Source organism: Streptomyces sp. NPDC014006 (assembly GCF_043088925.1).
Taxonomy (GTDB): Bacteria; Actinomycetota; Actinomycetes; order Streptomycetales; family Streptomycetaceae; genus Streptomyces.
This window is the reverse complement of sequence record NZ_JBICAJ010000001.1, coordinates 1-223,876: the sequence shown is the minus strand read 5'-3', so window position 1 is coordinate 223,876 and position 223,876 is coordinate 1. Positions and strand designations below refer to the sequence as shown.

At 71.8% G+C, this 223,876-nt stretch carries 198 protein-coding genes, 6 tRNA genes, 1 rRNA gene, 1 other RNA gene and 1 riboswitch (1 of these 207 cut by a window edge); of the genes, 95 read left to right on the top strand and 111 right to left on the bottom strand.

Annotated elements, in window-relative coordinates; all coding sequences use genetic code 11:
* The 9 genes from ACF1GV_RS01030 to ACF1GV_RS00990 form a co-directional block, all read left to right on the top strand.
* Positions 1–316: the 3' end of an acetyl/propionyl/methylcrotonyl-CoA carboxylase subunit alpha gene (locus ACF1GV_RS01030; RefSeq protein WP_391676719.1), read on the top strand. It extends 1,616 nt beyond the left edge of the window; 316 of the gene's 1,932 nt are visible here — the last part of the coding sequence; its start codon lies beyond the left edge, outside the window; its stop codon occupies positions 314–316.
* Positions 313–1,254 carry a hydroxymethylglutaryl-CoA lyase gene (locus ACF1GV_RS01025; protein ID WP_391676718.1) on the top strand — a complete coding sequence of 314 codons (942 nt, stop codon included), beginning with the start codon at positions 313–315 and terminating at the stop codon, positions 1,252–1,254. The genes ACF1GV_RS01030 and ACF1GV_RS01025 overlap by 4 nt, the downstream gene beginning before the upstream one ends.
* Positions 1,255–1,259: 5 nt before the next feature.
* Complete coding sequence (locus ACF1GV_RS01020) at positions 1,260–2,420, top strand: acyl-CoA dehydrogenase family protein (RefSeq protein ID WP_363268841.1); 1,161 nt, start codon at positions 1,260–1,262, stop codon at positions 2,418–2,420.
* A gap of 99 nt (positions 2,421–2,519) precedes the next feature.
* Positions 2,520–3,569 carry an ABC transporter substrate-binding protein gene (locus ACF1GV_RS01015; protein WP_391676716.1) on the top strand — a complete coding sequence of 350 codons (1,050 nt, stop codon included), beginning with the start codon at positions 2,520–2,522 and terminating at the stop codon, positions 3,567–3,569.
* 181 nt (positions 3,570–3,750) lie between these two features.
* Positions 3,751–4,605: a siderophore-interacting protein gene (locus ACF1GV_RS01010; protein WP_391676714.1), complete on the top strand. Its 855-nt coding sequence runs from the start codon at positions 3,751–3,753 to the stop codon at positions 4,603–4,605.
* A gap of 108 nt (positions 4,606–4,713) precedes the next feature.
* A complete protein-coding gene (gene desA / locus ACF1GV_RS01005) occupies positions 4,714–6,156 on the top strand; it encodes a lysine decarboxylase DesA (protein ID WP_391676713.1) in 1,443 nt (480 codons plus the stop codon).
* A 25-nt stretch (positions 6,157–6,181) separates the two neighbouring features.
* Positions 6,182–7,423, top strand: a complete 1,242-nt coding sequence (locus ACF1GV_RS01000; protein WP_391678435.1) for a lysine N(6)-hydroxylase/L-ornithine N(5)-oxygenase family protein — start codon at positions 6,182–6,184, stop codon at positions 7,421–7,423.
* Complete coding sequence (locus tag ACF1GV_RS00995; RefSeq protein WP_391676712.1) at positions 7,420–7,944, top strand: GNAT family N-acetyltransferase; 525 nt, start codon at positions 7,420–7,422, stop codon at positions 7,942–7,944. The genes ACF1GV_RS01000 and ACF1GV_RS00995 overlap by 4 nt, the downstream gene beginning before the upstream one ends.
* A complete protein-coding gene (locus ACF1GV_RS00990) occupies positions 7,941–9,713 on the top strand; it encodes an IucA/IucC family protein (RefSeq protein WP_391676711.1) in 1,773 nt (590 codons plus the stop codon). Before ACF1GV_RS00995 ends, ACF1GV_RS00990 begins: the two co-directional genes overlap by 4 nt.
* Positions 9,714–9,784: 71 nt before the next feature.
* Here the strand turns inward: ACF1GV_RS00990 and ACF1GV_RS00985 are convergent, their stop codons facing one another.
* Complete coding sequence (locus ACF1GV_RS00985) at positions 9,785–11,419, bottom strand: beta-N-acetylhexosaminidase (protein WP_391676710.1); 1,635 nt, start codon at positions 11,417–11,419, stop codon at positions 9,785–9,787.
* A 62-nt stretch (positions 11,420–11,481) separates the two neighbouring features.
* On the opposite strand from ACF1GV_RS00985, the gene ACF1GV_RS00980 reads away from it, so the two are divergent.
* Complete coding sequence (locus ACF1GV_RS00980; RefSeq protein WP_391676708.1) at positions 11,482–12,357, top strand: DUF4429 domain-containing protein; 876 nt, start codon at positions 11,482–11,484, stop codon at positions 12,355–12,357.
* 30 nt (positions 12,358–12,387) lie between these two features.
* On the opposite strand, the gene ACF1GV_RS00975 is transcribed toward ACF1GV_RS00980, so the two are convergent.
* A complete protein-coding gene (locus tag ACF1GV_RS00975; RefSeq protein ID WP_391676706.1) occupies positions 12,388–13,986 on the bottom strand; it encodes a purple acid phosphatase family protein in 1,599 nt (532 codons plus the stop codon).
* A 165-nt stretch (positions 13,987–14,151) separates the two neighbouring features.
* On the opposite strand from ACF1GV_RS00975, the gene ACF1GV_RS00970 reads away from it, so the two are divergent.
* Together ACF1GV_RS00970 and glmS are read left to right on the top strand one after the other, a co-directional pair.
* Entirely contained in the window at positions 14,152–14,409 is a 258-nt protein-coding gene (locus ACF1GV_RS00970; protein ID WP_391676704.1) for a hypothetical protein, read from the top strand.
* Positions 14,410–14,422: 13 nt separating this feature from the next.
* The gene (gene glmS / locus ACF1GV_RS00965; protein ID WP_363268826.1) at positions 14,423–16,240 is read left to right on the top strand and encodes a glutamine--fructose-6-phosphate transaminase (isomerizing); all 1,818 of its coding nucleotides are present in this window, start codon (positions 14,423–14,425) and stop codon (positions 16,238–16,240) included.
* Positions 16,241–16,380: 140 nt separating this feature from the next.
* Here the strand turns inward: glmS and ACF1GV_RS00960 are convergent, their stop codons facing one another.
* On the bottom strand, positions 16,381–16,935 hold the full coding sequence (locus ACF1GV_RS00960; RefSeq protein WP_391676702.1) for a hypothetical protein: 555 nt from the start codon (positions 16,933–16,935) through the stop codon (positions 16,381–16,383).
* A 146-nt stretch (positions 16,936–17,081) separates the two neighbouring features.
* Positions 17,082–17,609 (bottom strand): universal stress protein, encoded by a 528-nt coding sequence (locus tag ACF1GV_RS00955; protein ID WP_391676701.1) that lies wholly within the window; start codon positions 17,607–17,609, stop codon positions 17,082–17,084.
* 310 nt (positions 17,610–17,919) lie between these two features.
* On the opposite strand from ACF1GV_RS00955, the gene ACF1GV_RS00950 reads away from it, so the two are divergent.
* The 5 genes from ACF1GV_RS00950 to ACF1GV_RS00930 all read left to right on the top strand — a co-directional run bounded on the left by ACF1GV_RS00950 (position 17,920) and on the right by ACF1GV_RS00930 (position 21,730).
* The gene (locus ACF1GV_RS00950) at positions 17,920–18,234 is read left to right on the top strand and encodes a hypothetical protein (protein ID WP_391676700.1); all 315 of its coding nucleotides are present in this window, start codon (positions 17,920–17,922) and stop codon (positions 18,232–18,234) included.
* Between the two features lie 378 nt (positions 18,235–18,612).
* Positions 18,613–19,830, top strand: coding sequence for a GlxA family transcriptional regulator (locus tag ACF1GV_RS00945; protein ID WP_391676698.1), 1,218 nt, complete (start codon positions 18,613–18,615; stop codon positions 19,828–19,830).
* A gap of 517 nt (positions 19,831–20,347) precedes the next feature.
* Positions 20,348–20,956 (top strand): oligoribonuclease, encoded by a 609-nt coding sequence (gene orn / locus ACF1GV_RS00940; protein ID WP_391676696.1) that lies wholly within the window; start codon positions 20,348–20,350, stop codon positions 20,954–20,956.
* Between the two features lie 110 nt (positions 20,957–21,066).
* Positions 21,067–21,139 (top strand) — tRNA-His (locus ACF1GV_RS00935).
* Between the two features lie 21 nt (positions 21,140–21,160).
* A complete protein-coding gene (locus tag ACF1GV_RS00930; protein ID WP_391678432.1) occupies positions 21,161–21,730 on the top strand; it encodes a GNAT family N-acetyltransferase in 570 nt (189 codons plus the stop codon).
* 43 nt (positions 21,731–21,773) lie between these two features.
* Here the strand turns inward: ACF1GV_RS00930 and ACF1GV_RS00925 are convergent, their stop codons facing one another.
* Entirely contained in the window at positions 21,774–22,835 is a 1,062-nt protein-coding gene (locus ACF1GV_RS00925) for a LacI family DNA-binding transcriptional regulator (protein ID WP_391676694.1), read from the bottom strand.
* Positions 22,836–23,156: 321 nt separating this feature from the next.
* Here ACF1GV_RS00925 and ACF1GV_RS00920 point away from each other — a divergent pair, with 321 nt between their 5' ends.
* The 4 genes from ACF1GV_RS00920 to ACF1GV_RS00905 all read left to right on the top strand — a co-directional run bounded on the left by ACF1GV_RS00920 (position 23,157) and on the right by ACF1GV_RS00905 (position 27,963).
* Positions 23,157–24,491 carry an ABC transporter substrate-binding protein gene (locus tag ACF1GV_RS00920; RefSeq protein WP_391676692.1) on the top strand — a complete coding sequence of 445 codons (1,335 nt, stop codon included), beginning with the start codon at positions 23,157–23,159 and terminating at the stop codon, positions 24,489–24,491.
* Positions 24,488–25,519 carry a carbohydrate ABC transporter permease gene (locus tag ACF1GV_RS00915; RefSeq protein WP_391676691.1) on the top strand — a complete coding sequence of 344 codons (1,032 nt, stop codon included), beginning with the start codon at positions 24,488–24,490 and terminating at the stop codon, positions 25,517–25,519. The genes ACF1GV_RS00920 and ACF1GV_RS00915 overlap by 4 nt, the downstream gene beginning before the upstream one ends.
* On the top strand, positions 25,516–26,409 hold the full coding sequence (locus ACF1GV_RS00910; protein WP_391676689.1) for a carbohydrate ABC transporter permease: 894 nt from the start codon (positions 25,516–25,518) through the stop codon (positions 26,407–26,409). The genes ACF1GV_RS00915 and ACF1GV_RS00910 overlap by 4 nt, the downstream gene beginning before the upstream one ends.
* Before the next feature lie 117 nt (positions 26,410–26,526).
* A complete protein-coding gene (locus ACF1GV_RS00905) occupies positions 26,527–27,963 on the top strand; it encodes a GH1 family beta-glucosidase (protein ID WP_391676688.1) in 1,437 nt (478 codons plus the stop codon).
* Positions 27,964–27,986: 23 nt separating this feature from the next.
* On the opposite strand, the gene ACF1GV_RS00900 is transcribed toward ACF1GV_RS00905, so the two are convergent.
* The 3 genes from ACF1GV_RS00900 to ACF1GV_RS00890 all read right to left on the bottom strand — a co-directional run bounded on the left by ACF1GV_RS00900 (position 27,987) and on the right by ACF1GV_RS00890 (position 31,717).
* Positions 27,987–29,453 (bottom strand): cellulose binding domain-containing protein, encoded by a 1,467-nt coding sequence (locus tag ACF1GV_RS00900; RefSeq protein ID WP_391676686.1) that lies wholly within the window; start codon positions 29,451–29,453, stop codon positions 27,987–27,989.
* Between the two features lie 183 nt (positions 29,454–29,636).
* Positions 29,637–31,013: a sensor histidine kinase gene (locus ACF1GV_RS00895; protein WP_391676684.1), complete on the bottom strand. Its 1,377-nt coding sequence runs from the start codon at positions 31,011–31,013 to the stop codon at positions 29,637–29,639.
* The gene (locus ACF1GV_RS00890) at positions 31,010–31,717 is read right to left on the bottom strand and encodes a response regulator transcription factor (RefSeq protein WP_391676682.1); all 708 of its coding nucleotides are present in this window, start codon (positions 31,715–31,717) and stop codon (positions 31,010–31,012) included. Before ACF1GV_RS00890 ends, ACF1GV_RS00895 begins: the two co-directional genes overlap by 4 nt.
* Before the next feature lie 143 nt (positions 31,718–31,860).
* Here ACF1GV_RS00890 and ACF1GV_RS00885 point away from each other — a divergent pair, with 143 nt between their 5' ends.
* On the top strand, positions 31,861–32,379 hold the full coding sequence (locus ACF1GV_RS00885; RefSeq protein WP_391676681.1) for a hypothetical protein: 519 nt from the start codon (positions 31,861–31,863) through the stop codon (positions 32,377–32,379).
* A 47-nt stretch (positions 32,380–32,426) separates the two neighbouring features.
* On the opposite strand, the gene ACF1GV_RS00880 is transcribed toward ACF1GV_RS00885, so the two are convergent.
* Both ACF1GV_RS00880 and ACF1GV_RS00875 read right to left on the bottom strand, forming a co-directional pair.
* Positions 32,427–33,296, bottom strand: coding sequence for a spermidine synthase (locus ACF1GV_RS00880; protein WP_391676680.1), 870 nt, complete (start codon positions 33,294–33,296; stop codon positions 32,427–32,429).
* A gap of 106 nt (positions 33,297–33,402) precedes the next feature.
* Positions 33,403–33,831: a hypothetical protein gene (locus ACF1GV_RS00875; protein ID WP_391676679.1), complete on the bottom strand. Its 429-nt coding sequence runs from the start codon at positions 33,829–33,831 to the stop codon at positions 33,403–33,405.
* 307 nt (positions 33,832–34,138) lie between these two features.
* Here ACF1GV_RS00875 and ACF1GV_RS00870 point away from each other — a divergent pair, with 307 nt between their 5' ends.
* Positions 34,139–35,587: a hypothetical protein gene (locus ACF1GV_RS00870; RefSeq protein WP_391676678.1), complete on the top strand. Its 1,449-nt coding sequence runs from the start codon at positions 34,139–34,141 to the stop codon at positions 35,585–35,587.
* Between the two features lie 300 nt (positions 35,588–35,887).
* Here ACF1GV_RS00870 and ACF1GV_RS00865 read toward each other — a convergent pair whose 3' ends face one another.
* Entirely contained in the window at positions 35,888–36,484 is a 597-nt protein-coding gene (locus ACF1GV_RS00865) for a histidine phosphatase family protein (protein WP_391676676.1), read from the bottom strand.
* Between the two features lie 215 nt (positions 36,485–36,699).
* Between ACF1GV_RS00865 and ACF1GV_RS00860 the strand changes: the two genes are divergently transcribed.
* The 7 genes from ACF1GV_RS00860 (at position 36,700) to ACF1GV_RS00830 (ending at position 42,913) form a co-directional block, all read left to right on the top strand.
* Positions 36,700–37,632: a phosphatase PAP2 family protein gene (locus ACF1GV_RS00860; RefSeq protein ID WP_391676674.1), complete on the top strand. Its 933-nt coding sequence runs from the start codon at positions 36,700–36,702 to the stop codon at positions 37,630–37,632.
* Positions 37,583–38,704 carry a hypothetical protein gene (locus tag ACF1GV_RS00855; protein WP_391676672.1) on the top strand — a complete coding sequence of 374 codons (1,122 nt, stop codon included), beginning with the start codon at positions 37,583–37,585 and terminating at the stop codon, positions 38,702–38,704. Before ACF1GV_RS00860 ends, ACF1GV_RS00855 begins: the two co-directional genes overlap by 50 nt.
* The gene (locus ACF1GV_RS00850; RefSeq protein ID WP_391676670.1) at positions 38,695–40,287 is read left to right on the top strand and encodes a hypothetical protein; all 1,593 of its coding nucleotides are present in this window, start codon (positions 38,695–38,697) and stop codon (positions 40,285–40,287) included. The genes ACF1GV_RS00855 and ACF1GV_RS00850 overlap by 10 nt, the downstream gene beginning before the upstream one ends.
* Positions 40,288–40,289: 2 nt before the next feature.
* A complete protein-coding gene (locus ACF1GV_RS00845) occupies positions 40,290–41,630 on the top strand; it encodes an AAA domain-containing protein (protein WP_391678430.1) in 1,341 nt (446 codons plus the stop codon).
* 133 nt (positions 41,631–41,763) lie between these two features.
* On the top strand, positions 41,764–42,129 hold the full coding sequence (locus ACF1GV_RS00840) for a hypothetical protein (protein WP_363267344.1): 366 nt from the start codon (positions 41,764–41,766) through the stop codon (positions 42,127–42,129).
* Between the two features lie 141 nt (positions 42,130–42,270).
* Positions 42,271–42,849: a bifunctional DNA primase/polymerase gene (locus ACF1GV_RS00835; protein WP_391676668.1), complete on the top strand. Its 579-nt coding sequence runs from the start codon at positions 42,271–42,273 to the stop codon at positions 42,847–42,849.
* Positions 42,840–42,913, top strand: a tRNA-Lys gene (locus ACF1GV_RS00830). Before ACF1GV_RS00835 ends, ACF1GV_RS00830 begins: the two co-directional genes overlap by 10 nt.
* A 158-nt stretch (positions 42,914–43,071) precedes the next feature.
* Here ACF1GV_RS00830 and ACF1GV_RS00825 read toward each other — a convergent pair.
* Positions 43,072–44,280, bottom strand: a complete 1,209-nt coding sequence (locus ACF1GV_RS00825; protein ID WP_391678429.1) for a M6 family metalloprotease domain-containing protein — start codon at positions 44,278–44,280, stop codon at positions 43,072–43,074.
* A gap of 420 nt (positions 44,281–44,700) precedes the next feature.
* On the opposite strand from ACF1GV_RS00825, the gene ACF1GV_RS00820 reads away from it, so the two are divergent.
* Entirely contained in the window at positions 44,701–46,545 is a 1,845-nt protein-coding gene (locus ACF1GV_RS00820; RefSeq protein WP_391676666.1) for a putative bifunctional diguanylate cyclase/phosphodiesterase, read from the top strand.
* Here ACF1GV_RS00820 and ACF1GV_RS00815 read toward each other — a convergent pair.
* From ACF1GV_RS00815 to ACF1GV_RS00805, 3 genes are all read right to left on the bottom strand, one after another.
* Positions 46,518–47,627: an LLM class flavin-dependent oxidoreductase gene (locus ACF1GV_RS00815; RefSeq protein WP_391676664.1), complete on the bottom strand. Its 1,110-nt coding sequence runs from the start codon at positions 47,625–47,627 to the stop codon at positions 46,518–46,520. The genes ACF1GV_RS00820 and ACF1GV_RS00815 overlap by 28 nt on opposite strands.
* 939 nt (positions 47,628–48,566) lie before the next feature.
* On the bottom strand, positions 48,567–49,298 hold the full coding sequence (locus ACF1GV_RS00810; RefSeq protein WP_391676663.1) for a decarboxylase: 732 nt from the start codon (positions 49,296–49,298) through the stop codon (positions 48,567–48,569).
* Positions 49,295–50,104 (bottom strand): decarboxylase, encoded by an 810-nt coding sequence (locus tag ACF1GV_RS00805; RefSeq protein ID WP_391678428.1) that lies wholly within the window; start codon positions 50,102–50,104, stop codon positions 49,295–49,297. Before ACF1GV_RS00805 ends, ACF1GV_RS00810 begins: the two co-directional genes overlap by 4 nt.
* A 148-nt stretch (positions 50,105–50,252) precedes the next feature.
* Here ACF1GV_RS00805 and ACF1GV_RS00800 point away from each other — a divergent pair, with 148 nt between their 5' ends.
* Together ACF1GV_RS00800 and ACF1GV_RS00795 are read left to right on the top strand one after the other, a co-directional pair.
* Entirely contained in the window at positions 50,253–51,206 is a 954-nt protein-coding gene (locus ACF1GV_RS00800) for a D-2-hydroxyacid dehydrogenase (RefSeq protein WP_391676661.1), read from the top strand.
* Between the two features lie 35 nt (positions 51,207–51,241).
* On the top strand, positions 51,242–52,642 hold the full coding sequence (locus ACF1GV_RS00795) for an amidase (RefSeq protein ID WP_391676660.1): 1,401 nt from the start codon (positions 51,242–51,244) through the stop codon (positions 52,640–52,642).
* Here ACF1GV_RS00795 and ACF1GV_RS00790 read toward each other — a convergent pair.
* On the bottom strand, positions 52,623–53,117 hold the full coding sequence (locus ACF1GV_RS00790) for a DUF3830 family protein (RefSeq protein WP_391676658.1): 495 nt from the start codon (positions 53,115–53,117) through the stop codon (positions 52,623–52,625). The genes ACF1GV_RS00795 and ACF1GV_RS00790 overlap by 20 nt on opposite strands.
* Positions 53,118–53,164: 47 nt before the next feature.
* Between ACF1GV_RS00790 and ehuB the strand changes: the two genes are divergently transcribed.
* The 6 genes from ehuB to ACF1GV_RS00760 all read left to right on the top strand — a co-directional run bounded on the left by ehuB (position 53,165) and on the right by ACF1GV_RS00760 (position 57,339).
* Entirely contained in the window at positions 53,165–54,079 is a 915-nt protein-coding gene (gene ehuB / locus ACF1GV_RS00785) for an ectoine/hydroxyectoine ABC transporter substrate-binding protein EhuB (RefSeq protein ID WP_391676657.1), read from the top strand.
* The gene (gene ehuC, locus ACF1GV_RS00780) at positions 54,076–54,777 is read left to right on the top strand and encodes an ectoine/hydroxyectoine ABC transporter permease subunit EhuC (RefSeq protein WP_363267333.1); all 702 of its coding nucleotides are present in this window, start codon (positions 54,076–54,078) and stop codon (positions 54,775–54,777) included. The genes ehuB and ehuC overlap by 4 nt, the downstream gene beginning before the upstream one ends.
* Positions 54,774–55,424: an ectoine/hydroxyectoine ABC transporter permease subunit EhuD gene (gene ehuD, locus ACF1GV_RS00775; RefSeq protein ID WP_391676654.1), complete on the top strand. Its 651-nt coding sequence runs from the start codon at positions 54,774–54,776 to the stop codon at positions 55,422–55,424. The genes ehuC and ehuD overlap by 4 nt, the downstream gene beginning before the upstream one ends.
* On the top strand, positions 55,414–56,196 hold the full coding sequence (gene ehuA / locus ACF1GV_RS00770; RefSeq protein WP_391676652.1) for an ectoine/hydroxyectoine ABC transporter ATP-binding protein EhuA: 783 nt from the start codon (positions 55,414–55,416) through the stop codon (positions 56,194–56,196). Before ehuD ends, ehuA begins: the two co-directional genes overlap by 11 nt.
* Before the next feature lie 196 nt (positions 56,197–56,392).
* Positions 56,393–57,151: an IclR family transcriptional regulator gene (locus tag ACF1GV_RS00765; RefSeq protein ID WP_391676651.1), complete on the top strand. Its 759-nt coding sequence runs from the start codon at positions 56,393–56,395 to the stop codon at positions 57,149–57,151.
* A 114-nt stretch (positions 57,152–57,265) separates the two neighbouring features.
* Positions 57,266–57,339: transfer RNA gene (locus tag ACF1GV_RS00760), tRNA-Lys, on the top strand.
* Between the two features lie 58 nt (positions 57,340–57,397).
* On the opposite strand, the gene ACF1GV_RS00755 is transcribed toward ACF1GV_RS00760, so the two are convergent.
* From ACF1GV_RS00755 to ACF1GV_RS00745, 3 genes are all read right to left on the bottom strand, one after another.
* Entirely contained in the window at positions 57,398–58,003 is a 606-nt protein-coding gene (locus tag ACF1GV_RS00755; RefSeq protein ID WP_391676650.1) for a lytic polysaccharide monooxygenase, read from the bottom strand.
* Positions 58,004–58,136: 133 nt separating this feature from the next.
* Complete coding sequence (locus tag ACF1GV_RS00750; RefSeq protein ID WP_391676649.1) at positions 58,137–59,252, bottom strand: SPFH domain-containing protein; 1,116 nt, start codon at positions 59,250–59,252, stop codon at positions 58,137–58,139.
* A gap of 32 nt (positions 59,253–59,284) precedes the next feature.
* Positions 59,285–60,613, bottom strand: a complete 1,329-nt coding sequence (locus ACF1GV_RS00745) for a peptidoglycan-binding protein (protein WP_391676647.1) — start codon at positions 60,611–60,613, stop codon at positions 59,285–59,287.
* A 189-nt stretch (positions 60,614–60,802) separates the two neighbouring features.
* On the opposite strand from ACF1GV_RS00745, the gene ACF1GV_RS00740 reads away from it, so the two are divergent.
* Positions 60,803–60,876: transfer RNA gene (locus ACF1GV_RS00740), tRNA-Lys, on the top strand.
* Positions 60,877–61,159: 283 nt separating this feature from the next.
* Here ACF1GV_RS00740 and ACF1GV_RS00735 read toward each other — a convergent pair.
* The 5 genes from ACF1GV_RS00735 to ACF1GV_RS00715 form a co-directional block, all read right to left on the bottom strand.
* A complete protein-coding gene (locus tag ACF1GV_RS00735) occupies positions 61,160–61,825 on the bottom strand; it encodes a class F sortase (RefSeq protein ID WP_391676645.1) in 666 nt (221 codons plus the stop codon).
* Positions 61,826–61,827: 2 nt separating this feature from the next.
* Complete coding sequence (locus ACF1GV_RS00730) at positions 61,828–62,409, bottom strand: hypothetical protein (RefSeq protein WP_391676643.1); 582 nt, start codon at positions 62,407–62,409, stop codon at positions 61,828–61,830.
* A gap of 137 nt (positions 62,410–62,546) precedes the next feature.
* Positions 62,547–63,326 (bottom strand): HAD-IIA family hydrolase, encoded by a 780-nt coding sequence (locus ACF1GV_RS00725; protein ID WP_363267324.1) that lies wholly within the window; start codon positions 63,324–63,326, stop codon positions 62,547–62,549.
* Positions 63,327–63,587: 261 nt separating this feature from the next.
* On the bottom strand, positions 63,588–64,460 hold the full coding sequence (locus tag ACF1GV_RS00720) for an LPXTG cell wall anchor domain-containing protein (RefSeq protein ID WP_391676641.1): 873 nt from the start codon (positions 64,458–64,460) through the stop codon (positions 63,588–63,590).
* A 126-nt stretch (positions 64,461–64,586) separates the two neighbouring features.
* On the bottom strand, positions 64,587–65,723 hold the full coding sequence (locus ACF1GV_RS00715) for an ROK family protein (protein WP_391676639.1): 1,137 nt from the start codon (positions 65,721–65,723) through the stop codon (positions 64,587–64,589).
* A gap of 48 nt (positions 65,724–65,771) precedes the next feature.
* Between ACF1GV_RS00715 and ACF1GV_RS00710 the strand changes: the two genes are divergently transcribed.
* The 3 genes from ACF1GV_RS00710 (at position 65,772) to ACF1GV_RS00700 (ending at position 68,307) form a co-directional block, all read left to right on the top strand.
* On the top strand, positions 65,772–66,851 hold the full coding sequence (locus ACF1GV_RS00710; protein WP_391676637.1) for a Gfo/Idh/MocA family oxidoreductase: 1,080 nt from the start codon (positions 65,772–65,774) through the stop codon (positions 66,849–66,851).
* Positions 66,848–67,342 (top strand): heme-degrading domain-containing protein, encoded by a 495-nt coding sequence (locus ACF1GV_RS00705; protein WP_391676635.1) that lies wholly within the window; start codon positions 66,848–66,850, stop codon positions 67,340–67,342. The genes ACF1GV_RS00710 and ACF1GV_RS00705 overlap by 4 nt, the downstream gene beginning before the upstream one ends.
* A gap of 101 nt (positions 67,343–67,443) precedes the next feature.
* Positions 67,444–68,307, top strand: a complete 864-nt coding sequence (locus tag ACF1GV_RS00700; protein ID WP_391676633.1) for an LLM class F420-dependent oxidoreductase — start codon at positions 67,444–67,446, stop codon at positions 68,305–68,307.
* An 86-nt stretch (positions 68,308–68,393) separates the two neighbouring features.
* On the opposite strand, the gene ACF1GV_RS00695 is transcribed toward ACF1GV_RS00700, so the two are convergent.
* The 4 genes from ACF1GV_RS00695 to ACF1GV_RS00680 form a co-directional block, all read right to left on the bottom strand.
* Complete coding sequence (locus tag ACF1GV_RS00695; RefSeq protein ID WP_391676632.1) at positions 68,394–69,251, bottom strand: fumarylacetoacetate hydrolase family protein; 858 nt, start codon at positions 69,249–69,251, stop codon at positions 68,394–68,396.
* Positions 69,252–69,438: 187 nt separating this feature from the next.
* Complete coding sequence (locus tag ACF1GV_RS00690) at positions 69,439–70,158, bottom strand: YidC/Oxa1 family membrane protein insertase (RefSeq protein WP_391676631.1); 720 nt, start codon at positions 70,156–70,158, stop codon at positions 69,439–69,441.
* Between the two features lie 180 nt (positions 70,159–70,338).
* On the bottom strand, positions 70,339–70,650 hold the full coding sequence (locus ACF1GV_RS00685) for a DUF6412 domain-containing protein (protein ID WP_363267314.1): 312 nt from the start codon (positions 70,648–70,650) through the stop codon (positions 70,339–70,341).
* Positions 70,651–70,725: 75 nt separating this feature from the next.
* Positions 70,726–71,259, bottom strand: a complete 534-nt coding sequence (locus ACF1GV_RS00680; RefSeq protein ID WP_391676629.1) for a winged helix-turn-helix transcriptional regulator — start codon at positions 71,257–71,259, stop codon at positions 70,726–70,728.
* Between the two features lie 273 nt (positions 71,260–71,532).
* On the opposite strand from ACF1GV_RS00680, the gene ACF1GV_RS00675 reads away from it, so the two are divergent.
* The 3 genes from ACF1GV_RS00675 to ACF1GV_RS00665 all read left to right on the top strand — a co-directional run bounded on the left by ACF1GV_RS00675 (position 71,533) and on the right by ACF1GV_RS00665 (position 77,611).
* Positions 71,533–72,906 (top strand): MFS transporter, encoded by a 1,374-nt coding sequence (locus tag ACF1GV_RS00675; RefSeq protein ID WP_391678426.1) that lies wholly within the window; start codon positions 71,533–71,535, stop codon positions 72,904–72,906.
* 85 nt (positions 72,907–72,991) lie between these two features.
* A complete protein-coding gene (locus ACF1GV_RS00670; RefSeq protein WP_391676628.1) occupies positions 72,992–74,002 on the top strand; it encodes an SEC-C domain-containing protein in 1,011 nt (336 codons plus the stop codon).
* Positions 74,003–74,467: 465 nt separating this feature from the next.
* Complete coding sequence (locus ACF1GV_RS00665; RefSeq protein ID WP_391676626.1) at positions 74,468–77,611, top strand: DUF3427 domain-containing protein; 3,144 nt, start codon at positions 74,468–74,470, stop codon at positions 77,609–77,611.
* Here the strand turns inward: ACF1GV_RS00665 and ACF1GV_RS00660 are convergent.
* On the bottom strand, positions 77,608–78,300 hold the full coding sequence (locus tag ACF1GV_RS00660) for an ATP-binding protein (RefSeq protein WP_391676625.1): 693 nt from the start codon (positions 78,298–78,300) through the stop codon (positions 77,608–77,610). The two genes, ACF1GV_RS00665 and ACF1GV_RS00660, sit on opposite strands and share 4 nt — an antisense overlap.
* 212 nt (positions 78,301–78,512) lie before the next feature.
* Here ACF1GV_RS00660 and ACF1GV_RS00655 point away from each other — a divergent pair, with 212 nt between their 5' ends.
* Positions 78,513–79,358 (top strand): helix-turn-helix domain-containing protein, encoded by an 846-nt coding sequence (locus tag ACF1GV_RS00655; RefSeq protein WP_391676623.1) that lies wholly within the window; start codon positions 78,513–78,515, stop codon positions 79,356–79,358.
* Positions 79,358–79,555 (top strand): DUF397 domain-containing protein, encoded by a 198-nt coding sequence (locus ACF1GV_RS00650; RefSeq protein WP_391676622.1) that lies wholly within the window; start codon positions 79,358–79,360, stop codon positions 79,553–79,555. Before ACF1GV_RS00655 ends, ACF1GV_RS00650 begins: the two co-directional genes overlap by 1 nt.
* On the opposite strand, the gene ACF1GV_RS00645 is transcribed toward ACF1GV_RS00650, so the two are convergent.
* From ACF1GV_RS00645 to ACF1GV_RS00635, 3 genes are all read right to left on the bottom strand, one after another.
* Positions 79,532–80,347, bottom strand: a complete 816-nt coding sequence (locus tag ACF1GV_RS00645) for an alpha/beta fold hydrolase (protein WP_391676621.1) — start codon at positions 80,345–80,347, stop codon at positions 79,532–79,534. The two genes, ACF1GV_RS00650 and ACF1GV_RS00645, sit on opposite strands and share 24 nt — an antisense overlap.
* A 73-nt stretch (positions 80,348–80,420) precedes the next feature.
* On the bottom strand, positions 80,421–80,924 hold the full coding sequence (locus ACF1GV_RS00640) for a DUF2267 domain-containing protein (RefSeq protein WP_391676619.1): 504 nt from the start codon (positions 80,922–80,924) through the stop codon (positions 80,421–80,423).
* 209 nt (positions 80,925–81,133) lie between these two features.
* Positions 81,134–81,559 (bottom strand): Hsp20/alpha crystallin family protein, encoded by a 426-nt coding sequence (locus ACF1GV_RS00635; protein ID WP_391676618.1) that lies wholly within the window; start codon positions 81,557–81,559, stop codon positions 81,134–81,136.
* A gap of 162 nt (positions 81,560–81,721) precedes the next feature.
* Here ACF1GV_RS00635 and ACF1GV_RS00630 point away from each other — a divergent pair, with 162 nt between their 5' ends.
* Positions 81,722–82,033: a hypothetical protein gene (locus ACF1GV_RS00630; RefSeq protein ID WP_391676617.1), complete on the top strand. Its 312-nt coding sequence runs from the start codon at positions 81,722–81,724 to the stop codon at positions 82,031–82,033.
* Between the two features lie 106 nt (positions 82,034–82,139).
* Here ACF1GV_RS00630 and ACF1GV_RS00625 read toward each other — a convergent pair whose 3' ends face one another.
* Together ACF1GV_RS00625 and ACF1GV_RS00620 are read right to left on the bottom strand one after the other, a co-directional pair.
* Positions 82,140–83,669 carry an MFS transporter gene (locus tag ACF1GV_RS00625; protein ID WP_391676616.1) on the bottom strand — a complete coding sequence of 510 codons (1,530 nt, stop codon included), beginning with the start codon at positions 83,667–83,669 and terminating at the stop codon, positions 82,140–82,142.
* A 54-nt stretch (positions 83,670–83,723) separates the two neighbouring features.
* Positions 83,724–85,055 carry a DUF445 domain-containing protein gene (locus ACF1GV_RS00620; RefSeq protein ID WP_391676614.1) on the bottom strand — a complete coding sequence of 444 codons (1,332 nt, stop codon included), beginning with the start codon at positions 85,053–85,055 and terminating at the stop codon, positions 83,724–83,726.
* A gap of 218 nt (positions 85,056–85,273) precedes the next feature.
* On the opposite strand from ACF1GV_RS00620, the gene ACF1GV_RS00615 reads away from it, so the two are divergent.
* A complete protein-coding gene (locus ACF1GV_RS00615) occupies positions 85,274–86,608 on the top strand; it encodes an SGNH/GDSL hydrolase family protein (RefSeq protein ID WP_391676613.1) in 1,335 nt (444 codons plus the stop codon).
* Positions 86,609–86,654: 46 nt separating this feature from the next.
* Here the strand turns inward: ACF1GV_RS00615 and ACF1GV_RS00610 are convergent, their stop codons facing one another.
* The 4 genes from ACF1GV_RS00610 to ACF1GV_RS00595 form a co-directional block, all read right to left on the bottom strand.
* On the bottom strand, positions 86,655–87,482 hold the full coding sequence (locus tag ACF1GV_RS00610) for a DUF1707 domain-containing protein (RefSeq protein WP_391676612.1): 828 nt from the start codon (positions 87,480–87,482) through the stop codon (positions 86,655–86,657).
* Positions 87,483–87,514: 32 nt separating this feature from the next.
* Positions 87,515–88,525: an ATP-binding cassette domain-containing protein gene (locus tag ACF1GV_RS00605; protein WP_391676611.1), complete on the bottom strand. Its 1,011-nt coding sequence runs from the start codon at positions 88,523–88,525 to the stop codon at positions 87,515–87,517.
* An 88-nt stretch (positions 88,526–88,613) separates the two neighbouring features.
* Complete coding sequence (locus tag ACF1GV_RS00600; RefSeq protein WP_391678425.1) at positions 88,614–89,378, bottom strand: ABC transporter permease; 765 nt, start codon at positions 89,376–89,378, stop codon at positions 88,614–88,616.
* A 49-nt stretch (positions 89,379–89,427) separates the two neighbouring features.
* Complete coding sequence (locus ACF1GV_RS00595; protein WP_391676610.1) at positions 89,428–90,228, bottom strand: ABC transporter permease; 801 nt, start codon at positions 90,226–90,228, stop codon at positions 89,428–89,430.
* 1,297 nt (positions 90,229–91,525) lie between these two features.
* Here ACF1GV_RS00595 and ACF1GV_RS00590 point away from each other — a divergent pair.
* Positions 91,526–93,970 carry a transglycosylase domain-containing protein gene (locus tag ACF1GV_RS00590; protein ID WP_391678424.1) on the top strand — a complete coding sequence of 815 codons (2,445 nt, stop codon included), beginning with the start codon at positions 91,526–91,528 and terminating at the stop codon, positions 93,968–93,970.
* A gap of 19 nt (positions 93,971–93,989) precedes the next feature.
* Here ACF1GV_RS00590 and ACF1GV_RS00585 read toward each other — a convergent pair whose 3' ends face one another.
* From ACF1GV_RS00585 to ACF1GV_RS00575, 3 genes are all read right to left on the bottom strand, one after another.
* A complete protein-coding gene (locus ACF1GV_RS00585) occupies positions 93,990–94,310 on the bottom strand; it encodes a DMT family transporter (RefSeq protein WP_391676608.1) in 321 nt (106 codons plus the stop codon).
* 33 nt (positions 94,311–94,343) lie between these two features.
* A riboswitch (guanidine-III (ykkC-III) riboswitch) is annotated at positions 94,344–94,410 on the bottom strand.
* A gap of 57 nt (positions 94,411–94,467) precedes the next feature.
* Positions 94,468–94,770: a co-chaperone GroES gene (locus ACF1GV_RS00580; protein ID WP_202425017.1), complete on the bottom strand. Its 303-nt coding sequence runs from the start codon at positions 94,768–94,770 to the stop codon at positions 94,468–94,470.
* A gap of 99 nt (positions 94,771–94,869) precedes the next feature.
* The gene (locus ACF1GV_RS00575) at positions 94,870–95,199 is read right to left on the bottom strand and encodes a DUF3618 domain-containing protein (RefSeq protein ID WP_391676607.1); all 330 of its coding nucleotides are present in this window, start codon (positions 95,197–95,199) and stop codon (positions 94,870–94,872) included.
* Positions 95,200–95,292: 93 nt separating this feature from the next.
* On the opposite strand from ACF1GV_RS00575, the gene bcp reads away from it, so the two are divergent.
* The 6 genes from bcp to ACF1GV_RS00545 all read left to right on the top strand — a co-directional run bounded on the left by bcp (position 95,293) and on the right by ACF1GV_RS00545 (position 99,948).
* On the top strand, positions 95,293–95,760 hold the full coding sequence (gene bcp / locus ACF1GV_RS00570; protein ID WP_391676606.1) for a thioredoxin-dependent thiol peroxidase: 468 nt from the start codon (positions 95,293–95,295) through the stop codon (positions 95,758–95,760).
* A gap of 192 nt (positions 95,761–95,952) precedes the next feature.
* Entirely contained in the window at positions 95,953–96,891 is a 939-nt protein-coding gene (locus ACF1GV_RS00565) for an ABC transporter ATP-binding protein (RefSeq protein ID WP_391676604.1), read from the top strand.
* Positions 96,888–97,739, top strand: a complete 852-nt coding sequence (locus ACF1GV_RS00560; protein ID WP_391676603.1) for an ABC transporter permease — start codon at positions 96,888–96,890, stop codon at positions 97,737–97,739. Before ACF1GV_RS00565 ends, ACF1GV_RS00560 begins: the two co-directional genes overlap by 4 nt.
* Positions 97,740–97,774: 35 nt before the next feature.
* Positions 97,775–99,073: a sensor histidine kinase gene (locus tag ACF1GV_RS00555; protein WP_391676601.1), complete on the top strand. Its 1,299-nt coding sequence runs from the start codon at positions 97,775–97,777 to the stop codon at positions 99,071–99,073.
* On the top strand, positions 99,070–99,783 hold the full coding sequence (locus ACF1GV_RS00550; protein ID WP_391676600.1) for a response regulator: 714 nt from the start codon (positions 99,070–99,072) through the stop codon (positions 99,781–99,783). The genes ACF1GV_RS00555 and ACF1GV_RS00550 overlap by 4 nt, the downstream gene beginning before the upstream one ends.
* 82 nt (positions 99,784–99,865) lie before the next feature.
* A tRNA-Leu gene (locus ACF1GV_RS00545) sits at positions 99,866–99,948 on the top strand.
* A gap of 41 nt (positions 99,949–99,989) precedes the next feature.
* Here ACF1GV_RS00545 and rdgB read toward each other — a convergent pair.
* The 4 genes from rdgB to ACF1GV_RS00525 all read right to left on the bottom strand — a co-directional run bounded on the left by rdgB (position 99,990) and on the right by ACF1GV_RS00525 (position 102,203).
* Positions 99,990–100,592, bottom strand: coding sequence for an RdgB/HAM1 family non-canonical purine NTP pyrophosphatase (gene rdgB / locus ACF1GV_RS00540; RefSeq protein WP_391676598.1), 603 nt, complete (start codon positions 100,590–100,592; stop codon positions 99,990–99,992).
* A 37-nt stretch (positions 100,593–100,629) separates the two neighbouring features.
* Positions 100,630–101,031, bottom strand: a complete 402-nt coding sequence (locus ACF1GV_RS00535; protein WP_363267279.1) for a hypothetical protein — start codon at positions 101,029–101,031, stop codon at positions 100,630–100,632.
* Between the two features lie 122 nt (positions 101,032–101,153).
* Positions 101,154–101,891, bottom strand: coding sequence for a ribonuclease PH (gene rph, locus ACF1GV_RS00530; RefSeq protein ID WP_391676596.1), 738 nt, complete (start codon positions 101,889–101,891; stop codon positions 101,154–101,156).
* Between the two features lie 78 nt (positions 101,892–101,969).
* Entirely contained in the window at positions 101,970–102,203 is a 234-nt protein-coding gene (locus ACF1GV_RS00525; protein ID WP_363267277.1) for a PTS glucose/sucrose transporter subunit IIB, read from the bottom strand.
* Between the two features lie 200 nt (positions 102,204–102,403).
* Here ACF1GV_RS00525 and ACF1GV_RS00520 point away from each other — a divergent pair, with 200 nt between their 5' ends.
* On the top strand, positions 102,404–103,723 hold the full coding sequence (locus tag ACF1GV_RS00520) for a PTS transporter subunit EIIC (protein ID WP_391676594.1): 1,320 nt from the start codon (positions 102,404–102,406) through the stop codon (positions 103,721–103,723).
* Positions 103,724–103,970: 247 nt separating this feature from the next.
* Entirely contained in the window at positions 103,971–105,233 is a 1,263-nt protein-coding gene (locus ACF1GV_RS00515) for a PTS transporter subunit EIIC (protein ID WP_391676592.1), read from the top strand.
* Positions 105,234–105,330: 97 nt separating this feature from the next.
* On the opposite strand, the gene ACF1GV_RS00510 is transcribed toward ACF1GV_RS00515, so the two are convergent.
* The gene (locus ACF1GV_RS00510; protein ID WP_391676591.1) at positions 105,331–106,083 is read right to left on the bottom strand and encodes an MBL fold metallo-hydrolase; all 753 of its coding nucleotides are present in this window, start codon (positions 106,081–106,083) and stop codon (positions 105,331–105,333) included.
* A 236-nt stretch (positions 106,084–106,319) separates the two neighbouring features.
* On the opposite strand from ACF1GV_RS00510, the gene ACF1GV_RS00505 reads away from it, so the two are divergent.
* Positions 106,320–106,763 carry a type II toxin-antitoxin system PemK/MazF family toxin gene (locus ACF1GV_RS00505; RefSeq protein ID WP_391676590.1) on the top strand — a complete coding sequence of 148 codons (444 nt, stop codon included), beginning with the start codon at positions 106,320–106,322 and terminating at the stop codon, positions 106,761–106,763.
* Between the two features lie 18 nt (positions 106,764–106,781).
* Here the strand turns inward: ACF1GV_RS00505 and ACF1GV_RS00500 are convergent, their stop codons facing one another.
* The 7 genes from ACF1GV_RS00500 to clpS form a co-directional block, all read right to left on the bottom strand.
* Positions 106,782–107,732 (bottom strand): PLP-dependent cysteine synthase family protein, encoded by a 951-nt coding sequence (locus ACF1GV_RS00500; protein WP_391676589.1) that lies wholly within the window; start codon positions 107,730–107,732, stop codon positions 106,782–106,784.
* Between the two features lie 6 nt (positions 107,733–107,738).
* Positions 107,739–108,017 carry a MoaD/ThiS family protein gene (locus ACF1GV_RS00495; protein WP_363267269.1) on the bottom strand — a complete coding sequence of 93 codons (279 nt, stop codon included), beginning with the start codon at positions 108,015–108,017 and terminating at the stop codon, positions 107,739–107,741.
* Positions 108,018–108,136: 119 nt separating this feature from the next.
* Positions 108,137–108,232, bottom strand: coding sequence for a putative leader peptide (locus tag ACF1GV_RS00490; RefSeq protein WP_019065921.1), 96 nt, complete (start codon positions 108,230–108,232; stop codon positions 108,137–108,139).
* A gap of 91 nt (positions 108,233–108,323) precedes the next feature.
* Positions 108,324–108,746: a M67 family metallopeptidase gene (locus ACF1GV_RS00485; RefSeq protein ID WP_363267268.1), complete on the bottom strand. Its 423-nt coding sequence runs from the start codon at positions 108,744–108,746 to the stop codon at positions 108,324–108,326.
* A gap of 137 nt (positions 108,747–108,883) precedes the next feature.
* A complete protein-coding gene (locus ACF1GV_RS00480; protein ID WP_391676587.1) occupies positions 108,884–110,308 on the bottom strand; it encodes an amino acid permease in 1,425 nt (474 codons plus the stop codon).
* 319 nt (positions 110,309–110,627) lie between these two features.
* Positions 110,628–111,233: a DUF2017 domain-containing protein gene (locus ACF1GV_RS00475; protein ID WP_391676586.1), complete on the bottom strand. Its 606-nt coding sequence runs from the start codon at positions 111,231–111,233 to the stop codon at positions 110,628–110,630.
* Between the two features lie 12 nt (positions 111,234–111,245).
* The gene (gene clpS, locus ACF1GV_RS00470) at positions 111,246–111,563 is read right to left on the bottom strand and encodes an ATP-dependent Clp protease adapter ClpS (protein ID WP_363267265.1); all 318 of its coding nucleotides are present in this window, start codon (positions 111,561–111,563) and stop codon (positions 111,246–111,248) included.
* 121 nt (positions 111,564–111,684) lie between these two features.
* Here clpS and ACF1GV_RS00465 point away from each other — a divergent pair, with 121 nt between their 5' ends.
* Positions 111,685–113,013, top strand: a complete 1,329-nt coding sequence (locus tag ACF1GV_RS00465; protein WP_391676583.1) for a nicotinate phosphoribosyltransferase — start codon at positions 111,685–111,687, stop codon at positions 113,011–113,013.
* A 186-nt stretch (positions 113,014–113,199) separates the two neighbouring features.
* Complete coding sequence (locus tag ACF1GV_RS00460) at positions 113,200–113,793, top strand: isochorismatase family protein (RefSeq protein ID WP_391676582.1); 594 nt, start codon at positions 113,200–113,202, stop codon at positions 113,791–113,793.
* 56 nt (positions 113,794–113,849) lie between these two features.
* Here ACF1GV_RS00460 and ACF1GV_RS00455 read toward each other — a convergent pair whose 3' ends face one another.
* A complete protein-coding gene (locus tag ACF1GV_RS00455) occupies positions 113,850–114,191 on the bottom strand; it encodes a hypothetical protein (RefSeq protein WP_391676581.1) in 342 nt (113 codons plus the stop codon).
* Positions 114,192–114,336: 145 nt separating this feature from the next.
* Positions 114,337–116,688 carry an immune inhibitor A domain-containing protein gene (locus ACF1GV_RS00450; RefSeq protein ID WP_391676579.1) on the bottom strand — a complete coding sequence of 784 codons (2,352 nt, stop codon included), beginning with the start codon at positions 116,686–116,688 and terminating at the stop codon, positions 114,337–114,339.
* 343 nt (positions 116,689–117,031) lie between these two features.
* Between ACF1GV_RS00450 and ACF1GV_RS00445 the strand changes: the two genes are divergently transcribed.
* Positions 117,032–117,274: a hypothetical protein gene (locus ACF1GV_RS00445; RefSeq protein ID WP_363267259.1), complete on the top strand. Its 243-nt coding sequence runs from the start codon at positions 117,032–117,034 to the stop codon at positions 117,272–117,274.
* A gap of 18 nt (positions 117,275–117,292) precedes the next feature.
* Here ACF1GV_RS00445 and ACF1GV_RS00440 read toward each other — a convergent pair whose 3' ends face one another.
* Together ACF1GV_RS00440 and ACF1GV_RS00435 are read right to left on the bottom strand one after the other, a co-directional pair.
* On the bottom strand, positions 117,293–117,967 hold the full coding sequence (locus tag ACF1GV_RS00440; RefSeq protein WP_391676577.1) for an RDD family protein: 675 nt from the start codon (positions 117,965–117,967) through the stop codon (positions 117,293–117,295).
* A gap of 86 nt (positions 117,968–118,053) precedes the next feature.
* Positions 118,054–119,766, bottom strand: coding sequence for an RDD family protein (locus ACF1GV_RS00435; protein ID WP_391676576.1), 1,713 nt, complete (start codon positions 119,764–119,766; stop codon positions 118,054–118,056).
* A 232-nt stretch (positions 119,767–119,998) separates the two neighbouring features.
* Between ACF1GV_RS00435 and ACF1GV_RS00430 the strand changes: the two genes are divergently transcribed.
* Positions 119,999–120,409, top strand: coding sequence for an SsgA family sporulation/cell division regulator (locus ACF1GV_RS00430; protein WP_391676574.1), 411 nt, complete (start codon positions 119,999–120,001; stop codon positions 120,407–120,409).
* Positions 120,410–120,429: 20 nt separating this feature from the next.
* On the opposite strand, the gene ACF1GV_RS00425 is transcribed toward ACF1GV_RS00430, so the two are convergent.
* The gene (locus ACF1GV_RS00425; RefSeq protein ID WP_391676573.1) at positions 120,430–121,836 is read right to left on the bottom strand and encodes an FAD-binding oxidoreductase; all 1,407 of its coding nucleotides are present in this window, start codon (positions 121,834–121,836) and stop codon (positions 120,430–120,432) included.
* Positions 121,837–121,928: 92 nt separating this feature from the next.
* On the opposite strand from ACF1GV_RS00425, the gene ACF1GV_RS00420 reads away from it, so the two are divergent.
* Positions 121,929–123,341: a tetratricopeptide repeat protein gene (locus ACF1GV_RS00420; RefSeq protein ID WP_391676571.1), complete on the top strand. Its 1,413-nt coding sequence runs from the start codon at positions 121,929–121,931 to the stop codon at positions 123,339–123,341.
* Between the two features lie 19 nt (positions 123,342–123,360).
* On the opposite strand, the gene hppD is transcribed toward ACF1GV_RS00420, so the two are convergent.
* Positions 123,361–124,506 (bottom strand): 4-hydroxyphenylpyruvate dioxygenase, encoded by a 1,146-nt coding sequence (gene hppD, locus ACF1GV_RS00415; RefSeq protein ID WP_363267251.1) that lies wholly within the window; start codon positions 124,504–124,506, stop codon positions 123,361–123,363.
* A 124-nt stretch (positions 124,507–124,630) separates the two neighbouring features.
* Between hppD and ACF1GV_RS00410 the strand changes: the two genes are divergently transcribed.
* The 5 genes from ACF1GV_RS00410 to ACF1GV_RS00390 all read left to right on the top strand — a co-directional run bounded on the left by ACF1GV_RS00410 (position 124,631) and on the right by ACF1GV_RS00390 (position 128,853).
* On the top strand, positions 124,631–125,113 hold the full coding sequence (locus ACF1GV_RS00410; protein ID WP_363267249.1) for an Lrp/AsnC family transcriptional regulator: 483 nt from the start codon (positions 124,631–124,633) through the stop codon (positions 125,111–125,113).
* An 18-nt stretch (positions 125,114–125,131) separates the two neighbouring features.
* The gene (locus tag ACF1GV_RS00405) at positions 125,132–125,779 is read left to right on the top strand and encodes an ABC transporter permease (protein WP_391676568.1); all 648 of its coding nucleotides are present in this window, start codon (positions 125,132–125,134) and stop codon (positions 125,777–125,779) included.
* 61 nt (positions 125,780–125,840) lie between these two features.
* On the top strand, positions 125,841–127,085 hold the full coding sequence (locus ACF1GV_RS00400; RefSeq protein ID WP_391678421.1) for a betaine/proline/choline family ABC transporter ATP-binding protein: 1,245 nt from the start codon (positions 125,841–125,843) through the stop codon (positions 127,083–127,085).
* Positions 127,082–127,897 carry an ABC transporter permease gene (locus tag ACF1GV_RS00395; RefSeq protein ID WP_391676566.1) on the top strand — a complete coding sequence of 272 codons (816 nt, stop codon included), beginning with the start codon at positions 127,082–127,084 and terminating at the stop codon, positions 127,895–127,897. Before ACF1GV_RS00400 ends, ACF1GV_RS00395 begins: the two co-directional genes overlap by 4 nt.
* A 74-nt stretch (positions 127,898–127,971) precedes the next feature.
* Positions 127,972–128,853, top strand: a complete 882-nt coding sequence (locus ACF1GV_RS00390; protein WP_391678420.1) for a glycine betaine ABC transporter substrate-binding protein — start codon at positions 127,972–127,974, stop codon at positions 128,851–128,853.
* 60 nt (positions 128,854–128,913) lie between these two features.
* Here the strand turns inward: ACF1GV_RS00390 and ACF1GV_RS00385 are convergent, their stop codons facing one another.
* The 5 genes from ACF1GV_RS00385 to ACF1GV_RS00365 form a co-directional block, all read right to left on the bottom strand.
* Complete coding sequence (locus ACF1GV_RS00385; protein WP_391676564.1) at positions 128,914–129,705, bottom strand: S16 family serine protease; 792 nt, start codon at positions 129,703–129,705, stop codon at positions 128,914–128,916.
* 161 nt (positions 129,706–129,866) lie between these two features.
* Entirely contained in the window at positions 129,867–130,508 is a 642-nt protein-coding gene (locus tag ACF1GV_RS00380) for an IclR family transcriptional regulator (RefSeq protein WP_391676562.1), read from the bottom strand.
* Positions 130,509–130,814: 306 nt separating this feature from the next.
* Positions 130,815–132,617 (bottom strand): DEAD/DEAH box helicase, encoded by a 1,803-nt coding sequence (locus tag ACF1GV_RS00375; protein ID WP_391676561.1) that lies wholly within the window; start codon positions 132,615–132,617, stop codon positions 130,815–130,817.
* 118 nt (positions 132,618–132,735) lie between these two features.
* Positions 132,736–133,134, bottom strand: a complete 399-nt coding sequence (locus tag ACF1GV_RS00370; protein WP_391676559.1) for a type II toxin-antitoxin system death-on-curing family toxin — start codon at positions 133,132–133,134, stop codon at positions 132,736–132,738.
* Positions 133,131–133,331, bottom strand: coding sequence for a hypothetical protein (locus ACF1GV_RS00365; protein WP_391676558.1), 201 nt, complete (start codon positions 133,329–133,331; stop codon positions 133,131–133,133). The genes ACF1GV_RS00370 and ACF1GV_RS00365 overlap by 4 nt, the downstream gene beginning before the upstream one ends.
* A gap of 253 nt (positions 133,332–133,584) precedes the next feature.
* Here ACF1GV_RS00365 and ACF1GV_RS00360 point away from each other — a divergent pair.
* Positions 133,585–133,656: transfer RNA gene (locus ACF1GV_RS00360), tRNA-Cys, on the top strand.
* Positions 133,657–133,747: 91 nt separating this feature from the next.
* On the opposite strand, the gene ACF1GV_RS00355 is transcribed toward ACF1GV_RS00360, so the two are convergent.
* The 8 genes from ACF1GV_RS00355 to ACF1GV_RS00320 all read right to left on the bottom strand — a co-directional run bounded on the left by ACF1GV_RS00355 (position 133,748) and on the right by ACF1GV_RS00320 (position 143,147).
* Complete coding sequence (locus ACF1GV_RS00355; protein WP_391676557.1) at positions 133,748–134,296, bottom strand: GNAT family N-acetyltransferase; 549 nt, start codon at positions 134,294–134,296, stop codon at positions 133,748–133,750.
* 94 nt (positions 134,297–134,390) lie between these two features.
* Positions 134,391–134,906, bottom strand: a complete 516-nt coding sequence (locus ACF1GV_RS00350; RefSeq protein WP_391676555.1) for an SUKH-4 family immunity protein — start codon at positions 134,904–134,906, stop codon at positions 134,391–134,393.
* 89 nt (positions 134,907–134,995) lie between these two features.
* Complete coding sequence (locus ACF1GV_RS00345; RefSeq protein WP_391676554.1) at positions 134,996–137,302, bottom strand: xanthine dehydrogenase family protein molybdopterin-binding subunit; 2,307 nt, start codon at positions 137,300–137,302, stop codon at positions 134,996–134,998.
* Positions 137,299–139,215: a 2Fe-2S iron-sulfur cluster-binding protein gene (locus ACF1GV_RS00340; protein WP_391676552.1), complete on the bottom strand. Its 1,917-nt coding sequence runs from the start codon at positions 139,213–139,215 to the stop codon at positions 137,299–137,301. Before ACF1GV_RS00340 ends, ACF1GV_RS00345 begins: the two co-directional genes overlap by 4 nt.
* The gene (locus ACF1GV_RS00335; protein ID WP_391676550.1) at positions 139,212–140,105 is read right to left on the bottom strand and encodes an FAD binding domain-containing protein; all 894 of its coding nucleotides are present in this window, start codon (positions 140,103–140,105) and stop codon (positions 139,212–139,214) included. The genes ACF1GV_RS00340 and ACF1GV_RS00335 overlap by 4 nt, the downstream gene beginning before the upstream one ends.
* A 330-nt stretch (positions 140,106–140,435) precedes the next feature.
* The gene (locus ACF1GV_RS00330; protein WP_391676548.1) at positions 140,436–142,064 is read right to left on the bottom strand and encodes a beta-N-acetylhexosaminidase; all 1,629 of its coding nucleotides are present in this window, start codon (positions 142,062–142,064) and stop codon (positions 140,436–140,438) included.
* Between the two features lie 183 nt (positions 142,065–142,247).
* Positions 142,248–142,544 (bottom strand): DUF3039 domain-containing protein, encoded by a 297-nt coding sequence (locus ACF1GV_RS00325; protein WP_391676547.1) that lies wholly within the window; start codon positions 142,542–142,544, stop codon positions 142,248–142,250.
* A 30-nt stretch (positions 142,545–142,574) separates the two neighbouring features.
* Positions 142,575–143,147 (bottom strand): YqgE/AlgH family protein, encoded by a 573-nt coding sequence (locus tag ACF1GV_RS00320; RefSeq protein WP_391676546.1) that lies wholly within the window; start codon positions 143,145–143,147, stop codon positions 142,575–142,577.
* Positions 143,148–143,397: 250 nt separating this feature from the next.
* Here ACF1GV_RS00320 and murA point away from each other — a divergent pair, with 250 nt between their 5' ends.
* Positions 143,398–144,735, top strand: coding sequence for a UDP-N-acetylglucosamine 1-carboxyvinyltransferase (murA, locus tag ACF1GV_RS00315; protein WP_391676544.1), 1,338 nt, complete (start codon positions 143,398–143,400; stop codon positions 144,733–144,735).
* A gap of 216 nt (positions 144,736–144,951) precedes the next feature.
* On the opposite strand, the gene ACF1GV_RS00310 is transcribed toward murA, so the two are convergent.
* The 6 genes from ACF1GV_RS00310 to ACF1GV_RS00285 form a co-directional block, all read right to left on the bottom strand.
* A complete protein-coding gene (locus ACF1GV_RS00310; RefSeq protein ID WP_103784273.1) occupies positions 144,952–145,233 on the bottom strand; it encodes an HU family DNA-binding protein in 282 nt (93 codons plus the stop codon).
* A gap of 339 nt (positions 145,234–145,572) precedes the next feature.
* Positions 145,573–146,988 carry an NAD-dependent malic enzyme gene (locus ACF1GV_RS00305; RefSeq protein WP_391676542.1) on the bottom strand — a complete coding sequence of 472 codons (1,416 nt, stop codon included), beginning with the start codon at positions 146,986–146,988 and terminating at the stop codon, positions 145,573–145,575.
* A 586-nt stretch (positions 146,989–147,574) separates the two neighbouring features.
* Positions 147,575–149,869, bottom strand: a complete 2,295-nt coding sequence (locus ACF1GV_RS00300) for a HelD family protein (protein WP_391676540.1) — start codon at positions 149,867–149,869, stop codon at positions 147,575–147,577.
* A 119-nt stretch (positions 149,870–149,988) separates the two neighbouring features.
* On the bottom strand, positions 149,989–150,810 hold the full coding sequence (locus ACF1GV_RS00295; protein ID WP_391676538.1) for an anti-sigma factor family protein: 822 nt from the start codon (positions 150,808–150,810) through the stop codon (positions 149,989–149,991).
* Positions 150,810–151,391 (bottom strand): sigma-70 family RNA polymerase sigma factor, encoded by a 582-nt coding sequence (locus tag ACF1GV_RS00290; protein ID WP_103784269.1) that lies wholly within the window; start codon positions 151,389–151,391, stop codon positions 150,810–150,812. Before ACF1GV_RS00290 ends, ACF1GV_RS00295 begins: the two co-directional genes overlap by 1 nt.
* A gap of 219 nt (positions 151,392–151,610) precedes the next feature.
* Complete coding sequence (locus ACF1GV_RS00285) at positions 151,611–152,276, bottom strand: CGNR zinc finger domain-containing protein (protein WP_391676536.1); 666 nt, start codon at positions 152,274–152,276, stop codon at positions 151,611–151,613.
* A gap of 158 nt (positions 152,277–152,434) precedes the next feature.
* Here ACF1GV_RS00285 and ACF1GV_RS00280 point away from each other — a divergent pair, with 158 nt between their 5' ends.
* The gene (locus ACF1GV_RS00280) at positions 152,435–152,962 is read left to right on the top strand and encodes a DUF1772 domain-containing protein (RefSeq protein WP_391676534.1); all 528 of its coding nucleotides are present in this window, start codon (positions 152,435–152,437) and stop codon (positions 152,960–152,962) included.
* A 601-nt stretch (positions 152,963–153,563) separates the two neighbouring features.
* Here ACF1GV_RS00280 and ACF1GV_RS00275 read toward each other — a convergent pair.
* From ACF1GV_RS00275 to ACF1GV_RS00250, 6 genes are all read right to left on the bottom strand, one after another.
* On the bottom strand, positions 153,564–154,715 hold the full coding sequence (locus tag ACF1GV_RS00275; RefSeq protein WP_391676533.1) for a uroporphyrinogen-III synthase: 1,152 nt from the start codon (positions 154,713–154,715) through the stop codon (positions 153,564–153,566).
* A gap of 140 nt (positions 154,716–154,855) precedes the next feature.
* Positions 154,856–156,235: an MFS transporter gene (locus tag ACF1GV_RS00270; protein ID WP_391676531.1), complete on the bottom strand. Its 1,380-nt coding sequence runs from the start codon at positions 156,233–156,235 to the stop codon at positions 154,856–154,858.
* A 260-nt stretch (positions 156,236–156,495) separates the two neighbouring features.
* On the bottom strand, positions 156,496–157,635 hold the full coding sequence (locus ACF1GV_RS00265) for an amidase domain-containing protein (RefSeq protein ID WP_391678417.1): 1,140 nt from the start codon (positions 157,633–157,635) through the stop codon (positions 156,496–156,498).
* Between the two features lie 151 nt (positions 157,636–157,786).
* Positions 157,787–159,070: a hypothetical protein gene (locus ACF1GV_RS00260; RefSeq protein ID WP_391678416.1), complete on the bottom strand. Its 1,284-nt coding sequence runs from the start codon at positions 159,068–159,070 to the stop codon at positions 157,787–157,789.
* Positions 159,071–159,126: 56 nt separating this feature from the next.
* Positions 159,127–161,316 carry a transglycosylase domain-containing protein gene (locus tag ACF1GV_RS00255; protein WP_391678414.1) on the bottom strand — a complete coding sequence of 730 codons (2,190 nt, stop codon included), beginning with the start codon at positions 161,314–161,316 and terminating at the stop codon, positions 159,127–159,129.
* A 358-nt stretch (positions 161,317–161,674) separates the two neighbouring features.
* Entirely contained in the window at positions 161,675–162,646 is a 972-nt protein-coding gene (locus tag ACF1GV_RS00250; RefSeq protein WP_391676530.1) for a LysR family transcriptional regulator, read from the bottom strand.
* A gap of 195 nt (positions 162,647–162,841) precedes the next feature.
* Here ACF1GV_RS00250 and ACF1GV_RS00245 point away from each other — a divergent pair, with 195 nt between their 5' ends.
* A complete protein-coding gene (locus ACF1GV_RS00245) occupies positions 162,842–164,119 on the top strand; it encodes an MFS transporter (protein WP_391676529.1) in 1,278 nt (425 codons plus the stop codon).
* 159 nt (positions 164,120–164,278) lie between these two features.
* On the opposite strand, the gene ACF1GV_RS00240 is transcribed toward ACF1GV_RS00245, so the two are convergent.
* Entirely contained in the window at positions 164,279–165,262 is a 984-nt protein-coding gene (locus ACF1GV_RS00240; RefSeq protein ID WP_391676527.1) for an alpha/beta hydrolase family esterase, read from the bottom strand.
* A gap of 223 nt (positions 165,263–165,485) precedes the next feature.
* On the opposite strand from ACF1GV_RS00240, the gene ACF1GV_RS00235 reads away from it, so the two are divergent.
* On the top strand, positions 165,486–166,553 hold the full coding sequence (locus ACF1GV_RS00235; RefSeq protein ID WP_391676525.1) for a haloacid dehalogenase-like hydrolase: 1,068 nt from the start codon (positions 165,486–165,488) through the stop codon (positions 166,551–166,553).
* Between the two features lie 31 nt (positions 166,554–166,584).
* On the opposite strand, the gene ACF1GV_RS00230 is transcribed toward ACF1GV_RS00235, so the two are convergent.
* From ACF1GV_RS00230 to ftsE, 7 genes are all read right to left on the bottom strand, one after another.
* Entirely contained in the window at positions 166,585–167,466 is an 882-nt protein-coding gene (locus ACF1GV_RS00230) for a DUF4232 domain-containing protein (protein ID WP_391676524.1), read from the bottom strand.
* An 84-nt stretch (positions 167,467–167,550) separates the two neighbouring features.
* The gene (gene tsaA, locus ACF1GV_RS00225; protein ID WP_391676523.1) at positions 167,551–167,955 is read right to left on the bottom strand and encodes a tRNA (N6-threonylcarbamoyladenosine(37)-N6)-methyltransferase TrmO; all 405 of its coding nucleotides are present in this window, start codon (positions 167,953–167,955) and stop codon (positions 167,551–167,553) included.
* A gap of 118 nt (positions 167,956–168,073) precedes the next feature.
* Positions 168,074–168,442, bottom strand: a transfer-messenger RNA (tmRNA) gene (gene ssrA / locus ACF1GV_RS00220).
* A 119-nt stretch (positions 168,443–168,561) separates the two neighbouring features.
* The gene (gene smpB, locus ACF1GV_RS00215; RefSeq protein WP_391676521.1) at positions 168,562–169,041 is read right to left on the bottom strand and encodes an SsrA-binding protein SmpB; all 480 of its coding nucleotides are present in this window, start codon (positions 169,039–169,041) and stop codon (positions 168,562–168,564) included.
* 65 nt (positions 169,042–169,106) lie between these two features.
* Positions 169,107–170,279: a S41 family peptidase gene (locus tag ACF1GV_RS00210; protein ID WP_391676519.1), complete on the bottom strand. Its 1,173-nt coding sequence runs from the start codon at positions 170,277–170,279 to the stop codon at positions 169,107–169,109.
* A 68-nt stretch (positions 170,280–170,347) separates the two neighbouring features.
* A complete protein-coding gene (gene ftsX, locus ACF1GV_RS00205; RefSeq protein WP_363268708.1) occupies positions 170,348–171,265 on the bottom strand; it encodes a permease-like cell division protein FtsX in 918 nt (305 codons plus the stop codon).
* Between the two features lie 51 nt (positions 171,266–171,316).
* A complete protein-coding gene (gene ftsE / locus ACF1GV_RS00200) occupies positions 171,317–172,006 on the bottom strand; it encodes a cell division ATP-binding protein FtsE (RefSeq protein WP_361622374.1) in 690 nt (229 codons plus the stop codon).
* A gap of 229 nt (positions 172,007–172,235) precedes the next feature.
* Between ftsE and ACF1GV_RS00195 the strand changes: the two genes are divergently transcribed.
* Positions 172,236–172,427 (top strand): hypothetical protein, encoded by a 192-nt coding sequence (locus ACF1GV_RS00195; RefSeq protein ID WP_363268709.1) that lies wholly within the window; start codon positions 172,236–172,238, stop codon positions 172,425–172,427.
* A gap of 114 nt (positions 172,428–172,541) precedes the next feature.
* Here the strand turns inward: ACF1GV_RS00195 and ACF1GV_RS00190 are convergent, their stop codons facing one another.
* From ACF1GV_RS00190 to ACF1GV_RS00175, 4 genes are all read right to left on the bottom strand, one after another.
* Complete coding sequence (locus ACF1GV_RS00190; RefSeq protein ID WP_391676517.1) at positions 172,542–173,468, bottom strand: hypothetical protein; 927 nt, start codon at positions 173,466–173,468, stop codon at positions 172,542–172,544.
* 285 nt (positions 173,469–173,753) lie between these two features.
* Complete coding sequence (gene prfB / locus ACF1GV_RS00185; protein ID WP_391676516.1) at positions 173,754–174,860, bottom strand: peptide chain release factor 2; 1,107 nt, start codon at positions 174,858–174,860, stop codon at positions 173,754–173,756.
* A gap of 732 nt (positions 174,861–175,592) precedes the next feature.
* A complete protein-coding gene (locus ACF1GV_RS00180) occupies positions 175,593–176,840 on the bottom strand; it encodes a serine/threonine-protein kinase (RefSeq protein WP_391676514.1) in 1,248 nt (415 codons plus the stop codon).
* 118 nt (positions 176,841–176,958) lie between these two features.
* Complete coding sequence (locus ACF1GV_RS00175; protein ID WP_391676512.1) at positions 176,959–178,680, bottom strand: protein kinase; 1,722 nt, start codon at positions 178,678–178,680, stop codon at positions 176,959–176,961.
* 340 nt (positions 178,681–179,020) lie between these two features.
* Here ACF1GV_RS00175 and ACF1GV_RS00170 point away from each other — a divergent pair, with 340 nt between their 5' ends.
* The 5 genes from ACF1GV_RS00170 to ACF1GV_RS00150 all read left to right on the top strand — a co-directional run bounded on the left by ACF1GV_RS00170 (position 179,021) and on the right by ACF1GV_RS00150 (position 188,051).
* Entirely contained in the window at positions 179,021–182,491 is a 3,471-nt protein-coding gene (locus tag ACF1GV_RS00170; protein ID WP_391678412.1) for an FHA domain-containing protein, read from the top strand.
* 213 nt (positions 182,492–182,704) lie between these two features.
* Positions 182,705–184,093 (top strand): ABC transporter substrate-binding protein, encoded by a 1,389-nt coding sequence (locus ACF1GV_RS00165; RefSeq protein ID WP_391676510.1) that lies wholly within the window; start codon positions 182,705–182,707, stop codon positions 184,091–184,093.
* Between the two features lie 4 nt (positions 184,094–184,097).
* Entirely contained in the window at positions 184,098–185,441 is a 1,344-nt protein-coding gene (locus ACF1GV_RS00160; protein ID WP_391676508.1) for a carbohydrate ABC transporter permease, read from the top strand.
* Positions 185,438–186,352 (top strand): carbohydrate ABC transporter permease, encoded by a 915-nt coding sequence (locus tag ACF1GV_RS00155; RefSeq protein WP_391676507.1) that lies wholly within the window; start codon positions 185,438–185,440, stop codon positions 186,350–186,352. The genes ACF1GV_RS00160 and ACF1GV_RS00155 overlap by 4 nt, the downstream gene beginning before the upstream one ends.
* A gap of 133 nt (positions 186,353–186,485) precedes the next feature.
* A complete protein-coding gene (locus ACF1GV_RS00150; protein ID WP_391676505.1) occupies positions 186,486–188,051 on the top strand; it encodes a glycosyltransferase in 1,566 nt (521 codons plus the stop codon).
* A 234-nt stretch (positions 188,052–188,285) separates the two neighbouring features.
* Here ACF1GV_RS00150 and ACF1GV_RS00145 read toward each other — a convergent pair whose 3' ends face one another.
* The gene (locus ACF1GV_RS00145) at positions 188,286–188,699 is read right to left on the bottom strand and encodes an organic hydroperoxide resistance protein (RefSeq protein ID WP_391676503.1); all 414 of its coding nucleotides are present in this window, start codon (positions 188,697–188,699) and stop codon (positions 188,286–188,288) included.
* A 143-nt stretch (positions 188,700–188,842) separates the two neighbouring features.
* Here ACF1GV_RS00145 and ACF1GV_RS00140 point away from each other — a divergent pair, with 143 nt between their 5' ends.
* Positions 188,843–189,331: a MarR family winged helix-turn-helix transcriptional regulator gene (locus tag ACF1GV_RS00140; RefSeq protein WP_391676501.1), complete on the top strand. Its 489-nt coding sequence runs from the start codon at positions 188,843–188,845 to the stop codon at positions 189,329–189,331.
* 229 nt (positions 189,332–189,560) lie between these two features.
* Here ACF1GV_RS00140 and ACF1GV_RS00135 read toward each other — a convergent pair whose 3' ends face one another.
* On the bottom strand, positions 189,561–189,986 hold the full coding sequence (locus tag ACF1GV_RS00135) for an ankyrin repeat domain-containing protein (protein WP_391676499.1): 426 nt from the start codon (positions 189,984–189,986) through the stop codon (positions 189,561–189,563).
* A 53-nt stretch (positions 189,987–190,039) separates the two neighbouring features.
* Here ACF1GV_RS00135 and ACF1GV_RS00130 point away from each other — a divergent pair, with 53 nt between their 5' ends.
* Positions 190,040–190,993: an ADP-ribosylglycohydrolase family protein gene (locus tag ACF1GV_RS00130; RefSeq protein ID WP_391676498.1), complete on the top strand. Its 954-nt coding sequence runs from the start codon at positions 190,040–190,042 to the stop codon at positions 190,991–190,993.
* Positions 190,994–191,093: 100 nt separating this feature from the next.
* Here the strand turns inward: ACF1GV_RS00130 and ACF1GV_RS00125 are convergent, their stop codons facing one another.
* The gene (locus ACF1GV_RS00125) at positions 191,094–191,720 is read right to left on the bottom strand and encodes a TetR/AcrR family transcriptional regulator (protein WP_391676497.1); all 627 of its coding nucleotides are present in this window, start codon (positions 191,718–191,720) and stop codon (positions 191,094–191,096) included.
* Positions 191,721–191,879: 159 nt separating this feature from the next.
* Between ACF1GV_RS00125 and ACF1GV_RS00120 the strand changes: the two genes are divergently transcribed.
* The 3 genes from ACF1GV_RS00120 to ACF1GV_RS00110 all read left to right on the top strand — a co-directional run bounded on the left by ACF1GV_RS00120 (position 191,880) and on the right by ACF1GV_RS00110 (position 195,421).
* Entirely contained in the window at positions 191,880–192,797 is a 918-nt protein-coding gene (locus ACF1GV_RS00120; RefSeq protein WP_391676495.1) for an ABC transporter permease, read from the top strand.
* Between the two features lie 34 nt (positions 192,798–192,831).
* A complete protein-coding gene (locus ACF1GV_RS00115) occupies positions 192,832–193,659 on the top strand; it encodes an ABC transporter ATP-binding protein (RefSeq protein WP_391678410.1) in 828 nt (275 codons plus the stop codon).
* Positions 193,660–193,777: 118 nt separating this feature from the next.
* A complete protein-coding gene (locus ACF1GV_RS00110) occupies positions 193,778–195,421 on the top strand; it encodes a serine/threonine-protein kinase (protein WP_391676494.1) in 1,644 nt (547 codons plus the stop codon).
* Positions 195,422–195,493: 72 nt separating this feature from the next.
* On the opposite strand, the gene ACF1GV_RS00105 is transcribed toward ACF1GV_RS00110, so the two are convergent.
* A complete protein-coding gene (locus tag ACF1GV_RS00105; RefSeq protein ID WP_391676492.1) occupies positions 195,494–200,446 on the bottom strand; it encodes an NAD-glutamate dehydrogenase in 4,953 nt (1,650 codons plus the stop codon).
* Between the two features lie 821 nt (positions 200,447–201,267).
* On the opposite strand from ACF1GV_RS00105, the gene ACF1GV_RS00100 reads away from it, so the two are divergent.
* Positions 201,268–201,834 (top strand): DJ-1/PfpI family protein, encoded by a 567-nt coding sequence (locus ACF1GV_RS00100; protein WP_363268729.1) that lies wholly within the window; start codon positions 201,268–201,270, stop codon positions 201,832–201,834.
* A gap of 3 nt (positions 201,835–201,837) precedes the next feature.
* Here ACF1GV_RS00100 and ACF1GV_RS00095 read toward each other — a convergent pair whose 3' ends face one another.
* Both ACF1GV_RS00095 and ACF1GV_RS00090 read right to left on the bottom strand, forming a co-directional pair.
* Positions 201,838–202,503 carry an HAD family hydrolase gene (locus tag ACF1GV_RS00095; RefSeq protein WP_391676490.1) on the bottom strand — a complete coding sequence of 222 codons (666 nt, stop codon included), beginning with the start codon at positions 202,501–202,503 and terminating at the stop codon, positions 201,838–201,840.
* Between the two features lie 55 nt (positions 202,504–202,558).
* Complete coding sequence (locus tag ACF1GV_RS00090) at positions 202,559–203,074, bottom strand: DUF6912 family protein (RefSeq protein ID WP_391676488.1); 516 nt, start codon at positions 203,072–203,074, stop codon at positions 202,559–202,561.
* A 287-nt stretch (positions 203,075–203,361) separates the two neighbouring features.
* Between ACF1GV_RS00090 and ACF1GV_RS00085 the strand changes: the two genes are divergently transcribed.
* The gene (locus ACF1GV_RS00085; protein ID WP_391676486.1) at positions 203,362–203,910 is read left to right on the top strand and encodes an Rv3235 family protein; all 549 of its coding nucleotides are present in this window, start codon (positions 203,362–203,364) and stop codon (positions 203,908–203,910) included.
* A 118-nt stretch (positions 203,911–204,028) separates the two neighbouring features.
* On the opposite strand, the gene secA is transcribed toward ACF1GV_RS00085, so the two are convergent.
* Positions 204,029–206,839: a preprotein translocase subunit SecA gene (gene secA / locus ACF1GV_RS00080; protein WP_391676484.1), complete on the bottom strand. Its 2,811-nt coding sequence runs from the start codon at positions 206,837–206,839 to the stop codon at positions 204,029–204,031.
* A gap of 282 nt (positions 206,840–207,121) precedes the next feature.
* On the opposite strand from secA, the gene ACF1GV_RS00075 reads away from it, so the two are divergent.
* Both ACF1GV_RS00075 and ACF1GV_RS00070 read left to right on the top strand, forming a co-directional pair.
* A complete protein-coding gene (locus ACF1GV_RS00075) occupies positions 207,122–207,691 on the top strand; it encodes a GNAT family N-acetyltransferase (protein WP_391676483.1) in 570 nt (189 codons plus the stop codon).
* An 82-nt stretch (positions 207,692–207,773) separates the two neighbouring features.
* Positions 207,774–208,964: a winged helix-turn-helix domain-containing protein gene (locus ACF1GV_RS00070; protein ID WP_391676482.1), complete on the top strand. Its 1,191-nt coding sequence runs from the start codon at positions 207,774–207,776 to the stop codon at positions 208,962–208,964.
* Positions 208,965–209,013: 49 nt separating this feature from the next.
* Here the strand turns inward: ACF1GV_RS00070 and ACF1GV_RS00065 are convergent, their stop codons facing one another.
* The 7 genes from ACF1GV_RS00065 to mtnA all read right to left on the bottom strand — a co-directional run bounded on the left by ACF1GV_RS00065 (position 209,014) and on the right by mtnA (position 217,795).
* Positions 209,014–209,763: a response regulator gene (locus tag ACF1GV_RS00065; protein ID WP_391676480.1), complete on the bottom strand. Its 750-nt coding sequence runs from the start codon at positions 209,761–209,763 to the stop codon at positions 209,014–209,016.
* A 204-nt stretch (positions 209,764–209,967) separates the two neighbouring features.
* Positions 209,968–210,660, bottom strand: coding sequence for a ribosome hibernation-promoting factor, HPF/YfiA family (gene hpf / locus ACF1GV_RS00060; RefSeq protein ID WP_391676479.1), 693 nt, complete (start codon positions 210,658–210,660; stop codon positions 209,968–209,970).
* Positions 210,661–210,975: 315 nt separating this feature from the next.
* Positions 210,976–211,818: a ComF family protein gene (locus ACF1GV_RS00055; RefSeq protein ID WP_391676478.1), complete on the bottom strand. Its 843-nt coding sequence runs from the start codon at positions 211,816–211,818 to the stop codon at positions 210,976–210,978.
* A gap of 104 nt (positions 211,819–211,922) precedes the next feature.
* Positions 211,923–213,773: an LpqB family beta-propeller domain-containing protein gene (locus tag ACF1GV_RS00050; protein WP_391676477.1), complete on the bottom strand. Its 1,851-nt coding sequence runs from the start codon at positions 213,771–213,773 to the stop codon at positions 211,923–211,925.
* The gene (gene mtrB / locus ACF1GV_RS00045; RefSeq protein ID WP_391676475.1) at positions 213,763–215,835 is read right to left on the bottom strand and encodes an MtrAB system histidine kinase MtrB; all 2,073 of its coding nucleotides are present in this window, start codon (positions 215,833–215,835) and stop codon (positions 213,763–213,765) included. The genes ACF1GV_RS00050 and mtrB overlap by 11 nt, the downstream gene beginning before the upstream one ends.
* A 1-nt stretch (position 215,836) precedes the next feature.
* Positions 215,837–216,526: a two-component system response regulator MtrA gene (gene mtrA / locus ACF1GV_RS00040; RefSeq protein WP_361295716.1), complete on the bottom strand. Its 690-nt coding sequence runs from the start codon at positions 216,524–216,526 to the stop codon at positions 215,837–215,839.
* Between the two features lie 126 nt (positions 216,527–216,652).
* Complete coding sequence (gene mtnA / locus ACF1GV_RS00035; protein ID WP_391676473.1) at positions 216,653–217,795, bottom strand: S-methyl-5-thioribose-1-phosphate isomerase; 1,143 nt, start codon at positions 217,793–217,795, stop codon at positions 216,653–216,655.
* Between the two features lie 140 nt (positions 217,796–217,935).
* On the opposite strand from mtnA, the gene ACF1GV_RS00030 reads away from it, so the two are divergent.
* From ACF1GV_RS00030 to ACF1GV_RS00010, 5 genes are all read left to right on the top strand, one after another.
* Positions 217,936–219,288 (top strand): glycerophosphoryl diester phosphodiesterase membrane domain-containing protein, encoded by a 1,353-nt coding sequence (locus ACF1GV_RS00030; RefSeq protein WP_391676472.1) that lies wholly within the window; start codon positions 217,936–217,938, stop codon positions 219,286–219,288.
* Between the two features lie 199 nt (positions 219,289–219,487).
* Positions 219,488–220,201: a DUF4129 domain-containing protein gene (locus tag ACF1GV_RS00025; protein WP_391678408.1), complete on the top strand. Its 714-nt coding sequence runs from the start codon at positions 219,488–219,490 to the stop codon at positions 220,199–220,201.
* The gene (locus ACF1GV_RS00020; protein ID WP_391676471.1) at positions 220,198–221,394 is read left to right on the top strand and encodes a DUF4350 domain-containing protein; all 1,197 of its coding nucleotides are present in this window, start codon (positions 220,198–220,200) and stop codon (positions 221,392–221,394) included. Before ACF1GV_RS00025 ends, ACF1GV_RS00020 begins: the two co-directional genes overlap by 4 nt.
* Complete coding sequence (locus ACF1GV_RS00015; protein ID WP_391678406.1) at positions 221,394–222,383, top strand: AAA family ATPase; 990 nt, start codon at positions 221,394–221,396, stop codon at positions 222,381–222,383. The genes ACF1GV_RS00020 and ACF1GV_RS00015 overlap by 1 nt, the downstream gene beginning before the upstream one ends.
* The gene (locus ACF1GV_RS00010) at positions 222,383–223,693 is read left to right on the top strand and encodes a DUF58 domain-containing protein (RefSeq protein ID WP_391676470.1); all 1,311 of its coding nucleotides are present in this window, start codon (positions 222,383–222,385) and stop codon (positions 223,691–223,693) included. The genes ACF1GV_RS00015 and ACF1GV_RS00010 overlap by 1 nt, the downstream gene beginning before the upstream one ends.
* Positions 223,694–223,781: 88 nt before the next feature.
* Here ACF1GV_RS00010 and rrf read toward each other — a convergent pair.
* Positions 223,782–223,876, bottom strand: a 5S ribosomal RNA gene (rrf, locus tag ACF1GV_RS00005); the annotation flags it as partial.

Below are 223,876 nucleotides of genomic sequence, written 5' to 3'. Positions count from 1 at the left end.
GCTCGGCCGGGACGGCGACGCCTGGCACGTGCGCGACCACGACCCGGTCGCCGCGTCCCTCACCCGCTCCGGGCACGCGGGCGCCGACTCGCTGACCGCGCCGATGCCGGGCACGGTGACGGTGGTGAAGGTGGCCGTCGGCGACGAGGTGGCCGCCGGGCAGAGCCTGCTGGTGGTGGAGGCGATGAAGATGGAGCACGTCATCTCCGCCCCGCACGCCGGCACGGTCGCCGAACTGGACGTCACCCCCGGCACGACGGTCGCCATGGACCAGGTGCTGGCCGTGATCACCCCGCACGAGGAGACGGCGCGATGACTGCTCCCGGACTGCCGATGACGGTCCCGGCCGCCGGGCTGCCCGCCCGGGTGCGCATCCACGAGGTCGGTGCGCGCGACGGACTGCAGAACGAGAAGGCCGCCGTGCCGACCGAGGTGAAGGCGGAGTTCGTCCGCCGCCTCGCCGAAGCCGGCCTGACCACGATCGAGGCGACCAGTTTCGTGCACCCCAAATGGGTGCCCCAGCTGGCCGACGCCGAGCAGCTGTTCCCCCTCGTGAGCGCGCTGCCCGTGGACCTGCCGGTACTGGTGCCGAACGAACGCGGCCTGGAGCGGGCGCTCGCCCTGAAGGCGACCCGGGTCGCCGTGTTCGCCAGCGCCACCGAGTCCTTCGCCAAGGCCAACCTCAACCGCACGGTGGACGAGGCGCTCGCGATGTTCGCTCCGGTGGTGTCACGGGCGAAAGCCGAGGGCGTCCATGTCCGCGGCTATCTGTCCATGTGCTTCGGCGACCCCTGGGAGGGCCCGGTCCCCGTCGACCAGGTCGTCCGGGTCTGCCGGGCACTGCTGGACATGGGCTGCGACGAGCTGAGCCTCGGCGACACCATCGGCGTGGCGACCCCGGGGCACGTCACCGCGCTGCTGACCGCGCTGAAGGGAGCCGGAATCGGCACCGAGTCCCTGGGCGTGCACTTCCACGACACCTACGGCCAGGCCCTCGCCAACACCCTGGCCGCGCTGCAGCACGGCGTCACCACCGTCGACGCCTCAGCGGGCGGCCTGGGCGGCTGCCCCTACGCGAAGTCCGCCACCGGCAACCTCGCCACCGAGGACCTGGTGTGGATGCTGCACGGCCTCGGTATCGACACCGGGGTCGACCTCGGCCGTCTCGTCGCCACAAGCGTCTGGATGGCCGAACAGCTGGGCCGCCCCAGCCCCTCCCGTACCGTCCGCGCCCTCTCCCACAAGGACCAGTGATCAGCATGGACTACCGACTCTCCCCCGAACTGGAAGAACTCCGGCGCACGGTCGAGGAGTTCGCGCACGACGTCGTGGCGCCGAAGATCGGCGACTTCTACGAGCGGCACGAGTTCCCTTACGAGATCGTGCGGGAGATGGGGCGCATGGGCCTGTTCGGGCTGCCCTTCCCGGAGGAGTACGGCGGCATGGGCGGCGACTATCTGGCGCTCGGCGTGGCGCTGGAGGAGCTGGCCCGGGTGGACTCGTCCGTGGCGATCACGCTGGAGGCGGGGGTGTCGCTGGGTGCGATGCCGATCCATCTGTTCGGCACCCAGGAGCAGAAGCGGGAGTGGCTGCCCCGGCTGTGCGCGGGCGAGATCCTGGGCGCGTTCGGCCTGACCGAGCCGGACGGCGGCTCGGACGCCGGTGCCACCCGCACCACGGCCCGCCTGGACCCGGACACGAACGAGTGGGTGATCAACGGCACCAAGTGCTTCATCACCAACTCCGGCACGGACGTCACCGGCCTGGTCACGGTCACCGCGGTCACCGGCCGCAAGCCCGACGGCCGGCCGCGGATCTCCGCGATCATCGTGCCGTCCGGCACCCCGGGCTTCACCGTCGCGGCGCCGTACTCGAAGGTCGGCTGGAACGCCTCCGACACCCGTGAGCTGTCCTTCCAGGACGTCCGGGTCCCGGCCGCGAACCTGCTGGGCGAGGAGGGCCGTGGGTACGCGCAGTTCCTGCGCATCCTCGACGAGGGCCGCATCGCCATCGCGGCGCTCGCGACCGGCCTGGCGCAGGGCTGCGTGGACGAGTCGGTGAAGTACGCCAAGGAGCGGCACGCCTTCGGCAAGCCGATCGGCGCCAACCAGGCCATCCAGTTCAAGATCGCCGACATGGAGATGCGTGCCCACACCGCGCGCCTGGCCTGGCGCGACGCGGCGGCCCGTCTGGTCGCCGGGGAGCCCTTCAAGAAGGAGGCGGCCCTGGCGAAGCTGTACTCCTCCACGATCGCGGTGGACAACGCCCGCGACGCCACCCAGGTCCACGGCGGCTACGGCTTCATGAACGAGTACCCGGTGGCCCGCATGTGGCGCGACTCGAAGATCCTGGAGATCGGGGAGGGCACGAGCGAGGTCCAGCGGATGCTGATCGCACGGGAGTTGGGGCTGGTGAGCTGAGCGTGAGGGGGCGCCCCCTGGACAGCGAGTGAGGTTAGGCTAACCTACCTTCGAACCTGTCCGGCGGGCGCTCCGCCCCGTTCGAAAGCAGTCATACCCATGCCCAACGCCAGCGCCACCCACTTCACCCGCCGCGGGATCCTGGCCGCGGGCAGCGTCATCGGCCTCGGTGCCGCGCTCGCCGCCTGCGGTGACGACGACGCGACATCCGGGGGCTCGGGCAAGGGCACCGCCGCCGCCAAGTCCGGCCCCTGGACCTTCAAGGACGACCGCGGGCAGACGGCGAAGGCCGACCAGGTGCCGTCGAACATCGTCGCGTTCACCGGTGTCGCCGCCGCGCTGCACGACTACGGCGTCGAGGTGAAGGGCGTCTTCGGCCCGACGAAGACCAAGGACGGCAAGGCCGACGTGCAGGCCGGCGGCCTGGACGTGAACAAGGTGACCGTCCTCGGCAACGAGTGGGGCCAGTTCAACATCGAGAAGTACGCCGCGCTCCAGCCGGACCTGCTCATCTCCACCATGTTCGACAACGTCGGCACCCTCTGGTACGTCCCGGAGGAGTCGAAGAAGAAGATCGAGGCCGTCGGCGCGCCCGGCGTCGGCATCTCCGTCTACGACCGTCAGCTCACCGAGCCGCTCGCGCGCATGCTCGAGCTGGCGAAGTCCCTCGGCGGTGACGTGACCGCCGCCAACGTCACCCGGGCGAAGAAGCGGTTCGAGGACGCGGCGGCCCGGCTGCGCGCCGCGGCGAAGGCCAAGCCGGACATCAAGGTGATGGCGGGCAGCGCCAGCCAGGACCTGTTCTACGTCTCCGGCAGCAACCTCTCCATCGACCTGGAGTACTTCAAGGCCCTCGGCGTGAACTTCGTCGAGCCGCCGGAGAGCGCGAAGAAGCAGGGCGGCGGCTGGTTCGAGTCGCTGAGCTGGGAGAACGTCGACAAGTACGCGGCGGACATCATCATGATGGACAACCGCACGTCGGCGGTGCAGCCCGCCGACATCTCCGAGGCCACCTGGAAGAAGCTGCCCGCGGTGAAGGCGGGGCAGGTCATCTCCCGTAATCCCGAGCCGATCCTTTCCTACGACAAGTGCGCACCGCTGCTCGAGCAGCTGGCCGAGGCCTTGGAGAAGGCCAAGAAGGTCGGCTGACACGTACCCCCGGGTGAGGTGCCCCCTCAGCGCCGTGGGGGTGCTTCGCCGCGGGCGGGCTGCGGGCCGGATCGCGGCTGGTCGCGCCCGCGCGGCGGAGCCGCATATCACATACTGCCCCGCACCCCTGAACGTCGGACACCTCCCCGTCCCGCAACCTGACGTCGATTCAGGAGACCTCATGACCACGGCCGTAGCCGCCCCGTTCCGTTTCTTCTCCCTTCAGGTCGTACGGACCAGGCGGCTCGGGCCGTCGCTCGTCCGGGTTTCCTTCGCGGGGGCCGATCTGGACGCCTTGCAGTCCCTGGGGCGTGATCAGTCGCTGTCGCTGTTCCTGCCGCATCCGGGGCAGCCGGAGCCGGTCGTGCCGATCGAGCTGGGCGACGGCTGGTGGCAGGCGTGGCGGGAACTCCCGGACGACGTGCGGGCCGTGATGCGGTCGTACACGCTGCGCGCCCTGCGCCAGGACGCGTGGGGGCGCACCAGCGAGATCGACATCGACTTCGCGCTGCACGGCGTCGGGCCCGGCGCGGCCGCTCCCGCCGGTCCCGCCTCCCGCTGGGCCGCCCGGGCCGCGGCCGGTGACCGGGTGCTGCTGCTCGGCCCCGCGGTCGCCGACAACCGGGCCGTCCGCTTCCGTCCGCCCGCGGACGCCGATCTCGTCGTGCTGTGGGGCGACGAGACCGCCGTGCCCGCCGCGACCGCCGTCCTGGAGTCCCTGCCGGCCGGTACGCGGGTGCGTGCCTGGCTGGAGGTGCCGCACGCCGGTGACATCCAGGACGTGGCCACCGAGGCGGAGGCCGAGATCACGTGGCTCGTACGGCACGACGGGTCCCCCACGACCGTCGACGCCGTACGGGCCGCCCCCCTGCCGGCCTCGACGCGGCCGTACGTGTGGCTCGCCGGTGAGTCCGGCCGGGTCAAGGAGCTGCGCCGGCACTTCGTCGGCGAGCGTGGCGTCGACCGGCGGCGCGTGACGTTCGTCGGGTACTGGCGGCAGGGCATGACCGAGGAACAGCTCCGCGCGGCGGAGTAACTCCCCCTTCGTGACCGCGGTCACGGCACAGCCATGTCGGCGCCTGATCAACTTAGCTTAGGCTAACCTAAATTAGCCCCACGGACTGTCCCACCGGAGGACCCCCACATGCGCTCGCACCTGCTCAATGACCTCACCGCGGAGCACTACCGCCGCTCCGTGACCGAAGGAGTCGAGCGGGTGGCCGCGAAACTCGCCACCACCGACCGTCCGTTCACCGGCGTCACCGCCGACGACCTCGCCCCCCGCATCCAGGGCATCGACCTGGACGAGCCGCTGCTCGACACCACGGCCGCCCTGGACGAACTGGAGGAGGTCTACCTCCGCGACGCCGTCTACTTCCACCACCCCCGCTACCTCGCCCACCTCAACTGCCCCGTCGTCATCCCGGCCGTGCTCGGCGAGGCCGTCCTGTCCGCCGTCAACTCCTCCCTCGACACCTGGGACCAGTCGATCGGCGGCACCCTCATCGAGCGCCGGATCGTCGACTGGACCGCACAGCGCATCGGCCTCGGCCCGGCCGCGGACGGCGTCTTCACCTCCGGCGGCAGCCAGTCCAACCTCCAGGCGCTGCTGCTGGCCCGGGAAGAGGCCAAGAGCGACTCCCTCGCACGCCTGCGCGTCTTCGCCTCCGAAGTCAGCCACTTCAGCGTGAAGAAGTCCGCCAAACTCCTCGGCCTCGGCCCCGACGCGGTCGTCACCCTCCCCGTCGACCACGACAAGCGGATGCAGACCGTCGCCCTCGCCCGCGAACTCCAGCGCTGCCGCGAGGACGGCCTGGTGCCGATGGCCGTCGTCGCCACCGCCGGCACCACCGACTTCGGCTCCATCGACCCGCTGCCCGAGATCGCCGAGCTGTGCGCCCAGTACGGCACCTGGATGCACGTCGACGCCGCCTACGGCTGCGGGCTGCTGGTCTCCCCCACCCGGCGCGCGCTGCTGACCGGCATCGAGCGCGCCGACTCGGTCACCGTCGACTACCACAAGTCCTTCTTCCAGCCGGTGAGTTCCTCGGCCGTACTGGTCCGCGACGCGTCCACCCTGCGGCACGCCACCTACCACGCCGAGTACCTCAACCCGCGCCGCATGGTCGCCGAGCGCATCCCCAACCAGGTCGACAAGTCCCTGCAGACCACCCGCCGCTTCGACGCCCTGAAGCTCTGGCTGACGCTGCGCGTGATGGGCGCCGACGGCGTCGGCCGGCTCTTCGACGAGGTGTGCGACCTGGCGCGGGAGGGCTTCCGGCTGCTGGCCGGCGACCCGCGCTACGACGTCGTCGTCGAACCGGCCCTGTCCACCCTGGTCTTCCGCTGCATCCCGGCCGCCGTCACCGACCCGGCCGAGATCGACCGCGCCAACCTCCACGCCCGCAAGGCCCTGTTCGCCTCCGGCGACGCCATCGTCGCCGGTACCAAGGTCGCGGGCCGCCATTACCTGAAGTTCACCCTGCTCAACCCCGAGACGACGGCCGAGGACATCGCGGCCGTGCTCGACCTGATCGCCGGCCACGCCGAGCAGTACCTGGGAGAGTCCCTTGACCGCGCTTGCTGAATCCCGAGACCGTACCTACGACTTCGTGGGCATCGGGCTCGGGCCCTTCAACCTCGGCCTGGCCTGCCTGACGGAGCCCGTCGCCGAGCTGGACGGACTCTTCCTGGAGTCCAAGCCGGACTTCGAGTGGCACGCCGGCATGTTCCTCGACGGCGCACACCTGCAGACGCCGTTCATGTCGGACCTGGTCACCCTGGCCGACCCGACCTCGCCGTACTCGTTCCTGAACTACCTCAAGGAGCAGGGCCGGCTGTACTCCTTCTACATCCGGGAGAACTTCTACCCGCTGCGCGTCGAGTACGACGCCTACTGCCGCTGGGCCGCGAACAAGCTGAGCAGCGTGCGCTTCAGCACGACCGTCACCGAGGTGACGTACGACGAGAGCGACGAGCTGTACGCCGTGCGGACCGCCGGCGGTGAGACGTTCCGCGCCCGCCACCTGGTCCTCGGCACCGGCACCCCGCCCCACATCCCCGAGGCCTGCCGGGGCCTGGGCGGCGACCTCCTCCACAACTCGCGCTACGTGCAGCACAAGGCCGAGCTGCAGCGCAAGGAGACGATCACGCTGGTCGGCTCCGGGCAGTCCGCCGCCGAGATCTACCACGACCTGCTCAGCGAGATCGACGTCCACGGCTACCGGCTGAACTGGGTCACCCGCTCCCCGCGCTTCTTCCCGCTGGAGTACACCAAGCTCACTCTTGAGATGACCTCCCCCGAGTACATCGACTACTACCACGCCCTGCCGGAGGCGACCCGCTACCGGCTCACGGAGCGGCAGAAGGGCCTCTTCAAGGGCATCGACGGCGATCTGATCAACGAGATCTTCGACCTGCTCTACCAGAAGAACCTCGGCGGCCCGGTGCCCACCCGGCTGCTCACCAACTCCGCGCTGACGCAGGCGGCGTACGACAACGGCGCGTACACCCTCACCTTCCGCCAGGAGGAGCAGGGCAAGGACTTCGAGATCGTCACCGACGGTCTGATCCTGGCCACCGGGTACAGATACGTCGAGCCGGAGTTCCTGAAGCCGATCCGCGACCGGCTGGTGTACGACTCGCACGGCAGCCTGGACGTCGCCCGCAACTACGCCGTCGACGTCACCGGCCGGGGCGTCTTCCTGCAGAACGCCGGCGTCCACACCCACAGCATCACCAGCCCCGACCTTGGCATGGGCGCGTACCGCAACAGCTACATCATCCGGGAACTGCTCGGCAGCGAGTACTACCCGGTCGAGAAGACCATCGCCTTCCAGGAGTTCGCCGCATGACCTTCACGTTCCGCCCCCTCGACCCGCTGAAGGACGCCGAGCTGGTGCACTCCTGGGTCACCCATCCCAAGGCGGCGTTCTGGATGATGCAGGACGCGAAACTCCAGGACGTCGAGCGGGCGTACAGGGAGATCGCCGCGGACGAGCACCACGAGGCGCTCCTCGGGCTCGACGGCGACGAGCCCGTCTTCCTCATGGAGCGCTACGACCCCGCCCACCGCGAGCTGGCCGGCCTGTACCAGGCGCGGCCGGGGGACGTCGGCATGCACTTCCTGACGCCGCCGGCCGACGCGCCCGTGCACGGATTCACGCGGGCCGTCATCACCGCCGTGATGGGGCACCTCTTCGAGGACCCGGCGGTGCGGCGTGTCGTCGTGGAGCCGGACGTGCGCAACACGGCCGTGCACGCGCTCAACGCGGCCGTGGGCTTCGTGCCCGAGCGGGAGATCGACAAGCCGGAGAAGCGTGCGCTGCTGAGCTTCTGCACCCGGGAGCAGTTCGAGAAGGCGGTGCGCGCGTGACCCTCGCCGACGCCGTGGCCCATCTGTCGCCGGAGCGCTGGGCGGAGGCCAACCGGCTGCTGGTGCGCAAGGCGCTGGCCGAGTTCGCGCACGAGCGGCTGATCACTCCCGAGGAGACCTCTCCCGGGCGGTACGTCGTCCGCAGCGACGACGGGCTGACCCGGTACGGTTTCACCGCCGTGCGCCGTGCCCTGGACCACTGGCAGGTGGACGCCGGCTCGATCACCCGCCACCGCGGCGGGGCCGAACTTCCGCTCGCAGCACTGGACTTCGTCATCGAGCTGAAGGGATCCCTGGGGCTGAGCGACGAGGTCCTGCCGGTGTATCTGGAGGAGATCTCCTCCACCCTCTCCGGCACCTGCTACAAGCTCACCGCACCGCGCGTGAGCGCCGCCGAGCTGGCGAGGAGCGGTTTCCAGGCGATCGAGACCGGGATGACCGAGGGCCACCCCTGTTTCGTCGCCAACAACGGGCGGCTCGGCTTCGGCATCCACGAGTACCTGTCGTACGCGCCGGAGACGGCGAGCCCGGTCCGGCTGGTGTGGCTGGCGGCGCACCGGTCCCGGGCGGCGTTCACGGCCGGTGCCGGCATCGAGTACGAGAGCTTCGTGCGCGAGGAGCTGGGCGAGGAGACCGTGGAGCGGTTCCACGGCGTGCTGCGCGAGCAGGGCCTGGATCCGGCCGACTACCTGCTGATACCGGTCCACCCGTGGCAGTGGTGGAACAAGCTCTCCGTCACCTTCGCCGCCGAGGTCGCGCGCCGGCACCTGGTGTGCCTGGGCGAGGGCGACGACGAGTATCTGGCGCAGCAGTCCATACGGACCTTCTTCAACACCTCGCACCCGCACAAGCACTACGTCAAGACGGCTCTGTCCGTCCTCAACATGGGCTTCATGCGGGGGCTGTCCGCCGCGTACATGGAGGCGACCCCGGCCATCAACGACTGGCTGGCGCAGCTGATCGAGGGCGACCCCGTGCTGAAGTCGGCGGGCCTGTCGATCCTCCGGGAGCGGGCGGCCGTCGGCTACCGGCACCTGGAGTACGAGCGGGCGACCGACCGCCACTCGCCGTACCGCAAGATGCTGGCCGCGCTGTGGCGGGAGTCCCCGGTGCCGTCGCTGGCGCACGGTGAGCAGCTCGCGACGATGGCCTCGCTGCTGCACGTCGACCACGAGGGCCGTGCCTTCGCGGCCGCGCTGATCGAGCGGTCGGGCCTGGCACCCACCGAGTGGCTGCGGCGCTATCTGCGGGCGTACTACACGCCGCTGCTGCACAGCTTCTACGCCTACGACCTGGTGTTCATGCCGCACGGGGAGAACACGATCCTGGTGCTGCGGGACGGCGTGGTGCAGCGGGCGGTCTACAAGGACATCGCCGAGGAGATCGCGGTGATGGACCCGGACGCGGCGCTGCCGCCGGAGGTGGCGCGCATCCGGGTGGAGGTGCCGGAGGACAAGAAGCTGCTGTCGGTCTTCACGGACGTCTTCGACTGCTTCTTCCGTTTCCTGGCCGCGCTGCTCGCCGACGAGGGGGTGCTGACCGAGGACGGCTTCTGGCGGACGGTCGCCGAGGTCACCCGCGAGTACCAGCAGGCGCATCCCGAACTCGCCGACCGGTTCCAACAGTACGACATGTTCGCCCCGGCGTTCGCGCTGTCCTGCCTCAACCGGCTCCAGCTGCGCGACAACCGGCAGATGGTCGACCTGGCGGATCCCTCGGGGGCGTTGCAGCTGGTGGGCACGCTGGAGAACCCGATCGCCGGGTTCTGACCTCCGAAAGCGGGCGGGCGCCCCGGTGTACGGTCCACCGGGGCGCCCGTCGGTGCTGTACGTCGGGGTGGTCAGGGAGCCGGCCAGGGGACCTGGGGCGACTTGTAGTAGCCGATGCCGAGGGCGTCCCAGCGGGGGCCCTGGGCGGCCAGGCGGCCCTTGTAGGCGTCCCAGTCGTGGGTGGCCGCGGGGGACCAGCCCAGTTCGGCGACGCCGGCGACGCGCGGGAAGGCCATGTACTCGATGTCGGCGGACGTGGTGATGCGCTCCGTCCACATCGGCGCCTCGACGCCCTTGACCGCGGTGGCTGGGGCGCCGGGCAGGTAGGCGCCCGGGTCCCAGTCGTAGGACTTCCTCACCTCGACGTAGCCGGCCCAGGTCGCGCCCTGCTTGGTCGTGCTGTCGTACTTCATGTCGAGGTAGAGGTGGTCGGCGGGCGACAGGATGAGCCCGGTGCCGTGCTGCGCGGCCTGGGCGACCTGCGCCTTCTCGGTCGCGCTGGTGGAGTCCAAACCCCAGTACTGGGCGAGGGCGCCGGGGGCGGGGGTGGCGCCGGTGAGCTGGTGCCAGCCGATGACCGTCTTGCCGTACTTGGCGACGACGGGCTGGATCCGGTTCATGAACGTCACGTAGTCGGCGTGGCCGGTGGAGTGCGCCTCGTCGCCGCCGATGTGCAGATAGCGGCCCGGGGTGAGCGCGGCCAGCTCGCGTACGACGTCGTCGACGAAGCGGTAGGTGACGTCCTTGGGCACGCACAGCGAGCTGAAGCCGACGCTCGTGCCGGTGTACAGCGGGGGCGCGGTGCCGTCGCAGTTGAGTTCGGCGTAGGAGGCGAGGGCCGCGTTGGTGTGGCCGGGCATGTCGATCTCGGGGACCACGTCGAGGTGGCGGGAGGCGGCGTAGCGGACGATCTCCCGGTAGTCGTCCTTGGTGTAGAAGCCGCCGGGGCCGCCGCCGACCTGGGTGGAGCCGCCATAGGTGGCCAGGCGGGGCCAGGAGTCGACGGCGATGCGCCAGCCCTGGTCGTCGCTGAGGTGCAGATGGAGCTTGTTGATCTTGTAGAGGGCGAGTTCGTCGATGTACCGCTTCACCTGGTCGACGGTGAAGAAGTGCCGGGAGACGTCGAGCATGGCGCCGCGGTAGCCGTAGCGCGGGGTGTCGGTGATGGTGCCGCCGGCCACCAGCCAGGGGCCGGGCTGCACGGTGTCCTTCTCGATGGCGGCGGGCAGCAGCTGACGGAGCGTCTGCACGCCGTGGAAGAGGCCGGCCGGTGTGCCCGCGGTGAGGGTGACACCGCCGGGGCCGCTGCGCAGCCGGTAGCCCTCCGCACCGTACCGACCGGGGGCCAGGTGCAGGGCGATGCCGCTCGTGCCCTCGTGGACGATCGGCAGGGGGTAGCCGGTGGAGGGCCGCAGGACGTCCGCGAGGTAGGCGGCGACCCGCTCGGCCGCGGGATCGTCGTCGACGCGCAGGAAGGTGCCGCCGGTGATGCGGTACGGCTGCCCGCTCGCGGTGACCGACGCGGGCGCCGGGACCACCTGGCCGAGCGGCGTGGCCCGGGCGGCGGGAGTCTGCGGTATGGCCCGCGGGGCGGTCGCGCCGACGGTGAGGGCGCCCGCCGCGGTCAGCAGCAGTGCGCCGAGGACCCGGGCCGTGCGGGTGGCCGTGGTCCGCTGTCGGGGAGTCGTGCTGTGGTGCCGTCTCACATGCGCTCCCTTCGGAAGTGGTTGAGACCACTGTCCCGCAGATCCGGTGAAACAATCCCCGCATGGCGGAAATCATCCAGAAGGACGGCACCTGGGCGTTCGACGGTGATGCCCTGCGGCTGACACCGGGTCGGGACAAGGCCGTCGGCGTGCTGCGCAGGACGCTGGGCGAACTCGTCGTACCGCTGGAGGCGTTGGCGGGGGTGTCGTTCGAGCAGGGCAGGAAGTCGGGGCGGCTCAGGCTGCGGCTGCGCGAGGGCACCGATCCGCTGCTGCAGGCGACCGGGGGCCGGCTCACCGAGCCGCACGATCCCTACCAGCTGGTGGTGGAGTCCGACCGGTACGGCGTGGCCGAGTACTTCACGGACGAGGTGCGGGGCGCCCTGCTTCTGGACGAGGTGGAGTCCGGACCGGCCACCGCGTACCTGCTGCCGGGTCCGCAGGTGCCGCTGTCGATGTCCGCCGGGGACGGCACGGCGAGCTTCGACGGGGAACAGGTCCGCCTGGAGTGGAACTGGAAGACGGAGGACGTGAAGGCCGCCGCCGGTCCCCGTACGCTCGCCCTGAAGGAGATCGCGGCCGTGGAGTGGCAGCCTGCGGCGGGCCTGGAGAACGGCTGTCTGCGCTTCACGGTGAAGGACGCGCCCACCAAGGCGCCGCCCAAGTACGACCCGCACGCGGTGGAGCTGTGGGGGTTCAAGAGGGACCTGCTGATGGCGCTGGTCGCGGCGGCGGTGCAGGCGCGGCTGCCGCACCCGTCCACGCCCGCGGACCGGCCGCGGACCGTGGCGGCGCCGGCGGCCGGGCCGCCCGCCGCCGAGGACGAGACCGACGCCCTGCTGCGGCGGCTGCGGGAACTGGGCGAGCTGCACCACGCGGGCGTGCTCACCCAGGAGGAGTTCACGCTGGCCAAGCAGGCGGTCCTCAAGCGTCTGTGACACCGGGACCGCCTGCCTTCCTACCGGGGCCTACTTCGCCCGGCGGGCGACCGTGAAGTGGTCGATACGGTCGCCGGTCTCGGCGATGCCCTGGACCTTCAGCGTGGTCCAGCGGCCCTTGGGCGCGGGCTCGACGTCCACCCGCAGGAAGGAGTAGTTCAGGTAGCGCACCCGGGACCAGGCGACGGTCTCGTTCTGCTTGCCGCCCTTGAGGTTGACGAAGGAGGCGACGGAGTCGACCTCGTGCTCGTGGCCCTCGTAGGAGTCCGGCGCGGTGAACGCGTACAGGCTGCGGCCCGCCGCGCCCGCCGTGACGTACACCACGCCCTCGGTCTCGGGGTAGGCCGTGCCGCCGATCGGCAGCTTCTTCGCGACCTGGTCGCCCTTGATCACGTCGGTGCGCTCGTACTGGTGGTTGTGACCGTTGATGACGAGGTCGACCTGGTACTTCTCGAACAGCGGCACCCACTCCTGGCGCACGCCCCCCTCCGAGGCGTGCGCGGTGGAGGTGCAGTAGGCGCAGTGGTGGAAGAAGACGACGACGAAGTCGATGTCCTGCGCCGCCCGGAACTTCCTCAGCTGGGCCTCGAACCACGTCGTCTGCGTGCCGCCGGAGATGCCGAGGTTGGCCGGGATCTCGTACGAGACGTCGTTGGGGTCGAGCGAGATGATCGCGGTGTTGCCGTGGACGAAGGAGTAGACGCCGGGCAGGTTCTTCCTGTCCGGCCCGTTGTCGGGCAGGGTGAAGCGGGCCTCCTCGCCGCCGTAGCCGTTGGGCGAGTACCAGGCCTCCATGTCGTGGTTGCCGTACGACACCATCCACGGGACCTGCTTGGCGACGGACTCGGTCTGGTACAGGAACTGGTCCCAGGTGCGCGAGTCGAAGCCGGTGTCGGTGGTCTTGCCCGCGCCGGACGGGTCGCCGTAGGCGATGTCGCCGGCGTGCAGGTGGAAGGCCGGGTTCTGACCGAGGATCAGCGCGTCGTTGGCCAGCGCGTGGTAACTGACGCCCTGGTCGCCGAAGGCGGTGAAGGTGAACGGCGCCTTGTGGGCGGGCGCGGTGGTGAAGGTGCCCAGGGTGCCCAGCAGGCGGGACTCGGCCGGGTCGAAGCCCTCGTGGCCCACCCCGTAGTAATAGGTGCGGCCAGGGCGCAGGTGGCTCAGCCGGGCGTGCAGGTAGTACTGCGTGTGGTCGCCGCTCGCGCCGACGCCGGCCGGGGTGTACAGGGTGCGCACCTCGGCCTCGATCTTGCGGGAGAGGTCCCAGGGGTGCGCGCCGATGCGCACGAACGGCTTCTTCACGGCGACCGGGACCTGCCAGGAGATGGTCATCTCGGTGCGCGGGTCGTTGCCGTAGGCGAGGTGGCGGCCGAAGGGAGCGACCAGGGCGCCGTCGACGCTCTCGGTGGCCGGAGCGGTCCTCCCCCACTGCCCGAAGGGCGTGGGAGGTGCCCCCACGGCCGGCACGGCGGCCCGGGCGGTGGCACCCGTCACGAACGCGCCACCGACCACGGCCCCCAGGGTGACGGCGCCGCCGCGGAACATGGTGCGGCGGGAGAATCTCGACCGCAGGTACTCGTGCTGTTCGGCCATGCTCATGCGGTCGGCGAGCTGGTCCGGTACTCCCATACGAGGAATGTCCATGGCGTCTGAAATTCATCCGCGCAGACAACGGGAGTCCGGCCGCCGGATGGACAGCCGACAAACAGCCGCTCATGAGAGTTCCAACAGTCACTTGCCCGAAATCGGGCAGGTTTCTTGCGAAAGAGCGGCCGGTACCCCAGGATCTACCGGGTGCACGACGAACTCGTAGATCACCTGACGCGCTCCACGCCCCTGAGCAGGGGCGAGGCGCTGCGGGTGATCCAGGACGTGCTCGCGTTTTTCGACGAGACGACCGAGGAGTACGTCCGTCGCCGCCATCGGGAACTCCAGGCACAGGGCCTGGTGAACACGGCGATCTTCGAGCGGATCGCGGCGGACCTGAAGTATCGCGCAGTGGCGCCCCCGGAGCTGTCGCTCCGGCAGCTGCGTCGCATCGTCTACGGCTGAGGAATACCTACATATGTGCGGAATCGTCGGATACATCGGGAAGCGTGACGTCGCCCCCCTCCTGCTCGAGGGCCTCCAGCGGCTGGAGTACCGCGGCTACGACTCCGCGGGCATCGTCGTCACCTCGCCGAAGACCGCCGGCCTGAAGATGGTCAAGGCCAAGGGCCGGGTGCGCGACCTGGAGGCCAAGGTCCCGGCGCGCTTCAAGGGCACCACGGGCATCGCCCACACCCGCTGGGCCACCCACGGCGCCCCCTCCGACGTCAACGCCCACCCGCACATGGACGCCACGGGCAAGGTCGCCGTCGTCCACAACGGCATCATCGACAACGCCACCGACCTGCGCCGCAAGCTGGAGGCCGACGGCGTCGAGTTCCTCTCCGAGACGGACACCGAGGTCCTCGTCCACCTCGTCGCCCGCTCCCAGGCCGACAAGCTCGAGGACAAGGTCCGCGACGCGCTGCGCCTGGTCGAGGGCACCTACGGCATCGCCGTCATGCACGCGGACTTCAACGACCGCATCGTCGTCGCCCGCAACGGCTCGCCGGTCGTCCTCGGCATCGGCGAGAAGGAGATGTTCGTCGCCTCCGACATCGCCGCGCTGGTCGCCCACACCCGGCAGATAGTGACTCTCGACGACGGCGAGATGGCCACCCTCAAGGCCGACGACTTCCGCACCTACACCACCGAGGGCACCCGCACCACGGCCGAGCCCACCACCGTGGAGTGGGAGGCCGCCTCCTACGACATGGGCGGCCACGACACCTACATGCACAAGGAGATCCACGAGCAGGCCGACGCCGTGGACCGCGTGCTGCGCGGCCGCATCGACGAGCGCTTCTCCACCGTGCACCTCGGCGGCCTCAACCTGGACGCCCGTGAGGCGCGCCGCATCCGGCGCGTGAAGATCCTCGGCTGCGGCACCTCGTACCACGCGGGCATGATCGGCGCCCAGATGATCGAGGAGCTGGCCCGCATCCCCGCCGACGCCGAGCCCGCCTCGGAGTTCCGCTACCGCAACGCGGTCGTGGACCCCGACACCCTGTACATCGCGGTCTCCCAGTCCGGTGAGACCTACGACGTCCTCGCGGCCGTCCAGGAGCTCAAGCGCAAGGGCGCCCGCGTCCTCGGCGTCGTCAACGTGGTCGGCTCGGCCATCGCCCGCGAGGCGGACGGCGGCGTCTACGTGCACGCCGGCCCCGAGGTCTGCGTGGTCTCCACGAAGTGCTTCACCAACACCACGGTCGCCTTCGCCCTGCTCGCCCTGCACCTCGGCCGCACCCGCGACCTCTCGGTCCGCGACGGCAAGCGCATCATCGAGGGCCTGCGCAAGCTGCCCGCGCAGATCTCCGCGATGCTCGAGAACGAGGACGAGATCAAGAAGCTGGCCGAGGAGCTCGCCGAGGCCCGCTCGATGCTCTTCATCGGCCGTGTCCGGGGCTACCCGGTGGCCCGCGAGGCCTCCCTGAAGCTCAAGGAGGTCTCCTACATCCACGCCGAGGCCTACCCGGCCTCCGAACTGAAGCACGGCCCGCTGGCCCTGATCGAGCCCGCCCTGCCGACGGTCGCCATCGTCCCGGACGACGACCTGCTGGAGAAGAACCGCGCCGCGATGGAGGAGATCAAGGCCCGCAGCGGCCGCATCGTCGCCGTCGCCCACCAGCACCAGGAGAAGGCCGACCACACGATCGTCGTCCCGAAGAACGAGGACGAACTCGACCCGATCCTGATGGGCATCCCCCTCCAACTCCTCGCCTACCACACGGCCAAGGCCCTGGGCAGGGACATCGACAAGCCCCGCAACCTGGCCAAGTCGGTAACGGTCGAATAACCGACGTCAGGGGCGCGGGGAACCGCGCGACCAGCCACAACGAACCCGCAGAGGCCGCAGCGGACCCCCTGGTGATGCCCCATCACCAGGGGGTCCGCTCACAAACGCCGGGGAGCCGCCCACCCCCCAGCCGGCGGCAGCTACCCGGTGGCCGTCACCCCCCGGCCCGCCGCACGCCGAGGAAGCACCGTCGGCCAGTGCGCGGCCGCCGCGGTCGCCGCGTACCAGGCCACCGCACCGGAGGCGACCGCCACCCAGCCGCCGATCTTGGTCAGCGCGGAGCTGTCGGCGAAGGCCGCGACGGCCAGCACCAGCATCGCCAGGAACAGCAGCCCGTGCATGACCTGGCCGAGGGCGTCCCCGCCCGCGACGGTCAGCGTGAGCGCCACCAGGGCGAACAGCAGCAGGAAGAGCCCCGCCGCGTGGGCCGAGCCGTGCCCCGAGACGGCCCAGGTGAACCACAGGGCGCCGAGAGCGACGTACCCCACGCCGGCGGCGCCGTCACGCAGGGCCAGCAGTCCGACGAGGAACAGCGCGACCCCGCCCACGTAGTGGGCCAGTGACACGGCGTCGGATGTCGCCACGCCGTCGATGACACCGGTCGTACCGAGCCCGAACGCCAACAGGGTGACACCCAGGGCGAGTCGGCCGACCACGGCAGTACTGACGCTTCCCGCAGAGACGTCGTTGTCCACGGCGGGCTCCCTTCATGCATGTGCAGTTGTGCGGTGACCGGTATATGCCCTTCACAACCGCACAAACACCTGCAACGCGCGAGTAACTTCACGCACTGCACAGGGAGGTTGACACGCCGTGAGCGGCGCGCAGAGAACCGGAGACGTCAGGGGATGACGATCACGGGCCGCTTCGCCCGCTTGGCGAGGCGTCCGGCGACGGAGCCGAAGATCCGGCCGACGATGCCGTGCGTGGACCCGACGACGATCGCGTCGGCCTCGTACTCCTGCCCGACTTCTTCCAGCTCGTGGCAGATGTCGCCGCCGCGCTCGACCAGGATCCACGGCACCTCGGCGAGGTAGTCCGCGCAGGCCAGTTCCAGACCGAGCACCTCGGTGCGGTGGTCTGGGACGTCGACGAAGACGGGCGGCTCGCAGCCGGCCCACACCGTGGTCGGCAGCCGGTTGGCGACATGGACGATGATCAGCCCCGAACGGGACCGGTTCGCCATACCGATCGCGTACGCCAGCGCACGCTCACTGGACGTCGAGCCGTCGAAGCCGACGACCACGCCGTGCTTGAAAGCGGGATCGCAGGGATGGCGTGCCTCTTCGGCCGCCTGGGGCTCCATCGCCGACGGGTCGGCGACCGGCCGCTTGCGGTCCGCTGGTTCGAAGAATTCGTGACCGGCCATGGCTGTCTCGGCGTTGTGATCCTTTATGGGGGACGACAGTGTGCGGCGGAGCTGTGTCCGGGAAACGTCTTCCCAACCCCATACCCCCAAGGGTACGGCGGCACGCCTCCTTAGCCCAGATCCCGCGCCTGCACAGCGGGGTTCACCGGAGCATGCACGAGTCGGCGCCCGTAACGCAATGGTTGCTGCCCCGTACAGGCGGTTCCGACGAGATCCACTGACGTCGGCCAGACGATCATCCCGCCGCCGTCACAGGGTGACCGACCGGTCGAACAGGCGTTGAACCCGGTGATCGACTCCAGGAGGCGCCATGCCCGCACTGCGTACCGAGGACACCTCGACCGATGTCGTCCGCTGGGCGGCCTTCAGCTGCGTCCTGGTTCCCGTGGTACTGCTCTGGTACGGCACTTCGCTCGGCGGCGCCACCGGCACCGCACTGGGCCTCGCCGCGGTCACCGCCGTCTGCCGGCTGCTGCTGCGCCGCTCCGAGCGCTTCCCGGCCCGGCTGCTGGAGGAACCGCCGCCGTACGGCGGGCGTCACCAGCGCACGGGGAGCGTCGCGCACCGCGGAGGGCGCCACTCCGCGCCCCCGGTGCACACGGAGGCAAACACACCGGTCAGCTGACCGGTTTCCGCGCACGCACCCGTCTCTTTTCAGCCAACTTCTTGATACCGCCCCCGACCGCCCCCGAACACCCGCCACCCCCCGTTCCACCTGCAAGGAAAGGGTCTCAGGACCCTCCCGCACCCTACGTGGATTGGCCACCGCGACGAGGCGCACTTCCCTGCGCCCTCCCCGAGTGCAACGCTTCGTGATCGAATGCTTTACGCCAAGTTGTCATGTCGACAATCCACGGGGTGGCGAACCGGTCACCGCGGCTTGGCGGGACACAGTAGATTCGATCTTGACTGTCTTACGGCGGGGGACTCGTGCAGGACCGAGGGGAAACGTGCAGGAGCGACACAACCGAGGAGCCGCGACCACCGAGGGGGGCTTAGCAGGATGAGCCACGACTCCACTGCCGCGCCGGAAACCGCGGCCCGGAAGCTGTCCGGGCGCCGTCGCAAGGAGATCGTCGCGGTGCTGCTGTTCAGCGGCGGCCCCATTTTCGAGAGTTCGATTCCGCTGTCGGTGTTCGGGGTTGACCGCCAGGACGCCGGCGTTCCGCGCTACCGCTTGCTGGTGTGCTCGGGCGAGGAAGGCCCCCTGCGGACCACAGGAGGCCTGGAACTCTCCGCGCCACACGGGCTGGAGGCGATCTCACGCGCCGGCACGGTCGTCGTACCGGCCTGGCGCTCGATCACCTCGCCGCCACCGGCGGAAGCGCTCGACGCACTGCGCCGGGCGCATGAGGAAGGTGCCCGCATCGTCGGGCTGTGCACCGGCGCCTTCGTACTCGCCGCGGCCGGCCTGCTGGACGGCCGCCCGGCGACGACCCACTGGATGTACGCACCGACGCTGGCCAAGCGCTATCCGTCGGTGCACGTCGATCCGCGAGAGCTCTTCGTCGACGACGGAGACGTCCTCACCTCCGCCGGTACGGCGGCCGGAATCGACCTCTGCCTCCACATCGTGCGCACGGACCACGGCAACGAGGCGGCCGGTGCGCTCGCCCGCCGCCTGGTGGTGCCGCCGCGCCGGTCCGGAGGACAGGAGCGCTACCTCGATCGGTCTTTACCGGAGGAGATCGGCGCCGACCCGCTCGCCGAGGTCGTCGCCTGGGCGCTGGAGCATCTCCACGAGCAGTTCGACGTGGAGACACTGGCCGCGCGCGCGTACATGAGCCGCCGCACGTTCGACCGCCGCTTCCGTTCACTGACCGGAAGCGCACCGCTGCAGTGGCTGATCACGCAGCGGGTGCTCCAGGCCCAGCGGCTGCTGGAGACGTCGGACTACTCGGTGGACGAGGTCGCGGGCCGCTGCGGCTTCCGCTCGCCGGTGGCCTTGCGTGGCCACTTCCGCCGCCAGCTGGGTTCGTCCCCGGCGGCGTACCGTGCCGCGTACCGGGCCAGGCGCCCACAGGCTGAGAAACCGGCCGAGGCCGACCCGACGCAGCAGCCGGCCGCGCTGTCCGGCCCGTCGGCACCGCACCCGCACGCCCCGGCGGCCCTGCACCCGGACACTCCGGTGCCCCTGCAGTCCCGCCGCACCACGGTAGGCGCGCTGAGCTCCGCGACCCCGGCACCGCTGAGCCTGCCGAGCCAACGCAGCGGCTCCTGACCAGAAAGGGGCTCGTGGGGACGGCTGTCCCCATGGGCCCCTTTCGCGTTCACCGGCGCGACTGCCCGCAGCTGTGCGCGCACGCGCGGCGCCCGACGGGCAGCGACGACGGCCGGCACCCGCCCACGGCGGGAAGGGACGGGGTGGGGGGTGTCCGCCCGCACGGCCGGCACCGGGCAGGGGCGCCCCGTCGGAAACGGGCGGCCGGACCGAGGACGGACACCCCCCACCCCGGCCCCGACCCACAACGAACCGAAGGCGCTACCGCAACCGGCCACCGGACGGCAACGGGCCGCCGCAGGCATCAAAGGGGCGCGGGGAACGGCGCGACCAGCCACAACGCAACCCGCGCAGGCCGCCGCAGGCAACCGCGACCAGCCACAACGAACGCCGCAGACAAAAACCGGCCCAGGCGCCGCAGGCACCCGCGACCAGCCACAACGAAACCCGCACCCGAACAACAGCCGAAGCGCCACCCGCACCCGCCCGCACCCTCCACCCCCGTAAGGTGAGACACATGAACGATCGCATGGTGTGGATCGACTGCGAGATGACCGGCCTCTCGCTGTCCGACGACGCGCTCATCGAGGTGGCCGCCCTCGTCACCGACTCCGAGCTCAACGTGCTCGGCGAAGGCGTGGACATCGTCATCCGGCCGCCGGACCAGGCGCTGGAGACGATGCCGGAGGTGGTGCGTCAGATGCACACCGCGTCCGGGCTGCTCGCGGAGCTCCCGAACGGCACGACCCTGAAGGACGCCGAGGAACAGGTCCTGGCGTACGTGAAGGAGTACGTGAAGGAACCCGGCAAGGCTCCCCTCTGCGGCAACTCCGTCGGCACCGACCGCGGCTTCCTGCTCCGCGACATGCCCACGCTGGAGGACTACCTCCACTACCGCATCGTCGACGTGTCCTCCATCAAGGAGCTGGCCCGCCGCTGGTACCCGAGGGCCTACTTCAACAGCCCGGAGAAGAACGGCAACCACCGCGCCCTCGCTGACATCCGCGAATCCATCGCGGAGCTCCGCTACTACCGCGAGGCGATCTTCGTCCCCCAGCCCGGCCCGGACTCCGACACCGCCAAGACGATCGCGGCCAAGCACGTCCTCCCAGCTCAGCCGCACTGACCGGGCCCCCGAAGGGGGCGCCGCCGAAAGCGGGCGCGAGCACCCCTTCGGACCCTGTACACTTTTTCTCGGCCGGTCAGGGAGACGGAAGAATCCCAGCGCCGGTCATGGTGGGTGTAGCTCAGCTGGTAGAGCACCTGGTTGTGGTCCAGGATGCCGCGGGTTCGAGTCCCGTCACTCACCCTGTGTGATCAGCCGGTGACCTTGTCTCAAGGTCACCGGCTGATTGCGTTCATCGACTCTCCCCGGGGGCCCACCCTGTACGCCGAGCCGCTGCGCACCGACCGCCTGGACGTCGTACCTCTGCGGGCCGAGCACGCCCCCGAGATGGCCGAGGTCCTCGCCGACCCCGCCCTGCACACCTTCATCGGCGGCTCCCCCGCCACACCGCAGGCACTGCGCACCCGCTACGAACATCTCGTCGCCGGCTCCCCCGACCCGACCGTCACCTGGTGCAACTGGGTCCTGCGCCTGCGCGAACACCACCCGCAGGACAGCCGTCTCATCGGCACCGTCCAGGCGACGATCACCCCCGGCGCCGCCGAGGCCGAGATCGCCTGGGTCATCGGCTCGCCCTGGCAGGGCCACGGCTACGCCGCCGAGGCAGCCCACGAGCTGGTGACCTGGCTGACAACCCGGCAGCCGCCGATCCGCACGATCATGGCCCACATCCACCCGGACCACCACGCCTCCGCCGCCGTGGCCCGAGCGGCGGGCCTGCACCCCACCGACGAACACCACGACGGCGAGCTCCGCTGGCGCCTCACCCGCTGACGGGGCTCAAGACGACGCCCGCGGCCACCGACCCCGCCGCCCCTCAAGACGACGCCCGCACCACCAGCTCCGCCGCCAGCACCACCTGCCGCCGCACGGCGTCCAGGTCCCGCGAAACCGCCGGCCGGCGATCCGCGATCTCGGTGAGCAGCAGATCGATCATCCGCCGCCCCATCTCCTGGATCGGCTGCCGCACACTCGTCAGCGGCGGCTCCATGTGCCGGGCGATCGCGGAGTCGTCGTACCCCACCAGCGCCACGTCCTCAGGGATGCGCCGCCCCGCCTCCCGCAGCACCTGTCGCGCCCCGGCCGCCGTGACGTCCGAGCCGGCGAACACCGCGTCCAGCTCCGGGCACCGCGCAAGCAGCCGGGTCATCGCCCGCCGGCCGCCCTCCTCGGTGAAGTCGCCGGGCTCGATGAGCGTGTCGTCCACGCCCCGCCCCGCGTCCCGCAGCGCCTCCCGGTAGCCGTCGACGCGCCGCTGGGCGCCGTAGACATCGAGGCGGCCCGTGATGTGGGCGATGCGCGAGCGGCCGCGCGCGAGCAGGTGCTCCACCGCCTGCCGGGCCCCGCCGTAGTTGTCCGAGTCCACCGACGGCAGCACCTCCCCCGCCGAGCGCGGACCGCTGATCACCGCGGGGATCTCCAGCTGGGCCAGCAGGTCCGGCAGCGGGTCGTCGGCGTGCACGGAGACCAGCAGGACGCCGTCCACCCGGTGCGCTGCCAGGTACTCGGCGAGCCGCTGCCGTTCGCGGTCGTTGCCCGCGAAGATCAGCAGCAGCTGCATCTCGGTGTCGGTCAGCTCCGCGCCGACGCCCCGCAGCATGTCCGAGAAGTACGGCTCGGCGAAGAACCGGGTCTCCGGCTCGGGCACGACCAGGGCGACCGCGTCGGTGCGGTTGGCGGCCAGGGCGCGTGCCGCGGTGTTCGGGACGTAGCCGAGTTCGGCGACGGCGGCCTCGACGGCGGCGCGGGTGGCGTCACTGACCCGGGGCGATCCATTGATCACCCGGGACACCGTGCCCCGGCCGACACCGGCGCGCGCGGCGACTTCCTCGAGGGTGGGCCGGCCCCCGCTCCGTCCCCGCACTCCGTGGCCTGCCATGGGCTCCGCCTCCCGCCGTCGTCGTCCCGCTGGCCTGGAATCTAACAGCCCCGCCACGCGAGGTGACCGCCCCGTGACGCCGGCACCGGAATCCTCAACTCCAGTTAACAGCCCGATAACTGAACGCATCTGACCGCGTCCGCTCCCTTGACACCCCCGCACGAACCCACGACTCTTCAACACATCACCTGTGGGAGCGCTCCCACAGTACCTGACACATACATGTCCCGCACGTTCCCCGCCCGAGCCGCAGCTAGCACGAACGGGCCCAACCACTGCAGTTGGCCGGGGGGTCGGCACGTCAGGCAACAGGAGGACGCAATGCGTACGAGTACCCGCCGGTCCCACCGGCTGACGGCACTGACAGCCGTCGCCGTACTGGCCACGGGACTGCTGGCAGGCTGCGCCAGTGACGACGGCTCGTCGAGTGCCGACAACGGCAGCGGCGGCGGAGGGGGGAGCTCCAAGGGCAAGGTGACGCTGTCCGTCGGCACCTTCGGGGTCTTCGGTTACAAGCAGGCCGGACTGTACGACGAGTACATGAAGCTGCACCCGGACATCGTCGTCAAGGAGAACGTCACCACCAAGACCGACGTCTACTGGCCGAAGGTGCTCACCCGCCTGCAGGCCGGCTCCGGCACCGACGACATCCAGGCCATCGAGATCGGCAATGTCACCGAGGCCGTCCAGACCCAGGGCGACAAGTTCGTCGACCTCGGCAAGGAGGTCGACAAGTCGCAGTGGCTGGACTGGAAGAACGCCCAGGCCACCACCAAGGACGGCAAGCTCATCGGGCTCGGCACCGACATCGGCCCGATGGCGGTCTGCTACCGCAAGGACCTCTTCCAGAAGGCCGGCATCGAGAGCGACCGCACCAAGCTCGCCGCGCTGTGGAAGGGCGACTGGAACAAGTACGTCGACCTCGGCAAGCAGTACATGAAGAAGGCCCCGAGCGGCACCAAGTACGTCGACTCCGCCTCCTCCGTGTACAACGCGGTCCTCGGCGGCGAGACCGAGCGCAACTACGACAAGGACGGCAACGTCGTCTACGACAAGTCCGCGGGCGTGAAGAAGGCCTGGGACGCGGCCATGGGCGTGGCGACCAGCGACATGTCGGCCAAGCTGAAGCAGTTCGACAAGTCCTGGGACCAGGCCTTCGCCAACGGCACCTTCGCCACCGTCGCCTGCCCGGCGTGGATGATCGGCTACATCCAGGAGAAGTCCGGCCCGGCCGGCAGCGGCAAGTGGGACATCGCGGCGGCCCCGACCGCGGCCAACTGGGGCGGGTCCTTCATCGGCGTGCCGAAGGCGAGCAAGCACCAGAAGGAGGCCATCGAGCTGGCGAAGTGGCTGACCGCGCCCGAGCAGGAGGCGAAGGTCTTCGCCAAGCAGGCGAGCTTCCCGTCCGTCCCGGCGGCGTACGCGAGCCTGAAGCCGCAGCCCGACACCCAGGCGTACTTCTCGGGCGCCCCGCTGACGCAGATCTTCTCCGACGCGGCCAAGACCATCCCGGCGCAGCCGCTCGGCCCGAAGGACAAGCCGATCGACACCGCGATCTGTGACATCGGCATCGTCCAGGTCGAGCAGAAGGGCAAGTCGCCCGAGCAGGGCTGGGACGCGGCCACCAAGGAGATCAAGGACGTGCTCGGCCAGTGACCAGCTCCAAGCAGGCTCTCGCGCATCCCGCGTCGAGCGCCGAGGCCGCGCCCGGCTCCCAGCCGGGCGCGGCCCGGGGCGCTCACGGTCGCGGTACGCCGCCGGCGGACAGGGGCTCCTGGCGCAGCCGGATGTACCGCTGGGACATGAAGGCGTCGCCGTACGCGTTCATCTCCCCGTTCTTCGTGATCTTCGGCGCCTTCTCGCTCGTACCGCTGCTGTACACCGCCTGGTACTCGCTGCACCATGTGCAGCTGTCCAACCTGGACGGGCAGAGCTGGGCGGGGCTGGAGAACTACAAGTCGCTGCTGTCCTCGGAGTTCTTCTGGAACGCCCTGGAGAACACCTTCACCATCGGCCTGATCTCCACCGTGCCGCAGCTGGCGGCCGCGATCTGGCTGGCGCATCTGCTGAACTTCAAGCTGCGCGGCTCGACCGTGTGGCGGGTGGTGATGCTGACCCCGTACGCCACGTCGGTGGCGGCGGCGACGCTGGTGTTCGCGCTGCTGTTCTCGCCGGAGAAGAACGGCATCGTCAACTGGGCCCTCGATCTGCTCGGCCTCGACCCGGTCAACTGGCACGAGTCCGACTGGGGTTCGCAGCTCGCCGTGTCGTCGATCGTGATCTGGCGGTGGACCGGCTACAACGCGCTGATCTATCTGGCGGCGATGCAGGCGATCCCGGCCGACCTGTACGAGTCGGCGGCGATCGACGGCGCGAACCGCTGGCAGCAGTTCTGGAACGTGACGATCCCGATGCTGCGGCCGACGATCCTGTTCACCGTCGTCGTCTCCACGATCGGCGCGACCCAGCTGTTCGGCGAGCCGCTGCTGTTCGGCGGCGTGAGCGGCTCCAAGGGCGGCTCGGAGCACCAGTTCCAGACCCTCGGCCTGTACATGTACGACCAGGGCTTCATCATCGGCAATCTCGGCAAGGCGTCCGCGATCGCCTGGACGATGCTGCTGATCCTGCTGCTCGTCGCCGCGCTCAACCTGCTGGTCTCCCGACGGCTGAGGAAGGCCCAATGACCACCAGTGAACTGACCCTGCCCCCGACGGCTGCCGCGCCGCAGGGCCGGCGCCGGGTGATGGGCGCGGGCAAGCAGCTGCACGCCGGGCCGGTCACCTATGTCGTGCTGGTCGTGTTCGCGCTCGTCTCGCTGGCCCCGCTGGTGTGGACGGCGATCGCGGCCTCGCGCACCAACACGCGTCTGGCGCAGACCCCGCCGCCGTTGTGGTTCGGCGGCAATCTGTTCAAGAATCTGGAGACCGCCTGGGACCAGGCCGGTATGGGCACCGCGATGGTCAACACCACGTTCGTCGCGGGCACGATCACCGTGGGCACGGTGCTGTTCTCCACGCTGGCCGGGTTCGCCTTCGCCAAGCTGCGGTTCCGGTTCTCCACCGCGCTGCTGCTGATCACCATCGGCACGATGATGGTCCCGCCGCAGCTGGCCGTCGTACCGCTGTATCTGTGGATGACGGACCTGCACTGGGCGAACCATCTGCAGACGGTCATCCTGCCGACCCTGGTGAGCGCCTTCGGCACGTTCTTCATGCGGCAGTACCTGGTGCAGGCGCTGCCGACCGAGCTGATCGAGGCGGCACGGGTGGACGGCGCGAGCAGCCTGAGAGTCGTGTGGCACGTGGTCTTCCCGGCGGCGCGGCCGGCGATGGCGGTGCTGGGGCTGCTGACGTTCGTGATGGCCTGGAACGACTTCCTGTGGCCGATCATCGCCCTGAACGGCGAGAACCCGACCGTCCAGGTGGCCCTGAACCAGCTCGGCACCGGCTACATCCCCGACGACTCGGTGATCATGGCGGGCGCGCTGCTCGGCACGCTGCCGCTGCTGCTGGCGTTCCTGCTGTTCGGCAAGCAGATCGTCGGCGGCATCATGCAGGGCGCGGTCAAGGGCTGACCGCCGAAAAGATTCCTGCGGGGCCGGGTCAGCGCCGCCTCGGCCCCCACCTCTCTTGTCCACCTGTCGGTCTTCACGACCACGAAGGTCTCCACGACCACCAATGGGAGCGCTTCCATGACTGAGTCCGTGACCCCGGGGAACCCGGTGACGTTTCCTCCCGCCTTTCTCTGGGGCGCCGCGACCTCCGCTTACCAGATCGAAGGGGCGGTGCGGGAGGACGGCCGCACCCCCTCGATCTGGGACACCTTCAGCCATACGCCCGGCAAGACGGCCGGCGGCGAGACCGGTGACATCGCGGTCGACCACTACCACCGCTTCCGCGAGGACGTGGCGCTCATGGCCGAACTGGGCCTGAACGCCTACCGCTTCTCGGTCTCCTGGCCCCGGGTGCAGCCCACCGGCCGCGGCCCGGCCGTCCAGCGCGGCCTGGACTTCTACCGCCGGCTGGTCGACGAGCTGCTCGCCCACGGCATCAAGCCGGCCGTCACCCTCTACCACTGGGACCTGCCGCAGGAGCTGGAGGACGCGGGCGGCTGGCCGGAGCGGGACACCGCCCACCGGTTCGCCGAGTACGCGCAGCTCGTCGGCGAGGCGCTCGGCGACCGGGTGGAGCAGTGGATCACCCTCAACGAGCCCTGGTGCAGCGCCTTCCTCGGGTACGGCTCCGGCGTGCACGCCCCCGGCCGCACCGACCCGGTGGCCTCCCTCAGGGCGGCGCACCATCTGAACCTGGCGCACGGGCTCGGCACTTCGGCGCTGCGCTCGGTGATGCCGGCCCGCAACCAGGTGGCGATCAGCCTCAACTCCTCGGTGGTGCGCCCGCTGTCGCAGACCCCGCGGGATCTCGCGGCCGCCCGCCGCATCGACGACCTGGCCAACGGCGTCTTCCACGGCCCGATCCTGCACGGGGCGTACCCGCGCACCCTGCTGGAGGCCACCTCCTCGCTCACCGACTGGTCCTTCGTCCAGGCGGGCGACCTGGAGCTGATCCGCCAGCCGCTGGACGCGCTCGGCCTGAACTACTACACCCCGGCGCTGGTCTCGGCCGCCGACCCGGACGCGCCGCCCGTGCGCGCCGACGGCCACGGCGAGAGCGAGCACTCACCCTGGCCGGCCGCCGACGACGTGGCCTTCCACCAGACGCCGGGTGAACGCACCGAGATGGGCTGGTCCATCGACCCGACCGGCCTGCACGAGCTGATCATGCGCTATTCGCGGGAGGCGCCCGGGCTGCCGCTGTACATCACGGAGAACGGCGCCGCCTACGACGACAAGCCCGATGCCGACGGCCAGGTGCACGACCCGGAGCGCATCGCCTACCTGCACGGCCATCTGTCGGCGGTGCGCCGCGCCCTCACCGACGGCGCCGATGTGCGCGGCTACTACCTGTGGTCCCTGATGGACAACTTCGAGTGGGCATACGGCTACGGCAAGCGCTTCGGCGCGGTCTACGTCGACTACGTCACGCTGGATCGGACCCCGAAGTCCAGCGCCCACTGGTACGGCCGGGCGGCCCGCACCGGGTCACTGCCGCCGGTGGAGGCCGCCTAGCGAGTGGGCGCTTGCCAGGGTGCTCAGTTGTAGGCCGCGAACGCCTTGGAGAAGGCGAAGTTCTCCTGGGCGATCGAGCTGCACGTGGCGTCGGCGGAGGGCTTCGGGCCGCCGGCGCAGGCCTTGTCGCGGGTGGCCGACCACATCGACAGCCAGCCCAGGCCCTTGGACTTGGCGAAGTTCACCAGCTGGGTGGCGTCGTCGACCTTGAAGACCTCGGAGGAGACGTCGTTGACGCCGATCATCGGGGTCACGGCGACCGCCTTCCAGGCCGCGCTGTCGGACAGCCCGAGGACACCCTTGACCTGGGCCTGGGTGGCAGTGGCGGCCTGCTCGGCGTAGGTGCCCATGTCGCCGTTGTAGGAGGCGCCGTAGTCCATCGCCATGATGTTGACGGCGGAGATCTTCACACCGCCCGCCTTGGCATTGGAGAGCAGGTTCACGCCGTCCTGGGTGAGGCCCTCGGGCATGACCGGGAGGGTGAAGGAGACGTCCAGGCCGGGGTGGCTCTGCTGGAGCTTGGCGATGGCCTGGGCGCGGCGGGTGTTGGCGGCCGTGTTCGGCAGCGCGCCGCCCTCGATGTCGAAGTCGACCTTGGTGAGCTTGAAGGCGTCGACGGCCTTGCCGTAGGCGGCCGCGAGGGCGTCGGCCGACGAGCAGGAGGTGGCCAGTTCGGTGCCGGAGGCGCCACCGAAGGAGACGCGGACGTCGCCGCCCTTGGCGCGCAGGGCGCCGATCTGGCCGGCGACGGCGTCGGCGGTGAGGTCGGTGACGCCGCCCCACTTGGGAGTGCAGCCGCCGCCGTCGGTGACGAAGGCGAGGTGGTAGTTCTTCACGCCGGTCGCGTCCGCGCTCGCGAGCAGGTCGAACGCCGGGTAGAGGGAGGTGTCGACGTAGGGGGCGAAGCCGGCGGACGCCTTGGTCCCGGTACCGCTGCTGGGGGACGGGGAGGCGGTGGGCGTCTGGGTGGGCTCGGCGGTCTGCGTGGGCTTGGCGGTGGGGGTCGCGGTCGGCGTGGGGGTCTGCGGCTGGGTGGGGCGGCCGCTGGGCTCCGGGGTGGCACCGCCGTCGGGGGAACACGCGGCCTGGTCGATGCTGCAGCCCGACGGATCGCCGGTGCCGTCGACGACGAAGCCGACGGTGGCCGACTCGCCCGCCTTCAGGCCGTCGGCGTCCCACTTCGGCGGCCTCACGGTGACGTGCTGCCCGCTGACGCTCGATTCGCCGTTCCACAGGGAGCTGAGCTTGGCGCCGGCCGGCAGGTCGAACTCGAGCGTCCAGGTCTTCTCCGCCTGGCCGCTGTTGTTGGTGACGACGTACTGTGCGGTGTAACCGGTCGACCAACTGCTGGTCTTCGTGTACGCGGCGTTCACCCCGGCCGCGTTCGCGGTGCCGGTGAGCAGGACCGCGCCGCCACCGGCCACGGCCGCGGCCACCAGGCCGCCTATCGCCTTGTTCCTGCCACTGATCCTGCGCCGGTGCGTGCTCATGCGTGCCTGCCTTCGCTGTTCACGGGGGTGTGGTGCGGCAGCACGCTAGCGAGCCCGAACAGGACAAATGCCCTGTTGCAGACGGTGGTTGGGGTTCTTAGGCCGCGCTTAAGGAAGGGATCGGGACCGGTTAAAGGTAGAGACCAATTCGAGCGACCGATGCGAGAGCCGATGCGGCGGCCGTCACCTTGTGAGGAGGCGACGGCGCCGCCGTACGCTCCCGCGGTGACCGCGCCCCGCGGGGGTGCGGCGGCGGCCGTCCAGCTGGATCCAGATCCGCACCTCCGCGCCGCCCAGCACCGAGGAGCCGACGCGCACATCACCGCCGGTGGACTCCGCGAGCCGGCGCACGATGTCCAGGCCGAGACCGGTCGAACCGTCGCTGCCCGAGCCCTGACCGCGGGCCATCGCCGCCTCCGGGTCGGGTATGCCGGGGCCGGCGTCGGAGACGAGCACGATCACCGCGTCCTCGCCGTTGTGCACGTCGACCGCGAAGGCCGTGCCCTGCGGCGTGTGCCGGAAGACGTTGCCGAGCAGCGCGTCCAGCGCGGCCACGAGGTCGGCGCGGGCCACGGGGATGCGCACCGGGCGCTCCGCACCGGCCACCCGCCACTTGCGGCCCTCGTCCTCGGCGAGCGCCGACCAGAACTCCATGCGCTCGCGGACCACTTCGGCCGCGTCACAGCCGGCGCCGGGCCCGGCGGCCGCGGTCTGCGGCTTGGCCTCCCGCGCCGTGCGGATGATGGTGTCGACCTCGCGCTCCAACTGCGCCACGGCGGCCCGGGTCTGGTCGGCGGCGGGCGTGTCACCGAGCGAGGCGGCGTTCAGACGCAGCACGGTCAGCGGGGTGCGCAGCCGGTGGGACAGGTCGGCGGCCAGCTCCCGCTCGTTGGCGAGGAGGTGGACGACCTGGTCGGCCATGGCGTTGAAGGCGACCGCCGCAAGCCGCAGTTCGGTCGGCCCCTCCTCCGGTACCCGGGCGCCGAGCTTGCCCTCGCCCAGTTCGTGCGCGCCCTCGACCAGCCGCTGCGCCGGGCGGACCATCCGGACGCCCAGCCGGTCGGCGACCGCGACGGAGCCCACGACCAGCGCCGCGCCGACCCCGGCGAGCACCGCCCAGGCCGTACCGACGCCGTTGCTGACCTCGGACTCGGGGACGTACACCTCGACGACGACGGTGCCCAGGCTGAGCGCCACGGGCTGGAGCAGCACGGAACCGCCGGGCACCTCCGCGGTGGAGGCGCGGCCCATTCTGCGTACCGCTTCTATGTCCCCGGTGGTGGCGCGGCGGCGGCCGAGGTCGAGGACGGGTGTGCCGTCGCCGGCCGGCAGGTGGACCGCCATGCCGTCACCGGCGCCGGCCGAGGCGACGACCCGCTCCAGTTGCTCGCGGTCGGTGGTGATGGACAGCGCGGGCACCACGACGGCCGCCTGCCGTTCGGCGTTGGAGAAGGCGCGGTCGCGGGCCATCTCCTTGATGACGAGTCCGAGCGGCACGGCGAAGGCGATCACGACCATCGTGGTGACCGCGAGGCAGACCCGTACCAGTGCCCACCTCATCGCGGTGGCTCCGCTTCCTGTGGCGGTTCCAGCTTCACGCCGACCCCGCGCAGGGTGTGCAGATAGCGCGGGTTGGCGGCGGTCTCGCCCAGCTTGCGGCGCAGCCAGGACAGATGGACGTCGATGGTCTGGTCGTCGCCGTAGGACTGCTGCCACACCTCGGCGAGCAGTTCGCGGCGGGGGACGACCACGCCGGGACGGCCGGCGAGGAAGGCGAGCAGGTCGAACTCGCGGCGGGTCAGGTCCAGCCGCGCGCCGTCCAGTTCGGCCTGGCGGCGCAGCGGGTCGACGGTGAGGCCGCCGACCCGGATGACGGTGGAGGGCGGGGCGTCGGCGGAGCCGCCGCGGGCACGGCGCAGTACGGCGGCCATGCGCGCCGACAGGTGTTCCGGGGAGAACGGCTTGGTCAGGTAGTCGTCCGCGCCGGCGTTCAGCAGCCGTACGATCTCCGCCTCGTCGTCCCGGGCGGTGGCGATGATCACCGGTACGTCGGTGATGCCGCGCAGCATCTTCAGCGCCTCGGAGCCGTCCAGGTCGGGCAGTCCGAGGTCCAGGATGACGACGTCGAAACGGAAATGGGCGACCTCGCGCAGCGCCTCCAGCGCCGTGCCGACACTGCGCACCGTGTGGGTGGCGTCGGTCAGATGCCGGATGAGCGCCGAGCGTACGAACTGGTCGTCCTCGACCACGAGCACACTTGCCATGCGCCGCACCGTACGCCATGCGCGGGACGCCGGTGGGAGGCTGTGGACAACTCCGATGCTGTGGAAAACGGGCGGCGTCGCGGGGGCCGGGCGCGGTCGGTTCGTGCGACACGTGGGCGACCGGTGAGGCAGTATGGCCCGCGATGCGCAGAGGACTCGTACACGTACTCGCGTGGTCGCTCGCCACGAGCGCGGCGGTCACGCTGTCGTGGTGGGGCGTGCACACGGTGATGGCGGGCACCGCGTACGACCCGCCGCGCGCCCTGCCGGTCACGGCGGTGCAGGCGACGACGCAGGGGGCGGGGCGCGCTTCGTCCACGGCCCGGTCCGCACCGCCGTCCCGTACGCCACCGTCCTCACCGTCGCCGTCGCCGAGCCGCCGCGCGACCGCCTCCGCCCGCCCGCCGTCCGCCTCCCCGAGCCCGTCCGCCACCGTCTCGGGCCGGATCAAGAGCTACGACTCGAAGGGCGGCCGCGTGGTGTTCGACATCGGCCCGTCCAGCGCGTCGCTGGTGTCGGCCGCCCCCAACCCGGGCTGGTCGATGCAGTGGTGGAAGACCGAGTCGTGGATCCGGGTCGAGTTCGCCTCGGGTGCGGACCGGGTGTCGGTGTTCTGCACATGGCACGACGGACCGCCGCGCGTGGACGTCGGCACGTACTGACAGCGGGGCCCAGGCCCGCGACGCGGGGACGACCCGAACGACAGGGCCTAACGGAACACCGACGGCGGTGGGGCGGGGGATGCGACGGCGGCCGCGTCCGTGACGGGGGCGGCGCCGCCGGTGAAGTCGCGCAGCGCCTTGCCGTGCTCGACGCGGCCGGGGTGCGGGTCGGAGGCCGCGCGGCGGGTCAGTTCGGCGACGGGCAGAGGACGGTCGCAGGCCACGAGCACCGCGTTGCCGAAGCGCTTGCCGCGCAGCACCGCCGGATCGGCGACCAGCGCGAGCTCGGCGAACCGCGCGGCGGCACTGGCGATCTGACCGCGCAGGTGCGCCAGCGGCGGGCCGTCGGCGATGTTCGCGGCGTACACACCGCCCGGCTTGAGTGCCCGGCGGACCTCGTCCAGGAACTCGGTGGAGGTCAGGTGGGCGGGGGTGCGGGCGCCGCTGAAGACGTCGGCGACGAGCAGGTCCGCCCAGCCGTCCGGGACCTTGCCGAGGCCCTCGCGGGCGTCGGCGGAGCGGACCCGGATCCGGGCGGCGGGGTCCAGCGGCAGCTCCCGGCGCACCAGCTGAACCAGGGCCGCATCCCGCTCGACGACCTGCTGGGTGGAGCGGGGGCGGGTCGCGGCGACATAGCGGGCCAGGGTGAGGGCGCCGCCGCCGAGGTGCACGGCGTGGACCGGTTTGCCGGCCGGGGCGGCGAGGTCGATGACGTGGCCGAGGCGGCGCTGGTACTCGAAGGAGAGGTACGCCGGGTCGTCCAGGTCGACGTGCGACTGCGGTGCGCTGTCCACCAGCAGCGTCCAGGCCCGCGCCCGGTCCGGGTCGGGGACCAGCTCCGCGAGCCCGCCGTCGACCTGCTCCACGACGGCATCGGCGGCGGCCTGCCGGCGACGGGGGTTTCTGGACTTGCCCATCCGGCCATTATCCGGGGTCGCGGGGTGCGGGGCGCGCGCGTGGAGTGACGGGGCGCTCGGGAGGGGGCGGGGGGCAGGCGCAGGGGGAAGGGGATGTGCCGGCAGGTCAGCGGCAGCTGTCCGCCGCCTCGATCAGGCGGGCCGCCTCACCCAGGGCGCGGCGCAGGACCGCCGGGTCGGTCGCCCGGTCGGCGTCGCCGGGCGGGAGCAGCCAGGCGGAGCCCTCCACCGGCGGCTCCGGCGCCAGGCGCAGCCCGCGGCCGTCGGTCTCGGTGCAGGTGCTGCCCGGGAGGTCCCAGCCGGCGGCCGTGCCGGGCGGGACGAGGAAGGCGAGGGTGCCGCAGCCGACGTCGTGCAGGACGGGGCCGACCGCGTCCGAGGCGCCGCGGCGCAGGATGTCGACGGCCTCCAGGCCCTGGCGGGTCGGCACGGTGACGAGGTCGCAGGCGCTCCCCGCACCGGTGTCCGGTCTGTGCGCGTGCACCACCGGCGAACCCGGTGCCGTACACGGTGCGATGCTCCGGCTGGTCTCCATCCCGGCCTCCATCACGCAATTCCTGGGCGCCTGTCGCGGACCGCACCGGCCGGTCACGTGTGGCCTGTTGCGGTCCACCGCGTTCAACGCGCGGTCGTGTCAACGGGTACGGCGAAAGTCCGCCGCAAAGGATGGCAGTTCATGGCAGATCGGGGGTGGGACATCCGGTTTGCAGCTAAACACTGCGTGGCGGGACGACCACAGAAGGTACGTTCTTGCCGCCGGAGAACAGGGTGATCACCCCGACATTGGGGCAACTCACCCCGGCTCCGGCATGGTTCGACGGTTCGCACGAGAGGACCCGGCCATGGCGTCGTCAACGGTGAACGCTGCCCCAGCGTCCCAGCCCAACCGGCCACCGCGGCCCAACCTCGTCTTCCGGCAGCTGCGCGGAGCGCGCTCACCGGCCGAGTTCGCCGCGCTGGTCCGGCGCGCGGCCCGGGAGATCGGTGAGCGGGTGAGCTGTGACGCGCGCTACATCGGCCGGGTCGAGGCGGGCGAGATCCGCTGTCCCAACTACGCCTACGAGCGGGTGTTCCTGCACATGTTCCCGGGCCGCACGCTCGTGGACCTGGGCTTCGCACCCCGGTCGGCGGTACGCGGGCGGGCGGCGCGCGTGCCGGTCGCCGGTGGCGCTGAACCGGGGGCGGGCGTCGAACCGTATGAGCCGCAGGACCCGTATGACACGCACCACCACGACCATGAGGAGAGCGACGTGCTGCGTCGCGCATTCATCAGCGGCGGAGGCGCCACGGTCGCCGCCGCCTCGCTGGGCCCCATCGGGCTCGCCCCGGACGCCGTGGCGTCCGGGCGCGCCGCGGGCCTTGCTCGCCTCGCCCGTCCCGTGCGCCGTGCCGGCGCGAGTGAGGCGAGCGCCCTGGAAGAGGCCGTCCGCAGGATCCGGGTGCTGGACGACCGGCACGGCGCCGACGGCCTGTACCGGCGGGCGGCCGCCCCGCTGCGCGCCGCGTACGCGCTGCTGGACGCCGGTGCGACCCGGCAGGTGACCGCCGACCGGCTGCACGCGGGCGCGGGTGAGCTGGCCATCTCGGTGGGGTGGCTGGCACACGACTCGGGGCGCTTCGAGGACGCGCGTTCGCACTACGCCGAGGCGCTGGCCACCGCGCGGATGACCGGGGACGCGGGGCTGGAGGCGCACGCGTTCTGCAACATGGCGTTTCTCGCGCGGGACGCCGGGCGCCCGCGGGAGGCGGTGCGGGCGGCGCAGGCCGCGCAACGGGTCGCCCGGCCGCTGGGGTCGGCACGGCTGATGTCGCTGCTGGCGCTGCGGGAGGCCGGCGGCTGGGCGGGGCTCGCGGACCGGTTCGGGTGCGAGCAGGCGCTCGGGCGGGCGCAGGCGCTGTTCGAACGGGGGCCGTCGGAGGTGGACCCGGAGTGGATGAGCTTCTACGGCGAGGCCGAGCTGGCCGGCCTGGAGGCGCAGTGCTGGTCCACGCTCGGGGACTGGGAGCGGGCGGCGCGGCAGGCGCGGCGGGCGGCGCGGTTGCAGGACCCGCACTTCACGCGGAACACGGCGCTGTACACGGCGGAGCTGGCGGACGATCTGGCGCGTGGCGGGCGGCCCGATGAGGCGGCCGCGGCGGGGTTGACGGTGCTGGGGCTGCTGGATCAGGTGCAGTCGTCACGGGTGCAGAGCATGGTGGCGGGGACGGCGCGGGTGCTGTTGCCTCACCGTCGGGCTTCGGGGGTGGCGGCGTTTTTGGAACGGCATGCGAGTTTGCCGCGCATGCCTTGACGGAGGGTGCCGTGCCTGCGGCGCCGGGTCGTCGTTCGTCCGCGGGTTTCGTTGTGGCCGGCCGCGCAGTTCCCCACGCCCCTTCGTGCCCGGCGGCTCATCCGGCTGAGCTGCGGGCAGTCGTGCCGCTGGGGCGGCACGGGTGGGCTGGGGTCCCCCCTGTTCGAAGAGCCTGGGGGTCCCCCCTGCTCGAAGAGCTTGGGGGGAGGCACCCCGTCGCGCCGGGTTGCGCGTCCCACCCCCGGCCGGCCAGCGCACCGGATGCCAGGTCGACGTCGGTGCGCAGGCCGGCCCGGGAGCTCAGCCCGGCAGGTGGCCGACGTCGTTCCAGGACTCCAGGGCCGGTTCGCCGTAGGCCCAGCCGAGGGTGGAGAGGGAGGTCGGGTTCAGGCGGATGCGGGAGGCGAAGTGCAGGGGGAGGTCCAGCCAGCGGGCGCCGATCGCGCGGAGGATGTGGCCGTGCGCGAAGATCAGGACGTCGCGGTCCGCCGAGCGGGCCCAGGCGACCACCTCGTCGGCCCGCGCGGTCACCTCGGCCAGGGTCTCGCCGTCGGGCACTCCGTCGCGCCAGATGAACCAGCCGGGGCGCAGCGCCTGTATCTCGGCCGGGGTGAGGCCCTCGTAGGCGCCGTAGTCCCATTCCATGAGCGTGTCCCACCGCGTCGCGCGGTCGCCGAAGCCGGCCAGTTCGCACGTCTCACGCGCGCGTGCCAGCGGGCTGGTGCGGACCTCCACGTCCGGCAGGCCGTCCAGCGGCGCGCGGTGCAGTCGCTCGCCGAGCAGCTTGGCGCCGCGCCGGCCCTCCTCCAGCAGCGGGATGTCCGTCCTGCCGGTGTGCCTGCCGGACAGCGACCAATCGGTCTGCCCGTGCCGTGCCAGCAGGATGCGCGGTGCCATGCGAGGGGCCTTTCGGGTGTGGAAGGGGGTTCGTCTCCATCATCGCGTACCCGTGTCGCGGGCAACCTGGCGGGCGGTCGTGGCGTCTTCCAGGGCCGGGGGCGGGCCGTCAGGGGCGCCGCCCACGCCGTAGAGTGACTCCCCCGCATCCGCCGGGTGATCCCGGCGTGAGGACCCGCCAAACAGCAGTGAGAAGAAGGGGGAGGGCGAATCGGATGCCGCAGACCGAGTCACCAGGCAGCGAGGCGGGCCCGGCGACCCGGTTGCGCTGGTGGACCGAGCTCCCTCTGGTCCTGCTCGTGTACGGCTGCTACTCGGCCGGCCGTCTGCTCGCCCGCGGTGACGTCTCCGACGCCGTCGACCACGGGCTGGCGCTGCTGCGGGTCGAGAAGTTCCTGCACATCAACGCCGAGCATCCGCTGAACCGGCTGTTCACCGGCAACCCCTGGCTCGGTGTCCCGGCCGACTTCTGGTACGCCTCGCTGCACTACCTGGTCACGCCCGCCCTGCTGGTGTGGATGTTCCGCGCGCACGCCGCCCACTACCGGGCCGCCCGCACCTGGCTGCTGACGTCCACGTTCCTCGGACTGATCGGCTTCACGCTGATGCCGACCTGCCCGCCGCGCCTGCTGGCCGCCGGGTACGGCTTCGTCGACACGATGGCCCACTACAGCTCGTACGGCTGGTGGGGCGGCGAGGCGAGCGCGCCGCGCGGTATGGGCGGCATGACCAACCAGTACGCGGCGATGCCGAGTCTGCACGTCGGCTGGGCCCTGTGGTGCGGCGTGATGCTGTGGCGGTACGGGCGCGGCCCGGCGGCGCGGGTCCTCGCGGTGGTCTATCCCGTGGGCACAACTCTGGTCGTGATGGGGACCGCCAATCACTATCTGCTCGACGCGGTCGCCGGGGTCGCCGTGATGGCTGTCGGGCTGCTGCTCGCGCCCGCCGTGATGCGGTTCGCGGACCGGCTGCGCGCGCGGTTCGCGGGCGGCTCTTCCGGCGCTCCTGCCTCGATTGTCAGTGGCGGATGCCAGACTTCGGCGGGTGAGCGAATTCCACGGCAGCGCGCATCACGGCCCGGAGCCGACGCCGAGCCGAGTGCCGTCCCCACGGACACCGGGGACGGCGCTCCGGCACCGGCTCGCTGAGCTGCGCGGACCCGACGTACCCGCCCGGGCGCTGGACGCCCGCGCCCTCGCGGCCCTCGCCGCCAACCCGGGCTGCCGGCGGCGCGCGCTCCTCGACGGCGCCGGGGTGGACAAGGCGGCGCTGGCGGGCGCGCTCGGTGCGCCGTCGGCGTTCGGGCAGTCGCAGTTCGCCCTCACCCGGGGCAACGCCTTCGAGGCGAAGGTCAAGGCGGACGGCGGCGCGGAGCTCCTGCGGCTGGTGCGGGAGAAGCTGGACCCGGCCGCCGAGCCGCCGGAGCGCACCTACGTGCCCGATCTGACCGCGGCCGGGCCCGAGGGGCGTACGGCGCGTACGGCGCTGGCGCTGCGGGAGGCCGTCGAGGCGGGCGGCTGGACGCTGCTGGACCATCCGATGCTCGCCCTCGAGGTCGCCGGTTCCCCGGCGTTCCTCGAGCCGGACGCCGTGGTGGTCCACCCGGACGGCAGCTGGACGGTCGTCGAGATCAAGTCCTTCCCGATGCTGGACGGCTCCGCCGACCCGGCGAAGGTGGGCGCCGCCGCCCGGCAGGCCGCCGTGTACGTGCTGGCGCTGGAGGAGGTCGCGGGCCGCATGGAGCCCGCGCCGCAGGTACGCCATCGCGTGCTGCTCGTGTGCCCCAAGGACTTCTCCAACCTGCCGACCGCCGCCGCGGTCGACGTGCGCAAGCAGCGTGCGGTGACCGGTCGGCAGCTGGCCCGGCTCACCCGCATCGAGGAGATCGCCGACTCGCTGCCCGAGGGGACGTGCTTCTCCCCCGAGCTGCCCGCCGAGCAGCTCACCGAGGCCGTCGAGTCCGTTCCGGCGACGTACGCCCCCGAGTGCCTGGCCGCCTGCGAGCTGGCCTTCCACTGCCGTCGGCGCTCACGCGAGGCCGCCGCGGTGACCGCGCTCGGCCGGTCCGTGCGGGCCGAGCTGGGCGGGCTGGCCACCGTGCCCGAGGTGCTGGCGGCCGCCCGCGGTCAGGCCGGGGACCCGGCCGATCCGGCGGTGGCCGCGCTGCGGCGGGCCGCGCAGTTGCGCGCCGAGGCGCTGGAGGGGACCGGATGTCGCTGATCGCCACCCTCGCCCGCATGGAGGCCGTCAGCAGCGGGCGCGCGCAGCCCGCCGCGACCGTGCGGCACCGGCATCTGTCCGACCGGCCGCTGGTCCTGGTGCCGCTCACCACGGCCGGTGAGGCGGGCGCCCCGCTCGGCGCGCTGGTCGGCACCGACCGGAACGCGCCGCGCCTGCTGGTCGTACCGCAGCCGCGTGACCGGGATCTGCGGTTCGCGTTCCTGGCCGAGCTGGCCGATGTCGTCCTGCCGTACCTCGAGTCGTACGGCGATGTGGTGGAGGCCGCCGAGCGCACCGAGACCGATCCGGAGACCGGCAAGCGGGTCAAGGTCGAGGTCGACCTGTGCGCGGACGCCCCGCAGCTGATCGTGCCGAGCCGGGCCGGCGTCGACCTGGTGCGGCTGCTCGGGCGTTCGATGCGGTTCCGGCGTACGGCCGAGCAGGAGCCGGAGACGCCGTATCCCGCGCCGCCCCGGGTGCCGCTGCTGGGGCGCTGGTTCACGCACTACGCCGAGCGGGCCCGGGTGCCCGGTTCGTCGCTGCTGCCGGCCCTGACCGAGGTACTCGCCCGGCACTGGGCCACCGGTCAGTCCGGTCTGGAGGACCAGCATCTGGGGGCGCTGCTGGCGTGGATCGATCCGCCGGAGGGCACCTCGGGGGCCGAGGCGGCGCTGGAGGCGGAGCTGGCCCGTGACGCGGGCGGGCAGTTGCGGTGCCCGCCCGCCGGGCCGGCCACTGATCCGGCGTTCGACAACAAGCTGCTCGCTCCCGCCATCGAGCGCTACGACCGGGCCCGCACCGCGCTGGCCGCCGCCGAGGACGGCCTGGAGGCCGACGAGCGGCTCGGCGCGCTGAGCCGCGCCGAGGAGGAGATCCGGGGGCTCGTCGAGCAGGTCACCCTGCCGACCTGGGACAAGGTCTGGCGGGGGCTCGATCTGCTGCGGGCGCTGCCCCCGGGGGCGCATGTCGAGGAGCGGTGGACGCGGGACCGGTGGTCGTTCACCGGGCACCGGGACCGGGTGCTGGACGGGGAGCCGCCTCAGCCGCGCCGCGACGACGCGGTCACCGCGGCGAACAAGCTCGCGGCGCGCGAGCGCGAGCAGGCCCGGCTGGAGGCGCAGGAGGCGCTCGACGACCCGCTGGTGATGGCGGGGCGGCGGCTGGCCGGGGAGGCGTTCGCCGGGGAGGTGACGGACGTGACCATGGCGTACAGCGAGGGAAAGCGGCCCAGCCCGCGCCCGCTGGTGACCGTGCGCACGGACGACCGGCCGCATCTGGGCGAGCGGGCGAAGGTGTACCGGTCGCTGGGCGGGCGGCCGCAGTCGGCGGAGTTCGTCGGCGCCGAGGAGGACGGCGCGCTGCTCGTGCTGCGCATCCTCGACAAGATGGGCCGCGGCAAGGAGCCCGAGGAGGGGTCGGTGCCCGAGAAGGGCGACCGGGTGTGCTTCACGCTGTTCGAGCACGAGCAGCGCGGCGGGGCGAAGCTGCCCGACCCGGAGGACACCCCGTGGACGCACGGCGGGCCGCCCGGTGAGCAGGCCGTCGAGCCCGCCGATCCCGTCACCGAGGAGGACGTGCTGTGACCGTGACCGAGACGGCCTTCGATCCGGGGGCGGCCGCGACCCGGGCCACGGACGCGATCCTCGCCGACACGCTGCACGGCGCCGCGCGCGGTGTCGTCGTCGACTCCCCGCCCGGCGCGGGCAAGTCGACGCTGGTGGTGCGGGCGGCGCTGGAACTGGCCGACGCCGGGCGCCCGCTCATGGTCGTCGCGCAGACCAACGCGCAGGTCGACGACCTGGTGCTCCGGCTGGCCGAGAAGAACCCCGAGCTGCCCGTCGGCCGGCTGCACAGCAGCGACGCCGACGCCTACGACCGGGCCCTGGACGAGCTGGAGCAGGTGCGCACCTCGGCGAAGCCGGCCGATCTCGCCGGGCTGCCGGTGGTGCTGTCCACTGCGGCCAAGTGGGCGCACGTGAAGGTGGACGAGCCGTGGCGGCACGCGATCGTCGACGAGGCGTACCAGATGCGCTCCGACGGTCTGCTCGCCGTGGCCGGACTGTTCGAGCGGGCGCTGTTCGTGGGCGACCCCGGGCAGCTGGACCCGTTCGCGATCGTGGGCAGCGAGCAGTGGGCGGGTCTGTCGTACGACCCGTCGGCGTCGGCGGTGACGACGCTGCTCGCGCACAACCCGCAGCTGCCGCAGCACCGGCTGCCGGTGTCCTGGCGGCTGCCGGCCTCCGCGGCGCCGCTGGTCTCGGACGCGTTCTACCCGTACACCCCGTTCCGTAGCGGCACCGGCCCCGGTGACCGCAGGCTCGCCTTCGCCGTCCCCTCGGACGGCTCAGGTCCCGACCGGGTGATCGACGAGGCCGCGGCCTCCGGCTGGGGACTGCTGCAGCTGCCGGCCCGGCACACCCCGCGCACGGACCCGGAGGCGGTCCGGGCGGTGGCGCTGGTGGTCCGGCGGCTGCTGGACCGGGGCGGGGCGGCGGTGTCGGAGCGCTCACCCGAGCCGTCCCCGCTGACCGCCGACCGGATCGCCGTCGGCACGGCGCACCGCGACCAGGCGGCGGCGGTCCGCGCGGCGCTGGCCGAGCTGGGCGTGTCCGACGTGACGGTCGACACCGCGAACCGGCTCCAGGGCCGTGAGTACGACGTGACGGTGGTCCTGCATCCGCTGTCGGGCCGCCCCGACGCCACGGCCTTCCATCTGGAGACCGGCCGCCTGTGCGTGCTGGCCTCCCGCCACCGGCACGCGTGCATCGTGGTGTGCCGCGCGGGCGTGGAGGACCTCCTGGACGACTACCCGTCCACGGAACCGGTCCAGCTCGGCACGCTCGTGAAGTTCCCGGACGGGTGGGAGGCGAACCACGCGGTACTGGCACATCTGGCCGAGCACCGGGTGTCCTGGCGGGGCGCTTGACGTGCCGGGGTGCCGGGCCTTCCCGGGAACCGGGAGGCCGACGCCCTCTTGCGTGCGCGCGGGACAATGGAGGGTGGTCCACCCCGTGGCGGCGCCCCCTGGGACGTACGCCCCTGTACGAGAAGGAGAAGACATGGCGGAGCCCACGCCGCGTCGGAACGAACCGCGGCTACGCCCCGCGCCCCTGCTCTTCGAGCCCATGGCGGCGGCCGCCGATCCGGAGCACTTCTTCGACCTGGAGTCGATCGACGATCCGCGCGCGCTGCTGGAGCGGGCGACGGAGCTGACGCACGCGTTCCGCGCGGCGGCCGACCGGGCCGTGGAGTTCCAGGCGATCGCGGCGGCGCAGCTCGCCGATCCGCGCCGGTTCGACCGCCTGACGCCTGCGGACATCGCCGAGCGGGCCGAGTGGACCGAGGACTACGCGAAGAAGATGGTCGAGTTCGGCCGTGACCTGCTGCGCGGCGGAGAAGGGTCCAGCCCCTCCGACCCGGTCTGAGCCGTCCGATCCGGCCTGCCCCCGTGACGGCATATGCCAGGTGGGCGGGAAGCGGGCAAGATACCCCCTCCAAGTGCCCCCTGTCCCGATTTCCCGCAACCCTGTGGAAGCGCGCGCTCACGCCCGGTAGACCTGGGAGACATGAGCAGCACGTGTCATGTCACCCATGACGGCGCCAGCTGGCTGGCCTCGGCGGGTACCTACCCGCGCAGCACCCTCGCCCTGTGGGAGGAGCAGCCGGACGCCCCCGTCGTCCTTCCCTGCGGTACCGCCTTCGACGTCGTCGGCACCCCCGCGCTGTTCGGGCGCCGCATGCTCGACCGGCTCTGGGACGAGGGACCGGGTTCCGGCCCGGTGGCCGTCCTCCGGGGCCGGATGCTGCTCTTCGCCGCGCCCGGCACCGCCCAGCGGCTGCCGTCGCTGCTGGAGTGGGAGGAGTGGGGGTCGGGCAGCGACCGTACGGGCCGTACCGACGGGATTCCCCCGCTGATCTGCCACGGGACCGGTGACGCGGTGACCGTGCCGCCGGTGTCCGCGACCGCGCCGGGCACCTCCGCGGCCCGCTGGCTGGTCGCCCCCGACACCCGTCACCCATGGCTGCCGGGACCGGAAATCCTGCTGTGGGCGGCGGTGCGGGCGGCCCGCGCGGCGGTGCGGATTTCGATTTCACCTCCCGCCGACGTGGATGCTAAGGTCTACGACGTCAGCAGGCGCCGCTAGCTCAGTTGGTTAGAGCAGCTGACTCTTAATCAGCGGGTCCGGGGTTCGAGTCCCTGGCGGCGCACGATGACGATGGCGGGTTTTGTTCGCAGAAAGCGCGAACAGGACCCGCCATCGTCGTTTCTGCGCGGCTTCGCCGCGCGCGGTGGGGGTTCCGCCACCCACACCCCCGACGGGAAGGCCCCTCGCGAAGGCGAGGGGCCTTCTTCTGCATCCAAGGGATCACCCAGGCGCCCCCGGCGTGATCGTCACCGTCCACGCCCCCGACGGGGTGCGGCTCTCCACCTCCACCCGTACCCCGTCCCCGGGGACCGTGAAGCTCTCGCCGAGGGAGACCGGGGCGTCGGCGAGCGCCGGGTAGACGGAGTTCTCCCAGCAGGCCTCGGTGTGCGGGTGGGCGTCGATCACCTCGATGGGCCCGCGCCCGGACTCCGTGGTGGAGTGCACCCGGTACACGAGCACCCCGGCCCGGCAGGCCGCGCCGTCGTTGCCGACGGGGTCGCGCACCTCGAAGGCGAGCGCACTGTCGGGGCCGGTGCGCACGACGGCGAGCTTGGCCCCTGTGCCGAGCCCGAAGGCGGGCGCGCCCGCGGCGCCCGGGACGGGGACCCCGGGCCCGGCGGCGAGCGGCTCCAGGCTGAGCCGGGTCGGGCGCTGCACGCACACCACCTGGCGCGGATCCAGCCAGCCGAGCTTCCACTTGTGCCAGCCGAACAGGTCCGGCGCCAGACCGAACTGACTGCCCATCATGTCCCAGTCGCCGACATAGGTGTCCCAGTCGCCCTTGCCGTCGGCGGGGCGGTGGTAGAGGTCGGGCAGGTCGAAGACGTGCCCGGTCTCGTGGGCGAGCACCAGCCGGTCCGGTGGGTGCCGCTCGAAGACCGTCACCACACGGCGGATGTCCGTACCGTCCGCCCTGAGCGGGGTGTCGAGGTTGACGACCTTGGTGGCGTCGGAGTCGACGCCGGGGGCGTCCGGGTCGGCGACGAAGTACACGACGTCGTAGCGGGAGAAGTCGACCTGGTCGTCGGCGGCCCGCAGGGCGTCGCGCAGGTACAGGGCGCGCAGGCCGGCGCTCCAGTCACGCTGTATGCGGTACGTCGTGGACGGCCGGGGCATGCGGATCCAGTGCCGCATCGGGTGGGGGGTCAGGGTGAAGCGGCCGTAGGAGGCGCGGCGGAAGAAGTCGCTGGTGGCCGGGAAGTGGTCGGCGGTCAGTTCGGCGGGGGTGGTCAGGGGGGTGGCGTCGGGGAACGACAGGAAGACCATCACCGCGTTGAGGGCGCGGGTGGGCCGTGGGTAGGCGGCGTTCCAGGTGTCCACGCCCTCGGAGTGGTGGGCGTCGGTGCGCTGGAGGGTGCAGGGCTCGGTGGAGAAGGGCTCGGCGACCGAAGGGGCGCTGAGCAGCGAGGTCGCGGCGAGCGCCGACATGATGGTGAACACGGCGGCGGTACTGCGCAGCCGGGGCGGCTCCAACGCCGACTTGAGGCCCCTGCGGGTTCTTCGGCCCAGTCTTCGCAGGGTGAGCTGACGCGACAAGGGGACCTCCGGATGCGGTTCTCGGGACGCCGCACCCAGCCTGGTCGGGTTCGTTGCCGTATGCCCTGTTTATCTGACCCGGACGAGTGAGCGCCCGTCAGGCCGACACCCCCGAAGCGTTCACGGAACGTCACATTCGGTCGGGGGCCTGCGCAGGCCGCCCACCTGCGAACAGAAACGATCCGCCATCGGTCGGGGAGCCCTCGCGGACCGCCCGGGAACGAGCCATGGCTGGTACCGCCCGGGGCCAGCCTCTATGATCGGCACACTTTCCTGCGCGGACAGCGATCGAGTGCACTGCGGGAGCGAGCGGTGAGCGGAACGTCCGAAGGGTCGACACCTGCGGCAGATGCCGACGGGTCCGTCGTTACAGAGAGTGACAGCCCCACCCCTGCCCGTGCGGAGCCCCCCTACCGCTCCGCCTTCGCGGCCGCCCCGCTCGCCATGGCCGTCGTCGACCGCGCGGGCCTGGTCGTCGACGCCAACGACACCCTCGGGGAGCTGCTCGGCGGCGACCGGGCGGGCCTCACCGGCCGGCTCGCGTCGGATCTGCTCGACCTCGGCTCCGACACGCGAACCCGGCACGCCTACCGCGAGGTGCTCGACGGCCGCCGCGACCGGCTGCGCTGCACCCGCCGGCTGAAGCATCCCGACGGCCACTCGCTGTGGGCGCAGGTCACCGTCTCCCCGCTGCCGGCCGGTGAGGAGGGCGCGCTGCTGTCGGTCGCCGACATCAGCGCCCGCCGTGAACTCCAGGCGCAGCTGCGGCACTTGCAGATGCACGACCCGGTGACCCGGCTGCCCAACCGCACGCTGTTCTTCGAACGGCTGTCGGCGGCGCTGGAGTCGGCCGCGCTGGGGACGGAATCGTACGAGACGGGCGGGACCGGCCGGATCGGCCTGTGCTACCTGGACCTGGACGGGTTCAAGGCGGTCAACGACACCCTCGGCCACCGCGTCGGCGACCGGCTGCTCGCCGCCGTCGCCGAGCGCCTGACCCGCTGCGCCGACACGGCCGGCCACGGCCGCGCGAGTACGCCGCTGGTGGCGCGGCTGGGCGGCGACGAGTTCGCGCTGCTGGTGGAGGACTCGACCGGCACCGAGCAGCTCGCGGACCTCGCCGAGTCGGCCCTGAAGGCGCTGCAGGAGCCCTTCGAGCTCGCGGGTCAGCGGCTGTCGGTATCGGCGTCGATCGGCGTGGTGGAACGGCAGGCGGCGGGGACGACGGCGACCGGGCTGATGCAGGCGGCCGACACGACGCTGTACTGGGCGAAGGCGGACGGCAAGGACCGCTGGACACTGTTCGACCCCGAGCGCAACGCGCACCTGATGACCCGCCAGGCCCTGGCCTCCACGCTCCGGCCGGCCATCGAGCGCGGGGAGTTCGTGCTCGACTACCAGCCGCTGGTGGGCATGGCCGACGGCCGGCTGCACGGGGTGGAGGCCCTGGTCCGCTGGAACCATCCGCAGTTCGGCCTGCTGCCGCCGAATCGGTTCGTCGGGCTGGCGGAGGAGGACGGTTCGATCGTGCCGCTCGGCCGCTGGATCCTCACCACCGCGTGCCGGCAGGCCCGTCGCTGGCAGCTGGAGAACCCCGACGAGCCGCCGCTGTTCGTCAGCGTCAATGTGGCGGTCCGTCAGGTGTGGGACTCCGACCTGGTGGCGGACGTGGCGCAGACGCTGGCCGAGACGGGCCTGGCGCCGCATCTGCTGCAACTGGAGCTGACGGAGTCGGCGGTGATGGGCTCGGCGGGCCGCCCGCTGCAGACGCTGAAGGCGCTGAGCGACATGGGCGTGCAGATCGCCATCGACGACTTCGGCACCGGCTACTCGAACCTGGCGTATCTGTCCCGGCTGCCGGTGAAGGTCCTGAAGCTGGACGGCTCCTTCGTCCGCGGCTTCCGTTACGACGACCCCGCCGCGCATCCGAGCCCCGCCGACGAGGTCATCGTCGAGGCGATGATCCAGCTCGCGCACCGGCTCGGGCTCACGGTGACCGCCGAGTGCGTGGAGACGTCCGCGCAGGCCGACCGCCTCCGCCTGATCGGCTGCGACACCGGGCAGGGGTGGCTGTACTCCCGCCCGGTGCCGCCGGATCGTATCTCCGCGCTGCTGGCGACGCCGGGGGTTCAGCCGGACGTGGTCGTGAAACCGTAGGCGTCGGCGATCAGTTCGTACGACCGCAGGCGCACATCCCCGCTGTGCGCGTTGCCGGTGATCATGAGCTCGTCCGCGCCCGTGCGCTTGTGGAGATCGTCGAGCCCGGTTCGCACCTCGTCGGGCGTGCCGTGGACGACGTTGGCGTTCCAGAAGGTGACGAACTCCTCCTCCATGGGGCTGAACTCATAGGCCTCGGCCTCCTCAGGCGTAGGCACGAGCCCGGGCCGCCCGGTGCGCAGCCGGACCATGTTCAGCGCGGCGGCCCGCACCTGGCGCCGGGCCTCCTTCTCGTCCTCGGTGGCGAGCGCGGCGACGCCGATCAGGGCGTAGGGCTCGTCCAGGATGTCGGACGCCCGGAAGGACTCGCGGTACAGGTCGAGGGCCGGGAGGGTGTTCTGCGCGGAGAAGTGGTGTGCGAACGCGAACGGCAGACCGAGCACGCCGGCCAGCCGGGCGCTGAACCCGGAGGATCCGAGCAGCCAGATCGGCGGCCGGTGGGGCGACTGCACACCACCGGGCGAGGTGGCCTGCACCGGCCCCGGCACGGCGTGGATCCTGCGGTACGGGTGCCCGTCGGGGAAGTCGTCGTCGAGGAACCGGGTCAGCTCGGCGAGCTGCTGCGGGAAGTCGTCGGCGCCTTCGTCGAGCCGGTCGGTACGGCGCAGGGCCGCCGCGGTGGCCCCGTCGGTGCCGGGCGCCCGGCCGAGCCCGAGGTCGATCCGCCCCGGCGCCATGGCCTCCAGCGTGCCGAACTGCTCGGCGATGACGAGCGGTGCGTGGTTGGGCAGCATGACGCCGCCCGAGCCGAGCCGGATGCGGTCGGTGTGGGCGGCGAGGTGGGCGAGGATCACCGCGGGCGAGGAGGAGGCGACACCGGGCATGGAGTGATGCTCGGCGACCCAGTACCGGTGGAACCCGCGCGCCTCGGCGAGCCGCACCAGCTCCACGCTGGTCGCCAACGCGTCGGAGGCGGTCCGCCCGGCCCCCACGGTGACCAGGTCCAGCACGGAGAGCGGAACGGCGGCGGTCCCCCGCGCCGTGCCCCGGATCTCGTCACCGGACTTCTCGGATACGGCCACGGTGGGTCCTCCTGCGTGTACGGGTGCGCTGCCGCTGGGCTAACAGGAGGGGGTCTCCGGTTATTCCCTGCGGGGGTGGGTGGGGCGGCTTGGGTGGGTCGGCTTGGCGGGGCGGGGTGTGCCGCGCCCCGGGCGGCATGGGGTGGGGGTGCGCTGCCGGGCGGGGTGATCGGCGGGGTAGGCCCGGGGGGCGGGCCTACCCCGTACGCCTTGGGGCGCAGCCCCATGGCGGGGTCGGGGGCGGAGCCAAATGGCAAGGTCGGGGGTGCACGGGGCCCGGCGGCCCGGAGCGAAGCTCCCGGTGCCGGGCCCGGGGTCCGTGGCCCGGGGCCGTGGCCCGGGGCCGTGGCCCGGGGCCCGGGAGGCCGGGAGGCCGGGAGGCCGGGGTCCGGGAGGCCGGAGGCTCGCAGGTCCGGGGGCCGGTGGTCCGGGGGATCGGGGTCCGGGGGTTCGGGGTCCGAGGGCGAAGCCCCGGCGGGGTCCGGGGCGGAGCCCCGTGGCGGCACCTCCTGCCCGACCGAGACGGGTGGGTGGGTGGGTGGGAAACCTCCCGGGGCCCGGGGCGCAGCCCCGTGACGGCACCTCTGCCCGACCGAGGCAAACACCCCCCCGGGGTCCGGGGCGGAGCCCCGTGGCGGCACCTCCTGCCCAAGCGAGACGGGTGGGTGGGTGGGAAACCTCCCGGGGCCCGGGGCAAAGCCCCGTGACGGCACTTCCTGCCCGACCGAGGCAAACACCCCCGGGGTCCGGGGCGGAGCCCCGTGGCGGCACCTCCTGCCCAAGCGAGACGGGTGGGTGGGTGGGAAACCCCCCGGGGTCCGGGGCAAAGCCCCGTGACGGCACCTCTGCCCGACCGAGGCAAACACCCCCGAGGCCCGGGGCAAAGCCCCGTGGCGGCACCTCCTGCCCGACCGTCCCGCGAAACCGGCGGAGCCCCCGTCAGGCCTGGACGATCGGCTCCCGCAGGAACAGGAACCCCAGCGAGGGAGCGTTGACCCGGCGGTCGGTCAGCCGCAGCCCCTCCCACACCGTGACCGGGTTCGCCGTGAGGACGGGCTTGCCCAGTTCCTTCTCCAGGGCCGGGACGTGCGCCGCCGTGTGCAGGGCCGTGTCCGGCAGGAGAACCGCCTGTGCGTCGGGGTGGTCCGCGGCCCGGGCCAGGGCCAGCACCTCCGCCTCACCCCACGTACCGACCTCCGCCGCCGTGACGATCCCCGAGCTGCGCACCCCGGTGACCTCCACACCGGCCGCCCGCAGGAAGCCGGCGAACAGCTCCGCCACGTCCTCCGGGTACGTCGCCCCCACGGCGACCGTGCGCGCGCCGATCTCCCGTACCGCGTTCACGAAGGCGAACGAGGTCGAGGAGGCCGGCGTCCCGGCCGCCCGGGCCAGCCCGCGCACCTGCTCGTGGGCGCCCTCCCAGCCGTACACGAAGCTGCCGCTGGTGCACGCCCACACCACCGACTCCACGCCGGCCAGCCGCAGCTCCTCCACGCCCGCCGTGAGACGCTCCGCCTCGCCCATCCGCCGCAGCGCGTCCACACGGTGCGCGTCCTCGCCGATGTCCGTGTGGACGACGTCCACCCGGATGTCACTGCCCAGGAGCTGCTCGATGCGCGGATAGTCGTCCTCGGCCGAGTGACCCGGGTAGAGGAATCCGAGTGCGGTCATGTTCGCCCTTCCTGCTGTTCCTGCGGTCCGTCCGGCAGTACGGCGGGCCACGCGCGTGCCGAGTCGTCGGTCAGCGCCTGGTACGGCCCTACCGCGCGGGTACCCAGCCGACGCAGTGCCGCCCACATCGTGACTTGGTTGGCCGAGATCACCGGGATGCGCAGTTCCGCCTCCAGCTGCGGGATCACGTCGTACGTCGGCAGGTTGGTGCAGGACAGGAACAGCGCCTGGGGTTCCCCGGCCGCGCCCGGTGTGCCGACCGCCCGCCGGGCCATCTCCACCACGTCCCGGTACGGCACCTTCCAGATGTGCCGGGTCAGCCCCATGTACACGCACCCCGTCACCACGACCCCGGCCTGCGCGACGTACGCCCGCAGCGACCGCGTCACCGACTCCGTGTACGGCGTCACCAGCGCCACCCGTCGCACGCCCAGCTCGGCGAGCGCCTCCAGCAGCGCCCCGGACGTCGTCACGGACGGCACCGCGCCCGCCCCGGTCATCGCCTCGCACATCGCGCGCTCCCCGGCCGTCCCGCCGACGAAACTGCCGGAGGTGCAGGCGTAGGCGAGGACCTCGGGATGCACGGCGATCAGGGTGCGCACGGCGTCGGTGAGCGTCTCGTGCTCGCTGACCAGCCGGGCGAGATCCAGGCTGACCTCGACCGGCACATAGGGCGTGCGGGTCAGGTGCAGCGACACCTCGTCCGGCGTCCAGCGCCACAACTCCCGGTCGAGCGCGAAGTCGAAGGGCGCGACGACACCGACACCGCGCTGCGGGCGGGGGCCGCCCAGAAACATGGCCTCCAACAAGGGCACCGCCTCACGGTGGGAGACGACAGGGCAACGGATCGTACGCGTGGCCCTGTTGACGACGGTAGGTTCCGGTGCGAGCGTGGTCAAACCGCGCATGTCAGACGCCAGATCATCGCCCGGTCCCCGGAGAAACGGCCCCTGCATGACCACCGCCCCGCCCACGCTCCTCGTCCTCGACGCCGACCCCCCGCCCCGCCTCGGCCGTCTCACCGGCCGGGCGCGGATCGTGCACACCGACGCCGACGGCCTCGCCGCGCGGCTGCCCGATGCGGACGTACTGCTGGTGTGGGACTTCACCTCCACCGCCGTACGGGACGCCTGGCCCGGCGAGGGGGCGCGGCCGCGCTGGGTGCACACGGCGAGCGCGGGCGTCGACCATCTGATGTGCCCGCAACTCGTGCAGTCGGACACCGTCGTGACCAACGCGCGCGGTGTCTTCGACCAGCCGATCGCCGAGTACGTCGCCGCGCTCGTCCTGGCGATGGCCAAGGATCTGCCGCGGACGGTGCGGTTGCAGCAGCAGCGGGAGTGGCGGCACCGGGAGTCGCGGCGGGTGGCCGGCACGCGCGCGTGCGTGGTCGGCTCCGGGCCGATCGGGCGGGCCGTCGTACGGCTGCTGAAGGCGCTCGGCATCACCACCGCGCTCGTCGGCCGCACCCCGCGCACCGGTGTGCACGGCCCCGACGAGCTGGACCGCCTCCTGTCCCGCGCCGACTGGGTGATCTGCGCGGCGCCACTGACGGAGCAGACGCGGGGCATGTTCGACGCGCGCCGCTTCGGCGTGATGCAGCCGTCGGCGTGTTTCGTCAACGTCGGCCGCGGGCCGCTGGTGGACGAGGAGGCCCTCGCCGAGGCGCTGGCCAAACGCTGGATCGCGGGGGCCGCGCTGGATGTCTTCGCGCAGGAACCGCTGCCCGCCGGCAGCCCGCTGTGGCGGGTGCGGGACCTGATCGTCTCCCCGCACATGAGCGGCGACACGATCGGCTGGCGCGACGAACTGGGCGCGCAGTTCGTGGACCTGTACGAGCGCTGGGCGGCGGGCCGGCCGCTGCCCAACGTCGTCGACAAGCAGCGCGGATACGTCCCCGGCCACTGACGCCCCTGCCCACCGATGCCTCTGGGAGGCTGTGCATGACGGAACTCACCGCACTGACCGCGACCGAGCTCGTGGAGGGCTACCGCAAGGGCGAGTTCGACCCCGTCGAGGTGACCCGCGCGGTGCTGGAGCGGGCCGAGCGGATCCAGCCGGAGGTGAACGCGTTCGTCCGTCTGCTGCCCGAGGACGCCTTGGAGCAGGCGCGGGCGTCGGCCGGGCGGTGGCGGCGCGGGGAGCCGGCCGGGCTGCTGGACGGGGTGCCGGTGACCGTCAAGGACATCCTGCTGCTGCGCGGCCACCCCACCCTGCGCGGCTCCCGCACCGTCGACCCGGCGGGGACGTGGGAGGAGGACGCCCCGTCGGTGGCCCGGCTGCGTGAGCACGGGGCGGTGTTCGCCGGCAAGACGACCACGCCCGAGTTCGGCTGGAAGGGCGTGACGGATTCCCCGCTGTCCGGGATCACCCGCAACCCGCACGATCCGTCCCGTACGGCCGGCGGTTCCAGCGGCGGCAGCGCGGCCGCGGTGGCGCTCGGCGCGGGGCCGCTGTCGCTGGGCACGGACGGCGGCGGCAGTGTGCGCATCCCGGCGGCGTTCTGCGGGATCTTCGGGCTGAAGCCGACGTACGGCCGGGTGCCGCTGTTCCCGGCGAGCGCCTTCGGCACGCTGGCGCACGTCGGCCCGATGACCCGGACCGCGGCGGACGCGGCGCTCCTGCTGGACGTGATCGGCGCGCCGGACGCCCGGGACTGGTCGGCGCTGGGCCCGGCCGGGCTGTCGTACACGGAGGTGCTCGGCGAGGGGGTGCGCGGGCTGCGGGTGGCGTACTCGCCGTCGCTGGGCGGGCAGGTCGCGGTGCAGCCGGCGGTCGCGTCGGCGGTGCGGCGCGCGGTGGAGCGGCTGGCGGGTCTCGGCGCGTACGTCGAGGAGACCGACCCGGACGAGGCCGACCCGGTGGACGCCTTCCACGCCCTGTGGTTCGCGGGCGCGGCCCGGGTGGTGCAGCAGCTGAGGCCGCGTCAGCGTGAGTTGCTGGACGCGGGACTGCGGGAGATCTGCGCGGCCGGGGCCCGGCTTTCGGCGCTGGAGTATCTGGCCGCCGTGGACGTGCGGATGGACCTGGGGCGGCGCATGGGCCGCTTCCACGAGTCGTACGACCTGCTGCTGACGCCCACGCTGCCGCTGACGGCGTTCGAGGCGGGTGCGGAGGTGCCGGGCGGGTCGGGGCTGAAGCGCTGGACGGGGTGGACGCCGTTCACCTATCCGTTCAACCTGACCCAGCAGCCCGCCGCGTCCGTCCCGGTGGGCGTGGACGCGGACGGGCTGCCGGTGGGGCTGCAGATCGTGGCCGCCCGGCACCGCGACGACCTGGTGCTGCGGGCGGCGCACGCCCTGTACGAGGCGGGCGCCGCGGGTCTCACAGCCGCCGGAAGCTGAGCGTCTCGCCCGCCGCGCCGGTGCGCCACAGGTCGTTGCACGCCTCGGCCATGGCGTCCAGGCCGTCCACGACCTGGCCCCAGACGATCCCGGGCACCCAGCCCACGTCGCCGTTCAGCAGCAGGTTGTTGCGTTCGTAGAACAGGGCCAGGTCGACGACGGTGGTGCCGGCACCCACCTCACGGTCGTAGCCGTAGGCGTTGGTGCCCAGTTCGGCTCCCGCGAAGGAGAAATAGCAGAGATCTCCGGGAATCGGGGTGACCGTCGGGTTTTCCAGGGGTGGTTCGGTCGCGGCGAAGGGCGGGAAAAGCGCGTAGATCTCGTTGCGGGCGTATTTGGCGTGGTAGACGTCGCCGGACAGCGGCAGCGCGTTCCACACCGCGGCGCAGGTGACGGGTGCGCGATCGTCCAGCAGCTTTGCGGTGCAGTGGATTTGACGCTTGACCAGGGACACTTCGAGGTAGCGATCGGCCATGCAATCCATGGTGCATGCGTTGCGTTCAGTTGGGTAGCAGCGCCGCCATGGCTCCACCACACGGTCATGCAAGACATGGCGCACACACATCCGGACCCACTCGCCGGTCGCTGCTCGCGGGGGTGGCGGCGGTCGGCGCTCTGGGTGCCGCGGGCTGCTCGCGGGTGGCGACCGCGTCCACGAAGAAGGGCGGTGACCTGCTCGACCGGCTGCGCGCGCAGGGCGTGGTACGGCTCGGGATCGCCGGGGAGATTCCCTTCGGATACATCGACAAGAGCGGTGAACTGACCGGTGAGGCACCGGAACTGGCCAGGGTGATCTTCAAGCGGCTCGGGGTGGACAAGGTGCAGCCCGTGCCGACCGAGTTCGGCTCGCTCATACCCGGGCTGAATTCCCAGCAGTTCGATGTCGTGGCCGCCGGCATGTATGTCAATCCCGAGCGCTGCGCGCAGGTGATCTTCGCCGATCCCGACTACCAGATGCTCGATTCCTTCATCGTCCGCAAGGGAAATCCCAAGGGCCTCCACACCTACCGGGACATCGTCGCGAAGAAGGCGAAGTTCGCGACCGGCACCGGTTATGCGGAGATCCAGTACGCGGTCGAGGCGGGCTACAAGGAGAGCGACATCCTCATCGTCCCGGACCAGGTCGCGGGGCTGAACGCGGTGGAGGCGGGCCGTGTGGACGTGTTCGCGGGAACGGCTGTGACCGTCCGTGACGTGGTGAAGAAGTCGGCCAAGGCGGAGGCGACCAAGCCGTTCGCGCCGCTGGTGAAGGGCAAACCGCACATCGACGGCGGCGCGTTCGCGTTCCGGCCGACCGAGACCGGGCTGCGCGACGCCTTCAACACCGAGCTGCACAAGCTGAAGAAGAGCGGCGAACTGCTCCGCATCCTGCGGCCGTTCGGTTTCACGCGCTCCGAGATGACCGATCTGACCGCGAAGGAGCTGTGCGGCGGATGACCTCGGGACTGTGGGAACTCGTACTCAAGGGCGTGTGGGTCACGCTCCAGCTGCTGGTGTGCAGCGCGCTGCTGGGCGCGGCGGTGGCGTTCGTCGTCGGTGTCGCGCGCACCCACCGGCTGTGGATCGTCCGCTTCCTCGCGGGCTTCTACACGGAGGTCTTCCGTGGGACCTCCGCGCTGGTGATGATCTTCTGGGTGTTCTTCGTGCTGCCGCCGGCCTTCGGCTGGCAGCTGGTGCCGCTGTGGGCGGGCACGCTGGCGCTCGGTCTGACCTATGGCGCGTACGGCGCGGAGATCGTGCGCGGGGCGCTGAAGGCCGTCGATCCGGCGCAGCGGGAGGGCGGTATCGCGCTCGGCTTCACGCCGGGGCAGCGGATGCGCAAGATCCTGCTGCCGCAGGCGGTTCCGGAGATGATCCCGCCGTTCAGCAATCTTCTGATCGAACTGCTCAAGGGCACGGCGCTGGTGTCGGTGATGGGCATGGGCGACCTGGCGTTCAGCGGCAATCTGGTCCGCCTGGCGTTGCAGGAGAGCGCGGAGATCTACACGTATGTGCTGCTGATCTACTTCGTGATCGCGTTCCTGCTCACCCGTGGGATGCGGGGGCTGGAGAAGCGGCTGAAGGCCGGGGTCGGCCGGGCGCCGGAGAAGAAGGCGGACCCGGTGCGGGTGCCTGAGGGAGCTGGTGTCTCGTGACCTGGGACTGGAGTGCCGTCAGCGGTTTCATGCCGCACTTCTGGGACGGCCTGCTGGTGACCTTGCAGGCGTTGGTGCTCGGCTCGCTGATCTCGTTCGCGCTGGGCCTGGTGTGGGCGCTGCTGATGCGCACGCCGACGCGTTGGGTGCGCTGGCCGGTGGGGGTGGTCACGGAGTTCGTCCGGGACACCCCGCTGCTGGTGCAGCTGTTCTTCCTCTTCTATGTGCTGCCCGAGTGGGGCGTGACGATGTCGGCCCTGGCCACCGGCGTCGTCGCGATCGGCCTGCACTACTCGACGTACACCATGCAGGTCTACCGGGCCGGCATCGAGGCGGTGCCGCCCGGGCAGTGGGAGGCGGCGACCGCGCTGAGCCTGCCGGTGCACCGCACCTGGACGGTGGTGATCCTGCCGCAGGCGGTGCGCCGGGTGGTGCCCGCACTCGGCAACTACGTGATCGCCATGCTCAAGGACACGCCGATGCTGATGGTGATCACCGTGCTGGAGATGCTCGGGCAGGCGCGGCTGTACTCGCAGCAGCACTTCCAGTTCACCGAGCCGCTCACGGTGATCGGCGCCGCCTTCATCGTCATCTCCTATCTGGCCTCCCTTCTCCTTCGCACCCTGGAGCGACGCCTTGTCCGTTGACACCAGCAAGCAGCCGACCGCACCGCCCGCCGATGTCGCTCCGCTGGTGCGCCTGGAGCAGGTCACCAAGCGGTTCGGGGACAACACCGTCCTGGACCACCTGGACTTCTCCGTGGAGGCCGGCAAGCACGTCACGCTGATCGGGCCGTCCGGCTCCGGCAAGACGACGATCCTCAGACTGCTGATGACGCTCACCAAGCCCGACGAGGGCACGATCACCGTCGACGGGGACCGGCTGTTCCCGGCGAGCGAGCGGCAGTGCCGGGAGGCGCGCAAGAAGATCGGCATGGTCTTCCAGCAGTTCAACCTGTTCCCGAACATGAGCGTGCTCCGGAACATCACGGAGGCGCCGGTCACCGTGCTCGGCCTGTCGAAGGACGAGGCGGAGGAGCGGGCCCGGGAGCTGCTGGACCTGGTGGGCCTGGCCGACAAGTGCGACGCGCGCCCGACCCGGCTGTCCGGCGGGCAGCAGCAGCGGGTGGCGATCGCGCGGGCCCTGGCGATGCGGCCGAAGGTGCTGCTGCTGGACGAGGTGACGTCGGCGCTGGACCCGGAGCTGGTGGCCGGGGTGCTGGATCTGCTGCGGGACATCGCGCGCAGCACGGACATCACGATGCTGTGCGTGACCCACGAGATGAACTTCGCGCGGGACATCTCGGACCAGGTGCTGATGTTCGACGCGGGCCGGATCGTGGAGGCGGGGCCTCCGGAGAAGATCTTCAACGACCCCGCGCAGGAGCGCACGCGGGAATTCCTGAGCGCCGTGCTGTGACTGCGCGCCGTACGCGCGCCAACACCCCAGGTCTCGACCCTGGGTCATGACCCGGACATATGCCAGCGCGTCGATGCCGCAGTTGAGAGCGGTGCGACCTCGCCAACGCCCCCTCCACGCAGGACGCTTGCCCGTTATGGTGGAGGGGGTCCGGGTTTCGGATCACGGCCTGAAAGCGACCGCAGGGGGAGACACCGTGGCGCTGATGAACGAGCCGACCGCGCCGTACCACGCGGCACAGGACGCCCTGCGCGTGCTGGAGACCGTGGCCCGGCACACCGCCGGCGTCACCGACGCCCGGATAGCCCGCCTCACCGGCCTCACCACCGAGCGACTGACCCCGCTGCTGCGGATGCTGCGCCGCGAGGGATACATCGAGCAGATCACCGGCGGTGCGTACACGGCCGGTGACGCGCTCGCCCGGCTGGGCTCCGCCCAGGGGCGGGAGGAGGCGCTGCGGGCCCACCTCCAGCGCACCCTGGACCGGCTGCGCGACTCGGTGCGGGCAGCGGTCTACATCAGCCGGTACGTGGACGGCGAGGTGCGGATCACCCAGTACGCCGCCGGGCCGGGCGCTCCCCCGGTCAACGAGTGGGTGGACTTCCGGGAGTCCGCGCACGCCCACGCGGTCGGCAAGAGCCTGCTGACGCAGCTCGACCACAACGGCCGCCGCGACCACCTCTCCCGGCACAAGATGGCCCGCCTCACCTCGCGCACGATCACCAGCGACAAGCTGCTGCTCTCCCGCCTGGAGGCGCAGCCGCCGACGGTGCCGGTGCTCGACCTGCAGGAGTACGCGGTCGGCACGGTCTGCGCGGCCGTGCCGATCACCGCCGGCTCCTCGGTGGGATGCCTGGCGCTGTCGATGCCGGTGGAACACGCCCACCGCCTGCGCACGGCAGCGGACGCCCTGAGCCGGAGCGCCGCCCCGTTGCTCCTGTCGCTGACGATCTAGGCCTGCGGCGCCGTGCGGGGTGGTCACGAGCACCCCGGAAAACCAGGTACTATTTTCTTCGTCGCCGCCCGCGGGGCCAGGAAAACGCCTGGTGAAGCGGTCGGTGGGAGTCATGCGCCGCTAGCTCAGTTGGTTAGAGCAGCTGACTCTTAATCAGCGGGTCCGGGGTTCGAGTCCCTGGCGGCGCACAGAAGAAGGGCCCTCGCGAAAGCGGGGGCCCTTCGGCGTTGGGTCAGCCGGCGGAGATCAGAACGTGACGTCCGAGCAAGCGTAGAACGCGTTGCCCGTGTCCGCGACGGTCCAGACCGCGAGGATCACGTGGTGGCCGCTGAGGCCGGACGGCAGGGTGCCACTGTGGGAGAGGGTGGACGGCGGGCGCTGACCGCCGTAGGGGACGGTGAGGAACGGGGTGAGGTCGAGGTCGGCGCGGGTCAGGTTGTGGTCCTGGTTCCAGCCCGGCTTGGTGACGTAGTACTTGAAGTCGGTCGTGGCGTGCATCGCGGTGAACTGCCACCGGAAGGTGTAGCTCTGGCCGCCCGTCACCCTGGTGGTGGGCCAGGCGCCGCCCGACGGGGTGCGCGGGCTGTCCAGCTGGGCGAAGCGGGTGTTGCCGCCCGAGCACAGCCGGCCGTCGGCCGGTCCGGCGGCGGGGAAGCCCTTGGGGCCCTCCACGCTCTGCGGCTCCCACTGGATGTCGCCGCAGTTCGTGACGGTGCCGAGCTGGCAGACCTTCTGCCGGCTGACGGGCAGATCGGTGTAGCCGTGGCTGCTGGCCCCGCCGGAGGAGAGCGCGATCGCTCCGGTCGTGGCCAGCCCCACCACGGCGGCGTAGAGCTTGGTCCTTGTGCGCATGCTGCCGCTCCTGGGATGTGGGGAGTTCAGTGAGCCGTGCAGGTAGGTCTAGACCAAGTTCGAGGTTATTGGCGACCGTTGAACATGTCCATACCAATCGCACGCCCGGAACGGCCCGGCCCACGGCGCGCGTCTACCCCTCCCCGTGCCCCGCGCAGAACGCCACCGTGAGGTCCTTCACCAGCGCCTTGCGCTCGTAGTCGTCCAGCGCCACCAGGCCGCGCACGGTCAGCCGGGTCACCGTGTCCTCCACCGAGTCCACGACCGAACCGATCACGCTCGCCCGGTGCTCGGCCTCCAGCACGGCGATCCTCCGGCGCTGCATCACGGCGGCCACCTCCGGGGCGTACTCCACCCGCAGCGGCCGTACCGAGAACACCTCCAGGCCCACCGGCGCCACGTCCGCGGCGACCGAGCGGGTCAGCGCGTCCCCGCTCGTCTCCACCGGGGCGCGGCCGGCGCCGGGCACCTCCACCGGCACCCGGGTGAGCGCCGCCTCGACGCACTCGCGCAGAAACGTCTCGTGGTCCTCCACGCCGAGCGCCGCCCGCGCGGTGTCCCGTACCCGCCACACCACCAGGGTGACCACCCGCAGCGCCACCCCGCTGGCGTCGGCGGCCGGCATCGGCTCGCTGCGCCAGTGCCGCAGCCGCACGTCCACACCGCGGCGCAGCAGCAGCGGGTTGACCCACAGCAGGCCGGTGCGCCGGACCGTGCCCCGGTAGCGGCCGAACAGGCCGAGCACCCAGGCCCGTCCGGTGCGTCCGCGCGCCAGGCCGCCGAAGCCGAACAGGGCGAGCGCGCCCGCCCCCGCGTACAGCGCCCACTGCGCCGGCCCGAGCCCGGCGTCCGGCGTCGCCGGCAGGTGCAGCGCCCGGACGGCGAGCCGCGGTACCAGCCCCGCCCACCAGGAGGCGGCCACGCACCCGGCCAGCCCGCACATCCCGGCGAGCACTCCCACGGCGCCGGGCAGCGCCCGCGCCCGCCGCTCCACCAGCTCCGGGTCGACCTCCGGCACCGCGGGGCGCGGCACCCTCGGGGCCGGCCGGCGGACGCGCGGCTGCTCGCCGGTGCCCTGGCGGCGCGCCACGACGGTGGGGCGCACCGGCACCGGCTGCGGATCGGGGTCGTCGCGGAAGAGAAGGTGGACGGGGATCTCGGCGGTGGCCTCGTTCTGGATCAGCCGGGGCGGGCGGGACGCGGCGGCGTCCGCACTCCCCTCCGACTCGGGCGTCGTGGCCGTACTCAATGCATGCCTCCAACCACTGCGGATGGGTGATGTCACCGGAAGAGCCGTCGCCAGGTCTCCGGGCCGGGGTAGCCGTCGGCGGCCGGGCCCCGCCAGCCCTGGGCGAGCTGGAAGGCCTCTACGGCTCTGCGGTCCGCCTCGCTCCAGCGCGGACCGGGGCCGCTCGTGTAGAACCTGCCGAAGCCCTTCTTCACCAGCCGGCGGCCGAGCTCGGTGACATGGGCGTTGTTCGCGCCCGGGCGGAAGGCGCCGGGGCCGGGGAAGGACGGGAGGGCGGCGGGCGGGGCGGGCGTCGCCGGTGGTGTCGGCTTCGCCGGTCCCTGGGTCCCCGCGGGCGGGATGTCCTTGCCCGTGCCGGAGACCAGCAGCGCCCAGGTCTTCGGGCCCGGCAGGCCGTCCGCCCCGGTGCCGGTCCAGCCCTGCGCCCGCTGGAAGGCCTGGGTGGCCCGGCGGTCGGCGTCCGTCCACACGGGCCCTGGGCCGGAGGTGTAGAAGCGGGCGCCGCCGCGCTCGACGAGCCACTGGCCGAGCCGGGTGACGTGGGCGTTGTTCGCGCCGGGTCCGAAGGAGCCCGCGCCGGGGAACGCGGCGGCGTCCTTCTGGGTGCCCCCGCTGCCCGCCGGAGCGCCGGCCGCGCCGTCGGTGACGCCCTTGTAGCGGTACGGCAGATAGGAGGAGGCGTTGCTCCAGTACGGGTAGGGGGTGGCCTGGCGGCGGGTGGTGGGGCGGGTCTGCTCGTAGGCGATGTAGTAGGTGTGCGTGTAGTCCGTCCAGCCGCCGAAGATCACCACATGGGACCCCTGCTCGGGGTCGGCGGTGTTGTGGAACAGCAGGATGTCGCCGGGCTGGAGCTCCTCCTTGGTGATCCGGTCGGCGAACTGGCCGAGGCTGCCGGTCCACTCGTTGCCGGGCAGGTGCCAGGCCATCGACACGAAGCCCGAGCAGTCCTGCCGGTACCCGTCCGACCAGTAGGCGTACATGCTGTAGGGCACCTGGGCCGCCACCCACACCTTGGCGCGGTTGATGATCTCCGTACGGCTGATCGGCGGCAGCTGCACCGGGGCGGCGGGCGTCGCCGGAGCGCCGGCCGGGCCGTGCAGCGGGGCCTTGCCGCCCTGCGGGGTCTGCGGCTCGTCACCTGCGGGAACGCCGGGCCGGGTGGGGGTGTGCGGGGTGGCGAGGGCCGGTGCGGCACCGCTCGCGGCGAGCGCGGTGGAGGCGGCGGCCGCGACGATCACCGCACGGTGTGCGGCGGGGCCAGGGGTCGGGGAGGACGGCGGGGCGGGCCGGTGCAGCCGGGCGCAGCCGGGGCAGCCGCAGTCGCTCGCGGGATCGATTTCCTCGAATACCGGACTGTTCATGCGATCCGCCTCACACTCCGGTCCGTTTTGTCCAGGCCTGTACACGCTGATCAGTTTCCCAACCGTCTTACTGAAGCGCATGGTGACGGTCCGAATGATGTACGACTTTCCCATTTCATGACATAACGGCCACGACACGTGCGGTCAGAGGCACCCCCGCGTGTCCTGTAGAGTTGTCGACGTCAGCAGGCGCCGCTAGCTCAGTTGGTTAGAGCAGCTGACTCTTAATCAGCGGGTCCGGGGTTCGAGTCCCTGGCGGCGCACCGACGGCAAGGCCCCTCGCTTCGGCGAGGGGCCTTGTTTCGTTCCGCAGCCCTACGGGCGTTCCGCATCTTGCGATCATGCTGAGCCCCAGAGAACCCTGGACGGGCAACGGGGCGCGCATACACGGCACTTGCGAAGCCGTCGGCCGGTAGCCCGCGACCTGCCGGGCGGCGGTGCCGTCCGGCATCACCCAGAACGGGTCGGCCTCCTCGGGCTGGGATCACTCCTGGCATACGACCCGCAGCGCCCACGAGGTCCTCCGGACGGACCGTCGGCGAGCTGTTACAGCGGGGTGCCCGTCAGATAGGCGGACACGATCACGTTGGCCGTGTAGCTGCGGCTCGCCCGGTCGAAGGTGCCGCCGCAGGTGATCAGCCGCAGCTCCGCGCGCCCCGGCTGGCGGGGGCCGTAGGCGCGGTGGGCGTCGAAGTGGTCGCGGGGCAGGACCTCGACGTCGTCGACGGTGAACTCGGCGACGTGGCCGTCGGCGCGCACGACGCGGACGGTGCGGCCCGGCTTGAGCGTGCTGAGCTTGTAGAAGACGGCCGGTTTCGTCTCGGTGTCGACGTGCCCGACCATCAGCGCGGTCCCGGCCGCGCCCGGCGCCGCCCCGCCCGCGTACCAGCCGACCACCGCGGCCTGGTCGAACGGCGGCGGGTCGATGGCGCCCGCGGCGTCCAGGCCGCGCCCCACGACCGGCGCCTGCACGCCCAGGTCGGGGATGTCGATGCGCTGCGGCGCGGCCCCCTTGAGCGGCCGGGCGGCCGGGGGCAGCTCGGCCAGCGGCGGGCGGCCGGCGGCGGCCATGTCACCGGTGGTCGGCGCGGACATACCCTGCCGTACGTCGGTGACCTTCATCCCCCACAGCCAGAGCCCCAGCAGCAGGACCACCCAGGTCACGCCCATGACCAGGCGCGCGGTGCCGGAGGAGCGTGCGGTGTCCGCCATGGTCAGTGGGTCCTGCGGCTCCGGCGGGCGACGCCGCGCGCGCCCACTGCGGCCGCGGCGACGCCGGCCAGCACCAGGCCCATGACGGCGTGCGCGATGCCGGGCCCGTGGGTGTGGGCGTCGGCGGCGGTGAGGCGTGCGGTGCTCTCGGCGGTGAGCTGTGCGGTGCCGCCGCCGCCCGCGGGGACGGGGGCGATCGGGGAGGCGGGGGCGGACGCCGGCGGTTCGTGCGTGGGAGGGGCCGTGTGCCCGCCGCGCGCGACGACGGTCACCTTGCCCTTGACCGTGCGGTCGGCGCAGGTGACCTTCACGTCGTATGCGCCGGGCGTCACGGAGGAGCGGACCTTGGTCTCGCCGCCGAGGGTGCCGCCGGCGCCGGCCAGGTGGGCGTCGGCGACGAAGGCGGCGGAGACTGCGGTGGCGGTGCCGCCGGCGCAGCCGTGCACGGTCAGCGACACGTCGGCGCCGGGTGCGGGCGAGGAAGGGGACACCGAGACTCCGCCCCCGTCCGCCGCGTACGCCGCCGGGGTGAGCGCGGCGAGCACCGCGGCGCCCGCACAGAGAGTGACCTTCAGTGAGCCCATCGTGTACCTCCAGTTATCTGGAGGCTCCCCGCCCGGCACCCTCCCCGCATCCGCAGGGGCGCCGATATTGCTCCGACCGGGTGATGTTCACGCCGACCTGGGTTGGACAGGGCCACCCAGGCCGGCGACGGCCCGGGTCAGACGAGGTCGACCAGGTCCGCGATGGAGTCCACGACGTGCGAGGGCCGGTAGGGGAAGTTCTCCACCTGGCCGGTCGTGGTCAGGCCGGTGAGCACCAGGAAGGTCTGCATCCCGGCCTCCATGCCGGCCAGCACGTCGGTGTCCATCCGGTCGCCGATCATCGCGCTGGTCTCGGAGTGCGCGCCGATGGCGTTCAGGCCGGTGCGCATCATCAGCGGGTTCGGCTTGCCCGCGAAGTACGGCTGCTTGCCGGTCGCCTTGGTGATCAGCGCGGCCACCGCGCCGGTCGCCGGGAGCGGGCCCTCGGTGGAGGGGCCGGTCTCGTCGGGGTTGGTGCAGATGAACCGGGCCCCGTCGTTGATGAGCCGCACGGCCTTGGTCATGGCCTCGAAGGAGTAGGTGCGGGTCTCGCCGAGGACGACGTAGTCGGGCTCGTGGTCGGTGAGGATGTAGCCGATGTCGTGCAGCGCGGTGGTCAGTCCGGCCTCGCCGATCACGTACGCCGAACCGCCGGGGCGCTGGTCGTCCAGGAACTTCGCGGTGGCCAGCGCCGAGGTCCAGATGTTCTCGATGGGCACGTCCAGGCCCATGCGGGTCAGGCGGGCGTGCAGGTCACGCGGGGTGTACATGGAGTTGTTGGTCAGCACCAGAAACGGTTTGCCGGACTCGCGCAGCTTCTTCAGGAAGGCGTCGGCGCCGGGGATCGGCACTCCCTCGTGGATCAGGACGCCGTCCATGTCGGTGAGCCACGACTCGATGGGCTTGCGGTCTGCCATGTGCTGCGTCTCCTGGCGTACGTACGGTCCTACACGGGCTGGGCGCCGGAACCACGGCGTACCGACGCCCCCAGCCTAATCAGCAGTCGCTGATCTCGACCCCGCCGAGGACGCTGATCTCGGCTGCCGGGCGGTATGCGGGGTCAGTTGGGGGTCGCGGACCTCCATCTGTCGACGGGGGCCCGGTCGTCGAGGCAGTCCACGCCAGGATCGTCGCCCGACGCGACGGCCCGGCCCGGCCCGGCGGCGCCCGTGTCCCCGTCAGCGGCGTCTGCGCAGCACCAGCAGTGCGGCGCCGCCCAGCAACAGGGCGACGGCGGCGCCGAGCGCGCCGTCGGCGATGCCGGTACGGGCGAGTTCGTCGATGGCGAGCGCGCCGGTGGGAGCGGGGGTGGGGGCCGGGGTGGGGTCGGGGGTGGGGTCGGGGGTGGCGGGGGTGCGGGCGGGGCCGGGGGGTGTGGCGCCGGGGTCGGTGGCGGGGTCCTGCTGGGGCGCGGGCCCGGACGGGTTGTGTACAGCGAAGCGGTAGTCGTTGGACTGGCCCACCCAGTCGCCGTCGTCGTCGTGCCTTCGGACGACCGCGGCCTCGGCGGTGACCTCGTTGGGTACGGCGTCGGCGGTGAACGCGAGCCGCACGCGCACGGTGAGGGTGCGGCGCGGCCCGACACTGAACCCCCCGAAGCCGTCCGTCTCCCCGAACGCGCCGACCAGCTCGTCCTCGTCGGTCGTCTCGAACCGGACGGAGCGGGTGCGGGCGCCGTCGTCGAACTCCAGCCGCGGCTGGGCCGCCGTCAGCGCACGCCGCTCGTCCACCAGGACGACGACGGGGTGAACGGCGGTGCAGGTGCCGTGGGTGGTGTTGGTCAGGTCCAGATACCAGACGCCGTACCCGCCGCCGGCGTCGTACACCGCGGGGCCACCGCGGATACGGGCCCGGAGGGGGAAGCCGGAGGAGCCGGTGTCGGTGGCGCAGGCGGGGTCGGGGGCGAGGGCGGCGTACGCGGGGGCCGTGAGGACATGTGCTGCGGGCGCCGCAGCCGTGACGGCGGTCGCCGCGTGGGCCGGTAACGGCAGCAGGGGCAGCAGCGTGGCGGCTGCCGCCGCGGGGACAGGGGCGAGCGGGAACAGTCGCATGATCACATGAGTGTGGCGGGTGGGGCGGGGGCCCGGCGGAGGCGTACCGAGCAGGCCCTCGAACGGCGGAGGGAAGTCATCCGACCGTGGCACGGGCACCGCCCGCCCGGCCGCGCGCCCCGCCTCCTACGCGTCCCGCCGCCCGAACACCGGCCCCAGGACCAGCTGCCCCGCACCCGAGGCGACCCCCCACTCCCCGCCCCCGGCGATCCGCACCGGCACCGCACCACCGGGCGTCCCCTCACGGACCGCCCGCTCCTGGAGGACCGCCGCCACCCCGCGTACGAAGGTCTCCGGCGCCCGCGCGACGACCCGCCCCCCGAGCAGCACCCCGTCGATGTCCAGCAGCCCCACGAGATTGGCCGCCCCGGCACCCAGCACCCGCGCGGCCTCCGCCGTGTCCCCGCGCCGTACCGCCCCCAGGCACAGCACCTCGATGCAGCCGCGGTCGCCGCACCCGCACACCGGACCGTCCAGCTGGATCACCTGGTGGCCGAACTCCCCCGCCCCGGTCCGCGCCCCTCGGTGCACGATCCCGCCGACGACCAGCCCGGCGCCCAGTCCCGTGCCGAGATGGAGGTAGGCGAAGGAGCCGCCCTCCCCGGCGACGGCGAGGCCGAGCGCGGCGGCGTTGGTGTCCTTGTCGACGACGACCGGCAGGCCGAGGCGCCCGGCGAGGGCGTCCCGCAACGGGAAGCCGTCCCACTCGGGGAAACCGGTCACCCGGTGCAGCACGCCCCGCACATGGTCGAGCGGTCCGGGCAGCGCGACGCCCACGCCCAGCACCGACCCGGCCGGCACCGAGTCGGCGAGCGGCCGCACCGCCCGCTCCACGCCGCCCAGCACCGCCGCGGCCCCCGCCCCGAGGTCGAGCGGCGCCCGCTCCCGCCCGACGACCGCGCCGGTGAGGTCGACCAGCACGGCCCGCAGCTCGTCGCGGTCCAGATGCACCCCGACGGCGTGTCCGGCGTCCGGCACCAGCCGCAGCACCGTGCGCGGTTTGCCACCGGTGGAGGCCCGGCGCCCGGCCTCGGCGGCCAGCCCCTGCTCCCGCAGCCGTGCGGTGATCTTGCTGACGGCCTGCGGGGTCAGCCCCGTGCGCTCGGCGAGTTCGAGCCGGCTGATGCCCTCGGCGCCGGCCGTGCGCAGCAGCTCGAGCACGAGCGCGGTGTTGTGGCTGCGCAGCCCCAGCAGATTGAAGCCGCCCCTGCTCGCGCCGCCGTCGCCTTTGATCTCACCGTTCGTACCGCTCACAGCCCCCATTGTCCCTGCCGCTTGCACTTTGGCAACAGCGTTGCGAAAGTGGGAGGCATGACAGGTACGACAGGCACCCCCCTCCGCGTGGGCCTCATCGGCTACGGCCTCGCGGGCTCCGTCTTCCACGCCCCGCTGATCGCCACCACCGACGGCCTGACCCTCGACACGGTCGTCACCTCCCAGCCCGAGCGGCAGGAGCAGGCACGCACCGAGCACCCCGGTGTGACGACCGTGGCCGGCGCCGACGAGCTGCTGGAGCGGGCCGGCGACCTCGACCTGGTCGTCATCGCCTCCCCGAACAAGACCCACGTCCCGCTGGCCACCGCCGCCCTCGAGGCGGGGCTGCCGGTCGTCGTGGACAAGCCGATCGCAGGGACGGCCGCCGAGGCCCGCGAGCTGGCGGCGCTCGCCGAGGAGCGCGGGCTGCTGCTGTCGGTCTTCCAGAACCGCCGCTGGGACAACGACTTCCTCACCCTGCGCAAGCTGCTCGACGAGGGCGCGCTGGGCGACGTGTGGCGCTTCGAGTCGCGCTTCGAACGCTGGCGGCCCAAGCCCAAGGGCGGCTGGCGGGAGTCCGGCGACCCGGCGGAGATCGGAGGCCTGCTGTACGACCTCGGCAGCCACGTCGTCGACCAGGCGCTGGTGCTCTTCGGCGCCGTCACCCAGGTGTACGCCGAGTCGGTGGTCCGGCGCGCGGGCGCGCAGGCCGACGACGACACGTTCCTTGCGCTGACCCACGCGAACGGGGTCCGCTCCCACCTGTACGTCTCCTCCACCACCGCCCAGCTCGGCCCGCGCTTGCGGGTGCTCGGCTCGCAGGCCGGCTACGTCAAGTACGGCCTGGACCCGCAGGAGGCGGCGCTGCGCGAGGGCCTGCGCCCGGGCCCCGGCTGGGGCGCGGAGCCGCAGGAGCTGTGGGGTCGCGTCGGCGCCGGGGAGTCCCCGCTGACCGGCGGCGGCCGCGCCGAACCCACCCTGCCCGGCGACTACCCGGCCTACTACGCGGCCGTGGCGAAGGCCCTCACCGGCACCGGCCCCAACCCGGTGACCGCGCTGGAGGCGGCCGACGCCCTCGACGTCCTGGAAGCGGCCCGCCGGTCGGCCCGCGACGGAGTGGCGGTGACCCTGCGATGAGCGGACCGACCCCGAAGTTCACCCCGGAGCTGACCCCGAGCATCGAGGAACTGGAGGCCCAGGAACGCCGCCTGGTCTTCCGGCAGTTCACGCACGACGACGCGTGGGCGCTCGGCTCGCTGCTGGTCGGGCTGGCCCGTGAGCGGCAGGCCCCGGTCGCCATCGACATCCACCGGGCCGGCCAGCAGCTCTTCCACGCCGCCCTGCCCGGTTCCACGCCGGACAACGACTCCTGGATCGCCCGCAAGCGCCGGGTCGTCGAACGCTACGGCAGCGCCTCCTACCTGGTCGGCGCCCGCTTCCGCGCCAAGGGGACCACCTTCGAGGAGTCCTCCCGCCTCGACCCGGACGTGTACGCGGCCCACGGCGGCTCCTTCCCGATCACCGTGGAGGGCGTCGGCGTGATCGGCGCGGTCACCGTCTCCGGGCTGCCCCAGCTGCAGGACCACCGGTTCGTGGTGGAGGCGCTGGAGGAGTTCCTGAAGATCTGAGGAGTTCCTGAAGATCTGACGTGCGCCGGGATTAACCCGGGGGACCCTCCGGTTGGGACTGGCCGTAGACGCGATGATCACGGACCCGTCCGGAGGGACCCATGAGCACGGTGCAGGACACGATCGGCCGGTACGGCATCTGGAGCGTGGGCCTGCGCTCCGAGGACCCGGCCCGGCAGGGCGAACGGGCCGACGCGGCAGCCGAGTTGGAGTCGCTCGGCTTCGGTGCCCTCTGGCTCGGCGGCAGCAGCGCCGTCCACCACGCCGAGCCCCTGCTGGCGGCGACCGGGCGCATCACCGTCGGCACCAGCATCCAGAGCATCTGGCAGCACACGGCTGCCGACACCGCGGCCCGCTTCGCCGACCTGGAGCGGGCCCGCCCCGGCCGCTTCCTGCTGGGTCTGGGCGTCAGCCACGCGAAGCTGGCCTCGCAGTACCGCCGCCCGCTCGCGGCGCTGGCCTCCTACCTCGACGAACTCGACGCGGCCGGCGTCCCCGCCGAGCGCCGCGTCCTCGCCGCGCTCGGTCCGAAGAACCTCCGGCTGTCCCGGGACCGCGCGGCGGGCGCGATCCCGTACCTGGTCACGCCCGAGCACACCGCCGAGGCCCGCGAAACCCTGGGCGACGCTGCGCTGCTGGCCCCGGAACTGAAGGTCGTCCTGGAGACCGACCCGTCCCGCGCCCGCGAACTGGCCCGCGCCGCCCTCGCCGTCTACCTGGGCCTGCCCAACTACACGAACACCTTCCTCCGCCTCGGCTTCACCGAGGCCGACCTCACCGGCGGCGGCAGCGACCGCCTCATCGACGCGGTGTTCGCCTGGGGGACGGAGGACCGGATCCGCGAGCGCATCGACACCTACGTCAAGGCCGGCGCCGACCACATGGCACTCCAGCTGGTGACCGACGGCCCGAGGGAAGACCTCCCGAGGGAGGCATGGCGGAGGCTGGCTTCTCTGCTCCGGTGAGGTGGCCGCCCTGAAGGGGCGCGGGGAACTGCGCGAGCAACCACAAACGACCCGCAGCCGCCCGCGCGTCACAACCCACCCGCCCCTCAGGCGTCCTTGAGCTCCTGCCGCTGCCGTCCCAGCCCGGAAACCTCCAGCTCCACCACATCCCCGGAACGAAGGTACGGCTTCGGCTCGGGCTGCCCCATCGCAACCCCCGCAGGCGTCCCCGTGTTGATGACGTCCCCGGGGTACAGCGTCATGAACTGGCTGACGTACCGCACGACCTCGCCCACCGGGAAGATCTGGTCGGCCGTGGTCCCGTCCTGCTTCAGCTCGCCGTTGACCCACAGCTTGAGGGCCAGCGCCTGCGGGTCGGGCACCTCGTCCGCGGTCACCAGCCACGGCCCGAGCGGGTTGAACGTCTCGCAGTTCTTGCCCTTGTCCCAGGTCCCGCCCCGCTCGATCTGGAACTCCCGCTCGGACACGTCGTGCGCGACGGCGTACCCGGCGACGTGCGCGAGCCCTTCCGCCGCCGAGCCGAGGTAGCGGGCGGTACGGCCGATGACGACCGCCAGCTCGACCTCCCAGTCGGTCTTGACCGAGCCCCTGGGTACGAGCACCGTGTCGTTCGGGCCGACGACCGTGTCGGAGGCCTTGAAGAAGATCACCGGCTCGGCGGGCGGCTCGGCACCGACCTCGCGGGCGTGGTCGTAGTAGTTCAGCCCGATGCACACGACTTTGCCGATGCGGCCCAGCGGCGGACCGATGCGCAGCCCGGTCGCGTCCAGCGCGGGCAGCTCACCGGCCTCGGCCGCGGCGCGGATACGGCCGAGGGCCGCGTCGTCGGCGAGCAGCGCGCCGTCGATGTCCTCGACGAGGCCCGACAGATCCCGCAGGGTCCCGTCGGCGTCGAGCAGCGCCGGGCGCTCGGCCCCGGCCGTACCGACTCGCAGCAGCTTCATGGTCGTCACCATCTTCCTCGATCGCGGGCGCCCGGCCGATGGTGCCGCCGGGTGCGGCCGTGGCGCGACAACCATCGGAGGACTGGTCGATCCTCCAAGGGGGGGGTCCACTCCGCAAGACCCGGTTCACGTACTGGACCGTAGGGCGAGCCGGGCGGGAGGGGCTCGTGCGCCGGACGGGAGCGGCTCAGCGGTAGAGCACCGCCCGTTCCACCGCGCTCCACGCCGTGCTGGTCACGACGTACAGCGCGGCGGCCAGCGGTACGACGGCGACGGTGACAAGGGTGAAGAAGGACATGAACGGCATGGCCTTCGTGACGGCGCCGATGCCCGGAACCTGTTCGCCCGCCCCGGCCGCCGCCGGCATGGGGGCGTTCTCGGCCATCATCCGGCGGGTGCGCCGGAAGTTGACCGTGGCGACGACCGCGACCAGGGCGAACAGGGCGAGGTAGACGAGTCCCGCGCCGCCGAGCGGGCCGCCTGCGGCAAGGGCGTCGGCCCAGCGGTCGCCGAGCGGCGCCGCGAACAACTGGTGGCCGAGCAGCCCGTTGGCCTCGCCGCCGATGCTGGTGCTGGAGAACAGGTGGTACATCAGGAAGAACGCGGGCGCCTGCAACAGGCTGGGCAGGCAACCGGACAGCGGGGAGACCTTCTCCTCGGCGTGCAGCTCCATGATCGCCTTCTGCAGCTTCTGCGGGTCTTCGGCGTGCTCGGTGCGCAGCTCGGCGATCCGCGGCTGGAGCGCGGCCTTGGCCTTCTGCCCGCGGGCGGCGGCGCGGGACAGGGGGTGGACCAGCAGCCGGACGAGCATCGTGAACAGCACGATCGCCGCGGCGGCCGCGGAGGCGTGGAACAGGGGCTGGAGCAGCTCGGCGAGCCGCTCGACGAGGTGGGCGAAAACGGACATGGGTGAGTGGCCCTCCGGGGTCACGTCGTGCCGGAACGATGGAGATCGTCGCGTTCGACCGGATCGACGAGATCGATGCAATCGATGTGGTCGACGGGATCGAGGCGATCGGCATGACGACCCACGCGGGGACCCGTCCGCCCGGGGAACGGTGATGCCCGTGGGAGGCGGCGGGATGCCCTACGCGGTGGTCGCCGGGAGGGCGTGTCCGGGTGCCCTGGGCCGGCGGCGGCCGCGCGCGTCGGGATCGCGCTGGGGCAGGAAAGCCGTACGACGGGCACGGTCGCGTATCGCGGTGCGGACCCGCGTGGACGGCACGCCGGGCACGCAGAGCGCGGTGACCAGCGCACACAGCGCGAGCGCGGAGCCGACGGCGGCGGTCGCGGCGAGGGCGACGGTGGCGGAGAGGCTGCCGGTGTCGAGCAGGGCGATCTGCAGGACGAGGAGCAGCAGCGCGGCGGCGGGACGCAGCCCGGCCCAGTCGCGGTTCATCGGCGATCCCCCCGCCCTCTTCGTCGTACGCCCGGTGGGTACGGGCTGTTCTTCCGCCCTGTTCGTCCAGGCCGTTTATACAGGATCCGGTTCGAGCGGCTGCAGCAGCCTCCGGGGCTGGAGCAGGGCCCGGCTGACCGGATCCGCCGGGTCGGGATCGAGTCCCGGCCCCGGCTCCATGACAACGTCCGGGACCGGCACGACGGTTCCGCACTCGGGACATTCGCCGTAGGGACCGAGTTCGCGCTCGGTGCCGCAGCCGGCGTGCCGGAAGAGGCGCAGCGGCCGCTCGCCGTAGTGCTCGCGGCCCCACAGGCCGAGCGAGCGCAGGGTGGGCCACAGGGCGATGCCGCGCTCGGTGAGGACGTACTCGTCGCGCGGCGGTGACTGCTGGTACCGGCGCTTGTACAGGATTCCCTGCTCGGTGAGGGCCTGCAGACGGGCGGCGAGGACGGCGCGCGGGATGCAGAGGTGGACGAGGAAGTCGTTGTAGCGCCGGACGCCGAAGAAGGCGTCGCGGATGACGAGCAGCGTCCACCGCTCGCCGACGACCTCCAGCGCCCGGGCGATCGAGCACTCCTGCGCCGCGTAGTCCTTGCCCAGTGCCATGAGGCCACTGTACCGATTTCTCTGCCATAGGTTCAATCACCGAACCAACCTGCTACGGTGACGGTACCTCCTAGGTTCAGTGAGCGAACCGACGGTTCCGCGACCGAGGTGGTGCCAGGTCCCACCCGGTCCCGTGTGCCCACGAGGGACCGTCCCGGAAAGGAAACGGCGATGCCCAGCTCCGACCTCCCCAGCGCCGAGGCGACCTCCGCGCCGCCCGTGCCCCCGGCGTCCGCGCCCCCGGTGTCCGCACTCTCCGCGTCCGCGGTCCCGATGTCCGGCCGGAAGCCCACCGCCGGCGGGGAAACGACCCCCACCGCCGCCCGCCCCCGCGCCACCCTCGCCCTGACCAGCGCGGCCACGGCCATCGCCCTGATGACCTACACGGCGCCGATGGTCACGCTCCCCGACACGGCCGCCGATCTGCACACCCCTTTGTCCGCGCAGGCCTGGCTGCTCAACGGCACCCCGCTCGGCCTCGCCGCCCTCCTGCTGGTCGCCGGCAGCCTCGCCGACGACTACGGCCGCCGCCGGATCTTCACCGCCGGCACCCTGGCCCTCGGACTGACCACGGCCCTGGGCGCGCTGACCACCTCCACGTGGCTGTTCACGCTGGCCCGCATCGCCCAGGGCGCGGCCAGTGCGGCCCTTTTGGCGAGCAGCCTGGGCCTGATCGTGCACGCGTTCCCGACCCCGCGCGGCCGGCTGCACGCGACCGGCGTGTGGGGCGCGTTCGTCTCCGGCGGCATCGCCGTCGGCCCGCTGCTCGCCGGTGCCCTGCCGCACTGGCGGGTGGCGTACGGCGTCCTGGGCGCGGCCGCCGTGGTGACGGCGGCCCTGTCGACGCGCACCCTGACGGAGTCCCGCGCGCCGCGCGGAGGACGCCCCGACCTGCTCGGCGCTCTCACCTTCGGTCCGGCGCTGGTCTGCCTGGTGGCCGCTCTGACCCTGGGCCGGGACGGCTGGCTGCGCGCCCCGGTGGGCCTGTTGCTGCTGGCCACGCTGGTCCTGCTCGCTCTCTTCGTCGTGGCCGAGCGCCGCACCGCAACCCCGATGATCGACCTGACCCTGCTGCGCCGCCCCCGCTTCCTGGCGTCCTCGGCGGGCGGCCTGTTCACGGGACTGGCGGTGATCGGCCTGTTCAGCTATCTGCCGGCGCTGCTGCAGCAGACGCTCGGGATGTCGGCGATGGCGACGGCGTGGCTGTTCCTGCTCTGGTCCGGCCTGTCCTTCGTCGTGGCGTTGCAGGCACGGCGCCTGGCGGGCCGTGTGCCGCCCCGCCTGCAGCTGGCGGCGGGCTTCGTCCTGCACGCGGCGGCCGCGCTGACGATGCTCGGCGCGCTGTCGGCCCACTCCTGGCCGCGCCTGCTGCCGGGCCTGCTGATCGGCGGGATCGGCAGCGGACTGCTGAACGCCGCGCTGCCGCTGGTCTCGGTCGAGTCCGTCCCGCCGGAGCGCGCGGCGATGGGCTCCGGCGCCCAGCAGACCTTCCGCTACATCGGCTCGTGCGCCGGCGTCGCCCTCACCATCGCCCTGGTGACGTCCACGAAAAGCCTGCCCGACGGCGCGGACGTCGCACTGCTGGTGTCGGCGGCCCTGGCGGCCGTGGGAGCGGTCGGGGTGGGGGTGTTGCGGGAGCGGGACTGAGGGCGTGGGTCACCCCCGTCCGGACATGCAGCCCTGGCCAGCGGACACCTCACGTTTGTCATTCATCGGCAGTACGGTGTCCCCCATGCGCTCCGACACGCCCGCCGAGAACGTCGACCACACCGCCGAAGCGGCACGCCTGGAGCGGACCGCCGGCCTGTATCCCGAGGACGCGGAAGCCCTGCTGCTGCGGGCCGCGGCCCACCTGGAACTGGCCGGCGACCGCCCCGCCGCGACCACCCTCTACGACCGCCTGCTCGCGACCGGGGACTTTCTGGAACACCCCCACCTGATCCGCGCCCGCAAGGCCGCGAACCTCTGGGAGTACGACCACGAGGCCGAGGCCCGCGCGATCATCGAAGGCATCCGCGTGGCCGCCCCCCGCGATCCGCTTCCCTGGGTGATCGTGGCGGAGGCCTTGGAGTCCCACGACGAACTGGAGGCGGCCCAGGACACGTTCACGCAGGCCGCGTACCTCCTGGTCCCCTCGGAGGGCGAGCCCCCCTACTCCACGCGCCCCCTCCTGTTCGGCCGCCACCGGGTGCGCCGCATGCTGGGCCTGCCGCACGACGACTGGGACGCCCTGGCGGACACCCTGAACACGGCACCGGTCCCCCTGGACGAACTCCACGACCCGAAACGCGTCTGGTCCCTGGGCTCCTCGAACCCGGCGGAACTCCAGGCGGAGATCTCCCGCCTCCACGCCGAGCTGGGCACCTACCGAGAGGCCCTCTCCCGTCCCTTTCCGGTGGCCGTCCTCCACTGGCCGGCGCCGGAGCTCGCCGAACTCGTCGCCGACTACCCGGCCCTCGCGGAGGAGTACCCCTCCTACGAGGACCACCTGGCGACGATAGAGACGTCCCTGCGCGAACTGTCCGCCTCCGGCACCCCCAACCTGGGCATCGTCACCGGCACGGTCCCCTCCTACGAGGCCTTCGCCGCCTCGGAGGGCACGTCCCCCGCAGACCCGACACTGCTCCCCCAGTACGCGACGACACTGGCGGCACGCGGCAGGGCGGTGCCCTGGCCACCGGAGCGGGGGGAGGCTTGCTGGTGCGGGTCGGGGGCGGTTTATGGGGAGTGTCACGGCGCCTAAGACCCAGTACGCATACCCGGGAGAGGGCCCCCACCCGCGCCCCGCAAGCCGCCAACCCACCCGGCGTGCATGCGAGGCGCCGTAGCGTCCCCGCGCACCAGTCACCACCTGAGTAACCGAGACGTACGCAACCGGGCCCCACTTCCCTCTCGGCCGCCCGCTCGCTTCTCCCCCGTGCTGGAGCGGTCCGAGTCAAGGGTGGCCCAAAGGGCCATCGCCGAAGGCGACGCGCAGCGCCCTTTACTCGGACCGCTCCAGCACGACCCTGGCAAAGAAGCGGGCGGCCCAACGGCGCGACAAAAGCCCCTCTGCCTCCTCCTCACCAAGCGTTCGCAAGTGATCCCTTTCCTCCAAGGACGCTCCGGGTGTCAGTGACACCTGTTAGAACTGATCGCCATCAGGACTAAGCACTGTGGGGTCGTGCGCAGGAGCGCAGGTCAAGGCGGCAAGACAGAGGGGGCCAGGGTGGCGTATTCGGGGGGCGCGAGGAAGCCGGTCGCGGGCGTCTACGAAGAGCTCATCACCGAGGGACTCCACGAGCGAATAGAGAGACTGGCAGCAGCAGGCTGGAAAGCAATCGACGTGGAGGTCAGCGCCGAGTCCGCCCCTCATGTGCTGGCTCGCTACATCGGTGAGGCGGTGTCCCAAGAGCTGAGCCAGGTGCCACGCGACCAGCAGGTGGCCGTTGCGAACCGTGTCTTGCAGGCGCTGACCGAAACCAAGGCTGGCCCGGAAGCCAGTACGGCGGATGCCATTCTCGAGGGTCCGCGTCAGTTGATCACACTGGCCAAGCAGGAAGCTCCTGGCGTGTACGCCGTACGCCCGCTTACTCCCCTGTCGGAAACTGCTCTGATCACCAACTCCCCCGAGGACCCCAGCCTCGGCAGCGAGTTGCGTGCGGAGCTTGCCACAGCAGACCGTGTCGACCTGATCTGCGCGTTCGTGAAGTGGTACGGGTTGCGGGTCCTCGAGGACTCCCTCCGTGCCGCCCGGGACCGAGGGGTCCCCATCCGGGTCATCACGACCACCTACATCGGCGCCACCGATCGGCACGCGCTGGACCGTCTCGTCCGTGACTTTGGCGCTCAGGTCAAGGTCAACTATGAACTCCGCTCGACGCGACTGCATGCGAAGGCTTGGCTCTTCCGACGCAACAGCGGCTTTGACACGGCGTATGTCGGTAGCTCCAACCTCTCCAAGGCTGCCTTGCTGGACGGGTTGGAGTGGAACGTTCGTCTGTCCTCGGTTGCCACACCCGCGGTGCTCAACAAGTTCGAGGCGACCTTCGACGCCTACTGGAACGACAGCGCATTCGAGGCATACGACCCGGACACCGACGGCGAGCGCCTGGACCAGGCTCTCGCTCAGGCTAGCGGGAGCAGCCCGTCGGCCGACCTGAAGATCAACCTCTCCGGCTTGGAAGTACGCCCCTTCCCTCACCAGCGGGACATGCTCGAGCGTCTCCGCGTCGAGCGTGAGATCCGGGGCCGTCACCGCAATCTTCTGGTTGCAGCCACAGGGACCGGCAAGACGGTCATGGCCGCGTTGGACTACCGGAACCTTCAGCAGAAGCTCAAAGACGCCTACCCCCGGTTGCTGTTCGTAGCCCACCGCAAAGAGATCCTCAACCAGTCGATCCGCACATACCGTGAGGTGCTAGACAACGCATCCTTCGGTGAGCTGCTTTACGGCGGCCAGGACCCGAACGACTGGAACCATGTCTTCGCCAGCGTCCAGTCACTGAACGTGCAGCGACTGGAGCAACTCGACCCCGACCACTTCGACATCATCGTCATCGACGAGTTCCACCACGCCACGGCGGCCACCTATCGTCGAGTCCTCGATCACTTCAAGCCGAAGGAACTCCTGGGCCTGACGGCGACGCCTGAACGCATGGACGGGCTCAACGTGCAGGACGAGTTCTTTGACGGCCGCATCACGGCGGAGATGCGCTTGTGGGAGGCGCTCGAGAACGACATCCTGTGCCCCTTCCACTACTTCGGCATCCCGGACGGGACCGATCTCACCCACCTCGGCTGGCAGAAGGGGTCCTACACAGAGCGCGATCTCGACGACCTCTACACCGGTAACCACGCCCGGGCTCGCATCGTCGTCAAGCAGATCCGTGACAAGGTCGCCAACCCCGGTGCCATGCGTGCACTTGGCTTCTGTGTGACCAAGGCTCACGCACACTTCATGGCTGACTTCTTTCGCAAGGCCGGGTTCGCAGCCGTCGCCCTTGACAGCGACTCACCGGCTGACGCCCGCGCCCAGGCACTGGCGAACCTTCGAGACGGCCAGCTACAGGTCATCTTCTCCGTCGACCTGTTCAACGAGGGCCTCGACATACCTGACGTGGACACACTGCTGTTGCTGCGGCCGACCAACAGCGCCACCGTCTTCCTTCAGCAGCTGGGCCGGGGGCTGCGACGCACTCCCACGAAACCGGTCGTAACGGTTCTCGACTTCATCGGCCAGCACCGGACGGAGTTCAGATTCGAGGAGCAGTTCCGGGCGCTCACCAACCTGACCCGCAACCGCCTGGTCGACCACATCGAGCACGACTTTCCGCAGCTTCCTTCTGGATGCCAGATCATCCTTGAGGGCAAGGCGAAAGAGCTCATCCTCGGCAACATCCGCTCGCAGTTGGGCGCCACGATCAAAACGTTGGTGAAAGAGGTCAAGGACTGCCGCGAGCCTCGTCTCGCCGACTATCTGCGGGAGAGCCGCCGCGAGATCAAGGAACTGTACAAGAGCGACACCACTTGGACGACAGTCCTGCGCAGGGCCGGCCTGGTGAGCGACCCGGCGCCGGATGGAGAAGCTGCGCTTCTTAAGCGCGTCCATGCCTTCCTGCACGTCGATGATGCTGAGCGGGCCCAGGCCTACCTCCGACTGCTGGCCGATGACGCCCCTGCCTACGCACGCCTCACGGCAAAGGACCAGGCGTATGCCCGCATGCTCTTCTTCAACCTCTGGGACGACGCAGGCAGCTACACAAGCTTCGACGAAGGCCTTGAGGCTCTGCGCGGACAGCGGTTCGTCCGTGACGAACTGCGGCAAGTACTGACGTACGTCATCGAGCGGTCCGATCATTACCCGATCGACCTGTCAGGACCGCACCGCGACCTCCCGCTCAAAGTGCACAGCGCCTACAACCGCTCCGAAATCCTGGCGGCGCTCGGTGTGGCACGCTTCGGCGGCCAGATGCCCCGATCGTTCGCACAGGGGGTGCAGTGGGTCGAGGATCTCAAGACAGACGCTCTCCTCATCACACTGGAGAAGAACGAAAAGGACTTCTCCCCTACGGTCCGCTACAAGGACTACGCCCTGAGCCCAACCCTCTTCCACTGGGAGTCTCAGAACGCCACCGCAGAGAACTCAGCCACGGGCCGGCGCTACCAGGAACACGTCCAGCAGGGCAGCCACGTACTCCTGTTCATGCGTCGCTACAAGAACACCGACATCGGCAAGCCTCAACCGTGGATGCTCCTTGGCCCGGCCACATACGTCGAGCACAAGGGCAGTAAGCCAATGGGCATCACCTGGCGTCTCGAGCACGAACTGCCAGCCGATGTGTGGACGTACGCGGCCATCGCAGCGAATTAGCCGGCCGAGGGGGCCCCACCGCGCCCGACCTGAGCCTCGAAGTGCGTCTGCGCACGGTCGAGGACGTCATCGGCGTCCCGCCCATGCGTCTGAAGCCAGTGGAGGAGATCGGTGATGATGTCGATGGCGGTCTCCTCAGCACAGGTGAGCCACAGCCGACCGGTGCCCACGTGATCAACGCTGCCTTGCCTGCGCTCGACACGACCGCCGTACACATCCAGTAAGCCTTGCGCTCTGCTGACACGTGGGCACGGCCGCTTCGAGGGCGAGATCGACCGCCCAGTGGTTAACTCGCACCACGTCACCTTTCGATCAGGGTGCAACTCCACGCCCCAGCGATTGGTGGTGGCCGCTACGAGAGCCATTCCACGCCCACCTTCACTGTCGGCTCCGGCTTCGACCAGAGTGGGCAACGCCCGCGTGTCCGGGTCGTGGACCTCGATCCGCAGACACCGTCCGTCCGTGGTGACGACAAGGGTCGTTGGAGTCCCTGGGCCGACATGGGCGATGACATTGGACACCAACTCGGTGACGCACAGCTGGGAAGGCTCCACCAGGTCGGACAGCCGCCACTTCTCTAACTGAAAGCGCGTCAACCACCGCAGAGAGGACAGCTCATGGGGTTCCGCCAGGAGCGGCAGCTCCCAGCACCTCGTCATCACCTGGGCCTCCTTGCTTCCAAGGTTCATCCAAGCCATCCCCTCACACTGAAGTCATGACGCGCTGCATCCGTCTACATACATAGAGTTGCACTGAGACTTTCAAAATGAAACTCTCATCAAGAACCTGAGGGGAGCAACGGGAGCGCACTTTTCCGTGAGCGCCCCCGGCGCACACCGTCTTGCCGCGCCGCCCGGGCAGCGGGGACGATCTGTGGGAGCGACACGGAGGGCCTTTACGCATGGCAGTTGGACCCACGACTCGCAGGCGTCAGCTGGGCGCGGACTTGCGGCGTCTTCGAGAGGCCAAGGGCCTGACCCTGGAGGAGGCCGGCGCCCGCGTCGGCATCTCGAAGGCCACGCTGAGCCGCTATGAGACCAAGGAGGGAACGGTCAAGTGGCCTGCCGTGGATGCTTTGTGCCGCGAGTACGGCGCATCAGACGCGGAACGGCTCGCCCTGGTCGAGCTCGCCAAGGGCGCCAAGATTCAGGGGTGGTGGCGATCCCTGGCCGACCCCATCCCCGACTCCATGAACCTCATGCTCACACTCGAGGACGAGGTGGTCCGAGAGGACCACTACGCCTGCATGTATATCCCTGGACTGCTCCAGACACGGGCTTACGCGGAGGCGGTTCACCGCGCCTCGGACGTTCAGTGCCCGGAACGGGAAGTGCAGCACATGGTCGACATCCGCATGAAGCGGCAAGAGCTGCTCGAGCGGGAGGAACCCCCGCACATCTGGTGCGTCATCGATGAGGCAGCTCTTCGTCGCCAGGTGGGCGGCACCGACGTCATGCAGGAGCAACTACGCCATTTGCTGGTCAGCTTGGAGCGGCCACGGGTGACCGTCCAGGTCTTGCCCTTCTCAAAGGGCGCCCACGCAGCTGCCGTCGGTAGCTTCGCCGTTCTCCGAGGTCCCTCTCGTGAACTGGACGTTGTCTACGTCGATCTGCTCAGCGGCGGGCTCTTTATGGAGAAGCCGAAAGAACTGGAGCGCTATAGGTTGGCGTTCGAGTACCTCAGCGCGCAGGCACTTGACCTCGAGTCCTCGGCGGACATCATCGATCGCATAAGCAGGGAGCTCTGATGACGGCGCAGTCCACGCCTCAGTGGTTCACATCCTCCTACAGCGGCGGCAGCGGGACCGAGTGCGTGGAGTGTGCCCGCATGGAGAGCGGCACGCTCGTGCGGGACTCCAAGCTGAGTGACGGCCAGGTTCTCGCCGTTCCCGCGGAGGCATGGCGCGCCTTCATACGTTGGTCAGCCGCTGTCGGAAGTGCCTGAGGACTGCGTCGGCTGTAGGAACGCCTTGATTGCCTCGCACACCGCCCCCGGCGCATCAAGATGCACGTCATGCCCCGCCCCCACCACCACCTCCACCCGGGTCTCCGGGCGGCGGGCCTGCATCTCCTTCGCCTCCTCAGCCGGCATCGTGCCCTTCTCGCCCCGCAGGACCAGCGTCGGGCAGGTGATCCGGGACCAGTCCGACCAGTAGTTCTCCGTCGCCAGTTCCCTCACCGCTGCGATCATCGTGTCGCGGTCCACGCGCGGGTGGTAGCCGTCCTCCCGCCTCTCCAGGCCGCGTGCCCACGCCTCGTGGCCGAAGAAGGACGTCGCCGCGGAGAAGGTCGGGAACGGTACCGGCCAGCTGTCCAGCCATCGCGCGATGCCCCCCGGCAGTGACGGGTTGGCGCACGCCGGGCCCGCCTCGATCAGGGTCAGGTGGGTGACCAGGGTGGGGTGGCGGGCGGTCAGGAGGAGGGCGGTCAGGCCGCCCAGGGACTGGCCGATCAGCGTCACGGGGGGCAATCCCAAACGGTCGATCAAGGCCACCGCGTCCGCGACCGCCGCCGCGCGGGCCATGTCCGCCGGGGTGCGTGTGCTCGCGCCGTGGCCTCGGGCGTCGTAGCGGATCACTCTGTGGCCGTCGGACAGGAGGAGGGGGATCAGGTCGTCCCATTCGCCCAGGTGGCCCGCCAGGCCGTGGAGGAGGACGATCGGCGGGCCCGGGGTGTCGGCCGGGCCCTGGTCGTCGTAGGCGATGTCCGTGCCGTCCGGGGTCGTCAGGTAGCGCACACGGCAGTGTTGGCCGGACGGCCCGGCCGGCGCCAGTCGATATGTGGTCGGCGCTCGGCTCGGGCCGTCGCGCTCAGTGGTGCGGTGCCAGGTCGGCTCGGCCGAACAGCAGGGCGTAGCCCGGGGGGAGTTCGGCGAGGATGCGGGTCGTCAGGTCCTCGCCGATCAGGGGCGGCAGGACGCTCAGGACCGAGCTGACGTCCCAGCGGGCCGTCGCCGGGGTCGCGCCCTCGATGCGGGCCGCCACCGAGTCCACGAACTCCGCTGCCGTCAGGCGGCGGGTGGCCGGGATCTGGGAGGCGACCACGCAGGCCGCCTCGGGCGGGAGGGACTGCGCGAGGGACACGCGTTCCTCGCCGATCACATGGCCGCCCAGTGCCGACAGGACGATGCGGGTGACCGTCTCGGCCTCCGCTCTCGTCGGGTACTGGCCCATCTCCTTCACCGCATCGGTCAACGCCCGCCAACCGTCGTCCCCTGCCGTGGCCTTGCGGGGCATCGGCGGGGCGGGGGTCGGTGTCCTCAACGGCGTCGTGTTCGGCAGCAGTGTCGTCGTGTTCGGCACCGTCGTCGTCATGTGCGGCGTCCTCCTCCGGGTTCCCGATCGTTCGCGCGCGCCGGGCTGCGTCGAGCCGTGGCGCCCGTAACCGAATCCCCTGCCGGGCGGTTCGTACACGTCTCACATCTCAGATATGGCGTGAAACCCTCGCGTGTGAGGGTGGGTGAGGGCCGGCGCGTTGCGCGGGTCGGGGCCTCCTCCCGGCCCCGACCCGTCACCGGCCGCGCTCAGCCCTTCAGTTCCTTGTGCTGCCCGCCGCTTCCGCTGATCTGGATACGGCGCGGCTTCGCCTGTTCCGCCACCGGGATGCGCAGGGTCAGGACGCCGGCCTCGTACGACGCGTCGATGCGTTCGGTGTCGAGTGTCTCGCCGAGGAACAGCTGGCGGGTGAAGGTGCCGGTGGGCCGCTCGGCGACGAGCACCTCCGCGTCCTGCGGCGCGGGCGACCGGCGCTCGGCGCGGACGTTGAGGACGTTGCGTTCGACGTCGAGTTCGATCGACTCGGGGTCGATGCCGGGGAGGTCGAAGTGGACCAGGAAGGCGTCCCCGGACCGGTAGGCGTCCATCGCCATCGCCGTCGGGCGGGCCATGGCGCCGAAGACCTGCTGCGTGACCCTGTCGAGCTCACGGAACGGGTCGGTACGCATGAGCATCACTGGTCACTCCCTTCGATGCCTACGTGCTGTACGTGGTGCCTCATGCAGGGGCTTCACTTTTTATATAGCTCCGGGGAGGAAAGTTGACAAGGGGGGACTCAGGAACGGGTCGCTGCCGTGCCGGGTTAACCTCGGGGCAGACCGACACAGGAGGCAGGCATGGCGAAGGTTCCCAGCTCGGTGGTCGCCGCGGGCGGGCTGGTCGGCGGGTACGGCGTGGCCCGCTGGACCAAGAAGCGACAGCTCGGCGGGGCCGTACTGGCCGTCGCCGGTGCCGCCGCCGCTCAGCAGTGGCGGGCCCGCGTCGGCGGCAGGGCCGCGGGTGCGCTGACCGCCGCGTATGTCGCCGCGTTCGCCGGGTCGCACCCACTCGCCAAGAAGGTGGGCGCCTGGCCGGCCGTCTTCGGTGTCGCGGGCGCCGTCGCCCTCGCCTCCTGGGCCGTCGCCGACCGCGACACCGGCCGGCGGTAGGCGACCTGCGACCGGTAAGCAACGCCCGGCGACCCATGGCAACGCCCGGCGCCCGCGGTGACCCACCGCGGGCGCCGGCGTCACAAACCCGTCAGCGCCGTCGGCTTTACGCCGTCGCCGTCCTGGACCCCGGACGCCCCGACGCCGTACCGGCAGCACCGGCCGCGCCCGACGCCTTCTTCGCCACCGCCGTCAGCGGCTCGGCGATGTCCTCCAGCGAGCGGCGTTCCGCGTTCACCGCGAGGAACGCCGCCACCAGCCCGGCCACGCACATCAGCGCCGCGCCGATGGAGAACGCCAGCACGGTGTCGCCGACCTCGCCGGTGCCCGTGAGGTCGGCGAACAGCATGGGTCCGCTGATGCCGCCGGCGGCCGTGCCGAGGGCGTAGAAGAAGGCGATGGACATCGCCCGCGTCTCCATCGGGAAGATCTCGGACACCGTCAGGTACGCGCTGCTCGCGCCCGCCGAGGCGAAGAACAGCACCGCGCACCAGCAGGCGGTCAGGGTCGTCGCGTTCAGGTGGCCCCGGTCGAACAGCCAGGCCGTGCCGAACAGCAGGAGGCCGGACAGCAGGTAGGTGGAGGCGATCATCACCCGGCGGCCGACCGTGTCGAAGAGCTTGCCGAGCAGCAGCGGGCCGCAGAAGTTGCCGACCGCGATGACCGCGAAGTAGTAGCCGGTGTGGTCGGACGGCACGTCGAAGAACGTCGTCAGGATCGCGCCGAAGCCGAAGGTGATCGCGTTGTAGAGGAACGCCTGGCCGATGAAGAGGGCGAAGCCGAGGATCGAGCGGCGGCGGTAGCGGGCGAAGACCGTGCGGGCGATCTCCACGAACGACACGCTGCGGCGCTGGTGGATGGTGATCTCGCCCTCGGGCTCCGGCAGCCGCACGCCGCCCTCGTCCGACTCCACCTGCCGTTCGATGGAGGAGACGATCTCCTCGGCCTCCCGGTCCCGGCCGTGGATCAGCAGCCAGCGCGGGCTCTCCGGGACGTGACGCCGTACGAGGAGGATGACCAGGGCGAGGACGGCGCCGAGCGCGAAGGTCAGCCGCCAGCCGACGTCCTTGGGCAGGATCGCGGTGTTCAGCGCGAGGATCGACAGCAGGGAACCGCCGACGGCGCCCAGCCAGAAGCTGCCGTTGATCATCAGGTCGACGCGGCCGCGGTAGTTCGCCGGGATCAGCTCGTCGATCGCGGAGTTGATGGCCGCGTACTCGCCGCCGATACCGAAGCCGGTGAGGAAGCGGAAGAGGAAGAACCACCAGGCGTCGAAGGAGATCGCGGTCAGGGCGGTGGCGGCCAGATACACCGCCAGGGTGATCATGAAGAGTTTTTTACGCCCCCAGCGGTCGGTCAGGCGGCCCCAGAACAGGGCGCCGACGCAGGCACCGGCCACGTACAGGGCCGCGGCGGTGCCGGTGATCTGGCCTGAGCTGATGTCCAGCCCGCTGCCGGACTCCGACAGCCGGCTGGCGATGTTGCCGACGACGGTGACCTCGAGGCCGTCCAGGATCCAGACGGTGCCGAGGCCGATGACGATGGTCCAGTGCCAGCGGGACCACGGCAGGCGGTCGAGACGGGCGGGGATGTTCGTGGTGACGGTACGGCCGGTCTCGGCCTCCGCGGTGGTCATGGGCACCCTCCTCCTTGAGCGAACCGCTCGTTCGGGTGCCCGGCCGACGCCGCTTTACGCTCCCAGCGCCTGCGTCACGACGTAGATCAGCAGGCCGGCCAGGGAGCCCACGACGGTGCCGTTGATCCGGATGAACTGCAGGTCGCGGCCGATGTGCGCCTCGATCTTGCGGGTGGTGTGCTCGGCGTCCCAGCCCGCGACGGTGTCCGTGATGAGGGAGGTGATCTCCTTGCGGTAGGTGGTGACGACGTGCACGGCCGCGCCCTCCACCCAGCGGTCGACCTTGCCCTGCGTGGCCGGGTCGGACGCCATCCGGGCGCCGAGGGCGAGCAGGGACGAGCGCACCCGCAGTCGCAGTTGGCTGCGTTCGTCCTCCGCCGCGGATACGATCATGGAGCGGACGGCGGTCCACGCGGACGCGATCAGGTCCTGGACCTCGCCGCGGCCGAGCACCTCGCCCTTGAGCCGCTCCACCCGGGAGCGGGTGTCGGTGTCGGACTGCAGATCGCCGGCGAAGTCGGTGAGGAAGCGGTCGAGGGCGCCGCGCGCGGGGTGCGAGGGCATGTCGCGCATCTCGGCGCAGAAGCGCAGCAGTTCCTTGTAGACGCGCTCGCCGACCTTGCGGTCCACGAACCGCGGGGTCCAGCCGGGCGCGCCGCCCTGCACGGCGCCCATCACCGAGTCGCCGTGCAGCACCAGCCAGTCGTGGGCACGGCTGACGATCAGGTCGACGACGCGTTTGTGGCCGCCGTCGGCGACGACCTTCTCCAGCATCTTGCCGAGCCCTGGGCCGATCTCCTGGGCGTTCGCGCGCCGGGTGATGGCCTCGCCGACCACCGCCTGCACATCGGAGTCGCGCAGCACGGTCAGCGCACCGCGCAGGGCCGTGGACAGTTCGGCGGTCACCCGGTCCGCGTTCGCGGGTTCGGCGAGCCAGGCACCGAGCCGGCTGCCGATGCCGACGGCGCGCAGCCGCTGCCGTACGACGTCCTCGGAGAGGAAGTTCTCGCCGACGAACTCGCCGAGGGAGATGCCGAGCTGGTCCTTCTTGTTCGGGATGATCGCGGTGTGCGGGATGGGCAGGCCGAGGGGGTGGCGGAAGAGGGCGGTGACCGCGAACCAGTCGGCGAGCGCGCCGACCATGCCCGCCTCGGCGGCCGCGGCGACGTAGGCCGCCCAGGCACCCGCGCCGGAGTCGTCGGCCCACTTGGCGAGGACGTAGACGACGGCGACGAGGACGAGCAGACCGGTCGCGGTGAGTTTCATACGGCGCACGCCGCGACGGCGTTCCTCGTCGGCGGGGCCGAAGGCGGTCATGGCGCGCCTGGACGTCTCACCGGCCTTTATCTCCGTTTCCATCCGCTCCGTCCGCTCCGTCCGGTCCATCCGATCATGGTTTCTTCACCCATTGTCTCTTTCCGGATCCGTCCTGCCCTGCAGGAGCGACTCCGGGGACCGGTGAAAGGTTCCCGGCCGGACGTCGGTCCGGGGCAACGGGGGGCCGTGCGCGGTGGTTTCTTCTTCATGGCGCATCATGAAGTGATCCTTTCGGAGTACCGGGCACCCGACCCGGGCTCCCGTTGTCCGAGGAGACACATACCCCCATGGCCAGGCGTCACGGTTATGCCCTGCTCTGCGCGATCGTCGCCCTCATCACGGTCGTGTCCGTCGGCATCTATGCCGCCGTGAACGACGGCTTGCCCGGCCGGGCCCGGACGGCCTCCACGCCGTACGACTCCGCCCACCCCGCCTCCACCGGGCGGTGGGTCGGCTCCTGGTCCGCCTCGCCGTCCGGTCATGAGCCCGGTACCGACGCCAGGGGCGTGGCCGGGCGGTCGGTGCGCAACGTGGTGCACACCGGCGTCGGCGGTACGAGTGCCCGGATCACGCTGTCCAACCTCTACGGCCGGACACCGCTGACCCTGACGGACGCCACCCTCGCCGTCGCCGCCGGATCCGGCACGGCCGCGGCGCGGCCCGGCAGCATGCGGCGGCTGACGTTCGGCGGGGCCACGCGGGTGGTCGTCCCGGCCGGCGCCGAGGTGGTCAGCGACCCCGTGCGAATCGTGCTCCCACCGGACAGCGATGTGCTGGTCAGCACCTACTCCCCCACCCCGTCCGGACCCGTCACCGTCCACCGGGTGGCACGGCAGATCTCCTACGCCGCCGACGGCGACCACGCCCGCAGCGAGAGCGCCGACCCGTACACCACGCGTGTGCCGTACTGGCGCTACCTGACCGCGCTGGACGTGCTGAGCGACACCTCCGACGGCACCGTCGTCCTGCTCGGTGACTCGATCACCGACGGGTCGGGGTCGACACAGGGCGCCAACCGGCGCTGGCCGGACGTGCTCTCGGACCGGCTGCGGGCCGCCCTGCTCGACGGCCGGGACGTGCCGCGCTACGCGGTGGTCAACGCCGGTATCAGCGGCAACCGCGTGCTGGTCGACGGGGACGGCCTGTCCACGGACAACCCCAGCGCCCTGCACCGGTTCGGGCGGGACGTGCTCGGCCGCCCCGACGTGAAGGCCGTCGTCATCGACCTCGGCGTCAACGACATCCTGCGCCCGCGTACGCCCGCCGCCCCCGAGCGCATCGTCGAGGGGCTGCGCGCCCTGGTGCGGCAGGCCCACGCGCACGGGCTGAAGGTGATCGGGGCGACGCTGACGCCGTTCGGCGGGCACGCCTGGGACACCGAGGAGCGCGAGACCGCACGCCGGCAGGTCAACGCGCAGATCCGCGCGGGCCGGGTGTTCGACGCGGTGGTCGACTTCGACAAGGCGCTGCGTGATCCGTACGACCCGCGGCGACTGCGGGCGGAGTACGACTGCGGGGACCACCTGCATCCCAGCGACCGGGGGTACCGGCGCATGGCGGAGGTGTTCGACCTGCGGGAGCTGACGGGCGGGGCCGCCGCGGTGCGGCGGGCTGCGGCCTGACCACGAGGCGCCTCGGTCCCGTCGGCGCCCGAGCCCGGCCGGACGCCTAGTAGTCCCCGTGCCTCCTGCGCTCCCGGTCCTCCCGGCGCTCCTCCCGCCGTTCCTCCCGGCGCCGGCGGTGCAGGTCGCGGTGGTCGTCGCGCAGGCGGCGGTGGGCCTCGCGGACGTCCTCGTGGAAGCCCGACTGGATCTCGCGGAGCGTCTTCCCGCGGTCCAGCTTCTCGCGGCGGCGCTCCTCCTTCAGGCGCAGCCGCTCCGCGCGGGGCAGCTTGCGTTCGACGCCGACTCCGCCCCAGAAGGCGAAGCCGGTGACGATCACGCGGGGGCCGCCGGGGTCGCCCACGACGTCGGCCTCCGTCTGGTCGAAGCCGCCCATGACGCCGATGCCGCGGACGACGACCTCGACGCCGGGCGGTACGACGATGTTCACACCGCCCATGATCGCCACGCAGTTGATCACGACCTCGCGGTCCGCGAACACAGCGTCACGCAGGTCCAGTTCGCCGCCGCCCCAGAAGGCCACGCAGTCCATGCGGCGCGGCACCGTCCAGCGGCCCTTGCGCTGAAAACCGGACATGACGGCCACGGCCCACTGCGAGGAGCCGTCGCCGCCGACGATCCGGTCCCGCCAACCCCCGCTCTCCTGCGGCTCCTTGATCAGGGAGACCGCCGGGGCCGGCGCGCCCGCGGCCGGCAGGTCACGGGTGATCGGGGCCAGTTGGCCGTAGGTGCGCGCCTGGTACGTCGCGTCGAGCCGTTCTTCGAACTCGGCCATGTCCAGGCGCCCTTCGGCGAGGGCGTCCCGCAGGATCTCGGCGACCCGCTCGCGATCGGCATCGGACGCGCGAAGGTCCGGGACTGCGTCGTCGGTCATGCCAGCAGCCTACGAGAACCACCGGTCGGCGGCTACGAAACCGACTCCTCGGCCGGACGGGGCGGCTGCCCGGCGGGACGGGACGGCTGCTCCGCGTACATCCGCGCGATCACGGCCTCGATGTCCGGCTCGCGCACCGACAGATCCACCAGCGGGTACCGCGTCGCGAGCCGGGCCACCAGCGGCGCCGCCGACTCCGACGCCGGGAACGCCAGCCACTGGCGCGGGCCCTCGACCCGTACCACCCGGGCGGGGGCGGGCGCGTCGATCGGCGGGAGTTCGCGTTCCAGGTCGATCACGAGCGTGCGCTCGCTCTCGCCCGCCTCGTGCAGTCCGGCGAGCGGGCCGTCGTACATCAGACGGCCGTGGTCGATGACCATGACCCGGGAGCACAGTTGCTCGATGTCCTGCAAGTCGTGCGTGGTCAGCAGGACCGTCGTGCCGCGTTCGGCGTTCAGGTCCCGCAGGAAGGCGCGGACCTTCGCCTTCGACACGACGTCCAGGCCGATCGTCGGCTCGTCCAGGTACAGCACCTCGGGGTCGTGCAGCAGCGCCGCCGCGATGTCGCCGCGCATCCGCTGGCCCAGTGACAGCTGGCGGACCGGCACGTCCAGCAGCTCACCCAGCTCGAGCAGTTCGACGCAGCGTTCGAGGTTCTCCCGGTAACGGGCGTCCGGCACCCGGTACATGCGGTGCACCAGCCGGTAGGAGTCGATGAGCGGCAGGTCCCACCACAGCGTCGTGCGCTGCCCGAACACCACGCCGATGCGGTGCGCGAGCCGGGTGCGTTCGCGGGAGGGGTCGATGCCGGCGACGCGCAGCCGGCCCCCGCTCGGGGTGAGGATGCCGGTCAGCATCTTGATCGTGGTCGACTTCCCGGCGCCGTTCGGGCCGATGTAGCCGACCATCTCGCCGCGCGCGACGGTGAAGGACAGCGCGTCGACGGCCCGCACCTGCCGCCGCTCCCGCCGCAGGAACCCGGTCCTGCGGCGGACGTCGAAGACCTTCTCCACCCGGTCGACCTCGATGAACGGATCGGTCATGCCCCACTCCACTCCCTGCGCTCCGCCACGACGGCCGCCTCCGCGTGCTCCGGTACGCCCGTAAGCTCCCCGTGCTCCGCCACACCCCTCAGCTCCCCGTGCTCCGGTAGGCCCGCAGCCCCGCCCGCCAGGCGGCCGCGGCCAGGGCGCAGCACGCCACCGCGACCAGCGGCGGCGCGAACGCCACCCAGCGGGGCAGGTCCAGCGGCATCGGCAGCCCGAGGACGTACGCCGCCGGCACCCAGTTCACGAACGCCAGCGGCAGCACGAACACCACCCCGCGCACCAGCTCCGTGCCGAACACCGTCGGCGGATACTGCAACAGCGTCGTCCCGCCGTAGGTGAAGGCGTTCTGCACCTCCGAGGCGTCCTGCGCCACGAACTGGAAGGCCGCGCCCGCCACGAACACCGCGCAGAAGATCACCCAGCCGCTGAGCAGCATCACCGGCATCAGCACCAGCCGCGACGGTGTCCAGTCGATGTCCAGCCGCAGCAGCGCCCAGCCCAGCACCAACGCGCCCTGGGTGACCCGGCCCAGCCGGCGCAGGCCGAAGCGGTCGGCGGCGATCTGCGCCAGCACCGGCGCGGGACGCACCAACAGGATGTCGAGGGTGCCGTCGCGCACGCGCCGGCCGAGCCGGTCCATCGAGCCGATCGCGAGGTCGGCCCCGCCGAAGGCGACGGAGGAGGCGCCGTAGAGGAAGGCGACCTGAGTGAGCGAGTAGCCGCCGAGGGCGTCGACGCGGGAGAACATCAGCAGGATCGCGACGAAGTCCAAGCCGGTCAGCGCGAAGTTGCCGAGCGTGGTCAGCGCGAAGGAGGTGCGGTAGGCGAGAGTGGAGCGGATCCACATCGCGGCGACCAGCCGGTACGCCCGCGCCGCCGCTCTCACACGGCCCGTCTCAGCCACCTTGGACCACCACCCTGCGGGTCGCCACCGACTGCACGACCCGTCCGGCCGCGAGCAGCGCCACGGCCCAGCCGGCCTGGAAGGCGTACGTCGGCCACGGGTCGGCGTGTCCCAGCAGCACGTCGGCCGGGGCCTGGAGCAGCGACGACCACGGCAGTGCGCGCATGACGTCGCCGAGCGCGCCCGGGAACAGGTTCAGCGGCAGCATCATGCCGGAGCAGAAGGTGCCGGTGATCATCAGCATCTGCAGCACGCCGGTGCCGTCCAGCAGCCAGAACGCGGTGAGCGCGATCAGGTAGCGGATGCCGAAGCCGACCACCATCGCCAGCGCGACGGCGACGAGGAAGGCGACCCAGGTCGCGGCGTGCGTGGGCAGGGCCACCGGGAAGAACAGCGCGCCGAAGGTGAAAGGAATCACGCCGCGGCCGAGCAGCTGGAAACAGGCCCGGCCCAGATCGGCGGCCAGCCACCACAGCTGCAGGTCGGCCGGGCGGTACAGGTCGATGGCGATGTCGCCGGTGCGGATACGCTCCATCAGCTCGTCCTCGACACCCCCGCCGCCGAGCGCGAGGGTGGACAACAGCGCCTGACCGAGCCACACATACGTCGTCGCCTGGGCCTGGTCGTAGCCGCCGAGGTGTGGTTTTTCGTCCCACAGGGCCAAGTAGGTGTATACCAAGATCAACCCGAAGACGGTGTTCGTGAACACTCCGGCGACCGTGGCCGCCCGATACGTCGCGTACCGTCTGAAACCGCCCACCGCGACGGCCGTGTACAACCGCCCCGCTCCCACGCCGACGACCTCCCGGCTCGTCCCGGCACCGAAGCGCAGGAGCCTAGTGCGTGTCCGCCGCGGTCCGCCACGCGTTTTCCGGCCGGAGGCGGAGCGGGGCGGGGCCCCCGGGAACGGAACGCCCGCTGCGAGAGTCTTCAATGGGGGCGCCGGCGGCGTAAGTGGGCGCTGACGGCGCATGTGAGCGCCGGCAGGCGTAGTAGGCCGTACGAGAACGTACGACGCGAAACAGGAGTCCGTGCACGAGATGAGCGACGAGCCGCAGCAGCCGAACCCGGGCTCGGCGAAGCAGGAGCCCGGGCCGGGCGCCGACCCCAAGGCCGCCCGAGCCGCCAGGGCCGCGCGTGCGGCGGCGGCCGCGAGGGCGGCGGGGGCCGACCCGGCCGACGGGACCGCGGGGGCCGGGCGGGACGCCGACGGCGGGGCCGGACGGGCCCCCGGCACGCAGGCCGACGCGGCCGGGCGGGCCGACGGCGCTGGGCAGGCCGCCAAGGGCGCCGGAGGCGCCGGGGTTGGGCGGGCTGCCAAGGCGGTCGGAGGCTCCGGGGCCGGGCAGGCCGCCGACGCCGCGCGGACCGCCGAGGGCACCGGAGCCGGACAGGGCGCCGAGGGCGCACGTACCGCGCAGGGCACCGAGGCCGGACAGGCCCACGAAGTCGGGGGCTCCAGCAAGAGCACCGCAGTCGGACCGGTCTCCGGCGCGCGGGCCGCCAGGGCAGCCAAGGCCGGGCGGGACACCGCGCCCGCACCCGACGGCGACTCCGACACCACCCAGGTCCTCCGCGCCGTCGGCACCGGGCGGCAGCCCAAGGGGACGCGTGCCCCGGGCGGCGCACAGACTCCGGCAGCCGAGTCCGCCACGGCGGGACCGGCCACCGGCGACACGCAGGCCGCAGGCAAGGCGACCGGCGGCGCAGGCCGTCACCCCCGGGCCACGCGGTCCGCGTCGCGGGGCGCAGGCGCCGTGTCGGCTGGAAGCGCCGCAGGCGCCGCCGTATCGTCCCCGGGCGCAGCAGAGGCCGTACCGCCCGCGAGTGCGGCCGGCGGCGTACCGCCCGCGAGCGCTGCGGGCGCCATGTCCTCCCCGCGCGCCACCGGTTCCGCCCGTGGAGCCGCAACCACCCGCGGTGCCCGCAGCGCACCCAGCACCGCAACCACCCAGTTCACCGCCCCGGCCGCCGCGGCAGCCCAGGCCGGCGCCACCGCGCACGCGGCCGGAACCGGCGGGGCCCCGCACTCCCCCGCGTCCACGCGAGCCGCCGCCGGAGCCACCGGCCCCGCTGCGGCCACCGCGGCCATGCAGGCCACCGGCGCCGGAGGGGCAGGCGGGACCGGCGGCGACGGGGGGACCGGCGGCGGAGGAGGCTCCGGCGACGGCGGCAAGAAGGGCAAGCGGCCCCGCCGTACCGGATGGCGACGGCTGTTCCCGACCTGGCGGATGCTGCTCGGCACCTTCGTCATCGGTGTGCTGCTCGTGGCCGGGGCCTTCTTCCTCGGGTACTCCATGGTGAAGATCCCCTCGGCGAACGCGGTCGCGACGAAGCAGGCCAACGTGTACCTGTACGCCGACGGCAGCGAGATCGCCCGCGACGGCGACGTCAACCGGGAGAGCGTCTCCCTCGCCCAGGTCTCCAAGGCCGCACAGCACTCCGTGCTCGCCGCCGAGGACCGCGACTTCTACACCGAGTCGGCCGTCGACCCCAAGGCCATGGTCCGCGCCGCCTGGAACACCGCCACCGGCAAGGGCAAGCAGTCCGGCTCCACGATCACCCAGCAGTACGTGAAGAACTACTACCTGGGCCAGGAACAGACCGTCACCCGCAAGGTGAAGGAGTTCTTCATCGCGATCAAGCTCGACCGCGAGACGAGCAAGGACCGCATCCTCGAGGGCTACCTCAACACCAGCTTCTTCGGCCGCAACGCCTACGGCATCCAGGCCGCCGCCCGCGCCTACTACGGCGTCGACGCCGTCGACCTGGACGCCGCCCAGGGCGCCTACCTCGCCTCCCTGCTCAACGCCCCCAGCGAGTACGACGTCGTCGCCCACCCGGAGAACCGCCGGGCCGCCGAGGCCCGCTGGAACTACGTCCTGGACGGCATGGTCAAGAAGGGCTGGCTGCCCCAGGCCGAGCGGACCGGGATGAAGTTCCCCGCGCCGAAGCAGGCCACCGCCCCCACCAGCATGTCCGGCCAGCGCGGCTACATCGTCGACGCCATCAAGGACTACCTGCGCGACAACAAGATCCTCGACCCCGACGACCTGGAGCGCGGCGGCTACCGCATCACCACCACCCTGCAGAAGGACAAGCAGGACGCCTTCGTCGAAGCCGTCAACGACAAACTGATCAGCAAGCTCGACAAGAAGAACAACAAGGCCGACCGGTACGTCCGGGCCGGCGGCGCCTCCGTCGACCCGAAGACCGGCAAGGTCGTCGCCATGTACGGCGGCATCGACTACGTCAAGCAGTTCACCAACGGCGCCACCCGCGGGGACTTCCAGGTCGGCTCCACCTTCAAGCCGTTCGTGTTCACCTCGGCCGTGGAGAACGGCGCCACCACCCAGGACGGCCGCCCCATCACCCCGAACACCATCTACGACGGCACCAACAAGCGGCCCGTCCAGGGCTGGGACGGCGACGGCTACGCCCCCGAGAACGAGGACCAGCGCTCCTACGGCCCCATCACCGTCCGCGAGGCCACCGACAAGTCCGTCAACGCCGTGTACGCGCAGATGGCCGTCGACGCCGGCCCCGCCAAGGTCAAGCAGACGGCGATCGACCTCGGCCTGCCCACGGACACCAAGGAGCTCTACGCCTCACCGTCGATCGCACTCGGCGTGGCCAACGCCAGCGTGCTGGACATGGCCGAGGCCTACGCCACGCTCGCCAACCACGGCAAGCACGGCACGTACACCCTGATCGACAAGATCACCAAGGACGGCGAGACCGTCCCGCTGCCCTCGCGGCAGACCCGCCAGGCCGTCAGCCGCGAGGCCGCCGACACCACCACGGCGATCCTGCAGAGCGTCGTCGACAACGGCACCGCGACCGCCGCGCAGGCCGCCGACCGCCCCGCCGCGGGCAAGACCGGCACCGCCGAGAAGGACACCGCCGCCTGGTTCGCCGGATACACCCCTGATCTCGCCACCGTCGTGTCGGTGATGGGACAGGACCCGGACACCGCCGCGCACAAGCCGCTGTACGGCGCGCTGGGCCTCGACCGCATCAACGGCGGCGGCGCGCCCACCGAGATCTGGGCGCAGTACACCAAGGACGCGCTGAAGGACACGCCCGTCAGCGACTTCGACCTGGAACTGCAGGACGGCGCGGACACCCCGCAGGCCCCGCCCAGCGACCCCGGCCAGGACCAGACCGGCACGGTCGGCGGCACCGACGGCGGCGGAGGCGGCGACACCGGCACGACCGGCGGCCAGGGCACCCAGGGTCAGCTCCAGGGGCAGACGCAGGGCCAGACCGGCGGCACCCCGACCACCGGCGGGACGGGCACCAACGGCGGCACGACCGGCGGCACCCCGACCACGGGCGGCACCGGCACCACCGGCGGCACGACGGGCGGAACGCCGACCACCGGCGGCACCGGCACCACCGGCAGCGGAGGCACCACCGGCGGCCAGGGCACCACGGGCGACACCACAGGCGGCGGGGGAACCGCCACCGGCGGGGGCACCGACGGCGGGGGCGGCACGGACACCGGGACGACCAACGGCGGCACGTTCCCCTAGCCGGGGCGCGCCGGCCCGTTCAGTGGCCGGACGTCGCCTTCAGCCCCACGACGGCGACGAGCAGCAGACAGATGAAGAAGATCCGGGCGGCGGTGGCCGGCTCACCGAGCACCACCATGCCGAGCACCGCCGCACCGGCCGCACCGATGCCCACCCACACGCCGTAGGCCGTACCGATGGGCAGGGAACGCGCGGCGTACGACAGCAGCACCATGCTCGCGACGATGCCGGCACCAGTGAACACGCTCGGCCACAGCCGGGTGAAGCCCTCGGTGTACTTCATCCCGACCGACCAGCCGACCTCGAGCAGACCGGCGACGACAAGCAGAACCCAGGCCATGACAGCACCTCCGGAAGATCACTTCTGAACGGGGGTGCGTCGTCTTTGCGATGAGCCCGGTACGGCGCGTCTCGTCGGGCGGTCTCCTTCGAAGGTAGCAAAGGGCGGCACAAAGGGGCTGGTGACCATGGTCACCAGCCCCTTCAGGACCGTCAGGTCACAGATACAGACCCGTGGAGTCCTCCGAGCCCTCGAACCGGTCGGCGGCCACCGCGTGCAGATCGCGCTCGCGCATCAGCACGTACGCGATGCCGCGCACCTCGACCTCCGCCCGGTCCTCCGGGTCGTACAGGACCCGGTCGCCCGGCTCCACGGTCCGCACGTTCTGCCCCACCGCGACGACCTCCGCCCAGGCCAGCCGGCGGCCGACCGCCGCCGTGGCCGGGATCAGGATGCCGCCGCCGGAACGCCGCTCGCCCTCGCTGGTGTCCTGCCGCACGAGGACGCGGTCGTGCAGCATGCGGATGGGCAGCTTGTCGTCGTGGGTGCTGTCGTTTCTGTTGGCGCTCACGCCACTGAACCTACCTGCCTGAACCGGATGCCTACGCGGGTGGGTGGGTCAGCCCCTGCGGCGCCGGGTGCTCAGCGTGAGCAGACCGACGATGCCGACCACGGCCAGGGCGACGGGCACCACGCGCTCCAGCCGGGGCGCTCCCTCCTCGTCCGTGAACTGCGCCTTCACCTCCGTGACCACCCGGTTGACCTGGACATATGCCCGGCCCACCGTGTGGTCGAGGTTGGCGACGACCTTGGCCTTCGCGTCCCCGACGATCGTCTTCGGGTGCACCCGCACCCCGATCTCGTCCAGCGTCGCGGCCAGCACCTGACGACGGTGCCTGATGTCCGCCTCGATCTGCGCCGGGGTTCTCGTGTCCGACGTGTCCGCCACCGTACGGCCTCCGAAGTAAGAGGATGCTGTTCTGGACAGTCTGTCAGTTCCTGGTCCCGCCGCACTGTCAGGACCCCCGGTTACGCTAGTCCGATGAGCGAGCGACTCCAGCCGGGGGACGTGGCCCCCGCCTTCACCCTGCCCGACGCCGACGGCAACGAGGTGTCCCTGGCGGACCACAAGGGCCGCAAGACCATCGTCTACTTCTACCCCGCCGCGCTGACGCCGGGCTGCACGAAGCAGGCGTGCGACTTCACGGACAATCTGTCGCTGCTGGCCGGCGCGGGCTACGACGTGATCGGCATCTCCCCCGACAAGCCGGAGAAGCTGGCGAAGTTCCGCGAGCAGGAGTCCCTGAAGGTGACCCTCCTCGCCGACCCCGACAAGAAGGTCCTTCAGGCGTACGGCGCCTTCGGCGAGAAGAAGCTCTACGGCAAGACGGTCGTCGGCGTCATCCGCTCGACGGTCGTCGTCGACGAGGACGGCAAGGTCGAACGCGCCCTGTACAACGTGAAGGCGACGGGCCACGTAGCCAAGATCATCAAGGACCTCGGCATCTGAGGAACGCCTCAGCAGCGCAGCGCCCCGCCCGGGTGGATGTTCCCGGCGGGGCGTCGCTGTCGTAGTACCGCGGTACCAGCCGCCCGCCACTGTTCAGCCCCCGGTATCACCGGATCGGGCAGATCACCGACCTACCGTGAGGGGAGGCGTCAGGCGTTCTTCGGGCGCCGGAGTCCGAGAGAGAGAACGCGAATGATCGAGGCACAGCAGCTCACCAAGAAGTACGGGGAGAAAACAGCCGTCGACGCTCTGGACTTCACCGTGAAGCCGGGCACGGTCACCGGCTTCCTGGGACCCAACGGTGCGGGCAAGTCCACGACGATGCGCATGATCGTCGGACTGGACGCGCCGACCGACGGCTCCGTCACGGTGAACGGACAGCGCTACGCCCGCCACCGGGCGCCGCTCCAGGAGGTCGGGGCGCTGCTGGAGGCGAAGTCGGTCCACCCGGGCCGCTCGGCCCGCAACCACCTCCGGGCGCTCGCGCTGACCCACGGCATTCCGCGCCGCCGGGTCGACGAGGTCGTCGAACTCGCCGGTCTCGGCAGCGTCGCGGACAAGCGGGCCGGCGCCTTCTCCCTCGGCATGGGCCAGCGGCTCGGCATCGCCGCCGCCCTGCTCGGCGACCCGCGGACGGTGATGCTCGACGAGCCCGTCAACGGCCTGGACCCCGAGGGCGTCCTCTGGATCCGCAACCTGCTCACCGCCCTCGCGGCCGAGGGGCGCACGGTCTTCGTCTCCTCGCATCTGATGAGCGAGGTGGCACTCGTGGCCGATCACCTGATCATCGTCGGGCGGGGACGGCTGCTGGCCGACACGACCGTGCAGGACCTGGTCCGCGAAGCCGGCGGCGACACCGTACGCGTCGCGACCGACGACCCCGCGCGGCTGCGGGACGTGCTGGCCGGACCGGGTGTGGAGATCACCGGTCGCATCGGCTCCGAGGAACTGCAGGTCACCGGAATGTCCGCCCGCGAGATCGGCCTGAAGGCCGCCGAGCACGCCATCCCCCTGTTCGAGCTGGCCACGAAGGCGGTGTCGCTGGAGGCGGCGTTCATGGAACTGACCCGTGACGCCGTCGAGTACCACGGCACCACCACCGGCACCGAGACCTCCGGGAGCGCTGCATGAGCACCCTCACGGCAACCCCCGAAACCCCCGAGACCGCCCCGGCGGCTCCCGCCCGGCCCGTGTACCGGGTGACCGGACGGCGCGTGCTGTCCTCCGAGTGGTCCAAGCTCTGGTCCCTGCGCTCCACCTGGATCACCCTCGGCCTGGGCCTGCTGTTCCTCGTGGCCTTCGGCGTCATCGCCGCGAGCCACTACAAGTCCAGCCTCGGCTCCGGCCGGCCCATGGACCGCGACTTCGCCACCGCGACGGCCGCGAGCCTGTCCCTGTTCGGCACGAACTTCGCCCAGCTCGCCCTCGGTGTGCTCGGCGTACTGGTCACGGCCGGCGAGTACTCCACCGGCATGATCCGCTCGACCCTGGCCGCGGTGCCGCGCCGGCTGCCCGTGCTCTGGTCCAAGGCGGCGGTGTACGGCCTGGTCGCGCTGGTGGTCGCGACCGTCGGCGCGTTCGTCGCCTTCCTGGTCGGCAGCCGTATCGTCTCCGGCACCCCCGCGGCCATGGGCTTCGGCCACGCCGGCGTCGTCCGCAGCCTGCTCGGCGCCGGGCTCTACCTGGGCCTGGTCGGCGTGATCGGCACCGCCCTGGGCGCGCTGCTGCGGTCGGTGGCCGGCGGCATCTCGGTGCTGGTGGCCGCCCTCATGCTCGTGCCGGGGCTGGTGTCCCTGCTGCCGAGCTCCTGGCAAGGTGACATCTCCCCCTACCTCCCGAGCAACGCGGGAGAGTCGGTCTTCGCCCTGACCCACGACGCGACCACCCTGTCACCGGGCGAGGGGCTGCTGGTCTTCCTCGGCTGGACGGCGCTCGCGCTGGCCGGAGCGGCGTACCGGCTGCTGCGCAGCGACGTCTGAGCGGCAGCGGCCCGCATCATGGTCCGGTGCCCACCATGACCACCGAAGAGCTCAGCGGGTTGGGACCGCTGGTCGCCCGGCTGGGCCGGGCCGGCCAGCGGCTCCGGCATGCCGACCGGGCCCGTCCGTGGGTCCTGGACACGGCGGTGGTGGTCGTGGTCTTCCTGCTGTTCTGCCTGCCCGACCTGCTGCACGCGGTCGGCGTGATCGGCGGGGACGGCGACGGCGACGGCCCGCACCGCTTCCGCCTGGCGTTCACCCGGCTGCCCGTGGCGGGCATGCCGGCGCTGCAGGCCGGGCTGGTGGTGCCGCTGCTGTGGCGGCGCCGCGCGCCCGCCGCGGCCTTCGGCGCCGTCACGGCCGTGTTCGTCCTGCAGTGGTCCCTCGGCGCGCTGCTGCGTGCGGATGTCGCCCTCTTCGTCGCCCTGTACAGCCTCGCCCTGCACGGGCGGCTGCGGCAGCTGCCGTGGGCGTGCGCCGTCGCAGCGGGTGCGCTGAGTCTGGTCGCGGCCCGGGTGTCGGTGGCGATGTCGGTGTGGGACGCACTGTTCTTCCTGCTCAGCACGGCCACCGCGGCGGTGGCGCTCGCCTTGGTGATCCGTATCCGGCGGGCCCAGCTGGCCGGGCTGCGCGACCGTGCGACGCGGCTGGAGATCGAACGCGACCAGCGCGACAGGCTCGCCGTCGCCTCCGAACGGGCCCGCGTGGCCCGGGAGATGCACGACATCGTCGGCCACAACCTGTCCGTCATCATCACCCTCGCCGACGCGGGAGCCTATGCCACCGGCGCCGCTCCGGAACGGGGCAAGGAGGCGCTGCGCCTCATCGGCGACACCGGCCGTCAGGCCCTGAGCGAACTGCGCCGGGTGCTGGGCGTACTGCGCGAGGCGGACGGATCGGCGGCCCGGCCCGAGCTGAGCCCGCAACCCGCTCTCAGTGACATCGACGCGTTGTGCGAGGCAGTGCGCGCCGCCGGCCTGGAGGTCGTCTACCGTACGGCCGGAGATATCGACGCCCTCGACAGCGGGGTGCAGCTGACGGTGTACCGCATCGTGCAGGAGGCCCTGACGAACGCCCTGAAACACGCCGGCGCCGGCGCCCGTGCGAACCTGGCGATCGTCGTGGAGGACGCACGGCTGACCATCACCGTCCAGGACTCCGGCCCGCCCGCCCCGGCCGGCCGTCCCCGCGCGGCGAACGAGGAAGGACACGGCCTGGTGGGCATGCGAGAGCGAGCGGCGCTGTACGGAGGGCAGGTCAGCGCGAGTCCCGCGGGCGCCGGCTGGGCTGTACGGGCCGACCTCGACCTCACGCCCCGGGACGGTGCCCGGTGACCACCGTGCTCATCGTGGACGACCAGCCGCTGCAGCGGTACGGCTTCCGGATGCTCCTGGACTCGGTGCCGGAGACGGAGGTGATCGGCGAGGCCGCGCACGGGGCGGAAGCGGTGCGCAAGGCCGCCGAACTGCGGCCCGACGTCGTCCTCATGGACGTACGCATGCCCGGCATGGACGGCATCGAGGCCACCCGCCGGATCGTCGCCGCCGGCGACCGCTCCCGCGTCCTCGTCCTGACCACCTTCGACATCGACGAGTACGTGTACGCGGCGCTGCGATCCGGGGCCAGCGGCTTCCTCCTCAAGGACGCCCGTCCCGAGGAACTCCTCGCGGGCATCCGCGCGGTGGCCTCGGGAGACGCCGTGATCGCCCCCGCCCTCACCCGGCGCCTGCTGCAGGAGTTCGCCCGCCTCGTCCCACCCGCCGGCGAGGACTCCGCCCAGGACCCGCGCCTGGCCTCCCTCACCGACCGCGAGCGCGAGATCCTCGTCGCGATCGGCAAGGGCTGGAGCAACGGCGAGATCGCCGGTCGTTTCGTCCTCGCGGAGTCCACGGTGAAAACCCACGTCGGCCGTGTCCTGTCCAAGATCGGCGCCCGCGACCGCATCCAGGCGGTGATCTTCGCGTACGACCAGGGCCTGGCCCGCCCGCAGGGAGGCACCGTGCAAGCGTCGCGGCCCCGGCGGGGTCGGCGAGACGCTCCCTGATCCACGGCCACGATGAGGCCGGCACCCGGTGCCGAGGCGGAAAACGAAACGGTGCGCACCCCCGGTAGCATGGGCGCCACGCGCGGCCGTTGCTGAATGGTATAAGCAGAGGTTTTAGGTGCCTCGGGGCATTTGCCCATGTGGGTTCGACTCCCATCGGCCGCACCCCCGTGAGGGGCCGCCCACTCGGGCGGCCCCTTCGTCATTCAGCCCAACAGCTCCCGCACCACCGGCACCAGCGCCCTGAACGCCTTCCCCCGGTGGCTGATCGCGTTCTTCTCGGCGGCCGTCAGTTCCGCGCAGGTGCGGGTCTCGCCGTCCGGCTGGAGGATCGGGTCGTAGCCGAAGCCGCCCGTGCCGGCGGGGTGTCGGCGCAGTACGCCCCGCAGTTGGCCCTCGACGACCCGCTCCGTGCCGTCGGGCAGTGCGAGCGCCGCCGCGCAGGCGAAGTGGGCTCCGCGGTGTCCGTCGGCGATGTCGGAGAGCTGGGCGAGGAGGAGGTGGAGGTTGGCCTGGTCGTCGCCGTGGCGGCCGGCCCAGCGGGCGGAGAAGATGCCGGGGGCGCCGTTCATGACGTCGACGCAGAGGCCGGAGTCGTCGGCGACGGCCGGCAGGCCGGTGGCCTGGGCGAGGGCGTGGGCCTTGAGCAGGGCGTTCTCGGCGAAGGTGACGCCGGTTTCCTTGACGTCGGGGATGTCGGGGTAGGCGTCCGCGCCGACGAGCTCGTGGGGCAGCCCGGCTTCGGTGAGGATGGCCTGCAGCTCGGTGATCTTTCCGGCGTTGCGGGTGGCGAGGATCAAGCGGGTCATGCCGTTCAGTATCCCGGCCGTCTCCGCCGACGCGCTCTCACGGTGTGCACACCTTGGTGAGTTCGCCTGCCGCGTCGGTGACGGGGGTGAGGTCGGGGGTGTTGTCGCCGTTCTTCACGGCGGCTCGGACGTTGTCGACGGCTTTGCGGAGGTCGTCGACGGCCTTGTTGAGGTCGGTGTTGTCGGTGCGGTCGCCGATCTGGTCGAGGTTCTTGTCGATGGCGGCGAGGGCCTGGTCGGTCTGTGTGGGGTCGTTCGCGGCGTTCTCGACGGCCTGTTGGAGGTCGGTGACGCTGTCGGCGATGGAGTCGGCGGTCTGGACGCAGTCGAGGGCCTTGCCGACGGCGTCGCACCCGGTGGTGAGGCCGGCGGTGAGGGCGACGGCGGCGATGGCCCCGGCGATGGTCGTGGTGATGCGGCGGCCTCGGCTCGCGGCCATGTGCGGTGTCCCTCCCCTGGTGGCCTCCCCGGCCCCCGTACGTGCTTGCGTGTCGGTATCCGTTCTGACGCGATGGCGGGCGGCTCGGTTGCCCGGGCCGCCCGCCTTTCTTGGCGCGTCTTTTACTTTTCGACGGTGATGTCGAGCGCGGCGCGCTGGAGTGCGGCGAGTTCGGTGCAGCCGGCGACGGCAAGGTCGAGGAGGGCGTCGAGTTCGTCGCGGGCGAACGGCTCTGCTTCGGCGGTGCCCTGGACTTCGACGAAGCGGCCGTCGCCGGTGCAGACGACGTTCATGTCGGTGTCGGCGCGCACGTCCTCTTCGTAGGCGAGGTCGAGCATGGGGACACCGCCGATGATGCCGACGGAGACGGCGCTGACGGTGCCGGTGAGGGGCTGGCGGCCGGGCTTGACGAGTTTCTTGCCCTGGGCCCAGCCGATGGCGTCGGCCAGTGCGACGAAGGCGCCGGTGATGGCGGCGGTACGGGTGCCGCCGTCGGCTTGGAGGACGTCGCAGTCGAGGACGATGGTGTTCTCGCCGAGGGCCTTGTAGTCGATGACGGAGCGCAGGGAGCGGCCGATGAGGCGGCTGATCTCGTGGGTGCGGCCGCCGATGCGGCCCTTGACGGACTCGCGGTCGCCGCGGGTGTTGGTGGCGCGGGGCAGCATGGCGTACTCGGCGGTGACCCAGCCCTCGCCGCTGCCCTTGCGCCAGCGGGGGACGCCTTCGGTGACGGAGGCGGTGCACAGGACCTTGGTGTCGCCGAAGGAGACCAGGACGGAGCCTTCGGCGTGCTTGCTCCAGGCCCGTTCGATGGTGACGGGGCGGAGTTGTTCGGGGGTGCGGCCGTCGATGCGAGACATGGCGTTGAGCCTATCCGGAGCGGCGCGAGGGGCTCCCCCCGTGTGGGGAGGAGCCCCTCGATGGGTGACCGGCTTCGGTCACATCATGTCTTCGATCTCCGCGGCGATCGGGTCGGCGTCGGTGCCGATGACGACCTGGATGGCGGTGCCCATCTTGACGACGCCGTGGGCGCCGGCGGCCTTCAGGGCGGCTTCGTCGATCTTCGAGGCGTCGTGCACCTCGGTACGGAGGCGGGTGATGCAGCCTTCGATCTCGTCGATGTTGTCGATGCCGCCGAGCCCGGCGACGATCTTCTCTGCCTTGCTGGCCATGTTCCGTCTCCCTGAACTACCTGATCCGAACCGCTATATCGCAGTAACCCACAGTTGGCCCAACTTCGCGAGCGGTCATGTCGTCCGTACCGAATGATGGCGATCACGACAGCGGAACCGAGCCGTACGCGACTGGTCTACACCAGCTGACGGACGGTCGCCAAACCGCCCCCGCCGTGAGGGGCCGGAAGGACACCGCCATGAGTGCCGAGAGCGCCGCCGCCGAACCTCGTCCGGTGAGCCCCGTGCGCGAACGCTGGAACCGTTTCTTCCAGGGCCTGCAGAAGATGGGCCGCAGTCTTCAGCTGCCCATCGCCGTGCTGCCGGCGGCGGGCATCCTGAACCGGCTGGGTCAGCCGGATGTGTTCGGCGACGAGGGGCTCGGCTGGACGAACGTGTCCAAGGTGATGAAGGGCGCGGGCGGTGCGCTGCTCGACGGCTCGATCGGTCTGCCGCTGCTGTTCTGCATCGGTGTGGCGATCGGGATGGCGAAGAAGTCGGACGGTTCGACGGCGTTGGCGGCGGTGGTGGGTTTCCTCGTCTACTTCTCGGTGCTGCACCAGTTCCCGGAGAGCTGCCCGGGCGGTTCCACGAAGGTCCCGGACGTCGGCTGCCAGGTGACTGTGGGCGGGGGCGTCGGGGCGGTGACGCCGTTCACGTTCCAGAATCCGGGGGTGTTCGGCGGGATCGTGATGGGTCTGCTGGCGGCGTTCTTCTGGGTGCGTTTCCATCGCACGAAGCTGGTGGACTGGCTGGGCTTCTTCAACGGGCGGCGGCTGGTGCCGATCATCATGGCGTTCGTGGCGATCGCGTTCGCGGCGCTGTGTCTGTGGGTGTGGCCGCCGATCGGTGACGGTCTGGAGAGCTTCAGCAAGTGGCTGCGGGACGCGGGTTCGTGGGGCGCGGGTGTGTTCGGTGTGGCGAACCGGGCGCTGCTGGTGATCGGTCTGCACCAGTTCCTGAACGTGCCCATCTGGTTCCAGTTCGGCACGTACACGCCGCCGGGCGGGAAGCCGGTGCACGGTGACATCAACATGTTCCTGGCCGGTGACCCGCATGCGGGGCAGTTCACGTCGGGGTTCTTCCCGATCATGATGTTCGCGCTGCCGGCTGCGGCGCTGGCGATCGCGCACACGGCGAAGCCGCACCGTCGCAAGGAGGTCGGCGGGCTGATGCTGTCGGTGGCGCTGACGTCGTTCGTCACGGGGATCACGGAGCCGATCGAGTACTCGTTCTTGTTCATCGCGCCGCTGCTGTACGCGGTGCACGCGCTGCTGACGGGTGTGTCGATGGCGGTGACGTGGGCGCTGGGCGTGCACGACGGGTTCAGTTTCTCGGCGGGATTGATCGACTACGTCATCAACTGGAATCTGGCGACGAAACCGTGGGCGATCATTCCGATCGGTCTGTGCTTCGCGGTCGTGTATTACGCGGTGTTCCGGTTCGCGATCACGAAGTTCGATCTGAAGACGCCGGGGCGGGAGCCGGAGGAGGAGGTGGAGGACACCACCAAGGCCTGACGGCCGCCGCCCTGATGCCCCCGGACCCCTGTGGTCCGGGGGCTTTTCGTCGTGACCTGCGGCCGGTACGGGCCGTGATGCCACCGTCGCGGAATCGTGGGTTCCTTACGCCGCCTTCATCGTGCTACAACAGGTCTACACCACTGAGTGGTGTAGACCATGCGTCGGTTTCTGTCGCCGCGCATTTCACGAGACGCCGCCGTCCTCATCTGTCCCCTGGCGGCGCCTTGCCCAATGGAGGAAGTTGATGACCACGGCGAGCGCGGCACCCGCCGCACAGAAGAAGGGCGCCGGGCCGATGGCGGTCCTGCAGCGCATCGGCCGCAGCCTGATGCTGCCGGTCGCTGTGCTCCCCGCGGCGGCCCTGCTGGTCCGCCTCGGCAACCCGGACATGCTGGGACGGGAGTCGTTCCCCACGTTCGTCACCAAGATCGCCGGATTCATGGCGGCCGGCGGCAACGCGATCCTGGACAACATGGCGCTGCTGTTCGCCGTGGGCATCGCGATCGGCTTCGCCAAGAAGTCGGACGGCTCGACGGCCCTCGCGGCGGTCGTCGGCTACCTGGTCTTCAAGAACGTGCTGGGCACGTTCACCGACAAGAACCTGCCCAAGGTGGCGACGGCCGTCGACGGCAAGGTCGTCATGGTGGACGCGCCGGTGGACGCCAAGGTCCTGGGTGGCGTGGTGATGGGCATCGTGGTGGCGCTGATATACCAGCGTTTCTACCGCACCAAGCTGCCCGACTGGGCGGGCTTCTTCGGCGGCCGCCGCCTGGTCCCGATCCTGTCGGCCTTCGCGGGCCTGCTCCTCGGTATCGTCTTCGGCTACATCTGGCCGGTCCTCGGCACGGGTCTGCACAGCTTCGGTGAGTGGCTGGTGGGGTCGGGTGCCGTCGGCGCCGGCATCTTCGGTGTCGCCAACCGGGCGCTGATCCCGATCGGCATGCACCACCTGCTGAACTCCTTCCCCTGGTTCCAGGCCGGTGAGTACCACGGCAAGAGCGGCGACATCGCGCGCTTCCTGGCCGGTGACCCGCATGCGGGCCAGTTCATGACCGGCTTCTTCCCGATCATGATGTTCGCCCTCCCGGCGGCCTGCCTGGCCATCGTGCACTGTGCCCGCCCCGAGCGGCGCAAGGTCGTCGGCGGCATGATGTTCTCCCTCGCGCTGACCTCGTTCGTCACGGGCGTCACGGAGCCGATCGAGTTCACGTTCATGTTCATCGCGCCGGTGCTGTACGCCATCCACGCGGTCCTGACCGGTGTGTCCATGGCCCTGACCTGGGCGCTGGGCATGAAGGACGGCTTCGGCTTCTCGGCCGGCGCGGTCGACTTCGGGCTGAACCTGGGCATCGCCAGCAACCCATGGGGCCTGGCCCTGGTGGGCCTGTGCTTCGCGGTGGTCTACTACGTCGTCTTCCGCTTCGCGATCACCAAGTACAACCTGCCGACCCCCGGCCGCGAGTCGGACGAGGAACTGGCCGAGCTGCAGAAGGCCGAGGCCAAGTAGCCTCCCGGCACACACGGAAGGCCCCCCGGAGCACTGGGCGCTCCGGGGGGCCTTCCGTGTGTCCGGAATCGTTTCTTCCGCGTCGCCGGAGGCGGGGTCAGATGTCGTACGACTTCCTCGGGGCCGCCAGGTCCACCGGGCCGGAGTACACCGCGCGGGCGTCGGTGAGGTTGACCTGGGGGTCCGTCCACGGGGGGATGTGGGTGAGGACCAGGCGGCGGGCGCCCGCGCGGGCCGCGGTCTCGCCGGCCTCGCGGCCGTTGAGGTGCAGGTCGGGGATGGACTCCTTGCCGTGCGTGAACGCGGCCTCGCACAGGAACAGGTCGGCGTCCCGGGCGAGTTCGTCCAGGACGGGGGTGACGCCGGTGTCCCCGGAGTACGTCAGGATCTTCCCGCCGTGCTCGATGCGGATGCCGTACGCCTCGACGGGGTGGGCCACGCGTTCGGTGTGCACGGTGAAGGGGCCGAGCTCGAAGGTGGACGGCTTGACCGTGTGGAAGTCGAAGACCTCGCTCATCGACGAGGCCGACGGGGTGTCGGCGTACGCCGTGGTCAGGCGGTGCTCGGTGCCCTCGGGGCCGTAGACCGGCAGGGGCTCGCAGCGACCGCCGTCGTGGCGGTAGTAGCGCGCGACGAAGTAGCCGAGCATGTCGATGCAGTGATCGGCGTGCAGATGGCTCAGGAAGATCGCGTCGAGGTCGTACAGACCGCAGTGGCGCTGCAGCTCGCCCAGGGCGCCGTTGCCCATGTCGAGGAGCAGCCGGAAGCCGTCGGCCTCGACGAGGTAGCTCGAGCAGGCCGAATCCACGGACGGGAACGACCCCGAGCAGCCGACGACGGTGAGCTTCATGAAGCAGAAACCTCCGCTGGCGGGGAACCGGGAAAGGGGGGCGACGGGGGTCGTGCGGTCCGTCGAGCGTAAGGCGCAAAACTCCCGGTCGCTCCTCCGCCAAGGGCTGTTGTGGGCGAACTCACCTGCGCTGTCACCGGTTCGGATGGAACTTGTGGGTTCGGGGCGCGTCCGGGCGGCGGATCGGTGTGACCGCGGGGGCGCGCTGCGTGGGGCGCGCCGGTAACGTCGTCGGTATGGACACGTCCTGGTGGCTGGCGCTCGCGGCGGTGGCGCTGCTGGCTCTCGTCGCCGTGCTCGTGGACGGCTGGGGGCGGGGGCGGCGCGAGGCGCGCCGGGCGCGGGCGGCCGGGCGCGCGGCGGCCGCGTCGCTGCGGCCGCGGCCGGCGGAGATCTGGTGGGCCCAGGTGCCCTACGAGGACGGGCCGCGGAGCAAGGACCGGCCCTGTCTGGTGCTGTCGGTGCGGCGCCGCCGGGTGCGGGTGGCGAAGATCAGCACGAAGTACCACGACGAGCGGGCCGGGGTGATCCCGCTGCCGCCGGGTTCGGTGGGGGACGCGCAGGGCCGGGCGAGCTTCCTGCAGACGGACGAGGTGCGCGAGGTGCCGGTGGGCGACTTCCGCCGCCGGGTGGGCGTGGTGGACCCGGTCCTGTGGGACCAGGTCCGTCACCTGGCGTAGGCGCTGATCAGGCGCCGATCAAGCCCAGAGCTGGCCCTGCAGGGTCTCGATCGCTTCCTCGGTGGTCGCCGCCGTGTACACGCCGGTCGACAGGTACTTCCAGCCGCCGTCGGCCACGACGAAGACGATGTCGGCGGACTCCCCCGCCTTGAGGGCCTTGTTGCCGACGCCGATCGCCGCGTGCAGGGCGGCGCCGGTGGAGACGCCCGCGAAGATGCCCTCCTGCTGGAGGAGTTCCCGGGTGCGGGTGACCGCGTCGGCGGAGCCGACGGAGAAGCGGGTGGTGAGGACGGAGGCGTCGTACAGCTCGGGGACGAAGCCCTCGTCGAGGTTGCGCAGGCCGTAGACCAGGTCGTCGTAGCGCGGCTCGGCGGCGACGATCCTGACGTCCGGCTTGTGTTCACGCAGGTAGCGGCCCACGCCCATGAGGGTGCCGGTGGTGCCGAGGCCGGCCACGAAGTGGGTGACCGAGGGCAGGTCGGCGAGGATCTCCGGGCCCGTCGTCGCGTAGTGCGCGCCGGCGTTGTCGGGGTTGCCGTACTGGTAGAGCATCACCCAGTCGGGGTGCTCGGCGGCCAGCTCCTTGGCGACGCGTACGGCGGTGTTGGAGCCGCCCGCGGCCGGGGAGGAGATGATCTGCGCGCCCCACATGCCGAGCAGGTCGCGGCGTTCCTGCGAGGTGTTCTCGGGCATCACGCAGACCATGCGGTAGCCCTTGAGCTTGGCGGCCATGGCGAGCGAGATGCCGGTGTTGCCGCTGGTGGGCTCGAGGATCGTGCAGCCGGGCGTGAGACGGCCGTCCTTCTCCGCCTGCTCGATCATGTGCAGCGCGGGGCGGTCCTTGACGGAGCCGGTGGGGTTGCGGTCCTCCAGCTTCGCCCAGATGCGCACGTCCTCGGACGGCGACAGCCGCGGCAGGCGCACCAGGGGGGTGTTGCCGACCGCGGCGAGCGGGGAGTCGTAACGCATCGCCGGTCAGGCCATACCGCCGGCCACGGCCGGCAGGATCGTGACGTTGTCGCCGTCGGTCAGCTTGGTGTCGATGCCGTCGAGGAAGCGGACGTCCTCGTCGTTGAGGTAGACGTTGACGAAGCGGCGCAGCTGCTCGCCGTCCACGATGCGGGCCTGGATGCCCGCGTGCCGGGTCTCGAGGTCGGCGAACAGCTCGGCGAGGGTCTCACCGTTGCCCTGCACCGCCTTCTGGCCGTCGGTGTAGGTGCGGAGAATGGTCGGGATGCGGACCTCGATGGCCATGGCTCAGGGCTCCTGTCGGAAGGTGTCGTGGGTTCGGTCAGGCGCGCGCACCCGGGGTGCCCCGGGATTTCGGCAGTGCGAGAGCGCCGCGGCCACGGTCGGACGGCGGCAGCGGAAGATCAACAGATGGCGCTGTTCAGCCTGCACAGGTCGACGTGCAGACGCGCCACGAGCAGCGTGCCCGGCGCCTTGTCGCTCACGTCGAGAAGAACCATGGGCTCATCGTATCGATTCCCGTACCCGGTCTCGGAGTGTGATTCCGTATGCCGGACGGAATTCGTCCGGTGAGCGAGACGCGGGGCGGGTTCAGTACGACTCCACGACCCTGACCTCCTCCTCCGTGACCTCGCCGTCCACGATCCGGAAGGAGCGGAACTGGAACTCGCCGAGACCGTCGGTGTCCGCGGTGGAGACGAGGACGTAGTGGGCGCCGGGCTCGTTGGCGTAGGAGATGTCGGTGCGCGAGGGGTGGGCCTCGGTGGCGGTGTGGGAGTGGTAGATGACCACCGGCTCCTCGTCGCGGTCGTCCATCTCGCGGTAGAGCTTGAGCAGGTCGCCCGAGTCGAACTCGTAGAAGGTGGGCGACATGGCCGCGTTCAGCATGGGGATGAAGCGCTCGGGGCGGTCCGAGCCCGCCGGGCCCGCGATGACGCCGCACGCCTCGTCGGGGTGGTCCTTGCGGGCGTGCGCGACGATCTGGTCGTAGAGGGCCTGGGTGATGGTCAGCATGTGGCTCAGGATAAGCAGAAGGGCCGTTCCGTACCGAGGGTTGGTACGGAACGGCCCATATGCCGGACGTCCTTGGGCGGCGACCGCAGCGGGGCACCACGAGAGCTCCGCTGCGCCGGGACGCTCCGGGGGGTGGCTCAGCCGACCCGGTCGAGCTCCGGCTCGCGGCGCTGGGTGACCTCGGGGTTGCGCGCCTTGAGCACGGCCCAGCCGATGCCCAGGGCGACGGCCCAGCCGGCCATGACGTACAGGCAGATGCGCGACTCGCTGTCGTAGGCGATCAGGCCGGTGACGAAGAGGAGGAACGCGATGGCGACGTACGAGCACTTCGCGCCGCCCGGGGCCGGGAAGGCGGAGGCGGGCAGCCGGCCGGCGACCACGGCGCGGCGGTACACCACGTGGCTGACGAGGATCATCAGCCAGGTCCAGATGCCGGCCGCGGTGGCGACGGAGGTGACGTAGCCGAAGGCCTTCTCCGGGACGACGTAGTTCAGCACCACGCCGATGGCCATGAAGGCGACGGAGACGGTGATGCCGAGCGCGGGCGTCTTGGTGGAGGACAGCTTCCGGAAGGCGCGGGGCGCCTCGCCGTTGTCGGCCAGCGTGCGCAGCATGCGGCCCGTGGAGTACATGCCGGAGTTGCAGGACGAGAGGGCGGCGGTGAGCACGACGAAGTTGACGATGCCCGCGCCGGCCGGGATGCCGATCACCGCGAACGCCTTCACGAAGGGGCTGACGCCGGCGGCGAACTCGGTCCACTTCACCACGCACAGGATGACGGTGAGGGCGCCGACGTAGAACAGGGCGATGCGCCAGGGCAGGGTGTTGATCGCCTTCGGGAGGGTCTTCTCCGGGTCCTCCGACTCACCGGCGGTGACGCCGACCAGCTCGACGGCGAGGTAGGCGAACATCACGCCCTGCAGGGTCATCAGGGACGAACCGATGCCCTTGGGGAAGAAGCCGTCGAAGGCCCACAGGTTGGAGACGGCGGCGGTGTCACCGGCGGAGGAGAAGCCGAAGGTGAGCACGCCGAGACCGATCACGATCATGCCGATCAGGGCGGTGACCTTGACCATCGAGAACCAGAACTCCAGCTCGCCGAAGAGCTTCACGGAGATCAGGTTCACGCCGAACAGGACCACCAGGAAGACCAGCGCCGTCACCCACTGCGGGACGGCCGGGAACCAGTAGTTCACATAGATCGCCGCGGCCGTCAGCTCGGCCATGCCGGTGACGACCCACATCAGCCAGTACGTCCAGCCGGTGAAGTAGCCGAAGAACGGGCCGAGGAACTCGCGCGAGTACTCCGCGAACGAGCCCGAGACGGGGCGGTAGAGCAGGAGCTCGCCGAGCGCCCGCATGATGAAGAAGATGATCAGGCCCGCCAGGGCGTACATCAGGATGAGGCTGGGACCGGCCTTGGCGATGTTCGCCCCGGCTCCCAGGAACAGACCGACGCCGATGGCTCCGCCGATCGCGATCATCTGGACCTGCCGGCTGCCGAGCCCGCGCTCGTACCCCTCCTCGGGGGTGGTCCCCTTGTCGACCTGCTCAGAGGTCATGTGTGGTGCGCCTTTCTCCATGCCGACCCGGGCCTTGAGTCGGCCGCGGATCGGGTCTCGATCCCCCCGGATAAATGGAGCTGTTGCCTGGCCGGCGGTTGCCGGCTCGGTGGCGCACCCGGCTGAACATGGGTGGTGTTCGCCGGGCGGTCGTGAAGATTTATCACGGCCGCAACAGAGATCACAGAGGCGCCCTGTGACGCATCACACAAGGAGAAGGGGGCAAAGGCCACCCGAAAGGGGCGAACGGGGGCGTCGATTTCACAGGATCGTTATCCGGATTTGAGCGTCCTCTGAGCGAACACTTTCCGGGGGCGGATCAGGGCATAAGGGTCGTGACGAGCGTCTCCTGGAGGCCGCCCAGCCACAGGTACGCCATCACCATCGGCTTGCGCGGGTCCTCGTCGGGCAGCCGGTAGAGCAGATCGGTGTCGTCCTCGTCGGTGATCTCCAGGCGGGAGCCGATGGCCAGGCGCAGATCGTTCAGCGCTCCCAGCCACTGCTGGGACTCCCCCGGGGAGAGCTTGAGGACCGCTCCGCCGTCGCCCGCGGGGTTCAGGGCGTCCAGGGAGCGGATCACCATGAGGGCGTTCTCCCGCTTGCCGGCCCGCAGGTCGTTCTCGGTGTAGCGGCGGAACTCCGCGGAGTGCGCGGCGCGCTCCTCGGCCTCCCGGGTGCCCGCCGGCTGCTCCTCGGGGTCGGTGTAGGCGTCCGGGAACAGCCGCTTGAGGACCGGGTCGGACGGCGGCTCGCTCGGTCCCTCGGCGAACAGCTCGGCGAGCGGATCGGCCTGGGCGTCCTCGGCGGGGCCCGGGCCGATCAGCTCAAGGAGCTGGACCGCGAGGGAGCGGATGATGGAGATCTCGACGTCGTCGAGCGCGACGGCCGCGCCGCCGCCGGGGAGCGGTTCGAAGGTTCCTGGCATGGAGGAGGTTCGCTACTTCCGGTCCTGCTGGAGGGTGGCCCACAGACCGTAGCCGTGCATGGCCTGTACGTCGCGTTCCATCTCCTCGCGGCTTCCGCTGGAGACGACCGCCCTGCCCTTGTGGTGGACGTCGAGCATGAGCTTGGTGGCCTTGTCCTTGGAGTACCCGAAGTACGTCTGGAAGACGTAGGTCACATAGCTCATGAGGTTGACGGGGTCGTTGTGGACGATCGTCACCCAGGGAACGTCGGGCTCGGGTACGGCGGACACCTCTTCCGCCGACTCGGTCTTCTCGATCTCGATGGGTGCGGCTGCCGTCACACAGCCCATGCTGCCACCTGGGCGGGGTACTCGCACAAACGGCCCCCCGGTGACGCGGAATTCGGGGCGGACACAGATCACACCGGGGTTAAATCGTCAGGGTGACGAGATGGGGGTAGCATCACTCGCCATGAACACAGCGGACCTTGGGCTGCCGGTAGACGTCCCCTCGACGGCGCTCTTCACGGACCAGTACGAGCTGACGATGCTGCAGGCCGCGCTGAAGGGCGGTACGGCCGGGCGGCGGAGCGTGTTCGAGGTCTTCACCCGGCGGCTGCCGGACGGACGGCGCTACGGCGTCGTCGCCGGCACCGGACGCGTCCTGGACGCGGTGGAGAACTTCCGCTTCGACGCCGGCGTGCTCGGCTTCCTGCGCGAGCGCGGGATCGTCGACGCCGAGACGCTGGACTGGCTGGCCGACTACCGCTTCACCGGGGACATCTGGGGTTACCCCGAGGGCGAGGTGTACTTCCCGGGCTCGCCGATCCTGCGGGTGGAGGGCTCCTTCGCCGAGTGCGTGCTGCTGGAGACGGTGATCCTCTCCATCCTCAACCACGACTCCGCGATCGCCGCGGCCGCGTCCCGGATGTCGGCGGCGGCGGGTGACCGGCCGCTGATCGAGATGGGCGCCCGGCGCACCCACGAGCTGTCGGCGGTGGCCGCGGCCCGCGCCGCCTACGTCGGCGGGTTCGCCTCCACCTCCGACCTGGCGGCCGGCTTCCGCTACAACATCCCCACCGTCGGCACCTCCGCGCACGCCTTCACGCTGCTGCACGACCGTGAGCGGGACGCCTTCCAGGCCCAGGTGGACTCCATGGGCCGGGGCACCACGCTGCTGGTGGACACCTATGACGTCACCGAGGCCGTACGGACCGCGGTGGAGATCGCCGGGCCGGAGCTGGGGGCGGTGCGCATCGACTCCGGCGACCTGCTGCTGGTGGCGCACCGGGTGCGGCAGCAGCTGGACGAGCTGGGCGCACGCGACACGAAGATCATCGTGACCTCGGACCTCGACGAGTACGCCATCGCCTCGCTGGCGGCGGCGCCGGTGGACGCGTACGGCGTGGGCACGCAGCTGGTGACCGGCTCCGGGCACCCGACGTCCTCCATGGTGTACAAGCTGGTCGCCCGGGCCGAGACCGCGGACCCGCGCTCGCCGCTGAAGGCGGTGGCGAAGAAGTCCACCGGCGGGAAGACGTCCGTGGGGGGCCGCAAGTGGGCCGCGCGGCGGCTGGACTCGTACGGCGTGGCGGAGGCCGAGGTGGTGGGCACCGGGGCGGTGCCGACCGAGCTGGCGGACCGGCAGCTGCTGGTGGAGCTGGTGAAGGGGGGCGAGGTCGTGGGGCGCGAGCCGCTCGATGCCGCCCGGGACCGTCACGCTGCGGTGCGCGCGAATCTGCCGCTGTCGGCGACCCAGCTGTCCCGGGGGGAGCCGGTGCTTCCCACCGAGTACGTGTAGAGGACCGCCGACGGGGACGTGCGGCCGACGAGGCCGCACCCCCCAGGGGCGCGGGGAACTGCGCGACCAGCCACCCACCCGCACCCGGCGACGGCCCGCACCAGCCCGGCGACTGGCCCCCGCCAGGTAGGGGTAGACAGCCCCTGTCGTGACTCCCTGTACATCCCAGAGCCCGAAGGACACCGCATGCGTCGCGCCTTGATCGTCGTCGATGTGCAGAACGACTTCTGCGAGGGGGGCAGCCTCGCGGTGGCCGGGGGTGCCGACGTCGCCGCCGCCATCACCGAGCTGGTCGGGCAGGCGCCCGCCGGCTACCGGCACGTGGTGGCCACCCGCGATCACCACATCGCGCCCGGGGGCCACTTCGCGGACGAGCCCGACTACGTCCGCTCCTGGCCGGCGCACTGCGTCGCCGGCACCGAGGGTGTCGGCTTCCACCCGAACTTCGCGCCCGCCGTGGCCTCCGGCGCGATCGACGCCGTCTTCGACAAGGGCGCCTACACGGCCGCGTACAGCGGCTTCGAGGGCGCCGACGAGAACGGCGTGCGGCTCGCCGACTGGCTGCGGGCCCGGGAGATCGACGAGGTGGACGTCGTCGGGATCGCCACCGACCACTGTGTGCGGGCCACCGCGCTGGACGCGGTGCGGGAGGGATTCCGCACCCAGGTCCTGCTCGACCTGACCGCCGGGGTGGCCCAGGAGACCACCGACCGGGCGCTCGAGGAGCTGCGCGAGGGGGGCGTCGAGCTGACCGGCAAGCCGGTCGTGGCCCGCGGCTGACTCCCGTCCGCGGCGGTCAGGTCCGGGGGGAGGTCCGGGCGGTCAGGTCCGGTGGGTCAGGTCTGCGGCGCCGGGCTGCGCAGCAGGGAGCGGATCGGGTGCCACAGCTCGGTCGCCAGGTCCGGCGAGCCGACACCGTTGTCCGGTGCGGTACGCCACACCAGGCCGTCGGGGTGGTGCAGGACGGCCGTGATCTCGTCCGGGGTCGGCGGGGCCGCGTTGCCGCGCAGGTAGACCGCCCGCAGTCCCAGGTTGCGCAGCCGGGTCAGGGCGCGCGCCCGGTTCTGGGCGTGGACGAGGACCCGTACCCCGGCGGGGCCGTCGCCGGCGGGGCTGGGCAGGTTGAGCGCAACCACCACCGTGCCGTTCGGCAGCTTGCAGAAACCTCCTGCGGCCATCTGGTCACATCCCCGTTCCGGTCGGCTCCGGCGCCTGTGCCGACGTCGGTGTCAATAAGACAGTCACAGCACGCACCTAAACACGATCGGCGGCAACCCGCCAGGGGGTTGCCGCCGATGCGCGTCTGACCTGCGAATATGCCGACTACTTCACCGCAGGGCCGACCAGGAGGTTGATCGTGGAGCCGTCCTTGGCCTCCTTGGCGATCTGGATCCTGGTGTTGGTGTCAGTGACCTTGACACCGGACGCCGGGTCCGAGGCGTCCCAGTAGGTGCTCGCGTGGTCGTTGAAGACCGACACGCCCGAGGACGGCCAGATCTTCGTCGCGACGTCCGCCTTGTGCAGCGTGATGCCGTCCGTCGGGTACAGGCTGAAGGGCGCGTCGTAGGACTGGACGCGGCCGCGCATCAGCGTGCCGTCGTTCCAGCGCAGCGCCTCCGGGTGGGAGTCGATCGGCAGGATCAGGCCGGCGCCGGGGTGGGTGCCGGTGTTGTTGTCCGGCTGGGAGGTGTCCCACTTCCAGATCAGCAGACCGTTCTGGTACGGGTAGTGCTCCACCCAGGCCGGACGGGTCGTGGAGAAGCCGAAGTTGTAGGGACCGGTCTTCAGCGTCTTGTCGTACGACACGTACTGCCGGTTCTCGGCGATGTAGTACTGCGCGTAGTCCTTGGTGAAGGACGCGCCGATGCGGGAGAAGCCGGCCGCCGTCCACGCGGCGTCCGCGCTCTCGGCGTTGTCGGAGAAGAGGGTGGCGCCGTCGGCGGTCACCGCGATCTCGTCCGCCGCGAAGCCCTTGAGGGCGACGCCGCTGTCGGTCTGGTAGCGGAAGCGCAGGTCGATCTTCTTGCCCGCGTAGGCGTCGAGCGAGTACGCCAGCTTCTTGTAGCCGTCGACCGAACCGGTCAGGGCCGGCTTGTCGCTGCCGTCACGCGGGATCGGCTGACCGTCCACCGTGCCGTCGAGGGCGGTCCAGTTGGCGCCGCCGTCGGTGGAGACCTCGGTGTAGAGGTAGTCGTAGTTGGCCTCGATGTCGTACCAGCCGTCGAGCGTGAGGGCGGCCGACTTCTTGCCGGTGAGGTCGACGCTGCGGGTCAGCGTGTTCTTCAGGTCGTCGCCGCTGCCGCTCCACCACTGGGCGCTGCCCTGGGCGGGCTGGACGACCGTGGTGGTGACCGCCTTGTCGGGCAGGTTCACCACGAGCGCCTGCTTGTTCCAGGTGTTGTACTCGGCGACGCCCAGCTTGTGGCTGGACTGCTTGCCGGCCTTGGCGGTGTCGTAGTTGAGCCAGCCGAGCTGCAGCTTGTCCCAGGCGTTCATGTCGCCCGGCAGGTCGCCGATGGCGTCCTTGCCGCGGCCGAGCCAGGAACCGGAGGACATCAGCGTCCAGAAGCCGGTGGAGTTCTCGCCGCCCGCGGTGTCGTACTCGTCGGGCAGGCCGAGGTCGTGGCCGTACTCGTGGGCGTAGACGCCGAGGCCGCCGTTCTCCGGCTGGATGGTGTAGTCGCCGACCCAGATGCCGGTGGAGCCGATCTGCGCGCCGCCCAGCTTGTTGTTCGAGGGGCCGGTGGCGCCGGCGTCGGTGCCGAAGGCGTACCAGCGGTGGGCCCAGATCGCGTCCTTGCCCTGCGCGCCGCCACCCGCGGACTCGTCCTCGCCCGCGTGGACGATCTGGAAGTGGTCGATGTAACCGTCGGGCTCGTTGAAGTTGCCGTCGCCGTCGTAGTCGTAACGGTCCCACTGGTCGAACTGGGCGACGTCCGCCTTGATCTGGGCGTCGGTGCGGCCGGCCGCCTTCTGCTGGCCCACCCAGGCGTTCAGGCCGTCGCTGACGACGTTCCACACGCTCGGGCAGTTGGTGGAGCCGCAGGCGTTGTTGCCGTAGCGGGCCTCGTTGTAGGGCACCTTGACCCAGTCGGCGACCTCGCCGTCGACGGAGTAGCGGCCCGAGGACTGCTTCTCGTAGTACTTCTTGACCGACTCGGTGTTCTTGCCGGTGCCGAAGTACAGGTCCTGGAAGTGCTGGCGGTCGTAGTTCGCCTGCCAGGCCGTGGAGTTGTCCTTGGTGCGGTCGGGCGCCGCGATCGTGTTGTGCAGCGGGCCGGGCGTGCCGCCGAACTTGGGGTCCGTCTGATCGCCGAACTCCACCAGGATGGTGAAGATCTTGTCGGTCTTCTCGCGGCCCATCTCGACGTACTTGCTGTCGCCCTTGCGGCTCTTGAGCTGAACGACCTTGGAGCCGTTCTTGTCCTTCACCTGGGCCTTGCCGGATATGACCTGGTCGAGCGCCTCCTGGCGCTGCGCTTCCTGGGTCTTGCTCAGCGGGCCGTCCAGGTCGTGCTTCTGCTGCTTCACCGGCGCCGGGTCGTGCCGGTCCACGCTGGTGGCCTTGGCGGTCGTGGCCGCCTCGGCCACCGCGAAGGTGGTGAAACCGGCGGAGGCCGCCGCGAGTGCGACGCCGATCGCCGCAGCTCTGTACATCCAGGATCTACTGGTCACTTGAGTTCCTCCCCCGCGTGAGCGCACGCGGAAGAGGGCCCTGGTCATGGCGGGGGACCGCGCGCGGTGATCGACGCGTGTAATCAAGTGACGACATTTGACTAGAAGTTTGAGAGAAAAGACAGATCTTGACTTGAACAAGTCAAGTGCACTATGCGGAAGAGCGGTTCGCTTTGCGGACACCGGGCGCTCGTCCTGTGGTCGCTCGGGCACGCTTCGACGGTGACTCGGTGCGCCCCCCGTGCACCGGCACTGTTGGTCAGGTCACGCTTACTGTTCGTTCCCCTCGGGCATGCACGCGAATAGAGTCGAGCACATCCCCGCTTCCGAGGACACGATTGCCATGCCTCGTCCGACCGTCGCACAGCTCGTCTACGGTTCGACCACCGTGATCTTCTCGACGCTCGCCATGCTGCTGCTGTCGCAGACGAGTTCGGGACCGGCGATCGCGGTCATAGCCGTCGCGGCACTCGCCCTCGGATTGCTCGTCGCGGTGACCGTGCCGGCTCCCACGCCCTCCCGGGCGGCGCCGGCGTCCGGTGCCGCCGAGGAGGCGGTGCCGCAGGCGACGGCGTCCGTGCGCTGAGCAGGCGCCGACGGTGCGTCAGTCGGTGGACACGGCCACCGTCTTGGCCGCTTTGTCGTGCAGGCCCTGTTTGTAGGGTTTGTCGAAGTAGCTCCAGCCGCCGCAGATCGCCGTCCAGATGCAGGCGCAGCAGAAGGCGAACGGGATCCACAGCACGGCCGCCCGGACCAGGGACGTCTGCACCGAGGGGTTCTGGCCGTTGTCGAGGTTGGCGACCCGCATGTTCAGCCACTTCTTGCCGAGCGTCTGACCCGACCTGCTGATCATGAAGGTGTCGTAGGCGATGTAGAGGACGGCGGCGACGAAGGACTCACCGATCGACTTGCTGACCTCGATCTTGGTGTCGTCCATCGTGTACTCGTTGACGCCGAAGCCCCAGGAGAGCAGCCAGACGACGATGCCGACGAGGATCATGTCGATGATCCTCGCCAGCGTGCGCTTGCCGCTTGCGGCGAGCGGTGGCATGCCGGCCAGGGGGTCGGCGGGGTAGCCGCCCCCACCGTAGGGCGAGCCGGGGGGCGGCGGCGGGGCCTGGCCGCCACCGTGGGGGCTGTCGTACGGCGACCCCTGCCCGGGGCCGGGCGGGGGCGGATTGTCGTACGGCGAGCCCTGCCCCGGACCGGGCGGGGGCTGTTTCCGGAACGGGTCGTCGTCGGGCGGCGGGCCGGAGCCGGGGGGCGGTTCGCTGCTCATGGCCCGAGTGGATCGCGAAGCCCTGGGCTGCGCACCCGGCGGGCGGCCGGACGGAGTAGCGGACCGGGATGCCGGGTGACGTTCCCTCAGCCAGCGACGAAGGTGTGCGCCGCCTTGTCGTGCCAGCACTGGTGCCATGGGCGGTCGAACAGGCCCCATACGACACCGATCACCCCTACGGCGAGCAGGCCCGGGACGCTGTAGACCAGCCAGCGGCGCAGCGCGGCGCCGAACGCCGGGGCCTCGTGCGCCTCGATGTCCCGTACCTCCAGGCCGAGCAGCTTCTTGCCGAGCGTGCGGCCCCAGCGCGCGGTGGGCAGCGCCTCGCAGAGGACGCCGGCCACGAGCAGGACCGCGAGCACGATGCCGAGGTAGACCCCGGTCGTGCCGTCCACCAGCCAGACGGTGACCTCGCGGCCGGAGAGCCTGGCCGCGTCGATCTTCTCGTTGATGTGGTCGGCCGCCTTCGTCCCGAGGGGTACGGCGGCCGCGGAGGTGACGGCGCCGAGCACCAGCGTGTCGATCAGCCGGGCGGCCAGCCGCCTGCCCAGACCCGCGGGGCGGGCCGCCGCCTGGCGCCGGGCGGCGGCCTGGAACACGTCCTCGACGGGCGGCTTCCAGGGCGCCACGGGCTGCTCGCCGTCCGCGGCCCCGGCCAGGTGATGGACCTGCTGCGCCCAGGACGCCTGCCCGCCGCCGGGGCCGGTGGTGAGGGGCGTGGCGAGCGGAGCGGGGGCGCCTGCGGCGGCGGGCTGGTGGGCGGGGGCGGACTGGTGGCCCGGGGTGGGCTGGGGTGCGGCGGCCTGGTGCGGGACGCCGGGTGCGGCTGCGGTCGCGGCGGGCGGCGCCGAGGCGGGGGTGGAGCGCTGGGGGCCGGACAGCGGGGTGGCGGCAACTCCCGCGGCGCCGCCCGGCGTCTGTGTCCCGGCCGCGCGATCGCCCGCGCCGCCGGACCCGGGAGCACCGAAGCCCGCGGCGCCCTGGGGGCCCTTCGCCGCCGCGCCGGGGCCGACCTGCGGGCCCTGGGCGGACGGGGCGGAGGGCGTGCCTCCGCGGGGCGAGACCGCGCGGAACGTGATGGTGCCCTCGTCGGAGTCGCGGCCCGCGCCGGGCCGGCCGCCGCCGCCGCCCGCGGAAGCGCCCGGGGTGCCCTGGCCCGCGCCCGCGCCACCGGTCGGCCGCCGGAAGACGAACGTGCCGTCGGCGGGCGCGTCACCCGAAGCCGGGGCGGAACCCGGCGTCCCGTCGGAGCCCGGGGTACCGACCGCGCCGGGAGTACCGGGGGTAGCGGCGGAACCCTGAGCCCCGCCCGCGCCCGGCGTCCTCGTGCCGTCGGCGGTCGGCCGTCCGTCGGCCGGGACGCGGGGGTCGGCGCCCGGTGCCGCGCCCCACGAGACGCGCCGGTCCTGCTCGCCGCCGAAGCCGGACTGCTGGGACCGGTCGGCGCTCCACGAGGACGCCGGCTCCGGCCACGCCCGCGCCGAGCCCGGCCCGGTACCGGCCTGCCCGGCGCTGCCCGGCGTCGGTCCCTCGGGGGCCGCCGCGCCCCGGTCCCCAGGGGCCGGTGCCGGCTGCGGGTCCTCGTCGAAGAAGTGCGGGCCGGTCTCCTCGACCGCGGGATCCGCAGGGCGCACGCCCGGTGGAGGTGCGAGCAGTTCGCCGTCCGTCGGCGCCGGACGGCTGGTGCCCGGTACCCAGGCGGCACCGTTCCAGTACCGGACGTATCCGGGGATGGACGGGTCCGGGTAATAGCCTTCGCGGGGCCGGTCGTCGCCGGGGGCCGGGGTTGGGGCGCTCATGTCCGTCGTCCCGTATCTGTCGAGGGGGTCGTATGACGGCCTCCACATCTATCAGACGAGCGCAAGCGCCACCGCCTCTCCCGCCGTACCCACCACTTTCCGGGCAACGCCGTACCCCTTCCGCCACTACTCGGGAAAAGAATTCCCCGAACCCGCGTAATGCCCGCGGCCCGGCGCTCTCTCCCTCGTGCGGGCCCACCGCAGGGCCCCCGACACGAGAGGAAGGCCGACCATGCACACCGTCGTGGAGCGCGAACTGGAGCTGCGGCTGATCCTGTCGCCGGAGCGCGCCATCCCCGTCCCGGCCCGCCTGGGCTACCGCACCGACGACCCCTACGCCGTCCACATCACCTTCCACGTCAACTCCGACCACCCCGTGGACTGGACGTTCGCCAGGGAGCTGCTGGTGGAGGGGGTGTTCCGGCCGTGCGGTCACGGGGACGTGCGGGTCTGGCCGACGAAGGCGGACGGGCACAGTGTCGTGCTGATGGCACTCAGCTCCCCCGACGGGGACGCCCTGCTGGAGGCACCGGCCGCCCAGGTCTCGGCGTGGCTGGAGCGCACGTTGCGAGTGGTGCCGCCGGGCAGCGAGAGCGAGCAGCTGGGGATCGACGACGCGCTGGACCAGTTGCTGGCCCGGTGAGAGCCGCCGTGACGCGGAGGTCAGAAAAGCTTTCCGGGGTTGAGGATGCCCAGCGGGTCGAAGACCTCTTTGACGGCCCGCTGCATCTCCACGCCCACGGGGCCGATCTCGCGTGCCAGCCACTCCTTCTTCAGCACGCCCACGCCGTGCTCGCCGGTGATCGTGCCGCCCAGTTCCAGGCCGAGGGCCATGATTTCGTCGAAGGACTCGCGGGCGCGCCGCGACTCGTCGGGGTCGGCGGCGTCGAAGCAGACGGTGGGGTGGGTGTTGCCGTCGCCTGCGTGCGCGCACACGCCGATGGTCAGGTCGTACTTCCCGGCGATGCGTTCGACGCCGGTGAGCATGTCGCCGAGCCGGGTGCGAGGCACGCACACGTCGTCGATCATCGTCGTGCCCTTCACCGCTTCCAGGGCCGTCAGGGACAACCGGCGGGCCTGGAGCAGCAGTTCCGACTCGGCGGCGTCGTCGGCGGGGACGACCTGGGTGGCGCCGGCCGCCTCGCACAGCGCGCCGACGGCGGCCAGGTCGGCGGCCGGGTCGGGGGTGTCGAAGGCGGCGAGCAGGAGGGCCTCGGTGCTCTCGGGCAGGCCCATGTGGGCCAGGTCGTTGACCGCCCTGACCGTCGTCGAGTCCATCAGTTCGAGGAGTGAGGGGACGTGTCCGGCCTCCATGATCCGGCACACGGCGTCGCAGGCGGCGGCCGTCGAGGCGAACTCCGCGGCCAGCACCAGCTGCTCGGGCGGCTTCGGCTTGAGCGCGAGGACGGCCTTGACGACGATGCCGAGCGAGCCCTCGGCGCCCACGAACAGCCGGGTCAGGTCGTATCCGGCGACGCCCTTGGCGGTGCGCCGGCCGGTGGACATCAGACGGCCGTCGGCGAGGACGACGTCGAGACCGAGGACGTACTCCGCGGTCACCCCGTACTTCACGCAGCACAGTCCGCCGGCGGCGGTGCCGATGTTCCCGCCGACGGTGCACATCTCCCAGCTGGAGGGGTCGGGCGGGTAGTACAGGCCGTGTTCCATCACCGCGCGGGAGAGCGTCGCGTTGATCACGCCCGGTTCGACGACGGCGACGCGGTCGACGGGGTTGATCTCCAGGATGCGGTCCATCTTGATCAGGGACAGCGCGATGCAGCCGTCGGTGGCGTTCGCGCCGCCGGACAGGCCCGTGCGGGCCCCCTGCGGGACGACCGGGACGCGCAGCTCGGTGGCGGTGCGCATGACGTGCTGCACCTGCTCGACGGTGCGCGGCAGGACCACGACGGCCGGGACGCCGGCCGGGCAGAAGCTCGCCATGTCGTGGGCGTAGGAGGCCGTGACGTCGGAGTCGGTGAGGACCGCCTCGGCCGGCAGGGCGGCGCGCAGCCGGTCGACGAGGTTGCCGGTCTGCTCGTCGCGAGGCGCTTCGATACGGCTCATGATCACAGGTTCGCACCCGGGGCCATCGGTGTGAACCCCGTGTACGGCGGCCGCCGTATGCCCGGGGAGGGCCGGAGCGGCGACGCACAGTGAGCGTCATGGAGAACCAGGAGTGTGCCGTGGAAGCCGCCGCGCCCATGCGTCGCCGGTGGCCCGTCCGGGTCCTTCTCGCCTCGCTCGCGGGGTCCCTCGTGCTCGGCGGGGCGCTGGCGCTCTGGCCCGCCGACGAGCCCGCCGGGCAGCCGCCGGCCCCGGGGGCGCAGGCGCAGGCGGCGGTGCGCGCCGGGGTGCCGGCGGCGCTGCCCGCTCTGGACGCGCTGATCGGCGAGCGGGAGGCGTACGTGCGCACGCATCCCAAGGACGCACGGGCATGGGCGGTGCTGGGCGCGGCGTATGTGGAGCGGGGGCGCCGGACGGCGGACGCGGCCGGGACGTTCCCGAAGGCGGAGCGGGCGCTGCGGACCTCGCTGAAGGTGCGGGCGCGGGGCAACGCCGAGGCGCTGGAGGGGCTTGCGGTGCTGGCGAACGCGCGGCGGGACTTCCGGGCGGCGCGCGGCTTCGCGGAGGAGGCGCTGAAGACGCAGCCGAAGCGGTGGACGGCGTATCCGCCGCTGATCGACGCGTGCACCGGGCTCGGTGACTACAAGGCGGCAGGGCGGGCCCTGGACGGGCTGACGGCGGCGCACTCCGGCCCGGCGGTGCGGGCGTGGGCCGCGGGCGTGTACCGGGACCAGGGGCGCCGGGAGGACGCGGCTGCGGCGCTGGCGGACGCGGCGGCGGCCGCGCAGGCACCGGCCGAGCAGGCGGCGTATCTGGAGCGGGCGGGGCAGCTGGCGTTCGAGCGCGGCGAACCGGACGCGGCGCTGCGGCACTTCGAGGAGGCGGTGCGGCTGGACCCGGACCAGCGGGCGGCGCAGGCCGGGCAGGGGCGGGCACTGGCCGCGCTCGGGCGCACCTCGGAGGCGCTGAACGCGTACCGGGTGGCGCTTCAGCGGCAGCCGCTGCCCCAGTACGCGCTGGAGCTCGGTGAGTTGTACGAGTCGCTGGGGCTCACACAGCCGGCCCGGGTCACCTACGACCTGCTGCGCGAGCGGGTCCGGCTGGACGCGCGGGGCGGCGTGGACGACACGCTGGTCCTCGGCCGCCTGGAAGCGGACCACGGCGACCCGGCCGAGGCGGTACGGCTGTTGCGCGTGGAGTGGCAGCGCCGGCCCGGCATCGAGGTGGCCGACGCACTGGGCTGGGCGCTGCACCGGGCGGGGCAGGACGCGGAGGCGCTGCGGTACGCGGCGACCGCGACGGACCGGGAACACGGCGGCACGGTGCGCAGCGCGCCGTACGCCTACCACCGCGGGATGATCGAGAAGTCGCTGAACCAGCAGGGGCCGGCCCGCAGGCACCTCCAGGAGGCCCTGCGGATCAACCCCTGCTTCTCACCACTGGCCGTCCGCGAGGCGCGCACGGCGCTGGCGGCGCTGGGCGAGCCGCCGGAGGCCGAGGTTCCGCGCTGACCTCCGGGCGGAGCGTCGGCTACAGGTTTCCGCGCTTCTCCTGCTCGCGCTCGATCGCCTCGAACAGGGCCTTGAAGTTGCCCTTGCCGAAGCCCATGGAGCCGTGCCGTTCGATGATCTCGAAGAAGACGGTCGGCTTGTCCTGGACCGGCTTGGTGAAGATCTGCAGCAGGTAGCCGTCCTCGTCGCGGTCGGCGAGGATCTTCAGCTCGCGCAGGGTGTCCACCGGCACGCGGGTCTCGCCGACCCACTCCCCCAGCGTGTCGTAGTAGGAGTCGGGGGTGTCGAGGAACTCCACACCGGCCGCGCGCATGGTGCGCACGGTGGCCACGATGTCGTTCGTGTTCAGCGCGATGTGCTGGCAGCCGGGGCCGTTGTAGAACTCCAGGTACTCGTCGATCTGGGACTTCTTCTTGGCGATCGCCGGCTCGTTGAGCGGGAACTTCACCTTCAGGGTGCCGTCGGCAACGACCTTGGACATCAGCGCCGAGTACTCGGTGGCGATGTCGTCGCCCACGAACTCCTTCATGTTCGTGAAGCCCATGACCTTGTTGTAGAAGGCCACCCACTCGTCCATCTTGCCGAGCTCGACGTTGCCGACGCAGTGGTCGATCGCCTGGAAGGTGCGCTGCGCGGGCGGCGCGACCATCGGCTTGGCGGCGGCGTAACCGGGCAGGTAGGGGCCGTCGTAGCCGGAGCGCTCGACCAGGGTGTGCCGGGTCTCGCCGTAGGTGGCGATCGCGGCGAGGACGACCGTGCCGTGCTCGTCCTTCAGCTCGTACGGCTCGGCGACGCTCTTGGCGCCCTGCTCGATGGCGTACGCGTAGGCGGCGCGCGCGTCCGGCACCTCGATGGCGAGGTCGATGACGCCGTCGCCGTGCTCGGCCACGTGCTGGGCCAGGAAGTGACCCCAGGCGGTGGCGGGCTTGATCACCGAGGTGAACACGAACCGGGCGGAGCCGTTCTCCAGCACGTAGCTGGCGGTCTCGCGGCTGCCGTTCTCCGGTCCGGAGTAGGCGACCAGCGTCATGCCGAAGGCGGTGGAGTAGTAGTGCGCGGCCTGCTTGGCGTTGCCCACGGCGAAGACGACCGCGTCCATTCCCTTGACCGGGAAGGGGTCGGCCTGCCGGGCGGTGTCGGGAGTGTGGTGTGTGGTCTGCGTCATAGCCGAAGCCTGGCCCGGCTCTGCAAGGTGCGCAATAGTTCGCGTATTCACTGGGCATTCTGCTCAGCGATACGGCCGCTCCGGCGGCCTTTCTGTACAGGATGCCCACCCCGGGGAGGCTGCTGTGGCGATCGATCACCTGGACGGCCGGATCATCGTGCTGCTCGCGCAGGAACCGCGGATCGGAGTGCTGGAGATGTCCCGGCGGCTAGGGGTGGCGCGCGGGACCGTGCAGGCGCGCCTGGACCGGCTTCAGTCGAACGGAGTCATCCGCGGATTCGGTCCCGAGGTGGACCCGGCGGCCCTCGGCTACCCGGTCACCGCCTTCGCCACCCTGCAGATCCGGCAGGGCCAAGGGGCCGATGTGCGGGCCCACTTGGCTTCCGTGCCGGAGGTGCTGGAGCTGCACACCACCACCGGCACCGGGGACATGCTGTGCCGGCTGGTGGCCCGCTCCAACGCCGATCTCCAGCGGGTGATCGACCGCGTCGTCGGTTTTGATGGCATCGTCCGGGCCTCCACCGCGATCGTGATGGAGAACCCCGTGCCGCTGCGGGTCATCCCGCTGGTGCAGCAGGCGGCGCAGGACCGGGAGCGGACCATGTGACCCGACGGGGTGAGGCCGGTGAACTTCTGGGAGTACCTCGGCAGCCGCCACCAGCAGTTGCTCACCGACGCCTGTCAGCACGCCGGCGCCGTCTTCCAGTGCATGGTGCTCGCGACCGCGCTGGGCGTGCTCATCGCGGTGGCGACCTACCGCAGCGAATGGGCGGGCAACCTGGCGACGCTCACCACGGCGACCATCCTCACCATCCCCTCCCTCGCCATGATCGGCCTGCTCGTCCCGGTCGTGGGACTCGGTGTGCCGCCGACGGTCGTCTCACTGACCCTGTACGGCCTGCTGCCGGTCGTGCGCAACGCGATCGTCGGCCTGCGCGGGGTCGATCCGGCGCTGACGGACGCGGCGCGTGGCATCGGCATGTCCCGGCTGACGCGGCTGGTGCGGGTGGAGCTGCCGCTGGCGTGGCCGCCGATCCTGACCGGTATCCGGGTCTCCACGCAGATGCTGATGGGCATCGCCGCCATCGCCGCCTACGCCTCCGGGCCCGGGCTCGGCAACGAGATCTTCCGCGGGCTGGCCTCGCTGGGCAGCAAGAACGCGCTCAACCAGGTGCTGGCGGGCACCCTCGGGATCATCGTCCTGGCCCTGCTGTTCGACGCCGCGTACGTCCTGATCGGACGGCTGACCATCCCCAGGGGGATCCGTGTCTGACGTGCCCGTGCCCGAGGTCTCCGACGCCTCCGGCTCGCCTGCCGCGTCCGGCGCATCCGGCCTGTCAGGTGCGCACGCGTCCGTCGCCGGGGCGGCCATCGAGCTGGAGAATCTGACCAAGCGCTACCCGGGCAACCCCCACCCGGCCGTCGACAACGTCAGCATGGAGATCAAGGCCGGCGAGACCGTGATCTTCGTCGGCCCGTCCGGCTGCGGGAAGTCGACCACCCTGAAGATGATCAACCGGCTGATCGAGCCGACCGGCGGCCGCATCCGCATCGGCGGCGAGGACGTCACCGACATGGACCCGGTGAAGCTGCGCCGCAAGGTCGGTTACGCCATCCAGTCGGCCGGGCTCTTCCCGCACATGACCGTCGCCCAGAACATCGCGCTGGTGCCGAGGATGGTCGGCTGGTCCAAGTCCCGCATCCGCTCCCGGGTGGAGGAGCTGCTGGACCTGGTCGGGCTCGACCCCGGCGAGTTCCACGGCCGCTACCCGCGCCAGCTCTCCGGCGGTCAGCAGCAGCGCGTCGGTGTGGCCCGGGCGCTGGCCGCCGATCCGCCCGTGCTGCTGATGGACGAGCCGTTCGGCGCGGTCGACCCGATCACCCGCGACCACCTCCAGGACGAGCTGATCCGGCTCCAGCGCGAACTGCACAAGACGATCGTCTTCGTCACCCACGACTTCGACGAGGCCATCAAGCTGGGCGACCGCATCGCGGTCCTGCGCGAGCACTCCCACATCGCGCAGTTCGACACCCCGGAGGCGATCCTCACCAACCCCGCCGACGACTTCGTCTCCGGCTTCGTCGGCGCCGGGGCGGCCCTGAAACGGCTGAACCTCACCCGCGTACGGGACGTGGAGATCACCGACTACCCGACGGTCACCGTGGACACCCCGCTCCAGCAGATCTTCGGGCTGCTGCGCTCCAGCGGCACCAACGAGATCCTGCTGCTCGACCGGCGTCGGCGCCCCTACAAGTGGCTCAGGCGCGGCGACCTGATGCGGGCGAGGGGTTCGCTGGCGCGGGCGGGCACGCTGGTGCACGACACGGTCACACGGGACGCGACCCTGCGCGACGCGCTGGAGGCGGTCCTCACCGACAGCGCCGGGCGGGTCGCGGTGACGGGGCGGCACGGCGCGTACACCGGCGTCGTCGACATGGAGACGCTGATGAACTCCGTGCACGAGCTGCTGGAGGCCGACCGGCTGGAGGCGATGGAGCACCGGCACGAACTGGAGGCGGCGCGTTCGGCGCAGACGCACGCGGAGCAGGAGGGCGAGGCCGGGGGGCGCAAGGCATGAGCGACGCCGTGGAGATGCGGGACGACCGGGTCGACGGGGAGGAGCCGCCGCCCCCGGCCCGGCCCGCCCCGCGGCGGCGGGTGAGCCGGCGGAAGCTGACCGTCCTGCCCCTGGTGCTGGTCGCCGTGCTGCTGGCGACCTGGCTGTGGTTCCGGCAGGCCGACCTGGACCAGATCTCGAAGAACGCCCTGTCCGGCGGCCAGGTGTCCAAGGCGCTGTGGCAGCACGTGCAGCTGACGGTGATCTCCACCTTCTTCGTGCTGATCATCGCGATCCCGCTGGGGGTGCTGCTGACGCGCCGGATGTTCCGCAGAGCGACCCCGGTGGCGATGACGTTCGCCAACATGGGGCAGGCCACACCCGCGATCGGCCTGCTCGCGCTGCTCGTGATCTGGCTGGGCATCGGCCGCCGGTCCGCCCTGATCGGCATCATCGCCTACGCGATCCTGCCGGTGCTGTCCAACACGATCGCCGGCCTGCGCGCCAACGACCCGACGCTGCTGGAGGCGGCCCGCGGCATCGGGATGTCCCCGCTCGGGGTGCTGCGGCGGGTGGAACTGCCACTAGCGGTGCCGCTGATCCTCGCCGGGGTGCGCACGGCGCTGGTGCTGAACGTCGGCACGGCGACGCTGGCCGTGTTCGGCGGGGGCGGCGGTCTCGGGGTGCTCATCACGACGGGGATCACCAACCAGCGGATGCCGGTGCTGGTGCTGGGCTCCGTCCTCACCGTCTCGCTCGCCCTGCTGGTGGACTGGCTGGCGTCGCTTGCGGAACTGCTGCTCAAGCCGCGGGGGCTGGAGGCCGGGACGTGAGACGACGCATCCGCGCCGTGGTGACCTGCGTGCTGCTGGCACCGGCCGGCTGCGGGCTGACCAGCGGTTCCCCCATGTCCGACGACGTGAAACCCGGCCTGATCGGCAAGGGCGAGCCGCTGAAGGGGGCCGACCTCACGGTCACGTCGAAGTCGTTCACGGAGAGCCTCATCCACGGCGCGATGATGGGCATCGCCTTCCAGGCGGCCGGCGCGGACGTGCTGGACCGCACCGGCATCCAGGGTTCCATCGGCGGCCGGGAGGCGGTGAAGAAGGGCGACGCGGACGCCATGTACGAGTACACGGGCACCGCGTGGATCACGTACCAGGGGCACAGCACGCCCATCCCCGACCCGCGGCAGCAGTGGCAGGCGGTGAAGGCAGCGGACGTGAAGGAGGGGCTGACCTGGCTGCCGCCGTCGCGGCTGAACAACACCTACGCGCTGGCGATGAACCAGGACGCGTACCGGAAGTACGGCACGAGGACGCTGTCGGACGTGGCGGCACTGGCGAAGAAGAACCCGGGCGCGGTGACGCTGTGCGTGGAGGGCGAGTTCGCCAACCGGGCGGACGGGCTGCCGGGGATGGAGAAGAAGTACGGCATGCACATCCCTGCGAAGAACGTCACGCAGATGGACACCGGGATCATCTACACCCAGACGGCGAAGGGCAGTTGCACCTACGGCGAGGTCTTCACCACGGACGGGCGGATCCGCTCGATGAACCTGGTGGTGATGGACGACGACAAGAAGTTCTTCCCCAACTACAACGCCGCCCCCGAGATCAACAGCACCACGTTCAAGAAGTGGCCGGCCATCGCCCAGGTCCTGGCCCCGCTGACGGCCCGCCTGGACAACAAGGTGGCCCAGGAACTGAACGCCAAGGTGGACGTGGACGGAGAGGATCCACACCAGGTGGCACTGGACTGGATGAGGAAGGAGGGGCTGGTGAAGTAGGGGGCGGATGGGGGTGTTGGGGGCGGGAGTGGGTGACAGGGAAGGCGTTGCCGAGGCCGCCTAGCAGCTCGGGATCGGGGTCTTGCCCTTTTCCAGGGCGGTCAGGGCGTCCACCGCGCTCTTCAGGGAGGTGACCGGGATCAGCCGCAGGCCCTTGGGCAGCTCGCCCTTGGCGTCCGAGCACTCCGCCTTCGGTACGAGGAAGACGGTCGCCCCGTCGCGGCGGGCGGCCTGCGTCTTCAGGCCCACGCCACCCACCGGGCCGACCTTGCCGTCGGCGTCGATGGTGCCGGTGCCGGCGATGGTGCGGCCGCCCGTGAGGTCGCCGCCGCTGCCGTCGCCGTCGAGCTTGTCGACGACACCGAGGGCGAAGAACAGCCCGGCGCTGGGCCCGCCGATGTCCGCCAGCTTCAGATCGACCTTGACCTTCTGCTCGCTGAGGTGGAGATAGCCCAGCGCGGCCTTGGCCGCCGCGTCCTGGGACTGGTCCATCTGCGCGAGGTTGTGCCGCTCGATCTCCTTGAGGTTCTCCCCGCTCGGGTACACCGCGTCGCGCGGCATGATCGCCCGGTCGGTGGCGAACCAGCCGTCGATGACGTCGCCGAGCGAGACGTGCGCGTCGGGCCCGGTCGCCTCGATGGTGGTCATCCGCAGCTGGCCGCTGGTCCGGCGGGTGGGAGCCCCGGAGATCGTGATGACCGGCGTGCCCTTGTTGTCGCCCAGTACATTCGCCGTCGTACCGGGCTGCGCCACCGAGAACGGCAGCGGCGCGAACGCCGCCGTGGCGAGCAGGGCCACGAGGGGCAGCGCGCAGACGGCGAGGGCCTTAGGGCGTGTGAGGCGAGAGAGCACGGAGCCAATCTAACGTGAGGCCGCTCCCCCACCCGGCGCCGGTCGGGGTGGCCCCCCGGCCCCGCCGACGGCGGCACGCCGAGGATCGGCGGGAGCGGCCCGTCGACGGCGGCCTGCTCAGCCTCTCCCCCGGCGCCGCCACAGCAACGGCCGGCGCCGGGTCAGCGCAGCGCCTCCGCCACCTCGCGGGCCGCGTCGACGACCCGTGGTCCGACCCGTTCCGGTACGGCGTCCGCGAGCATCACCACGCCGACGCTGCCCTCGACCCCCGTGAGCCCCAGCAACGGCGCCGCGGCGCCGCTGGCACCGGCTTCCAGCTCGCCGTGCGTCAGCGTGTAGCCGGGGTCGCCCAGCGGGTTGGCCCGGGCCGCGAGGATCGCCTTGCCGGCGGCCCCGCGCTCCAGCGGGTGCCGGAACCCGGCCCGGTAGGCCACGTGATAGTCCGTCCACGACGGCTCGACGACCGCGACGGCCAGCGCCTCGGTCCCGTCCACGAGCGTCAGGTGCGCGGTGGCACCTATGTCCTCCGCCAGCGACCGCAGCGCCGGCAGCGCCGCCTCGCGCACCAGCGGATGCACCTGGCGGCCCAGCCGCAGCACGCCGAGCCCGACCCGGGCCCTGCCGCCCAGATCACGCCGTACGAGAGCATGCTGCTCCAGCGTGGCGAGCAACCGGTACACCACGGTCCGGTTCACCCCGAGCTTGTGCGAAAGCTCGGTGACGGTCAGCCCGTGGTCGGTGTCGGCCAGCAGCTTGAGGACCCGCAGTCCTCGGTCGAGCGTCTGAGAGGTCTCCGCGGTCACGACGCCCACTCCTCCAAGTGGTGAGGTCGGCGGGCCTCCACAGGGACGGACGCGTCACCGAGTCCCGCCGGCGACGCGCAACGAAGGCCGCCGATCGGTGACGGTCCGGGTCGTTCCGGACCCAGTCGCTTCACGGCTGCGCTCCGCGGCGGCGCTGCCACGGGGCGTGTGCGTAGCGGGACAGTAGCGAAGCAGGTTCGCTGAGCGGAAGGCTCCGTCCAGAATCCGGGCAACGGCCGAGACGAACCATCTGCGTTTGTCCGGATACGTACTGCGCACGATCGGCCCCGCACCCCCCGTGGAGCGTCACTTCATGCGCGTGGCCCACTCCTGGACCTTGGCGATACGCTGCCGCAGCTGCCCGGCCGTGGCCTCCGCGCTCGGCGGCCCGCCGCACACCCGGCGCAGCTCGGTGTGGATGACGCCGTGCGGCTTGCCGCTCTGGTGGACGTAGGCGCCGACCATGGTGTTGAGCTGGCGGCGCAGCTCCATCAGCTCCTTGTGCGTGACGACCGGCCGCCGCTCGGCGGGCATCTCCAGCAGGTCGGCCTCCTCGGCCGGCTTCTTCTTGCTGTGCGCGATCTGCTTCGCCTGCCGCTTCTGCAGCAGCAGCTGTACCTGGTCGGGCTCCAGCAGGCCGGGGATGCCGAGGTAGTCCTGCTCCTCCTCGCTGCCGGGGTGGGCCTGCATGCCGAACTCGGCGCCGTTGTACATCACCCGGTCGAAGACGGCGTCGGACTCCAGCGCCTCGAAGGGCAGCATGTCCTGGTCGCCGGTGTCCTCGTCCTGCTGCCGCTCCGCCTCCTGGAGGAGCTTGTCCTCCTCGGCGTAGGGGTCCTCCTCGCCGTCCTTCTTCGGCTTGTCGAGGACGTGGTCGCGCTCGCGCTCCATCTCGTTGGCGAAGGAGAGCAGGTCGGGCACGGTCGGCAGGAACACGGACGCGGTCTCGCCGCGCCGCCTGGACCGTACGAAACGGCCGACGGCCTGCGCGAAGAACAGCGGCGTGGAGATCGTCGTGGCGTACACGCCGACCGCGAGACGCGGCACGTCGACGCCCTCGGACACCATGCGGACGGCGACCATCCACCGGTCGTCGCTCGCACTGAAGTCGTCGATCCGCTTCGACGCGCCGGTGTCGTCGGACAGCACCAGGGTCGCCTTGTGGCCGGTGATCTCCCGGATCAGCTTGGCGTAGGCGCGGGCGGAGTCCTGGTCGGAGGCGATGACGAGGGCGCCGGCGTCCGGGATGGCCTTGCGGACCTCGGTGAGCCGCTGGTCGGCGGCGCGCAGCACGGACGGCATCCACTCGCCGCGCGGGTCCAGCGCGGTGCGCCAGGCCTGGCTGATGGCGTCCTTGGTCATCGGCTCGCCGAGGCGGGCCTCGATCTCGTCGCCGGCCTTGGTGCGCCAGCGCATGTTGCCGCTGTAGGAGAGGAAGATGACCGGCCGGACGACACCGTCGGAAAGGGCGGAGCCGTAGCCGTAGGTGTAGTCGGCGGCCGAGCGGCGGATGCCGTCCGCCCCTTCCTCGTACGTGACGAAGGGGATCGGGTTGGTGTCGGAGCGGAACGGCGTACCGGTCAGCGCCAGGCGCCGCGTCGCCGGCTCGAACGCCTCCAGGCAGGCCTCACCCCAGGACTTGGAGTCACCGGCGTGGTGGATCTCGTCGAGGATGACGAGGGTCTTGCGCTGCTCGGAGCGGTTGCGGTGCAGCATGGGCCGCACGCCGACGCCCGCGTAGGTCACGGCGACGCCGTCGTACTCACGGCTCAGCGGCCCGGCGCTGTACTCGGGGTCGAGCTTGATCCCTATCCGGGCGGCTGCCTCCGCCCACTGCTTCTTCAGGTGCTCGGTCGGCGCGACCACGGTCACCTGCTGCACGACGTGGTGGTGCAGCAGCCAGGACGCCAGCGTCAGGGCGAAGGTCGTCTTGCCTGCGCCGGGGGTCGCGACCGCCAGGAAGTCACGTGGCTGCTCCTGGATGTACTTCTCCATCGCCCCCTGCTGCCAGGCACGCAGCTTGCTGGCGGTGCCCCAGGGGGCGCGGCCGGGGAAGGCGGGCGACAGGTGGTGCGAGTGTGACGAGGGGGAGCTGGCGGTGGTAGTCACGGTCTCCGGGATCAAGGTCGTGGCGGCTCGGCTACGTATGACAACCGGGCCACCCTACCGGCGCCGCACCCCGCACCACGCGCGGACAAGCCCGGCTCGACCGAGGGTGGGACCCACGTCACAGCGCCCTCAGCCGCCCCGCGATCACCGTCACATCGCTCTCCTTTCCGGAGGCCACGTCGATGACCAGGTCGTACGCCGTGTCCTGGTCGCAGCCGGCGAGATCGACGCCGTTGACGGCGAGGAAGGTCGCCGCGGCCAGCCAGGCGGTGCGCTTGTTGCCGTCGACCAGGGGGTGGTTCGTGGCGAGGGCGTGCAGCAGCGCGGCGGCCTGCTCCCACAGGTCGTCGTAGGCGGGCGTACCGAACATCCGGGCGCGCGGACGGTGCACCGCGGAAGCGAGCAGACCGGCCTCCCGGGCCTCGGGGGGCCGGCCGCCGAACGCGGTCGCGGCGAGCGCGGTGACCTCGGCGACGGTGAGATGCCGGGTGACGGCGGGTGTGCGGTGCGCGGTCATTCGCCCAGCCTCCGCAGCAGCTCGGCGTGAGCCTGGGCCAGCCGCTCACCGACGGCCCGCACCCGCGCGGCCTCGGCGTCGACGTACCCGCGTACGGCCTCCCGCGCGATCTCCTCCGGCCGCCGCCCGGTCGCGTCCGCGAGATCGTCGAGGGCCGCCTCGAGACCGGGGCCGAGGGGAACGGTGAGCTCCTGCATGCGGCGAGCCTACGGCCGTGACACCGGCCCTGCGACGCGTTTTACGGCCCGGCGACGCACCGGCCCGGCGACGTGGCGGACGCCCGGAGCAAGACCCGTAACGGAGTTGGACCCCTGTCACGACCTCCTTTCATGAACGGCGTGTGGCAGTCGCGTTGCACCACCCCGGATTCCCTTGAGCCCCGCTCCCGCCCCGCCGTACGGTCGACGCACCGAGTTCGGAACGGGGTCCACAGGACTCCGGCACCGACCCGGCCGTGTGCCCGAGTGGTTCAGGGACTCGCCTGCAAAGCGAGTTACGCGGGTTCGATTCCCGCCACGGCTTCGGCGCCTTGACCAGGCGAAAAAGGGCGGCACCTGCGGAAAGGGTGCCGCCCTTCTTGGTCTCCCGTCTCACTACGCGTTCTCGCCGGCCGCTATGCGCCGGGGTCACGGAGGCCGACTGCGTCGTGTTGCCAGAACGGCTCCGCGTAGACCAGTGTCCCTGTCATCCATGGCTCGTACTGCGGGAGTTCGAGGACCTGGAAGGCGCCATCCGGAATGCGCAGGGACGGCTTGCGGAAGCCCCGGTCGCCACCGGGCGCGAAGCCGAAACGGGAGTAGTAGCCCGGATCGCCCTCCAGGAAGACCAGTGGGACAGCCCGCTCCGCGAGGGTCTTCAGGCCGTGCCGGACCAGGGCCGAGCCGATGCCGCGCTTGTGATGCTCGGGTACGACCGCCAACGGGCTGAGCACATGCACCTCGACCAGTCGCCGAGGGGCATCGAGCAGACTGCGGGTGAACATGACGTGCCCGACGACCTGCCCGTCGAGCTCAGCGATCAGTGAGAGACCGCCGGTGGGCGTGATCGTGCCCCGCAAGGTATCGACCAGGTCGGCCACGACAAGGCCGTGGTCACCGAACGCCCGCAGGTGGATGTCCCGCACAGACTCTCTGTCGCTCGGAAGTTCTTCGCGAAGCTCCATGACCGGAGAGTACGGACCCGTCCCAGTCGCTCGCACAGGCTTTTGGAGCCCGAAGGACGCGCGGTGGCCGGCACCGGGGTTCCCCGATGCGGCACTAGATCCCCAGGGCCACCGGTGCGCCGGCGGAGTCGAGGCAACCCGTCTCGCGGCGGTGGGCCAGCCACAGCAGGAAGGCCAGGCTGGAGACGTCGGCGTTCAGCGGCTGCGCGGCGGTGCCGGGGCCCTGCCAGGACAGGACCGTGCCCGTCACGCCGTCGATGGTCAGGCTGGTGCCGTCCACGGCCTCGCCGAGCCGTATCAGGCGGGCCGCCCCCGGCGGCAGCGCTTCGTGCACGGCCGTGGCGAGCCTCAGTTCGTGCACCGCGTACTCCTCCAGCGTGGCCAGCGGCGCGTCCATGTCCAGCCGGAACCACGGCGTCTCCTCCGGCAGGCCGGCCTCACGCAGGAAGCGGCGCGTCGGCTCGTGCGTGAGGACGCGCGGGAAGTCGATCTCCTCGAAACGGACGATCCGGCCGACACCGAACTCCTCGTCCAGCAGCCGTGGCGGCAGATCCAGGGCCAGCCCGGACGCGGTGTCCGGGCCCCTGGCGGTGATGGTGTGCGTGCTCATGGTGCCCCCGTGTGCTACCCCGTGCGGGAGGAACCCCTGTTCCTCTCCCGCACTCAGAACACTACGCCGCGCCACTGACAACGGCCCCGTCAGTGGTTCACCACCGCCGCCTGCGGGCGGATCGGCAGCCGGTTCACCGGGCGGCCCGTCGCGGCGCGCACGGCCGAGGCGATCGCCGCGGGCGAGGCCACCACCGGCACCGCGCTCACCGCCTTCGCGCCGAACGGCGCCACCACGTCGCGCTCCTCGACCAGCTTGACGATTTTGATGTCCGGCGCGTCCAGGGCCGTCGGCAGCGCGTACCCGATGAGGTCGGGGTGGCGGATCAGGCCGCGCGGTGTGCGCAGGTTCTCCGTCAGCGCGATGCCCACGCCCTGCGTGACACCCGCCTCGATCCGCGCCGCAAGCTGCGCGGGGTTGAGGACGCGGCCCACGTCCTGGGCGACCGCCAGCTCCACCACCCGCACCGAACCCAGCTCGATGTCGACGTCCACCACCGCGCGGATCGCGCAGAAGGCGAGGCTGACGAAGGCATCCCCCTGGCCGGACCCGTCCAGGGGTTCCGTCGGGTGCGGGCGGCACTGCGCCGTGGCCCACAGCTCCTTGCCGTCCATCGCCTCGGTCACCGTCGTCGACAGCACACCGTCGTACGACGTGATCTTGCCGTCGGTGATCTGGAGCAGCTCCGTCGACATGCCGAACTTGTGGGCCAGCGGCTGCAGCAGCTGTGTACGGACCATCTTGGCCGCGCGCTCGACCGCGCCGCCCGACACCCACGTGTGGCGGCCGCGGCAGCCCGGGCCCGCCGGGGGCTGGTCGGTGTCGACGGGCGCCACGTGCACCTCGTCGATGCCGAGGGTCTCCTGCACGATCTGCCGGGCCAGCGTGGCGAAGCCCTGACCGGTCTCCACCGCCGCGCACAGCACGGTGGCGACCCCGTCGTGCACCTTCACGGTCGCCGTGGACACCTCGTCGGCGCCCTCCGCGCCGAGCATGTGCACCACACCCAGCCCGTAGCCCACACCGCGCCGCACCGCGCCCGGCTCGCCCGCGCCCTCGGGGCCGCCGGGCAGCAGCCAGTCCTCCTCGGCGGTGTCCTTGGGCAGCGGCGGCAGCGGGAAGTCCCGTACGGCCTGGAGGAGTTCGGCGACCGGCGCCGGGCAGGTCACCGGCTGCCCCGTCGGCAGCACGTCGCCCGTGGCCAGGACGTTGCGCAGGCGCAGCTCCGCCGGGTCGACGCCCAGTTTCTTCGCCAGCTTGTCCATCTGCGCCTCGTAGGCCGCACACACCTGCATGGCGCCCTCGCCGCGCACATGGCCCGACGGCGGGTTGTTGGTGCGCACCGCCCAGCCCTCGATGAACGCGTTCGGCACGACGTACGGGCCGCAGGCGAAGGCGACCGCCGCGGCGAGCGCTTCCGAGGACGTGTCGGCGTACGCGCCCGCGTCCAGCAGGATCTGCGCCTCGACCTTCACCAGCTTGCCCTCGGCGTCCGCGTGGTGGCGGTAACGCAGCAGGGTGGGGTGCCGGTGGACGTGGCCGAGGAAGGACTCCTCGCGGGTCGCGGTCAGCTTCACCGGGTGGCCGGTCTTCAACGCCAGCAGTCCGAGCGGAAGCTGGAAGCCCTGGTCCTCGCGGTCGGCGGTCGCGCCGGGGACGCCGGTGACGACGACCTTCACCCGTTCCGGTTCCAGGCCGTAGCAGGCGGCGAGGGCGTCGCGGTCGGTGTGCGGGTCGGTGGACGCCGTGTAGAGCTCCACGCCGCCGTCGGGGCGGGGCACGGCGAGAGCGGCCTCGGCACCGATCGGGGCGGGGTCCTGGCGGCCGATGCGGTACAGGCCCTCGACGACGACCTCGCCGACCGCGCCGGGGTCGCCGTGGTGCAGCGGGATGTGCCGGATCAGGTTGCCGTCCGGGTGCAGCGGCTCGGCCTCGAAGGCGTGCTCGGGGTCGGTGACGGGGTCGAGCACCTCGTACTCGACGATGACGGCCGCCGCGGCCATCCGCGCGGTGTCCGGGTGGTCGGCGGCGACGGCCGCGATGGGCTCGCCGTGGTGGCGTACGACGTCCGAGGCGAACACCGGGCGGTCGGCGGCGCCCCGGCCGTACACCGGGCTGCCGGGGACGTCCTCGTGCGTGACGACGGCCCGCACGCCGGGCATCTCGCGGGCGTGGGTGGTGTCGATGGAGACGATGCGCGCGTGCGGGTGCGGGGAGCGCAGCACGGCCGCCCACAGCAGTCCCTCGGCCCACAGGTCGGCCGCGTAGGGGAACGTCCCCTCCGTCTTGGCACGGGCGTCGGCGGACGGCAGGGAGGCGCCCAGGCCGTGCGGGATCTGCTCGGGGGCGGGTGCCGCCTCCGCGGTGGTGGTCGCGGCGGCCGCTTCGTTGCTCACGCCTGGCCTCCGTCCTCTCCCTGTCCGTACGGCTGCTGGTCGTGCCCGCGCGGGGCGGCGGGGTCCTCGAAGGCGGCCGGGCGCTCGAAGGCGCCGCCGTCCTCGAACACGCTCGGGTGCACGCCTCCCGCGCCGGGACCCGCCTGGTGCGGGATACGAGCTTCGTCGCCGGCCGTCTCACCGTCGCCGGCGCGCACCGCCTCCCGCTCGGCGACGACCTCCTGGACGGCCTGCAGGACGCCCCGGTAGCCCGAGCAGCGGCACAGGTTGCCGCACAGTGCCTGGCGGGCCTCCATCTCGGTCGGCGCCGGGTTGCCCTCCAGCAGGTCGTGCAGGGTCATCGCCATGCCGGGCACGCAGAAGCCGCACTGCACCGCGCCGCACCGGGCGAGCGCCCGCTGCACGTCCGAGGGCTGCCCCTCCTCGGCGAGGCCCTCCACGGTGCGCACCTCGCTGCCGGCGGCGGTGACGGCGGGCACCAGGCAGGAGGCGACGAGCCTGCCGTCGACCTGCACGTTGCACGCCCCGCACTCGCCCTGCGAGCAGCCGTCCTTGGCTCCGGCGAGCCCGAGCCGCTCGCGCAGCACGTACAGCAGCGACTCACCGATCCAGGCGTCGCCGACGGGCCGGTCGGCGCCGTTGACCCGCAGCACGTAGGAGGCGAGGGGGTGTTCGTCGTGCGGGGGCGGCGGGGCGTCGTGCGGCGGCCGGTCGCCCTGGGCGAACTCGCCGGGGGCCGGCGCGTCGTGCACGGGCGGCTCGGACGGCTCGGCGGCGGACGGCTCCTCGGCACCCTCCGGCGACGCGGCCGCCTCCGGCTCGGCTGCCTCTTCGGGCTGCGGCTGCGGCGCGGATACGGCGCCGCGTGCGGCGTCGGTGTCCAGGGCGCCGGCGTCCCCGTGCGCGTCGAGGGCGCCCTGGGTGTCGTCCGCCGTGTCCTGCGGGTGGTGTGCGTCCTGTGTGTCGTCCGCGTCCTGCGTGTCCTGTGCCCCTGGGGCATCGAGCGCCGACGGCCCGGAGGGCTCGGCCTGGGGCTCGTCGGCGGCGGCCCCGGTGCCGGGCGCCTCGGGGGCAGCGGGGGCTTCCTGGACGGGGGCGGCGTGAGCGGCAGCCGGGAGGGGCTCCGTCACCGGCGGCTGGGCGGGGCCGGCGGCGTAATCGCCCCCGTGTCCGGCGAAGTGACCGGTGTGCGCGGGACCGGCGTGCTCCCCGGGGTGCCCGGCGACCGCGTGCTCACCGGGGTGCGCCGGGTCGGCGTGCTGCTCCCCCTGCGCACCGGGCCCGGGAGGCTGCGGCGTGTCCCAGGGGTGACCCTGGGCCCCGGTCGCCCAGGGGGCGGCGGCTCCTCCGGGCAGCGTGGCCGGCGGTGTGCCGCCCCACTGCTCGACGAGGGAGGACGTCGAGTACTCGCCGGACTCGTCCGGCAGATCGCCCCCGGCGACCGGGATCGACCACTGACCGGTGACGTCGTGGCCGGGTGCGGGCGACGGCGCGGACTCCGGATCGGCGGGGGCGGGGGCGCCGCCGCTGCCGTACGCGTCCGTGTCCGTGTGCTCCGCGAAGTTCCACTGCCCGGTCGCCCCGGGCTGGTACGTGAACCGGTCGTCCGCGCCCGCCTGTGGCGCGTCGCCGGCCGCGGGCACGCCCCAGTGCACGCCGTCCACCGGCATGCTCCACGTGCCCGTGGCGGCCGGGTCGGTGCCCGCGGTGGTGGCGGGGGCGACCGTTATCTGCGGCGGCACATAGCCGTGCCCGGGCGCGGCGAGCGGACTGTCGCCGGACAGCAGCGCGTCGATGCCGCCCTCGGGGAGCTTGACGAAGGCGGTCGCGCCGTCGTCGTAGTCGCCCTGGGGCAGCGGGTCCCAGCGGCTGCCGCCCTGCGGGGTGCCCTCTGCGTGCTGGTCGTCGGTCACGACAATGCCCTCCCCAGTGCTCGTCGGGCCAGCGCGGCGACGGTGCGCCGCAGGTGCAGTACGGCGGGTGGCAGCTGCGGCACGGAGCCGTCCTCGGCAGGGGCCGGTTCGGGGATGCAGGCCGCGGCGACGTACTCGCCGAAGGCGTGCAGGGCCTCCGGGACGATCGCGCGGTTGTTGTCCCAGTCGATGAGCTGGGCGACCCAGTGCTCGGCCTCCAGGGGCCGCAGCGGCATCGGTGCGATGGCGCCGACCGCGCAGCGCACGCCGCGGCGCGCGGGGTCGAGGACCAGCGCGACGGAGGCGACGGCCCGGCCGGGGCCGGTGCGGCCGGTGGCCTTGAGGAAGACCTGCGGGGCGTGCAGCAGCGGCACGCGCACGTAGCCGATCAGTTCGCCGCCGCGCAGCATGTCCACCCCGGCCAGCAGGTGCGACACCGGGATCTCCCGGCGGGCGCCGCCCGGTCCGGCGATGATCAGGGTCGCCTCCAGCGCGGCCAGCACGGGCAGCGCGTCGCCGGTCGGGGCGGCGGAGGCGATGTTGCCGCCGAGCGTGCCGGCGTTGCGGATGTGGGGCGGCCCGGCGGCGCGGGCGGCGGCGGCGAGCGCCGGGATGAGGGCGGCGAAGTCGGGGCGGCCCATACGCGCGTGCGTGAGGCCGGCGCCGAGCAGGGCGTGGCCGTCCAGGTACTGCCAGCCGCGGATCTCGCTGATCCGGCCCAGGCCGACCAGCCCGGTGGGCCTGAGCTGCCCGGAGTTGACGGCGGTCATCAGGTCGGTGCCGCCCGCGACCGGCACGGCGGCGGGCATGGCGGTCAGGGCCTCCACGGCCTCGTCCAGCGTCGTGGGCAGCGTGACGGGCTGCGCCGCCTGCGGTGCGTGCGTGGTCAAAACCGGCTGCCCCTTCCCGCTGCCCCACCTGGTCCCGCCCTGTTGCGCCGTACGGTACGTGCTGACAGGGCGGACGTGGCAACTCTGGCACATCTTCCGGGCAGCTGAGGACGCGGGTCCGGTAGGAGGCGTTCGCCCACCTCACCGGCGAGTTGGTCCGTTTTCGCACGGCTTCACCGAAGGGCGCGAATTGGCACTCTTCGGTGACCCTGATGCGATTGTGCCACTACCTGTTCGACCGCCGCGGGGGCTGTGGAAAACGGCCGCCCGCACCCTGTGGACAACGCTGCGGGCGGGCTGCGGGCAACGGCCGACCAGGCGGGGCGGCGCCTACCGGTCGGGCGGCGGTCCGTCGAGCGGCCGGCCCAGGATTCCCGGCCGACGCTGCCAGGGCCGCGGTCCCGCGGGCGGGCGGTAGGCCACGCCGAGGGCGTCAAGTCGCCGGTAGTGGGCGGCCATCCGGCGCTCGAAGCCGGCGAAGTCCCGGGCGGCCGGGACCGGCAGGGCGCTCCAGGCCACCTCGGCGAAGGCGGCGAGCCGGGGGAACAGCTGGTACTCCACGCGCTGCTGGTCCTCCGTCACCTCCGACCACAGGTTGGCCTGCGTGCCCAGCACATGCCGGGCCTCGTCCTCGGTGAGCTGCTCCGGGACGGGTTCGAACCGGTAGACGTCCTCCAGGGTGCGCACGAAGCCGATGGGCACCGGCTCGTCCTCGCCCGCGGCCTGACGGTGGTCCAGATACACGTACTGCTCCGGGCACATGACGACGTCGTGGCCCGCGCGGGCGGCGGCGATCCCGCCGCCGTAACCGCGCCAGGAGGACACGGCCGCGCCCGGCGCGAGGCCGCCCTCGAGGATCTCGTCCCAGCCGATGAGCCGCCGCCCGCGCGCGGCCAGCCACCGGTCGAAGTGGGCGATGAACCACGCCTGGAGCTCGTCCTCGCCGGCCAGCCCGAGTTCCTTGATGCGGGCCTGCGCGGTGGCCGAGCGGCGCCACTGGTCCTTGGGGCACTCGTCACCGCCCACGTGGATGAAGAGGGACGGGAAGAGCTCCAGCACCTCCTCGAACACGCCTTCGTAGAAGTGCAGCGTGTTGTCAGTGGGGGCGAGTACGTTCGGGTTGATCCCCCAGGTGTCCCAGACGGTGAGGGCGGTGGTGTCGATGACGTCGGTGTTGCCGAGTTCCGGGTACGCGGCGATGGCAGCCTGCGAGTGTCCGGGGACGTCGATCTCCGGGACGACGGTGATATGCCGCTCGGCGGCGTAGGCGACGATCTCGCGGATGTCGTCCTGGGTGTAGTAGCCGCCGTGGGGCCGCTCGTCCCACAGCGGCGAGGCGCGGTGGCCGAGCTTCGTGCGGGCGCGCCAGGCGCCGGTCTCCGTCAGCTCCGGGTGGCGTTCGATCTCGATGCGCCAGCCCTGGTCGTCGGTCAGATGCAGGTGCAGCACGTTGAGTTTGTGCGCGGCCATCACATCCATCTGCCGCAGGACGCCGTCCTTGGGCAGGAAGTGCCGGGCGACGTCCAGCAGGAGGCCGCGCCAGCCGAAGCGTGGCGTGTCCTCGACGACCACACCGGGCAGGGTCCAGCGCCGGCCGGGCGTGACCGGTGCGCGCCGGAAGGCCTCGGGCCCGAGCAGCTGGCGCAGCGTCTGCGCACCCCAGAAGACGCCGGCCGGACCGCCGCCGTGCAGGGTCACCCCGGCGTCGTCCACGGTCAGCCGGTACCCCTCGGGACCGAGCGGCCCGGCGTCCTCGACGGCCAGCCGGATCGTGCGGCCGTCCCGGCCCCCGCCGGGCGGCAGCGCGTATCCGGTGACGGCCCCGAGCGTGGCGCGCAGCCAGCGCGCGGTGGCCTCGGTGCCGGGCCCGGCCGCCAGCAGGGTGTCCTCGCCGAGCGTGAACCCGGCGGCGAGCGTCCGCACGGCCCGGGGCGCCGGAATCAGTTCCTCAGCAGTCATGTCGATCCCCCACCACTCCCCGGACGGCCCTCGATTCGGCCCGCCCGGGGAAGGCCAGGGAGCCCGTGAACACGACCACAAGAGGTCTGCACCAATCGCGTGAACGCGCGGAGGCCCCGGCGGCGCGCCGCAGCACACCAGGGGGCCTCGTCACGCCGGGCAGTGGTCCGGCGGGCCGCCGTGCTACTTCTTGCCGCCGCCCTTGCCGTCCTTGCCGCCCTCGCCGCCGCCGGCGCCCATGGACTCGTAGATCTCCTTGCACATGGGACAAACGGGGTACTTCTTCGGGTCGCGGCCCGGCACCCAGACCTTGCCGCACAGCGCCACGACGGGCGTCCCGTCGAGGGCGCTCGCCATGATCTTGTCCTTCTGGACGTAGTGGGCGAAGCGCTCGTGGTCACCGTCACCGTGGGAGGTCTGCGGCGTCGGCTCTACGAGGGTCCCCGTACCAGTCCCGCGCTCGGGCTCGAGAGTGCTCATAAACGCCAAGGGTACTGAAGGTCACAGGGTTCAGTTGAGCGACGGGTCGTCCGGATACGTCGCCACCATCGCCAGTTCGTTGCGCTGGCGGCGCAGGACCTCGCGCCACAGTGTCTCGGGGGACGGGGAGGAGACGTCACCGGGTTCGGACTCGACGACGTACCAGGCGCCCTCGGCCAGTTCGTCCTCCAGCTGGCCGGGGCCCCAGCCGGCGTATCCGGCGAAGATCCGCAGGGAACCGAGGGCGGAGGCGAGGAGTTCCGGCGGGGCCTCCAGGTCGACCAGGCCGATCGCGCCGTGCACCCGCCGCCAGCCGAGCGGGGTGCCGTTCGCCTCCGGGTCGCCCGGGACGACGGCGACGCCGAGGGCCGAGTCCAGCGACACCGGACCGCCCTGGAAGACGACGCCGGGCTCCCCGGCGAGATCCGCCCAGCCCTCCAGGATGTCGCCCACGTCCACCGGCGTGGGACGGTTGAGGACGACGCCGAGCGAGCCCTCCTCGTCGTGGTCGAGAAGGAGCACCACCGCGCGGTCGAAGTTCGGGTCCGCCAGGGCGGGCGTGGCCACGAGCAGCCGCCCTGTGAGCGAGGACACCTCGGTCATGCCAGACATGATCCCGCATCTTCCCGGGCTGTGGGGAGGCAATCGGGGTAGGCGAGTGAAGGCAGGTCACGGCTCACGGGGGCGCCACGGGCGCACATGTCGCGGCGGTGACCGCATGTGCCCGGGCGTCAACGGTTCGTGTTGTGACACAGCTATGACGTTCCCGGGTGCTCCGCGGGCTTACTTCAGGGGGGTCCGTGGCGATTACTCTGTCTCTCTCCCCTGCCCGACTCATCGGAACGCGAGATACATGACCGTCAACGACGATGTCCTGCTTGTCCACGGCGGAACCCCGCTGGAGGGCGAGATCCGTGTCCGCGGCGCGAAGAACCTCGTGCCGAAGGCCATGGTGGCCGCCCTGCTGGGCGGCGAGCCGAGTCGACTGCGCAATGTTCCGGACATCCGTGACGTGCGAGTCGTGCGCGGCCTGCTGCAGCTGCACGGGGTGACGGTCCGTCCGGGTGAGGAGCCGGGTGAGCTGGTGCTCGACCCGACCCGGGTGGAGAGCGCCAACGTCGCTGACATCGATGCCCACGCGGGCTCCAGCCGTATCCCCATCCTGTTCTGCGGCCCGCTGCTGCACCGCCTCGGGCACGCCTTCATCCCGGGCCTGGGCGGCTGTGACATCGGCGGCCGGCCCATCGACTTCCACTTCGACGTGCTGCGGCAGTTCGGCGCGGTCATCGAGAAGCGCGCGGACGGCCAGTACCTGGAGGCCCCGCAGCGGCTGCGCGGCACCAAGATCCGGCTGCCGTACCCGTCCGTCGGCGCGACCGAGCAGGTGCTGCTGACCGCGGTGCTCGCCGAGGGCGTGACGGAGCTGTCCAACGCGGCGGTGGAGCCCGAGATCGAGGACCTGATCTGCGTCCTGCAGAAAATGGGCGCGATCATCGCGATGGACACCGACCGCACGATCCGCATCACCGGTGTGGACAAGCTCGGCGGCTACGACCACCGCGCTCTGCCGGACCGGCTCGAGGCGGCGTCCTGGGCGTCGGCGGCGCTGGCGACCGAGGGCGACATCTACGTCCACGGCGCGCAGCAGCGCTCGATGATGACGTTCCTGAACACCTACCGGAAGGTGGGCGGTGCCTTCAAGATCGACGACGAGGGCATCCGCTTCTGGCACCCCGGCGGGCAGCTGAAGTCGATCGCGCTGGAGACGGACGTCCACCCCGGCTTCCAGACCGACTGGCAGCAGCCGCTGGTGGTGGCGCTGACGCAGGCCACGGGCCTGTCGATCATCCACGAGACGGTGTACGAGTCCCGGCTCGGCTTCACCTCCGCGCTGAACCAGATGGGCGCGCACATCCAGCTGTACCGCGAGTGCCTGGGCGGCTCGGACTGCCGCTTCGGCCAGCGCAACTTCCTGCACTCCGCCGTGGTGTCGGGCCCGACCAAGCTGCAGGGCGCCGACCTGGTCATCCCCGACCTGCGCGGCGGCTTCTCGTACCTCATCGCGGCCCTCGCCGCACAGGGCACGTCCCGGGTGCACGGCATCGACCTGATCAACCGCGGCTACGAGAACTTCATGCAGAAGCTCGTGGCACTGGGCGCGAAGGTGGAGCTGCCGGGCCAGGCGCTGTAACGGCGCCACGCGCGCGTAGGACGCGCGTACGACGATGGGGCGGCCCCCGGTCAGGGGGGCCGCCCCATCGGGCGTTCAGAGCGCCCCCGAAGGAGCGCGGGGCTGCGTCGGTGTGCGGCCCGGCCGCGCGGTCACGACCGGCCACACACGGTCCGCAGTCGCACAGGGCGCTATGGGGCCATGGCGTCACGAGCCACGACCCTCACAGCGGCGCGATTACTTACCCTTGGCGGCTTCCTTGAGCTTGGAGCCCGCGGAGACCTTCACGCTGTAGCCGGCCGGGATCTGGATCGGCTCACCGGTCTGCGGGTTGCGGGCGGTACGAGCGGCACGGTGGGTGCGCTCGAAGGTCAGGAAGCCGGGGATGGTGACCTTCTCGTCGCCCTTGGCGACGACATCGCCGACGACGTCGGCGAACGCGGCCAGCACGGCGTCGGCGTCCTTGCGGGTCACCTCGGCGCGGTCGGCCAGCGCGGCCACCAGCTCACTGCGGTTCATGTTGTTACTCCCGTGTTCTTCTTGCCGTTGGGGCGTGCCACGCGGCGACAGCCGCATATCGGACACAGCGAAGCCGTTGCTGCCAGGGTCGTCGAACGGTCCCGGGCCCGGTCCCGTCCTCGGACGCGAGCGCCCAGAGAGGCATCCTGCCCCTACCTGCGGCGGGAAAGCCAATCCGGCACCCGTAGGAGTCGTGAGAACACTCTTGGGAGTCACACGAAAGCGCCACGGCCCCGGAGGCCACCCTCGCCACTGACCGGCCGCCCACCATAGAGGGCGGCCGCAGGCCGTTGGTTCCACGACGCGCCGGGCGGCGGTCGTGGCAAGTCTCACAAGCGGTTACGCGGTCGCTCCGGCGGCCTTGGCGGCGTCCCGGACCGCCCCGGCGACCGCACCCGCGACCTTGTCGTTGAAGACGGAGGGGATGATGTAGTTCGGGTTCAGCTCGTCCTCGGTCACCACGTCGGCCAGCGCCTTCGCGGCGGCCAGCATCATGTCCGTGTTGACGGTACGGGACTGCGCGTCCAGCAGGCCGCGGAAGACACCCGGGAAGACCAGCACGTTGTTGATCTGGTTCGGGAAGTCGGAGCGGCCGGTGGCCACGACGGCCGCCGTCTGGCGGGCGATCGCCGGGTCCACCTCGGGGTCGGGGTTCGCCAGCGCGAAGACGATGGCGCCGTCGGCCATGGCGGCCACGTCGTCGCCGTCGAGGACGTTGGGCGCGGAGACGCCGATGAAGACGTCGGCGTCGTGCACGGCCTCCTTGAGGGTGCCGGTGAGGTTCTCCGGGTTGGTGTTGTCGGCGATCCAGCGCAGCGCGGAGCCGGCGGGCGCGTCGACCAGGTCCCCACGGCCGGCGTGCACGACGCCCTGGATGTCGGCGACGACGGCGTTCTTGACGCCGGCGGCGATCAGGAGCTTCAGGATGGCGGTACCGGCCGCGCCGGCGCCGGACATCACGACCCGGACGTCCCCGATGCCCTTGCCGACCACGCGCAGGGCGTTGGTGAGGGCGGCGAGGACAACGATGGCAGTGCCGTGCTGGTCGTCGTGGAAGACGGGGATGTCGAGGGCCTCGCGCAGCCGGGCCTCGATCTCGAAGCAGCGGGGCGCGGAGATGTCCTCGAGGTTGATGCCGGCGAAGCCGGGGGCGATGGCCTTGACGATCTCGACGATGGCGTCGGTGTCCTGGGTGTCCAGGCAGATCGGCCAGGCGTCGATGCCGGCGAAGCGCTTGAACAGGGCGGCCTTGCCCTCCATGACCGGCAGGGCGGCCTTGGGGCCGATGTTGCCCAGGCCCAGCACGGCGGAGCCGTCCGTGACCACCGCGACGGAGTTGCGCTTGATGGTGAGGCGGCGGGCGTCCTCGGGGTTCTCGGCGATGGCCATGCAGACGCGCGCCACACCCGGGGTGTAGATCATGGAGAGATCGTCGCGGTTGCGGATGGGGTGCTTGGACGCCATCTCGATCTTGCCGCCGAGGTGCATCAGGAACGTACGGTCGGAGACCTTGCCCAGCGTGACGCCCTCGATGGCGCGCAGCTTGCCGACGATCTCCTCACCGTGGGCCGTGGAAGTGGCCGCGATCGTGACGTCGATCCGGAGCTTCTCGTGCCCGGACGCGGTGACGTCGAGGCCGGTCACCGAGCCTCCGGAGGACTCCACGACGGTGGTGAGCTGCGAGACGGCGGTTCCGCTCGCGGGCACCTCCAGCCGGATCGTCATCGAGTAGGAGACGCTGGGCGCCGTTGCCATGGCCGACTTCCTCTGCTTTCACCGTTTCGCTGGGATGTGCCGTCCGATCGTCGCACCTACCCCTGAGTACGTGGTAGTCGCCCCGGATTGCGGACGTTTTGTTCATGAGCGGGACAGTTTTCGGAAATTAACTTCCGCCATGCGAGAGAGTACGCCAAGCGATCAGACAAATAAAGAGACCCACGTCACTGGGTGACGTGGGTCTCCTCAACGTTCATGACACCGACCCGCCATGCTCGCCTCGCGGCAAGTGGTCCCTCTGAGGGACAAAGGTTGGGCCCGGGGGCTTGGATCGGGCCGGTGCCACACCAAGGCTAACAAACGGATCGACGAAGACAATTCCCCCTGCACGAAACGCGCTCCGCCCGCCGCTCCCGAGACGGACAGGGCGACGGCCCGCAGCCGCCGACGGCGGGAAGGGGACGGGGTGACACGCCACGACGCACCGCAACGGGCCGCCGCAGGCATCAAAGGGGCGCGGGGAACGGCGCGACCAGCCACAACGCACCCCGCGCAGGCCGCCGCAGGCAACCGCGACCAGCCACAACGCACCGACAGACGAACCACAAGCCGGCGCTGCAAGGCATCAGTCCCGCAGCAGATCCGGCACCCCCAGCCCATCCGCCTCGTCCCGCTCCGCCGAAACCACCGTCAACTGCTGCGTGGCCCGGGTCAGCGCGACGTACAGCACCCGCAACCCCGCCGGGCTCTCGTCGGCGATCTCCGCGGGCGAGACGACGACCGTCGCGTCGTACTCCAGGCCCTTGGCCTCCAGGCTGCCGAGGGCCACGACCCGGTCGCCGAGCCCGGCCAGCCACCGCCGGGCCTCCTCGCGGCGCTGCATCGCGACGACGACGCCGACCGTGCCGTCCACCGCGCCGAGCAGCCGCTCGGCCTCGGCCCGCACGGCCTTCTCCAGCGACTCCGCCGCGACCGCGAACCGGGGCTGCACGCCGGTGGAACGCACCGCCGACGGGGCCGTGGAGCCGGGCATGGCCAGCGCCAGCACCTTCGCGGCCAGCTCGGCGATCTCCGCCGGGTTGCGGTAGTTCACCGTGAGCTGGAAGCGGCGGCGCGGGCGGGTGCCGAGGGCCTCGTCGCGGGCCGCGGCGGCCTCGTCGACGTCGGACCAGGAGGACTGGGCCGGGTCGCCGACGACCGTCCAGGTGGCGTGCCGGCCGCGGCGGCCGACCATGCGCCACTGCATCGGCGTGAGGTCCTGCGCCTCGTCGACGATCACATGGGCGTACTCGACGCGCTCGGCGGCCAGCCGCTCCGCGCGCTCGCGCTGCGACTCCTCCCGCACCGGCATCAGCTCTTCCAGACCGGTGAGGTGGTCCAGCGGGTCGAGCTCGCGCTTCTTCTTCGGACGCACCGGGGTGCCGAGGATCGCCTGCAACTCGTCCAGCAGCGCGATGTCGTGCACGGAGTACCCGTCGCGTCTGAGCGAGCGGGCGACCTTGCGGACCTCGCCCGGGTTCAGGACGCGGCGCGCCCAGCGCCCGAGCCGCTTCTCGTCGGCCATCGCCGCGAGGACGCCGCGCGGGGTCAGCTCGGGCCACCAGGCGTCCAGGAACTGCAGGAAGGAGTCCTCGGTGCTGACGTCGTCGTCGAAGGAGGAGCGCAGTTCGGCGGCCAGCTCGGGGTCGGTGTGCCGGCCCGCGGCACCGGACTGCTCCCACAGGGCGTCCAGCAGCAGCTTGCGGGCGCGCGGGCGCAGCAGGTTCACCGGGGCCGTACCGCCGAGGGCGTTGCGGCGGATCGCGTCCAGCTGCCCCGACTCGAGCTCCAGGCGCCGGCCGAAGGCGACGACCCGCAGCCGGGTCGGGGTGTCGGGCCCCTCCAGCGCGCCCCGGGCGGCCTTGCGCAGCACCTTCAGCATGCGGCTGGAGCCCTTGGCGCGGGCGGTGGCCGGGGAGTCGTACACCGTGGCCTCGGCCCCGTCGACCAGGGAGCCGATCGCGCGGATGGCGACCTGGCCCTCCTCGCCCAGCGAGGGCAGCACGCCCTCGGTGTAGGCGACGAGCAGCGGGGTCGGCGAGACGATCAGGATGCCGCCCGCGTAGCGGCGGCGGTCCTGGTAGAGCAGGTAGGCGGCGCGGTGCAGCGCGACCGCCGTCTTCCCCGTGCCCGGCCCGCCCTCGACGTACGTCACGGACGCGGCGGGCGCGCGGATCACCATGTCCTGCTCGGCCTGGATGGACGCCACGATGTCCCGCATGGTGTGGGTGCGGGCCTGCCCGAGCGCCGCCATCAGCGCGCCGTCGCCGATGACCGGCAGCTCGTGCCCGTCGAGGAACGCCGTCAGCTGCGGCCGCATGAGGTCGTCCTCGACGCCGAGGACCCGGCGGCCCTTGGAGCGGATGACCCGGCGCCGTACGACCCGCCCCGGGTCCACCGGCGTGGACCGGTAGAACGGCGCGGCGGCGGGCGCCCGCCAGTCGATGACCAGCGGCGCGTAGTCCTGGTCGAGAACGCCGATCCGGCCGATGTGCAGCGTCTCGGCGATGTCGGCGGTGTTGTCGGGCCGCACGGCGCCGTCGGCGGGCTCCACGGCGGTGTACGCGCCGTCGGGCCCCTTCTTGCCGTCCTTGCCGAGCAGCAGGTCGATCCGGCCGAAGAGGAAGTCCTCGAACTCGTTGTTCAGCCGGTTGAGGTGCACGCCGGCCCGGAAGACCTGCGCGTCCCGCTCGGCGAGCGCGCCGGGGGTGCCGACCTGGCCGCGCCGGGCCGCGTCGTTCATGAGGAACTCAGCCTCGTGGATCTTCTCCTCGAGCCGCCGGTACACCCGGTCGAGGTGTTCCTGTTCGACGGTGATCTCCCGGTCCCGAACCGAGTCGTGAACCGGTTCGACCGCGGATTGCTGTGCCTGAGCGGCCACCGGGCCCCCTTCTGACGTGCTGGGCAGCCGTCAACCGTACGCGAAGGAGGCCACGCGAGGCGAGGGGCAGCGCCTGTCGGTGCCGAAGAGGCAGGGCGCGCCTCGCAGCCGCCGGCGGCTCACGCCTTGATCTGCACCAGTTTCTGCCCGTCGAACGTCATCACCTCGAAGTGGTCGATCTCGTTCGGTGTGAACGCCGCCCCGCCCCCGATGTACAGCGGATTCTTCGCCTCCTCCGTCTTCGCGTTCGGGATCCCGTACCCCCACCCAGGGACCGACCACGAGGAAACGGTCTCGCGCTCACCGTTCTTGCCGACGGCGATCAGGCTGCACTTCAGCGGACCCTTGACGTTCTTCAGTTCCAGGACCGCCTGCGTGCCCCAGTCCTTCTGTGCCATGCCGACGGTCCCGGTGACGTCGGTCGCCGCGTCGTGCGCCGTGACCTTGTCGCCCATCGTGGAGAACAGGGTCTTCGCGGGGCTCGCCGGCGCGGCCTGCGTCGTACCCCCGGAGTCCGAGCCGGTCGTGGCGACGGCGACCAGCGGACCTCCGACGATCAGCGCGGCGGCCGCGGCCACCATGTAGAAACCGCGGCGGCGCTTGGCGGCCCGCCGTTCGGCGATCTCGTCGACGAGCTTCTCCGCCAGCCGCGGGCTGGGCCTGGCCGACAGGGACTCGCCGATCACGGGCGTGCCGGCGCCGGGCAGGTCGGCGAGCGCGGACAGCATCGGTTCCATGCCGGCGAGTTCGTCGAGCTGCTGGGCGCACCATTCGCAGGTGGCGAGGTGGGCTTCGAAAGCGGTTGCTTCGGCGTCGTCGAGAATCCCCAGGGCGTAGGCGCCGACGGTCTCGTGTTCGTTCGGGCCCGGTGATCCCTGCATGGGTCCAGTGTTACCCGGGCCTTCCATGCCGAATCCTCGCATGTCCCCGTATCCGCTCATCACGCCGTCACCCCCCGCTCCTCCAGTGCCAGCTTCATGGACCGCAGGGCGTAGAAAACCCTTGAGCGGACGGTGCCGCTGGGGATGCCCAGCGTCTCGGCCGCCTCGTTGACGGTACGCCCTTTGAAGTACGTCTCGACGAGCACCTCCCGGTGGGCCGGGGTCAGGTCGTCGAGCGCGTCCGACAGCGTCATCAGCCACAGCGCTTTGTCGATCTCGTCCTCCGCGGGGATGACCTCCAGCGGCGACGGATCGACCTCCTGCGGCCGGGCCTGCCGGCTGCGGTGGCCGTCGATGACGATGCGGCGTGCGACCGTCACCAGCCAGGGGCGTACCGAACCGGTCGCTCGATTGAGCTGGCCGGCGTTCTTCCAGGCACGGATGAGCGTCTCCTGCACAACGTCCTCGGCGCGCTGCCGGTCTCCGGCGACCAGGCGCAGCACGTAGGCGAGCAGGGGTCCGGCGTGCTCGCGATACAGGGCGCGCACCAGCTCCTCGTCGGGTTCCGACGGCTGGGAAGCGCGATGTCGGGCCCTCGATCCACGTTCATTGGCCACGACGGAATCCTTGCGCACGCCCACCTCCGGTGTCCGGGGCTTCCCCCCAGTCGGTCGCTCGACCACGGGTACGGAAGAGGGGCGTCCGATGTTCAAAACGCGGGGACGATTTTCGCGGGGCAGGGTGACGAGGACGGACATGCACCCACATTCCCGCCCCGCCTTCTTTACATTTCCCCCACCGCGAGCAAGGTCGCCACTCGTTTCCCTACGGGAGCGTAGGTACACATGGTGTAACCGAGATCACTTCGGCGCTCCTCGGGCCGGCGTCGACGCACTTCGGGCGGACGGGGCGAAACGGGTGCCCGCGGGGGCGCCGGGTTGGCGGGAGGCGACCCGGCGGCGGTGCCGGGCCACCCGCTCGCGGTTGCCGCACACCTCGCTGGAGCACCAGCGGCGCCGGCGGCCCCGGGAGGTGTCGAGGTAGACGATCGGGCAGTTGTCGCCCTCGCACTGGCGCAGCGCCGCCCGGGCGACGGGGTCGGTGAGCAGTTCCACGGCGTCCCGTGCGACCGCGGCCAGCAGGGCGGCACACTCCGGGGCGTCCGCCAACGCCCGCACGAGCGTGCCGTCCTGGAGGCGTGCGGCGCGCGGAGCGGGTGGCGGGGTGCGGGCGGCGTCGTTGACGCGGGCGAGGGCGAGGTCGTACGGCAGGGGGCCGGGGGCGAGCCAGCCGCGCACCAACTGGCCCAGGTCCTCGCGCAGTTCGCGGAAGCCTCGCAGCCAGGTCAGGTCGGCGTGGGCCAGCGGGGTGCCGGACGGGACGAGCCCCGAGCCGGTGATCCAGGCGCACAGCACCTCGACGGAGCCGAGCCGTTCGACGGGGTGCGTCGTGGCGAGCAGGTCGAGACAGACCCGCCCGGCGTCGAAACGCAGTTCGTCCGGTGCCGTGGCCGTACCGAGTGCCATGTCCCTGTCACCGCCTAGGGTCGCCCCGCGGAATCGCTCCCCTCCACAGTGCCTGCCCACCGGCACGCCGGGTAGCCCTCCGACCGCCTGGACGCCCGCGCATGCGCTCGCGCGCCTGAGCCATGTCCCGCGGCGACGCCCGCCGCTTGACTGAGGACATGGCTGATACGACGGACAACAGGCCGCGGTCGACGGCCGCCGGGACGGTACTGGGCGCGGCCGCGGTCACCTCGGGGCTGCTCGCCGGGGTCTTCCTCATCTTCGCCTGCGCGGTGATGCCGGCGCTGGCGCGCAGCGACGACCGCATCTACGTCGAGGTGATGCGGGACATCAACGACGTCATCCAGAACCCGTTGTTCCTGGGCGTGCCGGCCCTGACGGCGCTGGCCGCGTGGCAGCTGCGGGCGGCGCCGGGGCGTGGCCGGGTGTGGGCGGCGCTGGCCGCGTCCGTCCTCGCGTTCGCGGTGACGGTCGTCGTGAACGTCCCTCTGAACGACGCGCTGGCCCGCCCCGGTGATCCGGCGGCGCTGCGTGAGCACTTCGAGGACCCGTGGGTGACGTGGAACGTGGTCAGGACGGTCCTGACCACACTGGCGACGGTCTTCCTGACCGCCGCGCTCCCACGCGCCCGCCGACCGCTGCCGACGGCTGCCGCCGACGTACCCCGCCACCCGGCGTTGCGGTGACCGTGGCGGGCTGCCGCTCGGCATCACGGTGACCGGGGTGGCTGCCGCCCGGCGTCACGGTGACGGGCGTCGGGCTGCCGCCCGGCATCACGGTGACCGCGGGGCGGGAGGCCCGGCCCGGCGCGAGTGCCGCGGACGTGCCCCCGGTCGGCCCGGCGCGCCCGCGGACGTGCCTCCGCATCTCCCCGCCCAACGGCGGCGGAACGGCAGCCGCGCCCCGGCCCGGCGCGAGTCCCGCAGACAGAGCCCCGCCCGCCCCACCCGCCGCGGGCCCGCATACCCAACCCCGCGCGGCTCCCGCCCGCCGCGGGGCGCACAGACCGACCCGCCCCAACCCCAGCCCGGCAAGGCTCGCCCACGGACCTCCGCACCACCGCAGGCACGGCGCGAGGCCCGAAGACCTACCCCCGCTCCCCCGCCCAGGGCAGGAGACCCACCCCCGCACCACCCCGGACACGGCGCGGAACCACAGAGGTACCCTGCACGACCCCCGCCCGGTGCAGGCCCACAAACCCACCCCGCACCACCCCCGCCCGGCGCAGGCCCACAGGCCTGCCCACCCGGCGCAGGCCCACAGACGTCCCCCCGAACCCCCGGAGGGCTACGCGTCCGCGTACTTCGCGTCGGCTGCTGGGTCCAGGGCGAGGCGGTAGCCGCGCTTGACCACCGTCTGGATCAGTTTGGGGGCGCCCAGCGCCGTGCGCAGGCGGGCCATCGCCGTCTCCACGGCGTGCTCGTCGCGGCCGGCGCCCGGCAGGGCCCGCAGCAGGTCGGCGCGGGCCACCACCCAGCCCGGCCGCCGGGACAGGGCCCGCAACAGGGACATCCCGGCCGGCGGTACGGGCCGCAGCTCACCGTCGACCAGCACCGCGTGCCCGCGGATCTCCACCCGGTGCCCGGCCACGGGAAGCGAGCGGGCCCGGCCCGGCAGCTCCTGGCAGAGCAGCTGCACCAGCGGCCCGAGCCGGAAGCGCTCCGGCTGCACGGTCTCCACCCCTTGCGCCTGCAACGGCACCGCGGTGACCGGGCCGACGCAGGCGGGCAGCACGTCGTGCTGGAAGGCGGCCAGCAGATCCGGCAGCAGCCCGCGCTCCTCCGCCCGGTTCAGCAGGGAGACCGCGGCGGGCGCGCTGGTGAAGGTGACGGCGTCCACCCCGCGAGCCACGGCGGCGTCCAGCAGCCGGTCCAGGGGCGCGAGGTCGTCCGGCGGCATCCACCGGTACACCGGTACGCCCACCACCTCGGCCCCGCCCTCCCGCAGCGCCTCCACGAACCCGGGCAGCGGCTCCCCGTGCAGCTGCACGGCGATGCGGCGGCCGTCGACGCCCTCGGCGAGCAGCCGGTCGAGCACCTCGGCCATGGACTCGCTCGACGGCGACCAGTCCTCGGTGAGCCCCGCGGCGCGCACCGCGCCCTTCACCTTCGGTCCGCGGGCCAGCAGCTCCACCGCCCGCAACCGCTCCAGCAGCTGCTCGCCGAGCCCCCATCCGTCGGCAGCCTCGACCCAGCCGCGGAACCCGATCGCGGTCGTGGCGACGACCACGTCCGGCGCCTGGCCGATCAGCTGCTTGGTCGCCGCCATCAGCTCACCGTCGTCGGCGAGCGGCACGATCCGCAGGGCGGGCGCGTGCAGGACGGCTCCACCGCGCCGCTGGAGCAGCGCGCCCAGCTCGTCGGCCCGGCGCGCGGCCGTCACCCCCACGGTGAACCCGGCCAGGGGTCCGTGTTCCGATCGCTGAAGCTGTTCGTCCATGGCTACTCGTCCCGCACTTCGGTAGTCGTCCCTTGCCGCCGGCATCCCCGGGCCCGGTGTACCTGCATGCCGACCGAGCCTGTCAACGGCGCGTGACAGGCTCGGTTCGGCTTGATGTCCACGGTGTTACCGATACCGCGTCACACCTCGGCGTATGTGAGCTGCGGCTCCGCCTCGGCGGCGACTGCGGCCCCGCTGCGCGCGGCCGTACGGCGAAGGTATACGGCCCATGTCACGGCGAAACAGACGCCGTAGTAGGCGAGGAAGGCGACGAACGCGCCCGTGCCGGAGCCGTAGGAGAGGAAGGACTGCCGGAAGGCGAGGTTGATGCCGACCCCGCCCAGGGCGCCGACGGCCCCGATGAGCCCCATGGACGCCCCGGACAGCCGCCGCCCGTAGGAGGCCGCCGCCTCGCCGGTGAGGCCCTTGGCCTGCGCCTTGGCCTGGAAGATGCCGGGGATCATCTTGAAGGTTGAGCCGTTGCCGAGCCCGGTGAGCACGAACAGGACCACGAACGCACCGGTGAACAGCGCCAGCGACTTCTGCATCGAGGCGAAGATCAGCACGGCGGTCGCGGCGCCCATGGCGACGTAGTTGGCGAGGGTGATGCGCGCTCCGCCGTACCGGTCGGCGAGGCGGCCGCCGAGCGGGCGGATCAGGGAGCCGAGCAGCGGACCGAGGAACGTGACGTAGGCGGCCTCCAGCGGCGTACGCCCGAACTGGTTGGTGAGCACCTGCCCGAAGGCGAAGGAGTAGCCGATGAACGAGCCGAAGGTGCCGATGTAGAGCAGGGACATGATCCAGGTGTGGGCGTCCCGGGCTGCGTCCTTGGCGGCGCCGGTGTCGTTGCGGACGTTCTCCAGGTTGTCCATCTTCCACGCGGCGAGGCCGGCGGCGAGGACGATCAGCGGGATGTAGATCCCGAGCAGTACGCGTGGTCCGCCGCCCGCGCCGATGATGGCGAGGGTGACGAGCTGGATGACGGGCACGCCGATGTTGCCGCCGCCCGCGTTGAGCCCGAGGGCCCAGCCCTTCTTCCGCAGCGGGAAGAAGGCGTTGATGTTGGTCATGGAGGAGGCGAAGTTGCCGCCGCCGACACCGGCGAGGAGGCCGACCAGGAGGAAGGTGGAGAACGAGGTTCCCGGCTCCATGACGACGAACGCGGCGATGCTCGGCACGAGCAGCAGACCGGCGGAGATCACGGTCCAGTTCCGTCCGCCGAACAAGGCGACGGCGAAGGTGTAGGGCACCCGGACGACCGCGCCGACCAGCGTGACCATCGAGGTCAGCAGGAACTTGTCGGCGGGGGTCAGCCCGTACTGCGGCCCCATGAAGAGCACCAGCACGGACCACATGGTCCACACGGAGAAACCGATGTGCTCGGACAAGACGGAGAACAGCAGGTTCCGGCGGGCGATCTTCTCTCCGGTCTGCTTCCAGAAGGTCTCGTCCTCCGGATCCCACTGCCGGATCCAGCGGCCGCCCCTGCCGGGGGCGGGAGCGGAGCTTGGGGCTGTCATGACGCCTCCACGGTGCGACGGGCTCGGTCCACGGCGGCCTTGCGGGTGGCCGGGTCCCGACGCTAGGGAGGGCGCGTTTCCGCGCTGTGGCTGTGGGTGACCGGGAGGGAACGTTGCTCTCACTCGGGGGCGGGGGCGGAGGTGAGGGCCCCGTCGCCGGCGAAGGTCCCTGTGCCGTGGGTCTCCTCCCTGCCGCGAGCCGACGTCCCTCTGCGGGACCGTCGTCACGGGGGCGGCAGGGAGGAGCCGCGGGAGCCGGATCAGGTGCGGTAGGCGTAGAAGTACGCGGTGGGGTAGGAGGCGACCAGGCTGGCCACCGACCTGTTGTAGGTGTTGGTGGAGTGGTACGTCACATACGGCACGCCATAGCGGTCGCGGTAGGTGACGATCATCGAGTGATCCTTGGACCCGTCCCGGTTGAAGTCCATCTGCAGGACGTCGCCGACGTCCAGCTGGTAGACGTTGGCGAGGCTGGTGACGCGCTTGGAGGACAGGGCGAACCAGGAGAACTCGTTGACGCCGACGAACGAGTCGGACTGGATGTCGGCGGTGCCGAACCACTTGTGCCAGTCGTCGGTGTAGCCGGGGACGTGCTTCCAGCCACCCGCCTTCAGGGACTGGCTGACGAAGTTGGTGCAGTCGCCGCCGGCCCCGTGCCCGTTGAAGTCCGGGTAGGCCGGGTTGTAGCTCTTCCAGTACTTGGCCGCGTACGCCGCCATGGCCTTGTAGTCGTAGCCGGTGGCCGAGAAGTCCTTCGGCTTGGCCGGCCCGGACCAGCTGGTGCTCGCGCGGGTCGCCGAGGGCGGGCCGTCGTCCGCGGTGGCGGTGTTCGCCTTGGCGACGGACGGCGTGACGACCTGGTTCACGGCCAGGTAGCCGTCGTCCGTGTCGCGGATGCCGGTCAGCTGCCACACACCGTGACGGTCGGCCTGGAAGGTCAGCTCGTGATGGGCCTGGAATCCGGTGGTCTTCGGTTCCTTGCCCGTCTGCTTGCTGTAGGTCAGGCTCGTGGTCTCGGTGACGGCCACCTTGGCGCGCCGGCCGTGGACCTCGGTCGCGTCGAGCGTGACGCTGGTGCTGGCCGCGCTGTACTTCTCACCCAGCTGGGCGAGGCGGGACTTGCGGCCACGCAGCTGGTCGAGCGCGGAGTCCTGCTGGCGCGTCTGCCCTCCGGACATGCGCACGGATCCGGAGAACCTGGTCGTGTGCCGCGTCCCCGTGCTGCCCTTGCCGTCCACGAGCGCCTGCGTACGGTCGGTGAAGACCGCGTCGGCCAGCCGCTGGAAGGTGGCCTTGGTGGCTGCGTCGACCGTCGGGTCGTCGGTGACGGCCGCCCCCGCACTCCAGTTGGGCAGCAGGGCCACGCCCGCCACGACCGAGGCAGCCGCGGCCGTGACTATGGTCGCGCGGCGCCGCTTACGGCTCAGTCTTCTCGATTTCAATGATGTTTCCCCTCTACGCCGGTACACCTACCGGGGAGGGGCATCTTCGCATGACATGTGCAGCGAATGTGAAGAGGGTTACGGAAGTGGAACCCGCCCGAAGGGCGCGTCACTTGACGACCGCGGACCAGTCCGGGGACTGCGCCGGATCGAGGCTGCGCAGCGCGGCCAGGGTCTGCGGCTTCTGGACGTCCATCCAGTCGGAGAGTTCCTTGAAGGACACGCACTTCACGTCCTTCTGGGTGCAGACGTGCTCGACCACCTGGTCGATGGCCTTCATGTAGATGCCGCCGTTCCAGTCCTCGAAGTGGTTGCCGATGAACAGGGGTGCCCGGCTGCCGTAGTAGACCCGGTTGAAGCCGGCCAGGTAGGAGTCGACGGTCTGCTGCTGCCACTGCGGGTACTTGGCCGCGTCACCGTGGGTCTCGCCCCCGGACTGGTTGTAGAGGAAGTTGAAGTCCATCGACAGGCCCTGGTACTTGCCGTTCTCGTACGGGAGCATCTGCAGCGGGAAGTCCCATATGCCGTTCTTCTTGGACGGCCATATCTGGAAGTCGCCCGGGGAGCTGGCGTCGTAGCGCCAGCCGTAGCTCTTGATGGCCTTCAGCAGGTTCGCCTGGCCCTCCAGGCAGGGGGCGCGGCCGCCGGTGACCTCCTGCTTGAAGTCGAAGGGGAGCGGCGGCACGTCCGTGAAGCCGGTGTTGGTCTTCCAGTTCTCAACGAAGGAGAAGAACTGGTCGATCTCGCTCTTCCACTGCTCGACGCTCCAGTCGCCGCCGCCTTTGGTCTCGCAGAAGTGACCGTTGAAGTGGGTGCCGATCTCGTTGCCGTCCTCGTAGGCGAGGCGGAGCTGCTCCAGGGTGGTGCGGATGTGGTCGTCGGTGGCGTAGTCGATCGCGGCGTCGCCCGGCGAGTGCATCGGCCCGTGGTAGAGGGACTTCTTGCTTTTGGGCAGCAGGTAGATGCCGGTGAGGAAGAAGGTCATGTGGGCGTCGTACCGCTTGGCCAGTTCCCGGTAGTGGGAGAAGAGGTGGTCGCTTCCTTCCAGGGCGCCGTCCCAGGAGAAGACGACGAACTGGGGCGGTTTCTCGCCGGGTTTGAGCGGCTCGGGCTTCAGCTGGCCCTTCTGCGGGCCGGTGTAGGAGGTGGACCCGTCGCCGAGGACCTTGGTCTTGCCGTCCCAGGAGGTCGCGCTGGGCTGCGGGGCGACGGCCTTGTCCTGCGTGCCGCCGGTGGCGGCCGACCCACTGTCGTCCGCGCGGGCCAGGGCCAGATAACCCGCCAGGAGGGAGACGACGACGATGAACGCGGCCAGCGTCAGGATCTGCGGGCGGGTGGCGGCAGGCAGGCGCCAGCGAGCGGCTGCTCGACGGCGGCCCGTAGGTGACTTCATGCGAGGCATGGGCGGCTCAATCTCCGAAAAGGACGAGGGCGGTGCGGGTCGGTTCGTCAGCCAAGACCCATCGCGGCCGACCAGAGGTTGTACGGCACGTTGTCGACGGTCGTTCCGGCCAGTCCGTCCAGGGGCAGCGGCTCCAGGGACTTCGCCAGGTCCAGGCGGTAGACGACCACCGCCGTCGACACGGAATCGGCGGTGCCGGCGTACCAGGCGGCGGTGTCCTGCCCGGCGGTTGCGGATGCGCCTCCGGCACCGGCCTTGCGCGCCGTGCCGGCCTTGCCCGCCACCCCGGGGTGGCGGGCGGCCTCGTCCGGGTGAGCGGTGCGGAAGGCGTCGGTGAGCGCCTCGGTGACCTCCTCGGCCACCTGCGCGCCGACGGCACGGGCCGCTCTCGGGACGAGCAGGGCGACCGGTGCGCCGTTGCGGGTGATCCGGCGCACCGAGTACGGCTCGGTATGACTGCCCCCGGCGGCGAAGGTGGCGTAACCGCTCGCCATCCGGATCGCACTCGGCGTGGAGCTGCCCAGCGACAGGTCGGGCACGTGCGGGCCGATGCTGGAGGGCAGCAGTCCGGAAGCCTCGGCGGTCGCGCTCACCTTGTCCAGGCCGGTGTCCATGCCCAGCTGCATGAACGGCGTGTTGACGGACCGGGCGAGCGCCTGACGCAGGGTGATCCTCCCGTAGGACTTCCCGCCGTCGTTGTGCGCGGCGACCTTCTTGCCGCTGCGGTCCCAGTAGGGGCCTTCGGGGGTGGTGACCGGGATGCCGTCGTCGCCGTCGTAGACCGTCTCCGGCGTGACGGGAGTGACGGGGCCGCTGCGCGTGGTGCGCACGCCGTGTTCGAGGCCGGCGGCGTAGACGAAGGGCAGGAACGCGGTGCCGGCCGGGACGGTGGTCGCGTTGGACTCGTTGTAGCCCTGCTTGCGGTGGTCCGGGCCGCCGTAGACCGCGAGGATCCGGCCGTCGGCGCCGACCGAGGCGGCGCCGTAGTGCCCGGTCCTGGCGGCCTCCGGATGGTCCTTCTGCGCCTTCTTGCGGGCCTGGGTGACGGCGTCGGTGAGCGCCTTCTCCCGCTTGCGGTCGAAGGTCGTGTAGATCTGGTAGCCGCCGAGGTCGAATTCCTTGTCCGTCAGGTGCCCGGCCTTCTTGGCGTACTGCGAGGCGAGCTCCACCAGGTAGTCGCTCTGCTCACCGGTGTCGTACAGCGGGTTGGTCTTGAGCGGGTCGGGGAACACCGTGTACTTCGCGCGTTCCTGCGGGGACAGCTTGCCGATCTTGACCATGCGGTCGAGGATCCAGTTCCAGCGCTCGACGGCGCGCTGGTGGTTGGCCTTGCCGAGCGTGGGGTCGTACAGACCGGCGCCCTTCAGCAGCGAGGCGAGCATGGCCGCTTCGGAGGCGTTGAGCTTGCTGACGTCCTTGCCGTAGTACGCCTGGGCGGCGCGCTGGATGCCGTAGGTGCCCCGGCCGAACCAGCTGGTGTTGAGGTACCCCTCCAGGATGTCGTCCTTGCTCATCTTGTTGTCGAGCTTGAGGGCGATCATCGCCTCGGTGAACTTGCGGCTCACCGTCTGGTTCTGGGTGAGATAGACGTTCTTGACGTACTGCTGGGTGATGGTGGAACCGCCCTCGGTGTCGCCCTGGCCCACCGTGCGCCACAGCGCCCGCGTGATGCCGGTGACGGAGACGCCCGGGTCCGAGTAGAAGCTCTGGTTCTCCGCCGCCAGCACCGCCCAGCGGACGTCCTCGGGTATGTCCTTCAGCGGCATCTCCTGGCGCTGCACCCAGCCCGTGCGGGCCATGGGCGTGCCGTCGGACCAGAAGTAGACGTTGTCCTGCTGTGTCGCGTACGAGTTGAGGTCGTCCGGTATGTCGGTGAGCGCGTAGGCGGTCACGAGGAAGCCGCAGAGCAGGACGAACGAGGTCAGGGTGGCACCGAGCCACTGACGCCAGGAGGGCAGCCACCGCCGCCATCCGGTCCGGCCGGGGCGCGGGTAGACGGGCTTGATGCGACGCGCGTAGGGGGCCGACAGGGCGAGCAGGCGGCGCGCGTGGGGCGTGAGGGGCGCGAGCAGGTTCGCCGCCCCCGTCATGGCGCGTTCCGTCGTCGAGCGGCGGGCGGTACGCCGGCGCTCGGCGCGGCCACCGCCCGCGGCAGGCTCCTCGGAGCGCTCCGCGGCCGGAGGTATTCGCAGTTGCATGGTCTCGTCCGCCGGTACGGCGCCGAGTCTGAGCTGCATGGTCGTCTGAGCATCGAGCGGCTGCTCGACGGGTCCCTCCCCGCGGGGCCGGTCCTCCCCTTGCGACGCATCGGTCACGCTTGCGTCTCCCCTCCGCACTCGCCCTCGCTCGCGCGGTGAGCTGAGCGGTCGTGGCACCAGGCTTCACAAGTTATCAGCGACATTTTCGAATCCCACGCACACCCGCAGGGTGGGAAACAACACGCATCGGACATTGAACGTCCGGAACCAGCGGGTGGCTGGACGCGCTTACCGCCTTGGCCGACAGGCCCGGACCGCTTACGGCGGTGCCGCCGCCGTGGGTCCTCGGGTGAGCCTCGAGGCAGGCTCCGGCACGAGTATCCACAGCGGACATGTGTCAGTCGTGAGACATCCCTGTGACGTCGTCGACGGCCGGAATCCATCCATCGGGCGGCCGGCGCAGCCAGCCCTCCTCGGCCGTGAGCCGGGCGGCCGCGCTGCGCAGGGCGTCGAGCGCGGGATGGGTGAGCCCGCGTCGCCACACCAGGGACACCGGCGACAGCGGCACCGGGTCGACGAGCGGCCGCACCACCGTGCCGGGCAGGGCGGGAAAGCCGACGACGGCGAGGACGGGATGGCCGGTTTTGGCCATCAGCCGCTGGAACTCCTCCTCCCCGACGGCCAGGGGAGCCGGTGGCGCGATCCGGATGCCCCGCCCCTCGAACAGCAGGCCGGCGAGATCGGTCCATTCCGGCGTGCGCGGGTTGCCGGCACCGGCGTACACCGTCTCCCCCGCCAGCGCCGCCAGCGGGACCACCTCGCGCGCGGCCAGCGGATGCGCCTCGGGGAGGATGACGGCCATCGGCTCGTGGCGCACCGGCTGGTGGTCCAGGGCGGCCCGCAGCGCCGGGTCCAGGCCGGCGAAGCGGCCGAACGACGCGTCGAGGCGGCCGGCGATCATCTCGGCGGCGGCGCCGGTCAGACCGCTCTCGTAGCGGGCCATCAGTTCACAGTCCGGGGCGAGGGCGCGGGCCCGCTCCAGGACGCGGCGGCCGGTGCCCAGGCCGGGTGAGTTGAGGTCGACGAGCAGGGGGCGAGCCTGCCCGAACGCGGCGAGCAGGTCGTCCTGCGCCTGGAGCACCCGACGGGCCAGCGGCAGCAGCCGTTCGCCGTCGGGCGTCAGCGCGACCTGCCGGGTGGTGCGCAGGAACAGCTCCGTGCCCAGGTCCCGCTCCAGCCGCCGCACGTCCCGGCTGAGCGCCTGCTGGGCGATGTACAGCCGGGTGGCGGCGCGGGTGAAGTGCAACTCCTCGGCGACGGCGACGAAGGCGCGCAGCAGGCGGGGGTCGACGGAGGACGGGGACGGCATCCGGCGAACCTACAACGCGGGTGCCTGGATCACGACCGGCTTCCACCACGGCCGGTTCCGCCGCGGACCGGTTCCACCGCGGGCCGGTTCGATCGCGGACCGGATTGACAACGGACCGGATTGACAACGTGGGTGCGTGAATCGGTGATGATCAGGTGTTGGACCCCTCGCTCCCTGCCGCGTCAGCCTGGCCGCATGCCGCATACCTCCCCGCCGCCCGCGCCCCTGCCCACCCTGACCGCCGACACCGTCGTCCTCGTCGACTTCACGTCCCGCACGCGTGACCGCCCGCCCGGCCCCTATCGCCGTCTCTTCGCCCGCCGAGGCGCGCTCGCGTTCACACTCGGGAACCTCCTGGCCCGCCTGCCCATGGGCATGTTCAGTGTGAGCGCGGTCGTGATGATCGCCGGGACCCGTGGGTCGTACGCGCTGGCCGGTGCCGTCACCGCCACCGGGCTCGCGGCGACCGCGGTGCTCGCGCCGCGCATCGCGCGCCTGGTCGACCGCCACGGGCAGGCCCGGGTCGCCGTCCCCGCCACCCTGTTCGCGGCGCTGGGCAGCCTGACGCTGCTGCTGTGCGTGCGCACCGGCGCGCCCGACTGGACGCTGTTCGCCGCGTATGCCGCGACCGCGACCACGCCCAACACCGGAGGCATGTCCCGCGCCCGCTGGGCGCACCTGCTGAAGGGGGAGCCGGAGGCCCTGCACACGGCGAACTCCTTCGAACAGTCGGCGGACGAGCTCTGTTTCATGCTCGGGCCGGTGCTGGCGGCGTTCCTGTGCGGGACGTTCTTCCCCGAGGCGGGCACGCTGGTCGGCGCGGCCCTGCTGGTCGCCGGCGTGCTGCTGTTCGCCGCGCAGCGCTCGACGGAGCCGCCGCCGCATCCCCGTACGACCCTCGCCTCACCGCTGCGCACTCCCGGACTGCCGCCGTTGCTGGCCGTGTGCCTGGCGCTGGGCGCGGTGTTCGGGGCGACGGAGGTCGTCACGATCGCGTTCGCGGACGCACACGGGCACCGGGCGGCGGCGGGTGTGGTCCTCGCCCTGCAGGCGGCCGGTTCCTGTGTGGCGGGCCTCGTCTTCGGTGCCGTACGCCCGTCCGGGCCGGCCGAATGGCGCCATCCGTGGTGTCTGGTGGCGATGGCGGCCCTGCTGACGCTGCCTCTGCTGGCGGCGTCCCTGACGGGTTCCCTGCTGGTCCTCGCGCCGGCGCTGCTGATCGCCGGGACGGCCACCGCGCCGACGATGATCACCACGATGACGCTGGTCCAGGAACGCACCCCCGAGGGCCGCATCAACGAGGGCATGACCCTCGCCGTGACGGGCCTCCTCGGCGGCATCGCCTGCGGCAGCGCCACGGGAGGCTGGATGGTGGAACACCTCTCCCCGACAGCCGGCTACGGCGTACCGGTGACAGCCGCAGCCCTGGCCCTCCTCCTCGCCCTGACCCACCAGACCCGGAGGCCGGTGTGAGGGACGGGGCGGCGGCGGGGACCGGCCGGAGAGGCGAGGTGGCGAAGGCGCCGGGGATGAAGTCCGGCCGGGCAGGCGGGGCGGCGGCGGCCCCGGCCACCGTCGCCCTCGTCGCCTGGCGGCACCACGTGCGGTTCGCCCCCGGGTCGGCGACGGTGCTCACCCGGCCGTCAGCCCCCAGGTGAGCGCGAGGCGGTAACCGGCGCACAGCTTGACGTCGAGCAGATACGCGCCGGCGCTCCCGCAGCCGGTGGCGGGGTCGACGGGCTGGCCGTGTCCCATGCCGATGATGCTGTAGGTCTCGACGACGGCCCGTCCGGCGCCGTCCCGGTACACCTGGTGCGGATACCCGGCGACGGTGTCGGAGACGTCGGCGGCCTGGTCGGCGCCCTGCACATCGGTCCACTGCTCGATCAGGTCGGTCATGTTGACGGGCTTGACGGTGTAGTCGGCGGTGCCCTGGAAGACGGTGAGCGTGGGCCACGGCCCGCCGTACCCGGGCCGGGCGGCACGCACCCGGTCGCCCCACTGCCGCGGGGTCTGCGTGGCGCCGACGTACATGCAGACATACGGCGAACCGGCGGCCTGCGCACACCCGTACGGCAAGCCGGCGACCACACCGCCACCGGCGAACTTCTCGGGGTAGGCCGCCATCATCACGGCGGTCATGCCACCGCCGGCGGACAGCCCGGTGACGTACACCCGCGCCGGGTCTCCCCCGGTGTCGGCGAGTTGCCGGTCGACCATCTGGGCGATGGACGCGGCCTCGCCCTGACCGCGCTGGATGTCGCCGGTCTGGAACCAGTCGAAGCAGCTGGAGGGGTTGTTGCCGCTCTGCTGCTGTGGCAGCACGACGGAGAAGCGGTACCGGTCGGCCAGTTGGAGCCACCCGCTGCCGGTGCCGTACCCGGCGGCGTCCTGGGTGCATCCGTGCAGCGCGACGACGACGGGCCGCCCGGCGGGGAGTCCGTCGGGGTCGTAGCGGAACATGCGCAGGTTGCCGGGGTTGGAGCCGAAGCCGGTGACTTCCTGCAGGCCCGGCGCCGCGGCGGCCCGGCCGGGGGTGAGGGAGGTGAGGCCCAGGGCGACCAGCAAGGTCGCCAGGAGGGCGGCGATACGGTGTGCGGCTCTGGTCACAGTCATGGGCAGGGACGGTAAGAGCCGGGCCGTCGGGCCGACATGGGGCGGCCCACCACAATCGGACGGCCGTCGTGTGGGTGTGTCGTACGTCTTGACAGGGACCCTCCGGCGACGGTTCCCTTCGTTGCCCATAGGGCAAGTTATTGCGCGATACGAAACTCGAAACCCGAAGAGAGGGGCCGAGATGGCCGTCACCCGGCGTCGTCTGCTCAGTGCGGTATCGGTCGTGGGTGCGGTGACGGCCGTTCCGGTTCCGGCGCGGGCATCGGACGGGCCCGCGCCCGGCCACCGGGGCGGAGGACGGGCGCGGCTGACGCACTGGCCCGCGGAGCAAGCGCGCCGGCTGGAGCGGCTCATCGCCGAGCACGCGGGGCGCGACGCGTACGCCGTGTTCGACGCCGACAACACCATCTGGCGCCACGACCTCGAAGAGGCCCTGCTCCCCTATCTGGAGATGAAGGGCGCGCTGAGCCCGGAGTCGATCGACCCGTCGCTGCGGCTCATTCCGTTCCGGGACAGCGAGAGCCTGTACTCGTACTACGTGCGGCTCTGCGAGATCGACGACAAGGTCGGCTACCCCTGGATCGCGCAGGTGTTCGCCGGTTTCAGCCTGCGGCAGCTCAAGACCCGCGTCGACGAACTCTTCGCCCGCACCGACCCCATCCCGGTCACGTACTACGACGGCGACACCCTCGTGCACGACACCGTCGACGCGCCGCGGATCTACCCCGGCCAGCGCGAACTCCTCAACGCGCTGCGGGAGCACGGGATCACGCCGTACGTCATGACCGCCGCGCACGAGGAGCTGGTGCGCATGGTCGTGTCCGACCCCCGCTACGGCCTCGGTGTCGAGCCGCAGAACGTCATCGGCGTCACGACGCTGCTGCGCGACCCCGCGACGGGTGAACTGACCACCGCCCGCAAGCAGATCGAGCAGGGGCACTTCCTGGACGCGGAGTACCCGGCGAGCCGGCACGCCGGCATGGTCGTGACGCCGTACCTGTGGACGCCGGCCACGTGGTACGTGGGCAAGCTCGCCGGCATCAAGGAGTACATCGACCCATACCGGCGGCCCGCCCTCGTGGCCGGGGACTCCCCGTCGGACTGGTTCATGCTCTTCGACACCGATGTGCGCTCCGGGGGCCTGCGGCTGTGGGTCAACCGCAAGCAGAAGTACACCGACGCGCTGGAGACCGAGAAGGCCGGGCGCACCGACCAGCAGAAGGCAGCCGGTGTCCCGGTGGACGCCGACCGGGGCTGGGTGGTCGTCAAGCCCGCGGAGATCGGCGGCTGACTGCGGTCGCCGGGCCCGGGGGGGCGTCTCGCTAGGCGCCCGGATCCCGCTTCCACGGTCCCACGCCCAGCTTGCCCGTCGTGCCCAGGTCGAGTTCCGGGGTCACCGTGATCGGCTCGGCGCCCGGCTTCGCCCGTACACGGACGTACGGGGCGTTCACCGCCTCACCGAAGCCGGTGGTGTTGCGCCAGGTCATGACGGCCGCCGCCCGCTGTCCGGGTGCCAGGGCGAGCGGCGCCGGGGCTCCGTCCGCGCCGGTGCCGGAGGCGATCTCGTCGCCGCCGTGCAGGACGCGGACCGTGTCCAGCGGCTTGTGGTCCTCGTCGAGGAGCTGGAGCAGGGGGTAGCCGTCGAGGCGGTAGGTGCCGGTGCCGCAGTTCTCCAGGTGCAGCCCCACGACCCTCAGGCCCATCGCCGCGTCGCCCCGGTCGGCGTACACCCGCACCCCGGAGGGCGGACACGGGCCGCTCTGCGAGGGCGCCTCGGCGGACGGGACACTGCGCACCTTCAGGACTTTCGCGCCCGTCACATCGCCCGTCCCGTACGGCGGCCCGGCCGTCCGCCGGACCGTCGCACCCGGGGCCACCCGCTCCACCGTCTGCGTCACGTTGGCGAGCGCGCCGGCGGAGCCCGCAAGGAAGCTGAGCGTGACCGTGTACGTCATCTCGGCACCGGTGCGGTTGGTGACCTCGTACGTGACCGTGGAACCGGTGCGACCGCAGGCACCGCCCCGGCCGGAGGCCGGGAGCGCGGTGATCCGCACCCCGTCCTTCTCCTCTCCCGCGCCGGTCGCCGGTGAGGGCGAGGGGCAGGGGGGTGCGCCGGCCGAACCGTCCGCCGTCCGGGTGCCGCACGCCGAGAGCAGCAGGGCGACGGCCAGGACGGCCGGGGCCGCGAGGTGGGTGGTCCGCATCCGGTCACCCCATCAGGGCCCCGGCCGGGCGGCTGTGGCGGAAGCCACTGCTCCGGTCACAGGGGTGTCACAGACCGGCGCCCCTCAGCGCTCCGGTGTCAGGACGGGCTTGATGTCGAGGATGGGGGTGCCGTCGATGGTCTCCAGGTTGCGCACATGGATGCGCGTGCCGGACACGGTGAGGACGCGGACGGTGTGCAGGCCGATCGGGTTGGGGCGGTCCGGCGCGCGGGTGGCGAAGACACCGGTGAGCGGCCGGGCGGCGTCGTCACGCGGGCGCACCGTGAGCGTGTCGCGGTCGGCGCGGTCGAGCCAGGTCAGCAGCACGACGTCGGCGCCCTCGGTGAGACCGTCGAGCGCGGCGGCGTACCGCTCGTCGACGACGAGCCAGGCGTCGGGCGCTCCCTCGTCGGGCTGGCGGGGCGCCGCGGCCCGGTCCGTGAGCCGGGACTCGACGCGTCCGATCGGGCGCAGTGTGTATGCGGTCACGATGCTCGACCCCTTCCGTACCCGTACAGGTCTGTACAGGTACATGTACGCATGGCGAAGGCCCCGCCGCTCGAAGCGGCGGGGCCTTCGCCCACATGGGGTGATCCCCGGAGGGATCTCGTGGAGATGGCGGGAATCGAACCCGCGTCCAACGGTGCGGAATCAGGGCTTCTCCGTGTGCAGTCCGCTGCGCTTTTCTCGGCCCCGGAGATCACGCGGACAAGTCTCCGACGGGCTCAGTCACTGTTTGATTTCCCTCTTCACCCCGTGACCGGGATCAAGGTTTAGTTCCCTAGCTGATGCCAGGATCCGGGTCGGGAACAGCCCCGGGCTGACACTTCGCAAGTCGCTACTTAGGCAGCGAGGGCGAAGGAATCGCGCTTGGTGTTGGCGATTATTTTTTTCGGCCTGTGGTTTACGAGATCATGGCCGCTTCCTCGACACGCTTCCCCTGCTTCGACAGCCGCTGTCGAAACCGATCATCCCCATGTTGATTTTTCAATGAGCACACCGGGCATCACGTCCGGTGCTACCTGCCATCGTACGTGACCAACGCCGGGGGATGCCAGCCTATTCCCCGGCCAGGGCCGACCCGCCGGACAGGCGCTACGCCCGCTGCTTGCGCCGTACCGCCGAGATCGCGCGCTCGGTCTCGCGGCGGTCCTGCTTCTCGCGCAGCGTCTGCCGCTTGTCGTACTCCTTCTTGCCCTTCGCCAGCGCGATCTCGATCTTGGCCCGGCCGTCCTTGAAGTACAGGGCGAGGGGCACGATCGTGTGACCCGTCTCCTGGGACTTCGACTCCAGCTTGGCGATCTCCTCGCGGTGCAGCAGCAGCTTGCGCTTGCGGCGGGCGCTGTGGTTGGTCCAGGTGCCCTGGCTGTACTCCGGGACGTGCACGTTGTGCAGCCACGCCTCGTGCTGGTCCAGCTGCACGAAGCCGTCGACCAGCGACGCCCGCCCCTGGCGCAGTGACTTCACCTCGGTCCCGGTGAGGACCAGACCGGCCTCGTAGGTGTCGATGATGAGGTAGTCGTGCCGCGCCTTCTTGTTCTGCGCGATCAGCTTGCGCCCTTTTTCCTTAGCCATAGTGCCCACCATTTTCGCACCACACCGGGGGTGCGCGGGAAGCGGATTAACCCGGCCCGCACGATCTACGTGGTGTCGCCCAGTCCGCTGAGCACCGTCCGGGCCCGCCTCAGCGCCTCGCCGTCGGCCTCCAGGTCCGGCGTGATGCCGGCGCCGTCGACGCCGCGGCCCGAGGGCGTGCGGTAGTGCCCGACGGTCAGCTCGGCCACGGAGCCGTCCGGCAGCCGGCTCGGCATCTGCACCGAGCCCTTGCCGAAGGTGCGCGACCCGACGACGACGGCGCGGCCGCGGTCCTTCAGGGCGCCGGTGAGCAGTTCGGCCGCGCTCATCGTCCCGCCGTCGACGACCGTGACCAAGGGCCGGGCCGTGTCGCCGCCGGGCGCGGCGTGCAGGACGCGCGGGGCGCCGTCCACGTCGTAGGTGGCGACCAGGCCGCCGTCGAGGAAGACGGACGCGGTGTCCACGGCCTCGGTGACCAGGCCGCCGGAGTTGCCGCGCAGGTCGAGCACGATCCCGGCGTCGGCCGGCGCCCGCCGTACCGCGGCGCGGACCTTGTCGCCGACGCCCTTGGTGAAGGAGGCGATCCTGATCACGGTGATGCCGCCGGGGAGCGTGCGGACCGTCACCGAGTTCGTCGACAGCCGGGCGCGGCGCAGGGTGAGCGTCCACGCACGCGTGCCGCGCTCCAGGCCGAGCCTGACCGGCGTACCGGCTCCGGCGTCGGTGGCGTCGCCGCGCAGCAACGAGACGACGTCGGTGACGGGGCGGCCGTCGACCGCGTGCCCGTCGATGCTGCGCAGCCGGTCGCCCGCGCAGATGCCGGCCTCTGCCGCCGGCGACCCGGCGCTGACCTTCGTCACCTCGATACGGCCGCCCCGCTCGCGCCGCGCCCACAGGCCGACGCCCGTGTAGCGGCCATCGAGGGCCTCCTGGAACTCCTCGTACTCGCCCTGGGAGTAGACGGCGCCCCAGCGGTCCCCGCTGCGGCTGACGGCCCGTTCGGCGGCCTCCGTCGGGGACTTGCCGTCGGCCATCGCCTCGGCGGCGGCCCGGGCTACCTCCTCGTGGCGCCCGCCGGGACCACCGGCCGTGCGGACCGTCTCCGCCGTGGTTACGCGGTCGGTGCCGGGCAGCGACCCGGTCGCCGCTCCCGCGACGAGCACGCTCGCGAACACCAATGCCAGGGTGGCCCCGCGGCCGATGCGGCGGGGCTGACAGAACAGGTCACGACCTGACATGGCGGTGAGTCTAGGACAACGACGAAGGGCCGCAGGGGCTCTTGCCCCCGCGACCCTCTTGGCGTGCGTCACACCTTCAGATACTTGCGCAGCGCGAAGAACGCGGCCAACGCGGGCATCAGGAAGCTCGCGGCGAGGATGAGCGGCAGCTTGGTCAACACCGCGTCCCAGCCGACGAAGTTGATGAGCGGCAGCTTCTGCGCCAGCGCCACACCGTGGTCGATGACGAAGTACTGGCCGAGGACCAGGAACGTACAGGCGACCGTGCCGCCGATCACCCCGGCGACGGCCGCCTCCATGATGAACGGCGCCTGGATGTACAGGCCGGACGCACCGACCAGCCGCATGATCCCGGTCTCCCGCCGGCGGCTGAACGCCGAGACGCGGACGGTGTTGACGATCAGCAGCAGCGCCACCGAGAGCATCACCAGCATCACGCCGCGCGCGCCGAGGTTGAGATAGCCGAGCAGCGTGAACAGGTTGTCCAGGATGCCCTTCTGGTCCTGGACCGACTGCACGCCGTCACGCCCGTTGAAGGCGGTCGCGATGACCTGGTACTTCTCCGGGTCCTTCAGCTTGATCCGGTACGACTCCTGCATCTGGTCCGGCGTCAGGGAGCTGGCCAGCGGGGAGTTGCCGAACTGCTCCTTGTAGTGCTTGTACGCATCGTCCTGCGACTCGTACACGACCTTGTCGACGACCGACATCTTCTTCAGGTCGTCGAGGATCTGCTTCTTCTGGTCCGCGGTCACCGCGCCCTTGGCACAGTTGGGGTCGGACTCGGCGTCGCTCTTGTTGCAGAGGAAGATCGAGACGTTGACCTTGTCGTACCAGAAGCCCTTCATCTGGCTCACCTGGTCGCTCATCAGGAGCGAGGCGCCGAACAGGGCGAGCGAGAGGGCGACGGAGACGATGACCGCGAGGGTCATCGTCAGGTTGCGGCGGAGACCCACACGGATCTCCGACAGGACGAACTGGGCGCGCATGGCGGCTGGTTATGCCTTTCCGTGGCTTGGATGCGGTCTCGTACGCGTCGGTCAGTGCTGGTAGCCGTAGACGCCGCGGGCCTGGTCTCGGACGAGGCGTCCCTTCTCCAGCTCGATGACGCGCTTGCGCATCTGGTCCACGATGTTCTGGTCGTGCGTCGCCATCACGACGGTCGTGCCCGTCCGGTTGATCCGGTCGAGCAGCTTCATGATGCCGACGGAGGTCTGCGGGTCGAGGTTGCCGGTGGGCTCGTCGGCGATCAGCAGCTTGGGCCGGTTGACGAACGCCCGCGCGATGGCGACGCGCTGCTGCTCACCACCGGACAGCTCGCCCGGCATGCGGTCCTCCTTGCCGCCGAGCCCGACCAGTTCCAGTACCTGCGGCACGGACTTGCGGATCTCGCCGCGGGACTTGCCGATGACCTCCTGCGCGAAGGCGACGTTCTCGGCGACCGTCTTGTTCGGCAGCAGGCGGAAGTCCTGGAAGACGGTCCCCAGCTGGCGGCGCATCTGCGGCACCTTCCAGTTGGAGAGACGCGCGAGGTCCTTGCCGAGGACGTGCACCTGTCCGTGGCTGCACCGCTCCTCGCGGAGGATCAGCCGCAGGAAAGTGGACTTTCCGGAGCCGGAGGACCCCACGAGGAACACGAACTCGCCCTTCTCGACCTCCAGGGAGACATCCCTGAGGGCGGGGCGGGTCTGCTTGGGGTAGACCTTGGAGACATTGTCGAATCGGATCACGGATGCACCACGGGTCGCCGGGGGTAGATGAGCGTGACCATACGCGAAGCGAGTGTGGCGGCGCAGTCACCGGTAACGGTTGAGCGAGGCTTGTACGTTTTTGTACGGAACATTGCAACGCGGCGTCCCCGGCGCACCCTCCGCGGGAACCTGGCACAGTGGTAGGGGGAACGTTCGCGTTTCCGTATGCGTTGTACGGGACAGAAACCGGTTCAAGGAGGGCGAGCGCATGACGTACGACCGGCTGGTGTGCGCGAGCTGCGCGGCGCCCGTGAGCGAGGGCCGGTGCCCCGTGTGCCGTGCGAACCGCCAGCGGCTGCAGCAGGAGAACTTCTTCGCCGGGCTCAACCCCGTGGCGCTGATCGCACTGCTGGCCGCGCTGATCGCGGCGGTGGCGCTGCTGGCGCACCAGACCGTGTAGCAGGCGGTCACCGAACGCCAGGACGACGACCGAGGGCCCGGAGCTGGATGCTCCGGGCCCTTCGTCGTGCGTGTACGGCCGGCTGCGTTACCGCCGGTGCCGGTGCCGCTACCGTCAGGCGGCGGCAGCGCCGCGGCCTGCGGCGAGACGCGGCAGGATGCGGAAGCCGATACCGCCGGCGATCATCGTGGCGGCACCGATGACCAGGAACGCGGTCTGACCGGCACCGGTCTCGGCGAGCTGGCCGCCCTTGCCCTGGGCGGAGGCGGCGGAACCGCCGGTGGAGGAGGTGGCCTCACCGGTGTCGGTCAGGGCCGAGGAGCCCTCTTCCTGGGTGGAGCTGCCACCGTTGGGGTCGGTGTGGTCGCCACCGGTGGTGGAACCGCCGGTGGCGGAGCCGCCGGTGGCGGAGCCGCCGCCCGTGGAGCCGCCGGCGGTGGAGCCGCCGCCCGTGGAACCGCCGGTGGTGGAGCCGCCGCCGGTGGTGGAGCCACCGGAAGCGCTGCCGCCGCCGCTGCCGGACCCACCGGAATTGCCGGAGCCGCCGTTGGACGAGCCACCGCTGTTGGCGCCGCCGTTGGAGGAGCCACCGCCGTCGGTCGTGCCACCGTCGGTGGTGCCGCCGTCGGTCGTACCACCGTCGGTCGTACCACCGTCCGTGGTGCCGCCGTCGGTGGTCCCACCGTCCGTGGTGCCACCGTCGGTGGTCCCACCGTCCGTGGTGCCGCCGTCGGTCGTGCCGCCATCGGTCGTACCACCGTCGGTGGTGCCGCCGTCCGTGGTGCCACCGTCCGTGGTGCCACCATCGGTGGTGCCGCCATCGGTCGTGCCACCGTCGCCGCCGCCGATGACGCCGCCGATCGCGCCGCCGTCGGTGGTGCCACCGTCCGTCGACCCGCCGTCCGAGCCGGTGCCTGCGACGTTGACGCCGATGTTGAGGTCGAGTGCGGAGGCGGCGCCCGCCGCCGTCAGGGACGCACCGGCCGCGATCACGGCGCCGGCGGCAATCCGCGCGACGCGGATCCGCGTCTTCTTGGTCATGTGGTTGCTACCCCCAGTAGCTGATCGTCAGTGAGGCGGCGCTCGGGACGGTGATCGACGGAGGAGGCAGCACGTTTGCTCACGTTCCCCCGGTTCACATGCGCCCCAGAAATACGCATGCCGCGCCCAACCCTTCCCATTTTTCAAAGCAACGTCAAGGCCGTTGCGGGCACGATGTCCGAATAAGGGGATCTTTGCAGTGAGTTGGCGAGTGTGAGCGTGCTGTAAAAGCTGGACAAACGACAACCGCCCCTACGCGAGGGGCGGTTGGCTTTGTCGATAAACTTACTTCTCCTGCTGCTTGCGCCAGCGAATTCCGGCCTCGAGGAAGCCGTCGATCTCGCCGTTGAAGACGGCCTCGGGGTTGCCGACCTCGTGCTCGGTCCGCAGGTCCTTCACCATCTGGTACGGGTGCAGGACGTACGAACGCATCTGGTTGCCCCAGGAGTTTCCGCCGTCGCCCTTGAGGGCGTCCATCTTGGCCTGCTCCTCCTGCCGGCGCCGCTCGAGCAGCTTGGCCTGGAGGACGTTCATCGCGGTGGCCTTGTTCTGGATCTGCGAGCGCTCGTTCTGGCAGGAGACCACGATGCCGGTCGGCAGGTGCGTGATGCGCACCGCGGAGTCGGTGGTGTTGACGCCCTGGCCGCCGGGGCCGGAGGACCGGTACACGTCGATGCGCAGTTCGGACTCGTCGATGTCGACGTGGTCGGACTGCTCGACGACGGGGAGGACCTCGACACCCGCGAAGGAGGTCTGGCGGCGGCCCTGGTTGTCGAAGGGCGAGATGCGCACGAGGCGGTGCGTGCCTTGCTCGACGGAGAGGGTGCCGTAGGCGTACGGGACGTGCACCGCGAAGGTGGTCGACTTGATGCCGGCCTCTTCGGCGTACGACGTCTCGATGAGCTCGGTCTTGTAGCCCTTCTGCTCCGCCCACCGCAGGTACATCCGCTGCAGCTTCTCCGCGAAGTCGGCGGCGTCGACGCCGCCCGCCTCGGCCCGGATGTTGACGAGCGCCTCGCGGGAGTCGTACTCGCCGCTGAGCAGCGTGCGGACCTCCATCTCGTCCAGCGACTTCTTGACGGACACGAGCTCGGACTCGGCCTCGGCGCGGGTGTCCGGGTCGTCCTCCTCCTCGGCCATCTGGAAGAGCACGGCGAGATCGTCGATCCGCGAGCGCAGGGCCTCGGCCTTCCGCACCTCGGCCTGGAGGTGGGAGAGCTTGCTGGTGATCTTCTGCGCCTCGTCCGGGTTGTCCCACAGGGACGGCGCGGCCGCCTGCTCCTCGAGCACGGCGATGTCTGCCCTCAGCTTGTCGAGGTCCAGGACGGCCTCGATCGACTCCATGGTCGAGGAGAGGGACTTCAGCTCTTCGGATACATCGACGACTGCCACGCCTCCAGCGTAACGGCTCCACCGTCCGACCTACGCCGGTCGGCCGCCCCGGCCCACAAGGGAGGACCGTCACCGCCGGTCAGAGCGCCCTTACGGCCTTACGGGGTGCGGGGCGAAGGGGCTGGGGAGAAGGGCCCGGGGCGAAGCCCCCGGCTGGGGCGGGCCACCGCACCGGGGCCGGGGCAGATCCCTGCCGGGGTCGGGGCAGGTCCCTGCCGGGGTCGGGGCAGGTCCCTGCCGGGGTCGGGGCAGGTCCCTGCCGGGGTTCGGGCAAAGCCCCTGGCAGGGGCCGGGCCGACACTCGGGGACCGGGGCAGACCCCCCGGGGACCGGGCGGAGCCCCGCCGGGGTTCGGGGCGGAGCCCCGTGGGGGTCCGGGGCGGAGCCCCGTGGGGGTGACTCTTGCGCAAGAGAGTCGGGTGGGTGGGTGGGAAACGCCCCGGGGTCCAGGGGGCGGAGCCCCGGGCAGTGGCCGTGTCGCCACACCGGGGTCCGGACAGACCCGCACCGGGGTCCAGGGCGGAGCCCCGTGGGGGTGGCTCTTGTGCAAGAGAGTCGGATGGGCGGGTGGGAAACGCCACGGGGTTCAGGGGCGGACCCCCTGGCGGGGCCCGGGGCGGCGCTCCGGGGCGGTCACAGCGGCGCGCGGGCCGGGGACAGCCCAGGTCACAGCGGCGCGCGGGCCGGGAGCAGCCCAGGTCACGGCGGCGCGCCGACCGGGCACAGCCGAGGTCACGGCGTCACCGGCGCCGAGTTCTTCGTGTCCGGCGAGGAGGCGCCGTCGTCGTCGGACACGGCCGCCCACGCCCCGACCCCCACCGCGGCAGCGACCAGCACCCCGGCCACACCCAACGTCACCCGGCGCCGCCGTACGGCCGTCGCGCGGTTGCGGGCGGAACCGGGGCGGGGGGCGCCCGCGGCACGGGGCGCGCGGGCCGTGCCCAGGGCGCCGCCGGCCAGCTCGTCGGGACCCGGCACCCTCATCGACGTATGCGTGTCCCGGTTGGAGTCCGGCGCCGCGCCCCGGACCAGGGGGACGGCCCCGCGGCGGGTCCGGACGGCGGCCCCTTCCGGCTCCGCCGTACCGTCGCCGTCCTCGGTCTCCTCGTCGCCCTCCGCCTCCGCGTCCGGCTCGTCGACGTCCAGCGGCGGCAGGCCGGCCAGTATCGGTAGCTGCTCCCGCAGCCGTACCGCCAGCTCGGAGGCGCGCAGGCGGGACGCCGGGGCCTTGGCCAGGCACTGGACGAGCAGCTGCCACAGCTCCTCCGGGATGCCGGGCAGTGGCACCACCGTCTCGGTGACATGGCGCCGCAGCACCGCCCCCGGATGCCCGCCGCCGAACGGCGTGAAGCCCGCCAGCAGCTCGTACAGGACCGTCGCGAGCGCGTAGATGTCCACCGCCGCCCGCGGCGGCAGGCCCTCCACGATCTCGGGGGCGAGATAGTCCGGCGTACCGATGATCTTCGTGGCGCGGGTCCGCTTCGGGGTGTCGATCAGCTTCGCGATCCCGAAGTCCGTCAGCAGGGCCCGGTGCGAGCCGCCGGGGCCGAGCGGGCCCTGCATGTCGAGCAGCACGTTCTCCGGCTTGACGTCCCGGTGGACGACCCCCGCCGCGTGCGCGGCGGCGAGCCCCTCGGCGACGTCCGCCACGATCGACACGGCCGCCGCCGGCGCGAGGCGCCGCTCGCGCTCCAGCCGCGTCCGCAGGTCCGTGCCGCGCACAAGGTCCATGACCAGCGCGAGATCGTTGCCGTCGACGACCAGGTCCCGCACCGACACCACGTTCGGGTGCTCCAGACCGAGCAGCGCCGTGCGCTCCTGCACGAAGCGGCCCACGAGCTCCTCGTCGGACGCGAGGTCCTCACGCAGCAGCTTGATGGCGACGGGCCCGTCGGGGCCCTCGCCCAGCCACACCGTTCCGGCGCTGCCCCGGCCGAGGATCTGGTGGGCGGTGTACCGGCTGCCGATCTTCCGTGCCAAGACTGCTCCTACAGACGCGTGTTGTCGCTAAAACTACGCGTCCGAGGAGCCGGCGTTCACCGCGGAGACGGAAATCACCCGTCTGTTGTCGACAAATCCCCAGACTCGTGCCGACGGGTCAGCTGCCGCTGCCACCCGACGAACCGCCGGAGGAACCGCCCAGATCGCCGATCCAGCCGGTCACGGTGTCGTACCAGTGCTTCAGCTCGCCCCAGTAGGTCCGACCGGTCCCGATCCAGTCCTGCAGCGGGGTGAACTCCCAGATCATCCACCCGGCGACGAAGAGGATGACGATCACGAACAGGCACCCCTTCAGGCAGCCGAGCCCGGGGATCTTCATCGGGTTGGCGCTGCGCTGACGCGCCGGCCGCGGCTCGCGCACCGGCCGCTGCGGCTGCTGGGGCGGGGTCGGCGGGGCGTACTGCTGCGGCTGCTGGCCCTGCGGGTAGCCGTAACCCTGCTGGTAGCGCGGTTGACGGCCCTGCGGGGCGGGCTGCTGCTGCGGGCGCGGCGCCGGCTGCTGGGGCCGGGCGACCTGCCGCTGGGGGCGGCGGCGCAGCGGGTCGTCGTTCGGGTCGAGGTACTGGATCTGCGTCTGCTCGTTGCGGTCGCGGGCGGCGCGCAGCTGGGTCTGCCAGGGGTGCGGCTGGTCCGGGCCCTGCTGCCCCTGCCGGCCGTACTGTCCCTGTCCCTGCTGCCCCTGCTGTCCGGGCTGGTGCGGCGGGACGGGCGGCAGGACGGCCGTCGGGTCGGCCGCTCCGGCGCCCGGGCCGGTGTTCGGCAGGACGGCGGTGGGGTCGGCGGCGCCGGCCGGGCCGGCCGTGTGCGGCAGGACGCTGGTCGCGCCGTTCGGGTCGTACGCCCCGGCGCCGTGCGGCAGCACCTGCGTGGGGTCGGCGGCCCCGGGCACGCCCGGTACGGCGGTGGGCGCGGGGTCGGGAGCGAGCAGGGCGCCGACGCCCTCGGCGGCGGCGATCTGCGCGGAGCTCGCGTGCACGCCGACGCCCTCGGCGACGACCCGCAGTCCGCGGGCGAGGTTGACGGCGCTGGGCCGCTCGTCGGGGTTCTTGCGAAGGCAGCGCTCGATGACCGTCCACAGCGGGTCGGGGACGGTGGAGGGGCGGCGCGGCTCGGCGCTCAGGTGCTGGTGGAGGACCTCCAGCGCGCTGGAGCCGGAGAACGGCGGGCGTCCGGTGACCAGCTCGTACAGCAGGATGCCGGCGCCGTAGATGTCGACGGCGGAGGTCTGCGGGCGTCCCTCGGCGGACTCGGGGGCGACGTACGCGGGCGTGCCGACGAACTCGTGGGTGCGGGTGAGGCCGGGCGAGTCGGCCAGGCGGGCGATGCCGAAGTCGGTCAGCATCGGGTGCATCTGGTCGCCGTCCTGCTTGAGCAGGACGTTCGCGGGCTTCAGGTCGCGGTGGACGACGCCGTCGGCGTGGCTGGCGGCGAGCGCGTCGGCGATCTGCGCGGTGAGCAGGGCGGCGGCGACGGGTGTGAGGGGGCCGTTCTCGCGCAGGTAGCGGTGCAGGTCGGGGCCCTCGACGAGGTCCATGACGAGCGCCAGCAGATCGCCCTCGACGACCAGGTCGCGCACCCGGACGATGTTCGGGTGGGTCAGCCGGAGCAGGACGGACCGCTCCCGCAGGAACCGCATCACGACATCGGCGTCGTTCGCCAGCTCCTCCTTGAGGACCTTGATGGCGACGGTCTCGCCGGGCTGGCCCGCCACGGCCGCCTCGGCGCCCGCGGTCTGACGCTGGCTGGCTCGCCAGACGGTGCCCGTGGCGCCGCGTCCGAGCGGCTCCTCGAGCAGGTACTTGCTGCCGACTGGCCGCACGTCACGCGCTCCCTGCTGCTTGCCTTGCCTACGTTCCGACCCACTGTAGTGCCGTGGTGCCGGGCACCGGCGGAGTCGGAGGTCCGTACCTCTTGCGTACGAAAGACGCACGAGGTGGTCTCACGGGTTGCCGAAAGCGGACGTGACCGATCTCAAGCGGTCGCCGCTGCCGCCCCGGTCCAGCACTTTTGCGGGCAGAGCCGACCAATCAAGATCACTTGTTCCGGACGCGTGGGCGTGTTGTCAGCGGCAGGTGCGAGGATGCCTGCAAGCAACTGGCCGTCGTGCTCGTGTGGGGTGGGGGGAGTCCGCGCCCGCGCAGAAGGGACCGCTGACGCCGATGCAGATCCGGCTGACCGTCGTAGATCCGCAGGCCCCGCACCCCGGGGCGCGCGGCCGCGCCGCGAGCTGCGACGTGCTGGTGACGGCCCCCGCGGGCACGGCGCTGGCCGCGGTGGCGTCGGCGCTGGCCGCGGCGGTCCAGGCCGGTGACGGGCCGGTGGTGCTCTACGCGGGCGCCGACCGGCTCGACGCGCAGCGCTGCACGCTGGGCGAGCCCCCGCTCACCGACGGCGCCGTGCTCTCCCTGGGCGTGCCCGCCGACCCCGAACCCCACCCCGAGCTGGACGACGCCCCGGCGCAGCTGCAGGTCGTCGCCGGCCCCGACGCGGGCGGCGTCCATCTGCTGCACGGCGGCGAGGTGCGGGTGGGCCGCTCCGCCGACGCAGACGTCCCGCTCGACGACCCGGACGTCTCCCGGCTGCACTGCGCGGTGACCCTGTCCGCCGACGGCCGCGTCACGGTCGCCGACCTGAACTCCACCAACGGCACCACCCTGGACGGCACGCGCGTGGGCGAGCGCGCGGTGCGCTTCGCGCCGGGCTCCCTGCTCCGCATCGGCGAGTCGGCCCTGCGGCTGGCTCCGCCCGGCGGCCCGGGCACGCGCGTGCCGACCGCGCCGGACGGCGAGGGGCATGTGCGCGTGCGCGCGGCGGGGGACGAGCCGCCGCCCGGTCCTCACCCGCACACGGGCGGCCCCCGGCCGCCCGCCCTCAAGGAACCCGCGACGGTGCCGGGCCAGGGCGGCGCACCCCGTGCCGAGAGCTACGGCAGCGCTGCGGCAGCCCACGCCGACCCTTCCCGTACGACGGTCCCGGGCCCGCCGGTCTCCGGTACGCCGGTTCCGCGCGCCCCCCTGCCCGCCCCGGCCGACCACCCTCGCGCTCTGGACACCCACGGCGGCGCCGTCCCGTTCGGCGCGCTCACCGACACCCAGGAGCCCGCGCCCGCGCCTTCGCACCCGCATGCCCACACCGAGGGCGGCGACGCCGACGGCGAGGGCCGCAGGGGCGGCGGGCGGCGGCGGGGCGGGCTCTCGGCGTGGGCCCGCAGGCTGACCGGCGGACGCGGCGAGCCGGAGGGGGCGCCGGTGCCGGTGGAGGCCGACGGGTCGGCCTACGCGGAGCCGGCCGGCGAGCGCCCCGCCCCGATGCCACCCGTGACGGCCGGCACCGCGAGCGCTCGTGCGGAGACCTGGCCGGACCCGGCGGCGCTGCTGCTCACCGCGCTCGGTCCCGGCCCCCGGCTGTGGGAGCGCGGCCCGGGCCACCCGGAGGCGCTCACCGTCCGGCTGGGCACGGCCGACCGCACCACGCCCGACGGTTCCGCCCTGCTGCCCGCCGTGCCCGTGACGGCCGGTCTGCGCGAGGCCGGGGCGCTGGGGCTGGCGGGGCCGCGCCCGCGGTTGTCCGGGCTGGCCCGCGCGGTGGTCGCCCAGCTCGCCGCCCTGCACTCCCCGGACCTGCTGGAGATCGTGCTGATCAGCGTCGACCGCGCGCGCACGCTCGAGGAGCGCACCGCGGAGTGGGGATGGCTCGGCTGGCTGCCCCATGTCCGGCCCGGGCACGGCCAGGACTGCCGCCTGCTGCTCGCCTACGACCGCGAGCAGGCCGCCGCCCGCACCGACGAACTGCTGCGCCGCCTGGCGGACCACCTCGCCGACCAGCCACCGTCCCGGCCCGGCCCCGGACCCGCCGTACCGGTGACGCCGGACGCTCCGGAGGGCCTCCGGACACCTCCGCGGCGCCCCTCCTGGGCCCGCCCCGACGACGACGCCCAGGGCGACGCCCGGGAAGGCGCCCGGGACGACGGCGCCCAGGGCGGGACGACCGCCTCCCCCGGTCCGTACACCGTGGTCGTCGTGGACGGCGATCCGGGCGGAGCCGGGCTGCGGGAGACGGTGGCGCGGCTCGCGCTGGAGGGCCCGCGCGCGGGCATCCACGTCGTGTGCCTGGCCGAGACGGCCCCGGCCTCCCCCGCCTCCCCGGTGACCGACACGTACGAGGCGGCCTGCGCGGTCGCGCCGACGTTCCGTCAGTGTGGTGCCGTCGCCCTGCTCAGCGGTGACGTGGCGAGCGCGCTGCGCCTGCTGCGGGTGGCGCCCGCACCGCACCCGGCGCCCGTCGGGCACGGCACGGTCGCGGTGGTGGACGCGGTCTCCACGGCCTGGGCCGAGCGGTTCGCGCGGGCGCTGGCGCCGCTGCGGCCGGACGGGTCCGGGGAGAAGCACGCACGCGTGTCGGCTCCGCTGCCGTCGTCGGCGCGGCTGCTGGACGAGCTGGGTCTGGCCCGCGCCACGCCGACGTCGCTGATGGCGCGGTGGGCGGACGCGGCCGATGACGCCGAGGCGCTCGGCGGGCGGGCGTGGGCGGTGCTGGGCGCGGGCCCGCGCGGCCCGGTCACCGTGGATCTGGTCGCCGAGGGCCCGCATCTGATCGTCGAGGGCCCGCCCGGCAGCGGCCGCACCGAGCTGCTGCGGGCCCTGGTCGCCTCGCTGGCGGCGGCCGAGCGGCCCGACCGGCTCGGCATCGTGCTGATGGACGGCCGGGACCGGGTGGGCGGCGCGGGCGGCGACGGCCTGCACGTGTGCCGGGACGTGCCGCACGTCACGACCCACCTGACCGCCAACGACCCGGTGCTGATGCGGGAGTTCGCGCAGTCGCTGAGCGCGGAGCTGAAGCGGCGGGCCGAGTTGCTGGGCCGCTCGGACTTCGCCGAGTGGCACCGGCACCGCGAGGTCTCCGGCCGTCTGTTCGCCCAGCGCACCGCACCGGGCACCCGCACCGCGCAGGGCCTCGCGGGCACCGCGAACCCCGCCGGCGGCTCCCCCGGCACGCCTGCCGGAACACCCGGCACGCCGACCGGCACGCCCGGCGCCGCCGACCTCGACCCCCCGTCCAGCGCCACCCTGCGGCTACGCCCGTCCGCCGCCGCCCGCCGGCAGACGGAAGCCGCTCCCCCGCTTCCCCGCCTCGTAGTGGTCGTCGACGACCTGGACGCCCTGGTCTCGCCCCCGCTGGGCGCGCCGGGCCGGCCCGCCGCCGGTTCGGTGATGCGGGCGCTGGAGGCGGTGGCCCGGGAGGGCGAGCGGCTCGGCGTGCACCTGGTGGCGGCGGCCCACCCGGGGGGCCGTACGGGGGAGTCGGAGCCGGTGCGGGGAGCGGCGCTGCGGATCGTGCTGGAGGCGCCCCAGGCCGGACCGGACGCCCCGTCACCCGGCCGGGGCCGGCTGGCCGGGGCGCGCGGGCGGACCACGACGTTCCAGGCGGGGCGCGTCACGGGCCGTATCCCGCGTACGGCGACGCTGCGCCCCACGGTCGTCCCGCTGGAGTGGCACCGGATGGGCGACCCGCCGGCCCGCCGCCCGGTGCGCGAGCTGGGCAACGGCCCGACGGATCTGGCGCTGCTCGCCAGTGCGTTGCAGAGAGCGGCGAAGGAGGTGTCGGCGGCGCAGGTCCCGTCACTCCTTTAGCCCACGCGCACGGCGCGGCCGAAGAAACACGGGCCGGAGGGCGGGGGTTTCCTCGACCACGGCCTCAGCAACGCTGGAGACCCATCACGACGCGGTCACGATCCTCCGGTTGACACCCGTCGCGCTCTTGCCGACCCCTTTGACCCGGCGTAGACCAGACGGCACGGGGCAAACACTCGATCGTTCGACGACGAACGAAAGAACGGGGAAGTGATGCGCACCACGAGCAGTAGCACCACCCGGAACACCAGGGGAGCGAGGGCCGCAGCGGCCGTTGCCGCGGGCGCCCTGGCCTTCTCCCTCGCCGCGTGCGGGGGCGGCGGCGGCGACAACGACGGCACCAAGGCGGGCGGGTCCACCCCCAGCGCCGGCGACAGCGGCCTGAACCTGCCGAAGCTGAACGGCACGCACCTTGAGGTCGCGGCCGTTTGGACCGGCGCCGAGCAGGCGAACTTCAAGAAGGTTCTCGCGGAGTTCGAGAAGCGCACCGGCGCGAGCGTGACGTTCGTGCCCGCGCAGGACCCGATCATCAACTTCCTCGGTTCCAAGATCGCGGGCGGGCAGCCGCCGGACGTGGCGATGCTGCCGCAGCCCGGCGCCATCAAGCAGGCCGTGGACAAGGGCTGGGCCAAGCCGGTCAACGCGGACACCCTCTCCGAGTTGAGCAAGAACTACTCGCAGGGCTGGCAGAACATCGGCAAGGTGAACGGCAAGCAGTACGGCGTGTACTACAAGGCCGCGAACAAGTCGCTGATCTGGTACAACGCCAAGGTCTTCGAGAACGCGGGCGCGAAAGAGCCCAAGACGTGGAAGGACCTGCTGAACACCGCGCAGACGGTGTCCGACTCGGGTGTCACGCCGTTCTCCATCGGCGGCGCGGACGGCTGGACGCTCACCGACTGGTTCGAGAACGTGTATCTATCGCAGGCCGGTCCGCAGAAGTACGACCAGCTCGCCCAGCACAAGATCAAGTGGACGGACCCGTCCGTGAAGGACGCGCTGACCACGCTGGCACAGATCTGGGGCAAGAAGGACTGGATCGCCGGCGGCCCGAACGGCGCGCTGCAGACGGAGTTCCCCGCGTCGGTGACGCAGACGTTCACCGGCGGTGACCAGCCGAAGGCCGCCATGGTCTACGAGGGCGACTTCGCGCAGGTCAACATCACCGAGACCAAGGCGAAGGTGGGCACGGACGCCAAGGTGTTCCCGTTCCCGACCGTGGGCGGCACCGCGCCGGTGGTCTCCGGCGGTGACGCGGCGGTGATCCTGAAGGACTCCAAGGGCGCCCAGGCGCTGGCGAAGTGGCTGGCCTCGCCGGACGCGGCGACCATCCAGGCCAAGTTGGGCGGCTACCTGTCGCCGAACAAGGGCGTGCCGAACTCGGCGTACCCGAACGAGGTGCAGCGCAAGATCGCCAAGGCGCTGATCGACTCCGGTGACGACTTCCGGTTCGACATGTCCGACCAGGCCCCGCAGTCCTTCGGCGGCACGCCCGGCAAGGGCGAGTGGAAGGACCTGCAGGACTTCCTGAAGAACCCGAGCGACGTCGCGGGCACGCAGCGGAAGCTGGAGGCGGACGCGGCCGCCGCCTACGGGAGCTGACGCCATGGCCTCGGCCACTGCGGCAGGGGTCTCCAAGACCCCTGCCGCTCCTCGCAGGCGCAAGAGCGTGACCGGCACCCGCAAGACCGTGGCGGCGCTGTTCCTGCTGCCCGCGCTGGTGCTGCTGGGTGCGCTCGTGGTGTACCCGATCGGGTACTCGGTCGTGCGCAGCTTCTACGACCAGTCCGGCGACTCCTTCGCCGGCATCGACAACTACAAGGCCCTGTTCACGGACGAGGGCATCCGCACCGCGCTGAAGAACAACATCATCTGGGTGGTGTTCGCGCCGACGATCGCCACCGCCCTGGGGCTGATCTTCGCGGTGCTGACCGAACGGGTGCGCTGGGGAACGGCGTTCAAGCTGGTCGTCTTCATGCCGATGGCGATCTCCATGCTCGCGGCCGGCATCATCTTCCGCCTGGTGTACGACCAGGATCCGGACAAGGGCGTGGCGAACGCGGTGTGGGTGGGCGTGCACGACACGTTCGTGCAGTCGTCGGCGTTCCCGAAGGCCCACCCGGGCCGCACCTCGCCGCTGGTGCCGGAGGGCGGCGGCTTCGTCACGAAGACGCCGGTGCAGTCGGGGCAGCCGGTCCTGCTGCCGCTGGTCGGCGTCGCGCCCGACCAGATGCCCGGCAGCGCCACGAAGGCCGTGGCGCCCAAGGCCGAGCCGGGGAAGATCACCGGCACGACCTGGCAGGACTTCACGCGCGGCAAGGGCGTCGGCAAGCTGGGCTCACCCGACCCGTCCGAGCTCGGGTACGCCGGGATGCGGATCGAGGCGGTCAAGGACGGCAAGGTGGTGGCGTCCACGACGGCCGGCGACGACGGCACGTTCACGCTGCCGGACAAGGCCGCCGGGGCGCAGCTGAGGCTTCCGGCGAGCAACTTCAAGGAGGCGTACAACGGCCTGGACTGGCTCGGCCCGTCACTGGTCACGCCGGCGATCATCGGGTCGTACATCTGGATGTGGGCGGGCTTCGCGATGGTGCTGATCGCGGCCGGGCTCGCCGGGGTGCCGCGCGAGCTGCTGGAGGCGGCGCGGGTCGACGGGGCCAACGAGTGGCAGGTGTTCCGGCGGGTCACGGTGCCGTTGCTGGCGCCGGTGCTCGCGGTCGTGGCCGTCACGCTGATGATCAATGTGCTGAAGATCTTCGACCTGGTCTTCATCATCGCCCCGGGCTCCTCGCAGGACGACGCGAACGTGCTGGCGCTGGAGCTGTACCGCAAGGGCTTCTCCGAGGACCAGCCGGGCATCGCGAGCGCGATCGCGGTGTTCCTGCTGCTGCTCGTGATCCCGGTGATGTGGTTCAACATTCGCAGGCTGCGGCGGGAGGTACGGCGATGACGGCGGACGCCGGCAGGCTGACGCAGGCGGTGCCGCCGCCGGCCGGGGCCGTGAAGGTGAAGCGGTCTCCGGCCTCCCGGCTCGCGGGCTGGGTCAGCGGCGGCGCGGTGCGCGTGTTCCTGATCGTCGTCGGCCTGTTCTGGCTGGTGCCGACGATCGGTCTGCTGATCTCCTCGCTGCGCACGCCCGAGGACATGAACGCCAGCGGCTGGTGGACGGTGTTCAGCAAGCCGTCCCAGCTGACCTTCGCCAGCTACACCAAGCTGCTGGAGAACCCGGACATCACCAACTCGCTGGTCAACACCGTGCTCATCACGGTCCCGGCGACGGTGCTGGTCGTGGTGATCGGCTCGCTCGCGGGCTACGCGTTCGCGTGGATGGAGTTCCCGGGCCGCGACTGGTGGTTCCTCGGCGTGGTCGGGCTGCTGGTGGTGCCGGTGCAGGTGGCGCTGATCCCGATCGCCGGACTGTTCGGCACGCTCGGCCTGTTCGGCACGATCTTCGGGGTGATCCTGTTCCACGTCGGGTTCGGCCTGCCGTTCGCGGTGTTCCTGCTGCGCAACTTCTTCGCGGAGATCCCGCGCGAGCTGCTGGAGGCGGCCCGGCTGGACGGGGCGGGTGAGCTGCGGCTGTTCACTCGGGTCGTGATGCCGCTGGGCGGGCCGGCGATCGCCTCGCTGGGCATCTTCCAGTTCCTGTGGGTGTGGAACGACATGCTGGTGGCGCTGGTGTTCACCAAGTCCGGCACCCAGCCGATCACGGTCGCGCTGCAGACGCAGGTACGGCAGTTCGGCAACAACATCGACGTGCTGGCGCCCGGTGCGTTCATCTCGATGGTGGTCCCGCTGGCCGTGTTCTTCGCGTTCCAGCGGCAGTTCGTGTCCGGGGTGATGGCGGGCGCGGTCAAGTAGCCGCCCCGTCCGGCCGGTTGGGGACGGCGAGGGGTGCGCCCTTCGCCGTCCCCCGGATGCCGTACGGGCCGTAACCCCTCCCCCACCTGGTCCGTTGCCGGGCAAACGCCCGTGCCGAGACCATGGATGCCCATTGCTCAGGTTCAGTGTCATCGCCCCCGCGTGCCTGGAGTCGGTGCTGTCGCAGGCGTACACCGACTGGGAGCTGATCGCGGTCGACGACGGTTCACCGGGCGCGTGCGGAGCGCTGATCGACGAGGCGGCGGCACGCGATCCGCGGGTGCGGGCCGTGCACCTGCCGGAGAACTCCGGCGCGGGCCCCGCCCGCACCACGGGACTGGCCCGCGCCGGCGGCGACCACCTGGTCTTCCTGGACGGTGACGACACCCTCGCGCCGGGCGCGCTGCGCGCGATCGCCGACCGGGTCAAGGAGTCCGGCGAGCCGGACGTGCTGGTGTACGGGCACGCGCGCGTGTCTCTCGACGGGCGGGTGGTGCGGGCGACGCGGGGCCGCCTGCTCACCGAGCGCGGTCCCGCGCCCTTCCGGCTCGAGGACCGTCCCGGGCTGGTAGGCCTGCCGCCGGCGGCGTGGGACAAGGTGTGCCGCCGGGATCTGGCGGAGCGGGTGGGCCTCGCCTTCCCGCCGGGACGGCACGCGGAGGTGCCGTCGTCGTATCCGCTGGTGCTTTCGGCGCAGTCGCTCGCCACGCTGGACCGGGTCTGCGTGCAGCGCCGGGAGCGGCTCCCCCACCGCGGCCTTGGCGACGGCGACCGCGCCGGGCATGCCGACGTCGGCGGGCAGGAGGGCCGTCTCTTCGGGGTCGTCGAGCAGCACGACCGTCTCTTCGCGTTCGTCGAGCGGCACCCGGAGCTTCGGCGGTGGCGGCCGGTGCTGTCGCGCCGGATGTCCGGCCATCTCGCCACGCTCGCCGCCCGCCCGGCGCGGCTGCCGCGCAGCGCCCGCGCGGAGTTCGCCCGCCTGGTCCGCGCCCTGCACCGACGCCGCCGGACGGCCGGTTTCCCGGCTCCCCTGGTCCGGTTCGGGCTGCTGCGCACCGTCCGGGCGCTGCGGCTGGCGGCGACCGCGGCGCGCCGCACCGGCCGGCTCGCCGTACGGCTGGCCCGGGGGCTGCGGGTGGCCGCGCTGCGGCTGCACTACCGCGTCCAGCGGTGCCTGCCGCTGCGCGCCGACCGGGCCGTGTTCACGGCCGAGGACGAGCGCGGGTACGGCGGTGACCCGGGCGCGCCGGAGGCCGCGTTCCGCACCCACGCCCCGCACATCCGTACGGCGTGGATCACGCGCCCCGAGCACGGGCACACCGTGCCGCCGGGCCCGCGCCGCCTCTCCCCCGGCACCGCGGCCTACTGGACGGCACTCGCCCGCTCCGTCCACCTCGTCACGGGCGGCGAACTCGACCGGCGTCTGGCGAAGCGCCCCGGCCGACTGGTCGTCCGCACCGGGCAGGGCACGCCGCTGGGACACGTGGGCCTGGATCTCCTCGACCGCCCGGCCGCCGCCGGGAACCTGGACGCCGAGCGGGCCGTCCGCCGGATCCTGCTCGGTCACGGCGAGACGCGGCTGCCGCCCGTCGTGCCCCTCGCCGAGCGCCGCCCCGTGCCGTCGGCGGGCGGTGCGCACAGCCCGCTCGCCACCGTCCCAGCGCCGCACGGTCCGCGAGCCGCTCTCGACCCCCGCTGAGCGTCACCCGCCGGCCGATCCCCACCGACCGATCACCCTCTGAACGTCCTTGAGGCTCCCGGGAGTTCCCATGCCGTCCAGTCCCTCACGGCCCACGCCGACCCGGCCGCCCATCTGGCGCCCGGCCGGCCGACCCGGCGGCGGCCGCGGCCGGGGAACGCGGGTGCGCCCGCGACTCCCCTGAAGGAGTGCGGGCGCGGGACTGCTCGATGAGACGCGCGGGCGCGCGCGGGACTACTCGATGACCAGGTCGACGGGGATGTTGCCGCGGGTGGCGTTGGAGTAGGGGCAGACCTGGTGGGCGGTCTCGACCAGCTTGCGGCCCGTGGCCTCGTCGACGTGGTCCGGAAGCTCGATACGCAGGGTGACGGCGAGCCCGAAGCCCTCGCCCTGCTTGCCGATGCCGACCTCGCCGGTCACGGCGGCGTCGCTGACGTCCACCTTGGCCTGCCGGCCGACCAGGCCGAGGGCGCTGGCGAAGCAGGCGGCGTAACCGGCGGCGAAGAGCTGCTCGGGGTTGGTGCCCTGACCGTTGCCGCCCATCTCCACCGGGATGGCCAGCTGCAGGTCGAGCCGGCCGTCGGAGCTGACGGCGCGGCCCTCGCGGCCGTGGGTGGCGGTGGCGACGGCGGTGTAGAGCGTGTCCATGGCGGACCTTCCCTCTCGGTGTCGGGGTGACGGCCACCAGTAGAGCACGAAAGTTAGTTGTGCACAACTTAGTGACGCACAACTTCATGGGGTCGCGCTCTACTGTCCACAACTCAATGACTCGACAGAGCTACCCTGGACCCATGACCTCGACCACCCCGCCCCCCGCCGAGCAGGAGGACTGGCTCCGCCTGGACCGCCAGATCTGCTTCTCCCTGCACGCCGCGTCCCGCGCCTTCAACGGCGTCTACCGCGTGATCCTCAAGGACCTGGGGCTCACCTACCCGCAATACCTGGCGATGCTGGTGCTGTGGGAGCGGGGCGAGCTGCCCGTCAAGAAGCTCGGCGAACACCTGCGCCTGGACTCCGGCACGCTCTCGCCGCTGCTGAAGCGGCTGGAGGCGGCCGGCCTGGTCCGGCGCGAGCGCGACGCCCAGGACGAGCGGTCGGTCCGGGTGCGGCTCACCGAGGAGGGCACGGCACTGCGCGAGCGTGCCCTTCAGGTGCCGCGCAGGATCATGGCCTCCACCGGCTTCGACCTCGACGAGATCCGCGAGTTGCGCAGCCGTCTCGACCGGCTGACGACGGCGCTGGACGGGGCGGCGCACGAGGAGAGCGCTTCTCAGGGCTAGGGCCTCTCGTTTGGATCATGCCGGGCTCGCGGGGTCTGGCACCGCGCCTCGCCGCGTTGTCGTCGGTTGCCATGGCTCCGCCATGGCGCCCTCCTCCGCCTTGCGATCCACGGCACCAGACCCCGCTCCCTGATCCGGCCGGATCCAAACGAAAGACCCTAGCCGGCCCGAATCGCCCCCGACAGGCGCCGGACCCCGGACCGCGCGCTGAGCAACGCGTCCTGGCCGCCTAGCCGGCTGCCTCCTCAGCTCCGGCGGCCCGCAGCACGGCGGCCGTCTCGTCGTATCCCCCGGCAAGGGCCCACCGCAGGGGCGAGTGACCGGTCCCGCCGTCCTCGCGGAGTTGGGGGTCGGCACCGCCGTCGAGCAGGGCGCGTACCGTCTCCGTATGTCCCCAGCAGGCGGCCCCGCACAGGGGCGTACCCTCGCTGCCCCGCCCGCTCTCGGCATCCGGTGGCGCACCGGCCGCGAGCAGCAGCCGCACGGCACCGGCCTCGCCGTTTACCGCCGCGGCGTACAGGGGCGTGGTGCCGTCGGCATCGGGCAGCTCCGGCGAGGCACCGGCCCGCAACAGGGCTCCGGCCCCGGCCACGTCCCCCAGCATGGCGGCCGCCACGAGCCGCCTGGTCAGCTTCTTCTGCCGTCGCCTGTTCACGAGCGGGGACGCTAGGCGAGGGCGGAGCGCGTCGTCGACTGTATTCTCCGCCGATGCCCCACGACACAGCCCGCGCGGAGCGTGCTCTCGGCGCCGTCCTCGGTTCCGCTGTCGGCGACGCCCTGGGTGCGCCCTTCGAGTTCGGATCGGAGGGCGCCTTCTCGGCGCGCTTCCCGCACGCCGGGCACGGCGCGGAGATGTGCGGGGGAGGCGGCTGGGACCCCGGGGAGGCGACCGACGACACGCAGATGGCGGTGCTGACCGGGCAGTCCCTGCTGGAGTGCGGCAGGCTCGACCTGCCGGACATCTTCCACCGCTTCCGGCGCTGGGCGGCGGCCGAACCGAAGGACATCGGCCTGCAGACGGAGGCGGTGCTGAGCAGCGGCGACCCGTGGGACACCGCCGCAGCCCTGCATTTCCGGATGAACGGGCGCGCGGCGGGCAACGGCGCGCTGATGCGGGCCGCCCCGCCGGCCGTGTACTTCGCGTCCCGGGGCCGCGAGGCCACCTGGGACGCTGCCCGCCGCATCGCCGCCCTCACCCACGGGGACCGGGCGGCATGGGAGGGCACGGCCGTCTATCACGAGCTCATCCGCGTCGCCCTGGCCGGCGGCGACCCGCTCACCGCCGTGCCGGACGCGCTGGACGCCGTACACCCCGATCACCGGGAGCGCTACGCCGTCGTACTCGCCCCCGACTGGCACCCCGGCGACGCCACGGAGTTCAACGGCGCGGTCTGGCCCTGTCTCGGGTCCGCCGTCTGGGTGCTGCGGACCACCTCCGGGTACGAGGACGCCGTCCGCGCCGCCGTGGACCTCGGCGGCGACACCGACACCGTCGCCGCGGTGACCGGTGGCCTCGCCGGAGCCGTGTACGGCCGTGCCGCGATCCCCGAGCGCTGGCTGGAGCCGCTGCACGTGCCGCTGCCCGGATTCGGCGACCGCGTGCTGCGCACGCCGGAGCTGACCGAACTCGCCCTCGGGCTGAACGCGGGGACCGGGTCCTGACGCCTGGAGCGCCCCGGCGTCACGGGCCGATGCGCTCGCCCGAGTTCCTCGGGCGGGGTGGGTGCCCCAGACCCACCCCACTCGCTGCGAGCGGCGGAGCCTACAGCGCCCGCAGTGCTCCCGCCGTGCTGCGGGCCAGGGCGTCCAGGTAACCCTTGGGCAGCTGGGGGCTGCGGATGACGACCGAGCGCCAGTACAGGGGGCCGGAGATCAGGTCGAGGGCCAGGTCCTCGTCGATGCCGGCGCGGATCTCGCCGCGCCGCTGGGCCGCCGCGACGATGCCGCTGGCCACGCCCTCCTGGCCCTCCCGCAGGGTCTTCTGCATGGCCTCGGCGATGTCCGGATTGCGCGCCGCCTCCGCCTGGAGGTCGGGGATGATCTGCGAGGCCACCGGGTGGCGCAGGGCGCGCGAGGTCACCTGGTACAGCAGCCGCAGATCGCCCTCCAGCGTGCCCGTGTCCGGCACCGGCAGGCCCATCACCGCGAGCGCCGACACCACGTCGAGCACCAGGTGCAGCTTGGAGCGCCAGCGCCGGTAGACCGCTGTCTTTCCCACGCCCGCCCGCCGGGCGATGCCCTCGATGGACATGCGCGCGTAGCCGACGGCCGCGAGCTCCTCGAAGACGGCCAGCCTGATGGCCTCCGTCACGTCCTCGCGGAGTACGGCGGCGCCGGCGGGAGCCCGGCGGCGCGCAGGCGTCTGGGGCCCGTCGGCGTTCGTCGTCATACGAACAGCATATGCCGTCACGACGAAACGGTTGCGTCCCGACGTCTGATGGGCCTACGCTCGCGTTACGACGCTACGGTCTCGTCCCGACGTAAGAACCGGGATAGAGAACCGTAAGGAACGACGGGAAGACCCCCGCCCCGAACGAAAGCAGCGGATGTGAGCCAGGCCCTCGACACACCGCCCCCGACCTCGAAGCCGGCCGCCCCACCCGACCTCGCGGCGCTCGCCGCCCGCCACGGCCTGTCGGTCAGCGGCGCGCGCCCCTCCCTGCCGGAGTACGTCCGCCAGCTGTGGGCGCGCCGCCACTTCATCACCGCCTTCGCCACCGCCAAGCTCACCGCCCAGTACAGCCAGGCGAAGCTGGGCCAGGTGTGGCAGGTGATGACCCCGCTGCTGAACGCGGCGGTCTACTACTTCATCTTCGGTGTGCTGCTCGGCACCAAGCACGGCGTCGCGGACTACATCCCGTTCCTGGTCACCGGCGTGTTCGTGTGGACCTTCACGCAGAGTTCGATCATGGCCGGCACCCGTGCCATCTCCGGCAACCTCGGCCTGGTGCGCGCCCTGCACTTCCCGCGCGCCGCGCTGCCGATCTCCTTCTGCCTCCAGCAGCTCCAGCAGCTGATGTTCTCCATGGCCGCGCTGCTGGTCATCCTGCTGTGCTGCGGCGTCCCGGTGACCCTGTCGTGGGTCCTGCTCATCCCGGCGCTGGTCCTGCAGTTCGCGTTCAACGCGGGCGTGTCGATGATCATGGCGCGAATGGGCGCGAAGACCCCGGACATCGCCCAGCTGATGCCGTTCCTGCTGCGCACCTGGATGTACGTGTCCGGCGTCATGTGGAGCATCCAGAAGACGGTCGGAAACAACGACGTACCGCACTGGGCCGTGACCGCCCTGCAGTGCAACCCGGCCGCCGTCTACATCGACCTGATCCGCTTCGCCCTCATCGACACCTTCCACGCGAACCAGCTGCCGCCGCACGTGTGGGCGATCGCGACGGGCTGGGCCCTGCTCGCCGGCGTCGGCGGCTTCATCTACTTCTGGAAGGCAGAGGAGACCTACGGCCGTGGCTGACACCCTCCTGAACGGCACCCTGGCCGACGACCTCCTGCGCGACGCCGTGGCCGACGGCTTCCCGAGCGCCGGCGAACCGGCCCCCACCGTCGTCGTCGACCACGTCGACATCGTCTACCGGGTCAACGGCACCGGTGCCGGACGCGGCAGCGCCACCGCCGCGCTCAACCGCATCCTGCGCCGCGGCAAGGCCGAGAAGGCGTCGGGCGTGCGCCGGGTGCACGCCGTGAAGAACGTCTCCTTCGTCGCGTACAAGGGCGAGGCGATCGGCCTCGTCGGCACCAACGGCTCCGGCAAGTCCACCCTGCTCAAGGCCGTCGCCGGCCTGCTGCCGGTGGAGCGGGGCCGTATCTACACCGACGGCCAGCCCTCCCTGCTCGGCGTCAACGCCGCCCTGATGAGCGACCTGACCGGGGAGCGCAACGTCTACCTCGGCGGCCTCGCCATGGGCATGTCCCGCGAGCAGATCAAGGCCCGCTACCAGGAGATCGTCGACTTCTCCGGGATCAACGACAAGGGCGACTTCATCTCCCTGCCGATGCGCACCTACTCCTCCGGCATGGGCTCCAGGCTGCGCTTCTCCATCGCCGCCGCCAAGGACCACGACGTCCTCCTCATCGACGAGGCCCTGGCAACCGGTGACGCCCGCTTCCAGAAGCGTTCGGCCGAACGCATCCAGGAGATGCGCAAGCAGGCCGGCACGGTCTTCCTCGTCAGTCACAGCAACGCCTCGATCCGCGAGAACTGCGGCCGCGTGCTGTGGCTGGAGCGCGGCGAACTCCTCATGGACGGCCCCACGGAGGAGGTCCTTAAGGAGTACGAAGCCTTCACCAAGGGCGGCAAGAAGCCGAAGCCCGCCTAAGGCCAACGCCGCCAGGCCGCCCGGAACTTGAAACCCCGCGCGGTGCCCGGCCGCCCTCCGCTATCCTCGCCGCCAAGACGATCAAGGGAACGGGGGCGCGGTCGGCATGGCGGCGGACGTGACAGGTGAACCGCTGCGGGCCGAGGACCCGCGGGAGATCGCCGGGTACCGGCTGCTCGCCCGGATCGGCGAGGGCGGCATGGGCACCGTCTACCTCTCCCGTACCCGCGGCGGCCAGCCCGTCGCGCTGAAGGTCATCCGGCGCGACTTCGGCGGCGACCCGGGCTTCCGTGCCCGCTTCGAGCAGGAGGTCCAGGCGGCCCGCAGGGTCCAGGGCTACCACGTCGTCCCGGTCGTCGACCACGACACCACCGGCGAACGGCCCTGGCTCGCCTCCGTGTTCGTCCCCGGCCTGCCCCTGCACGAGGCCCTCGCGGCACACGGCCCGCTGCCGCTGCCGGCCGTCCTTCAGCTCGTCGGCGCCACCGCGCGGGCGCTGACCGCGATCCACTCCGCCGGCATCGTGCACCGCGACCTCAAGCCCAGCAACATCCTGCTGAGCAACCAGGGCCCGTACGTCATCGACTTCGGCATCGCCCGCGCCGCCGACGCCACCCAGCTCACCGTGTCCGGCGGTGTCATCGGCACCCCGCAGTTCATGTCGCCGGAGCACGCCCTCGGCGAGGCGGTCGGACCCGCCACCGACGTCTTCTCACTCGGTTTGATCGCCGCCGTCGCCGCGACCGGCCGCCATCCCTACGGCGACGGCGGCGCCCTCACCCTCGCCGCCCAGATCGCCAACACGGCCGTACGCCCGCCCCGCCTGGACGCCCACGACGAGCGGCTCCGCCCGCTTCTTGAGCGCTGCCTGGCCGCCGACCCCGCCGCCCGCATCGGCACCGAGGAACTGGCCGCGCTGTGCCAACAGGCCGCGGGCCGCCCCCTGAACGACTTCACCGGCTGGCTCCCAGAGCCCCTCGCCGCCGACCTCGCCGTGCGCGAACGGGCCGCCCTCACCCCGCCGCCGGAGCCGACCGTCGCCGATCAGGGGCCGCAGGGGCCGACGCCGCCCCACGGTCCCACCTTCGCCGGCGCCCCGACCATGGCCCCGCCCCCACCGACGTACGCTCCGCCCGCCCCACGGCGCTCCCGTACCGGGCTCCTCGTCGCCGGCGCCGCCGTGGCCGTCGTCCTCGCGGTGGGGGTGACCTGGGCGCTGGCCACCTCGCACGGCACGTCGGACGAGGGGCGGGGGCAGGGTGACGGCAAGCAGTCGGAGCAGCCCACGCACTCCGCCACGCCGCCGAGTCCGGACCCCACGGTCTCCGACTCGGGCACCCCGTCCCCCGACTCCGGATACACCGCCGTGTTCACCGACCGGACCTTCGCCCTGCGCTCCCCCGGCCCGGTCGCCGTCGTCCAGGCCGACCTCGACATTCCCAAGGTGCACGGCACGTCGGACATCACGTCGGGCAACGAGATCGAGCTCGACGAGGTGTCGGGCGGACGGTGGTCGTTCAAGACGCCCTGGGGCAAGAGCGCCGGCACCACGCCGGAGCAGTGCCTGGAGGGCGCCCGCGGCAATGTCCTGCCCGCCCAGATCGAGGCCGAGGACCTGCGCACCACCATCCCGGTCGGCACCGTCCTGTGCACCGAGACCGACGAGGGCAACCTCGCCATGCTGAAGGTCACCGACATCACCGCGGGCGCGGGCGACCTCCCCGACTACGCCACCAAACTCACCCTCTTCAAGCAGCGCTAGCCGGGGCGCGTACACGAACGGGGGCGCCCCGGGCCGAACCGGCCCGGGGCGCCCCCTTCGGCGCAGATGTCCCTACGCGTGCGCGCGCAGCAGAGTCCGCATCGTGCGCATCGCCACCGACAGGTTGGCGAGGTCGAAGGCGTCCGAGCCCTGGATCTCCTCCAGCGTGGTGCGCGCCCGCCCCAGGATCGGCGCGTTCTTCTGCTCCCACAGCTCGAAACGCTGCTCCGGGGTGGACGTGCCGTTGCCGACGGCCAGGACGTCCGCGGTGAGCGCCGCGTGCGCCGCGAAGAGGTCCTCGCGGATCGCCGCACGGGCCATCGACTGCCAGCGGTCGTTGCGCGGCAGCTCGATGATGCGGTCCATCAGCTGCGTGATGCCGAGCCGGTCGGCGAGGTCGTAGTACACCTCGGCGACGTCCAGCGGCTCCTTGCCCATGCGGTCGGCGATCGAGACGATGTCCAGAGTCGGGAACGCCGAGGAGAACCCGGCGACCCGCGTGGCCAGCTCGTCCGGCACGCCGGCGCGGGTCAGCTCGTCGTAGATCTGCTCGTACCACTCGAGGTCGTCGCCCCGCAGCAGCTTCGGCAGCTCCTGCCACACGTGCTCGACGCGCTCGGCGAAGAAGTCCACCGTCTCGCGCAGCTGCAGCGGCTGCGGCCGGTTGTTCAGCAGCCAGCGCGTGCCGCGCTCGACCAGACGGCGCGAGTGCAGCCGGATACGGGTCTGCACCGCGGCGTCGACCTTGTTGTCCAGCTCCTCCACCGCGTCCCACACGATCCCGGAGCGGAAGATCACGCGAGCCGCGGTCTGCGCCCGGACGATCTCCTCCAGCGACGCGCCGGTCTCCTCGCGCAGACGGTGCAGATACGTCGTACCGCCCGTGTTGACGGTGTCGTTGACCAGCACGGTCGTGGTGATCTCACGGCGCAGCGGATGGCCGTCGATGCGGTCGGTGAACTTCTCGCGCAGCGCGGTCGGGAAGTAGCAGTGCAACAGCTCGCGCAGGTACGGGTCGTCCGGCAGCGAGGTCGCCAGCAGCTCCTCGGACACCGTGATCTTCGTGTACGCCAGCAGCACGGCCGTCTCCGGGCCGGTCAGGCCCTGGCCCTGCGCGAGGCGCTCGCGGATCTGCCGGTCGGTGGGCAGGAACTCCAGCGCCCGGTCCAGGTGGCCCTCGCGCACCAGGTGGCGCAGGAAGCGCTGCTGGGCGTGGAGCATGTCCTTGGACTGGGCGAGGGCGTTGGCGATCGCCGTGTTCTGCGCGTAGTTGTTGCGCAGCACGAGGTGGCCGACCTCGTCGGTCATTTCCGCGAGCAGCTTGTTGCGCTGCTTGACGGTCATGTCGCCGTCCGTGACGAGGCCGTTGAGCAGGATCTTGATGTTCACCTCGTGGTCGGAGGTGTCCACGCCCGCGCTGTTGTCGATGGCGTCGGTGTTCACCTTGCCGCCGTGGTGCGCGAACTCGATCCGGCCCAGCTGGGTCAGACCCAGGTTGCCGCCCTCGCCGACGACCTTGACCCGCAGGTCCGCGCCGTCGACACGGATCGCGTCGTTGGCCTTGTCGCCGACGTCGGCGTGCGACTCCGTGGAGGCCTTGACGTAGGTGCCGATGCCGCCGTTCCACAGCAGGTCCACCGGCGCCTGGAGGATCGCCTTCATCAACTCGGCCGGGGTCAGCTTGGTGACGCCCGCCTCGATACCGAGGGCCTCGCGGATGTGCGCGTTGACCGGGATCGACTTGGCGCTGCGCGGGAAGATGCCGCCGCCCGGGGACAGCAGCTCCTTGTTGTAGTCCTCCCAGCTCGAGCGCGGCAGGTCGAACAGACGGCGCCGCTCGGCGTAGGAGGTCGCCGCGTCGGGGTGCGGGTCGATGAAGATGTGCCGGTGATCGAACGCGGCGACCAGGCGGATGTGCTCGCTCAGCAGCATGCCGTTGCCGAACACGTCACCGGACATGTCACCGACGCCGACGACCGTGAAGTCCTCGCTCTGCGTGTCCACGCCCAGTTCGCGGAAGTGCCGCTTGACCGACTCCCAGGCACCGCGGGCGGTGATGCCCATGCCCTTGTGGTCGTAGCCCGCGCTGCCGCCGGAGGCGAAGGCGTCACCGAGCCAGAAGTTGTACGACTGCGCGACGTCGTTGGCGATGTCGGAGAACGTCGCCGTGCCCTTGTCGGCGGCGACCACCAGGTAGGTGTCGTCCTCGTCGTGCCGCACCACGTCCTTGGGCGGGACGACCACGCCCGCGACCATGTTGTCGGTGATGTCGAGCAGCGCCGAGATGAACGTCTTGTAGCTGGCGACGCCCTCGGCCAGCCACGCGTCGCGGTCCTCGGCCGGGTCGGGCAGCTGCTTGGCGACGAACCCGCCCTTGGCGCCGACCGGCACGATGACGGTGTTCTTCACCATCTGCGCCTTGACCAGGCCGAGGATCTCCGTGCGGAAGTCCTCACGCCGGTCGGACCAGCGCAGACCACCACGGGCGACCTTGCCGAAGCGCAGGTGCACGCCCTCCACACGCGGCGAGTACACCCAGATCTCGAACGCCGGGCGCGGCGCCGGGAGGTCCGGGATGGCCTGCGGGTCGAACTTCATCGACACGTACGTGTGCGGCGTGCCCGCGTCCGTCTTCTGGAAGAAGTTGGTGCGCAGGGTCGCCTTGATGACCGTGAGGAAGGAACGCAGGATGCGGTCCTCGTCCAGGCTGGCCACCTGGTCGAGAGCGGCGTCGACCTCCTCCAGCAGGGCGTCGATCAGCTCGAGACCGGCCTTCTGCCGCTCCGGCGCCATCCGCGCCTCGAACAGCGAGACGAGCAGCCGCGTGGTGTGGACGTTGTTGCGGAGGGTGTCCTCCATGTAGTCCTGGCTGAAGGTGGAACCGGCCTGCCGCAGGTACTTCGCGTACGCCCGCAGCACCATCGCCTGCCGCCAGGTCAGCCCGGCGCTCAGCACGAGGGCGTTGAAGCCGTCGTTCTCCGCCTTGCCGGTCCAGGTGGCGGCGAAGGCGTCCTGGAAGCGCTCACGGGCATCGTCGCCGAGGTAGTCGGCGCCGCTCACCGCCTTCGGCATGCGCAGACCGAAGTCGTAGATCCACGCCACGGACCGGTCCGCGCAGCGCAGCTCGTAGGGCCGCTCGTCCATCACCTCGACGCCGAGCTGCGCCAGCACCGGCAGCACCTTCGACAGCGAGATGGACTCGCCCTTGCGGTAGATCTTGAAGCGGCGCTCGTCCTGCGCCGCGCCCACCGGCTCGTACAGGCTGAGCGAGAAGTCCTTCTCCTTGTCCAGCGCTTCGAGGTGGACGAGGTCGGCGACCGCGGAGCGCGGGCTGTGGTCGGCCTTGTAGCCCTCGGGGAAGGCGTTGTTGTAGCGGCGCAGCAGCTCGGCGGCGTGCTCCTCGCCGAACTCGGCGTTCAGCGCCTCCGCGAACCCGTCCGCCCAGGAGCGGGCCGCCTCCACCAGGCGGGTCTCGATGCGCTCCTTGTCGCTGTCGCTCAGCTCCGACAGTTCGGTGCCCGGCGCGACACGGACGACGAAGTGCAGGCGGGACAGGATGGACTCGGTGTTCCAGGCGGTGAAGTCGACGCTGATGCCGCCGAGCTCCTCCTTGAGGATGTCGATGATCCGCAGCCGCACCCCGGTGGTGTAGCGGTCGCGGGGCAGATAGACCAGGGCCGAGTAGTAGCGGCCGTACTCGTCCTGCCGAAGGTACAGCCGCAGCCGGCGGCGCTCCTGCAGGTACAGCACGGACGTGACGATGGGCTGGAGTTCCTCGGCCGGCATCTGGAACAGCTCGTCGCGCGGGTAGGTCTCCATGATCTGGAGCAGGTCGCGCCCGTCGTGGCTGTTCGGGGAGAAGCCGGCGCGCTGCAGCACCTCGTCCACCTTGCGGCGGATGACCGGGACACGCAGCACGGACTCGGTGTAGGCGGCCGAGGAGAACAGGCCGAGGAAGCGGCGCTCACCGACGACGTTGCCGTCCGCGTCGAACTTCTTCACACCGATGTAGTCCAGGTACGACGGCCGGTGCACGGTCGCGCGGCTGTTGGCCTTGGTCAGCACGAGCAGCTTGTGCTCGCGCGCCTTGGCGCGGGCGTCGGCGGGCAGCCGCTCGAAGGACGGGCTGACCGGGTGCTGGTCGTCGTCGGCGTGGTGCGGGTCGGAGCGCAGGATGCCGAGCCCGGTGCCGGGGACGGCGGCCAGGGAGTCGTCCTCGCGCAGCTGGTACTCGCGGTAGCCGAGGAAGGTGAAGTGGTTCTGGGACAGCCAGCGCAGCAGCTCGCGGGCCTCCTCGACCTGCTGCTCGGGCAGGTCGGCGGGGCGGGGCTCGTCGGCCAGGCCGTCGGCGAGGCGGGCCGAGGCGTCCCGCATCTTCTCCCAGTCCTCGACGGCCTCACGCACGTCGGACAGCACCCGCAGCAGGTCCGCGGTGATCTGCTTGAGGTCGGCGCGGTCGGTCTCACGGTCGATCTCGACGTGGATCCAGGACTCGATGTGCGCGTCGTGCGGCAGGTCACCGGACGGCGGGGTGGTGAGGACCTCGATCAGCTTGCCGGTGACGTCGCGGCGCACCACGACCTGCGGGTGGATCACGACGTGGATGCCGCGGCCCTGGCGGGTGAGCTCGTTGGTGACCGAGTCGACAAGGAAGGGCATGTCGTCGGTGACGACCTCGACGACGGAGTGGCTGCACGTCCAGCCGTTCTCGTCGACCGTCGGCGTGTGCACGCGGACGCTCGCCGTGCCCTGGGGGCGGTTCTCGGCCAGGCGGTAGTGCGAGTAGGCGGCACCGAAGACGTCGACCGGGTCGCGGTCGACGAGGTCCTCGGGCGCGGTGTGCAGGTAGTAACGCTGGAGGAACGCGAGTACGGTCTCCCGGTCCGTGGTGCCCGTGCCCGGGGTGTCCGGGGAGCCCTCGGCCGTGGTCCCGGTCGGAAGGTGCCCCCCGACCGGGCTGTTCTCAGCGACCCGGGCCGCCCGTTCGAGCAGCTCGGCCTTGGCTTCGTCCAGCTTGGTCTGCATTGTCCTCTGGCTCCTGTCGCGCGCCGTTGCGTGACGTAGAAGGAAGTACGGTCTCCGCCCTTCCGACGTGACGCCGAGACGCGGGGTGTCCGGTCTGTTCCGACGCTATGCCGCAAGGTGAGATGAGTGGGGGGATATCGGCCATGTTCAACACACCCGCAACACGGGACGCCGTTTCGCGTGCCGCCTGCTTCGGGGATGTGTCCGGCGTCCTGGGAGCCCTTGGGGCCCCGACCCGCCCGTGAAGACCAGCGACCGCCGCCCGGTCACGGATGTCGTCCGTGCTCGCCGGGCGCAGGGCAGGGGCAACACTGCCCCCGCGAGCTATCGCGCTGATCACGCCACCAAGGCTATCGCTCCTTACCGGGGGCCCGTCATGAGCCGTATGTGTACAAATCCAGGGGTGGAAGTTTGACGTTCTGCACAGGGGCTGGAGGGTGGTGGGTGACGTAGGTACGAAATCCGCAGCGGCCCGCGTTGCGCAACCGACGGCAAGCGCCCCGGCCGGCACCAACCGACGGCAACGGCCCCGCCGAGGCCGGGCAACGCCACGCACCGCGTCCCCGTCCTCGCGTTCGTCCGGCAGCACCAGACACAGCGTCCGCCCGGCAGAGCCACGCACCGCGCCCACCGACCCGCCGAGGTCCCGCAGCTCCCCGCGCCGCGTGAACCCGCCGCGGCCCGGAAATCCGCGCTGCCCGAATCCGCCACGGCATCCGGGACGGAATCCGCACGCAATCCGGCGCGTCCCCCTTGGCAAGACCGCCCCGGCGAGGCACGTTGCCCTTGGAAGCCACTGCCCCGAGGGGAGCGCAGCCGACATGCCCGCGAAAATCCTCATCGTCACCGGCGACGCAGCAGAGTCCCTGGAGGTCCTCTACCCCTACCAGCGCCTCATCGAGGAGGGCTACGAGGTCCACATCGCGGCCCCGACCCGCAAGAAGCTGCAGTTCGTCGTCCATGACTTCGAACCCGGCTTCGACACCTACACCGAAAAGCCCGGCTACACCTGGCCCGCCGACCTCGCCTTCTCGGAGGTCGACCCCGGTGACTACGCCGCCGTCGTCATCCCCGGCGGACGCGCCCCGGAATATCTCCGCAACGATCCCGAACTCCGCAAGATCCTCAAATCCTTCTTCGACACCGACAAGCCGGTCGCCCAGATCTGCCACGGCCCGCTCGTCACCGCAGCCATCGACGGCCTCCGTGGCCGCCGCGTCACCGCGTACCCCGCCCTGGAGCTGGACATGCAGTCCGCCGGCGCGACCTTCCAGGACGCCGAGGCGGTCGTCGACGGCACACTGGTCTCCTCCCGCGCCTGGCCGGACCACCCGACCTGGATGCGCGAGTTCCTCACCGTGCTGCGCGCGAAGGCCCCCGTGACCTGACCCTCACGCCGCTATCCGCCGGGCCTCCTCGACGGCCTCCTCGAGCGTGTCCACGACCGGCACCCCGACCCCCTCGAGGCTGGCCCGGCTGTGCGACCCGCCCGTGTACAGCACCGCCTGCACACCCGCGTGCTTCGCGGCCAGCGCGTCGTCGGCGGCGTCCCCGATCACCACCGTGCGCGCCGGGTCCACGCCGGTCAGCAGACTCAGATGCCGCACCATGTGCTCGGCCTTGCTGCCGCCGGACGGCCCCGTACGCCCGTCCACCCGCAGGAAGTGCTCCTCGATCCCGAAGGTCCGCACCAGCGGCACAAGGTCATCGTGCCCGTACATGCTCAGGATCGACTGGCTGTGCCCCGCCGACCGCCACCCGGCCAGCAACTGGGCCGCACCCACGGTCAGCTCGCACCGTATGCGGTGCTCGGCGTAGTACCGGTGGAAGATGCCGTCCATCAGCTCCCACTCGGCATCCGTGGGCAGTCTCCCCAGCAGCCGCTCGTAGAACTTCGGCACCGGCACGCAGTACAGCGCGCGGTACTGCTCCAGCGTGATCGGCTCGAGCCCCAGCTCGCCGAACGCCGCGTTCGTCGCCCCGATGATCGCCTCAATGTCGTGGAACAGCGTGCCGTTCCAGTCCCAGACAATGTGCGACGCTCCTCGCATCCCCATGCCAAAAAGGTACCCGCCCCCACTGACAATCGGGGACTGACCCGATCGCCGCAGGTCAGACGCCCTGCACCAGATTCGGGATCTCCTGCGTCGCGTACCACAGCAGCTCATGGTCCTCGGCGCCGTCCACCACGAACTGCGCGTCGTCGTCCCCGTCCTCCGCCGCCGGCAGCGCCTGCGCGGCGGCCGCCACGTCCGCCTCGGCGTCGTCCGCGTCCATGTGCACCGCGGCCGCCTTGCCCAGCCGCACGGGGCCGCTCACCCGCACCTCGCCGAGCGCCACCGGGTCCAGCGCCCGGCCGGGGTCGGCGCTCGCCGCGCCGTCGGGCACGTCCACGGCGACGACCACCCGGCGGCGCGCCGCGCCCGGATCTGCCGCGAGCAGCCGCAGCGAGGCCAGCGCGGCCCGGCTCAGCGCCGCGTACTCCAGCTCCTCGATGTCGTCGGAGACGTACCACTCGCGCAGCCCGGGCGTGACCGCGTACGCCGTCACCGGCTCGCCGGCCCCCAGCTCACCCGACTTGTGCGCCTCGGCGAGCGCGGGGAGGGTCAGGGGGACGTAGACGCGCATGGCCGGCCGCTTTCTCGTGGTCAAAGGGACTTCAGGATACGACGTGCGACGGTCCCCTTTCGGGTTCCTGTCCCCACCCTGCAAGGCGTCCACCGCGGTCCGCCGGTTCACCCCCCACCGCCCGCCGCACGGCGGGGCCGGCCCCGCCACGTCACCCGGATAAGTGAACTTCCGCCCGCCGCTCCCCGGCGCATTCCCTCCTTGCCCGGCCCTCACCGGCCGTACAAGATCCGTGACGAGAAGTTACCGACCGGTATCGACCGGCTCGCCGTGAAACGGGGACACGTATGAACAAGGTCATGACCAGGCTGCAGCGCCGCTCCGGCACCCGCCCGACCGGCCGCCGCGGCACCACCCGGCCGGGCGGCTCTCCCCCGCGCACCCCGGGCGGCACCCCGCCCCGCACGACGTCCGGTGCCCGCCCTCCGGCCGGCCCGGGCCGCACCCCCCGCACCCGCACCAGGCCCACGGACACCCGCCCACCGACCACCCCGCCGGCCCCCGTCCCGACGGACTTCTTCGCCGAACGCCTCCTGGCCGTCCTCACCGGCCGGCGCCCCGTCCACTTCATGCTCGGCCACACCCGCGGCCGCGCCTACGACGAACTGGCCTGGCTCGCCGAACGCGGCCCGTTGCGCACCGCCCGCGGCCCCCAACCGGTCGTCCACGACCTCGGCTACTACGAGGTCCACCCCGGCGCACTGGAGGTCTTCGCCCGCATCACCACGGGCAACCGCCTCAGCGCCCTCGCCTTCCGCCTGGAACGCGGCCAGGACCACCGCTGGCGCTGCACCGCGGTCGACACCGGCGGCCCCCGCCGCCCGGACACGGAGTGACCCGCGAGGCCGGCCGAACAACGCCCCCCGCGCCCCACTGAACACCAAGGGCCGGGCACCCTCACAGGTACCCGGCCCCTCAGCTCACGTCACACGGTCAAGCCCCGCGCGGCGCACGTCACTTCTTACGGCGACGCCCACCTCGCTGCTTGCGCCGCTCCGCCCGCGTCAGCCCGTCCGCCTCGGACCGCACCCCGTCGTCGTCGGTCGGCAGGTCACCCTCGATGACGCCGCCCTCACCGTCGACGGTCGGCGCGGTGAAGTGCAGGTTCCGCTGCTGCGGCGCGTCCAGCCCCTTCGCCCGGATCTCCGGACGCGAGGCCCCGGCCTGGGCCGGCACCGCGTCCTGGACACCCGCCGCCGGGACGACGTCCTCGACCGGGACCTCCTCGACCTGCTGCTCGACCTGGACCTCCAGGTTGAACAGGTAGCCGACGGACTCCTCCTTGATGCCGTCCATCATCGCGGTGAACATGTCGAAGCCCTCGCGCTGGTACTCGACCAGCGGGTCCTTCTGGGCCATCGCGCGCAGGCCGATGCCCTCCTGGAGGTAGTCCATCTCGTACAGGTGCTCACGCCACTTGCGGTCCAGCACCGACAGCACGACCCGGCGCTCCAGCTCCCGCATGATCTCGGAGCCGAGCTGCTCCTCACGCGCCGCGTACTGGTCGTGGATGTCGTCCTTGATGGACTCCGCGATGAACTCGGCGGTCAGGCCGGCCCGGTCTCCGGCCGCCTCCTCGAGCTCCTCGACAGTCACCTTCACGGGGTAGAGCTGCTTGAAGGCACCCCACAGCCGGTCCAGGTCCCAGTCCTCCGGGAAGCCCTCGGCGGTCTCGGCCTGCACATAGGCGTCGATGGTGTCGTTCATGAAGTGCTGGATCTGCTCGTGCAGGTCCTCGCCCTCCAGGACGCGGCGCCGCTCGCCGTAGATGACCTCGCGCTGGCGGTTGAGCACCTCGTCGTACTTCAGGACGTTCTTGCGCGTCTCGAAGTTCTGCGTCTCCACCTGCGCCTGCGCGGACGCGATCGCGCGCGTGACCATCTTGTTCTCGATCGGCACGTCGTCGGGGACGTTCGCCATCGACATCACGCGCTCGACCATCTGAGCCTTGAACAGCCGCATCAGGTCGTCTCCCAGCGACAGGTAGAACCGGGACTCGCCCGGGTCGCCCTGACGGCCGGAACGACCGCGCAGCTGGTTGTCGATCCGCCGCGACTCGTGCCGCTCGGTGCCGAGCACGTAGAGGCCGCCGAGCTTCTCGACCTCATCCTTCTCGGCCTTGACGGCCTCCTCGGCGCGCTTGAGCGCCTCGGGCAGGGCCGCGGCCCACTCCTCGATGTGCTCCTCGGGGTCGAGGCCGCGCTGGCGCAGCTCGGCCTCGGCGAGGTCCTCGGGGTTGCCGCCGAGCTTGATGTCCGTGCCACGGCCGGCCATGTTGGTGGCCACCGTCACGGCGCCCTTGCGGCCCGCCTGGGCGACGATCTGCGCCTCGCGCTCGTGGTGCTTGGCATTGAGCACCTCGTGCTGGACGCCGCGCTTGCTGAGCTGCTGCGAGAGGTACTCGGACTTCTCGACGGACGTCGTGCCGACGAGGATCGGCTGGCCCTTCTCGTGCTTCTCGGCGATGTCGTCGACGACCGCCTCGAACTTCGCCACCTCGGTGCGGTAGATGAGGTCCGACTGGTCCATGCGGACCATGGGGCGGTTGGTGGGAATCGGGACCACGCCGAGCTTGTAGATCTGGTGGAACTCCGCGGCCTCGGTCATGGCCGTACCGGTCATGCCGGAGAGCTTGTCGTAGAGGCGGAAGAAGTTCTGCAGGGTGATCGTGGCGAGCGTCTGGTTCTCGTCCTTGATGTCCACCCCTTCCTTCGCCTCGATCGCCTGGTGCATGCCCTCGTTGTAGCGGCGGCCGGCGAGGATACGGCCGGTGTGCTCGTCGACGATCATGACCTCGCCGTCGATGACGACGTAGTCCTTGTCGCGCTTGAACAGCTCCTTGGCCTTGATGGCGTTGTTCAGGTAGCCGACCAGCGGGGTGTTCACCGACTCGTAGAGGTTGTCGATGCCCAGCCAGTCCTCGACCTTGCTGACACCGGACTCGTGGATGGCGACCGTGCGCTTCTTCTCGTCGACGTCGTAGTCGCCGGTCTCCTCGATGCCCTTGAGCGGGTTGCCGGCCTCGCCGCGCTTGAGGCGCGTGACCAGCTTGGCGAAGTCGCCGTACCACTTGGTGGCCTGGTCGGCCGGGCCGGAGATGATCAGCGGCGTACGGGCCTCGTCGATGAGGATGGAGTCGACCTCGTCGACGATGGCGAAGTTGTGCCCGCGCTGGACCAGTTCGTCCTGCGACCACGCCATGTTGTCGCGCAGGTAGTCGAAGCCGAACTCGTTGTTCGTGCCGTAGGTGATGTCGCACGCGTACTGCTCGCGGCGCTGGGCCGGCGTCATGTTCGCGAGGATGCAGCCGACGGACAGGCCCAGGAAGCGGTGGACGCGGCCCATCATCTCGGAGTCGCGCTCGGCCAGGTAGTCGTTGACCGTGACGATGTGCACGCCCTTGCCGGACAGGGCGTTCAGATACGCGGGCAGGGTGCCGACGAGCGTCTTGCCCTCACCGGTCTTCATCTCGGCCACATAGCCCAGGTGCAGGGCGGCGCCGCCCATCATCTGCACGTCGTAGTGACGCTGGCCGAGGACGCGCTTGGCGGCCTCGCGGACCGTGGCGAACGCCTCGGGCAGCAGGTCGTCCAGGCTCTCGCCGTCGGCGTACCGCTGCTTGTACTCATCGGTGAGGGCCCGCAGCTCGGCGTCGGAGAGGTCGACGAAGTCCTCTTCGATGGAGTTGACCTGGTCCGCGATGCGGTGCAGCTTGCGCAGGATCTTGCCTTCGCCTGCACGCATGATCTTCGAGAGGACGGACACGGGGGTTGGTCTCCTTGCCGGTCGGGCCTGGGACGGTCGGTTACCACTTGGCTTACTGAGCAACGGCCATCGTATGCGAGGACCCCGCCGCGCCGGGAGGCCTGCCGTGACGAGGACCGTCCGCTCCTTCTCTGCTCTGCTTCAAATCTCCTTCAAAGAGGACAACGGCCGAGCCGCGCCGATGGTGCCGGACGCCGCCGACGAATTGCGCGAAATGTGATCGGGTGCTCACTCAGAGCGAAAGGGATGCGGTCCGAGGACCGACCCGAGCAGAATCGGCCGATGGAACCCGTCACGCTCGCCACCGACCGCCTCGTCCTGCGCACGGTGGGGCCGCAGGACACCGACGCGGTGTACGCCGCCGTGCAGGACCCGGACATCCAGCGCTGGACGACCATCCCCTCCCCCTACCTCCCGGAGCACGCGCGTGCCTTCACCGAGCAGATGGTCCCCGAGGGCTGGGCCGACGCCTCGGTGTGCACCTTCGGCGTGTTCCTGCCCGGCGGCGAACTGGCCGGCATGCTCGCCCTGACGATGCGCTCCCTGGGCACGACGGAGATCGGCTACTGGGCGGCGAAGGAACACCGCGGCCACGGCTACCTCACCGAGGCCACCGTCGCCGCCGGCCGCTGGGCCTTCACCCACCTGTCCGTCGACCGCGTCGAATGGCGAGCCGAGGTCGGCAACCACGCCTCCCGCGCGGTGGCGGAACGGGCCGGCTTCACCATCGAAGGCACCCTGCGCTCCGCGCTCAACAACAAGGGCGTACGCCGGGACTGCTGGGTGGGCTCCCTGCTCCCCTCGGACCTGGGCCTGCCCTCGACGGCGCCGTATTTGCCGGGACGCGCATAGCCGCGGGCCCCGCAACCCGGCACCGCTCCGGAAATCCCCAGCTCATCCCGCCCTGTCAGTCCCCACGCCTATCGTGCCGAACATGACGACCCCGCGCCCCACCGCAGAGCTCACCGCAGACGAGGCCCGCCGGATCACGCTCCGCGCCCAGGGCCTCCTCGGCACGCCGTCCTACGCCCGCCGCACAGCCTCCGGCGCGGCCGTCCGCGGTGTCCTTCGCCATCTCGGCGCGGTCCAGCTCGACACCATCTCCGTCCTGGCCCGCTCCCACGAGCTCGTCCCCTACGCCCGCCTCGGCGCGGTCGGCCGCAAAACGGTCGAGCAGGCCTACTGGACGGACGCGCACGCGTTCGAGTACTGGTCGCACGCCGCGTGCATCCTCCCCGTCGAGGAGTGGCCCCACTTCGCCTTCCGCCGCCGCGCCTACCGCAACCGCCCGCACTGGAACCATGAGCTCCCCGACGATGTCTACGACCGGGTCATCAAGCAGCTCCGCACCGACGGCCCCCTGACCGCAACGGAGTTGGGCGGTGCGAAGAAGACGAACGACTGGTGGGACTGGTCCGGCACCAAGGTCGCCGTCGAGCGCGCGCTGATGTACGGCGAGGTGGTCTGCGCGACCCGCCGCGGCTGGAAGCGCGTCTACGACCTGGCCGAGCGCGCGATCCCGGCGCAGCTGCTGCACGACGAGCTGGACGACTCCGAGTGCGTGCGCCGCCTGGTCCGCCAGGCGGGCGAAGCCCTCGGCGTGGGCACGCGCGCGGACATCGCCGACTACCACCGGCTCAAGGGCGAGCAGGTGGACGCGGTGATCGCCGACTCGGGCCTGGTGCCGGTGACGGTGGAGGGCTGGGGCCGCCCCGCCTGGGCCGACCCCGCGGCCCTGCAGACCCCGCCGCGCGGCCGGCACCGCACCACGCTGCTGTCGCCGTTCGACTCACTGATCTGGGAGCGGGCGCGCACGGAGCGGATCTTCGGTTTCACCCACCGTCTGGAGGCCTATGTCCCGCGGCCCAAGCGGATCCACGGCTACTTCGCCATGCCGGTCCTGGCCGGTGGCCGCCTCGTGGGCCGGGTCGACCCCGCGCGCGAGGGGCGCACGCTGGTCGCCAAGCAGGTCACCGTGGACGGGAAGAAGGCCGTCCCGGCGGTCGCGCAGGCCCTGGTGGAGGCGGCGTCCTGGGTGGACTGCACGGACGTACGCGTGGAGCGCGTCGAGGCTCCGGAGCTGCGCGAGCCGCTGGTCGCGGAGCTGTCCCGGCTGACGGCCTGAGACGCACCCGAGCGATGACCGGCAACGCCGTAACCGCTCGCCCCAAGGCTCAGCGGATCTCGAGGATCTTCTCGCGCATCGCGTAGACCACGGCCTCCATCCGGGAGTGCAGCTGCAGCTTCTCCAGAATGTTGCGCACGTGGTTCTTGACGGTGTTCTCGGAGATGAACAGCTCCTTGGCGATGTCGCGGTTGTTCATTCCGGTGGCGACGAGCTTGAGCACCTCCAGCTCACGGTCGGTGAGCCGGGGCGCGGGCACCAGCCGGCGTTCGTCGGTGCGCTGGATCATCGATTTGAACTCGGTGAGCAGCTTGGAGGCCATGGAGGGGCTGATCTGCGACTGACCGTCGGCCACCGCGCGAATGGCGGTGGCCACCTCGTCGGTGGAGATCTCCTTGAGCAGATAGCCGGTCGCGCCCGCCTTGATCGCGTCGTAGAGGTCGGCCTCCTCGTCGCTGATCGTCAGCATGATGATCTTCGCGCTGGGCGCGACCTCCTTGATGGAGGTGCACGCCTCGATACCGCCGCGCTTGGGCATGCGTACGTCCATCAGCACGATGTCGGGCAGCAGGTCGGCCGCCTTCTCCACGGCCTCGGCACCGTCGCCGGCCTCACCGACGACCTGGATGTCCTCCTCGGCCGCGAGCACGATCTCCAGGCCGCGGCGGAAGAGGGCATGGTCGTCCACGACCAGGACTCTGATCGGCTCGCTGCGTGCGGAGCCCGCTGCGCCCGGGCTCATGCCGACGACGCCGTCATCGGCGTCCTCGTCCCGCATCGGTCCGAAGGTGTCCGCCATCGTTCCTCCCCCTGAAGGCTGTGGCCTGTGGTCCTGTGCCATCGCCAACCCAAGGCAACGACCCACCGGTTGAGCCGTTGCGGCCATGATTTCATGCCTGGGCGACAACGCGGTGACGCAGCGGTGGGCGAAGGGGCGCACGCCGGTGCCCCTGGGGGCGCACGCCGCGCTCCAGGGGCACCGGCCCGGCTGTCGTACAGAGGGTCAACCGCCCAGCGAACCGCCCGCGTCAATGGAGGACGCCTCGGTGACCATCGTGTCGGTACTGAGGTGGATCACGCCGTAGTCGTAGGCGTGGCGCCGGTAGACGACGCTGGGCTCCTTGGTCTCGGAGTCGACGAAGAGGTAGAAGTCGTGGCCGACCAGTTCCATCTCGTAGAGGGCCTGGTCGAGTGTCATCGGGGCGGCGACGTGGGTCTTCTCGCGTACGACGAGGGGGCCGTCGCCCTGCACCTCGAGGGAGCCGATCTTCTTCGTGGGCACGCTGTCCGGCTCTTCCGACGGAACGGGGTGGCCGTTCCCGTTGAGCGTCGCGACGCCCGGGACGTGGTTGGGGACCTCTGCCGCGCTGATCCGCTTGGCTCCGCGGCGCGTGAACCGCTTGTCGTGCTGCTTGCGCAGCCGTGCTTCCAGCTTCTCCGCCGCCAGGTCGAGTGCCGCGTACGGATCGTTGGCCGCCGCCTCCGCCCGGATCACCGGACCGCGGGAGCGGAGCGTGATCTCCACTCGGTCGCATCGGTCGGCCTGTCGGGGGTTGGGCTCCTTGGACACCTCGACGTCGAGGCTGATCACCTTGGCATCGAGCTTCTGGATCTTGTCCAGCTTCAGCTTCTCGGCCACGTGCTTCCGGAACCGCTCGGGCACCTCGGTCTTGCGGCCCTTGACGACGATGTCCACGCAGAACTCCGTTCCCGGATCGCCCCGCGTCAATGGCGGAGCATCTCCCTTTTGCACCAGGCTCCGGTGTGGTCCGGAACCTCGGACTCGGTGACTTTCACCTCCTCCTCCCCCATGAGCAAGATCTACACCCCCTGTGCTGCGGATGATTACTCAAAACCCGCGGCACGGCATTCGGAAACGAGGGGCACGGCCTGCGGCTTTCCCTCACAACCGAACATATCTCGCCCGGCCTGATGTCGTCACCCTCTCCTGACGTGTACCTCCCTTCAGGTGAATTGCCCCCTCATTACCTGCAACGACTCAAGTTCTCGATCAGTTCCGGTTTACTTCGAAAGCATCCGGAGAGGCCGCGACCACCGCCGCGCAGAGCACACGCCCCGCACGGTCCCCGTCCGGCATTCCCCACCTCACGTGCGCCCGATGCGGTCTCCCTTCCGGCACAGCGGCTTCGTGTTCCTCTCGTCCTTCCCCACCGGCTCGTGGGTACACGGGCGACACGCCGGTATCACGCACCGCTCGCGCCGCCTCACCGAGCGAGGCACCGGTCGTCATCAGATCGTCGACGAGCACCACCGGTCCCTGCGCGAGCAGTTGCCCGCCGCCGGGCACGACGGTCAGCGCGCCGGCGAGATTGGCCAGCCGCTGCCGCGAGTCCAGCCGCGCCTGGTCGGCCACCGCCCGCCGCTGCCGCAGCACCGCCGCGACCCGCACCGGCATTCCGCCCCGGCGCAGCTCCCCGGCGGCCGCCAGCGCGATCCGCCGCGCCGGGTCGTGCCCACGCGCCCGCACCGCCGTACGCCCCGACGGCACCGGCACCAGCAGCACGCACCCGTCCGTCACCGCGTCACCCGACGCCCCGCTCTGCCGGAGGCCGGCCCGCACCGCCGCCGCCAGCGCCTCGCCGAGCGGGCGGGCCAGCGCCAGCACGCCCCGCTCCTTGTGCGCGAGCAGCAGCGCCCGCACCTCGTCCGCGTAGCGCGCCGCCGCGTGCACGGCCGGCAGACCCGGCGGCTGCGGCTCCGGCCGCACCCGGCGCGGCCCGGCCCCGCTCAGCGCCGTACGGCAGTCAGGGCAGAGCACCGCACGAGGCCGCCCGCAGCCGGCGCAGTCGACCGGCAGCACCAGGTCGGTGAGGTCCTGCCACCACCCCCGCATACGACCACTGTGCCAAGCCCGCGAAGCCCCGGCCACCCCTGTGGACAACGCCCTGTGGAAAACCCCCGAGCGCTCCGATCAGCCGGGATGCAACAGCGCTCCGATCAGCCCGGATACACCGGTGCCGTACCGCCCTTCACGAGCTTCTGCCACTGCGCCCCGGTCGGCAGCCGCACGATGCCGTCCTCTCCGGAGTACGCCACCAGCGGCACCCGGTCGTCCTCGGAGGCGGCGATGTCCTCGACGCCGGACAGCGCGGCCGGCGGCGGCCCCTCCGGCGTGGAGCCGTCGACCTGGGCGTACCGCATCTGCTGCACGCCACCCGCCTCGCGCCCCACCACGACGAGCCGGCTGTCGCCGGACCAGGACATCGCCTTGATCTCCTCCAGGCCGGGCGTGGCGGAGCGCAGTTCCAGCACGGACACCGCCGGGTGCGCGGCGTCGGGCCCGGTGGCGTCCTTGTCGTCGGGGCGCTGGATCCGCCCCACGAACAGCGACTGCTTGCCGTCCTTCTCCACGACGAGCGCGATCCGCACCCCGTCCGCGGCCACCCGGACCTCCCGGATGCGCCCGTCCAGCCCCGGAACGGCCACGTCCACGGGTGTGCCCCCGCCCTGCCGCAGCAGCCACAGGTGCGGATGGGCAGGGTCGCGGTCGGCCACCCACAGGTCGCCGTTCGCGTCCCAGCTGGGCGTCGTCAGCCGGTCCGCGGGCGTCGCGCCGTGGCTGGTCACCACCGCGCTGCCGAGCGAGCTGCTGGAGACCAGCGAGCCGACGTACAGGGCACTCGCGTCGCTGCTGACGCCGGCCGCGTCCCGCTCGTCGCGCGACACGGCGGCCGCCCGCAGCGGCCGTACCCCCTGGCCCAGGGCGCCCGGCACCGGCTCGGCGCTGGTGCCACCGGCACCGGTGGCCAGCCGTACCAGCCGGCTCTTGTCGTCGATGAAGTACACGTAGCCGGGGTGCGCGGTCGAGCCGCGGGCGGCCACCGCCTCGGCCTGGTCGGCGGTGAGGGAGCACAGGTGTTCGTCGCCGGAGCGCAGCTCCACCTCGCTCACCGTGGGCGTGACGTACTGCAGGGTGAACAGCAGTTGCGCCGCCATCTCGTCGCACCGGGCCCGGCCGACCCGCGCGGCCTTGTCGTTCAGCGGCACGGTCAGCTTGTTCTGGTCGTCCGGGGTCAGGGGGGCCGTACCCCGCGCCAGGTCCGTACCGGTGGGGAAGCTGGAGCGGACCACCGGCCGCAGCCATGACGTGGCGCCCTGCAGCACGGAGCGCACGACCTGCGTCATCAGATCCACCCGCTCGCGTACGTAGACGGGGTCGGCGACGGCCGTCGTCTCCCCGTTCGTGGCGGCCACGTTCGACGCGAAGTAGTACTTGTTGACGGACATGTAGTTGCGCTGGAAGTCCGACTTGCCCATGACGACGCCCTGCGGCAGCCCGTCGATGCGCCACTGCTGCGTCTTGTCGTCCCGCGTCAGGTGCACCGTCTGCCGGTAGGGCCCGTCGGTGGGCCGGTACGACTGCTGCGCGTCCAGCGTCGCGACCCGGGTGCCGGTGAGCGTGAAAGCGGCGTCGTCGGCGTCCTCCCGGCTGGCGGAGCGGGCGGCCTGCATGCTCGGCCCGTCCTGAAGCACCGTGGTGGCCCGGCCCGGCTGCCAGGCCCGCGCCGCGGCGGGCGTCAGGTACTGCCGTGCCGTCGCATAGCCGGGATCGTCGCTGGTCAGCGCCTCAAGAAAGCCCTGCAGGATGTCCGCGGGCGGTGCGCCCTCCGCGGGTGGCATCGCGAACACCCGCACCTGCGAGTCCGGCCGCGGCGTGGACTCCACGCCGCGCAGATCCCCGCTGTCGGGCATCGACGCACAGCCCGCCAGCAGAACGACACCACAGGCGGCGTACGCCACCGCGCGCGCCGGCGTGCGCCGGGCGCCCCCCTCGCGGTCAGCGCCCACGGAAGGCCTCCCCTTGTGTGTCCGAGTCGTCGGGCCGAGCCACGGCGGCGTCCGCCCGGCCCTTGGCGGGCGCCCCACCCGCCGCCCCGTCCTGGCGTTGCGTCGCGCCACCGGGCCGGGGCACCACACGCGCGCCGTTGCCGGGCAGCGCCGTCGGATCCGCGGTCGCGGACCCGGTCGGCCGCGGCGGCAGCTGCCCCCGGCACGGCAGCCCGGGCCGCTGCTCACCGGCCGCCGGCTGGGCCGGCACGGTGGCCGTCTTCTCCGCGTCGCCGCGCGCCGACCCTGCGTCGTTCAGTCCGCGGTTGCGCCGCGAGTCCTTGGGCTCCAGCGGTATCGGCGAGCCCCGCAGCGGCTCGTCCGCGGTCCTGGGCAGCGTCAGCCGGAACTGCGAGCCGCCGCCCGGCTCACCCCACGCCTGCAGCCAGCCGCCGTGCAGCCGCGCGTCCTCCAGGGCGATCGACAAGCCCAGGCCCGTCCCGCCCGTGGTACGCGCGCGTGCCGGGTCGGCGCGCCAGAAGCGGCTGAACACGCGGGTCGCCTCGCCGGGCTTGAGCCCGACGCCGTAGTCGCGCACCGCGACCGCGACCGCTCCACCCGCAGCGGCCAGCTTGACCACCACGTCCCTGCCCTCGCCGTGCTCGACGGCGTTGACGACGAGGTTGCGCAGGACGCGCTCCACGCGCCGGGCGTCGGCCTCGGCGATCACGGGCTGCTGGTCGCCGACCACCCGGATGCGTGTGCCCTTGCGCTCGGCGAGCGGCTCGGCCCCGCTGACCACCCGCCGCACCACCTCGCGCAGATCGATCGGCTCCGCCTCCAGGGCCGCCGCGCCCGCGTCGAAGCGGCTGATCTCCAGCAGGTCGGCGAGCAGCGACTCGAACCGGTCCAGCTGGTCGGCGAGCAGCTCCGCCGACCGCGCGGTCACCGGATCGAAGTCCTCGCGCGCCTCGTGGATGACGTCGGCGGCCATCCGCACCGTCGTCAGAGGCGTGCGCAGCTCGTGCGAGACGTCGGAGACGAACCGGCGCTGCATCCGCGACAGGTCCTCCAGCTGGCTGATCTTCTGCTGGAGGTTCTGCGCCATCTTGTTGAAGGCCTCACCGAGCCGCGCGATGTCGTCCTCGCCGGTGACCTTCATACGTTCCTGCAGCCGCCCGGCCGACAGCCGCTCGGCGATCCCGGCCGCCATCCGCACCGGCGTGACGACCTGGCGCACCACGAGCCACGCGATCGCCCCGAGCAGCACGACGACGAACAGCCCGGCGGTCGCCAGCGTGCCCTTGACCAGGCTGAGCGACTTCTCCTCCTGGGTGAGCGGGAAGAGGTAGTACAGCTGGTACGGGTCACTGTTGGGGTCGTTGACCTGCTTGCCGATGACCAGCGCGGGCTGCGAGGGGCGGCCGTTGCTGTAGACGATGCGGGTGTAGCTCTGCGCCGCCCCCGTGCTGGAGTCGACCCGCTCGCGCAGGGCGACCGGCACGCTCTCCGAGGGGCTGACGAACCCGGACGCGCGCGGACCGAGCCCACCCGCGGTGCCGGCACCCGCGGGCAGTGTGACCACGTCGAAGGCGCCCTGACCGCCGCTGGCGAGGGAGGAGACGAGGTTGCTCATCCACTCGATGACGTTCTGCGAGGGACGCGTGTCGACACCGGTGCCGTCGTCGGTGCCCGCGGCGGCCTCGTCGGCCTTCTGCTTGGCCACCGCGAAGCCGCCCGCGGCCTGGCTCTGCGAGGCCTTCACCTTGGCCTCCAGCAGGCCGTTGCGCATCTGCCCGATGACGACGAAGCCGAGCAGCAGCACCACGCCGAGCGACATCAGCAGCGTGGTGGCGACGACCTTCAGCTGGATGTTGCGCCGCCACAGCCGCATCATCGGCAGCAGCGGACGGCGTATCCATCGCATGAACAACCGGACCACCGGGCTGCCGTGCACGCCGCCCTGCAGGAGCCCGCCCTGAAGCAGCCGTGCCCAGCGCTGGCTGACCGTTTTCCGGCCGACAGGCCGCCCGGCGCGGACCCCGGACCGGCCGGGAGCCGAGGCGGCACTGTCCCTGGACATGTCAGCTCGGTCCGGCCTTGTAACCGACACCACGGACGGTCACCACGATCTCCGGCTTCTCCGGGTCCTTCTCGACCTTGGAGCGCAGCCGCTGCACATGCACGTTGACCAGGCGGGTGTCCGCCGCGTGGCGGTAGCCCCACACCTGTTCCAGCAGCACCTCACGGGTGAACACCTGCCACGGCTTGCGGGCCAGCGCCACCAGCAGGTCGAACTCCAGGGGGGTCAGCGCGATCGACTGCCCGTCCCGCTTCACGGAGTGCCCGGCCACATCGATGACCAGGTCACCGATGGACAGCTGCTCCGGCGCGGGCTCCTCCGACCTCCGCAGGCGCGCCCGGATCCGGGCCACCAGCTCCTTGGGCTTGAACGGCTTGACGATGTAGTCGTCGGCGCCGGACTCCAGGCCCACCACGACGTCGACGGTGTCGCTCTTGGCCGTGAGCATCACGATCGGCACCCCGGACTCCGCCCTGATCAGACGGCACACCTCGATACCGTCCCGACCGGGCAGCATCAGGTCCAGCAGCACCAGGTCGGGCTTGGCCTCCCGGAACGCAGCCAGCGCCTTGTCGCCGTCGGCTACGAAAGACGGCTCAAAACCCTCACCACGCAGCACAATGCCGAGCATCTCGGCCAGTGCGGTGTCGTCGTCGACGACAAGGACTCGTCCCTTCATAAACGACATCATCCCATTCTCGTAACAGTGACCGGGGCGCCTGGTGAGGCACGTCACTGGCCCGTGACGATAGTCGTACTCACCGGTCACTGTCTGCCCACGACCGCCGTGGCCGAGAGCACCGCACCGGCCGCGTGCCTACCCGGCGGCCCCCTCCCGGGATCGCGCGCACAGTTCCGCGAGCCCCTTGCCCGTCACCGGGGACAGCGCGCCGCCCTCCGTGACGATCGCCGTGATCAGGTCCGGCGGCGTCACATCGAACGCCGGGTTGTACGCCTGCGTGCCCAGCGGCGCCACCGGCACCCCGCCGCCCGGCCCGCTCGCCTGCACCTGCGGCACCGGGATCTCCGTGACCTCGAACCCGGCACGCTGCTCCACCTCGATGGCCGCCCCGTCCGGGGTGTCCAGGTCCACGGTGGTCACCGGCGCGACCACGATGAACGGCACATGGTGGTAGCGGGCGAGCACCGCGAGGGGATAGCTGCCCACCTTGTTCGCCACCGACCCGTCGGCCGCGATCCGGTCCGCCCCGACGAGCACCGCGTCCACCTCACCGGCCGCGAACAGCGACCCCGCCGCGTTGTCCGTGAGCAGCGTGTACGCCATGCCGTGCCGGGCCGCCTCGTACGCCGTGAGCCGCGCCCCCTGCAGCAGCGGCCGCGTCTCGTCCACCCACAGGCGCCGCAGCCGCCCCGCCCGGTGCGCCGCCAGCGCCACCGCGAACGCCGTGCCCTCGCCCCCGGACACCAGCGCCCCGGTGTTGCAGTGCGTGAGGACCCGGTGCCCACCGGCAGGCAGCAACTCCTCCAGCAGCGCCATCCCGTGCTCGGCCATGCGGACGCTGGCCTCGGCGTCCTCCCGGTGCAGCGTCTGCGCCGCGGCCAGCGTCGCCTGAGCGGCCTGCCCGGGCGTGGCGCCCTTCTCGCACGCCGCCCGGTACGCCTCCACGGCACGACGCACCCCGACCGAAAGGTTCACCGCCGTCGGCCGGGCCCCGGCCAGTGCGGTCGCGGCCTCGTCCACGTCGAACCCGCGCGCGGCGGCGAGCGCGACGCCGTACGCCCCCGCGACCCCCAGCAGCGGGGCCCCGCGCACGGCGAGCGAACGGATCGCCTCCACCAGCGCGGACGCGTCCGTGCAGACCAGTTCGACCTCCTCGGTCGGCAGCCTCGTCTGGTCCAGCAGGACCAGGACGGGTCCTTCGGGCGGCTCCTCCCAGCGGATCGCGGGGATCCCGGTGAGCTGCCTGTGTTCGTCGGCGTGCGCGTACTGATCAGCCATGCCGTCAGTCTTCCCCGTATCCGGCGGACAATTGAAGATGCGCGGGCCCGACCTCGGCCGGTACCCGGATGACCACCCCATGGCACGATGGCTGCCAACCTGCCGCCGCGACCGCGGACGGGCACCGTGAAGGAGCGACGATGAACGACACTCCGGGCTGGGCCTCGCCCGGATCCGCCCCGTCCGACGGGCACGAGCCCGCCGCGTCCCGTCCCGCCGAGCCGGAGCAGCCCGCGGACCAGCCGGTTCAGGACCCGCAGAGCCCCGGTGCGAAGTGGTCCACGGTGCAGCCACCCGCCGGCCAGTGGTCGGCGCCGACCGGGCAGCAGAGCCCGGGCCAGGCCCCGCCGCCCCCACCGCCGGGCCCCGGCTGGGGCACCCCGCCCCCGGCGGGCCCCGGCGGCCCGGCCGGCGGATACGGCACCCCCGGCGGATACGGGGCGCCCGGCGGATACGGCTACGGCGCCCCCGGTCACGGCGCCTGGGGTGGCGGCTGGGGCGGTCCCCCGCCCGCGGCCAAGCCCGGCGTGATCCCGCTGCGCCCGCTCGGCGTCGGCGAGATCCTCGACGGCGCGGTGTCCACCATGCGCACCTACTGGCGCACGGTGCTCGGCATCACCCTGTCCGTCGCCGTCGTCACCGAGGTCCTCGCCGTCCTGTTGCAGGGCCTCGTCCTCGACACCACGGGCAGCGACACGCTCGACGACCCCAGCGCCACCCTCAGCGAGGTGACCCGTGCTCTGGGCGACACGATGCTCAACTCCACGGTCATCTTCCTGATCTCCATGATCGGCACGGTCACGGCGACCGCCCTGCTCACCACGGTGACCAGCCGCGCCGTCCTCGGCCGGCCGGTGACCTTCGCCGAGGCCTGGCGCGACGCCCGCACCCAGCTGGCCCGGCTCTTCGGCCTGATCGGACTCCTCATCCTCATCGGCGCCGTCATCTTCGGCGTGGGCATCACCCCCGGAATCCTCGTGGCCCTCGGCGGCAACGCGGACGCCGGAGCGGGCCTCGCCTCCCTCGGCGGCCTCGCCGCGTTCGTCGTCGTCCTGTGGCTGATGGTCCGCTTCTCCCTGGCCTCCCCGGCCCTGATGCTGGAGAAGCAGGGCATCCGCAAGTCGATGGGCCGCTCCGCCAAGCTCGTGCGCGGCTCCTGGTGGCGGGTCTTCGGCATCCAGCTGCTCGCCGCGATCATCGCGAACATCGTCGCGGCGCTCATCGTCCTCCCCTTCACCTTCATCGCCGCCGCCGCGAACGGGGGCGGTGTCTCCGGCCTCATGGAGGGCGAACGCGGCTGGACGTTCCTCATCATCAGCGGCATCGGCTCGGTGATCGGCTCCATGATCACCTTCCCGATCAGCGCCGGCGTGACCGTGCTGCTCTACATCGACCAGCGCATCCGCCGCGAGGCCCTCGACCTCGAACTCGCCCGCGCCGCCGGCCTCCAGGACCACAGCACCGGCCCGGCCGGCAGCACACCGAGGAGCTGATGCCGTGAGCCTGACGGGGGGAATCGTCACGGCGGCCACGGCACCGCCCCACGCTGCCGACACCGCCGTGACCGCGTGGCCGCACGCCGCCGACACGGCCGCAGCGGCTGTGGCCCACACGGCGGACACGGCCGGCGCGACGCTGGCACGCGCCGCCGCGACCACACTGGCCCACGCCGCCGACACCGCCGTACACGCACTGCTGCGCCTGCCCGGCGGCACGTCCCTGCTCACGCGCGCCGGCTCCGACGGCGAGCCCCCGGTGACGACACCGCGCGGCCCCGCGCGGGAGGCCGCCCGCCGTGAACTGTCCAAGCCGATGTACCACCAGGACGATCCCAGCCCGCTGCAGCGCGCCCTGAACGCCTTCTGGGACTGGCTGGACCGCCTCTTCAACGCCGCCACCACCGCGACGCCCGGCGGCACCGTCGGCCTCGTCGTCATCGTCGTCGCCGTCCTCGCGGTCCTCGCCACCCTCTGGTGGCGCCTGGGCACCCCGCGCCGCCGGCCCACCTCCGCCGCCGCCCTGTTCGACGACCGTCCCCGCAGCGCCGCCGAACACCGCGCGGCCGCCGACGCGCACGCCGCCCAGGGCCACTGGAACCAGGCCGTCCAGGAACGCATGCGCGCCATCGTCCGCGCGCTGGAAGAGCGCGCCCTGCTCGACGTACGCCCCGGCCGCACCGCCGACGAAGCCGCCGACGAAGCCGGCCGCGCCCTGCCCGCCCACCTGGACCGACTGCGCGCCGCCGCCCGGGAGTTCGACGACGTCACATACGGCGGCCGCAGCGCGAGCGAGCAGTCGTACCACCGCCTCGCCGAACTCGACCGCGACCTCGAACACACCAAGCCCCAGCTCGCGAACAGCACCGCCGGCCCGATCCCCGACGACCGCCAGGGAGCCGCCGGATGACCACCGAGGCCACCCTCCCGACCACCTCGGCCTCGCCCACCGCACGTCAGGTCCTCACCCGCGCCCGGGGCGTCGCCCTCGCGCTCGTTGTGCTCCTGGCGGCGGCCGTTGCGATCGCCCTGGTCCGCTCCACCACCAAGCACGGCTCCCTGGACCCCCGTTCCGCCGACCCCTCCGGCAGCCGCGCCGTCGCCGAACTCCTCGCCGACCATGGCGTGCACACGCGCGTGGTCACCACCCTGGACGCGGCACGCAACGCCGCGGGCCCCGACACCACGCTCCTGGTCGCCGTCCCCGACCTGCTGACACCCGGTCAGCAACGTCAACTGCACACCGCGGCGGCAGACTCGGGCGGCCGCACCCTCCTCGTCGCCGGCAGCACCTCCGTCGAACGGCTCGCCCCCGGCGTCACCGCCGACCCCGTCACCAGCGCCGACTCCCTGCTCGAACCCGGCTGCGCCCTGCCCGCCGCCCGGCGCGCGGGCACCGCCGACACCGGCGGCATCCGCTACACCACCACCCGCCCGGGTGCCGACGAGTGCTACCCCAGCGACGGCCTGGCCACCCTCGTGCGCGTCCCGGACGCCACCGGGCGCGGCGACACCGTCGTCCTCGGCGCGCCCGACATCCTCGTCAACGACCACCTCGACGAGCAGGGCAACGCCTCGCTCGCCCTCCAACTCCTCGGCTCCCGCCCCCATCTCGTCTGGTACCTCCCCTCGCTCTCCGACACCTCGGCCACCGCACCCGACGACCGGAAGTCCCTCGTCGACCTGCTCCCCTCCGGCTGGCTCTGGGGCACCCTGCAACTCTTCGTCGCGGCAGCACTCGCCGCCCTGTGGCGGGCCCGCCGGCTCGGCCCGCTGGTCCCCGAAAAACTCCCCGTCGCGATCCGCGCCTCCGAAACCGCCGAAGGCCGCGCCCGCCTCTACCGCAAGGCGAACGCCCGCGACCGCGCCGCCGCCGCTCTGCGCTCCACCACACGCACCCGACTCGCCCCCCTCGTCGGCGTGCCCACCAACCTGGCGCACACGCCCGAAACCCTGCTCCCGGCCCTGTCCGCCCGCCTGCTCGGCGACGGCCAACAAGACCTGCACACCCTCCTCTTCGGGCCGCCGCCCAGCGACGACGCAGCCCTGATCACACTCGCCGACCGACTCGACGCCCTCGAAAGAGAGGTACGCCGTCCATGATGGACCCGACCACTGACAACGCCGGGCAGACCGGAGCGCCGGGCGACCCCCGCGCCGCCCTCGAAGCCCTGCGCGCCGAGATCGCCAAGGCCGTTGTCGGTCAGGACCCCGCCGTGACCGGCCTCGTCGTCGCCCTGCTGTGCCGCGGCCACGTCCTGCTCGAAGGCGTCCCCGGCGTCGCCAAGACCCTCCTCGTCCGCGCCCTCGCAGCGGCCCTCGAACTCGACACCAAGCGCGTCCAGTTCACCCCCGACCTCATGCCCAGCGACGTCACCGGCTCCCTGGTCTACGACGCCCGCACCGCCGAGTTCTCCTTCCAGCCCGGCCCGGTCTTCACCAACCTGCTCCTCGCCGACGAGATCAACCGCACACCACCGAAGACCCAGTCCTCCCTGCTGGAGGCCATGGAGGAGCGCCAGGTCACCGTCGACGGCACCCCGCGCGCGCTCCCGGACCCCTTCCTCGTCGCCGCCACCCAGAACCCGGTCGAGTACGAGGGCACCTACCCCCTCCCCGAGGCCCAGCTGGACCGCTTCCTCCTCAAGCTCACGGTCCCGCTGCCCTCCCGCCAGGACGAGATCGACGTCCTCACCCGCCACGCCGCCGGCTTCAACCCGCGCGACCTGCGCGCCGCCGGCGTACGCCCCGTCGCGAACGCCGCCGAACTGGAGGCCGCCCGCGCCGCCGTCGCCAAGACGACCGTCTCCCCCGAGATCGCCGCGTACGTCGTCGACATCTGCCGCGCCACCCGCGAGTCGCCCTCCCTCACCCTGGGCGTCTCCCCCCGCGGCGCCACCGCCCTGCTGTCCACGGCCCGCGCCTGGGCCTGGCTGACCGGCCGCGACTACGTCATCCCCGACGACGTGAAGGCCCTCGCCCTGCCCACGCTGCGCCACCGCGTGCAACTGCGCCCGGAGGCCGAGATGGAGGGCGTGACCGCCGACTCCGTCATCACCGCGATCCTCGCCCACGTCCCCGTCCCCCGCTGATGGCCCTCACCGGACGCGCCGCGCTCCTCGCGGCCCTCGGCTCCCTCCCCGTCGGCATCCTGGAACCCGGCTGGACGGGCATCCTCGCGGTCAACGGCACCCTGGCCCTGGCGTGCGCCTGCGACTACGCCCTCGCCGCCCCCGTACGCCGCCTCGGCCTCACCCGCTCGGGCGACACGTCGGTACGCCTGGGTGACGCCGCCGACGTCACCCTGACCGTCACCAACCCCAGCGGCCGACCGCTGCGCGCCCACCTGCGCGACGCATGGCCGCCCAGCAGCTGGCGCCCCGGCACGGAGATCGAAGCCTCCCGCCACCGCCTCACGGTCCCGGCGGGCGAACGCCGCCGCATCACGACCCGCCTGCGCCCCACCCGCCGCGGCGACCGCCAGGCCGACCGCGTCACCGTCCGCTCCTACGGCCCCCTCGGCCTGTTCTCCCGCCAGGGCACCCACAAGGTCCCCTGGACGGTCCGCGTCCTGCCGCCGTTCACCAGCCGCAAGCATCTGCCGTCGAAGCTGGCACGCCTGCGCGAACTGGACGGCCGCACCAGCGTCCTGCAGCGCGGCGAGGGCACTGAGTTCGACAGCCTCCGCGAATACGTCCCCGGTGACGACACCCGTTCCATCGACTGGCGCGCCACCGCACGCCAGACCACGGTCGCCGTCCGCACCTGGCGTCCCGAACGCGACCGCCGCATCCTGCTGGTCCTCGACACCGGCCGCACCTCGGCCGGCCGCGTCGGCGACGCCCCGCGCCTCGATGCCTCCCTGGACGCTGCTCTGCTCTTGGCCGCCCTCGCCTCCCGCGCCGGCGACCGCGTCGACCTTCTCGCCTACGACCGCCGCGTCCGCGCCCTCGTCCAGGGCCGCACGGCCGGCGACCTCCTGCCGTCCCTGGTCAACGCCATGGCGACGCTCGAACCTGAACTCGTCGAAACCGACGCCCGCGGCCTGACCGCAACAGCCCTACGTACAGCCCCCCGCCGTTCCCTGATCGTCCTCCTGACGACGCTGGACGCGGCCCCCGTGGAAGAAGGCCTCCTCCCGGTCCTCCCGCAGCTGACCCAGCGCCATACGGTCCTGGTGGCCTCGGTGTCCGATCCGCACATCGTCCGTATGGCAGCGGCCCGCGGCACCACCGACGCCGTCTACGAGGCCGCGGCGGCCGCCCAGGCCCAGGCAGAACGCAGCCGCACCGCTGAACAGCTGCGCCGTCGCGGCGTCACGGTCGTCGACGCCACTCCGGACGACCTGGCACCGGCACTCGCCGACGCCTACCTGGCGCTGAAGGCGGCCGGCCGGCTCTGATGCCGTCATCGCTCCCCTCCGGGGGAGCGAAAAGGCCCGGAAACGCAGAAAACCCCGCACCGTAGGTGCGGGGTTTTCTTCAAGAATTGTTCGGCGGCGTCCTACTCTCCCACAGGGTCCCCCCTGCAGTACCATCGGCGCTGTAAGGCTTAGCTTCCGGGTTCGAAATGTAACCGGGCGTTT

What these genes read in the sequence shown, in the direction of transcription:
- ACF1GV_RS01025 (WP_391676718.1), top strand. Translation starts at nt 313, where the DNA reads ATGACTGCTCCCGGACTGCCGATGACGGTCCCGGCCGCCGGGCTGCCC.
- ACF1GV_RS00430 (WP_391676574.1), top strand. Translation starts at nt 119,999, where the DNA reads ATGCACACCGTCGTGGAGCGCGAACTGGAGCTGCGGCTGATCCTGTCG.
- ACF1GV_RS00015 (WP_391678406.1), top strand. Translation starts at nt 221,394, where the DNA reads ATGGACCCGACCACTGACAACGCCGGGCAGACCGGAGCGCCGGGCGAC.
- ACF1GV_RS00790 (WP_391676658.1), bottom strand. Translation starts at nt 53,117, where the DNA reads ATGGCCGATCGCTACCTCGAAGTGTCCCTGGTCAAGCGTCAAATCCAC.
- bcp (WP_391676606.1), top strand. Translation starts at nt 95,293, where the DNA reads ATGAGCGAGCGACTCCAGCCGGGGGACGTGGCCCCCGCCTTCACCCTG.
- ACF1GV_RS00260 (WP_391678416.1), bottom strand. Translation starts at nt 159,070, where the DNA reads ATGAAGTCACCTACGGGCCGCCGTCGAGCAGCCGCTCGCTGGCGCCTG.
- ehuB (WP_391676657.1), top strand. Translation starts at nt 53,165, where the DNA reads ATGGCTCCACCACACGGTCATGCAAGACATGGCGCACACACATCCGGA.
- ACF1GV_RS00995 (WP_391676712.1), top strand. Translation starts at nt 7,420, where the DNA reads ATGACCTTCACGTTCCGCCCCCTCGACCCGCTGAAGGACGCCGAGCTG.
- ACF1GV_RS00270 (WP_391676531.1), bottom strand. Translation starts at nt 156,235, where the DNA reads ATGACAGCCCCAAGCTCCGCTCCCGCCCCCGGCAGGGGCGGCCGCTGG.
- ACF1GV_RS00355 (WP_391676557.1), bottom strand. Translation starts at nt 134,296, where the DNA reads ATGGAGCTTCGCGAAGAACTTCCGAGCGACAGAGAGTCTGTGCGGGAC.
- ACF1GV_RS00695 (WP_391676632.1), bottom strand. Translation starts at nt 69,251, where the DNA reads ATGAAGCTGCTGCGAGTCGGTACGGCCGGGGCCGAGCGCCCGGCGCTG.
- ACF1GV_RS00500 (WP_391676589.1), bottom strand. Translation starts at nt 107,732, where the DNA reads ATGCGTTACGACTCCCCGCTCGCCGCGGTCGGCAACACCCCCCTGGTG.
- ACF1GV_RS00145 (WP_391676503.1), bottom strand. Translation starts at nt 188,699, where the DNA reads ATGGACACGCTCTACACCGCCGTCGCCACCGCCACCCACGGCCGCGAG.
- mtrA (WP_361295716.1), bottom strand. Translation starts at nt 216,526, where the DNA reads ATGATGTCGTTTATGAAGGGACGAGTCCTTGTCGTCGACGACGACACC.
- ACF1GV_RS00670 (WP_391676628.1), top strand. Translation starts at nt 72,992, where the DNA reads ATGCGCTCCGACACGCCCGCCGAGAACGTCGACCACACCGCCGAAGCG.
- ACF1GV_RS00705 (WP_391676635.1), top strand. Translation starts at nt 66,848, where the DNA reads ATGAGCGGACCGACCCCGAAGTTCACCCCGGAGCTGACCCCGAGCATC.
- ACF1GV_RS00840 (WP_363267344.1), top strand. Translation starts at nt 41,764, where the DNA reads ATGGCGGAGCCCACGCCGCGTCGGAACGAACCGCGGCTACGCCCCGCG.
- ACF1GV_RS00565 (WP_391676604.1), top strand. Translation starts at nt 95,953, where the DNA reads ATGATCGAGGCACAGCAGCTCACCAAGAAGTACGGGGAGAAAACAGCC.
- ACF1GV_RS00725 (WP_363267324.1), bottom strand. Translation starts at nt 63,326, where the DNA reads ATGGCAGACCGCAAGCCCATCGAGTCGTGGCTCACCGACATGGACGGC.
- ACF1GV_RS00255 (WP_391678414.1), bottom strand. Translation starts at nt 161,316, where the DNA reads ATGCAGCTCAGACTCGGCGCCGTACCGGCGGACGAGACCATGCAACTG.
- ACF1GV_RS00525 (WP_363267277.1), bottom strand. Translation starts at nt 102,203, where the DNA reads ATGGCCAGCAAGGCAGAGAAGATCGTCGCCGGGCTCGGCGGCATCGAC.
- ACF1GV_RS00010 (WP_391676470.1), top strand. Translation starts at nt 222,383, where the DNA reads ATGGCCCTCACCGGACGCGCCGCGCTCCTCGCGGCCCTCGGCTCCCTC.
- ACF1GV_RS00490 (WP_019065921.1), bottom strand. Translation starts at nt 108,232, where the DNA reads ATGGTTCTTCTCGACGTGAGCGACAAGGCGCCGGGCACGCTGCTCGTG.
- ACF1GV_RS00280 (WP_391676534.1), top strand. Translation starts at nt 152,435, where the DNA reads ATGGCTGATACGACGGACAACAGGCCGCGGTCGACGGCCGCCGGGACG.
- ACF1GV_RS00480 (WP_391676587.1), bottom strand. Translation starts at nt 110,308, where the DNA reads ATGACCTCTGAGCAGGTCGACAAGGGGACCACCCCCGAGGAGGGGTAC.
- ACF1GV_RS00495 (WP_363267269.1), bottom strand. Translation starts at nt 108,017, where the DNA reads ATGGCCATCGAGGTCCGCATCCCGACCATTCTCCGCACCTACACCGAC.
- murA (WP_391676544.1), top strand. Translation starts at nt 143,398, where the DNA reads ATGACCGTCAACGACGATGTCCTGCTTGTCCACGGCGGAACCCCGCTG.
- ACF1GV_RS00485 (WP_363267268.1), bottom strand. Translation starts at nt 108,746, where the DNA reads ATGCTGACCATCACCCAGGCCCTCTACGACCAGATCGTCGCGCACGCC.
- ACF1GV_RS00105 (WP_391676492.1), bottom strand. Translation starts at nt 200,446, where the DNA reads ATGCAGACCAAGCTGGACGAAGCCAAGGCCGAGCTGCTCGAACGGGCG.
- ACF1GV_RS00460 (WP_391676582.1), top strand. Translation starts at nt 113,200, where the DNA reads ATGCGTCGCGCCTTGATCGTCGTCGATGTGCAGAACGACTTCTGCGAG.
- ACF1GV_RS00240 (WP_391676527.1), bottom strand. Translation starts at nt 165,262, where the DNA reads ATGACTGTGACCAGAGCCGCACACCGTATCGCCGCCCTCCTGGCGACC.
- ACF1GV_RS00875 (WP_391676679.1), bottom strand. Translation starts at nt 33,831, where the DNA reads ATGGAGACCAGCCGGAGCATCGCACCGTGTACGGCACCGGGTTCGCCG.
- hppD (WP_363267251.1), bottom strand. Translation starts at nt 124,506, where the DNA reads ATGACGCAGACCACACACCACACTCCCGACACCGCCCGGCAGGCCGAC.
- ACF1GV_RS00590 (WP_391678424.1), top strand. Translation starts at nt 91,526, where the DNA reads ATGCAGGCCACCGGCGCCGGAGGGGCAGGCGGGACCGGCGGCGACGGG.
- ACF1GV_RS00030 (WP_391676472.1), top strand. Translation starts at nt 217,936, where the DNA reads ATGAACGACACTCCGGGCTGGGCCTCGCCCGGATCCGCCCCGTCCGAC.
- ACF1GV_RS00435 (WP_391676576.1), bottom strand. Translation starts at nt 119,766, where the DNA reads ATGAGCGCCCCAACCCCGGCCCCCGGCGACGACCGGCCCCGCGAAGGC.
- ACF1GV_RS00295 (WP_391676538.1), bottom strand. Translation starts at nt 150,810, where the DNA reads ATGAGCGGATACGGGGACATGCGAGGATTCGGCATGGAAGGCCCGGGT.
- ACF1GV_RS00880 (WP_391676680.1), bottom strand. Translation starts at nt 33,296, where the DNA reads ATGGGCAAGTCCAGAAACCCCCGTCGCCGGCAGGCCGCCGCCGATGCC.
- ACF1GV_RS00745 (WP_391676647.1), bottom strand. Translation starts at nt 60,613, where the DNA reads ATGAACAGTCCGGTATTCGAGGAAATCGATCCCGCGAGCGACTGCGGC.
- ACF1GV_RS00395 (WP_391676566.1), top strand. Translation starts at nt 127,082, where the DNA reads ATGAGCGACGCCGTGGAGATGCGGGACGACCGGGTCGACGGGGAGGAG.
- ACF1GV_RS00310 (WP_103784273.1), bottom strand. Translation starts at nt 145,233, where the DNA reads ATGAACCGCAGTGAGCTGGTGGCCGCGCTGGCCGACCGCGCCGAGGTG.
- desA (WP_391676713.1), top strand. Translation starts at nt 4,714, where the DNA reads ATGCGCTCGCACCTGCTCAATGACCTCACCGCGGAGCACTACCGCCGC.
- ACF1GV_RS00730 (WP_391676643.1), bottom strand. Translation starts at nt 62,409, where the DNA reads ATGGGCTCACTGAAGGTCACTCTCTGTGCGGGCGCCGCGGTGCTCGCC.
- ACF1GV_RS00165 (WP_391676510.1), top strand. Translation starts at nt 182,705, where the DNA reads ATGCGCACCACGAGCAGTAGCACCACCCGGAACACCAGGGGAGCGAGG.
- ACF1GV_RS00890 (WP_391676682.1), bottom strand. Translation starts at nt 31,717, where the DNA reads ATGGCAAGTGTGCTCGTGGTCGAGGACGACCAGTTCGTACGCTCGGCG.
- ACF1GV_RS00660 (WP_391676625.1), bottom strand. Translation starts at nt 78,300, where the DNA reads ATGAACCTTGGAAGCAAGGAGGCCCAGGTGATGACGAGGTGCTGGGAG.
- ACF1GV_RS00700 (WP_391676633.1), top strand. Translation starts at nt 67,444, where the DNA reads ATGAGCACGGTGCAGGACACGATCGGCCGGTACGGCATCTGGAGCGTG.
- ACF1GV_RS00640 (WP_391676619.1), bottom strand. Translation starts at nt 80,924, where the DNA reads ATGACGACGACGGTGCCGAACACGACGACACTGCTGCCGAACACGACG.
- ACF1GV_RS00510 (WP_391676591.1), bottom strand. Translation starts at nt 106,083, where the DNA reads ATGAAGCTCACCGTCGTCGGCTGCTCGGGGTCGTTCCCGTCCGTGGAT.
- ACF1GV_RS00515 (WP_391676592.1), top strand. Translation starts at nt 103,971, where the DNA reads ATGACCACGGCGAGCGCGGCACCCGCCGCACAGAAGAAGGGCGCCGGG.
- ACF1GV_RS00615 (WP_391676613.1), top strand. Translation starts at nt 85,274, where the DNA reads ATGGCCAGGCGTCACGGTTATGCCCTGCTCTGCGCGATCGTCGCCCTC.
- ACF1GV_RS00100 (WP_363268729.1), top strand. Translation starts at nt 201,268, where the DNA reads ATGCCCGCGAAAATCCTCATCGTCACCGGCGACGCAGCAGAGTCCCTG.
- rdgB (WP_391676598.1), bottom strand. Translation starts at nt 100,592, where the DNA reads ATGACCCGCTTGATCCTCGCCACCCGCAACGCCGGAAAGATCACCGAG.
- ACF1GV_RS00505 (WP_391676590.1), top strand. Translation starts at nt 106,320, where the DNA reads ATGGACACGTCCTGGTGGCTGGCGCTCGCGGCGGTGGCGCTGCTGGCT.
- ACF1GV_RS00910 (WP_391676689.1), top strand. Translation starts at nt 25,516, where the DNA reads ATGACCACCAGTGAACTGACCCTGCCCCCGACGGCTGCCGCGCCGCAG.
- ACF1GV_RS00600 (WP_391678425.1), bottom strand. Translation starts at nt 89,378, where the DNA reads ATGTGGATCCGCTCCACTCTCGCCTACCGCACCTCCTTCGCGCTGACC.
- ACF1GV_RS00690 (WP_391676631.1), bottom strand. Translation starts at nt 70,158, where the DNA reads ATGTCCGTTTTCGCCCACCTCGTCGAGCGGCTCGCCGAGCTGCTCCAG.
- ACF1GV_RS00520 (WP_391676594.1), top strand. Translation starts at nt 102,404, where the DNA reads ATGAGTGCCGAGAGCGCCGCCGCCGAACCTCGTCCGGTGAGCCCCGTG.
- ACF1GV_RS00585 (WP_391676608.1), bottom strand. Translation starts at nt 94,310, where the DNA reads ATGGCCTGGGTTCTGCTTGTCGTCGCCGGTCTGCTCGAGGTCGGCTGG.
- orn (WP_391676696.1), top strand. Translation starts at nt 20,348, where the DNA reads ATGAACGATCGCATGGTGTGGATCGACTGCGAGATGACCGGCCTCTCG.
- ftsX (WP_363268708.1), bottom strand. Translation starts at nt 171,265, where the DNA reads ATGCGCGCCCAGTTCGTCCTGTCGGAGATCCGTGTGGGTCTCCGCCGC.
- ACF1GV_RS00715 (WP_391676639.1), bottom strand. Translation starts at nt 65,723, where the DNA reads ATGGGGGCTGTGAGCGGTACGAACGGTGAGATCAAAGGCGACGGCGGC.
- ACF1GV_RS00625 (WP_391676616.1), bottom strand. Translation starts at nt 83,669, where the DNA reads ATGACCACCGCGGAGGCCGAGACCGGCCGTACCGTCACCACGAACATC.
- ACF1GV_RS00885 (WP_391676681.1), top strand. Translation starts at nt 31,861, where the DNA reads ATGCGCAGAGGACTCGTACACGTACTCGCGTGGTCGCTCGCCACGAGC.
- ACF1GV_RS00950 (WP_391676700.1), top strand. Translation starts at nt 17,920, where the DNA reads ATGCCCGCACTGCGTACCGAGGACACCTCGACCGATGTCGTCCGCTGG.
- ACF1GV_RS00095 (WP_391676490.1), bottom strand. Translation starts at nt 202,503, where the DNA reads ATGGGGATGCGAGGAGCGTCGCACATTGTCTGGGACTGGAACGGCACG.
- ACF1GV_RS00390 (WP_391678420.1), top strand. Translation starts at nt 127,972, where the DNA reads ATGTCCGACGACGTGAAACCCGGCCTGATCGGCAAGGGCGAGCCGCTG.
- ACF1GV_RS00305 (WP_391676542.1), bottom strand. Translation starts at nt 146,988, where the DNA reads ATGGCAACGGCGCCCAGCGTCTCCTACTCGATGACGATCCGGCTGGAG.
- smpB (WP_391676521.1), bottom strand. Translation starts at nt 169,041, where the DNA reads ATGGCTAAGGAAAAAGGGCGCAAGCTGATCGCGCAGAACAAGAAGGCG.
- ACF1GV_RS00130 (WP_391676498.1), top strand. Translation starts at nt 190,040, where the DNA reads ATGCCCCACGACACAGCCCGCGCGGAGCGTGCTCTCGGCGCCGTCCTC.
- ACF1GV_RS00190 (WP_391676517.1), bottom strand. Translation starts at nt 173,468, where the DNA reads ATGACCAAGAAGACGCGGATCCGCGTCGCGCGGATTGCCGCCGGCGCC.
- ACF1GV_RS00245 (WP_391676529.1), top strand. Translation starts at nt 162,842, where the DNA reads ATGCCGCATACCTCCCCGCCGCCCGCGCCCCTGCCCACCCTGACCGCC.
- ACF1GV_RS00475 (WP_391676586.1), bottom strand. Translation starts at nt 111,233, where the DNA reads ATGCCAGGAACCTTCGAACCGCTCCCCGGCGGCGGCGCGGCCGTCGCG.
- ACF1GV_RS00350 (WP_391676555.1), bottom strand. Translation starts at nt 134,906, where the DNA reads ATGAGCACGCACACCATCACCGCCAGGGGCCCGGACACCGCGTCCGGG.
- ACF1GV_RS00140 (WP_391676501.1), top strand. Translation starts at nt 188,843, where the DNA reads ATGACCTCGACCACCCCGCCCCCCGCCGAGCAGGAGGACTGGCTCCGC.
- ACF1GV_RS00320 (WP_391676546.1), bottom strand. Translation starts at nt 143,147, where the DNA reads ATGACCGAGGTGTCCTCGCTCACAGGGCGGCTGCTCGTGGCCACGCCC.
- ACF1GV_RS00605 (WP_391676611.1), bottom strand. Translation starts at nt 88,525, where the DNA reads ATGACCGATCCGTTCATCGAGGTCGACCGGGTGGAGAAGGTCTTCGAC.
- ACF1GV_RS00945 (WP_391676698.1), top strand. Translation starts at nt 18,613, where the DNA reads ATGAGCCACGACTCCACTGCCGCGCCGGAAACCGCGGCCCGGAAGCTG.
- mtrB (WP_391676475.1), bottom strand. Translation starts at nt 215,835, where the DNA reads ATGTCCAGGGACAGTGCCGCCTCGGCTCCCGGCCGGTCCGGGGTCCGC.
- ACF1GV_RS00070 (WP_391676482.1), top strand. Translation starts at nt 207,774, where the DNA reads ATGACGACCCCGCGCCCCACCGCAGAGCTCACCGCAGACGAGGCCCGC.
- ACF1GV_RS00620 (WP_391676614.1), bottom strand. Translation starts at nt 85,055, where the DNA reads ATGGACCGGACGGAGCGGACGGAGCGGATGGAAACGGAGATAAAGGCC.
- ACF1GV_RS00865 (WP_391676676.1), bottom strand. Translation starts at nt 36,484, where the DNA reads ATGGCACCGCGCATCCTGCTGGCACGGCACGGGCAGACCGATTGGTCG.
- ACF1GV_RS00810 (WP_391676663.1), bottom strand. Translation starts at nt 49,298, where the DNA reads ATGACCGCACTCGGATTCCTCTACCCGGGTCACTCGGCCGAGGACGAC.
- ACF1GV_RS00370 (WP_391676559.1), bottom strand. Translation starts at nt 133,134, where the DNA reads ATGACCGCGCACCGCACACCCGCCGTCACCCGGCATCTCACCGTCGCC.
- ACF1GV_RS00330 (WP_391676548.1), bottom strand. Translation starts at nt 142,064, where the DNA reads ATGACTGCTGAGGAACTGATTCCGGCGCCCCGGGCCGTGCGGACGCTC.
- ACF1GV_RS00900 (WP_391676686.1), bottom strand. Translation starts at nt 29,453, where the DNA reads ATGAGCACGCACCGGCGCAGGATCAGTGGCAGGAACAAGGCGATAGGC.
- ACF1GV_RS00325 (WP_391676547.1), bottom strand. Translation starts at nt 142,544, where the DNA reads ATGAGCACTCTCGAGCCCGAGCGCGGGACTGGTACGGGGACCCTCGTA.
- ACF1GV_RS00535 (WP_363267279.1), bottom strand. Translation starts at nt 101,031, where the DNA reads ATGGCCGCGAGCCGAGGCCGCCGCATCACCACGACCATCGCCGGGGCC.
- ACF1GV_RS00720 (WP_391676641.1), bottom strand. Translation starts at nt 64,460, where the DNA reads ATGCGACTGTTCCCGCTCGCCCCTGTCCCCGCGGCGGCAGCCGCCACG.
- glmS (WP_363268826.1), top strand. Translation starts at nt 14,423, where the DNA reads ATGTGCGGAATCGTCGGATACATCGGGAAGCGTGACGTCGCCCCCCTC.
- ACF1GV_RS00650 (WP_391676622.1), top strand. Translation starts at nt 79,358, where the DNA reads ATGACGGCGCAGTCCACGCCTCAGTGGTTCACATCCTCCTACAGCGGC.
- ACF1GV_RS00825 (WP_391678429.1), bottom strand. Translation starts at nt 44,280, where the DNA reads ATGTCGGCGCTCGCCGCGACCTCGCTGCTCAGCGCCCCTTCGGTCGCC.
- ACF1GV_RS00420 (WP_391676571.1), top strand. Translation starts at nt 121,929, where the DNA reads ATGGAGAACCAGGAGTGTGCCGTGGAAGCCGCCGCGCCCATGCGTCGC.
- clpS (WP_363267265.1), bottom strand. Translation starts at nt 111,563, where the DNA reads ATGGGCTGTGTGACGGCAGCCGCACCCATCGAGATCGAGAAGACCGAG.
- ACF1GV_RS00685 (WP_363267314.1), bottom strand. Translation starts at nt 70,650, where the DNA reads ATGAACCGCGACTGGGCCGGGCTGCGTCCCGCCGCCGCGCTGCTGCTC.
- ACF1GV_RS00285 (WP_391676536.1), bottom strand. Translation starts at nt 152,276, where the DNA reads ATGGCACTCGGTACGGCCACGGCACCGGACGAACTGCGTTTCGACGCC.
- ACF1GV_RS00675 (WP_391678426.1), top strand. Translation starts at nt 71,533, where the DNA reads ATGTCCGGCCGGAAGCCCACCGCCGGCGGGGAAACGACCCCCACCGCC.
- ACF1GV_RS00455 (WP_391676581.1), bottom strand. Translation starts at nt 114,191, where the DNA reads ATGGCCGCAGGAGGTTTCTGCAAGCTGCCGAACGGCACGGTGGTGGTT.
- ACF1GV_RS00870 (WP_391676678.1), top strand. Translation starts at nt 34,139, where the DNA reads ATGGCGTCGTCAACGGTGAACGCTGCCCCAGCGTCCCAGCCCAACCGG.
- ACF1GV_RS00630 (WP_391676617.1), top strand. Translation starts at nt 81,722, where the DNA reads ATGGCGAAGGTTCCCAGCTCGGTGGTCGCCGCGGGCGGGCTGGTCGGC.
- ACF1GV_RS00955 (WP_391676701.1), bottom strand. Translation starts at nt 17,609, where the DNA reads ATGGCCGGTCACGAATTCTTCGAACCAGCGGACCGCAAGCGGCCGGTC.
- ACF1GV_RS00075 (WP_391676483.1), top strand. Translation starts at nt 207,122, where the DNA reads ATGGAACCCGTCACGCTCGCCACCGACCGCCTCGTCCTGCGCACGGTG.
- rph (WP_391676596.1), bottom strand. Translation starts at nt 101,891, where the DNA reads ATGTCTCGCATCGACGGCCGCACCCCCGAACAACTCCGCCCCGTCACC.
- ACF1GV_RS00975 (WP_391676706.1), bottom strand. Translation starts at nt 13,986, where the DNA reads ATGGGAGTACCGGACCAGCTCGCCGACCGCATGAGCATGGCCGAACAG.
- ACF1GV_RS01015 (WP_391676716.1), top strand. Translation starts at nt 2,520, where the DNA reads ATGCCCAACGCCAGCGCCACCCACTTCACCCGCCGCGGGATCCTGGCC.
- ACF1GV_RS00560 (WP_391676603.1), top strand. Translation starts at nt 96,888, where the DNA reads ATGAGCACCCTCACGGCAACCCCCGAAACCCCCGAGACCGCCCCGGCG.
- ACF1GV_RS00800 (WP_391676661.1), top strand. Translation starts at nt 50,253, where the DNA reads ATGACCACCGCCCCGCCCACGCTCCTCGTCCTCGACGCCGACCCCCCG.
- ACF1GV_RS00635 (WP_391676618.1), bottom strand. Translation starts at nt 81,559, where the DNA reads ATGCTCATGCGTACCGACCCGTTCCGTGAGCTCGACAGGGTCACGCAG.
- ACF1GV_RS00125 (WP_391676497.1), bottom strand. Translation starts at nt 191,720, where the DNA reads ATGACGACGAACGCCGACGGGCCCCAGACGCCTGCGCGCCGCCGGGCT.
- ACF1GV_RS01010 (WP_391676714.1), top strand. Translation starts at nt 3,751, where the DNA reads ATGACCACGGCCGTAGCCGCCCCGTTCCGTTTCTTCTCCCTTCAGGTC.
- ACF1GV_RS00580 (WP_202425017.1), bottom strand. Translation starts at nt 94,770, where the DNA reads ATGCTGCACGACCGCGTCCTCGTGCGGCAGGACACCAGCGAGGGCGAG.
- ACF1GV_RS00365 (WP_391676558.1), bottom strand. Translation starts at nt 133,331, where the DNA reads ATGCAGGAGCTCACCGTTCCCCTCGGCCCCGGTCTCGAGGCGGCCCTC.
- ACF1GV_RS00710 (WP_391676637.1), top strand. Translation starts at nt 65,772, where the DNA reads ATGACAGGTACGACAGGCACCCCCCTCCGCGTGGGCCTCATCGGCTAC.
- ACF1GV_RS00895 (WP_391676684.1), bottom strand. Translation starts at nt 31,013, where the DNA reads ATGAGGTGGGCACTGGTACGGGTCTGCCTCGCGGTCACCACGATGGTC.
- ACF1GV_RS00170 (WP_391678412.1), top strand. Translation starts at nt 179,021, where the DNA reads ATGCAGATCCGGCTGACCGTCGTAGATCCGCAGGCCCCGCACCCCGGG.
- ACF1GV_RS00680 (WP_391676629.1), bottom strand. Translation starts at nt 71,259, where the DNA reads ATGGCACTGGGCAAGGACTACGCGGCGCAGGAGTGCTCGATCGCCCGG.
- ACF1GV_RS00655 (WP_391676623.1), top strand. Translation starts at nt 78,513, where the DNA reads ATGGCAGTTGGACCCACGACTCGCAGGCGTCAGCTGGGCGCGGACTTG.
- ACF1GV_RS00835 (WP_391676668.1), top strand. Translation starts at nt 42,271, where the DNA reads ATGAGCAGCACGTGTCATGTCACCCATGACGGCGCCAGCTGGCTGGCC.
- ACF1GV_RS00850 (WP_391676670.1), top strand. Translation starts at nt 38,695, where the DNA reads ATGTCGCTGATCGCCACCCTCGCCCGCATGGAGGCCGTCAGCAGCGGG.
- ACF1GV_RS00860 (WP_391676674.1), top strand. Translation starts at nt 36,700, where the DNA reads ATGCCGCAGACCGAGTCACCAGGCAGCGAGGCGGGCCCGGCGACCCGG.
- ACF1GV_RS00085 (WP_391676486.1), top strand. Translation starts at nt 203,362, where the DNA reads ATGAACAAGGTCATGACCAGGCTGCAGCGCCGCTCCGGCACCCGCCCG.
- ACF1GV_RS00275 (WP_391676533.1), bottom strand. Translation starts at nt 154,715, where the DNA reads ATGGACGAACAGCTTCAGCGATCGGAACACGGACCCCTGGCCGGGTTC.
- ACF1GV_RS00020 (WP_391676471.1), top strand. Translation starts at nt 220,198, where the DNA reads ATGACCACCGAGGCCACCCTCCCGACCACCTCGGCCTCGCCCACCGCA.
- ACF1GV_RS00795 (WP_391676660.1), top strand. Translation starts at nt 51,242, where the DNA reads ATGACGGAACTCACCGCACTGACCGCGACCGAGCTCGTGGAGGGCTAC.
- ACF1GV_RS00210 (WP_391676519.1), bottom strand. Translation starts at nt 170,279, where the DNA reads ATGTCAGGTCGTGACCTGTTCTGTCAGCCCCGCCGCATCGGCCGCGGG.
- ACF1GV_RS00925 (WP_391676694.1), bottom strand. Translation starts at nt 22,835, where the DNA reads ATGGCAGGCCACGGAGTGCGGGGACGGAGCGGGGGCCGGCCCACCCTC.
- ACF1GV_RS00610 (WP_391676612.1), bottom strand. Translation starts at nt 87,482, where the DNA reads ATGACCGACGACGCAGTCCCGGACCTTCGCGCGTCCGATGCCGATCGC.
- ACF1GV_RS00755 (WP_391676650.1), bottom strand. Translation starts at nt 58,003, where the DNA reads ATGCGCACAAGGACCAAGCTCTACGCCGCCGTGGTGGGGCTGGCCACG.
- ACF1GV_RS00160 (WP_391676508.1), top strand. Translation starts at nt 184,098, where the DNA reads ATGGCCTCGGCCACTGCGGCAGGGGTCTCCAAGACCCCTGCCGCTCCT.
- ACF1GV_RS00905 (WP_391676688.1), top strand. Translation starts at nt 26,527, where the DNA reads ATGACTGAGTCCGTGACCCCGGGGAACCCGGTGACGTTTCCTCCCGCC.
- ACF1GV_RS00440 (WP_391676577.1), bottom strand. Translation starts at nt 117,967, where the DNA reads ATGAGCAGCGAACCGCCCCCCGGCTCCGGCCCGCCGCCCGACGACGAC.
- ACF1GV_RS00920 (WP_391676692.1), top strand. Translation starts at nt 23,157, where the DNA reads ATGCGTACGAGTACCCGCCGGTCCCACCGGCTGACGGCACTGACAGCC.
- ACF1GV_RS00195 (WP_363268709.1), top strand. Translation starts at nt 172,236, where the DNA reads ATGACGTACGACCGGCTGGTGTGCGCGAGCTGCGCGGCGCCCGTGAGC.
- ACF1GV_RS00735 (WP_391676645.1), bottom strand. Translation starts at nt 61,825, where the DNA reads ATGGCGGACACCGCACGCTCCTCCGGCACCGCGCGCCTGGTCATGGGC.
- ACF1GV_RS00555 (WP_391676601.1), top strand. Translation starts at nt 97,775, where the DNA reads ATGACCACCGAAGAGCTCAGCGGGTTGGGACCGCTGGTCGCCCGGCTG.
- ACF1GV_RS00980 (WP_391676708.1), top strand. Translation starts at nt 11,482, where the DNA reads ATGGCGGAAATCATCCAGAAGGACGGCACCTGGGCGTTCGACGGTGAT.
- ACF1GV_RS00065 (WP_391676480.1), bottom strand. Translation starts at nt 209,763, where the DNA reads ATGGCGGACACCTTCGGACCGATGCGGGACGAGGACGCCGATGACGGC.
- ACF1GV_RS00250 (WP_391676530.1), bottom strand. Translation starts at nt 162,646, where the DNA reads ATGCCGTCCCCGTCCTCCGTCGACCCCCGCCTGCTGCGCGCCTTCGTC.
- ehuC (WP_363267333.1), top strand. Translation starts at nt 54,076, where the DNA reads ATGACCTCGGGACTGTGGGAACTCGTACTCAAGGGCGTGTGGGTCACG.
- ACF1GV_RS01020 (WP_363268841.1), top strand. Translation starts at nt 1,260, where the DNA reads ATGGACTACCGACTCTCCCCCGAACTGGAAGAACTCCGGCGCACGGTC.
- ACF1GV_RS00465 (WP_391676583.1), top strand. Translation starts at nt 111,685, where the DNA reads ATGAACACAGCGGACCTTGGGCTGCCGGTAGACGTCCCCTCGACGGCG.
- mtnA (WP_391676473.1), bottom strand. Translation starts at nt 217,795, where the DNA reads ATGGCTGATCAGTACGCGCACGCCGACGAACACAGGCAGCTCACCGGG.
- ACF1GV_RS00445 (WP_363267259.1), top strand. Translation starts at nt 117,032, where the DNA reads ATGCCTCGTCCGACCGTCGCACAGCTCGTCTACGGTTCGACCACCGTG.
- ACF1GV_RS00055 (WP_391676478.1), bottom strand. Translation starts at nt 211,818, where the DNA reads ATGCGGGGGTGGTGGCAGGACCTCACCGACCTGGTGCTGCCGGTCGAC.
- ACF1GV_RS00090 (WP_391676488.1), bottom strand. Translation starts at nt 203,074, where the DNA reads ATGCGCGTCTACGTCCCCCTGACCCTCCCCGCGCTCGCCGAGGCGCAC.
- ACF1GV_RS00155 (WP_391676507.1), top strand. Translation starts at nt 185,438, where the DNA reads ATGACGGCGGACGCCGGCAGGCTGACGCAGGCGGTGCCGCCGCCGGCC.
- ACF1GV_RS00230 (WP_391676524.1), bottom strand. Translation starts at nt 167,466, where the DNA reads ATGCGGACCACCCACCTCGCGGCCCCGGCCGTCCTGGCCGTCGCCCTG.